We start from the raw sequence: 230,686 nt of genomic DNA on the forward strand, positions 1-230,686 counted from the left end.
TCTATACAATATGTCAAATGAACTTCTTAAATCTTCAAAAGAGAAAAAAAATCGGGCCAAATCAAGCCCCCTAATCCCACTCTTTTACGCCTGGCCCTATCAGCTAAGCGGGTGCAAATATAGGCAGGTTATTTTTTCTCCGCAAATACTTTTGAACTATTTTTTTTCAAAAAAATCACCTTCTCTTGTAAATCGCTGTTTATCAATCCTAAATTATTTCAGCTTAATGAAATTTTAAGAAAAGAAATTCCAAACCAATCCAAAACGGATCACAAAATCACGATAGGGGTAGTTCGGTGCTGAATAATAATTAGGTTTTGAAAAGATAGAATTCAGGTGTTCGGCCTTTAAATAAATTCTTGTTTGCCTCACCTTGGCATTAATGAACACATCCATCAACGGGTATGCTCCAAATTCTTCCCTATTTTGAATGTAGAACTCTCCCAACAATGGATTGTACGCATTCATATTATATGAAGTGAAATATTTAAAGGTTACCCCTGTTTGCAAAAACATCGCCTTTTTGAAGATATCTTTCGAGAAATACAAAGAATTTCTTGTAACGAGTTGCGGCAGGTTCAATACTTGTTCATCTTGGGTCACTTCTTGATATAAGATTGTATTGGACAAAGTCCATCTTCTCCATTTAAAATCTTTAAAATACTTTATCCTTAAATGATTGATTGTCTCCGTGTTCTGGAAAGGTTTTACAAACGCGGTTTCCTGAGAGGCTTCAATCTGCTCTTGTGTGGCAATGGATTGAAAATAGGTGTAATTGTCCAAAGCGCTGTACTCTGCCTGTAGATGACCCAGTTTTTTTGAATTAAACCCAAAACGTATGCTCTGGATCTCTTGTTTATCGAACGTATCCGTGTTCTGCCAGTTAAAATTCCTATAATCACTTTGATATAATAGGTAATTGAAATTAGGCATTCGAGAAGAGACGTGGATACCTCCAGAAATCATATTATTCTCATTTAGATCATAATCTACAGAGGCATTGAAAAAGCTTCCTCCCAAATCTCCTGAAATATTATAGTTAATATCTCCTTTCAACAATAAACGCCCAAAGTTTTTTGAATAACTGCCTCCTACTGCAATTTCTTCTCCCTTTAACTGATTTTGGATCGTCCCGTCATCCGTTATAAGAATACTGTTGAAAAAGTAATTGTAGTTGTAGAGGCTTGCCCATCCTTTTATATTTCCCAAGGTTTTGTTCGAGAATTCCATAGTGCCTCTATTGAGCATGGTCTTTAGTCGGGCCCTATCTTCTATTGGTGTTACAAAAGGGTCAGTGCCAAATGCATCATTTTGTGCCGATTGGGTGAAATCATAGAATTTTGTCTCATAACTAAACTCATGGCCGACAGCTAAAGATGTTGACCTAGTTCTAGTGGTATCCTTACTCCTAAAAAGCTTTAACTCATGATCCAAATAATACCTTTTACCCAAGATCTTATTGTTTGCATTGGTATACCTAACATCTATTCGGGATCGGTCGGTAAAATCGTTGGTCTCGGTATCTTCAAATTGGTCCCTGTTCAACAACCCTCCATTTTCTTCCGCTTCAATATCTTGAGCGGCAATATGTCCTCTTATATTGTAGTTTCCTTTTTCGTTGGAATAATTAAATGATGTCCTAAAATTTCCTGATTGCGATTGGTCAAATCGATATTTGCCAAGCGACCTAAATCCCTTATACGCAATAGAAACATTAAATCTTCTACTGAAATTGAAAGCCAGTAGCGCATCCAATAATTGCCCTTGTTCCAATGTGGTCTTGAACATCAGTTCTGTCATTGGTGTAGGCACATTGTAATAATTGATGTCTTCTATTTCAAAATAATTGGCATGTTTGGCAACAGCGCCGATTTGTGGATATAGTGTGTTTTCTGAGAAGGTACGACCCAAAATATTATAGGGTTGACCAATGTTCGAAAATGGCATCAACTCAAAATCGTCCTGTCTAACATAGTTGTACCTGTATTCCTTTTTAATTGTAAGTGTCGTATCAACAAAGGTGGTATCACGATAATATGAAATAATCTTGTAATCGGTTATGGGAACCGTGTCTTTTTCTGGCCTTGCCCTTTCTGGTATACGGAAGTTTGGCTTTTTAGCCCTCACACTATCTCTTGGCACCACAGTTTCTGTATTGTTTATGGAGTCTACTTCCTTTACTGGCGGCAGGGAATCTTGTTGTGCAGATAAAATTGGGCTCACCAAAAGGAGAAGGGCAAATACTAAAAATCTCATTCCATATTATTGGTCAGGCAAAGGTATATCTTTTGTTTCTAAAGAAATGTGAAAGTTTATATCCCAAAATTTGATAATATTGGATATGTTTAACATTAGTCCATTTGCACTGGACCTCAATTGCCCTTTAGGGAATGCTTGAACTTTATTTTAAATACCCCAATGAAGCAGGAACGGACGAGGCCGGAAGGGGTTGTTTGGCAGGTCCGGTTACCGCTGGTGCCATTATTTTACCCAAAGGATTCAACGACCCCGTTTTAAATGACTCCAAGCAATTATCAGAATCTAAAAGAGAGCGATTGCGCCCTGTTTTGGAACGCCAAGCGATTTCATTTTCCGTATGTCATGTTTTTGAGGAGGAAATCGACAAAATCAATATTCTGAATGCATCCATTTTGGCCATGCACCGGGCCCTAGACCAATTAAAGGACCCACCAAGCTTTATTTTGGTAGACGGCAATCGTTTTAAGCCCTATCCTTCCATTTCACACCAATGCATCATTAAAGGAGATGGAAAATACATGACCATAGCAGCAGCATCTGTTTTGGCCAAAACCCACAGAGATGCCTATATGGCGAAAATTCACGAGGAATACCCCATGTACAATTGGAAAAAGAATAAAGGATATCCCACCAAAGAGCATCGTGAGGCCATAAAAAAATACGGTTTGACCAAATACCATAGAAAAAGTTTCAGGCAATTGCCCGAACAGTTGACACTGGATATCTAAAACCCTAAATTTGTTCGAAACTTCAACAATGAAATTCAAGGCGCTTCTTGTCCTACTTTCACTTTTTTTCATCAATTGCAAAACCGAAGTACAAAACACGGATTCATTATTGGGCTACCTACCCACCAATGCCGCTTTGATCATTAAAATAAACAACCTTACCAATTTTAAAAGTGAGCTAAAGAACAGCTCATTTTTTGAAACCGCAAAGGACTTCTCCCTTTATAAGGGAATCGATAGCAAAACCAAAATTCTGGATTACATAAAAACTGAGTCCAAATGCATGCTTGGGCTTTATATGGTCGGGAAAAACAATTATGATTTTGTGATGGTACTCGATTCTTCTCCGGACTTTTTCAATGTAGAGGATGTAGACAATAAAACGGTAGAAACGCTTTCCTACCAAAATAAAACAATAACCAAGTACTCTTTGGAAGATCAAGAAGTCTATAGTATGCCCCTTGACAAGCATCTTGTCGTAAGTAGTTCGTTGATGTTGATGGAAAACATGGTGCGTGCCAAAAAAACAAATCCCGTAAACGTAAACTTGGAACGCTTATATACCACCTCCAGTCAAAGTAAATCGGCCACATTGTTCCTGAATCTGGATGAACCGTCTTCCCTACTTGATGGTCAGCTAAAGGATGCAAACAAGGACACAGGCTCATTTGCTGACTGGGTTTCACTGGATTTTTCGGCCAATTCCGATAACTTGGGATTTTCAGGGGTTGCAACCGCATCAGATTCCACTAAAAACTTCATCAACCTTTTTCAGGGCACCAATCCGCTGGCCCATAAAACGCCTCAATTCGCTCCCCTTAATGCGCAAGCCATAAGCTCTTTTACTTTTGATGATTATCCAAGGTTCGCCAATAACCAGAATAGCTATTTGGGTAGAGTCAAACCCGTGGATTCCCTTTTCAACACTATTGAGGAGGTCGGAGTCATCTATATGAACAATCAAAAAGTTGTTCTACTGAACTCTTTTGGGACAGAAAGTCTAACCGAAGTATTGAATAGTGACAAAACTGGTTCCACTGTCTATCAAGGGAGCGAGATTATTAGTTTAAAAAACAAAGATTTTTTGGTCAACGGTTTTAATCCCATAGTTAAAAACTTTGCCTCCAACTTTTGTTCTATTTTAGAGAACACCTTCATTTTTGCAGAGAACAGAGAGGTTTTACAGGGCATTATAAGCAATTACAGAAATACCACCTCATTTCGTGACTCGCCGGTGTACAAATCCGCCATGGATCAATTGGCAAATGAATCCAGCATGCTGTTTATTTCCGGGGATTCTGGAATCGACTTTTTATCTGAACAACATTTTGCGCCACAGTTTTTCAATACAGTCAAAAAAGTGGATTTTTCAGATCAGACCTTTGCTGCCCAACTGGTAGCTGATCAAAATTTTGTGCACGCCAATTTTTTGGTCTCTAAAGTGGGAAAAACCAAGGAACTTAATTCTGTAACACCATTGTTCACTTTGGAGTTGGATACAGATTTAGCCATTGATCCACAATTTGTAAAAAATCATCGCACCAACAAACAGGAAATTGTGGTACAGGACCAAAACAATGTTTTGTATCTGATCTCTACGGAGGGAAAAGTGCTTTGGAGCAAAGAATTGGGAGGAAGAATCCAGGGCGGCATCCAACAAGTTGACATCTATAAAAATGGTCGTTTACAATTGGCCTTTTGTACAAGTAACGAATTTATGGTCCTTGACCGAAACGGTGAGGACGTAACACCATTCAAAAAAACTTTTGAAGGCGGCAACCTAAACCCCCTTGCGATTTTTGATTATGAGGGCAATAAGGATTATCGATTTGTAATCACCCAAGGCAAAAAGGTGTTCATGTACAACAACAAGATGCAAACAGTTGGCGGTTTTAGATATACCGAAGCACAAAGCCCAATTCTTTTTGCACCAAAGCACTTTAGGGTCTCCAATAGGGACTATTTGGTCTTTCAATTGGAGGATAATAGTGTCAAAATACTACACAGGACAGGTCATGAACGGTTAAAAGTTGCTGAAAAAATCGATTTCTCCGATAATGACATCTTTCTGTACAAAAACAAATTTTCCGTCACCAATAAAAAAGGTGTGTTGCATCAGATAGACACAAACGGTAAATTAACCGCTACCAATTTTAACCTGAGTCCTGATCATGGCATGTACACTACCAGCAAAACTTTGGTCTTTATGGATGATAACGTTTTAAGTATCAAAGGAAAAAAAGTTGAATTGGACCTTGGCGTTTATACCAAACCCAAGATTTTTTACATCTACGATAAAATCTACGTGAGCGTAACCGATATCCAAAATCAAAAAATACATTTGTTCGATAGTCAGGCAAAACCAATTCCAAATTTCCCCGTTTTTGGAAGCTCCTTAATAGATCTAGTGGATATGGACAATGATAAAAAATTGGAGCTTGTTGCCAAGGATCAAGACAATTCGATTATTGTTTACAAAATGAATTAGTGCACGTTACTACACAACCTATACAATAGTTCGGGCAACCTACACAACCCTCCATTGAAATTGTACTGTAAATTTTTAATTTACAGGTGCTTACATCATCTAAACACTATATACAATGAAAACCTCAATCTTGGGCAAGATGCTATTTTGCTCAATCTTCGCATTTACTTTTAGTGCACAAAGCAATGCCCAATTATTGAAGAAATTAGGCAAAAGAGCAGAAAGAGCTGCAGAACGAACTATAGAACGCCGTGTGGAATCTGAAACCGCTAAGAAAACGGATCAGGCATTGGACAGCATTCTTGAGCCTGGATCAAAGGGCAAAAAGAACCCAAAAACTCCAGAAAACACAGAAAATCCAGCAAATACCGGAAATGATTCTGGTCAATCGCCAAACACTGGAAGTCCGAACGCTTCGGGTGCCAAAACCATTCAGGTATACAGCAAGTTTGACTATGTTCCTGGAGACAAACAATTATTCTTTGATGATTTCAGCTATGATTTTATAGGAGATTTTCCTTCCAGGTGGAACACCAATGCAGGAGGTGAACTGGTGACGCTGGGTGATTCACCCCAAAAATGGTTGGAATTGAAATCCGGTTTCAATATTTATTACATACCTGATGTCCCCCAACTTCCAGAAGAATATACTATTGAGTTTGATCTTGCCGCCGTTGGTCTTGACAACAAAACCTCATCAACAGCAAAGGTAGCCGTTACTTTAAGCGATGACGATAAATTTAAAGCGGGCAGCAACAACGCTTATGCCGAAATCCCATTTTGCCAGTATGCTGCAATCGGAGTTACCGTGCAGAACAATATTAATGGCAAGAGAGAGATACGAAGCACGGTAAAGGCTGATCTAAGGGATGTTGTTTTGAACAACCCGCATATCTCAATTGCTGTGAACAAACTACGCTTTAGATTATGGGTCAACGAGGTGAAATATCTTGATGTGCCAAGATTGGTTGCACCTGGTTCCGTGATCCATACCGTAAAATTCCATGCCAATGGCTTTAAAGATGGAAAGGAAAAAGTTTTTATCTCCAATCTCAAAGTTGCAGAAGGAGGAGTTGACCTAAGACGAAAACTTATTTCTGAAGGTAAAATCTCTACCAATGGTATTTTGTTCGATTCCGGTTCGGCCAATATTCAGCCACAATCCATGGGAATCATCCGTCAAATTTCCCAAGTACTGATGCAAGAAAAGGGAATGAAATTAAAAATCGTGGGACATACCGATGCGGATGGTTCCGATGAAAACAATATGAAACTTTCCCAAAATCGCGCCGAAGCAGTTAAAAATGCCCTTGTTTCGGTTTACGGAATTTCTGCGGATCGTTTAGTTTCCGAAGGAAAAGGAGAATTGGAACCTGTCGGTGACAACAATACTCCAGATGGAAAAGCCCAAAATAGAAGGGTAGAATTTATAAAGCAATAACAATGAAAAAGTTTATCTCAATCGTAATATTTGTTGTTTTTTTTACCAATTCAAATGTTTCAGCCCAAACCGATTGCAGCAAATATTACCCAGTTTCCGATGGTGCCAAATTTGAACATACCCTCTACGGCAACAGAATGAACGAAGAAGGCAAAGTGGTATACTCCGTTACAAAAGATGACGGGGATAGTGTGCTCTACACCATGGAAATGTTTGATAAAAATGGCACTCCAATTGGTGATTCTTCCTATGGAATGCAATGTGAAGAGGATGGCGTTTCCATTGATTTTAAATCCTTAATGGGAAGTGGAAGGCCAACGCAGTTCGATAATATGGAGATGGATATCAAAGGAAACAACATTTACATTCCTAACGATTTGTCCGTGGGTCAAACATTACCTGATGCGGAGATGGAAATGACCATTACCGGAGCACCAATTGCCATGAAATCTTTTATGAGAATGTATAATCGAACGGTTGAGAGTAAAGAGACCATTACCACACCCGCTGGCACTTTCGACTGTTTTGTGATCAGTTACGATACCGATATGAAAATGGGAATAAAATCCACGGGGAAAACGAAACAATGACTTGCCGAAGACATAGGGATGGTTAAAACCGAGGACTATAATAAAAAAGGGAAATTACGGAGCATGAGTCTGTTGACGGCTTACGAGCGATAGCAAAAACCAATCAAAAAACGGAAAACCGGAGCTTAGGCTTCGGTTTTTTCTTTTATCAATTCGGCCTCGAAAAGAATCGCAAAATGGTGTTGTAGTTTCTGTTTAACCTCCTCCATATCCACTGATGCTTTGCCCAATTCAACATTTAAAGATGTAACAGATTTCCCTCGAATCCCGCAGGGAATCATTAAATCAAAATAACCCAAATCGGCATTTACGTTCAGGGCAAAACCGTGCATGGTCACCCATCGGCTTGCCCGCACACCCATAGCGCATATTTTTCGGGCAAATGGGGTTCCAACATCCAGCCATACACCTGTTTCTCCTTCGGAGCGCATGCCTTTTAAGCCATATTCGGCCAAGGTCAAGACCACCATTTCTTCCAGCAAACGAAGGTATTTATGAATATCGGTAAAGAAATTATCCAAATCTAAAATGGGATAACCCACAATTTGTCCTGGGCCATGATAAGTAATATCCCCTCCCCGGTTTATCTTGTAAAAAGTGGCGCCTTTTTCCTGTAGTTTTTTTTCATCAACCAATAAATTGGCCATATCCCCACTCTTTCCTAAGGTATAGACATGTGGGTGCTCCACAAAAAGAAAATGGTTTGGGGTTTCAAGATTGGCTTCCTCTCTTCTATTTTTGATTTTTACATCAACAATATCCTTAAAAAGGGCTTCCTGGTAGTCCCAAGTTTCTTTGTAATCCTTATACCCCAAGTCCTGCAACTGCACTTTCTTGTTCATTGGGCAAAGATACAAAGACCTTTAAAGGGAAACTAGTCCTCCAACTCCACTTCAAGGTCTAAAAGTGATGGGTCTTTCATCAGGTCCAAAAACTTGACCTCATAGATCAAAGTCTTGCCATCTGCACTAAAGGTAGCTTCCTCTGCTGTAGTGGATTTTACCTTTTTGGGAAAATGATACTTAAGGGTATAGGTGGACCCTGATAAAAACATTTCGGCCCCTTGAAGGCTATCAATTTGCTGTTGAAACAATTCTTGATCTAAAATTGTAGCTTTTCTTGCAAAACTATTGTTATCAAATGAATAACTCACCTCTGATGCGGAGCTCTCCATAGGTGCAGGTCCAGCACCTTCCTTTTGGGAGCCCAAAACATTTGCCCCTTGAAAAGCATTGAAAGCGTCGTTTACCTCGCTTACATTTTTAAATTCACTGAACAGATCAAATCTCATCAACTTTTCATCGGGATTCATCACCATATGCATATTGAAAGGTTCCAATTTTTTCAATTTAGCCTGTTCTTCTGGTGAAAGTTGGGCAATACTATCCTTTTTTTCCTCTAATAAATCTTTAAAAGAAATTATGGAATCCACTGGTTTTTCGTTGCTCTTTTTCATTTCTTCTCCAGCCATTTCCATAAGTTCGGATCCATCAAAATTGATGGATAACTTCCCTGAGCCGTCTTCTTGCAGGGTAATTTCTTCGGTAAAATTGCATGAGGAGGTTAGGGCAACGAGCATTGCCCATGCTAAGATTTGGACTTTTTTCATCTTGGTGGTTTTAATTTGTATTGTTTAAAATGACAAGTGCTCCGATAACCCCAGGCACCCATCCGCAAAGCGTTAAAAGTAATACAATAACAAAAGAACCACAACCTTTCCCGATGACTGACAAGGGGGGAAATAGAATGGCCAATAAAACTCTCCAGAAACTCATTGATTTGATTTTGATTGATGTACTCTATTAGTGTATCATTTGGTAGATTTGTTACACAAAACCTTATTTTTAGGCAAAAAGAAAAGGTTTATGCGAACTGTCCTATTTCTTGTTTTAGTACTGAGTTGGTCCACCATCTTGTGTCAGTACAGTTTTTCTGGTTATGTATCAAAAGAAAATCATGGGAACTCCATATATCTTTCCTTGGTCGAAGATTACAGAAAAACGTCGCGCATTTATCTTGAGCAAATTATAAGTAAGACCGCAATAGACTCATCAGGCTTTTTCCTATTTAAAGGGGATAATCTATTAATGGATAATAGACTATATCGACTTCATTTAGATGGTTGTTCAGACAACTCAGATACCAGCCACTTTTTGGGAACATGCAATAGCAGTAAAAGTGTACTCTTTATAGCTAACAATAATGACACTTTGGAATTTCCTACCTCATTTGAAGACCAAGCGCTTTGCACAATTATCTCTACAAACCCAAAATCTTCACTTATTCTAGAAGTTGAAGCCTTAAAAGAAGAAATGATTTTTGATTTTGCGGATTATCGAAGTGAAACCAACAGAAAGTTGAACTCTGAAAAATGGTTCACCACTCTTCAAAGTTTTGGAGAAGATTCGCAAGAACCTTTGGTTGAATTATTGGTATATGACTTTCTCTCGGACAAAAGAAATGAAACCCATGCCCATTATCTGCAAGAAGTTGTTTCAAACAATTATTACGACCAACTTCTAAACCGATTAACCGAAAACTATCCAAATGCCGATTTCACAAAACAATTTGAGGCAGAAATCACAACAGATCGCCATTTGGCCAATTTTCAGAAGTCCAACAATTGGGATTGGAAGTGGGTCTTTGCAATTCTTCTCGGCCTATCCATAGGGTTAAATATATATCTAGTGGCCTCTAGAAAATACAGGACAAGGAGCAGAATCAATCATTTGCTTCAAAAACTGACCCCTCAAGAGCAAAAAATAGTACAGCAAATTCTTATGGACAAGAGTAACAAGGAAATTGCCTCTGCACTTTTTGTAAGTCACAGCACAATTAAAACCCACATCAACAATCTGTACAAAAAAATGGAGGTTTCTTCCCGTCAAGAAATCATTGCTATATTTAAAAAGTGAATTTCCACCTAGGGTCTAGCCCCTATTTCCAACCATTAAAAAAGCAACGCCATTCCAATTTTATAGAATTTTCGACTCAAAATTTTAAACTAAAAATCATGAAATCAATTTTAGCAACATTCTTAATGATCGGTTCTTCATTGTTTGCTCAGGAATTTAACCAAGTGGTCGAACTGGACAATGGGAAAAAAATTATGGTCGGAAAAATCAATTTGGAAGGACTAGGATCAGCACCTTATTCCAACTGGTTTAATGTTAATTATGACAACTACGTTGTGGACAAATCCATGGTGAAAATGTTCAAAAAGCAATTGAAAAAACATCATATCAAGCTTTTTTTGGGCACCTGGTGCGGGGATAGCAAACGGGAAGTTCCACGAATGTTAAAAATTCTACATGAAGCCAAATTCCCTATGAATCAGTTGGAAATTGTAGCACTGGACCGACGTAAAGAACACTATAAAAAAAGTCCAACAGGTGAAGAAAAAGGTCTAAACATTATTAAAGTACCAACCATGGTCTTCTTTAAAAAAGAAAAAGAGGTCAACAGAATTGTAGAAAGTCCACTGGAATCTTTGGAAGAAGATATGGCTCAAATTCTCTCCGGTGCACCCTACATACCCAATTATGCGACATTAAGTAAGGCCAAGTGAGGAATTAAAGCGCAAAAGTGTAATTTTGCGCTTTAATTTTTTATCGACTATGCAACTATCGGAACAGGAAATCGTTCGAAGGGAGAAATTATCAAAGCTTAGGGAACTGGGAATCAACCCGTATCCCGCTGCACTTTATCCAGTAAATGCAACTTCAAAAAGCATCAAAAACGATTTTGAAGAAGGAAAAAAGGTGGTGATTTCCGGTAGATTGATGTCAAGAAGAATCCAAGGAAAAGCTTCTTTCGCCGAACTTCAGGATAGCGAGGGTAGAATTCAGGTGTATTTTAACCGTGATGAAATCTGTCCTGATGATGACAAAACACAATACAACGAGGTTTATAAAAAACTCTTGGACATTGGTGACATCATTGGTGTAGAAGGCGAACTTTTTACTACACAAGTGGGTGAAAAGACGGTCATGGTAAAAAACTTTTCATTGTTGAGCAAGGCTTTGCGTCCGCTACCGCTACCGAAGGTAGATGCTGATGGAAAGGTATATGACGAATTTAATGACCCAGAACTTCGCTACCGTCAGCGCTATGTGGATTTGGTGGTGAATCCGACAGTAAAGGACACCTTCATTAAGCGAACCAAGATCACCAACAGTATCCGTGAGTTTTATAATGAAAGAGGATATTTAGAGGTGGAAACCCCTATTTTGCAACCCATTCCCGGAGGTGCGGCAGCGAGGCCATTTTTGACACATCACAACGCGCTAAACATTCCCTTGTATTTGCGAATTGCCAACGAATTGTATCTAAAACGATTGATTGTAGGTGGTTTTGATGGCGTTTACGAGTTTTCCAAAGATTTTAGAAACGAAGGAATGGACCGTACCCATAATCCAGAATTTACGGTGATGGAACTTTACGTTGCTTACAAAGACTATAATTGGATGATGGATACCACAGAGCAATTACTGGAAAAAATTGCTGTGGATGCCACCGGAGGCACAAAAGTAACCGTTGGTGAAACCGAAATTGAGTTTAAAGCCCCATATGCACGTGTACCTATTTTGGAAGCTATTAAAATCCATACAGGTTTTGATGTAGCAGGCATGGACGAAACCCAATTGCGCGAAGTGGCTCAAAAACTTGACATCGAGGTTGATGAAACCATGGGTGTGGGTAAATTGATTGATGAAATATTCGGTGAAAAATGCGAGCACCACTATGTGCAGCCCACCTTTATTACCGATTACCCCAAAGAAATGAGTCCGTTGACCAAAGAGCATCGAGATAATCCAGCGCTTACGGAGCGTTTTGAACTGATGGTGAACGGAAAAGAATTGGCCAACGCCTATTCTGAGCTTAACGACCCCATTGATCAGCGTGAACGTTTCGAGGAGCAGCTTCGTCTTTCTGAAAAAGGAGACGATGAGGCCATGTTCATTGATCAAGATTTTCTGCGCGCTCTGGAATATGGAATGCCTCCGACCTCTGGAATTGGAATTGGAATAGACCGCTTGGTAATGCTAATGACCAATAACTCCTCCATTCAAGAAGTGCTTTTCTTCCCTCAAATGCGACCTGAGAAAAAGCAGGTAGAGCTTACCGAGGAGGAGAAAATCATCATGGATATTTTAAAACCGGTAGACGAAATGCTTTTGACAGAATTGAAGAATAAAGCTGGTCTTAGCGGCAAAAAATGGGATAAAAGCACCAAAAATCTTTCCAAATTGGGCATTTTTCAGGTGGAAAAAAGGGAAGATGGGCTTTTCGCCCAACTCAAAGATTAATTTCTTCTTACCCATTTTAACCTAGTCCTTATAGTTGTATACCACATTTATATGAAAAAAATATTCTTTTTAGTCCTTTTTGCTTGTCTTTCCTCAAATGCGCAAGTCAGTTTTAGTAAAGGCGAAATCATAAAGGTAAATGGAGAAAAAATAAAATGCTTTGTCGGGCATTTTTCCAAAACTAATGTTCTCAGTTCTATTGTATACAAAATAGAACAAAAAGGAGAAACTATTAAGTTGGATGCCAGTGATGTGCAGGAGATAATACTAAGGGAAAAGAAACATTTCTTAATATTAAATGTTGATATTGATAACCGGTCAAATGAGATGTCCAAGCTACAGTTCTTAGACCGAAATGGTGATTTTAATTTTCAAAAGAAACATATCGCCCTTGAGTTGCTTGTTGACGGAACTGTTCCGTTATACAAAACCACCTTAGATAGAGTGAAAAAATTCTTCTATAAAAATCATTCTGGTAAAATCAAGCAATTGCTTTATAAAAGATACTTTCTCATGCGTTCACCAAACTATTTTGGCAATGATTTTGTAAATGAAAACAATTTTTATTATCGGCAACTTTATTCTGAAGTTCCATGCTATAACAAGCGAATGGAATTCAAGCCGCCCGCATTTGAGGAGTTAAAACTTGTTGCGTATTTTAAGAAATATAATTCTGGGAAATGCAGTAAATAGCATCCTGTTCAAAATTCTTAGAATAGAAATCTATACGATTTTTTCAAATTTCCAAGTAGAACAAAATATTATTCTATTTGATCGAGTTTCTTCCCTAGACCATTGTTCGGCATCTTTCAAAAGTCATTCGGCGAAGTTTAGCCAAACCACTTTCAAAATTTCCTATATTTATGATTCACAGCGGTTAGCGCATTCCGAACGTAAATATGAACAAGAAAGTAGTATCCGGCTTAGGGATAATTTTGGGGTTATTTTCTTTGGTATTGCTATGGAATTTGCTAAAACCCTCAAAAGAGGTGGATTTCAGTGCTGAAATCAAACCTATCTTCAACAAACATTGTATTACCTGCCACGGTGGGGTCAAAAAAAATGGAGGGTTTAGTCTTTTGTTTGAAGAAGAAGCCTTCGCAAATACAGAATCCGGCAAACCTGCCATAATCCCGGGCAATGCATCCGGAAGTGAATTCATAAAGCGATTGAAGGAAGAAGACCCGGAACTTCGCATGCCCTATGAAAAACCCAAACTTTCCGATGAAGAAATTGACTTGTTGACGAAATGGGTAAACCAAGGTGCAAAATGGGGTGAGCATTGGGCCTATACGCTACCGGAAAAAGTTGAGGTTCCCGTTCTGACGGAGGAAGCTGGGTTTTCCAGCAAGTCAAATTCTTTTTCCAAAAACGGAATAGATAATTTCATTTTAAAAAGATTACATGCCGAAGGCATGCAACCAAGCCAGCAGGCCGAAGCCAATATTATGGCCCGAAGGGTTGCTCTAGATATTACGGGAATCCCTCCTGACTCATTATTGTATCAAAATTTCAAACAAGGAAAGCTGTCATATGAAATAATGGTTGACAGCCTATTGGCACACCCTTCATTTGGTGAAAAATGGGCCAGTTGGTGGCTCGATATGGCTCGATATGCCGATACAAAGGGCTACGAAAAAGATTTGGGCCGAAGTATGTGGCAATACCGCGATTGGGTTATCAAAGCCCTGAATAATAATATGCCCTATGATCAATTCACTATAGAACAATTGGCTGGTGATTTATTGCCTAATCCTTCAATAGACCAGCTCATTGCAACCGCTTTTCATCGAAATACCATGAACAATGATGAAGGAGGAACGGATGACGAAGAATTTCGGGTTGCCGCAATCATAGACCGTGTAAACACCACTTTCGATGTTTGGCAAAGCACCACAATGGGGTGTGTGCAGTGTCACGGGCATCCTTATGATCCTTTTAAACAACAGGATTACTATAACGCAATGGCTTTCTTCAATAATACCAGGGATGAGGACACTCCAGACGAAGCCCCGGCATTGCGGTTCTATGCTCCAGAACAGCAAAAATCCGTGGATAAAATCAACAATTGGGTTGCGAAGTATGGTGATAAGCCTACAGCAAAAACCTACCAAGATTTTTTGAGATTTCGAGAACCTGTATACAAATCCCACTCATTACAAGATTTCATAAATGGCTCTTATGATGACCATGCTTCGGCTGTTCTGTGGAATAATGGCTCTTGTAGATTGGAAAACGTATGGACCCATGGAGCGGAATATTTCTATTTTAACCATTACTCTTATTATAGTGGAGTCTCATTCACAATCAGAAAAGACAATACCGAAGGAGAAATTCTGACGCAATTCACACTTAATAAAACGGAATATCCTACCACTAAAAGGATTCCCATCAAAAGCGTGAACCGTCCGATAAACATCCATATCGAAATAAATAATCCTCAAATTCCTAAAACCACCAATGCTCTGCATATCTATTGGCTTGGGTTTTTACCTGATATTCCAGGAAGTAGTGAACCCGGTTTTTCAAGAATTCAAAAAGAATTTGATAAGACGGTCAATTTTAAAGCCCCCATTCTGCCGATAACAGCAGAAAATCCGGAATACATGAAACGTACAACCCAAATCTTTGAACGGGGAAATTGGTTACTTCAGACCGATACCGTGCAACCTTTGACACCTCCTACGTTGAATACATGGGATGAATCTTGGTCCAAAGATCGCTTAGGGTTCTCCAAATGGCTCGTGGATAAAAAAAATCCACTTACAGCAAGAACTTTAGTAAATCGAGTTTGGCATCAACTATTTGGCAGAGGTCTTGTTGCTACAATTGAAGACATTGGGTCCCAATCCGATTTCCCTTCTCATCCAGAACTTTTGGATTGGCTGGCCCTAAGATTTATGAACGAACACCAATGGAGCCTGAAATCTCTTGTGAAGGAAATCGTTTTATCCGGTACATATCGTCAAAAATCGGAGCTGACGCCAGAATCCTATCAAAGGGATCCAGAAAATGAACTGTATGCAAGAGGTCCAAGACAGCGGTTAAGCGCAGAACAAATTCGGGATCAGGCCCTGGCTGTTTCTGGTCTGCTTAGTCGGAAAATGTATGGCCCAGGGGTAATGCCTCCTCAACCTGACGGAGTTTGGCAAACTGTATACAGTGGTGAAAAATGGGTTGAAAGTAAAGATGAAGACCGGTATCGAAGAGCTGTGTATACCTACTTAAAAAGAACCAGTCCGTATCCCTCATTACTAACTTTTGATGCAGGTAGTAGAGAAGTTTGTACCATTCGAAGAACGGTAACTAATACGCCACTGCAAGCATTGGTCACCTTGAATGATCCGGTTTATCTGGAAGCTTCATACCATCTAGGCAAGGCAATGCAATCTTCAGATGATATTGAAGAGCAATTGACCCAAGGTTATGAAAAAGCAACACTGTCAGAAATATCCCCTGAAAAGTTGGAAGCACTAAAGGAGTTGTACGCTGCATCACTCAACGAATTTAAAAATGATAATGAAGGTTTGATTCAATTTTTACATTTTGATGGAAACCCTACGGCTGAACTTGCAGCACTGACTGTGGTAGCCAATGCCATAATGAATTTGGATGAATTTTTAAGTAAGGCCTAACATGGACCAGATAGAACGACTTATTCGGGAAAAATTGATACGGGATGCACAGACCAAGACCCGTAGGCATTTCATCAAAGATTGTGCAACAGGTTTAGGTGGATTGGCGCTAGGTTCTATATTTTTAGGTTGTGACCCATTGGAACCAAAGACAAAAAAGCAAAAGGTCACTTTTTCCGAACGGGATTTAAATCCCTTGTCCACATTGCCCCCGCCATATACTCCGAAAGTAAAATCGGTCATTTATCTACACATGGCAGGCTCCCCTTCACAATTGGAGATGTTCGATTACAAACCTGTCCTCCATAAATTGAACAATCAAGATTGCCCAGAATCGCTTTTGCAGGGAAAAAAGTTCGCCTTTATAAAAGGTACTCCCAAATTATTGGGACCACAGGCCAAATTTTCACAAGAAGGTGAATCTGGCAATTGGATATCCAACTATTTGCCGCATTTTAAAAAAGTAATTGATGAGGTAGCCTTTCTTAAAGCTGTACATACTGACCAATTCAATCATGGACCAGCGCAACTTTTTATGCACACCGGAAGTCCCAGATTGGGCAGACCCAGCATTGGCGCCTGGGCAACCTACGGTTTGGGGTCTGAAAATCAAAATTTACCCGGTTTCGTGGTGTTGACTTCGGGAGGAAACACACCAGATGCCGGAAAAAGTGTTTGGGGAAGCGGTTTTTTACCTTCGGTATACCAAGGGGTGCAATGTAGGTCTGAAGGTGATCCAGTCCTGTACATTGAAGATCCCAAAGGACTTTCGCGGGATTTGAAAAAAAGTACTATCGACGCCATCAACAAAATCAACAAGGAAGAATACGCCAAGTATGCCGACCCGGAAATTTTGGCCCGTATCAACCAATATGAAATGGCCTATCGCATGCAAATTGCCGTTCCAGAGGTGATGAACATCCAAAACGAACCAGAAAACATTAAGGAAATGTATGGGGTGGAGCCCGGCAAGGAATCTTTTGCCAACAATTGTCTTTTGGCTCGAAAATTAGTGGAAGATGGTGTTCGCTTTGTGCAATTGTTCGATTGGGGTTGGGACAGTCACGGCACAGATCATACTACTGCGGTTGACCTCGGATTGCGAAACAAGTGTCGCGAAATTGATAGACCCATTACCGCTTTGTTGTTGGACCTTAAACAACGGGGATTGCTTGATGAAACATTAGTTGTTTGGGGTGGTGAATTTGGCCGTACCCCAATGCAGGAAAATAGAGGGAACAGGGAAATGGGCTTTAAGGGCAGAGATCATCATGGCGATGCTTTTACTATGTGGATGGCCGGTGGAGGTGTAAAAAAAGGAGCCTGTCATGGAAAAACGGACGATATTGGATTTTTGGGGATTGAAGGAAGGGTCTCCGTGCACGATGTGCATGCCACTATTTTGCATTTACTTGGGTTTGACCATGAAGAATTCACATTTGAATTTCAAGGTAGAAATTTTAGGTTGACCGATGTTGAAGGAGAAATCATAAAGGAAATACTTGCATAAAACCAACCATAACCAACACTGAACTTTACATATTGATGAAAAACATTCTTACTGTTCTTTTCGTACTTCTTTTGAGTTGTTCACATGCCCAAGAGCAAAAATTGCTATTTTTTCAAACCAACTGGGGAAATACACTTTCTTGGGATGCCTTTTGTGAGAGAGCAAAAACATCTGGATTTGATGGGATTGATGTCTGGTTGCCAGCGAACACAGAAAGTCAAGAAGCTCTTAAAAACGCCCTAAAAAAACATGGTTTATTGCTGAATTTAATGCATGGAACCAATAGAAGTATTGTTTTCGAGCAGAGTTTATCCGAGTTTGAAGAAAAACTCCAAGTACTGGTGAAATGGAATCCAGTGTTGGTCAATTGCCATACGGGAAGTGATTTTTTTACCATGGAACAGAATCAAGCTTTTATCGATATTGCGAACAAAATTTCCAAAGAAAGTGGCATTCCTGTTTATCATGAAACCCATCGCGGGCGCTTTAGCTATAACCTCCCGGACACCAAAAAATATGTTGCTGCAATTCCAGATTTAAAATTGACCTTGGACATTAGCCATTGGATGGTGGTTCATGAATCTTTGCTCGAAGGACAAGATGGGGATTTGGAACAAATCATTGACCGTTCCCGTCATATCCATGCAAGGGTCGGTCATGCCGAAGGGCCCCAAGTGAACGACCCAGAAGCACCAGAGTGGAAAAAAGCCTTGGATAGACATTTGGACATCTGGGAGAAAATCATCCGCAAACGCTGGTCCGAAGGACAACATACCGTTACCATTACTTCAGAATTTGGCCCTCCCACCTATTTACCGGCACTACCGTACACTCAAATTCCGGTTGCAGATCAATGGAAAGCCAATGTGTTCATCATGAATGCCTTGAAAAAAAGGATGAAAACCGAATAATCAGGCATGGATATCCTTAAGCAGTTTTTAGGTCGACTACACCCACTTTTGGTTCATTTGCCCATTGGTTTTATCATTTTAGGGCTTTTGCTGCAATGGTACGACCGTAAAATCCACGCATACAACAAAATCATAGCCTTAATATTCCTTTGGGCAGGTATCTGTTCAGCATTCACCTGTGTAACCGGCTATTTGCAGTTTTTAAGCGAAGGATATACTTTTGACTCTGTAAAATGGCATTTGTGGTTGGGCATTGTCACAACCTTGTTTTGCTTTTTGATGTATTTCAAGATTGCTGAAAGGTCTTTCCTGACAATGCTGAAAAGATTTTCAATCTTACCATTTTCAATTCTACTATTTGTTCTGATTTCATTCACGGGCCATTTGGGCGGAGACATCACCCATGGCAAAGGTTATTTGCTTGAACCTTTTCCCAACAGCGTAAAATCATTTTTTGGTCAGGAAATATTTGAAGAAAAAACCATAGAGCTTACCGAGGAAAACTGGGAAACTTCGTTGTTTTATGAAGACGTGGTTCATCCCATAATCAACAACAAATGTGTAAGCTGTCATAATCCTAAAAAATCAAAAGGAGAATTGATGCTTCATTCCATCGACGATATTTTAAATGGTGGAGAGAGTGGAGAAATCATTGTTCGAAACAATCCGGAAGAAAGCCCGTTGTATAGCAGACTTGTATTGCCTAAAGACCATGAAGACCATATGCCTCCGAAGGAAAAAACCCAATTGACCAAGGAAGAAATGGCAGTAATAAAAGCTTGGATTTCCAGTGGTAACCAATCCGAAACCACCATCGGGCAAATGGGATTATCAAAAGACTTGTTTCTATCATTTTTCCCAAAAAAAGAAAACAATTTCTATCCCGATACTACTGTTGTGGCCGCTGCTACAGATTCAATTGCGCGCATCAAAAAATCTGGAATCCATGTGCAGCAAATAAGCAACACTTCAAACTTTTTACGTGCTTCCTGTATTAATAAACCCACTTTTAGTGATAATGATTTTGAGATACTAAATCCAATAATGGAACAAATAGTTGTTTTAGACCTGGGAGGAACACAAGTAACCGATGCTATTTTTGAAAAACTGGTTGCCTTGCCCCATTTAACCACTTTAAAACTCGACAATACTTCCATTTCTGGAAATGGAATTGCTATTTTGGCACAATTGTACCATTTGAAATCGATAAATCTGACCCATACCAATTTCGAAGGTTCCCATATCCCATCTCTTAGTGGGTTCAAAAAGTTGGAAAAAGTTTATTTGTACAACACCACAGCAAGTCAAACGGATGAAAAGCATTCCACTGAGAACAATTCAATCTTGGATTTTGGAGATTACAGATTGCCAAAAATAGCTGCAGATTCCATCATTTATTAAAAATAATGGCTAAAACATCAAAACCGAAGCATTCTCACGGATGATACGAAGTGCTTTTGACATCTGATTTTCAACGGTTTTAATGGAGATGCCCATATCCAAAGCAATTTCACGGTATTTTCTTCGCTCCAATTTGTTCATGATAAAAATCTCCTTGCATTTTGGAGGTAATTTATCAATAAGCTCCTCCAACTTGAGCATCGTGGATTTTAAATAGGTTTCGTCTTCCGTCTGTTCAAAATAACTTTCATAAATGGTGTCCCATCGAATCTTATCCAACAGATCAGGCTGTTTTTTCTGTTTTCGAAGTTGTTGCAGAAATTGGTTATGACAAGATTTAAATAAATAGCCCTTCAAGGAACCTTTGATGGTAAGCTGTTTCCTTTTTTCCCAAAGTCGCACTATTACGTCTTGAACAATGTCCTTGGATAAGCTTCTATCCCCACTCAATTGGAAAATGTAATTGCACAACCAATCGTAATGTTGATTGAACAAATGTTCATAAGCATGAATCTCTCCTTGCTTAAGCTTCATAATAAGTTCTTGCTCATCCATAATTTGGCATAAACTGGTTAAAAGTAAAAAAATAAAATAAATAGGGGTTTTTTAAACATTCTGCATCTTTATAACACAACCCTATGTGAAAATGCAAAACAAAGAAGCGTTAATTGAGAAGTTTTTAGCTAGGACCATTTCGCCAAATGAGCGAAAAATGCTAAAGAAATGGGTGCTGAAAAACAGAGGAAATCTTGAGATTTTCAAGGAAGAGGTAAGAAAGCGTTCCAAAAATAGCCTGTATCATCATTTTGATGAAAACGAAGCCTTTAAAAGGTTTTTGGCCACTGTTGAGAAGAAAAAAGCAAAGAAACGTTTTCCAAAGAATTTCTTGAAATACGCAGCTGTTTTTGTTGGAGTGCTTTCTGTTGGATTTATGGCCTATCAAACTTTTGGCTATCCCGAAAACAAGAAAACTATCGTACAAAGTAAGGGGTCTAATACCACTCAACCAAGCAACGTGGTTATTTCACTTGCTGATGGCACAAAACAGATTATCACCGCTGATGGAACCGCAGAGCTTGTAGGTAAAGATGGAAAAGTTTTGGCCAAAAAACACGAACAAGGTTTGGACTTTAGCCAACTTGATGGTGAGCTCCACCGAAATCTTGTTTTCAATGAGATTTACGTGCCTTATGGACAAACTTTTAAACTCACGTTATCTGATGGCACAAAAGTCTGGTTGAATGCTGGAACTAGGTTGAAGTTTCCCCAAAATTTGAGCTCCTCCACCCAAAATCGTATCGTTTATTTGGATGGTGAGGCGTACTTTGATGTTACCCGGGATGAAAAAAGACCCTTTATTGTCAATGCAGAAAATCTTGACGTTCAGGTATTGGGAACCCAATTCAATGTTTCAGCTTATAAAGCTGATGGTAAAATAGCCACTACCTTAGTCGAAGGGTCCGTTAAAGTTTATGAAAATTCTAGCCCAGATACCAACATCTTATTGACACCGAGCTATCAAGCTGCCTTCAGCAAAGAGAAGGGAACCCTATCCAAAAGAAGAGTGGATACCCGTATCTATACAAGTTGGATGGACAACAAATTGATAATAGACAACCTTTCGTTCGAGGAGATATTGGACAAATTGGAACGAGCCCATAATGTTTCCATCATCAATCATGCAGAGCATTTAAAGGATGAAGTTTTCAAAGGAGATTTTGAAAAAGAAGACATCCAGACCATTTTGGGCACCATTGCCTCCAGCACACCATTTAACTATACAATAGAGAACAATGTAATTACCATTTTAAAATAAAAAGGGAAGGTGTTGCACCACCTTCCCGAATATTAGATCGCTAACATGGATTATTAACAATCAAACACTCAAAATTATGAAAAAAAGCATGGTTTTCAAGTCACCTCTATTCTTGGTGGCCAATGCAAAAATTTCGCTTAAAATGAAGATTAGTTTTTTACTTACTTTCTTTATTATTTGCCAGCTCTCTGCGAGTGATATCTATTCGCAGAAAAGGGTTCAATTTAACTTTGAAAATGTTCCCTTAAAAGAAGTACTCAACGAGATAAAAAAACAGTCGGGCTACAAATTCTTCTACAACGTGAAAGAAATTGACGATTCCAAAAAGACATCGTTATCTGCTTCTGATGAAAAGATATTTGCTGTTTTAGATAGACTTTCAGCAAATGAAAGCTTGGAATATTCCATCAATGGGAATCAGATTATCCTTAAAAAACAATCTTTGGATAATTCGAATCCTTCTGCCAAGGAACAACAGGAAATCAGAGGTTCGGTAAAAGATGGTGATGGAAATCCGCTTCCTGGAGCTAATATTTTGGTCAAGGGAACCACGAACGGTACCCAAGCGGATTTTGACGGAAATTTCACCCTTGAACTTGATGACACCAACGCAACCCTGGTGGTTTCTTATCTTGGATTTAAGACTACGGAAATCGCTTTGAATGGTAAATCTACCATTGCCATTGTGTTGCAAGAAGATGCAGCCCAACTTGAAGACGTTGTTGTTGTGGGATCCAGAAATCCCAACAGAACAGCAACAGAAACCACAGTTCCTGTCGATGTAATTGACGTTGCGGCCATTGCTAATCAAGGTCCGCAAGTAAGCGTAAACCAAATATTAAATTATGTTGCGCCCTCTTTTACCTCGCAATCGCAAACCGTTTCCGATGGAACAGATCATATTGATCCGGCCTCGCTTCGTGGTTTAGGTCCTGATCAGGTCTTGGTCTTGATCAATGGAAAAAGAAGACACAATACTGCCTTGATCAATGTAAATGGTACTGTTGGTGCCGGTAGTGTAGGAACGGATATGAACGCGATTCCTGCAGCGGCTATTCAACGTATCGAAGTGCTTCGCGATGGTGCTGCAGCCCAATATGGTTCAGATGCTATTGCCGGGGTCATCAATATTGTTTTGAAAAAAGCAACTGGAAAACTAGATCTTTCTCTTACTTCTGGCGCCAATTTCAGTGAGAACAGTAACCAGTTTGAAGGCGGTAGTGATGGAGAGAAATTTCAATTGGATGCCAATTTTGGATTGCCCATTGGCGACAGGGGTTATATCAATTTTACAGGATCCCTTTCCACAAGAGAACCAGCCCTGCGAAACAAAGATTATGCGGGAGATATTTTCAGAGGATTCCACGGAGCCGAGCGCATTTTTGCGGCCGGTGGTGGCACCGTTGCGGATATGACTTTACAAGATTATGCAAATGCCTCTCAAAGCATCACCTATTTGGATCAAACCGTAAAGGATCAAATCGCCGGATTGAATCTAAACGATGACACCGATATTGGCACTTTCCGTGACTTGCTAGGTTTTGATGCAGACGAAGATGAACTCGCCGCTCGCGGACTTACCCGAAAAGATTTTAGGTTCAAAGTGGGTACTTCAAGACTTCGTGAAGGTAAGTTCTTTGCCAATATGTCCATTCCTGTTTCCGAAACCACGGAAATTTATGGTTTTGGTGGAATCAGTTACCGTCAAGGTTTGGCCTCAGGGTTTTACAGAAGGCCAGCTCAAGGTGATGGTCGTGCAAACACTCCTGCTTTTCCAAATGGCTTTTTACCAAATATTGGAACAGACATCTTAGATCAATCCCTAGCCGTTGGTATTCGAGGAAAAATCAACGAATGGGATGTGGACTTCTCCAATACCTATGGCCGAAACACTTTTGACATTACCGTAGGTAATTCCAGTAATGGAACCCTTGGTGTGGCTACACCACGTTCTTTTGACGCAGGTGGACTAGGTTTTACCCAAAACACTACCAATTTGGATTTTAGCAGATTCCATGAAGATATTTTCGAAGGATTCAATGTTGCTTTTGGAGCTGAATACAAAGTGGAAAAATATGAAATCATTGCTGGAGAAGAGTCGTCTTATACCAGTTATGATATCAATGGTAATCCAGTGAACAGTGTTACGCCAGATGACCAGTTGGTACGCAACAATTTCACAGGCTCGCCTTTAGGTGGAGGCGCTCAGGTTTTTAGAGGGTATGATCCTGGAAATGCAACTGAAAAATTCCGAAATAACATTTCAATCTATGCCGATTTTGAAGCTGATTTTACCGAAAACTGGTTGTTGAGTTTGGCGGGCAGGTACGAGAATTATTCAGATTTTGGGAGCACATTCAATTATAAGCTAGCTACGCGATTAAAGCTGACCGAAAATTTAGCGCTAAGAGCTGCAAGCAGCTCTGGTTTCCGTGCACCATCCTTGCACCAGCAGTTTTTTAGTAGGACCAGTACTGTTTTTGTTGATAATGTCCCTTTTGAACAGGGTACTTTCACCAACGACAGTAGGGCTGCTTCGCTAATTGGGATTGATAAATTAAGGGAAGAAACTTCAAACAGCTTTAGTGCCGGGTTAACAGGAACCTTTGGTCAGTTTACCATTACGGTTGATGGTTATTTGATCAACATCGATGATCGTATTGTGTATAGTGGAAGTTTTGGCAATGGAGGAGACCCGGAACTCACCGGAATCTTTGATTCGGCCGGAGCCACAAGTGCACGCTTTTTCGTAAACGCCATCGATACCAAATCCTCTGGTTTGGATGTTGTGATTTCACATAAAACATCTTGGGGAGATGCCACTTTAAAAAATGATTTGGCAGCAACTTTCAACAAAACAGAAGTTGAAGATATTTTTGTTCCAACCCTAATTGCAAACGCGGGGTTAAGTGGTTCATTCTTTGATGGACAGGAAGAAGCCTTTTTGACCTTGGCTCAACCACGCACAAAATTGAATCTTACCAACTTGGTTTCTATTAACTCCTGGGATTTTCTATTAAGAAATGTCTATTTCGGAGAAGTTACCGATCCGGATGATTTTAACGGAGATGCAAGAGTTGAGGGTACTACCGTAAGCGATGATGCCGTTTATGGCGGAAAGTTGGTTACCGATCTTACCGTGACCAAAACTTTTTCAGACAATCTTGCACTAACTGTGGGAGCTAATAATCTGTTGGATGTCTATCCTGATGAAAACAGAGCTGGGGGTACCTCAGGTGATCAATTCGTCTACTCAAGAAGGACTTCACAATTTGGATATAGCGGACGTTATTTGTTCGCAAGGTTACGTTTAAGTCTGTAATGTTTCATACTGCTTAAATTATTTGAGTTTGGTTTATTGATGAAACCCTCCTTTAAAGGAGGGTTTTTTTTATGACCTTTAGACTCCTATCTTTAGAGCATTGAATTCTACTTCTGAAATGGAAAAATCCAAAATTCTGGGACTCCTTTTAGGTCCAATCGCATTCTTTATCTTAATTAACCTACCTGTTGAATTGGTCTCCGAAAAAGGAGATTCGGTAATCGCCGTGGCGGTCTGGATGCTTATCTGGTGGATTACCGAAGCTGTTTCCATCTCGGTAACGGCGCTATTGCCCCTATTGCTACTGCCCATACTCAAAATATTACCCATTGCCGAAGTAGGCGCCAACTATGGTAGCCCGATTGTATTCCTCTTTTTTGGTGGATTTGTAATGGCATTGGCTTTGGAAAAGGTCAATCTGCACAAACGTATAGCTCTGAACATCATTCGACTTACCGGTACAACTCCAAATAAGGTAATCTTGGGTTTTATGATTGCAACAGCTTCGTTAAGTATGTGGATCAGCAACACCGCCAGCACCGTGGTAATGCTTCCCATTGCATTGTCCGTCATCAATCTTCTTATCGACGATGAGGATGGATTTACAAAAAATGACAAAAACTTTGCCCTTAGCGTTATGCTTGGAATTGCTTTTTCCGCCAATGCTGGTGGAATAGCCACTGTTATCGGCACACCACCTAACTCCGTTTTAATAGGTCTTCTGGAGAATGAGTACAATACCGAGATTTCATTTTTGAAGTGGATGACATTAGGACTCCCTTTTTCAATAATCATGGTTGCCATTTGTTATCTAGTTTTGGTAAAATGGATGTTCCCTAATCGGGAGTTGAAGTTTAATGCATCCAAAGAGGTCATTGATACCGAACTTGAAAAACTGGGGCCAACTTCTGGGAAGGAAAAATTGGTACTGGTCATTTTTGGTGTTACCGTATTTCTCTGGATTTTCAGAACACTGATCAACGCCGTTTTCCCCACTTTGGGACTTACCGACACGATGATCAGTATTTTTGCGGCAATTGCCTTGTTTGCCATTCCATACAATCTAAAAAAGGGAGATTTTATTATCTATTGGAAAGATACCTCAAAACTTGCGTGGGGCATTTTAATTCTTTTTGGTGGTGGGCTTGCCCTGGCCAAAGGGATGTCCACAAGTGGCATCGTAGATATGGTTGCCGCTGCTATTGCCAGTAGTGAAATAAGCATTTTGTTAACAGCATCCTTGCTAATTCTTTTAATGCTCTTTATGACCGAACTAATGAGCAATGTTGCGTTGGTGGCAGTATTGGCTCCCGTAGTTGCCGGTATTGCCATTGGATTGAACATTCCCATTCTGTATTTGCTGATTCCGGTTACCATTGCCAGCAGTTGTGCTTTTATGCTGCCCATGGCCACACCGCCCAATGCCATAGTATTTGCTAGCGGTTATGTGAAAATTGCCCAAATGGCCCGTGTTGGCATCATCTTGAATCTTATCGCTGTGGGGTTGCTCATTTTGGTTTTCAAATATGTAGTTCCTCTTCTTTTTTAAAAAAATAACGGCCCCTACAATCTGGAGGGGCCGTAATCAAACTAACTAACTCAAAAAAGTATGAAACTAACTTTATTGTATATACGGGTCAAAACCGTCAGGTAGATATCCTGAAGTGTTAAATCCGAGTTCTATATGGTCACATTCGTCCATATAGTTAATTGCCTTCAAAGAAAATGAACCACTATAAGGGTCAAAATTTTCAGGTAAATATGGTGCAGTATCAAACCCCAATTCAAAATCCTGGGATTCTTCGATAAATACTACTTTACTAACATCGAATTCCGCTTTTGGAACTTCTGGCTTCATTGCACTGGCAGCTGCCACAAAAGCAACTCCTGCTAACATGCCAAGTTTAAAATTTTTGTAATTCATAACCGTCGTTTTTGATTTGTTGTACAAAGGTATAACCACATTATGTGAAGTTTATTACAATTAGTTTTTTGTTAACGTAGTGTGTGAACCGGGGTAAAAACAGAGTCGATAATTCTGGGTTTTAATTATTGAAAACCTAGTGGTTTTCGTATAAAAAATTTGTAGGATTGTTAGTATTAAAACCCATTTGTTGCCAATTACACTTGGTCGAATTTTGTGTTATTTTTTTGTTAACCCCCACAAACAACAATCCTTGATACATTAATTAACGTTAAAGCAACAAAAAGCCCTCGATCGAGGGCTTTTCTAACTAACTCAAAAATTTGTAAAATGAAAACTAAAACATCCTACTATTTTGCCCTTGCATACGGGTCAAATCCTTCAGGGAGATACCCAGAGGCATCAAATCCCAAATCTATATCTTCTTCCTCCATAAAATTGATGGAAGCCACTTCAACAGAACCTTCATACGGGTCAAATCCGTTAGGCAACACATATTCGCTGTTAAGTCCAAGGTTTAGCTCCACTTCCTCTTCAATGTAGGGGATAGCGTTCAAATCAACATACGCTTCGAAAGATGAAAATCCTTCTGGCAAATAATCCCTGGTATCAAAACCTAGATCGTCGTCGTTCTCATCTTCAATATAATTGATGGAGTGAACATCGACAATGTCGGTGTAGGGGTCAAATCCCTCAGGTAAATGCTCAGAAGCATTAAAATCCAAGTTCAATTCAGTTTCGTCTTCGAGGTATATAATGGAATTCAAATCAAAATAGGTTTCATAGGGATTAAAGCCCTCTGGAAGATAATCGGAGGTATCAAACCCCAAATCGTCCATCGATTCTTCTTCTACGAATTCAATTTCATTTAAATTCAGTTCAAAGGACCCTTCATTATACATTGCGCATAATTTTGAAGTTGCCTCTTTTCGCTCAGCATTGATCTGCAATACTGTAAAATTGTTCTCAAACGTACTGGTGGATTCCAATTTGGTTTCTACAACAGGGACCGCCGTACTTTGTTGGTCGTTTGCTACAGCCGTACTACCTAAGAGTACGCAACCGTAAATCATTAATAACTTGTTCATTTTTGATTGAATTTTTTGATTGATGATGTATGCTTATAAGACTATCCAAATTCTAAATTGTTACAACTTTTTCTTTTTTTTAAGGAAAAACAAATTTCCGCTCAGCCCAACTATAGGTGGTGTTTCAACGGAAATCACCAGTAAAATTAGATACTCCCGAAGGTTACTATATACCAGAAAAAAATTGAGAGTTAATATTTATTTAACAGTCTGTTTTTAGGTTTTTTAGGTTCTTTGGTGGCTATTCATTACATCAAACCGACATCAAATGATCAAAAACATTCTTACCCAAGTTTTTTTGGCCCTTTTTCTTTTAGGTGCCGTACAAACTTCAGAAGCACAACTTTTTAAAAAGAAAAAAAAGAAGACCGAACAAAAAGCGGATGACAAACCTAAAAAGGACGATATCAAACCTTATGAGAAAGTCATCACCAAGGATGCCAAAACCGATGAAGGGCTTTTTCAGGTTCACCAGGTAGACGACAAACATTATTATGAGATTCCCGACTCTCTTTTCAATAGGGAGATGTTGATGGTAAGTAGAATTTCCAAAACTGCGACAGGAATCGGTTTTGGGGGGGGGAAAATCAACACACAAGTACTGCGTTGGGAAAAAAAGCCTAAAAAAGTATTGCTTCGGGTTGTTTCCTATGGCAATGTAGCCGCAGATTCATTACCAGTGCATGAAGCCGTGGTCAATTCAAATTTTGAACCTGTGCTCTTTGCTTTTGACATTAAGGCATTCAACAAAAAAGATTCTTTGAATCCAGCTACAGTCATCGAAGTGGATCCTTTGTTCAGTAAGGATGTAAAACCGTTAGGAATGCCCGATGGAAGAAGAAAACAATATAAAATCAGCCGTTTAGATGGAGAACGAAGCTATATCGAATCCATTAAAAGCTATCCGCTGAATATCGAGGCAAGGCATGTAAAAACTTATGCCGCGGGTGCTCCGCCAAGTAATCAAAGCTTGGGCTCAATTTCTGTAGAAATCAACAATTCCATGATATTGTTGCCGAAAGAACCCATGAAACGTCGCTATTTTGATGAACGCGTAGGGTGGTTTGCAAGAGGTCAGGTAGATTACGGATTGGATGTCCAAGAAAGTAAAACAATTCGTTACCTAGATCGTTGGCGTTTGGAGGTAAAAGATGAGGATATTGAAAAATATGAAGCAGGAGAATTGGTCGAACCCAAAAAACCTATTGTCTATTATGTAGATCGTGCCACTCCAAAAACATGGGTACCCTATATAAAACAAGGTATCGAGGATTGGCAAGTAGCCTTCGAAGCTGCTGGATTTAAAAATGCCATCCTTGCAAAAGACCCGCCTACTGAAGAAGAAGATCCTGAGTGGTCACCCGAAGATGTACGATATTCCGTAGTGCGTTATCTGGCATCACCAATTCCAAACGCAAACGGACCACACGTTAGTGATCCACGAAGTGGTGAAATTCTGGAATCCGACATCAATTGGTACCATAATGTAATGACCTTGCTTCGCAACTGGTTCTTTGTACAAACGGCAGCCATTAATCTCGACGCAAGAACCACCGCTTTTAAAGATGAAATCATGGGCAGGTTGATTCGTTTTGTATCTGCTCACGAAGTCGGACATACTTTGGGACTTCCGCACAACATGGGAAGTAGTGTTGCCTATCCAGTGGACTCGTTACGTTCAGCAAGCTTTACCCAAAAATATGGTACAGCCCCTTCCATAATGGATTATGCCAGGTTCAATTATGTTGCTCAGCCAGAGGACAAAGGTGTTGCGCTAATGCCCAACATCGGCATCTACGACAAACATGCAATCAAATGGGGCTACAAACCTATTTTGGATACCTCAGCAGAAGATGAAAAACCAATATTGAATAGCTGGATCAGGGCACATGAAAATGACCCAATGTACAGGTTTGGACATCAACAGGTGGGAGATATCCATGACCCCAGTTCTCAGACCGAAGATTTAGGTGATGATGCTATAAAAGCTAGTTTATATGGAATAGCCAACCTAAAGCGTATCGTACCTAATTTAGCCAAGTGGACAACTGAGGATGGCAAGGACTATAATGACCTTGGCACTTTATACGGACAAGTCGTGGCGCAGTTCAGAAGATATATGGGGCATGTATCCAATAATATTGGCGGTGTTTACGAATATTATAAAACTGCCGACCAAGATGGAGCCGTGTATACGCATGTTGACAAAGACCATCAAAAAAATGCTATGACCTTTATGCAGGAAGAGCTATTTGAAACTCCAGATTGGCTTATCGATCAGGAAATTTTCAACAAAATAGAATATTCAGGATCCGTGGAAAGGATTCGTTCCATGCAAGTGCGCTATTTAGACAACATCCTTCATTTGGGAAAACTAGCCCGAATTATTGAAAATGAAACCATGAATGGCAAAGATGCCTACGGTTTATTGGAAATGATGCGGGATCTTAGAAGAGGAATTTGGTCAGAAACAAGAAGTGGTAATTCCATAGATACCTATCGAAGAAATCTTCAAAAAGCCCACATCGACCGTCTGGAATATTTAATGACTGCCGAAAATCAAGGTAAACTTTCTGATTTTGGCGGATACCGTAAATCCACTATCATAAACACTAGTCAGTCCGATATCCGTTCCGTGGCGAGAGCGGAGCTCAATAATTTAAAAAGGGACATCAGTAGCGGACTTGGACGAATTTCAGATACTATGAGCAGGTACCACCTACAAGATGCTCTGGAGCGTATCGACTTGATTTTGGATCCAAAATAATTTCTGAGGTCTAGGATTTTACGGTGAGATTTGGCCTTTTTTGGTTAAACAGTGCATTTTGTCGATTATACCATACTTTTTGTCCTGTTTACATCTAAAAAAGGCCATTTCACAACATATGGTGGGTAAGTGCCACTGCTTTCCCTATTTTAGTAATCCCAAATCTCAAAATCATGACCTACAAAATCAAGAGCTTCCTTTATTTTTTATGCTTTGCCATTGCAGCCTTTATTTATAACAACATTGAGCAAAAAGATGAAAAGTTTCAAAACCAGGCAAGCTCCCCAGCCATGGTTGAAACCGATTTCGAAGATGTCGACGATGTCAACGAAACTCAAGAAGACCGTATAGTAGGTTTGGAATAGTTTCAAAAAAATTCCCATTGTTAAATGCTTCATAATTGATGATATGGTGGTTAAACCATAGCACACAAGTATTGTCTTATTACCAAATCATTAAAATTTAAGCATATGAAACAGTTAGCAATTGTGTTGGCCTTAATGACCAGCATAAGTATTGTGGCCCAAAAGCCCACGAGAGGGCAAAAAGGGGCTAAAATGGACTTTACAGTGGAGCAGTTGGCCACTTTAAAAACCAAAAAAATGACTTTGGCTCTTGACCTCACCAAGGCACAACAAGCAAAGGTGATGGACATTAACTTGGAACAGGCAGAATATCGCAAAACCAAATATGCCGAAATCCAAACCAAAAGAGAAAGTGGGGAATGGAAAAAACCCACGTCTGATGAACGATTTGCATTCGAAAATGCTCGATTGGACCGTCAAATCACACATCAGCAAAAAATGAAGGAAGTATTGACAAAGGAACAATACCAAACCTGGAAAAAATTAAAACTGAAAAAGGGAATGAACGGCAAAAAGAAAATGCAGGAGAAGGGAAGAAGAGGATAGTGTTTTTTGTTGATTTTAGAAGCCGCGCCGGCCATGGACGCGGCTTCTTTTTTGTCCAAATTTTGGAAGCTCTCATTAAAATTGCATTCTTATCTTTATAAAAAGTACTCCGTAGGTGTATTTCGGAAAACCAACCCAACATGTTGGCCCGTATATATTTCAACCTCCCTAAGGACTGTCCTAATCCTTAAAATTCTGAAATATGAAATCAAAATGCACAATCGCGGTCTTTACCGCCCTATTATCACTTACCCTAACTTTTGCCCAACGTTTTCACTGCCCAGAATGGGAATGTAGATTTCAACCAGGAGAACAAGTATATATTTTTGGCAATGATGTTAAATTAAGAGCTGAGCCCAATACCGAATCCAAAGTTTTGGAACTTCTTAAAATAGGAGAATGGGTAAAAATCATTGAAATAACCAATTTTACCTGGCCTTACAACGGCTTCGATTCTCCTTTTTACAAAGTAAAGTATGATGACATGACTGGATATATCTTAGGTGGATTGCTCTCTTTGGAAAAGAAAACTGTGGGTGGAACAGATTATTTTTTCGCTTATTCCCGTGAGGGAGAAAAAACCTTTTTGAACGTACGGAGTATGTACTTTGGCCGTATGCTCGAAAAGAAAATTCCATTGGCAAGTCCCACTATCAATATAAAAACATATGGCAACAGGGGTATTGAAAATTTAGACGGTATTATTTTTGTTCGCAATTATTCGGATATTGACGATTTAGATCTTGGAAGCAATTACGTATTTGCCTTTGAAGGCACGCTAACTTCATATCAACTTACCCAAATTGATTATGACGATGCGTCGTATTATTCCGAAAAATTTGTTTTCCCTGATGAAGAAGGAGGTATTCCAGGAAAAATAATCTTCAAAAAAGAGGAGGGGCTTCATTTTTTGGATGAAAAAAATAAGTGGCTTTACACCAGTATGGAAACCTGGAAATTACATTGGGATTATAACACATTGGTGCCAAACTTCAGGGAGAAACCTGTAAACTAGAACTGTCTAAAAGATATCATTGGTCTCAAACTGTTGAGATTCTGAAATATTTTCAGATATGGTGCATTACCCCTTTTTGGGCAACCTCATACTTGTTCTATTTTATTGTCAGTTATTTTACCGATATTTGTAATTATCTGCTATTTTACAGATATTTTTATTTATCTGTTAATTCACAGATATTTTAAATTATCTACTATTAAGCAGATAATTGTTTAAAAAACTCAAAATGATAGCTGTACTGACAGGGGATATCAAAAATTCAACTGAACACAAAGTTCAAAAATGGATGCCTTTATTAAAACAGGCACTAAACCGATACGGAAATGAACCTGCTCAGTGGGAAATCTATCGAGGAGATAGTTTTCAGTTGGAAGTAGTGCCCGAAAAAGCCATGGAAGCGGCCATCTATATAAAGGCCTGCCTAAAGCAACTAAAAGGTATAGACGTTCGCATGGGCATTGGTATAGGAAAAAAAGACTACAGTTCAGAAAAAATAACCGAATCCAACGGTACTGCATTTGTAAATTCCGGCAAGTGTTTTGAAAGTCTAAAAAAGCAAAATTTAGGGGTAAAGTCCGCCAATACAACATTTGATGAACACATCAACCTGTTATTGGAACTAGCTCTTTTAACTATGGACGACTGGACCCCCGCCATTTCAAAGACCGTGAAAAGTGCGCTTGAAAACCCAGAAATGAATCAAAAGGAATTGGGGTCCATTTTTAACAAATCCCAAGGAAACATAAGCGAGGAGCTCAATAAGGCTGGATTTGACGAAGTGAAAAAAATGATCCAATTTTATACCACCCAACTTACACAGTTATGACCTTATTCGCACTAAAACTAATTTTGGCTCATTTTTTAGGTGATTTTGTATTTCAACCTGCCCATTGGGTCGAAGATAAGCTTGAAAAAAAGTGGAAATCCAAATACCTCTATTGGCATATGGGTGTACATTTGCTGGCCCTACTTCTTGTATTGCAGTTTCAACAATTGGGGATTATCGCAATAATTATCGTTTCGCATTATATCATTGACTTTGGAAAACTTGCCTTCACAAACGAAAAAAATTATAGATGGCTCTTTGCACTCGATCAACTGTTGCACATTGGTGTTCTTATCGCGGTAATCTATTGGACAACCCCATTTGAAATTGATTTCCCTACTCTTTTCGGAGAAGCAAACCTGCTCTTTCTAACTTTCTTGGCTTTTGTGACCTACGTTTCTGGAATTATTATGAGAATGTTGTTGGCTCCCTACTTTGCGGAAGTAATCAAAGATGACCATGCAGAAGGTGGTTCCCTAAAAAATGCAGGCAAATATATCGGCATGTTGGAACGCCTATTCGTTTTCGGCTTTATTTTATTGAATCAATGGGCAGCCATCGGATTATTGATTACGGCCAAATCCGTTTTCCGGTTTGGTGACCTCAACAAGGGTAAAAACAGAAAACTCACTGAATATGTGCTTATTGGAACCCTCCTGAGCTTTGGCCTGGCTATTTTGGCTGGAATGTTATACAATCATTTGATTGAGGTACTGCAATAAAAAAAGCAGACCTTTTGGGGTCTGCCTTATTCATCATTTAAAATTGCCATCAAACCCTAACAGGCTGATTCCAAATACCGGTTGCAGCGGTTTCTTCGACATAGACCGAAAAATCTTTGGGTTTTCTGCCCAAAACTTGCTCTATATCGTGTGTGATCACCTGATTCGCCTCATTTCCCAAAACTTCGGTAAAAAGATAGTTGATCAACCAAACATAATCTCCAGGCACACCTTGGTCCTTTAACATTTGGGTATATGCCGGCAGTCCAATGGGCGTAAAAGCTATTTCTTTTCCCGCTGCCCGCGCAATTTCTGCCATGACTTCTCGAAAGGTCAAAAATCGAGGACCTGTCAACTCAAAAATATTTCCATTATGTACATTGTTCAACAAGGCTTCAACCGCAACGTCAGCTATATCATCTGCATCTACATAGGGGACTTTTACATCGGCTTGCGGCAAGGCAACAAAGCCCGCTTGAATAGGTTCCAAAAAGAAACTCTCGCTAAAATTCTGGTTGAACCAACTAGCCCGAACAATGGTGTAATCCAATCCACTATTAATTACAACTTGTTCACACAATTCAGCCTCTCGCTCCCCTTTTCCCGAAAGCAGTACCAATTTTTGCACCCCTTTTCTTTTTGCTTCCTTGACCAAACCTTCAATGGCTTCCAAAGCTCCAGGAACTGCTAGATCGGGTTGAAAAGTAATGTATACCTTTTCCATTCCTTCCAAGGCCATGCCCCAGGTTTCGGTTTTATCCCAATCAAAAGCGGGACTTTCACTTCGGGAACCAACGCGGACGTTATGCCCTTGTTCTCTTAGTTTTTGAACGATTCTACGTCCGGTTTTTCCTGTTCCTCCCAACACTAAAATGTTGTTTTTCATAATTGTCGTTTTTAGATTTTATATTATTTACTTATTCCTGTAATGATCAGTAATGCGAATGAAATTGTTGTTGATACCATCCTGATGGTGTGAAACCGATTCCACGGGTTTTCAAACTTCTCTCGAAGCGTTTTCAATTCTTCGGCGCTACTTTGTAGAAGATCCGTTTTATCCAAAATTTGATTAAGGGGTACATTGCCCATAACGGTGACCATAATCAACCCAAAAAAGTAAATGGCAACTGCTATCGTTATCATCCAAAAATGTGCGGTAGAAATGCCTTTGTTAGCAAATATGGTAGCGATACCCATAAAAAACGAACCTATGAAAACAGTAAAAAACAATGGATTTTCAATGCTGCGATTCATTTTCTGAAATGCATTCAGATAGTTCAGGTCGTCCAATTGTCCAATACCAGGCGTTACGGTGTTTCCCCAGGTAAAGCATAGTCCGGCGACCAGGCCAAAGCATAGCGTGACCGCTAAAAGTGTGAGATTGCTCATTGTAATTTCCATAGTCCATAATTTTGCTTAGTTCTATTGTTTGTTAAACTTCATACTGACCTTGATATACCAATACAGTGTGGTCACTAGCATAAATTCCAACCCGATCAACCAAAATCCCAAGTCGGTAAAAAATGTGTGATAACTGCCTCCATTAGGGATGATCATAAAGGGTACGGTAATCAATGCATCAAGAATTGCACTTGTAAGGAATAGTGTCTGACCAAGTTGCCGACCATTCATTTTCGCTCCCTTTTTGTAGTATAGCCGAGCTCCCGTCCAAACCAAGGGAATCACCGCTGCAAATAAAACTGCATTGGCTTGTTGTTCCTTATCGTCCATTATTGGAAGATAAAAGGAGAGGGCGTATGTGCTAACCCCAAGTATCCAAATCAATACCCCGATTCCAATCGCTCTCAATGTTTTCATGACTCCTTGTTTTTAAATTACGAAGCAAAACTAGGCAGACCCTTAAGGGAGAAGTTGTTCGAAAAGGAGTATGATTTGTTCGAAAAGTATTATTGCTTGATCTCGCTGGGGCGGAAACCGAATTTTTTGGCGAAGGCGTTGGAAAAAGAGCTCAAACTATCATAGCCAACATGCCAGGCGGCTTCTTGGACGGTAGCTTCATTTTTTCGAATGAGATCATGGGCCTTGGTCATACGTTCATTCTGAAGATATTTAAACACGGGCACACCAAATAGTTTCTTGAAATCCTTTTTAAGTTTGAAGGTATTCAAACCAATCTGTAGCGAAAGTTCCGTAAGCGAAGGAGGAGTGTCCAAATTATTGGATAGAATTTCTTTAGCCTCATACAATTTCTTTCGCTCAACCTTATTGATTCTATCTTCTTTTAAGGTTGACAACTGCCAAAAAAAATGGGATAGCAAAGCGGTAATCTGACTCCTGAAGAACATCATCTTTGCTTTACCTTTATAGGTGTTTTTGAAAATGCCATCTACGATATGTTGCATTTCCGGGGTCATAAAAAATCGTGGCCCCTCGACATAGCTATCCGAAGGTTTTACCAATTGTTCCAATAATTCCGAGAACAATTCCCCCTCATTATTGGGTAACTTTTCCAAGTTTTTCGGTGATGTTGCGATAACAATACATTGCAATGGCTTTTCCGCAGAGACGGTATGCACACAATCTACATGCTCATCAGCATAAAAGGATAAGGCGAGTCCTTTGGTGTGCTCATATTCCTTTTGCTTGTTTCCATATTCCATGGACAAATGCACATTGCCTGAACCATAAAGTGCTACTGCAATCACAGGTTCATCAAAACGACAGGTATCTGTAGTGACCTTGTCTGAATTGGCCTCTTCCACCAAAATGGTAAAATCATTTATATCAAGGATATCTCGTGTCATCCGTCTTAATTACGCCCACTAAATTTACCTAATTTCAAGCAAAAAATAGGGTGTTTGTATTCATAACTGTTGTGTACAAAACAATAGTCATGAACAGAAAAAAATTCCTAAAAAACCTCGGAAGTGGAGTGATTGCTGCCCCAGTAATCCCAACCATCTTAACTAGTTGTACCAAAGATGATGATGGCAACGCGATGCCCAATCCAAATGCTTGTGCCCCAAGTCCAACAGAAGTCGCCGGACCCTTCCCTATCAAAACACCTTCGGATTGGATTAGAACCAATATTGTTGGAAATCGTTCCGGAGTGGCATTAATGATCAATATTACCGTTCAGAACACCAATGCCAATTGTGCGGCTTTGGAAGGTGTTTTTGTGGATGTTTGGATGTGTGACGCCAAAGGAAACTACTCGGAATACAATGAGCAGTTGGATGGAGATTTCACTGCCCAACATTTTTTACGTGGACGTCAAACCACAAATGCTGAAGGTAAAGTGTCCTTCGTCAGTATTTATCCAGGTTGGTATCCCGGAAGGGCGCCCCACATTCATTTAGAGGTAAAAAGAGGGAACAGTTCTATTTTGGTCACCCAAATTGCTTTTCCCGAAAACGTTTCAAAAACAGTTTATGCCACAAACGGTTATAAAGGGAATTTTGATACCACCAATGCCTCCGACGGGGAATTTTCAAACAGCTTGAACAATAATATAGCGGATTCAGTCACTGGAAACACCACCGACGGTTATACCTTGACCAAGATCATCAAAGTAAAAGGTTAGTGTTTTGGTTACCTTTTGTTTGTTTTTCGATGAAAAATGGGGCCTGAAAAGCCCCATTTTTTATTTCAGCTTCCGATCCTCTTCTTTTATGGGCACATCATTGATGCTGGCATAGCGCTTTTTCATTAACCCATTATTATCAAACTCCCAATTCTCATTACCATGGGCACGAAACCAATCCCCACCCTTCGTTTGGTATTCATATTCAAACCGGACCGCAATACGGTCATCGCTATGGGCCCAATATTCCTTTTTCAATTTATAGTTGCGCTCGTTCTGCCATTTGTTTTCCAAAAACGACTGGATTTCATCTCTTCCGTTTATAAATTCAGAACGATTTCGCCATTCACTGTCCACGGTATAGGCTTTGGAAACCTTGATTGGGTCTTGGCTGTTCCAAGCGTCCTCGGCCAATTGAATCTTTTGTATGGCCGTCTCCAAAGTAAAAGGAGGTACTGGTAATTTTACTTTGTCTTTTTGCATGATGTTTGTAATTGTTTGTGATTTGGACTGAGTCGTAAAAAGGAGAAAAACACTACCCGCAGCATCATGAAAAAACTATGCTACGGGCAGCGAACCTAATTATTGGATTTTGTTCTTTTTCAGGAAATTATCGATATAGTTGGCGATTTCATCTCCTTTTTCTTCCAAGGCAAAGTGACCTGTGTTCAACAAATGGAATTCTACATTTTTTAGATCTCTTTTATACGGATGTGCCCCAGCTGGTGGAAAAATATAGTCGTTCTTTCCCCATACAATCAAGGTAGGTACCTGATACTCTCGAAACAGTTTTTGCCACCCAGGGTATCTGTCAACATTGGTCCTGTAATCATAGAACATGGCCAATTGGATCTCATTGTTCTCCGGACGGGTCAGATGTTGTAAATCAATGTTCCAGTTATCAGGGCTTACCTTGGTGCTGTCCTGAACTCCGTGCAAATACTGCCATTTAAGACCTCCTAATTGGTGAAAACCTTCCAAGGCCTTTCCGTTTTCAACCGTGTATTCGTTCCAATACTTTTTAAGGGGAATCCAGAAATCCACCAATCCCTCATCATAGGCATTTCCATTTTGAACAATGAATGCATCTACACGTTCCGGATGTTTTTCAAAGATTCTGTACCCAACCGGCGCACCATAATCCATTAAGTAAAGGCTATAGCGATTTACTTTAAGTTGTACCAAAAGCTCATCAATAATCTCTGCAAAATTGTCAAAGGTATAGTCAAACTCTTCCATCGGAGGTTGGGAGCTACGTCCATAACCCGGGTAATCGGGCGCAATTAAATGGTAGTCTTGCGACAAATCTTCCATTAAATTGCGGAACATGTGCGAAGAAGTGGGATAACCATGCAATAAAAGTAGGGTCGGTGCATCTTTAGGGCCCGCTTCGCGGTAAAAAATATCCAATCCGGACACCTTTGCGGTGTGGTAGGTTGTTGGATAATCTTGTTTTGCTACGGATCTTTTGTGCTGTCCGTTAAGGTTCGAGGCGACCAATACCGCCAAAGTAAAAAGTGTTACAATTGTTTTTCTAGTTTTCATTGTTTTAAATTTAATTGTTGTAATCATTAAATTACCGAACGTTCGGTAATTTTAAAATTCAAATTTTTTTAGGTTTTGTATCGGTTTTCAATTTGCTGAATCGCCTGCTGAAAAGGTTCCGTACTGTCCATGGCTTTGGAAAGTACCAAACTGCCCTGTACTTCAATAAAGCTTTGCTTTGCCATTTGCATGGCCGTCTCCGCATCTTGCCCAACGGCTTTTCCCAAAATGCTGAACGACTCCAGCCATTGGTTTATTCCCTTTTCAATCTTTTCACCAAACAGCGCCATTCCGGTATCCATGGAAAGGGAACGATACAAACATACCTCCCGCCCCTCGTTGTAAACGGCATTGATGTTGTCCAAAGCTTCTTTTAAACGTTGGGTTGGTGCCAGTTTTTCATCAGAGAGCACTTTATAGACCTTATCATTGATCCACGATTCCATAAAGTCGAGGACGGCAGCGGTCATTTCTTTTTTCCCTCCGGGAAAGCGATGGTACAGACTCGCTTTTTTTAGACCCGTGGCCTCTGCCAACTCATTAAGGCTGGCTCCATCATATCCTTTGGAACGAAACACGGACATGAGCCCGTTTAAAATTTCTATATCTGATACTTTTGCCATTCTCATGGAACAAATGTAGAAAGAATTTCAATTTTACCAAACGTTCGGTAAAATTTTAACATTTATTTTCAAATTACTTCGGCCCAACAAAAGAGTCAGAACAATTTTTAACTATCTTGTAATCAACAAACTCCCCCTATTTTTTATAAAGTGCTAACTGCATATCCCCATGCAGCGATTAGCGATGTCATTTTCTAATCTCTAAAAAATAGCGCAATGGATCGTTACAAAAGTCTGTACAAATGGATGATCATTCCCATGATCTTTATGCAATTTGGAATTTTTAGAGATTATTGGGGAGATTTTACCAAAAACGGTTGGGCTGTTCATGTGCATTACTGGACAGGAACCATCTGGTATCTGTATTTGATCATACAACCGTATTATGCCACCCACGGAAAAATGGAGAAACATCGCACCAACGGCATAATAGGAATGTTCTTGGCTGGAGGTGTCTGTATTACTGCCTTGAGCATGCTGTTCAGGGACATTACCAATGCCAACGATTCCGCTCAATTTAGAGATGACTTTGGTCCTTTTGAGCCTTGGTTCTTTATTGGAGTAGCTGCGGTTGAAATTGTTATGATATTGGCCTTTGGTTATGCTGTGATCATGAGTATTTTAAAACGAAAAAGCATGGAAGATCATGCCTGGTGGTTAATCACTACGGTATTCTTAATAATGATGCCCGCTTTAGGTCGTGGAATCCAGAATGTATACGTTTTAATACACTTGGAAGAATGGCCCGTTATTAATATTATGACTCCAGTCTATTTTACACAAGCTCTTATCATAGGTATGATACTCTTGGCAGCTTGGAAGTATAAAAAACTAAAACACCCAGCTACTTATTTGGCCGTATTCGTGAATATTTACACCTGCTTTTTGGAGCCTTTAGGCCGTTCTCCGGCAGTGGAGGCTTTTTTACGGGCCGTAATTAAGGATTAAAGGATTTTACTTTTGGTTATTTCTCAGCCGTAGTTTTCCTTCTCACCTCGAAATGACTATTTTTCGGTTTCAATTTGTATGGTGAAACCTCCTAAACATATTCTGCCTACCATTGTAATTGCGCAATTCTTTTGTACATCACTTTGGTTTGCCGGTAATGGGGTACTCGTATCCTTGATTGCAGATTCCAGCATGGGGGTGGATAGTGTCGGCAACATTACCTCAGCGGTTCAGTTTGGGTTTATTCTGGGCACTTTATTATTTGCCCTCTTAACAATAACAGACCGTTTCTCACCTTCCAAAGTGTTTTTATGGAGTGCCATTTTGGGTGCTTTGAGCAATTTGGCGCTAGTTGGGGACGGTATTGGCGGGACACAAATATTAGTTTCCCGTTTTTTTACCGGTTTCTTTTTGGCAGGCATCTATCCCGTAGGAATGAAAATAGCTGCTGATTATTTTGACAAGGGCTTGGGTAAATCATTGGGATATTTAGTAGGTGCTTTGGTGCTGGGAACGGCCCTACCTCACTTTTTAAAATGGGTTTCTGCGGTGTTTCCTTGGCAATATGTAATCTATGCAACTTCGGTACTGGCGGTTTTGGGTGGAGTCCTGATGGTCTTTCTGGTCCCAGATGGCCCAAACCGAAAATCCAGTCAACATTTGGACTTTACCGCATTTTACTCCGTTTTTAAAAAGAAAAAATTCAGGGCGGCGGCCTTCGGTTACTTTGGACATATGTGGGAACTGTATACTTTTTGGGCCTTTGTTCCTGTATTATTGGCGCTCCATATGGAATGGAACGGTCTAAGTCTGTTCCCCATATCTTTTTGGTCTTTCTGGATTATCGCCATAGGCGGACTGGCCTGTGTGATTGGGGGATATATTTCACTCCGAAAAGGTGCTAAACCCACAGCAACAACGGCTTTGTTGCTTTCTGGGCTGTGCTGTTTGGTATCTCCTTTATTTTTAAGTTATGCCCCAACTCCTATTTTCATACTGTTCCTTTTGTTTTGGGGAATGGTGGTCATCATGGATTCACCCCTATTCTCCACCCTTGTGGCACAAAATGCCCCAATAGAAATCAAGGGTACGGCTTTGACCATTGTGAATTGCATTGGTTTTGCCATCACCATTGTGAGTTTGCAGGTGATTACTTTGCTTCAAGATTTTATTCCACCCCAATATCTTTTTATGGTTTTGGCCATTGGTCCTATTTTCGGGTTATTGGGATTACGAAGAAAATAAAGTGTTGGGTTGTTAATCAGAAAACCGTTTTAACTGCCTCAATGGTCTTGTCCAAATCGGTATAACTCAACGCATCGTTTAAAAAGTAGCTTTCAAAAGCGGAAGGCGGTAAATAAACCCCCTGTTCCAACATCCCATGAAAGTATTTTTTAAAAGTATCGTTATTACCTTTGGCAGAGGATGCGAAATCCACAACGGGTTCTTCACAAAAATGAACTGAAATCATACTGCCATAGCGGTTGATTTGATTCGTCACGCCCTTTTCGGTCAGTACCTCAGCAATTCCTTTATGTAAGTATTCTGTTTTTTCGGCTAAGCTGGTAAACACTTCAGGGCTGTCATTGAGTTCAGTGAGCATGGCAAGTCCAGCACTCATGGCCAAGGGGTTTCCACTTAAGGTTCCTGCCTGGTACACTGGTCCGTCTGGAGCCAAATGTGACATAATTTCTGAACGAGCTGCGAAGGCGCCAACAGGAAGTCCGCCCCCTATTACCTTTCCGAACATAACAATATCCGCATCAATGCCCAAAGCTTCTTGCGCCCCTCCTTTTCCCAAACGGAATCCGGTCATCACCTCATCAAACAGCAATAAAATACCTTCTTGCGTGCAGATATTCCGTAGACCATTGATAAATTCATTAGTTGGAATAATACAGCCCATGTTCCCAGCCACAGGTTCAAGAATCAAAGCGGCAATCTCACCTTTATTGGCCTCAACCAAAGCTTTCACACTTTCCAAATCGTTATAATTGGCCAGAAGAGTGTCTTTTGCCGTTCCTTGGGTCACCCCAGGGCTGTTGGGACTTCCAAACGTCACTGCCCCACTCCCGGCCTGAATCAAAAATGAATCGGAATGACCATGGTAGCAACCTGCAAACTTGATGATCTTATCTTTTCCGGTATATCCACGGGCTAATCGTACCGCACTCATACAAGCTTCGGTACCACTATTTACAAAACGAATCTTGTCAATGTTCGGCACCATAGAAACGGCCAGTTGAGCCAATTCCGTCTCAATTTCAGTGGGCATTCCAAAGGAAGTTCCTTTTTTGGCTTTTTCTATTACCGCATTGATTACGGGCTCATAGGCATGACCCAGTATCAGTGGACCCCACGAAGTGATGTAATCAATAAGTTGGTTACCGTCTTCATCATATAAATATGCTCCTTTGGCTTCTTTTACAAAAATGGGGTCACCGCCCACGGCTTTAAACGCTCGAACTGGGGAATTTACCCCTCCGGGAATGTATTTTTTGGCCTCTGCGAACAGGGCACTGCTTCGTTGGTAGATCATTTGGTCTTCTTGTCATTCCTGCGAAGGCAGGAATCTATAATTCTATTTTTTTTTGATTCCGCATCAAGTGCGGAATGACAAATGGAATGCAAAATTAGTAATCGTTTCTATCCCTGAGAAATCCATTTATCATTATTACAGTTTATCCTTCGACAGGCTCAGGATGACAACTTTTTATAACAGTCACATCTCGACTGTACTTCGACCCTACTCAGTACAGGCAACTCGATGTGACAGTTATTTTGATATTTCTTTCCGGATATTGAGCACTTGCCCAATGGAAATGGTATTGTTATTCAGATTATTGATTTGTTTGATTTCATCCACCGAAATGGCGTATTTACGGGAGATGGCGTATAGTGTTTCCCCTTGTTCAACTACATGGGTGAATACTTCATATTGTCTGGGTTTGCGCACAGTTTCCAATCCGCCTCTTACCACTTCTTCATCGTATTGGTCCAAATCGTATCGTTCAATCAGCGCAATCAATTTTTGTGGATACTTACGGTCGGTGGCATAACCCGCTTGACGCAAACCATAAGCCCATTTTTTATAATCGTTTCGTCTATAATTAAACAAGAACTTGTATCGCGAACGTGAAGACAGGAAAATACTATGATCCCGGAACGAATACATGGGGTGATTGTATTTTCTGAAACACTCACCTTTAGCATCATCATCGTGAAAATCGAACTCGCCATCCCACCCGGTATGGCACTTTATTCCAAAATGATTGTTGGTCTTTCGGGTAAGTTCTCCTTTACCAGAACCACTCTCCAAAATGCCCTGAGCCAAGGTGATACTGGCTGGAATGCCAAAGGCACGCATCTCATATTTGGCCATTTCCGAAAATGTTTCAATATATTCCTGGGTATTGGCTATGGGGAATTTTACGAAGCGACCTGGATTTACAGGTAATGGATATAATTCAGAATCTTTGGGTCCATCTTTGGGAAGTCCGGTGTTGGGATTCCGGTCTTTTTTCACTTCTACAACCGGTTTCGGTTGCTGGGCCACCGTCCTTTTTTTGGATTTACAGCTCGAAAACACTAAAACGAGCGCTAAAACATATCCTATTCTCCTGATCATACGTCCAACAACGGTAAGTTTCTTTTCTTTAATGTAAGGTTCATGCCTTTTATTCCTTGTAGCCCTCCTGTATGAATGGCCAAAATTTGGCTCCCTTTTTTAAAGGCATCCTTTTTTATTAGGTCAAAAATACCAAAAAGCATTTTTCCAGTGTAAATGGGATCTAAAGGAATCCCCGTTTCCTTTTTAAAGGTGTTGATCAAATCAATTAAACTAGCATCAACTTTGGCATAGCCTCCAAAATGGTAATCGGAAATCAGCTCCCAATTTTTATTTCGGGCAAATTTACGGATATCTTCTTTTGGAAAATCCCCTTTCAAGGCAGGGAATCCCCAAATGGTTTGATGGTCTTTTGCCGAATTGGCAAGACCTGCGATGGTTCCACCTGTTCCAACACAGCTACAAACGAAATCGAACTCTGTATCTGCTTCCGTCAAGATTTCTTCGCAGCCTTTTACGGCCAGTTCATTGGTTCCACCCTCGGGAAGGATATAAAACTTGCCAAAGGTATCCCTCAATCCATCCAAAAAGGTTTTATCACTTTTCTTTCTATAGTCAGTACGAGAAACAAAATGGAATTCCATTCCGTGTTCATGAGCAAGTTTTAGGGTTGGGTTTTCTTGCCAATTATCTTTGAGTTCTTCCCCACGAATAACCCCGATGGTTTTAAATCCTTTTTCTTTTCCAGCACAGGCGGTTGCGGCGATATGGTTTGAAAAAGCTCCACCAAAGGTTAGCAGTGTGGAATGGTCTTGCTTTTTGGCTTCGAGCAAGTTGTATTTAAGCTTTCGGTATTTGTTCCCAGAGATATGCGGATGGATGGTATCTTCCCTTTTGATATAGAGCGAAACTCCTTTTTCGTCAAAAATTGGCGAATCTATTTTTTGATTGGGAACAAGCAAGTTGTATAATTAACGCGTCAAATAGTCCAAAAAACCAAAAGACTTTCTACGCGCAAGATACTGCTTATCCTCCTCATTGGCATAGGCTTCACGTTCAAAACTAATGTTTTGATAGGCTCTATAGCTATCTAAATAAAGTACTGATCTCAACAACCATTCTGTAATGTACAACAGATAAAATGGGAGAATCAATAACTCGCGTTGTTGTTTTAGGTGTATGCGTTCATGGTTTATGAGCACTTCATCTTTTTTAAGATTATCCTCCTTTAAAAAGATAAATGGCCAAAGGGAAAGGCCTACATAATTTCGATAAAAGAAATGTTTAAAAACTAATATCACGCTAAACTATAATAGGTTTCCTACAAAGATAACCTCCAAGGTAGTAGAAAATTGGAATGATCCGATAATACGGTTAACAATTTCGGTGAATTACTTAACAATTGTCTTTTGGGTACTTTTCATCGGAATACTGTAATTTTATATTGGTTTCAATTTATATGAAAGAATATATTCCCTTGGAAGAGGGTGATTTTTACCTCTCAGAGGAAGGTTATAAAGTATTTACCAAGCAATATCACCTAAAAAGAGGGTATTGTTGTGAGAGTGGTTGTCGGCATTGTCCCTATGGTTATGATAAAAAAACCAACTCAAGGCGCTAACGCTATCTTCGGCATAATATTTGTGATTAATTTTTAGTGATTTCATTGAACTCAAAAAAGATTACTATGAGAAATTTAAAACTGTTTTCCTTCGCTGCCATGGCAGTTGTTTTTTTGGCCTCCTGCAGTTCTGTAAGGGTGGTTTCCGATTATGATAAAAAAGCTGATTTTCAAACTTATAAGTCCTATGCCTTTTATAAGACGGGTATAGACAAAGCTCAAATTTCTGATTTGGACAAGAAACGTATTCTTCGTGCCATAGAAAATGAAATGAGCTCCAGGGGGTTTGTAAAATCACAGCAACCAGACGTTCTGGTCAGCATATTTACCAAAGAGCGTGAACGTGTTGATGTCTATAACAACAACTTTGGTTGGGGCTTCGGAGGATTCTATAATCCTTGGGTCTGGGGCCCAGGTTGGGGCTGGGGCTGGAACAATCAGCCCAACGTAAGTACCCGAACAGAGGGTTCACTATACATTGATGTAATAGATGCCAAAAAGAAGGAATTGGTATGGCAAGGTCGTGGTGTAGGCACTTTGAACAACACCAAAAATATGGAAAAGAAAGAGGAGCGTATTCGCGAGTTTGTGTCTCATATCCTTGAAGAATATCCTCCAACAACAACTGCGGTTGCCTCGAACTAGGGAATTTTCTTGGTATAAAGATCAACATTTGGATTCCCACTTTCGTGGGAATGACAATATCATAAATAGGGCGAAGAATCCAAAGTAGCTGCGTTGAAGGTGTTCATCGAAGTTGGAAAAGTGAATTGGGTTCTTCGTTCTTTTTTTATGCACATTATAGCAACGGAAAAGTATTTTCGTTCTTCACCTCGTTTAAAACAAATGCACTTTTAACCGCTCCGATATTGGGTAAGATTGCGATTTTGGTCTTCGCAAACTCATAATAGGTATCTAGATTTTTTACAATTACTTTTAGCAGAAAGTCGAATTCCCCTCCCACAACAAAACAGGCAGTAACTTCTGTAAATTGTTTCATTTGATTCAAAAAATCATCCATCAAGTGTCCTTTTTGGGCTTCAAGGGAAACAAAACTAAATACGGTAATGCTACTCTCAACCATTTCTTTGTTGATAATGGCCGAATAATTTTTGATAAAGCCCTCATTTTCCAATCTTCTTATACGCTCATATACTGGTGTTTTGGTCAACCCAAGTTGCTCAGCTATGTTTTTGGCAACTGTTTTGGCATCTTTTTCCAAGATTTTTAAAATCTCACGATCAATGGCATCTAATTGAGCTTGCATACTTTTTCCTGTTTTGCTTCTTCCTATAATACAAAACTAATATTAATTCCTATAATGCTATTCATAAAAAGTCTTTATTCCTTTAAAATCTAATTTAACATGCTATTTATTCTGTCAGCAGTATCTTTATAGGAAGTTTTTAAATTATTTGCCATGCAAGACGCTGCATACGAAAGCAATCCCATTTTAGATAAGCTGCCCAAACATTTAAAGCAGTTTATCAAACCTCAGAACTACGAGGACTATTCCGCCATTAATCAGGCGGTGTGGCGCTATGTGATGCGGAAAAATGTGGATTACCTAAGTAAGGTGGCTCACCAATCTTATGTTGAAGGATTGGAACAAACCGGAATTTCCATAGACCATATCCCAAATATGTATGGCATGAATCGGATTTTAAAGGAAATCGGATGGGCTGCCGTGGCCGTAGATGGTTTTATTCCTCCTGCCGCATTTATGGAGTTTCAAGCATATAATGTTTTGGTGATAGCTTCGGACATACGACAACTGGAAAACATCGAGTATACTCCGGCTCCAGATATTATACATGAGGGTGCAGGGCATGCTCCCATTATTGCCAATCCTGAGTACGCTGAGTATCTTAGAAGGTTTGGGGAAATTGGCAGTAAAGCGATTTCTAGTGCCAAAGACTACGAACTTTATGAAGCGGTAAGGCATCTTTCAATTATCAAGGAGGCCGCTGGAACGCCTCAAAAAGAAATTGATGAAGCCGAAAAACAGATTGAGCACTTACAAGAAAATATGGGCGACCCCAGTGAAATGGCCTTAATTCGAAATTTGCATTGGTGGACGGTTGAATACGGTTTGATAGGGACGGTTGAAAATCCAAAAATCTACGGAGCCGGGCTGCTTTCATCTATCGGGGAAAGCAAATGGTGCATGCAGGACGAAGTAGTAAAACTGCCCTACACCATTGAAGCAGCGCATAAGGCATTTGATATAACCAAACCTCAACCCCAACTATTTGTAACTCCCGATTTTGCATTTCTAAGTCAAGTATTGGAAGATTTTGCCAACACCATGGCCCTTCGCACTGGTGGGCTCTCTGGAGTCAAAAAATTGCTCAATTCTAGGGCTTTGGGCACCATAGAACTAAGTACAGGCCTGCAAATATCCGGACAATTCAATTCGGTTATCGAACATGAGGGCAAACCGATTTATGTAAGGACTGTTGGACCAACGGCCCTTGCATACAGAGAAAAAGAATTGGTCGGCCATGGTACTGACCACCATTCAGAAGGTTTTGGCTCTCCTATTGGAAAATTAAAAGGCATCAACTTAGCCATTGAGGATATGGGCCCAAGGGATTTAAAGGCCTATAAAATCTATGAAGGCGAACAGATTGCTTTGGAGTTTGAAGGTGGCGTAAAAGTTGAAGGAACCATTATCACCGGCACTCGTAATCTACAAGGGAAAATTGTTTTGATTACGTTCCAGGATTGTAAAGTAACCCATGATGGCACCATTTTGTTTTTGCCAGAATGGGGCCTTTACCATATGGCCGTGGGTCAAGAAGTGGTTTCAGCCTTTAATGGACCTGCAGATTTGAACAGCTTTAACCTGATTACGCATGTTCCTTCGGAAACTACCATAAAACAGGAGAAAAACGCTTCGAGAGAACAATTGGAATTGTACTATCAGCAAATAAGGGATTTTAGGGAAGGTAGAAACACCACTACCTCAAGAAATAAGGTTTTCAAGGAATTGCAGGAAAACTATCCAGAAGATTGGTTATTGTCTGTTGAACTTTTTGAACTGGCAAAAAAAGGCAACGATTCAGGTTTTCAGAAGGAAATCAAGGCACATCTGGAAACGATTAAGCAAAACAATCCTAAAGTTGGGCATTTAATTGATGATGGAATCGCCCTGGTGGAGGGTACTTTGGTCAGTTAGAATCCCAATTTGATTAAATTTTCCGGACTTTCAATTATTTGGGGTACCGGAGCCATTTTAACAGGGTAAAAAGCCAATTTTTGCTGTTCCCCTTCTTTTAAAATGCCCAGCTCAACTTTTTTATCAATATTTCCATGCCAAATACTTCGGGACATGATCTTGTCTCCCGGTCTCAGTCCATTTTTATAGGCATTGCTATCTTCCATCACCGAAAGCACTTCTTTTTTATCTTCGGAAAGTTGAAAGCCCAATTCGTAAATTTCACTTTCTCGGGTGAAATCCAAATTCAAACTGGAAAAAAGCTCAACTAGAGGCATAGGCACTCCATGCTCAATATGCTGATTAAAGTAATCTTCGAATTCTGCCCCTAGATATTCCTTGACCACATTCACAAAATAATTGTGGGTTACTTTTTGTCCATTGTTTTTGGCATCATGGAGAATCTGGCTCATAACATCATCCAAATTCTTGGTGTTATTTGTCCTGGATCTAATCTGCTGATCAAGGACAAAAGCAAAAACGGCACCACGATAATAAGGCAACTTGGAATAATCTGGATTGGCCCAGAAATTATCATAATTAATCTCCGCATTCGGGGCCATGAAAACCGGTGAAGCATGTAAGTTTCGAATTGTACGGTTAATTTCTTGAATGAAATAGCTTGTGCTCATATCATTGATTCCATTTTTGGCAATATTCTTAAACGTATAATATTCCGTAAACCCTTCACTAAACCAATATTGTTCTTCTTCATTGTCGTTATGTATCGCGTGGCCTATCCAATTATGCATCAACTCATGATTGAATAAATAAACTATCTGATTCAATTGGGTCAAATCATTGTTCGAAACTGAGGTGGCGAATGAGTTGGTAAGTCCTGTGCCTTGAAAACTACTGCCATTTTCTAAGGGAAACGGCTGCATGGTCACCGTAAAATATTCTTGGCTATGGTCGTTCCAAAAGTTACGTTGATATTCTAGCGTCTCTTGGAGAAGGTCCTTCACTTCGTCAACTGAAAAAGGGATCCAATTTCCCCGGGTGGCCAAATACACCCTGTTTCCTTTGATGGTAATTTCCTCAATGGTAAAGTCCCCTCCAACAAAAATTGATTCCAAGAACTCTATCCTTGGAATAGCCTCCAATGTTTGTTTCTTTTCATTGTTTCCAAAACTATTATGAACAACGTCGTTAGCCGACAATCCTTTCCAATCCAAATGTACATTCAAGGTATCCCCAATAGTCAGAGGCATCATAAACAGGTTATGGGAAAAAAGATGAAAGTATTCGGGTTGAATTATGGGTCGATATATTTTTTGGGAGGTAATGGGGTTTGGAAAATCTTGTTGCAACACATATTCAAATTGTAATTCGCTTAAATTTTTTGGGTGTTTCAGAGTAATCCAACCGCTATCTTTATTTACCTCTATTTCACCTTTTACATCTCTAATTTCCATATGTTTTATAGCATTATGAAGGTTTTCTTGGCCCCATGCAGCATTTGGGTATTCCAAAACCGTAACCCCATCTTGAGAAGGCAAAAAAGACATCACTACTTGCAACCGAGGGATGGAATCCTCTGGAAGGGATGTAATTTGATATTGAATATCATTGGCTTGGTTCCGAGAACAAGAAACCACCCCAAGGATAAGCGCAAAAATTAAAATAGTACACCTAATCATTCTTTTTTGGTTTTTTGTAAGACTGAGAAAAAAGAACAATGTTACAAAAGTTCAATCTAAAAAAGAGGATAGCTCAGAGACCTTCTTTTGGTTGTATTCCAAAGTCCACCCCATCGAATTGGACAACACATAGATTCGGGAAAGTTCGCTTATTAGCCTATTCTCTGCATTGGATCTTAAAGAGGATGTTTCTACTTTTTCCATAAGAGATACTGATACATTTTTCTTGATTTCATTGTAATCCTCAGCATTGAATGGATTGAAATAATCAGCCGTTACATCGTAATACTCAAAATCTGGATTGATTTTGACCTCCGGTTCAGGAATTGAGGAAATTCTGATGGTTTTGTTGGCCTCGTCCAGCTCATATTCAATTTTGCTTAGATCATAAGCAATCGTCGCTTCGGCATTTACGACCACCAACGCTTTTTTATCGGCCGTCATTAAAGACCCAAACAACTCCTTAGAATCCGCATAATTATATACCTCCACAAAATGACCTTCGGTCACAATAAGCTTGGACACATTTTTTAATTCCTGCTGAATCAACAGGGAACTCTCTTTAAGCATGGTAGATTCCTCACGATAATCTGTACAGGATTTGTAAATCAATACGGAGGCAAGAGCTATGATTGCACCAACAAGGACTTTCTTCATGGGTCAGAATTTCATGAAAGGATATCTTTCTTGAAGATACGTAATTTTCTCCCCTAGCGACTTTTTAAATTTTTGATGTGCCTCAGAATCCGGATTAAATGGTTTGTGCTGTATTCCCTTTTGAATTGCTTCCACCTTATCCATAATTGGGTAAGTTTCTTGAGAAATCCAAGCAGATTTGAATTTTTCCCAGATGTAATCCACCGCCAGCTCGTTGGGATGCACCATATCTTTTCCATAAAAACGGTAATCTCGAAGTTCATCGATCATAATTTCATAGGAAGGGAAGTATGAAAGACCTCTCGACTGCGCTCGAGGTGACAGCATAGCATGAATTGCAGCAATCAAGTGGGCCTTGCTCCGTTGGTTTTCCACGAATCCATCCTTTAAATGGCGCACAGGGGAAATGGTAAAAATGATTTGGACATTTTTGTTTGTCGATTGAATCAATTCCACAATTCTTTTAAGACTGGAAAATATCATTTCAATGGACAACAGCTCTTTGGAAAACTCTTTTTGGGGCACTTTATGGCAGTTCGCAACAGTTTTTTGGGTTGAATTATGTTTATAGGTCCAAGCCGTACCCAAGGTCAAAACCACATGAGTGGCTTCCTTTAATGTTTTTGCAGTTTCTTCCAATCCATTATTCAAATTGTCAAGCAGTTCATGTTCCGAAAGAGCACTTACATCGGAATGTGCATCAAAACAATGCCAAATTCCGTTGTGTTCAAAAACTTCTTCTTTTTGATAGCGTTGATTCGTTACGGCCCTTTCAATAAAATTTTCAATGGCAAACGGGTGAAAAAGAATCCCAAATGGGTTTTGCGTTGTTTGAAATTTGAAATAGCCAAGTTTCGTTCCAATATTTCCCACAAAACAGGAGCCCAACAGCAATACTTTTGACTGATAGTCAATAGGATTATTTGCTTTTTCAATGGGAACAATGGTTTGAAGTTTCATATAGGAAAACTACTTACAATTTTCAATATTCTTGATCATATCCCTATACTGGTCCTCCAACTGTCCTTCCAATTGCTTTAAAATTGCCAATTCCTTCACTAGCGTGCGCATGGACCCAGCCCGAAGGGCATCCGTGGCCTTGCTCAATTCCGTTTTAACCAAATCCTGGGTATAATATAAGCCTTGAAGATCGTAGAGGCAGTCATATCCGAATTCATGGAAGATTCCCGTTGATTTTGCAATTTCCCATGCAATACTGCTCAAATCTGTGATTTCTAAATTTACAAAAGCATCGACCTCATATTTGTACAATCCATTGCCTACCCAAACAGAATCAACACTTGAAAAATACCGGGGATACCTTTGCCTAAAATTGTGCATTGTGAAAGGGTTCAAAATCAATTTTCCATCATCCCCGTTTAAACTATCCATTTCAGCAAAAAAAGCTGGAATCTTTTGATTGAGCACCCTATTTTTTACTAGTTCTTCCAAATTGGCTTCAATTTCCCCTTTTATTTTTACCAGGGCCACCTCTTTATCTTGCTGAACCGCTTTGGAAGTATTCCAATCGTTAAACCAAATGGCCAGATTTATGCCAACAAAAAGCAACACAATCTCACCTACAATGTATTTCCAATTGAAGTTTTTAAACTTGAAGAATCGCATATCTTAGTTTACAGCGGCAACAAACTCCTTCGCATTTTTTAATGCGTCAGGTATCCCAGCGGGGTTTTTTCCACCGGCGGTGGCGAAGAACGGCTGTCCTCCCCCGCCTCCTTGTATGTATTTGCCAAGCTCACGGACAATATTGCCGGCATTTAATCCCTTGTTGGACGCTATTTCCTTGGAAATGTAACAGGAAAGTATCGCTTTTCCATCTTTTTCTGCGCCTAATAACAGAAACAGATTCGAAACCTGTCCACCTATTTCAAAGGCCAAATCCTTTATGCCGGCGGCATCCAAATCGACCTTTTTAGCCAAGAATTGAATCCCATTGACCTCTTCCAGTTCGGCAATTAATTCGTTTTTAAGACCTTTGGCCTTGTCCTTTAATAGTTGCTCCACCTGTTTTTTTAAAGCAGTGTTTTCGTCTTGCAAAACTTCTACAGCTTTCACAGGGTCTTGGGCCTTGTTCAATAAATCTTTAATCTCAAACAACATCCGGTTATTCTTAAAGTAGAATTCCTTTACGGCATCAGATGTAATTGCTTCAATCCTTCGGATTCCAGCGGCAACGGCTCCTTCGGAGACGATTTTAAAGTGCCAAATATCCGCTGTGTTTTTCACGTGGGTGCCTCCACACAATTCAATGGATTGCCCAAAGCGAACGGTACGTACCGTGTCTCCATATTTTTCGCCAAAAAGCGCCATGGCACCTTGTTCCATAGCTTCTTTAATGGGAATATTTCGGTTTTCTTCAAAAGGAAGCTGCCCTTCAATCCGAGCATTTACGAAGTTCTCCACGTCGCGAAGTTCTTCCACCGTCAATTTTGAAAAGTGGGAAAAATCAAAACGAAGGTGTTTGGAGTGAACCGCAGAACCTTTCTGTTCTACATGGGAACCCAAGACCTCCCTTAAAGCCTGATGTAACAAATGTGTTGCAGTATGATTACTCGCAGTACGCCATCTTTGCTTTTTATCTACAACTGCTCTAAAAGTATCGGAAACATTCTTTGGAAGATTGCTTGAAAAATGAACAATTTCATTATTCTCTCTTTTGGTATCCAAAATATAGATGACATCACCATTAGGAACCTCGAGATAGCCCTTATCTCCTACTTGACCCCCACCTTCCGGATAGAAAGGGGTTAGATTGAAGACCATTTGATATTGATCTCCTTCCTTTTTACTGCTGACCTTTCGATATTTTACCAACTTCACATCAGCCTCAAGACTGTCATATCCGATAAACTCTTGCTCCGAATCTTCCAGAAGTACTGTCCAATCGTCTTTGGAAACTTCTGAAGCCGCCCTAGATCTATCCTTTTGAACTTTCAGTGCTTTTTCAAAACCTTCTACATCGAGTTCATATCCTTTTTCCTCCAAAATCAATGAAGTCAGGTCAATTGGAAAACCAAAGGTATCATACAACTCAAATGCTTTTTGGCCATCGATGGTTTTGCTTTTTGAAGATTTTATTACTGAATCCAATAGCACCAATCCCTGCTCCAAAGTGCTCAAAAAAGAACTTTCTTCTTCCTTAACCACATTCTCTATCAACTGGTACTGCTCGCGAAGCTCTGGAAATGCCTTGCCCATGGTTTCTCCCAACACTTTTACCAATCGGTAGATAAACGGCTTGTTGGTGCCCAAAAAGGTAAATCCATAGCGAATCGCACGTCTTAATATCCTTCGAATCACATATCCAGCTCCATTATTGCTCGGTAATTGTCCATCAGCAATCGAAAATGAAACTGCTCTAATATGGTCTGCAACCACCCGAATAGCGATATCGGTCTGTTCATCCTTTCCGTATTTATGGCCGGTGATAATCTCTATTTCCCGAATAAGTGGGGTAAAAACATCAGTGTCATAATTGGATTGCACGCCTTGCAACACCATACAGAGGCGTTCAAATCCCATTCCGGTATCCACATGCTTCTCAGGAAGGCTTTCCAACTCACCACTGGCCTTTCTATTGTATTGCATAAAGACCAGATTCCATATTTCCACCACTTGTGGATGATCTTGGTTCACCAACGAAGCACCTGGAACTTTAGCTTTCTCTTCTTTTGACCGGATATCAACATGTATTTCTGAACAGGGGCCGCATGGACCTTGATCACCCATTTCCCAGAAATTGTCCTTTTTGTTGCCCATTATGATTCTGTCTTCTGGAACTATAGCTTTCCAAAGTTCAAAAGCCTCTTTATCCATTTCCAGATTATCCGCATCATCACTTCCTTCAAAAACAGAAACATATAGACTGTCCTTATCTATTTTATAGACTTTGGTCAACAGCTCCCATGCCCATTGAATGGCTTCCTTTTTAAAATAATCTCCAAAACTCCAGTTGCCCAACATTTCAAACATGGTGTGATGGTAGGTATCCTTGCCCACCTCATCCAAATCATTATGTTTTCCGCTAACACGGAGGCATTTTTGGGTATCAGAAACCCGTTTTGAGCTCGGAACCGAATTTCCCAAGAAAAATTCTTTAAACTGGTTCATTCCCGCGTTGGTGAACATCAAAGTGGGGTCATCTTTCATCACCATAGGGGCAGATGGAACAATTTTATGCTCCTTCCCTTTGAAAAAATTTAAAAACTGGGTTCTGACTTCTTGGGATGTCATTGAATTTGCTAGGGTTTTATTAAATTTAACACTTTAAGAAAAACAATTTTTATATTTGTTTGTTTTCTTAAAAAAGAATGCGCAAAAATAGGATAAAATCCCTTCATGTCTAAAGTTAAGTACTATTACGATCCAGATACGCTTTCCTATCGGAAGATAGAGCCCAAAAAATCCAAAAAGTATAGGAATCTTTTCTTTTTTATAGTAGGTGCCGCATTATTTGGACTTTTAGGCCTAATTGTGCTTCTGAACACCAATTTGCTCAATACACCGAAAGAGCTTTCCCTAGATCGGGAAGTCCGTAATTATGAGCTCCAGTTTGAGATATTGACCAAAAAAATGGAGCAAATGGAACAAGTTTTGGCCAATATTGAAGATCGCGACAACAATATCTATCGATTATATTTTGAGGCAAATCCGATTCCCGAAGAACAACGTAAAGCTGGTTTTGGAGGTGTAAATCGATATAAGTCACTCGAAGGTTTCAACAATTCTGAAATTATTACCAACGCCACCCAACGATTGGATATTATTCAGAAACAAATGGTGATTCAGTCCAAATCACTGGATGAAATAGCCAAACTGGCTGAGGAAAAAGAAAAACTATTGGCTTCCATTCCTGCAATTCAGCCTGTTCGAAATGAAGATTTGACTCGGATGGCATCAGGTTACGGATGGCGTTCTGATCCTTTTACCAAGGCACGAAAAATGCATTGGGGAATGGATTTTACAGCGCCGCGTGGCGTTCCTATTTATGCGACCGGAGACGGCACCGTAAAACGAGCCGACAACCGATCGTCTGGTTATGGCAAACACATTCGAATTGATCATGGGTATGGCTATATGTCTTTGTACGCGCATTTGAGCAAATACAATGTGACCAAAGGTCAAAAGGTAAAACGAGGGGATTTGATAGGTTTTGTAGGTAATACAGGACGATCTGAGGCTCCTCATTTACATTATGAGGTGTTCAAAGATGAAGAACGCATCAACCCCATTAACTTCTATTATGGAAGTTTGACGGCGGAAGAGTTTGAAAATATGCTCAAATTCGCCAATCAAGAGAATCAATCCTTGGATTAATGCACGTAGACCTTCCTGAAAAACGATATTATGGCATTGGCGAAGTGGCCAAGGCTTTTGGAGTGAACACTTCTTTGATTCGTTTCTGGGAAAAGGAATTCGATGTACTGCAACCTAAGAAGAATGCCAAAGGCAACAGAAAGTTCACGCCCAAGGATATCCAAAACCTCCAACTCATTTATCACTTGGTCAAAGAACGTGGCTTTACGTTAGAAGGCGCCAAAACCCATTTAAAGGAGGAAAAACAAAAAGTGCTTTCCAATTTTGAGGTCATTCAGAAACTACAAAAAGTAAAGGCCGAACTTTTAAAGATCAAAGAACAACTATAATTATAACAAACACTAAAACCATATAAAATGAAAAAATGGCTAATTCCGCTAGTTATCATAGGTGCCCTGGTATTTATACTTGGGGGCTGGTACGTTAGAACCAACAACACTCTTGTTGACATGAAAGGGCAGGCCACCAAACAATGGGCCAATGTAGAAAGTTCGTACCAACGACGAAGTGACCTAATTGGAAATTTGGTAAAAACGGTACAGGGAGCAGCCGATTTTGAAAGAAACACCTTAAAAGAGGTTATTGAAGCACGAGCCAAGGCTACTTCAACCACCATTGATGCCAACAATATAACACCTCAACAGTTGGCGGAGTTCCAACAGGCACAAACGGGACTTTCTTCTGCACTTTCTAGATTATTGGTTACTGTAGAACGGTATCCTGAGCTTAAAGCCAATCAAAACTTTTTGGAATTGCAATCGCAATTGGAGGGCACTGAAAATAGAATCAATGTAGAACGAAATAGGTTCAACAATCTCGCTGGGGAGTACAATATAAAAATAGAGAAAATCCCAACGAATATTATTGCCAGTATTGCAAATTTTGACCCATTGGCACTATTCAGTTCCAATCCAGGTGCCGAAAACGCTCCAGATGTAAATTTCGATTTTAATTAAACATGTCACAAGTAGAGGAATTTTTAACTGCCAATGAGGAGCAGGAGATCGTCAATGCGATTCTAGAAGCTGAAAAGAGTACTTCGGGAGAGATTAGGGTGCATATTGAAGCATCTGCAAAAATGGACCATTTTAGCAGGGCGCAGCAGATATTTCACTTTCTAAAAATGGATAACACCAAGGATGAAAATGGCGTCTTGCTATACGTAGCGGTAGATGATAAAAAGTTTGTCATTTATGGGGATTCTGGGATTGACCGGGCCGTTCCCAAAGGTTTTTGGGACACTACCAAAGATGTCATCTCTTCCCATTTTAAGCAAGGAAACTTTAAACAAGGAATTGTAGAAGGCGTCTCAATGGCCGGTAAAGAACTAAAAGCCCATTTCCCATGGGATCATATGGACACCAACGAGCTTAGCGATGCCATATCCAAAGGTTAATTTGCTGCTCGCTTTTTTATGTGTTTCCCTTTCCTGGGGGCAGTTTGTCATTCCGGAAAAACCACAAAAGCAGACCAGTGTTTATGATTATGTGAATCTGTTGCCCACCTCCCAAAGTAAAGCTTTGGAGCAAAAACTTATTAGATATTCGGACAGTACCTCAACCCAAATTGTAATCGCTATAATTGCCTCAACCGAGGGGGAAAACATAAATTATCTAGGTGCGCAATGGGGCCAGCAATGGGGAATTGGCCAATCCAACAAGGATAATGGGGTACTTGTGCTTTTGGCCAGGGATGACCGCAGAATTACTATTAATACGGGTTATGGTGTTGAAGGTGCTTTGACTGATTTCATGTCGAAACGCATTATTGAAACCGTCATCATCCCTGAATTCAAAAAAGGGGATTATTATGGTGGTCTGGACAAAGGCTCCGATGCTATTTTCCAGGTTTTGACAGGCGAATTTAACGAGGACCGAACTTTTGGAAACGACCCTGGGTTCTCTTTAAAGTCTTTGTTGCCTTTTATCATCTTTATTGTAATCTTGATAATTCTTGCACGAGGCCGAAAAAACAACCGTAACAACAGAGGGGGCCGTGGAGGCCGAAATTCTGGAATGGATATCTGGGATATGATTATCCTCAGCAATATGGGTCGTAGCTCCCGCTCCTCTGGTGGAGGATTTGGAGGTGGTGGTTTTGGCTCTGGCGGATTTGGGGGCGGCTTCGGAGGGGGCGGCTTCGGAGGTGGTGGAGCCTCCGGTGGATGGTAACATGCGTACGATGCCAAGAATTGTTGCACAACTATTTCAAAAAAATCACGTTACAAAGGCAACCATCATGAAGAAAACCATCTACATCAAAAAAGATAATGGCTTTGCGAAGATTTATCCTTCACACTTTAATGGCATCAATTATTTTAAGTTGTAATGAAACTGATGTAGACTGCAGCACAGTACTATGTGCTGGACCGCCCAGTCTAGTTTTTGAGGTTTTGGCAAATGGCGAAAATGTTTTTGGAGAAGGAATATATACAACCCAAGACATTTCACTTTCTGGAACTTATCCAAGTCAAACCGAATGGACCACAAATGAGGTCAATCTAGGCGCTGAAAACATCCATGTATTGGCCATAAGTAGTTTTGATTGGCAAGAAATCATTTACGAATTCACCTTGAATATTGGAAATGAATATACCACGGACATCACTGTGGCAATTGAAAATTCATCTTCAGATGGGTGTTGTGGTGGTATCCCAAGAATCAAAAGTCTCAAAATTGATGAGGCTACGGTTGAAAATCCATACAACCTTATAACCTTGAATTTTTAGTATTTCTTATTCTTTTTTTGACTTGTCTGTTCTTCTATAAAAAATCTTGTTCACTATTTTCCATTCCCCATCAATCTTTAAAAGGTTCATGAAATCAACAAAGGTGAAGTCTGGATACTGTAGTTCCAGTCTGGCGTTGGCTGCATGACCGGAGATAGTGATGTCTGCAATACGGTTGACCCTATCCACCCTTGACCCTGGTTTCATTCCGCTGAAAAATTCAAGGGCGTTTACTTCTTTGTACCCCTCCTTGGTAATGTATTTCATGGTTGCCGTTTCATGAAATGCCTTTTTCAAGGTCTCGAAATCTCTGTTAGATCCACCCTCCATATAATAATTTAAAGTTTTCTCTATCAATTGATAATCCGATTCTTGGGCATTTACTGTACAAAAAATACTTGCTGTAAAAAATAAAAGGAGAAAATTGCGCATCATGGCTGTTTAAGTTTTAATTGTTGATGGTTTCAATTTATCAATTTTAAGAGCTAGATACTTTGTCTCAAATCATAAATATTTCATAAGGTTCAATCCAACAATCCCAAACCATCCGTAAATCTTTATGGGTGTTTCATAAACTCCCAAGCCCCCTCAATCCATTTTTAAGCTATCTTGTCCGTGGTTAAATTACAGTTTTAATTAATTCCCATTTGGCATGTCTCATTATCTTCGAATATTCCTTTTTTCGCTTGTTGTCTTATCCGTTTCTTGTAAAAAGAAAGCCCCAGAATCAGAAACAGACAATCTTTTTAAGTTCAAAGATTATATCAGCTATCATACCCATGGCAACCAAAGTATTTCTACCCCGATCACCATTGTTCTTGCTAAACAATTAAATCAGTTTGAGCTTACCCAAGAGCTTCCTTCGGAATATTTGAAAATATCTCCAAAAGTGGAAGGGAAACTCGCCATTGAAAATGGAAGAGAGCTTGTATTTCAACCTTCAGAATATTTAAAGCCGGATACGGAGTATGTGGTGAGTTTGGCATTGAACAAGCTTTTTGAGGACATTGATCGTGATTTTAAAGAATACACCTTCAGTTTCAAGACCATCACTCCAAATTTCAAGATTACTCTCGGCAATTTACAATCGTACAGCAAAGATTGGCAGTACCTTTCTGGGACCTTAAATGCATCTGATATTGTGGACGCTTCAAAATTAAACGAGGTGCTTTCAGTAAAACAAGGTGACAAAGAAATTCCTATAAAATGGGATGGAAACGAGGAAAATGCCCAATATTTTAGCTTTAAAATAGATAGCATTTCACGCAAGTCCGAAGATAGCGAGTTAACAATACGCTGGAGTGGAAAGGATTTTGGCATTGACAATGAAGGGGAGGAAAAATATACCATCCCGGGATTGAACAAATTTGTGGTAGTGGACGCTAAGACCGCATCATCACCCAATGCGGCACTTACTCTGAATTTTTCAGAACCGTTAAAACAAAATCAGAATCTAAATGGCCTCGTTACTATCGAAAATGCGCAAAATCTGCGCTATGAAATTGATGGAAATTTATTGAAAGTTTATCCTTCCAACCGAATTCTTGGCGAAGTACGGGTCAATGTTTTTGAGGGCATCAAAAGTGAATATGGTTTCACCTTGAAAAATCAATTTTCTGAATTGGTGTCCTTTGAGCAATTGAAACCAGCTGTGCGGCTCATTTCCAAAGGTACCATTCTCCCGAACGCAGCTTCAACACCTATTTATTTTGAAACCGTAAACCTTTCTGCTGTTGAAGTAAGGGTGATTCAGGTCTTTGAAAATAATATGTTGCAGTTTTTACAAAACAATAATCTAACACAAAAATACAATACCGATTTAAGGACGGTTGGACGAAGGGTGGCCTATAAAGTGATTCCACTTTCTGAAAAAGGAGCCGAAAATACGAGCTATTGGAAGGCACATGCGCTGGATCTTTCCCAATTGATCAAGGTGAACCCAGGGTCCCTGTATCGGGTTGAGTTTAGCTTTAAAAAAGAACACACCACATATGATTGTGATGATGCAGGTGATTCCGAAGGGATTTTAGAGGACATCGCGATATCCACTCATGATGACACCCAGGAAGAACGTTATTGGGACAATGAAATCTATAATTGGAGAAACTATGATTGGAATTGGGAAGAACGGGACAACCCATGCCATACTGCCTATTACAACGATAACCGATTGATAACTACCAATCTTCTTGGAAGTGATTTAGGATTGATCGTGAAAAAAGGGAACAATCGTTCCTATCATTTTGCTGCAACCAATTTGCTCACTACTAAGCCTGAGGCCAACACAACCATTAAATTGTATAATTACCAACAGCAACCGTTGGGCGAAATCACCACCGATGTTTCAGGGTTTGGAATTTTTGATAGTGAGAAAAGGGCGGCCTTCGCCATTGCAGAGAAAAACAACAATTTCGCTTACGCAAAGTTAGCAGATGGAAACGCACTTTCTTTAAGCAAGTTTGATGTCTCCGGTGAAACTTTGCAAAATGGGTTACAAGGTTTCATGTATACCGAGCGAGGGGTGCACCGTCCCGGCGACACTGTGCATTTGACCTTTGTTTTGAATGATCGGAGCAATCCCATTCCAGAAGACCACCCTGTTACTTTAGAAGTCAATGATGCCCGTGGAAAGCTCGTCCAAAGAAATGTGCTCAAAGAAGGCTCACTGCATATTGAAGAGGGGCTTTATGCTAAAAGAGAAAAAGATTTTTATTACTTCCCAATCCCCACAAAACCTGAAGACCCAACAGGCACTTGGAATGCCAAAATCATTGTGGGCGGTGCCGAATACAACAAGAGTTTAAAAATTGCCACCATAAAACCCAATCGACTTAAGGTTGATTTCTCTTTTGAAGATGAAATCCTAAAAGCAAACAAAAACAATATTGGCCAAGCCAAAGTGCAATGGTTGCACGGTGCCCCAGCACGTAATCTTAAGATTGACATCAATGCCAACATAAAAAATGCTTCTTCGGCGTTTCCAAAGTTTAAAGATTACACCTTCCAAGATCCCGTGCGTACGTTCAACGAGATTGAAAATCAATTTATCCAATCCAAATTGGATGATAATGGGATTCTCAATATCAACGAAAAAATCAACATAAATGGAAATGCGCCCGGAATGCTCCAGGCCACGTTTACCACGAAAGTTTTTGAAGGTGGGGGTGACTTCTCTATCGATGTATTTTCTAAAAAGTTGGCTCCATTTACTCATTTTGTCGGGCTTCGTTCCCCAAAAGCGCGTAGATATGGTTCCTTTTTAACCGATGAAAACACCGAATTCGATGTAGCAAGTGTAAATGCCGATGGGAAAGCTGTTGGAAATCGAAAATTAAAAGTGCAAATCTTTAAGATTGAATGGCGTTGGTGGTGGAACCGAGGTCGAGACAATCTCTCCCGTTATGAAAATGCAACGGTCCATAGACCCTACAAAGAAATGTCCGTTACCACGGCAAGCAATGGGAAAGGCAGTTTTAAAGTAAACATTCCTGATGACGACGGTGGACGTTTTTTGATTCGGGTTATTGATGAAGCCTCCGGCCATGCAACTGGTCGCACCGCCTATTTTTACAGAAATTGGTGGAGAAGACCAGCTTCCGGAGATTCTGAAAGTTCAAAAATCCTGGTTTTTTCAGCGGACAAAGAAAAATACTCTTTGGGAGAAGAGGCCGTGGTCACTTTTCCTTCAGACCGTGGTGGTAGAGCGTTGCTCAGCATTGAAAATGGTTCCGAAGTGCTATCACAGCAATGGATTGAAACCTCGGCAAAAGAAACCAAAGCAACTATTCCTATATCCGCAGAAATGGCACCTAATGCATATATCAACATTTCGCTATTGCAGCCTCATGGACAGGTCGCCAACGACCTTCCCATCCGTCTTTATGGAGTAGTACCCTTATTAGTGGAAAATCCGGCTACGCATCTCAATCCAGAGCTACAAATGCCAGAAGTATTGCAGCCAGAAACTTCATTTAAAGTAAGTGTATCTGAAACCAACAACAAACCCATGACCTATTCTTTGGCCGTGGTAGATGAAGGTTTATTAGACCTTACACGATTCAAAACCCCGGATATCCACGGTTCATTTTATGCGAGACAAGCATTGGGAGTTAAAACCTTTGACATTTTTGATGATGTCATGGGAGCCTATTCCATCAGTGTTGACAACATTTATGAGATTGGCGGTGGTGGTGTTGGCGAAGGGGCAAAAAACCGAAAAGCGCAGCGTTTTAAGCCCGTGGTCAGCTATTTGGGTCCATTTAATTTGAAGGCTGGGGAAAAAGCATCTCACACGATAAACATGCCCAATTATGTCGGCTCGGTTCGTACCATGCTCATTGCCGGAAATCAAAATAGTGCCTACGGCAACACTGAAAAAACCACTCCGGTCAGAAAACCATTAATGGTATTGACATCTTTGCCCAGAAAATTGTCTCCAGGTGAAAAAGTGACCATTCCCGTTACTGTATTTGCCATGGAAAAAAAGGTGAAAAATGTGAGGGTTTCCATTGAAGCCGGCAACGCTTTGGAACCTTTAGGGGCAACTTCCAAAAATATCACTTTCGATGCCGTGGGCGAGCAAATTGTGAATTTTGATTTTAAAGTAAATCCAACCAGATCTTTTCAGAACATAAAGGTATCCGCGGCGGGAGCAGGGGAAAGCGCCAGCAATGAAATTGAAATTGACGTAGAAAATCCAAATCCGGTTACCACTAAAAGCACCTTGTACACTTTAGATGCGAATCAATCCGAATCCATATCCATGGAAACTTTTGGAACCTCGGGTACCAATACAGCCACAATCGAGTTTTCAACCCTCCCTCCCATGGATTTCTCCAAACGGATGGAATATCTATTGCAGTATCCACATGGCTGTGTAGAGCAAACCACCTCCGCTGCATTCCCACAATTGTTTTTGGATGATGTACTCGATATCACTTTCGATAAGAAAAAAGAGGCAGAAAAGAACATTAAAGCAGCAATTAAAAGGCTGAACAATTTCCAAACTTCCGGTGGTGGCCTAAGCTATTGGCCAGGGTATAGCGGAGCAGATGATTGGGGCACCTCTTACGCGGGTCACTTTATGTTAGAGGCCAAACAAAAAGGATATCAATTGCCTTTAACATTTTTGAGCAATTGGTTGCGCTATCAGAAAAATACCGCTCGTCAATGGAGCAATCAACAAAGTCGCTATAATGACGATATGGCCCAGGCGTACCGTTTGTACACTTTGGCCTTGGCCCAACAACCAGAGTTAGCCGCCATGAACCGTCTCCGAGAGGCAAAAAATTTAAGCAATGAAGCCAAATGGCGATTGGCTGCGGCTTATGCACTGGTTGGCAAAAAAGAGGTGGCAAAAGAATTGGCTCGAATCGCCAATATTGACTTTGAACCGAATTCCTATAATTATAGAACCTATGGTTCTGTTTTCAGAAATCGAGCCATGGCCTTGGAAACTATGGTAATTCTTGGGGATTCCCAGCAACGTGATTTGGCCATTTCCCTGGCCAAGAATCTTTCCTCCCAAAGATGGTATAGCACGCAAGAAACATCGTATGCGCTATTGGCAATGGCCAAAATGGTGGCAAAAAACGGCGGCAAATCCCTTGACCTTACTTTTACCAATAATGGAAAAGAGGTTGTGGTAAAAACGGATAGAGCCATCGCACAGCGCAATCTTGTTATTTCAGGGGCAAGAGAAGAAATTCAGGTAAAAAACAATCAAAACAACACCATTTATGCCACTTTGGTGCAAAGTGGAAAGCTTCCCGTGGGGCAAGAATTGGCCCAAGCTAAAAATTTAAGGTTATCTGTTGATTACCTTGATGCGGTTGGAAACCATATCGATGTTTCACAATTGCGTCAAGGAACAGAGTTGCAAGCGAAATTGACGATTTTCAATAGTTCTAACGATTATATTGATAATTTGGCCCTGACCCAGATTGTCCCCAGTGGATGGGAAATTGTGGATACATCTTATGCAGGAACATCAGACTCCAATTCAAGCAAAGCTGAATACATTGATGTGCGTGACGACCGAACCCATTTCTATTTTGACTTGGCTGGCAAAAAATCCAAAACATTCATTGTAAAATTGAATGCTTCTTTCTTAGGTGAATATTATCTGCCCGGGTCACAAGTTGAAGCCATGTATGATGATAATTACCATGCTAGAAACAAAGGAAAATGGATTAAAGTAGTAAGATGATTTTATGAACACCCTCCTTACTCCTCCCCCAAGGGAGGAATTTCACTGATTAGAATTGTCCCCTTGAGGGGACTTTAGGGGTGTCTTTTTGAACCAATTCACTACGAATCAATGACTTTTAACAGAATCTATATCACAATACAACGGCATAAAATCAAAATTGGCTTATCGCTGCTTTTCTTTTTGATATGGTTGTTCTGTTTGCCCAAAACTTTGTTTGGGGAACCGACCTCAACCGTAGTCACCAGTTCCGATGGGATTTTGATTGGTGCCCGAATTGCCGATGACGGGCAATGGCGTTTTCCGCAAATGGATTCCATACCCGAGCGTTTCAAGCAAAGTGTACTGTTATTTGAAGATGAATATTTCTACCAACATCCTGGATTCAACCCAATCTCCATCTTCAACGCCATAAAACATAACCTGACCAAGGATACCCGAAGGGGAGGTAGTACCATAACCCAACAGGTAATCAGGTTGAGCAGAAAAAACAAGTCTCGAACCTATTTTGAAAAATGTATTGAGCTTTTTTTGGCCACCCGATTGGAATTCAGATATTCCAAAGATGAAATCTTAAAACTGTATGCTACGCATACTCCCTATGGTGGTAATGTAGTTGGGTTGGAAACAGCTTCCTGGCGGTATTTTGGTATTCCTGCACAAGAATTGAGCTGGGGACAATCGGCAACTTTGGCGGTATTGCCCAATGCCCCATCTTTGATTTTTCCGGGACGGAACGAACAAATCTTAATGGAAAAACGGAATCGCTTGCTCAAAAAACTTTGGGACAAAGAATACATCGACGAAACCACCTACGAGCTTGCCATTTTGGAGCCCTTGCCGAAAAAACCACGTCCTTTACCCAATAGTGCCCCCCACCTTACAGAGCGGATAAAAAAAGAACATCCTGGAAAGCGCATAAAATCTTCTATTGATAGGCATCTGCAAAATCAGGTAAATATTCTGGCGGAACGTCATTACAATCAATTAAAAAGCAATGAAATCTATAACCTTTCCATTTTGGTTTTGGATGTGGAAACAAGAAAAGTGCTTTGCTATGTTGGCAATTCTCCAACCATAAGGGCTCATGGAAATTATGTGGACATTATCACCAAAAAGAGAAGCACTGGAAGCACCTTAAAACCATTTTTATTTGCCTCGCTGTTGCATGAGGGCCAATTACTACCCAATAGTTTGGTAAAGGATATTCCAACCGTAATCAATGGGTACAACCCTCAAAACTTCAACAAAAAATATGCAGGTGCCGTACCTGCAAGCCGAGCACTTTCCCGTTCGTTGAATGTACCCGCGGTTCGACTGCTACGGCAATATGGACTTCAAAAATTCTACAACCAGCTCCACAAAATGAACCTAAGGTCGTTGAACAGACCTGCCGGTCACTATGGCCTTCCCCTTATTTTGGGAGGTGCGGAAGGTTCTTTGTGGGACATTACCAAAACGTATGCCTCAGCAGCATCGACCCTAAACTATTTTTTATCAAATTCCAGTACGTATCGCACCAATGAATTTATAGAACCCAGCTATTTACAGGAAAGTGAAATTGATTTTGGTGAAGAACAATTCGAATCACCAATTTTGAATGCGGGGTCACTATACCACACTTTTAAATCGTTGCGAGAAGTGAATCGCCCCGAAGGGGATGAAAATTGGCAGTTTTTTGATTCGTCGCAAGCCATTGCGTGGAAAACAGGGACCAGTTTTGGGTTTAAAGATGCCTGGGCAGTGGGAGTTACCCCAAAACATGCCATTGGTATCTGGGTTGGAAATGCTGATGGAGAAGGCAGACCAGGCCTCACTGGAATCACTGCCGCTGCCCCTCTACTTTTTGATGTTCTAGATGCCCTGCCACAAAGTGGGTGGTTTCAGGAACCTTATGATGATTTGATGGAATTGGAAATTTGCAAGGAAAGCGGGTTTAGGGCTTCAACATTTTGTGATGTTATTCAGAAAGAATTGCTCCCCATAAAAGGAACCAGAAGCAAACAGTGCCCATATCATCATCAACTATTTTTAGATAAAAATGAGGAGTTTAGGGTGAATTCAAATTGTTATCCTTTGGAAAACATGGCACAAAAAAACTGGTTCAGCTTACCCACTGTGGTCGAATATTATTATGCCAATTCCCATCCCAATTATAAAAGTTTACCTCCTTTTTTTGAAGGATGCCATGCTGAGGAAAAGCAATTGATGGAATTCATCTATCCAAAAAGGAATGAAGAGATTCTTTTACCACGAGATTTGGGAAAAACTTCAAAGGAAATCATATTTAAACTGGCACATCAGCAGCGAGAAAGTATGGTGCATTGGTATTTGGATGAAACCTATCTGGGTTCCACCACAAATTTTCACGAATTGATTGTTGAAACCCAACTTGGGAGCTACAGATTAACCGCGGTTGATGATGAAGGGAACAGAATCCAACAAAATTTGAATGTACAAATGGCTGCCGAAAACTGATAGTTTTAGGTATTTAAAAGTACTGTTCAAGTCAGGTGTAGTCAATTGGTTGATTAAGACTTCTCGACTGCGCTCGAAGTGACAACTTCAACCTTTCACCTAACATACCATAAACCTTACTTCTTCCGCATAAAGATGGTAATGGGCACTCCACTAAAATCAAAGTTCTCCCTTAGTTTGTTTTCCAAAAAACGCTTATATGGTTCCCTCACATATTGAGGTAGATTACAGAAAAAAGCAAATTGCGGATAATGCGAAGGTAATTGTGTGCAGAACTTGATTTTTACATATTTTCCTTTATATGCTGGCGGAGGGGTATGCTCAATAATGGGAAGCATAATGTCGTTCAGCTTACGCGTAACAATCTTTTTTGAACGGTTTTTATAGACATCAACAGCCGTTTCAATAGCTTTGAAAATACGCTGCTTGGTCAATACTGAAATAAAAAGAATGGGAACATCAACAAAAGGTTCAATGACTTTTTTGATTTTTTGGGTGTACTCCTTCACAGAATTGGTCTCTTTTTCTACCAAATCCCATTTGTTCACCAAGATGACGATGCCTTTGTTGTTTCGTTGTGCCAACCAAAAAATGTTCTGCACCTGTCCATCAAATCCGCGGGTGGCGTCCAAAAGCAAAATACAGACATCACAATGCTCAATGGCCCTAACGGAACGCATTACGGAGTAAAACTCCAAATCTTCCTTTACCTTTGCTTTTCTTCTGATTCCTGCCGTATCCACCAAGTTGAACTCAAAACCAAATCGATTGTATTTGGTATCGATACTATCACGTGTAGTGCCTGCAATATCGGTTACAATATAACGGTCCTCACCAATAAGGGCATTTATAAAGGATGATTTTCCAGCATTGGGTCTTCCCACTACGGCAAATCTAGGAAGCTCACTCTCCTCTTCCTCAACATCGGGAAGCACTTTGGCCAAAGCATCCAATAGTTCTCCGGTTCCACTACCGTTGATACTTGATAGGGTATAGTATTCTCCTAGTCCCAAGGCATAAAATTCCACGGCATCTGCTTCGCGCTGTGCATTGTCAACTTTGTTGATTGCCAAAAACACGGGTTTGTCCACCTTACGAAGTAATCGGGACACATCTTCATCCATTCCCGTAACACCAGATTCCACATCGACCATAAAAATTATAGCATCTGCTTCATCTATGGCCAGTTCTACCTGTTTATCGATTTCTTGCTCAAAGATATCATCACTTCCAACCACATATCCTCCTGTATCAATCAACGAAAATTCTTTTCCATTCCAATCGCTCTTGCCGTAATGGCGGTCACGGGTAACACCGCTCACGGCATCAACAATCGCTTCGCGACGTTGTATCAATCGATTAAAAAAAGTGGACTTCCCAACATTAGGCCTTCCCACAATGGCAACAATAGCGCCCATCTGCATCAAATTTTGGCAAAAGTACCACTATTTATGAAGAAAAAATGATACCTTTTTCAATCAATGTCAACTACTTATGAGCGACCTTCCCAATGAAATTGTTTTACGGCCTCGTTTTGAGCTATCCCTAAACACTGAATTGGAACATTTAGAGTCTATATTCGATGAAGGTGCTAAAGACCCTTTTCAGGTAAAACGGCTAGACGAGCAAATTTACATTCGATTTAAAAAATCAGAAACCAATTTTTGGACACCCCAATTACATCTGGAACTTACCTCCTTTGAAAAAGGAGTGAGCAAGATTCATGGTGTGTTTGGACCCAACCCTACCCTTTGGACATTTTTTATGTTTCTGCATTTTGGGGTTGGCACAATTTTCCTTATTCTGGTAGCTTTTGCCTATTCCAACCATTCGTTGGGCAAGGATATTAAACTATGGATTGCTGGAATGGTTTTTCTGGTGATTATCTGGTTTGCCCTTTACGCCTTTGGAAGGCTGGGAAGAGCCAAAGGAAAACCTCAAATGAATCAACTTAAAGCGTATTTAAAGGACTTGATTTCGGATTTTCAGAAAAAATGAAAAAGGTCTCGACTGCGCTCGACCTGACAAAAATTGTTATTTGTTATACCCAAAACGCCTAAGCTGACGGGAATTACTGCGCCAATTTTTATTCACCTTCACATACAGTTCAATATGCACCTGCTTATCAAAGAATTTTTCGAGGTCTTTTCGGGATTCTACACCAACCCTTTTTAGCGCACTACCTTTGTGACCGATTATGATTCCCTTTTGCGTATCTCGTTCTACCATGATCAGGGAACGAATACGGATAATATCCTCATCCTCAATAAATTCCTCGGTTTCTACTTCTACTGCATATGGGATTTCCTTTTTGTAGTGTAACAAAATTTTCTCACGGATGGTTTCATTCACAAAAAAACGCTCTGGTTTATCTGTCAACTGGTCCTTGGGATAATATGGTGGCCCTTCGGGCAACAATTCAAGAATCCTTTCAAAGACTTCTTTTACATTAAAATTTTCCAATGCCGAAATGGGATGGATTTCCGCTTCGGGAAGTAAACCTTGCCAGTGTTGTATTTGTTCTTCCAACACTTGCTGTTCCGAAGTGTCTATTTTGTTAAGGAGCAACAACACAGGTATTTTACTGCTTTGAATCTTTTTGAAGAAAGCTTCATCTTTTAGAGCCTTTTCACCAATTTCAACCATATAAAGCAGTACATCGGCATCTTCAAAAGCCGATTTTACAAAATCCATCATTGAGGATTGCAACTCGTACGCTGGTTTTATGATTCCCGGAGTATCGGAAAGAATAACTTGAAAATCATCTCCATTCACAATGCCCAGAATCCGATGTCTTGTGGTCTGCGCCTTGGACGTAATTATAGACAATTTCTCACCCACAAAAGCATTCATCAAAGTGGATTTACCCACGTTGGGGTTGCCAATAATGTTTACAAAACCTGCTTTATGCTTTTTTTTCATGCTTCTTTTTTGAAAAGTACTCTTTAGCGGCCTTATTCACTTTGGGTGCCAACAACAATATGGCAATCATATTAGGGATAACCATAAGTGCATACGACAAATCTATCAGGTTTTTCACCAGTTCCAGTGAAGCAACCGCCGCAAAGACAATGAGAATTACAAAAAAATGATTGTAAAACCTGCCAATTTTTGCGTTGGTCAAAAAGGAAAGGCATTTTACACCATAGTAAGAATAGGTGAATAATGTGGAGAGTGCAAAGGCCGTAACAATGATCATCAACAGATCATCCCCAACACCAAATAAGGTAGTTCTAAAAGCTTGAAGCGTCATTACAATTCCGCTAGTGTCATCCAAATAGGCGCCGCTCAGAATAATTACCACTGCGGTAAACGTACAAACCAAAATCGTATCAATAAACGGACCCAGCATGGCCACCAAACCTTCTCTTATAGGTTCATCATTTTTAGATTGACCGTGATACATGGGCGCACTACCCAAACCAGCTTCATTGGAAAACATGGCTCGTTTAACTCCAATAATCACAAGTCCCCAAAATCCACCTGTTACCACAGTTTTAAAATTCCAGGCCTCTGTGATAATCATTTTTAATGCCGGAATCACCTGCGATGCATTCATAGCCATCACCACTATTACGGCCACCAAATACACCATCACCATAAAAGGCACTATGGCCGTTGCCACTTTGGCAATTTTTGCAAGCCCCCCAAAAATGACAAAAGATGAAATTATCGCCAGAACAATGCCTACAATGAGCTTCCAATTGAACAATGGGTCGGCCTCTGTTCCTCCTAAGGCAATAAGACTCTCTTCGGGCTGCACAACACTCATAAAGGTTTCTGTAAATTGATTAGCGGTAAAAACTCCTAAAAATCCGAAAATACCGGATAAACAAAAGAAAATGGCCAAAGGCTTATACTTCTTACCCAGTCCTTTGGTGATATAAAACATTGGGCCTCCTTGCAGTTTGCCTTCCGAATCCTCTCCCCGGAACATAATGGACAAACTACAGGAATAAAACTTAATGCACATCCCTATCAAAGCGGTCATCCAAATCCAAAAGACAACCCCAGGCCCACCATCATGGATTGCAATGGCAACTCCAGATATGTTTCCCAATCCAACCGTAGCTGCAACTGCTGCGGACAAAGCTTGCAATGAGCTTACATCCCCTTTGGCATTCTTATCGTCATATTTGCCTCTGGTGATAGCAATTGCATGACCAAAAAAACGGTATGGCAATAGTTTGGAATAGAAAATTAAAAATACCCCTCCGCCTATTAACAAGACGAACATAGGCCAATTGGCCCATGAATTGGCATTGACCAAAAAATCGTTGATGAGTTCCATGGTTCCGAAGGTAGTTATTTCGGGCAAAATTCAGTCCTTGGGGATCAACTTTGACCTGTTTTTCAAATCAAAGCCATACTAATTTGGAAATAAACCAAAAACGGTTGTATATTTGCCGTCCACATCGCGGGATAGAGCAGTATCCTTCGACATGGCTCAGGATAAAGTACCTACTTTACCTTTGGGAAGTTAAAAAATAAAAAATCGGGTTTTAGATTCCGATTAAAACATACATCGCGGGATAGAGCAGTAGGTAGCTCGTCGGGCTCATAACCCGAAGGTCACAGGTTCGAGTCCTGTTCCCGCTACTAGCAAAGACAAGGGTTTCAAGAGATTGAGGCCCTTACTTTTTTGCAATGGGTACAGAATAGGTACAGAATTCCAGCCCTCCTCAAGTTGTGGATTAAATTTATTGTCCTTTAGTTTCATTTGATCTTTATGGACTATTTGTTTTAATCTAGGGTCGCAGTTTATAAAAACCGATACGCCGCCAATCATCATATGTCCCATAATCCGCTCCCTTTTGCAAACCGAGCATTATCCATCAAGAGCACATAAAAAGACCCTATTAGTTTGCAATAGTTTAATCGCAAGGGGCAATCAAAACAATCGTAACATCAAAAATGTCCCAAATCATACCATGACTACCTGCGCCGGATCCTGTTCCGATTTTATAGCATTCGGGAAGATAAGCGTGAAGTAAAATCGGAGCAGGGCGCATCATCTATTTTTATTCCGGACCATTAATCCCTTTTTACCGGTCGATGGCCGTTTACGGTCACCGAGGCTATTCCCTGAAAAAGTGTGCCAGATGAATATGGAACCCATTATTTAATAAATAGCTCTATGTAAATGACTAAAACAAATCTAAGGGAATAGCTAAGGGAATAGCGAGAGGGTAGCACGCTAAAGCGATGCTACATTGTCCAATTTCTGGCCAAAAGGCCTGTAGAATCAATGCCTTATATCAATTAATTCTCTTGATGTAATTTCTGTTTTTTTACTGTAAAAACTCTGGAAACCTCTAAAAACGCAGGAAAAGTTTATAGTAAAAACCTGAAAATCTTGAGTAAAACAATGCTTCCTCCTACTCAGCCCTAATTGGAAAGACTTGCTTCTATTTTCTGTTGGTCTTTTTTGAGAAATTGGGTCAATTTCTCTTGAACGTCCTATAAATAGTATAAAAAGTTGACCCATTTTTGCTTTGAAATGGAACTTTTGCCTCGCTCAGTAAATTAGTTAGTGGTAAGATTTGGGCTTGCAGCGTGAAACTTCGTTTCACTCGCTTTTTCATTTCTCTGCTCTAAGTGCTTTCCTACTGTGTAGTTTTCTTTTGCAACCTACGGGAGCAAAACAAGATGTCTTTGTGGTCACAAAGACACATCTTGAATCAACTATCAACATACGTTTAAAGTGTTTGCCCATCTAATTCGATTCCAAATCAAACAGGTATCCGGAAAACGGTTTAAGACCAGATTGAAATCGATTTTGTACTTTGTAAAATGATCCTGTCGAATTGTTGGGATCGAAACAGTTTCCAAAAACGCGATAAACATGCCTGCTTATGAAAACAGTATTATTCCTTCCCATGACCCATGAGGGCAAAGAGCAGATTGCCATCAGCTTTGACAAAGATGAAGGCCTTACGGCATATCTGAAAAAATTCCCTGGCATTGGACAATGCGGTTCCAATGGGACATTTTATATCGAACGGACTTCAGCCAACAAAAAAATGCTGTTTGACTATCTACGAAAGGCAAATTGTTTTATTGATTATAGTGAGCTCAGCCCCAAAGTTAAAAATACCAAGACAAACAAAGGAAAGATCAAACTACCAGGCCTTACGGTTGAAAATCAACAGGAATTAGAGAAATTTAGAAGATGGCTACAGGAAAAAAGACTTAGCCATAACACAATCAATACCTATATAGAAGTAACAAGGTTTTTTGTAAGATACTCAATATTGAAGGGCGCAAAAGATTATACAAAGCGGCTGATCGAATCGTTCAATTATGATTTTATCGTTAAGGAAGGAAAGTCCATCTCATACCAGAACCAGTGCATAAACGGTATTAAAAAATACCTTGCCTATAAAAACATGGACGTTGGGAAATTGAACTTGACAAGACCCAGAAAAGAGAAAAAACTACCTGTTGTGCTTAGTAAGGATGAGGTAAAAGCGATCATGGAAGTGACCCATAACCTTAAGCACAAATGCCTTTTGTGCCTTATCTACTCAGGAGGTCTAAGGGTGGGTGAGGCGATCAACCTGAAAATAAACGATATTGATAGTTACAGAATGCTTATACACATAAAGGGTGCCAAGGGAAAAAAAGACAGGTACACGTTACTTTCGACAAGTTTTTTGTGCCTGCTCAGGAAATATTATAAAGAGTTCAGGCCCAAGGTCTATCTATTCGAAGGCCAGGGAAACGACCAATATAGCAGCAGCAGTGCACAAAGTGTGCTCAGGAGGTCCGTTAGGATAGCAGGAGTCAAAAAAAAGGTGACGCTTCACACGCTACGACATAGTTTTGCCACCCATTTATTGGAAAACGGAACCGACATCCGCTATATCCAAGAACTTCTGGGCCATAATAGTCCCAAGACAACAATGATCTATACCCATGTCACAGAAAACAGCCTTAAAAATATCAACAATCCATTTGATGACCTATAAATCTCTATCTTGTACACTACTAAAAACCATTAAATCCAATGAGAACTAAGCTGAACGAAAATTCACAGAACTTAAGCATAGCCAGCCAAATTGGATGTATATGCCCAAGAAAGTTCAGCATATAAACAAGTTGGAGCACATTCAGCTAAAGCTGACTTTTGTTGCTACGTGCCATGCACTCCCGCCCCAAAAGAAATGTCCTCCAACGACCCGCTAAACCAAATTACAGCCCTTAGCCGCCCATCGAGGGAAAACCGAGCACGGGGCAAACAATCCAAACCCCGTGGTGCACCAACAGGGGCTAAAAGTAATTTGGCCCCGATATTTTTGTTCCCAATACCGCAAAATCGACAAGATACGGCCGACAGGCGGCCTTCTTGGCAGACTGTCGAATGCGAGACCCGGCAACCCAGTCAGGACAGCTTCGCACACGACAGTCGAACGATTTTACTATATTTCCACAAAAATCCCGGAACTACGTTTAGCGGGTCGTTGTGCTTCATTATGACCAAATGCGAACCGATTATAAAATATTTTGAAGAAATTAATTTACAATAAAGAAATGAAAATTAAAACCAACCGATTACTACTTGAAGGCACTTTAAAAGCAATATTGCCGGTTATTTTAATGCTTTATACAACTCTCACTTCAGGACAAATTAAAGACCAAAGTGTAGCTATCAATAAAGCAGCTGATAAGATAGAACAGAAGGTCATAGATTGGCGGCATGACATCCACCAAAATCCAGAATTGGGAAATCGCGAATTTCGAACAGCTGCACTAGTAGCCAAACATCTAGAGGCGCTTGGCATAGAAGTACAAACAAAAGTAGGAGTCACAGGTGTTGTTGGGATTCTCAAAGGAGATAAACCTGGACCTGTTGTGGCACTTAGAGCAGATATGGACGCATTACCTGTTGAAGAGAAAAACGACTTAGCATTTGCTTCAAAAGTTAAAACCACATACAACGGCAAAGAAACTTATGTAATGCATGCTTGCGGACATGATGGGCATGTTGCTATTTTAATGGGAGTGGCAGAAATACTTTCAGAAATGAAAAGTGATTTAAAAGGAACAGTTAAGTTTATTTTTCAACCAGCCGAGGAGGGTCCACCAGAAGGTGAAGAAGGTGGAGCATATTTAATGACGAAGGAGGGCGTGCTCGAAAATCCAAAGGTTGATGTCATTTTTGGGCTACATATGGACGCTTTGACCGAAGTTGGACAAATTACCTACAGACCAGCAGGGATAATGGCGGGCGTCAACGATATGAAAATTACAGTTAAAGGAACACCAGCACATGGTTCTTCACCATGGTTTGGTATTGACCCAATTGTTGTTTCTGCTCAAATTATTAATAATCTACAAACCATTGTAAGTCGTAATGTAACATTGACTGATAATGCCGCAGTTGTGACCATAGGCGCCATAAATGGAGGAAATCGTAGTAATATTATACCAGAGCAAGTCGAAATGCTAGGTACAATACGAACGTTTACAGATGAAGACGAAGCTCTTGTACTTAAGAGAATAAGAGAAATTGTAGAACATACAGCAAAAGCTGCCAGAGCTGATGTTTCATTAGAGCTTCCTTACTCATTGCGCTATCCAGTAACATTTAATGATGAAAAATTAACTGAAATGATGTTACCAACTTTGGAAAAGTCTGCAGGAAAGGAGAACGTAACTCTAATACCTGCTATTACTGGGGCAGAGGATTTTTCATACTTCGCTCAAAAAGTGCCAGGACTTTATTTTTTCGTTGGTTCAACAACCAAAGGCAGTGATTTAAAAACTGTTGGAGACCATCATACACCACAGTTCCTTATGGACGATAGTGCATTTAAAACAGGGGTTAAAGCTATGTGTAATTTGGTTTTTGATTATATGGAGCTTAACAGCAAATAAAAGGTGGCTTATTTAATGAAGTACGATGACAATGCTGTCGTGTTTTTAGCAAAAAATGATATGTAAATAAGATAACAGAAGCACAACAACGTGTATAGCTCATGCCTTCTCTAAACACAAAAATTCATTACTTTTAGTTTAATAAATTTTCGTGTTACCTAATCTTGCTGAAAAACGGCACGAGCCATACACGAACACGTTGGAGCACATTCAGCTAAAGCTGACTTTTGTTGCTACGTGCCATGCACTCCCGCCCCAAAAGAAATGTCCTCCAACGACCCGCTAAACCAAATTACAGCCCTTAGCCGCCCATCGAGGGAAAACCGAGCACGGGGCAAACAATCCAAACCCCGTGGTGCACCAACAGGGGCTAAAAGTAATTTGGCCCCGATATTTTTGTTCCCAATACCGCAAAATCGACAAGATACGGCCGACAGGCGGCCTTCTTGGCAGACTGTCGAATGCGAGACCCGGCAACCCAGTCAGGACAGCTTCGCACACGACAGTCGAACGATTTTACTATATTTCCACAAAAATCCCGGAACTACGTTTAGCGGGTCGTTGCCATTAATATTGAGTTACTGCTAAAATTGAACATTTAGCTAATCCAAAAAGCTGTTTTACTCAATTTGAATTTCTAGTAATAAAATATCTTCTTACGTTTGAGTTGAATTACCAAAATGAAAAAACGAGCTTTAATATTATTGTTTCTAACACTCTCTGGGAAAATATTTTCGCAAGGTTTTGAAATTCCAAAAATTGATTGGGAAGGAAAAACGGAAACGGAAAATAATTATGTGGAATTATTAAAGTTGGAAGATAAGAATTCTCTAATAGTTAAAATTGGTTATTCTTCTTATTGGTCAAAGGGACAGAATTCAGAATTTATCGTTTATCAAAATGATGGAAAAGTGAAAAGGTTCGTTGTTTATCAGCCTAATTCAGCTGAATTAAAAACTAAAGTTAAACGTAAAAGAATTAAGAAAAAAGAATATCAATATTATTGGAATTATTTGCAAGAATCTATAAATGACAATAAATTCCAAATAGATAAGTCCAAACTAAATATTACCAAAAAAAAAGGAAAAGAAGAAGGAACTGTTGAATCAATGTCAATAAGTGATGGAGCGAATTATCACTTTCAAATCTGTCAAGGAAAGAATTACATTGCTTATGGAAGTTATGAACCAATAAGTTACATTGAAAAGGAATATCCTGGTTCAGATGAAAGGCAAAAGTTAGTTGATTTAATGAACGGATTTGAAAAATTAACCGAAAAATACTAATGGCAACAACGTGTATAGTAAATTACTAGTACAGCTTGCACTCGGAAAATCCTACGGATTTTCCTCTGGTTCGTTTTTGTTTACTAACTTAGTCCTAACCAACGCAACTAACCATACACGAACACGTTGGAGCACATTCAGCTAAAGCTGACTTTTGTTGCTACGTGCCATGCACTCCCGCCCCAAAAGAAATGTCCTCCAACGACCCGCTAAACCAAATTACAGCCCTTAGCCGCCCATCGAGGGAAAACCGAGCACGGGGCAAACAATCCAAACCCCGTGGTGCACCAACAGGGGCTAAAAGTAATTTGGCCCCGATATTTTTGTTCGCAATACCGCAAAATCGACAAGATACGGCCGACAGGCGGCCTTCTTGGCAGACTGTCGAATGCGAGACCCGGCAACCCAGTCAGGACAGCTTCGCACACGACAGTCGAACGATTTTACTATATTTCCACAAAAATCCCGGAACTACGTTTAGCGGGTCGTTGTGCTTCATTATTGACCAACCAATAACCAATGATAAAATTCTTTAGAAAAATTCGCCAAAACTTGCTTATGGAAAACAAAACTGGGAAGTATTTTAAATATGCCATTGGTGAAATCCTTCTCGTTATGATAGGCATTCTATTGGCCTTACAGGTAAACAACTGGAATAACAGCAGAATTGAGGATAATCGTGAACAAACGATTTTAAGGAATTTACATTCCGATTTTCGTGAAAATATTACCGAATTGAATAGAATTTATGAAGGCACAGAGGAATCGTATAAATCATCTGTAAGACTTCTAGAAATTGTTAAAGATAGCATTCAATTAAAGCCCAAAGAGATAGAAGCTCTTCTTAATTCTATTATTAATGGTTTTTATTCCTTAGATCTAAATTCTGCCTCAGTAGATGAAATTATAAATACTGGTTCACTTAATATTATTAAAGATGTCGAGCTAAGGAAACATATTTCCAATTGGTCATTTATAGTAGCAGACTCGGAAGATGATATTGAAATTTTCTACGATTATATGTTCAATTTTTTTCTTCCTTCGTTAACAGACAAAACAACTTTAAGAAATATAGGCATTCCAGATTTCTTAATGAAACGACTTGACATTCCACAAGTCTCTCCTTCTAATTTCAAATTAGATCAAAACACTACATTAAGGACAGTCGAATTTGAAAATGAACTTTACAATAATGCTTTGAACGTTGTTTATATTTTGGATAATTATAAAAAAATAGAGGAATACTTAAATGACACATTAAAACTCATTGAAAAAAATATTAAATGATCAAGTTCTTTAGAAAAATTAGACAAAATTTACTTTCAGAAGGTAAAACTGGAAAGTATCTAAAATATGCTATTGGAGAGATTATTCTTGTTGTCTTTGGAATTTTAATTGCACTTCAAATTAATAATTGGAATGAACAACGTAAAATTGAAAATAAAGGCGAAGATTATATTCAAGAAATATATAAAGAATTAAAAATTGAGAAATCAAATATTGATTTAATACTAAATAGTTTATCAAATCAGTATAATGGTACAGAACATGTATTGTCTTTTTTCGAATCTGAAAACAAGCAATTAAAAGACACTGTCCAATTCACAAAGAATTTTTGGTCAACAACAAGATTATTTATTGTAGATAGAGACTTAAATACATTTGATAAATTAAAAAGTTCAGGGGAAAGCATACTACTCAAAAACGACTCTTTATCAAACTTGTTAGACAGGTTCTATAAGAATTTTGATATTCGAATTTTGAATTTCAAAGAATTTCCTATACAAGTTAGAATGGATTTAAGAAGAAAATCGTTTCCTATTGGAAGTATGAGAGACTTTAAATATGAAAATGAAAATTCTAAATTAACACATCCATATATTAAAGAATATTTGAATAATAGTGAGGTATATGAACTTTTGTTGTCTATTTTAAAGACCTGTCAATACAATACTCTTTTTTTCGAAGAACTATCGGAAGAGGCTTTACAGGTTATTAATTATATGGAAGGTAAATATTCTGATTTAAAGCCAAAATAACGAAAGCACAACAACGGCTATAGTTCATTACGGCTGAAATTCCACACCTACGCTAAAGCTTCGGTGTTCGCAGTCGGAATTTCAAGCCTTTTTGCTAAATTTATGGTTACGGCGGAATGATACTCGCGTACCATTCCGTAACGAAACCATAGCCAAAACCGTTGGAGCACATTCAGCTAAAGCTGACTTTTGTTGCTACGTGCCATGCACTCCCGCCCCAAAAGAAATGTCCTCCAACGACCCGCTAAACCAAATTACAGCCCTTAGCCGCCCATCGAGGGAAAACCGAGCACGGGGCAAACAATCCAAACCCCGTGGTGCACCAACAGGGGCTAAAAGTAATTTGGCCCCGATATTTTTGTTCCCAATACCGCAAAATCGACAAGATACGGCCGACAGGCGGCCTTCTTGGCAGACTGTCGAATGCGAGACCCGGCAACCCAGTCAGGACAGCTTCGCACACGACAGTCGAACGATTTTACTATATTTCCACAAAAATCCCGGAACTACGTTTAGCGGGTCGTTAGCAAACATTTGAACCTACTTAATGGCAATACAAGATAAAATCACACAAATGTGGGTAAAAACCACTGGAAAAAGAATAAATCCAGATGAATTTGAGTGGTTAATTGGACCTATTGGAAATACTGACATAATTAAAGACAAGTTCATTTTTGAATTAGCGGAGAAAGAGAATTTGGAAATTCAAAAAAACTTACCGAATTCTGGACTTCTCGAAAAAATGGAACAGATTGGAATCTCTGACCAAGACCAATATCGCCTGAATAAAAAAGTCGCAGATTTTTACGAAAATACTTCTGATTATGATTTTGAGGTTTGGAGTGAATGGAAAGGTATTTTCAAACCATTTGGTAAACTTCTTTATTTGATTTTCAGCAAACGACTTCAACAACTGAATTTACCGCTGAATTCAATAGACACTGCAAAAGGACTAAAAAGCGAAATAATCAAATTAAATAACAAAGAGACAAAGGAAACCAAATGGACAATTTGGTATCGAATAATTAAGAGCACAAAAGATGTAATATATTCTGGAATTTACACAACCTGTAAAAATCCGAATTACGATAAACCATTGCTCAAAGTTGTTTTTCCATTACCGAATGGAAACGCATCAGTTGTTATGAGTAAAAAAGTTGAGGAAGATGGTTCGCTTCTACTCTGTTCAGATGGGAAAAGATTTGGAGATAATGGATTTTACTTTACCCTGACAAATGGAAAGGGTAAATATTGGGCAAGATTTGTAAAATCAATGCACGAATGGATTAGAGTTTACGAAGACGAAGAAAATGTATTAAGAGCTGACCATAATCTGAATTTTTATGGAATGAGATTCTTGAATTTACATTATAAAATGAATAAAAAAACGTTTGCCAACAACGTGTAAGCGCAATAACGGCTGAATTTCCTAATCGGAAATTCAACTCGTTTTGCTAAATTAGGTGCGTCAGCGGAAAGTACTCGCGCACTTTCCCGTTACTGACGCTTACACAAAACCGTTGGAGCACATTCAGCTAAAGCTGACTTTTGTTGCTACGTGCCATGCACTCCCGCCCCAAAAGAAATGTCCTCCAACGACCCGCTAAACCAAATTACAGCCCTTAGCCGCCCATCGAGGGAAAACCGAGCACGGGGCAAACAATCCAAACCCCGTGGTGCACCAACAGGGGCTAAAAGTAATTTGGCCCCGATATTTTTGTTCGCAATACCGCAAAATCGACAAGATACGGCCGACAGGCGGCCTTCTTGGCAGACTGTCGAATGCGAGACCCGGCAACCCAGTCAGGACAGCTTCGCACACGACAGTCGAACGATTTTACTATATTTCCACAAAAATCCCGGAACTACGTTTAGCGGGTCGTTGTAAACAATTGACCAAACAAACTCAATAGATGGAAATAACCCAAAATCAGAATAAAGCAACAGGAGAAATTGTTGACCTAATTGCAAGTGCGATTGGAAAAAATAGAGAAGTACATTCTGCTACTGCAATCGCAACTTCCGCAAGATTATCTGGTGCATTTTTATTCAAATCATTCGGACTTGAAATCGATGATGCTAAACCTGGAACAGCTGTTCTTTCTCAACAGGCGAATGAACAAGGACCTGAACTGATTAATGTAATTGAAGCTGTCTTATCGAATATGGGAGTAACTGTTGATAATGATAAAATGGAATCGGCTGAAATACAAAAAACTGAACTTGACTTTTTGCAATCATTAAACTCGACTCAAGCAAAAGCAACCGAAATAATGAAAAAGCACAAGTTAACCGAAAAAGAAATGGCTGTGGCTTGTGCAATGTCGACAGCATTTATAATACAACAATGCCAAAACGATTTGGATGTAGAATCTGGATTTAATACCGCAGTTTACGGACTGATTGAGGGTTCGAAAACTGTTCCACCAGAAATGACTGAATTACAAACTGAACAAAAAAAGTGGTATCAATTCTGGTAATCGGATTTTTAAAACCAAATGAAAAAACAACTGTTTACAACAATGTATTGTAGCCTTCCCTAAAAATAGGACAGTTTGAAATTCAGAGTGGCAAATTATTAAATAACATCAAATAATGGTAATCCATGTCGCTAGCCGAAAAAGTCCTGATGTTGTACCTTTGTTGTACCCAGGAATTTTATAGGATGGCTTTTAATTCTTAAACATTCTTCGGTTTGCGTTCAATTTTTCACAACTTAGAAATTAACTACCCTATCTAAAGCTTCATCTGCCTCTCTATGAATAAAATTGGCCTGATAGTTCAAGGTGGTCTTTAAATCGCTATGACGATATAACTTTTGAAGCATCAATGGATGTATCCGGTCTCCAGCAATATTCCCAAAGCTATGCCGCGCAATATGATTTGATAGGTTCTTTTCAAGCCCACACTGTTCTGCAATTCTCTTTAGATATTTATTGAAAAGTTTTGTCGCATTCCTTGTCTTGACAAATATACTTTCGGTGTCCTTTGGGTCAACGCCATTTAAAAAGGGGAATACATAGCCATTGTTCCTTTCTTCTTTATAGACATTTAAAATAGGTTTGGCCTTTTCTGGGATTTTGAGACTCAATGGTTTATCATTTTTCCCCATTACATAGAATAAACGATCATTCTTAAAATCGGTCCACTTTAGCTTAACCACATCCGAAATACGTATCCCTGCAAAGTAAAAAGCCAACAACCATACATTTCGGGTATGCCAAATGGAAGTACCCGACTCAAGAACCAAATCCTCAATCTTTTCTATTTCGCCCACTGTCAGGCCAATTTTGTGACTCGTGCCAATTCGTATCTTCTCCTTTTCCCCAGCAAACGGATAATATTTGGAATCGACAATGCCTTCTTTAATGGCAATATTGAACACAGTTCTGATAAAAATAAGTTGATTGGTGATTGTACGTGTTCGCTGTCCCAAATAAACTGAACAAAAAGTCTTGTATCTTTCTATGAACCTTACATCTATATCTTGAAACTTCAAAGATTTGTTCTTTGAAAAATATTGGATGGAATCCATAAAGGAACTTTCTGATTTCCTACCCTTGCTTACCCTAGACCTACGGCGTTCCTTAATCTCGTTTATAATGGTGTCTTTGTCATCATTGGCTCTCAGGTTCAAAAACTCTTCCATATTGAAGAGGATGGACAACTCTGACTTTGCAACTGAAAAAGTCCCCCTTTCATATTTCAACTTGATGCGTTCGGCGGCAACATTAAAAAAAGACTTAGATCCTCGTGCACCTTTCAACCTCTGTTTTACCTGGATTGGGGTAACCGTGTCCTTTGTATCCAAATATATACCATTTGCCTCAATGAGTTTCCCCATTAAGAAATTGTTCAATTTCTTATGGTTTGGATGAGTACTTTTCACCTTTCCTCTGATTTTATCCCAATCCTTTTCCAAGACGTATTGTCCCGTGAAAAAATAGTTGGTCTTGTAATCCTTGCTTATCCTAACCGCAAGAGGCGCAGTCCCATCTTTTCTTTGTTTATTTTTTCTCCTAACTATTTTGATCAATGCCATTTTCAAGTCCCTTTACGACATAAATATAGTCATTGGCATCCAAAATGGGTACAGAATAGGTACAGAATATTTTGATTTTAAATGGTATTTAATAGATTTTATTAAAATACTAAATACTGTTAATCAATTAATTATGAATATTTTATGCTGAATTTGAAGTAGCTATGACAAAGCTCATAACCCGAAGGTCACAGGTTCGAGTCCTGTTCCCGCTACTGATAAGCGCCGATTACTAAAGTAGTCGGCGTTTTTATTCATTTAACCCCTTGGTTTGTTTCAATCCCTTCAATTTTCTATTGAAATGAATCACATATGTGAAATTAAAGCCAAAGTTCAGGTTAGGGTTTTTAAAATTGAAATTGTTCCGAGTGCCAGCGATAAACGAATCCTCAACCATACTTGGCGCATTGGTCAGCATAAATTGAAGCATGACATCACCTATTTCCCAATTTATGCCCAATCCAAACGGACCATAGGTGTCGGTCGATTCAACCGGATTGAACACGGTATAGTACTCTGACACCAAGGAAACATGGTTGCTAAGTTTATACCTCCCTCCAAATCCCAAAGCGTAATGATTGTTCGGGTCTTCCGGACTGCCTTCAAATCCTCTATGTATGAACGTAGGGGCAAGCTGCAGTGAAAATTTGGAATTGAATTTTCGGGCGATTAGCACCTGGGAAGTGTATGAAAGTCTGTTGGAAAATGTCCCGGTGGCATATGCCCCTGTCATGGCTTCACTGTTATAGCTTGCATTTTGAAAAAGCGTAACATTGAATGGGGCGCCTTCGGAGTCGTTCCGTTGCCTGATCAGCCTGTACTTAAGATAACCATCGAAAAGTCCATCCCAGGTGGACCCTCCAAAACCTGTAGAGAGTCTATCACTTATTGCATACTCCAGAGCTATCCGAACATTCAACTTGTCCACTCCAAATTTTTGCGACCGAAGTTCGGGAGTGTTCCAGAACCTATTGGCGACGAAGACCTCCAAAATACCTTTCTTTCTGGTTTCAACAGAATGTCCGTAGGTGATTCTCGTTGTTTTAAAAGTGGCAGAGGTATATTGGGGAAGCGTATCCTTCTGTTCTTCTTCCAAAATATCCAACAGTCCTTTTTGTGCTTCTGCTGTGTTGGCAAAAACAATTATGGACAGTATAGTCAAAAAAATTCTAGTCTTCATAGGGCGCACATTCAAATCTAAAATCCACGGAAATGGTCTTCGCAATGTTTCCGGCCAATAAAGGCGGTATTTTTATCTTATAATCTTGGACCACGGTCTCAAAGGTCCCTGACAGCACATATGTTTGTTCCCTTCGTTCTATTTTGGCCTTAATTTCAAGTTGTTTGGTCTCCCCATGCATAGAAAAATTCCCTTTTACAATGCGGGTCTGTTCTCCCGACAATGTAGGGTCAAAATCCACTATGTTTCCTTCAAAAATTGCCTTCGGATAAATATCAGATTCCACATAACTTTCGTTGAAATGCTCTCTCATAAGAGCTTTTTCAAAAATAAAGGCATTCATGAGCATACTGACGGCGATTCCTCCGGTCTGCAAATCCACAATACCCAGTACTTGATTGTTTTCCGCTTTTATATGCTCTACCGAGGTGTATGAAAAGAAAGATACATGGCCTTGCCTTTCTATGACCTTTGTATGCTCTTGTCCAAATGTACAAAGACAAAAAAGTACAAAAAACGGAATGAGCTTGTTCATGTTATTCATGGATCACTATACAGTTCAAAAATATGGCATCTTTCAAAAACCCTTTATAGATGCCTTTGATCATAATGGTATCGTTGGCAGATAGGTGTTTTATATAATCTTTTTGACCATCCGTCATATCACATATAATACTTGGGTGTTCTTTATCCCCTGACCCCAAAATTATGGTGATTCTATTATTTCGATTATTAATTTCTCTGATCATTCCGGTAACTGCCACTACTTTTTCGGAAGCCAGACCAATGCTTTCAGAAGTGTTCAGTTCAAGTTTTGAAATTAAATTATGGGCATTGATATACAGTTCGGGTTCTCTGTTCTGTACATTTTCAGAGTTTAAGGGCAAGGTAAACCTAATCAGGCAAAGGCCCATAATAAGTAATATGGACGTAAGTATGATTTTACCAAAAGTTCCTATTTTTTTAATACTTCGCATTGGTTCCAATAAAAATCCAGAGCCTGTAAACAAGCCCTGGATTCAAAACTACTAAAACAATTTCCTTTTTCATTTTAGCTAAGCCGCGTTGTATCCAATTCCCTCGCAACTACATAAGGGTGGCACATAATTTTCTTTTTTAATGACATCGCCCTTTGGAGGATGTCCAAGTTCCATTAGTTTGTTAAGGACCATTGATAGCTCATTGGCACGCACAAAATTGAATACGATCAACCGATCTGTTGGATAGGCGTGAATATTGGAAATATCCGCAATGCACAATAGTTCGTTCTGTATTTTTTCGGCACAGTTCATACAAAATGAATGCTGCACATGTATTTGCGCTAAACTTTTTTTCATAGCCAGAAATTTAAAATACCCTTGAGATATTGAATCCGAAAAAAATATCGCCATTGCCCCAATCTCCGGTTGTTTGCCCCAGAAAGTTGTTGATGTTCATTGGTTGTGCATTTGTAAAATGCAGTTGAAAAACATGTCCTCCGGTTTCCAAATCAAATCCTATGGAAAGTGGATTTTTGAACGGGGAAGTTCCCGCTCTGTTAAGATGGATTCCATAATCCATGTTTATACTCCACCGCTTGGTCAGTTTATGCCTTCCTCCTATCCCCAAGGCATATTGCGAATTATCTTGTTCAGTAACGCTTACCAGATTGTTATGGAAAAAGGTCGGTGCCAATTGCAACGAAAGATTTTTATTCACTTTTCTTGAAATCAAGGCCTGCGTAGCATATCCAAGCTTGTGCTTAAACTCCAATCCAGGCAAGGTTTCCTCATCTAAGAATGTATTTATCTGAGCGCTGCTATACCATACAATGGTTAAGGGAAAGCTCCCTTTTTTTTGCCTTGTCAACCTCAGTTTTAGGGAACCTTCATAGGTTTTTTGAAATGAACTTCTTGAAACGCCCACATTGATACCATCTGTGATGCCATAGATCAAGTTTAACCTAGTAACGGCCTGGTCCAAACCAAAGAAATCCTCTATTCCTGTTTTAATGGAACCAAAACGGTGTGATACAACAAAGTACAGTTCTTTCTCCGACACCATTTTGGTAGATTCAAAATTTACAACCTTTAACCCCTTAAAAGCAGCAGTCTCAAAGTTATCGGCAGTTTCCAAATCTATTTCATCCAATAGGTCCTGTCCTAAAACAATTTGGGGCAGTAAAGCCAAAAGGACCAAAAGTTTTTTTATGTTTTTCATGTTCTTTAATCGGTTATAGTTGCTTGGTCAATCTTAACTAGTTCAAGAAGATCATCATATCCGATGCATCTTCCTTTGATGGAAATACGACTTCCATCTTCGACCTTGTATTGCAGGGCACTTATGAAGTTCACCTGCACTTTGTTGTCCAGAGTCAGTGAATTTTTATCCATCTCCGTTATTTTTCCTGATATAATCATCACTTGATCTATATAACGGTTGCCCTGTTCGTTTTGGAATCCAGAAAAAAGTTCATTGGCCGATAATTCATATTGAGCGGCTTCCTCGGCAATATTTCTTTGCCCCGGATTAATGTATTTGTAGCCCACAAGTAAAATGATGAATACCAACAGCACTAGGGACAATACCGTCAAATTCTTTTTGGTCATCATTTTTTACTCAGCTTAAAATCAATTTTCACTTGTACTTCCTTTGCAATCTTATTTCGGACAATTTTTGGGATTTTAATATCAAAATCAGCTGGTGTCACTACAAAATCTCCTATCATTTGGAGCATGTCATTTATCCGTTGCATTCGAACCGTTGTGATAATTTCCTTGTCTTCGCCATGAAAGGTCAGTATGCCCTTGAGATTCACGTTGGTGACCTCAGAACCTAACTCATCAAAATCAAAATCCTGTAATTGCCCTTTGAACATTGCCTTGGGATAGGCTTCTGATTCGGCATAGTTCTCGTTAAAATGCTCTTGGATTAGGGAATTCTTGAATTGAAATCCAACAACCAGGGCCAATGCTGCAATCCTGTTGCTCTCAGAATCATAAATGGTTGTAACGGTTCTGTTGATTGCCTTGACCTCTTCAAAAACATCTTCAGAAGCTTCAAAGATGATTATCCCGTTTTTGTCGATAAATTTTTCCTGGGCCTGTAATTGCAGGGTACCTAAACCAATGAGAAGACACCCTGCAATTCCCTTTATCAAACATCTAACCATCCTCTGATCAGTTTTCTGGGGTTCCCGCATCGATCCATTGCTCGAACAAATCGATGGTCGATTGTGATAATCGACCCGCAGGAGGCATCGCCCTTGTCTCTCCAGTTTGTCTGCTAATTGCGGTGAGTATGGAACTAGCCCTACTACTTACATCACTGAACGTGGTCAGTGAAAAGGGTGCCCCATTGGCCGTTGGGGAACCATGGCAACCCAAGCAATTACTGCTAACAATGGCACTAATACGGCTCTCATAAGTAATTGCGCCATTTCCAGGGCCGTCATCGGTTAAATCGTCCTCACTTTCACTCGAACAACTGGCAATCATTGCCAATGCCATTACGGCGGAAAAGAGCATTAAACTTTTTTTCATAATGTCGGATTTGTTAAGTTGATGGCGTTGAAGCCAAATCGAATTTTGATAAATCAAAACAAGTAAAAATCCCTCCCGTGTACCTATAAAATGTGGGTGAACGGGAAATAACGGGCTTGATGCGGAATATTTTGGGTTGAAAGGAATATCCAGATTTGAAGTTTTCATCAATTCCTTCATAAGGTTTTGATTGGTAGCAAAATCATTATATATTCGGGAAAAACAGGGATAATCCTCATGCGAAAAGACAGGCTCTATTTCTTGACTTTTATCACCATAGCCGTTATCTACACGATTATCGCCAGTATTGCCCTACATTATATTAATAGATCTGAAACCATTACTTTGCTGGAAACCTGTTTGGAATTCAGCAAAAACGAAACCAAGACTTTTGCCACATTGGTAAGCCATCAAATAGGCACTGGTATTGGCAAGGAGGCGGTCATCCAAAATGTGCAGCAAAGTCTTCAAGAAACGGATTTGGATATTGGATATTTAAGTATTCTGGATTGGTCTGGGGAGATTATATGTCATCCCGATGTCAGAAGGGTCGGGGAGCAAGCAGCTGCCACAAAGTCCTTTGTTTCCTCAGTGACCGATGAGCTTACCCCTGACAGTTTTTATGCCCAGTTGAAATCTAGATTAAAGGAAATGGAGAGTAATGGGTCAGATGGTCTTGTAAACCCATCTGAAGTAATTCATATGCACTCGGTTGCTGGCACCGATTGGATCGTAGCAGCCCATATTGGACTGAGCAAGATTTCCACAAAGCTCAAGGAAATGCGGAGCCGATTCTACTCCATTTTTATAATTATGGGGCTTTTGGTCGTCCTCACCTATGTGGTTGCAGTAAGATTGCTTGGAAGCGCTTATGAGAAACGACTTGAGCTAAAAAACAAACAATTGGAAGACGAGGTGTTCAACCTTTCCAAATTGAACCGGGCTGTTGGGGATTATCAGCAACGTGTTCATGATTCGACAAAGGTGGAGTCGGAAGATACTCCCTCCAAAAGACGTATACTTACCTATTTGCGGGACGAGTTACTTTCTATCCCCATTGAAGAAATAGCCCATATTTACACGGAAAACACCATCACCTATGTCGTTTGCTATGACGGTAAACGCTCTACTTCCAACTCTAGTCTCGAAGAACTGTTTTCCCAATTGGACAGCGCACATTTTTTTAGGGCCAACAGACAATCCATAATTGCCATATCGAGCATTGATAAAATTGTTAGATATGGAAACAATCAACTAAAAATTTTGGTGACACCCAAGCCAGACACCAACATCATTATTAGCAAAAACAAGGCGGCTGAGTTTAAACAGTGGTTGAATCTTTGATTCTTGTACTTGTATCATTGCCCCAGCTCCCTTGCTTCAAAATCTAGGAGTTCATTGTTTTCAAATGCCTGGGTTACCTCAATAGGATTGCAACATACCTCACAGTCCTCAATATATGTTTGCTTTGAGACCGAATTATCCAAAAGAAATGAAATTTCCTCCCAGCAATACGGACATTGGAAAAAGTGCTCGTACATAGGTCAAAATGCTACATTCAATAGTTGACCGCTTACCTGTAGCATTTGAAGTTCAGCTAATTTTGCACTGTACTTGGCCTGGCTTTTCACCAATTCGGCATTGAGTAGATTCAATTGGGCCTGTCTAAATTCTATGGAAGTTGCTTGACCCAGTTTATATTTTTCATTCGTGCGGTTAAAATTGTCTTGGTTGGTCTGCAAGTTCTTTTCTTGCACTTCCAAAACATAAAGGGCATTGGTATAGCTGTCCCAAGCATTTCTGATGTCACGTTCAACTTCCAACTCTATTTGTTTTTTGAGCAACGCTTGGTTCTCATAACCAATTTTTACGTTTTTGATTCCGGTAATACCCCGACCACCATCAAAAATATTCCAAGATAGATTTACCGCACCGGTCAATCCGGTTGAGGTGTTTTGAATCAAAAAAGCTAAAGGACTGTTATTATTGGATTCGTTCCATCCATACGTACCGGTTAACCCAATTGTTGGCAGAAAGACACTTTTGGCGGCTTTTACGTCATAATTCAAAATGTTCATGTCTTTTTCAACCAATTGTAATCTAATGTTGTTCGATTTGGCCTCATTGTACATGTCTTCCATTTGCAGGCCCGGAACAAAATTCACCGTGGTATCCGTAGCAAATTGCGCTTCTAAGTTTTGGTTGAGGACCAGATTCAAATCTCGCATGGTATTGCGCAATTGCTGTTTGGAATTTAATAGATTGATGCTATCTGTGTTGATATCCACCTCAGCATTCAACACATCAAGTCCGGTATTTTGACCGTATTCAAATTGATATTGCGTACGTTTTAACCGGTCTTTTGAAATTTCAAGGGCTTCTTCCAAATTCTTGGTATTCTCGGTCAAACGAGCAGCTTCGTAGTATACCGTGAACAATTGCAAAATCGTATTTTCAATGGTCTGCCTTACCTCAAGCTCTGATTGTTGCGAACGTTCTTGGAAGCTTTTATAGCTGTAATGACGGTTTAATCCATCAAAAAGGGTATAATTAACATTCACCGAGGCATTATATCGTCTTGTTTCCGCCCCATCTGCTGTACGCGTATCCCCACTGGCCAATTGGCCTTCTGTATTTTGTTTGTCTATACTTCCTCCGGCATTCGCGGTAACTGTTGGAAGATACCCTGAATTTAGGATGCTGGCGTTGTTTTCATCAATTCTCTTGGTATTTTTTGCCACTTGAATCCCCAAATTATATTCCAAGGCCATGGCTATCGCTTCGTCTTTTGTAAGCAATTGATCCTGAGCTTGTACAGCCACGGAATACAGAAATAAACAAAAGGGCAGGAAATGTAAAACTCTTCTCATTCTACTTGTTGCTTCTTATATCACTTTTGGAGATTCTTCTTGAAGTTCTTTATGACTCGCGCTTCCATTAAGTTGATGCGTGCCTTCCTCCAACATATGTTGTTCTTCGTTTTGTTCTTTAATGGCACGCTCTACTTCCTCACGAGTCGTTCTTTCGCCTGTCCACGCCCTTTTTGCCAATACTTTGACATTATTTCCGAAGGAAAGGAACAAGGGCAACATCAACAAAGTGAGCACAGTTGCAAACCCAATTCCGTAGGCTATGGAAATGGCCATGGGCTTTAAAAATTGTGCTTGTCTACTTTTTTCCAAAAGCAAGGGAGCCAAACCGGCAATTGTTGTCACAGAGGTTAAAAATATGGCCCTAAAACGGGAACGTCCAGCTTGGTAAAGCGCTTCGTTGAAATCCAATCCATTTCTGAGGTTTATATTGAACTTGCCGATAAGCACAAGCCCATCGTTGACCATAATTCCGATAAGGGCAATAATCCCCAGCATGGACAATATATTGATTGGGAATCCATGGAACCAATGTCCCCAAGCAACAGCTGTAAGGCTAAATGGAACCAACAATATCAACAATAAAGGTTGACTGAAACTGCGGAAAGTAAAGGCGATGGTGACATAAATCAAGAACAAAACAGATAGGCCAACAAAAGTCAACGAATCCAAAAGTTTGTTTGCCTCTCTATTTTGACCTTCAAATGAAGGTGTTATAGATGGGTATTTGGATTGGATATCGGGCATTACTTCATCCTTTATCCAAGTCATGGCATCTGTACCACTGGTAGTATTGGGGTCCGTTAAATCGGATGAAACTTGAATTTCGCGCTGGCTGTCCAAATGGTTGATGGCCACATCACCACGTTCAATAGTATAGTTGGCAATCTCCTTCAGCGGAATACGCTCCCCGGTCGGTGCAAGAATCCGCATATCGTCCAAATCCGTAATAGAAGATCTATTTTCACGGTCATAACGCACCCATACCCGAATTTCGTCCTGCCCACGCTGAAACCGCTGTGCTTGGGCTCCAAAAAATCCTGCACGTACCTGGTTCATCACCGTTCTTAGATCAAGTCCCAACAAATACGCATTTTCTTTGAGCTCCAAACGAATCTCCTTGATTCCCGCCGGATCATTGTCCGCTACATCCTTAAGCAAGGCATTGTTCAGTAAAGCCGTTTTCAACTCAGCTTTGGCCGCCTTTAGTTCGGCGATATTATTTCCCAAAAGGGAGACGGAAACGGGATCACCTCCAAAATTCCCCCCCGATCCATAAATCAAGCTTTCTACTCCGATTACTGGGCCGACAAGTTCGCGTAAACGTCCTGTGACCAAATCGGCCCGAATCTCATCAGGGCGTTCTTCCCCGGGCAGTAAATTGATCACCAAAGTTGCCGCTGATGATCCGGGGCCCACATTTTTGAGCATATTTTCGAAAAGTACTTTGTTCGTTCCTTTTAGATATTCTTCAGTAAGCTCTTGGTTCACCATTTGGGCTTTTTCCTGAATCATGCTGATGATGGAATCGGTAACTTTTTCATTGGTGCCATTAGGCATTTGCAATTCAACTGCAATACGGTCACTTGCGATTCTTGGAAAAAAGGAAGTTCGTATAATACCTCCTCCTATGGATCCAAAAGTCAAGACCAGGGCCATAAAAAACAAGGCGAAAGTCAAAAGTTTATACTCCAGGGTAAATCGTAGCGCCGGACTATAAAGCTTGTCGCGCATCCAAGCCATTGCTTGATCACCCATTTTATTGATTACCCTAAGTTTGGCAAATGCCTGCCCAATGCTCGATTTTGGACCTTCTTTCTGCGGACGCAATGCTTTTGAATGTGCCAAATGTGCTGGCAAGATGATGAGCGCTTCAACCAATGAAACCAAAAGCGTCAACATTACAATTACCGATACTTCTCCAAAGAAATCGCCTATTCGCCCATCCAAAAACAAGAAAATCGAAAAGGCAAGAATCGTGGTAATAATGGCTGAAAGAATGGGAGGAATCACTTCCATGGTTCCATCAATGGCAGCTTGTACAGGTGTTTTCCCTTTTTCGTAATGTTGATAGATATTTTCAGCAATTACGATTCCATCATCCACCAAAATCCCGATCACAATGATCATTCCAAACAAGGAAAGCACATTAATTGTGACATTGAGCATGGGTGCAAAAATGAACATTCCCAAAAATGCAATGGGCAATCCGAAGGCCACCCAAAACGCCAATCTGGTATTTAGGAACAGGGATAGGAAGATGAGTACCAATACCATACCTACGATCGCATTTTCTGTGAGCAAGTCGGTACGCTGGGTCAGTGTTTTTGAAAGGTCACGAACCACGTCCAAATGCACATTGGTGTATTTCTGATTAAATTCATCAATGTACACTTTTACATTTTCAGCGGAACCAATTAGATCTTCGGTGTTTGTACTGGTTACGGTAACATTGACGGACAATCCGTCATTGTAATAAGAGGCATTTGGTGTTTCAGAAAACCGATCTCGTATGGTGGCCACATCTTTTAGGCGGATTGTTTTGCCACTTACATCGGCCCTAACAATAACATTGGAAAGTTCATCTCCATAATACGAACGGTTATTGGCCCGAATCAGATATTCTTCGGAATCTGTTTTAATATTTCCGCCTGTGACCAGAATATTGGCATTTGAAACTGCTTGGGCCACTTCGTTAAAGGAAATATTATAGGCCAAAAGACGATTTTCGTCCACCGCAATTTCAATCTCCTCGTCCGGATAGCCGGAAATATCAATTTGTGAGATGCCCTCTATAGCCCTAAGATCGTTTTCAATTTGACGACCAATCTGTTTTAAGGTTGCCAATGGTATGTTCTCTCCACTTACCGCAAAACTGATGGTGGGCCTAACTGGTTCTAACTTTGAAACCACTAGTGGCTCCATTCCTGTTGGAAAAGTTGGTACTCTATCCACAGCATTCTTTACTTCCAACAACATGAAATCAATATCCCTTCCCTTTTCAATTTCAACATTGATAGATCCGCTGTTTTCTCTTGAAGTAGAGGTGACCCGTTCCACCCCTTGCAGGCCTTTCAGGTTGTCTTCAATTTTGAGCACAATACCCTCCTCGACCTCCTGTGGTGAAGCACCGGGATAGGTAATATTGATCAAAACATTTCTAGATTCCACCAATGGAAAAAAGGAGGATTTTAAGGAAAAAGCTCCTACAAGCCCAAAAATGAAGAATGCAATAATGATTACGTTAACCGCAACATGGTATTTTATAAAATAGGAGATGACTTTCTTCACGATTTGGCTTTTTTGGATTTTGTACTATCAAAAACCCTGACCAACATTCCTTCATAAGCCCCGGTCATTACCTTAGTAACAATTACTTCATTGTCCGGAACACTCTTTAAGACGACCTTCTTATCCGTAAAGTACATTGGTTTAACATCAATTAGATCAAGAATGGAATCACGTACCACAAAGATCTTGTTGTCCTCTAACAACAGTGAGCGATCTATTTCTATGGCATTTTCTTCTTCTCTGGCAGCCAAATTGGCCTCTAAGTATTGCCCTTCTTTCAAGTTCTGGTCACTTACCTCAATAAAAACGGTAATTGTTTGGGAATTTTGGTCCACTCTTCCGTTTACCCGGACAACCTTTCCAACATAATGTTGGCTTTTGTCCAAATTGGTCAGTTCTACCTGCTTTCCAATCTTTAAAAAGTCCCCAAAAGTTTTGGGAATGGAAACTTCCAGCTCATATGCTCCTATATTGATATACTCTCCCAATTTTTGCCCTGACCGTATCAAAGTACCCTCGGTGACCAAAGCTTCGGTCAAAACTCCTTTAAATGGAGCCGAAATGGTATATTTTGACAGTCGTTGTTCCAAATTTTTTACATTGTAATAACTCCCGACAATTCCCCTTCCTGAAACAAAGAATTTTTCTTTTTCGGAATCCATTTCCGGCAACTGGGGCGTGGCTTTATTTAGGTCAAAATTATTGAGGTAGGTCTGCCATTTTGGATAAACATCCCCGTAGTCCAATCGCAAGTCAGGCATGATGGAGGTTAGCAGATTGTACAAATTGCTTTTTGCCGATTGTACACTGGCATAATATTCATTGGCATCGATGCGAATCAAGGTCTGGCCCGTATTGTATTCCTGTCCTGTTCTAAATAGCTTGCTGCCCGACCTAAAAACACCTTGAACCTCTGAAAACAATTCGACCCTCCTCTTTGCCTTTAGATTGCCATTGGCCGGAATTATTATGGGAACCGTTCCATTTTTAACGGTATCCACAAATACCGTTTTGATTACTTTTTGGGGTTCTGGTCTTCTATTTTTCTTGCTTCCAGCAATTTTCTTTGCAAAAAAGATCGACCCAAAAATAATGAGCCCGCCCACAACGACGGAAATAATCAACTTACGCATGTTGGATTGAATTAGCTTTGCAAAGCTATTAGCTGTTTTAGGTGCTTTAGGTTAAATATTTCATAAATGTGCGACCTAAGCCCTAAATAAAAAGCATAAAAAAAGGGGATACACGCCTGTATCCCCAAACCAAACAAACTAAAGTATAACTAACTACTCATTATCGTCATCGTCTTCAAATTTTGTATCCGCCATGCGACTACGTTGAAGCTGTATATCATTGAACCGCGGATTCAAGCTTTTCTCGTCCGTGTCAAAGACCAGAAATTGTCTTGTATCCATTTGTTTGAGCCCAGTATAGGAATCAAAGCGGTTGTTTTGTATCTGTAATATTTTAAGGCTTGCCAATTGGCTGAATTCGGCGGGGATTTCACCCCCCAATTGATTATTTGCCAACACTAATTCCCTTAGTTGCCCCAATTGTCCCATCGCTACGGGAATTGATCCTTCCAAATTGTTTTCAAAAAGCCCTAAAGCTTCCAATTTGGTGAGATTTCCGATAGAATCCGGGATAATCCCTTTAAGGTTGTTACTCGAAAGATTGAGTTCCCTTAGATTTTTCAACTCCCCAAATGTTGCTGGAATGGAACCGTTCAAGAAATTATTGAACATGGAAAACACCTCCAGTTCTTGAAGTTGTCCTACACCTAGCGGCAATGAACCTTTAATGCGGTTCATTTCCAATCGTAGCACTTTCAAGCTTTTGAGCTTTACAATGTCCTTGGGTAAAACTCCGGTAATGCTGTTGAACGCTAAATTTAAATGGGTCAAGTACCTGAGCCTTCCAATACTTTCAGGTAATATTCCTGATAAATTATTCCTAAAAAGGTTGATGGAAACAACATGTCCATCCTTCAGCGTAACACCTTTCCATGTGTCTACAGAAGCTTCCAAATCCCATGGAATGCTCCAATCTGATCCATTGGTACTATGGTATAAATCAATTAGCGCCGTTTTTTCCTTTTGTGAAACCTCAAAATTTCCCAATAGCAAGGCCGGAACTAAAAGTAACGTAGAGTAGATAATGGTCAGTTTCATAAAGGTTGAAAATTCAATTTATAAGAATTTACCTACAAATTAACACTAGAAACCAAGTTGCTACAAATTAATTAGGTGTAACAGGGAAATTTTGTTGTAAATGTGCCGAATTGTGTGGTAAAGGATTATTTATCACTACTAATCCAGCGATTCCAGCTCTTGGGATAGCTTTTCCCAATCCTCCATCAATAGCTCCAATTGGTCTTTTTTGCCTTGGTAATCATCAAAAAAGCCGGGTTTGGCAATGGTGGCATCATAATCCATGAGCATTTGGTGGTCAATTTCTGTAATATCCTTTTCCAATTCCGAAATTTTCTTTTCCACACCGCTCAATTTGTTCTTAAGCGATTTGACCTTTTTTTGAGCTTTGTAATCATTTTGCTTTGGGGTTGCATCAGCCTTTGGTTGACTTTTTTTATCTCCTTTTTCAATTTTTCGGAAATCTTCGGCCTTTCGTTGTTCCAAGTAAAAATCGATATCGCCCAAATATTCTTTGATGTTCCCGTCCTTGAATTCGTATACCCTATCGGTCAATCCTTGAAGAAAGTCCCGGTCGTGTGAAACCAAAATAAGGGTGCCCTCAAACTTTTGCAGAGCTTGTTTCAGTACATTTTTGGATTTAATGTCAAGGTGATTGGTAGGTTCATCCATGACCAACACATTAAAGGGCTGCAACAGCATTTTTGCCAAGGCCAAACGATTTCGCTCTCCTCCGGAAAGCACCTTTACATATTTGTCCACCTCATCTCCGCGAAACAAAAAGGACCCTAAAATATCGCGTACCTTGCTTCGGTTTTTTTCGTTGGCGGCATCGATCATGGTATCCAGCACCGTCTTGCTCCCATCCAAATATTCGGCCTGGTTTTGGGCAAAATATCCGATCTGGACGTTATGCCCGATCTTCAATCTTCCGGTGTGATCCAACTCGCCGACCATAATTTTGGCCAAGGTGGTCTTTCCTTGTCCATTTTGACCCACAAAAGCTGTTTTGCTACTACGTTCCAACAAAAGATCAATTCCGGTCAGTACATGATTATCCCCATAACTCTTCGAAAGCCCTTCCAGTTCAGCAATCACTTTACCTGGTGTAATGGAAACCGGAAACCGGACATTCATCACGCTATTGTCCTCTTCATCCACCGCTATACGTTCGATTTTATCCAGTTTTTTAATCAGAGATTGCGCCATCGAGGCTTTGGAAGCTTTTGCACGAAACTTCTCAATTAGTTTTTCTGTCTGCTGAATCTGCTTTTCCTGATTTTTTTGGGCATTCAATTGCTGTTCCATGATTTCCCTACGGTGCACCAAAAATTTGGAATAGGGTTTATTGTAGTCATAAATCCGTCCCAACGAAATTTCTATTGTTCTGTTGGTCACATTGTCCAAAAACATTTTATCGTGGGAAACGATCACCACCGCTCCAGAATAATTTTTCAAAAATTGCTCCAACCAAATAATGGATTCAATATCCAAATGGTTGGTCGGCTCATCCAAAAGCAGTACATCGTTGTTTTGCAAAAGGAGTTTTGCCAATTCAATACGCATTCGCCATCCACCGGAAAAGGTATCCGTAAGCATATTGAAATCGCTTCGTTTAAAACCCAATCCCAACAATACTTTTTCCGTATCACCTTGGTAGTTGTACCCGCCCAAAATCTCATACCGATGGGTCACATCAGTCAAATCTACCATCAACTGGTTGTACAGCTCACTTTCGTAGTCCGTGCGCTCAGCGAGTTGTTGGTTTATTTCATCCAACTTCTGCTCCAATGCCTTTATTTCATGAAATGCCTGGTAAGATTCCTCCAGAACGGTCCGCCCATGCTCAAAATCGATATCCTGTTTTAAGAACCCGATCTTAATATCCTTTTCCATCGCGATGGTGCCCGAATCTGGGGCCATTTCTTTGGAAAGCAATTTCAACAAGGTGGATTTTCCAGCGCCGTTTTTTCCAATAAGCCCTACGCGGTCACCTCCATTTAAACGGAAGGAGATCTCCTCAAAAAGATATTCACCTCCAAAAGCGACGGAAAGATTATGGATATTAAGCATAGTTGTAATAAAAATTCATTATGTTAAAATCAACTTTTGGTATGGCCATTGGACCGCAAAAATAACCACAAATCTTACTTTTGCTAAAAGCCTTGCAAATGTTAAAAAAAGGAAGCAAACTCTACAGTATTTTAACAGGAAGTTGCCCAAAATGCCATGAGGAAAGCATGTATGCCAATAAAAATCCGTATGCTCTTTCGCAATTGTTCAACATGCACGAACGATGTTCCAACTGCGGCACAAAATATAAGATAGAACCTTCATTCTTTTATGGTTCCATGTACGTAAGTTATGGAGTGGGAATCGCTTTTGCAGCTGCCGCTTTTGTAATAGCTTTTTTAATTCTGGATGCATCTTTGATAACAACCTTCATTGCCATTGTGGCGACCTTGGTTGTTTTTTTGCCTGTTATTATCCGCTTATCGCGAAACATCTGGATCAATTTCTTCTTCAAATACGAACCAGAGGCAAAAAGTCAGGTTAGCCAATAACAGTTTGACACGAATTGCAATGAGATTTAGGAATCAAGAGTCAAAATACAAGACTTGGAATATTTGGATTGCTGGATTGTTAGATTTTTGGAATTTGGAGCTTAAAATTTGCATACTAACAAGCATAAACTCCTTCCCTTGGCCAAGGGAAGGTGGATTGACCCAAAGTGTCAAGACGGAAGGGATTGATCTCCACACACAATTTAGCTCCTCACCCTTTTTTAGGGAGAGGTGTCCACCTTAGGTGGACGGAGGGGGAGGTGTTTCACAAACCAGCTCCTTCCCTTAACCAAGGGAAGGTGGATTGACACAAAGTGTCAAGACGGAAGGGATTGATCTCCACGCACAATTTAGCCCCTCACCCATTATCCTGAGCTCCTGCCTTCCGAAGTCTCGTACGGAGGACTGGTAGTCAAAGGGAGGGGGAGTTTTGCATCAAGACAAAATGAACAAACTAGAACACTTGAAGCCATTATAAACGTGAAAAATGCAACTATAACACTTCGACAGGCTCAGTGTGACAGTTCAGGACACGGGAAAGGAACAAGGGAGAACAAACAAAAAAAGCTCCTCACCCTTAAAAGGGGGAGGTGTCCACCTTCGGTGGACGGAGGAGGTGTTTTGTATCAAGACAAAATGAACAAAAAGTTTCTTTAGACAAACTCAGTGTGATTGCTCAGAATAATATTTTTTGGTAAATCGGTCAATGTTGATTTCGACATCAAGACTAGCTCCCTTCTCAATAAAATGGAACAACTGCTCAGACGCATACGAAGCAATAAGCACACCCCTAGATCCAAAACCGTTCAACACAAACAGGTTTTTATGCTCAGGATGCCGGCCCACCAACGGCCTTCTGTCCACCACTGTGGGTCTAATTCCTGCGACATGATCCACCACCTCAAAATCACATTTCAGAAAAGTCTTAAGTTTCTCCAACAACTCCGTTTTGGCTTCGTCGGTAGGTGTATTGGTCTTGTCTTTCCATTTGTAGGTTGCCCCGACCAGGTACATATCTTCCCTTAAGGGAATGGTAAAAACAGCCGACTTGATCACATTCGTTTCTTGATAATCCGGAGCTTTAATAATCAACAGCTCCCCTTTGGTGCCATTTAAGGGTAGGTAACCAAAAAATGGATTGTTTTTAAGCCCGTAACCCTCACAAAAAACAATTTGCTTCGCTTTTATCGATTTGTACGAAATATGGTCCGAATGCGCCTTAAAATCATCAAAATTGAAAGATTCAGCAATTAAGCGCTCATTTTGACCTAAATATTCCGCATAGGAGGTAAGCAAAGTCTTGGTATCTATCCGTCCGGTATACTTTACCTCGCCAAACCCGAAGGGTGCGTCAATATTTGGATTATGGTTTTTAAGGATATCGGTCGACAAAAAATGATCAAGACCCGGTCGGTCCGAGGCCTCGAACCAAGCATTTTGTTCCTCGATGGAAGCAAACTTGCGCAATACCGGAATCTTATGATCCAGTTTCACCCCGAGTTTCGTTTCCAGATGCTGGTAAAAGGGCATGGCCATTTCCACTTGTTCCTTGGCCTTCCAAGCTAGGGTAAACCGTTTTAAAATAACAGGATTGTACAGCCCTCCGGCCACCAGCGAAGCCTGTTGCGAATTGTCCGAAATCACTTTATAGCGCTTCCCTGCCTTTTCCAAGGTTTCACAAAACGATATCCCGGCCAATCCCAGGCCAACGATCACGTAATCTATCATGCTGCAAAAATAGGGAAGGAGGTTGGATTAAGGGTTTAGGGTTTAGGGTTTAGGGTTTAGGGTTTAGGGTTTAGGGTTTAGGGTTTAGGGTTTAGGGTTTAGGGTTTAGAATGTAAAAATTTGGAAATGAATTAATTGCCTATTACCCATTGATCATTGTTAATTGCCCACTGTTCACTTTCCTGCCAACAACCGTTCTCGACCGCTCCTTCGACAGCACTTCGACAAGCTCAGTGTGACAGCTCAGGATGACAGCTCAGGATGACAGCTCGAACTGACATTGCCCATTGATAACTATTCACTGTCAACTGTTCACTGCTTACTGACATTGCCCATTGCTAATTGTTCATTGATAATTGTCAACTGTTTACTGTTTACTAACCCACTATTTCACCAACAACACCCTTAGCCCTCAACCCTCCACCTTTTACCCTTAACCCATTGTCCGAAACTTTTCAGCCGTCGTAGCCAAGCTACTTTGGCGAAGAAGGCTATTGTAGGCAACCCTTAGCCAATTGTCCGAAACTTTAGTGTAGGACAAACCGTCAACCCAAAAAGGCCATCCATCAATTCGCGCCCATTTTCTTCCGCCTCCCCTTTTAACTTGGTTCCAATTAACGAATAACGAATCATTAAAATTTAAAATGTATGGAAAAGAAACACATATTCCATTTGTTCTTGGCCCTCGGTCTTGTTGTTTTGGTCATTTCGGCCTGTAGCAAAGACGATGGCTGCGAAACCCAGACCTATTACCTAGATGCGGACAACGACACCTTCGGTGACAGCTCCAAATCCGAGACCGCCTGTAAAAAACCCGAAGGCAATTATGTACTGGTGGGTGGCGATACCAATGATGGTGACGCCAACGTAAACCCAAATTGTACCAATGTCTTTTATAAAGACAGTGATGACGATGGTGAAGGCGACCCCAACCAGTCCATTACAGTTTGTTTGGCACCAGAAAACGAAAATTATGTTACAAATGCCCTAGACCCCAATGATGCGGATGACTCCATCACAAGTAATTGCGCCGAAGCAGCCAGAAAAAAGTTCTACGTAGATGCAGATGACGATGGTTTTGGAGTGGAAAGCGAATTTATACTGGCCTGTACCGAACCTACAGAAGGCAACTATACCGATAACGCCGTTGCCTTTGACTGCAACGATGATAACGAGAACATTAACCCCGATGCACAGGTCACTTATTATTTGGATAGTGATGAGGACACCTATGGCGACCCGAACATGACCGAAATTGTAAGCTCCTGTGATCCAGCCCCTGAAGGCAATTATGTATTGAACGGTGATGATTGCGATGACGGCAACAAGAACGCTTATCCCGGCGCGCCCGACATTACCTATTATTTAGATGCGGATGACGATGGTTATGGCAATAGCAACGAGTCTGATATACGGAGCGCATGCGACCCCGTCCCAAATTTCAACTATGCTTTGGAAGGTGGGGATTGTAACGACCAAGACGAAACCATTTACCCTGGTGCCGACGATGCCCCCAACGATGGAGTGGACAGCGATTGTGATGGCACGGAGGAGGCTATTGTTTGGAGTGGTCCGGACTTACAGTTTAATCAACCAGCAAATTCAAATTGGGTTGATAATCCTCAATATCACGATCAAATCACACAGAATGTTGCCCTTACCCGTTCAAACGGAGGTCTCTCTGGCGAGTACATAACCAACATCCAATGGTGGGCAGATAACTTTAACCAAGCACCCAATCCAGCAACAGATTTAGCTTGGGAGCATTTTGGACCATCCTTTTCCCCAGATGCAAATGTTGGAAGCACACCACCCAGTGGAGGCCCCTACGGATTGAAGTGGGCCATTTTAGAACAAGGGGGGAATACTGAAAGTTGGGATAGTTTTGATAATTACGGCACATTAGGAAATAGCAGTAATTTTTACACACTGAACAATATTATTGCAATTTGTAGATTAATGGATGGTAATTATTCTTTAGATGGCATTGTCGATGATTTTTATGTTGCTTCTTCTGATTACGGTGATGAAGACCTCACGGGTTTTGATTTCCCTGCTTTAATTGGAAAAAAATTAGGTGTATGGATTGTGGAAGAGAACATATATTTTACCATCACCTTTACAGAACTAAGTGATTATAACCAAGGAGGTTCTATGACGTACACCCGTTCCACGCCCAACAATTAACAATAAAACCCCCTATTTGCGAATGCAATGTAATGTTTCATTCATTGCAGTTTCTAAGGCCCCGGGATTTTTCCCGGGGTTCTTTTTTTGGGTAAAAACTTAAAAAAAAAGCTCCTTCCCTTGGATAAGGGAAGGTGGATTGACACAAAGTGTCAAGACGGAAGGGATTAAAAACAGGTTATTGTCCTACCCTTTCCGTCCCTACGGGACACCTTTCCCTGCCTGTCCTCCGTACGAGACTTCGGAAGGCGGTTGCGGAGGGAAAGGAACAAGTTGGAACAAAAAAAAAGCTCCTCCCCTTGGACAAGGGGAGGTGTCCAGCAAAGCGGGACGGAGGGGATTGAAAAAATATTATTAATCTTACCCTTTCCGTCCCTTCGGGACACCTTTCCCTGCCTGTCCTCCGTACGAGACTTCGGAAGGCGGTTGCGGAGGGAAAGGAACAAGTTGGAACAAACAAAAAAAGCACCGCCCCTTGTCCAAGGGGAGGTGTCCCGCAAAGCGGGACGGAGGGGATTGAAAAAATATTATTAATCTTACCCTTTCCGCTGTTGCTACGCAACGCAACCTTTCCCTTCCTTCGACAAGCTCAGGATGACGGGGAAAGGAGCTTTTATTACCATTATATAATAAAAAACGCCGCTCAATGGAGCGGCGCCTGTATTACTTTGAATTGGAAATGTAAATTGGTTTGTGGGGTCCCGACCTACGTCGGGATTAATTCAGCCTACATCCCTTTTTCGTCAATGACTTCAAAGGGCTGGGCTTCATTAATAAGCCCACATATCTTGTTCCCTATCCCGGATAACCTCTTTGATTCGTTTGGCCTCCAAGAGTTGGAACAAGGCATTGTCAAAAACGTAGTCGTCAATCTCACGGTCACCGTGAACATTGTCCTCCTTATAGATCACTCCATTAAAACGACGTGCGTTCAACAGCATATCAAAAGAGATTGGTCGGGCGGAGTTGCGCTGGTTGTACACCTTTGCTTCGTGCAGAATCTGTCTTGCAGCTGGGTACCAGACCCAAAACAATTCTACCTTATTCTCACCCGGATCTACGGACTCGTCATCGATAAAGTTTACGTCAGGTGCTACTGGTGCTATACCCAACAGCCTATATTTTAATTCTCCCTGACGCTTATCGAAATACCAGATTCCCTTTGTACGATACTCTTCAATATCGGCTGCATTTAAATCCCTTTGGTTTATAAATTCCGCAGAAATCTGCTCTCCAGCGTTCAATTGCTCATATCCAAGGTCGGTGGTATCGACTTTGCTCAATGTAGCGGTCAAATCATCAAACTTTCGCTTTTCAGTGAAGTATGAATCCGTATATACTTCGGTCAGGTTACCATTTTTGATGTTCTTCATCAAAACATGGTAAAGCGACCTTCTGTCCGCCCCAATACCTATGGTATCGGTTGGGTAGTATAATGGAAAATTAACACGCTCGTCCAAGTCAATTACTTCCCATACGGTTTTGGACCAAAGAATATCTCTATCATCCACATAACCATATTTTAGGGGAGCGTCATTGTCTTGCTCTATTTGAGCTTCCGTCTTTATACCTATTTCATCTGGCAATTTGGCGTTCAAAATGTTCGCCTGGGCCATCATTGATACGGGCAATAAGCTTAAAGCTCCAATTAAAAATGCATTTTTCCAATTCATGATTTACTAACTTCTATACTTTATTAGTTTGTAAGTTCTACAACAACAGGAGAAATCTTCTTCAGCTTATAGCTTCTGTTGTTTGTAATGTATGCCTTGATATCGAATATCTGAACGGCTTCACCACGCTTAGCTCTTTTCAAAGCAGATTTGGCTCTTCCATCCAATTTATTACCGTTTACAGTGATTGTAGGTTGACCTGGCACTTTGAACTTAAATCCGCTAACGGCAAGGTTCAAATCAAAATCGAAGTCTTCCAACATTGCACCTACAGTAGAAATCTCAAGGTTTCTTCTTGGCATTTTAACACTACCTGCTTCACCACGTACGGTACCTCCTGGTCTTGGAATATCCTTGATACGGAAGGTTGCAGGTGTGCTGATTCTTTGACCATCAGGCAATACACCGGAAGCACTGATCGTAACTTCTCTTCCTTTACCTGGGTTCATAACATATTTGCTACCCGCTCTTCTGGATAAACCAGGGGCAGAGGCAGTAACTTTGTTATCAGGAATTCCAGGAATGGAGATGGTCATTGGGTTAGAAACACCACGGTATACCACATTCATTTTATCGGCAGCGATTACAGCAGCATTGGGCTTGTTGATCGTAGAGAAGGTATTCTTTACTTCAACAGGAACCTCGTTACCATCTTGCATATAAACCAATTCACCTTTAAGTTCGTGGTCTCCGGCAGCACCGGCACTGATCAATAGTTTTACGCCACCAGCTTCAAGCTCGTAGTCTCTTCCTTCTTTCAATTCTCTACCATCCAAAGTCAAGTTTGCTTTTTCTGGCTTGGCAGTCTTGTCGGTTTTACCAACAACAATACTACCTTGGAATTTTTCACCGGAATAGAAAACTGATTTTTCCTGCTCCAACAAGGTTGAAAAGTTCTTCAACGAAACAGCCTCAGTCAAGTTACCTTCCAAAAGACCTTTAAGAACTTCTTGCTCGGTAGCTTTGATATCAGCTTGTAGTTGTGTGACCTTGGTCAAAGAAGCCACAAGAGGATATCCCTCAAAGTGGTAGTTGATCCAATCTACTTTTACTTTATCTCTAAGTCTGGTAACCTTACCATTCTCATCACCTGTTTCAAATCGGGTCTGAACAGCTCCTTTTATCTCTCCCATGTTTTCTGGAAGGGCAGTGGAGATTTTTTCCCTGTAATCGTTCAATCTTGATAAAAACTCCTGACCTTCCGGCTTTAAGTTATCACCTTGAAAGAATAGGTTGTCCAAATAATCCGACTTATCCATTACAACATAGTTGTTTGGATCTTCTTGATCGGCCAACATCCCTTTTTTCAACTCCTCCAAATATTGGTAATACTCTTGTGAAAGTTGCTTTACGGTCTGAGCCTTCTCGAACAACGGACCATACTTGATTGCATCTTCTGAAGCTTTGGTCTCCAAACCTTCAAAATAAGCCAAGTTATTGGCGTCCGCCTTTTCGTTGGAAGTCTCCAGCTTTGCATTCATTAATCCGAATGCGGCCAGTACTTCCTTACTCATATTTAATGCCAACATCGCGATGAAGATCAAGTACATAAGGTTGATCATCTTCTGACGTGGTGATTGTTTTCCTGATGCCATGTTATTTTCTAATTAGAATTATTAATTAATTTGATCTGGGTTTGGTATATTAATTAAACCCTAATTAGTTTTTGCTCATGGCAGAAAGCATACCTCCGTAAACTCCATTTAATGAAGAAAGGTTGGTAGCCAAAGATTCCATTTGCTCTTTAAGAGCACCTGCATTCTGTACAACTTCTTCGTTGATAGAAGCTTGACGGCTAGCGCTTTCCAATTGTACTTTGTACAAGCTGTTCAAAGACTCCATTTGAGCTGCAGCATGTGACAACTCTTCAGAGTACTTTTTAGTGTGCTGGATAGCATCGGTTGTAGGGGCAATACCTTTGGCAGCACCTTCAAAATTCTTGATGCTCTCACCCAAGCTTGAGAAAAGCTCAGAATCGATATTGGCCTCTTTTAAAAGATCATCCAGTTTTCTTGAAAGAAGACCTTCAGCTTCTTTGGCTTGCTTAGCGTCATTTTTGTTTCCTTTAGACTGACCATTGGCCAATTCTGGATAAACCAAAGACCAATCGTACTCGTCGTCTACTGGTTCAAATGCCGAAATAGCGAAGATCAATGCTTCAGTAATAAGTCCGACAGCAAGAAGCAATCCACCGGTCAGTGGTCCAAATTCCCAGTGAAGGATCTTAAATAGTGCACCAATAATTACTACTGATGCTCCAAGCCCGTAGGCCATGTTAAACAGCTTTTTTGTTGATTTTGACTGTGCCATAATTCTAAATTTAATTAAGTTATATAAATAAGTATTTGGTTACTGGTTTATATAATGTTCTCTTTTCTTTTGCAATGATAACAATTAGTTTGGAAGTCCTTGCCCCTTCGTTGAATCCTCTTCGCCCATATAATCCTGAACGGTTCTGAATCCAATATAACTACGCGCAGAATCTTGGTATTCGTAATCCCTGGTACTTACCTGCAAGAAGTAAGCAACATCTTTCCAAGATCCTCCACGGATCACTTTTCTTTGGTTTTGACCTGAACCGATATTCGGATTCATGGTCGATAGGTATTCGTAAGCGCCCTGGTCAAAGCTAGAGCTTGTCCATTCGGCTACATTACCTGCCATATTGTAAAGATTGTATTCATTTGGCTCATAGGACTTTGCTTCCACGGTGTAGAGAGCGGCATCTGCAGCATAATCTCCACGTTGTGGTTTAAAGTTGGCCATAAAACAACCGGTATCACTAATTACATATGGCCCACCCCATGGGTATGTTCCTCCTTCGATACCACCTCTGGCAGCATATTCCCATTCGGCTTCTGTTGGTAACCTAAATTGGTTTACAAACTGCTTGCCTCGATCTTTTTGATCGTCATTCTTAAACTTGGTTCTCCAGTTACAGAATGCCTTGGCCTGCATCCAGTTTACTCCAACAACAGGGTAATCGCTGTACGCATCGTGCCAAAAATAATCGTTGTGCATGGGTTCGTTATAGGAGTATTCAAAATCCTTGATCCAAACTGTGGTGTCGGGATAGATTTCGGCCACTTCTTGTCTTATGAAGTCTTTTCTGCGCCCTGTTTTAGCTCTGGCCGCAGCTTCTATGTCCATCCAATTGTACTTGTACTTCAATTGGGTGACATCCAATGTTCTTAATCCATTATAGCTTTCTTCCTCTGGAAGGTATAACGAATCCATAACCTCGGCATAATACTCATCTGGATATTCAGAGGTGTCCCATACTAGGTCAACATCGGTGTTTAATGCTCTTCCTTCGTATCCTGTTTCACCAAGACCGGCATAATTGTCGAGCATATATTTTTCATAAACGGAGATTTTGGTGGTATCGGTATCTTTAAACCCATACTCTCCAATGCCTTCGTCTTCAGGTCCAAATCCCAACTCATCGGCTAAAATTGCCAATTTGGTTCTTGTGATGGAATCTTTTACCCACTCCACAAATTGGCGATACTCACTATTTGTGATTTCCGTATCATCCATATAAAATGAACGAACGGTTACGGTTCTTGTGGGTGCGTTCAAAACTTTCGCCTGATCTTCTTCAGCTTTACCCATAACAAAGGAGCCCCTCGGAATCAATTCCATTCCGTAAGGTTTTTCCGGGTACCATTTTTTTCCCTTGACCCCGACCAGTTCACCTTTTGACTTTGAATTTGAACCGCAACTTGCGAGTAAAAAAACAAATGCTATAGATGAAAAGAATAGCTTTCTCATACTTTAGGTTAAATTTTCGATTTAAGATTACAAACTGTGCAACACAAATTCATTATTCATCAAAACTGATTTTTGAACAATTTATTGTGTAAAAACACTTAATGCTTAAAATTTAATTTGTTTAGTTAAAGCCCTTTCTATAAGCTTTAAACCACCTTTCTGGAATGTTCTGGTTGCAAGCATCCAAATAGTCCCCTTCGGTGCAAGGTAATAACGCCACCGAATTTGTTTTAGTATGTTCGGGCAAAATTGAGGGTACCTCTACCCACCAACGCTCGGTAACATGGCTCTTGTAGAAGATGAGCTCTTCGGTATCAGTGGGCACTGTGAACTTAGTAAAATCCTCGCTTTTGGAACTGGGGAATTCCTTGATCCTAAAACTAATGCCCTCAATAAAATACCAAATGATCTGGGCGATCATCTGAAAGGCTTGGGGGGAATTCTCTCCTTCGTAAATACCGAACAAGGAAACTTTGTCGCTAATGCCGGCATATCTTGCTATGGCACAAATCTCCCTTCCGGTAAATCCATTGGGTGAAAAATTGGGATGCAACCCCATTTCCCCCGCCCGTATGGCGCGAAGGTCCATGCTAACAATATGTGAGTTTCGAAGTACTGGTTCGGCCAGTTCAATATTGGCGGCAACCTCACCCAACCGATAGGCATCAAAAAAAAGACGCTCCATCAAATCCATTTCTTCTTGGGCATTGAAGTAACTCTGATATCCAATATTGGAAAAATTGAAAAGATTGTTAGGTTTATCTGTAATGATCTTGCTCATATACGAATGTGAAGAAATCAATTCATCATCCTCACCAAAATCGAAACGGCTATCTATCGAGACCAGATTGACCATATCCCTGATATTGTCAAAAGCCCGATAGGTAGGAAAGGTAATATCTTGTGTGGCACCTATTATAATAGGTATAATATTTTCCTCAAGAAGTCCGGCGACAATTTCCTTGACCACAAAATAGGTGTCCTCTACCGTGTCACCTTCTTCTACATCCCCGATATCCAATATGGTAGAATTCCAATTACCGGCCATGAGTCGATACAGTTGGATCCGGATGCCGTCCAAATCCAATTTATCCGGTTTCTTTTCAAAGGCGTTTCTGGATTCCAATACCCCAAATATGGCAACTGTGGCATTGGCAAAAACGGGCAAGCCTTTTTTTTCGGTATGCTTATAAATGTTTTTACCCAAGGCTTGGGGTGGCAATAATTCTGAAAATGCCAGGACTTTGTCTGTGACTGGAACCAAAAAATCGAATGCCATCTAGAGATTATTTGAAAATTGTTTTTTTAGGCTTCTTTTTACGCATTACTTCATTAAAAATTTTAAAGGTGACAGTTGGCCATCATTAAAAATTTCGCTTCGTACTGCATCAAAAATAATCTATAAAAAATTACAATCACAAAAATCCAAATCATCTCTTATTTCTTAGCTTTGGCTTTGGTTTTTTTCTTTGGAGTTTTCTTTTCTATAAGTGCTTGGGCCTCTTCCAAGGAAACTTTGGAGGCATCAACATCTTTGGACAATTCAACCTTTATTCTGCCCTTGATAATATTGTGTCTTCCCCAACGTGCTTTTTCGATGCGGATTTTTTCCTCTGGCCATTCTTGGACCAACTTCTCCGCTTCTTTAATTTTCTTTGCCTCGATCAGCTCAACAATATCATCTTTGGTCAAGTTATCAAAATCGTACTTTTTATTTACGTTGATAAACATTCCATTCCATTTAATGAAGGGGCCAAAACGACCAACGCCCTTGGTCACTTCCAAATCTTCATAATGAGCAATGGGAGCATCGGCTTTTTGTTTTTCTTTGATCAGCTCAATGGCGCGATCCATATCCACATCAAAAGCACTTTCTCCTTTGGCAAGTGAGATGAACTTTTTACCAAAACGGACATAAGGACCAAAACGACCAACATTGGCCTCAACATCTTCGCCTTCGTAAGTGCCCAGTTTTCTCGGAAGCTCAAAAAGTTCCATTGCTTCTTCAAAGGTGATGGTTGTTATGGACTGTTCTGGCAATAAACTGGCAAACAATGGTTTTTCTTCTTCATCAACCGTTCCAATTTGAACCATGGGTCCAAAACGACCCAATCGGGCAGCAACCTGTCTCCCAGATTTAGGATCCGTCCCCAATACACGTTCGCCACTTGCGCGATCAGCATTTTCCTCAACATCCATGACATTGGGGTGGAAATCTTTGTAGAATTCCTTCATCATTTTTTGCCAATCCTCATCTCCGGTCGCTATTTCATCAAAATTCTCCTCAACCTTGGCCGTAAAATTATAGTCCAAAATCGTCTTGAAATGATTCACCAAAAAATCGTTTACAATCATGCCGATGTCCGTGGGAACCAATTTTCCTTTATCGGAACCTATCATTTCGGAAAGTTTCTTTTCAGCAAGATTGCTTCCTTCAAGAATCAGCTGCGCATAGTTGCGCTCTGTTCCTTCCACTGTTCCTTTTTCAACATAACCCCTGTTTTGAATTGTGGAAATGGTCGGGGCGTAGGTAGATGGTCTTCCAATGCCCAATTCTTCCAATTTCTTTACCAAAGATGCTTCGGTATAACGATATGGGGGTCTTGAAAAACGTTCCGTGGCCGTAATAAAATTGTTGTGCAAGGATTCACTCACACTCAAAACTGGCAACATTCCTTCTTGCTCTTCAACACGATCTTCCTCGTCTATTCCTTCTAAATACACTTTCAGGAAACCATCAAATTTCACTACTTCTCCAGTAGCAACAAATTCTTCATTGTGGGTGCTTGCCTTCACCTTTACATTGGTGCGTTCCAATTGGGCATCGCTCATTTGCGAAGCCAAAGTTCTTTTCCAAATTAATTCGTACAATTTGGCTTGATCGCGTTCCAGGGACGGCGAAGCCAGTTTCATATCGGTGGGTCGGATGGCCTCATGTGCTTCTTGCGCACCTTTTGACTTTCCTGTATAATTTCGAACCTTACTATAGGCCTCACCATAATTTTTGATGATAGCGTCCTTTGCAGCATTTAATGCTTCGTTGGAAAGATTTACACTATCAGTTCTCATGTAGGTGATCAGACCAGCCTCGTACAACCGTTGTGCAACTTGCATGGTCCTGCTCACTGAAAAATACAGTTTTCGTGAAGCTTCTTGTTGTAAAGTAGATGTTGTAAAAGGAGCTGCCGGGGATTTTTTTGCCGGCTTTTTATCTAGATCGGCCACTGAAAAATCAGCTCCGATATTCTGTTTTAGAAAAGCTTCGGCCGCTTCCTTGGTTGCAAAAGTCTTGTTCAGCTTTGCTGAGAAAACGTTTCCGTTGCCATTTCTAAACTCTGCTCGAATCCTAAAAGATGCTTCTGGACTAAATGCCTCGATCTCTCTTTCGCGCTCCACAATCAAACGCACTGCGACCGATTGTACACGTCCTGCCGATAATCCCGGTTTTATTTTTTTCCAAAGCACCGGTGATAACTCGTATCCTACCAAACGGTCCAAAACCCTTCTTGCTTGTTGTGCATTCACCAAATTGTAATTGATCTCGCGAGGATTTTCAATTGCCTTTTGAATTGCGGATTTGGTAATGGAGTTGAAAACTATGCGCTTTACCTTGTTCTTATCCAATTTTAATGCTTCCGCCAAATGCCAAGAAATTGCTTCCCCCTCGCGGTCCTCATCACTGGCCAACCAAATGGTTTCTGATTTTTGAGCTAGATCTTTCAGCTTTTTAACCAACGCCTTCTTCTCCTTGTCAACGATATATTTTGGCTTAAAATCGTTTTCAACATCAACCCCAAGTTCTTTGGAAGGAAGGTCTACAATGTGTCCGAAACTGGATTCGACCTGATAGTCTTTTCCTAAAAAACGTTCAATGGTTTTTGCTTTTGCTGGTGACTCAACAATAACTAAATTCTTAGGCATGCAATGGATTTTGAGGTAACAAAAGTATGCGAATTTTTCGATTTCGAATTTTTTTCAAAATCTCGCATAAAAAAATATCCCGCTAAAAACGGGATATTTGATATAGTTATTGTGTGAAATTAATTGAGGCCTATCTGGCTCATCAGCTTAATCTCGTCATCTAAATACTCATATTGGTACAGAACATCATCACCTACCATTATCAAATGACTCTCTAACGGAATTACGTCAAAGGTTACAATATCTTTGAAGTGATTTAACGATTTCAAATCTTCAATATCGGTCTTATCATAAACCTTCAATCCAGATTCTCCATCACATATAAACAACTTCTCATCCTTGATTCCCAAGCCGTATGGTTCGTCCATTGGATACATTTTGGCCAATTCAGGATTTTGTATGTTTGAAATATCCACTATAAAAAGGCCACTTTCCGTAGCTCCGCAAAAATTACCTCCTCGTAAGGTAACATATGCATAATCTCCATCGACCACTACAGGGTCACAGGCTGTGCCGTGTTGAAATTCTGAAACAAACGTTGGTTTGTCAGGGGAAGTGATATCATAAATATACATCCCTCTCATACTTCCAAGAAACAAATGGTTACCCCTATTAAAAATGGTCTCAATATCGAACCCAGCATAAACGTCTTCCAATTCCAATGGATTATCCAAATCGGAAATATTAAAAATATTGATGTTATGACTGTCCACGGCATATAAATAATCTTCAACAATTTTAAAACGGGCCAAGGAACCTCCCTGTCCTGTTGCACCACCGTCTGCAGTATTGGCAAGGGCATCTTCAAAAAAGATGTCAATACGTCCATTCTGTTCCACTTCAGAAATCAATCTGCGTTCTGTAGTTGTTTCCCAACCTACCAAAATTTCTGTTTCATAATCATAGCCCTCATTTTCAACAATATCAGCCTCAAATGGCCAGAACACATTGTTGTGCAACACATTTTCCAATCTTTTCACTTGTTCGATTGCTGTAATATCGGAGATATCCAACACAATAAGATCCATTAAACTATCGGCGTACAAAAAATCATCTTTCACCGAAATATCAACGTTTCCTGGAATTCGAATAAACCCAATCTTTCTAGGTTGCAAAGGGTTGCTGTTGTTGATCACATGAATTCCTTTGTACTTGTCGTTCACAAAAATGTAATCTTTGTACGTATACACTTTGCCTGACTCATCAATTGGACGAGGAGCTATAATGTCAACGCTATTCACAAAATCAGCTTTGCTGATCACCAATGGTTTTGCTACCAGGTATTCGGCATAACCATCGTTGTCATCATTTTTGTCGCAAGCGACAAAGGCCAAGATGGCCAAGGATAAAATAAACAGAATTTTCTTTTTCATAATTGTTTAAGTTTTTTGGATAGATAACACCTCATAGATAGAAATGGTTAAACAAAGTTGCGTGTTCATTTGTGTAAAATTTAACTGCCAAATTGTCACTAAAGTGGATTATGCACTATCTTTGCAGACCATTTAAACGAAATGACGAGGAACGAAGAGACCCAAAAAATAATAGACGAAAGCCAACAAGGAACCACCTTGACACTGGAAAAAAGTGAGAACAACAACCGCAAGCTATATATAGAAAGTTATGGCTGCCAGATGAATTTTTCCGATAGTGAAATTGTTGCTTCTATCTTGGCCAAAGAAGGATTTAACACTACCCAACTGCTTGAAGAGGCCGATTTGGTTTTGGTAAATACCTGCTCCATTCGAGAAAAAGCTGAAACAACAGTGCGCAAACGATTGGAGAAGTTCAATGCCGTAAAAAAGACCAACCCAGGAATGAAAGTCGGTGTGCTTGGTTGTATGGCAGAACGACTCAAAAGTAAATTTTTAGAGGAAGAAAAAATTGTGGATATGGTCGTGGGACCAGATGCCTATAAAGACCTTCCAAACCTCATTCAAGAAATAGATGAAGGCAGAAATGCCGTGAATGTTATTCTGTCCAAAGATGAAACATACGGCGATGTGGCTCCCGTTCGATTGAATTCCAACGGAGTAACCGCCTTTGTTTCCATTACCCGCGGCTGCGACAATATGTGCACGTTCTGCGTGGTACCTTTTACCCGAGGTCGCGAACGAAGTCGTGATCCGCAATCCATCTTGCAAGAAGTAAATGAACTCTGGGAAAAAGGATTCAAGGAAATTACTTTGCTCGGTCAAAATGTGGACAGTTACCTTTGGTATGGAGGCGGATTAAAAAAGGATTTTGAAAAGGCCTCGGACATGCAAAAGGCCACTTCGGTGAATTTTGCAAAGTTATTGGAACTTGTAGCCCACGCACAGCCCAAAATGCGCATTCGTTTTTCTACTTCCAATCCCCAAGACATGACCTTGGATGTGATTGAGACTATGGCGAAGTATGATAATATCTGTAATTACATACATCTACCGGTACAAAGTGGGAGCAATCGAATTTTAAAGGCAATGAACCGTCTTCATACACGAGAGGAATATTTTGGGTTGATTGACAATATTCGAAGTATAATCCCAGATTGTGCGATTAGTCAAGATATGATTACCGGATTCCCTACCGAGACAGAAGAGGACCACAAAGACACCCTCAGCCTGATGGAATATGTGAAATACGACTTTGGGTTCATGTTTGCTTATTCCGAGAGACCGGGAACATTGGCTGAACGAAAAATGGATGACGATATCCCTGAGGAAACCAAAAAAAGAAGACTTAAAGAGGTTATAGCATTGCAGCAACAGCACAGTCTTTATAGAACCGAACAACATGTAGGCAAGATAGAGGAAGTTCTGATTGAGGGACCTTCAAAAAAATCTGACGCCCAGTGGATGGGAAGAAATTCCCAAAACACGGTGGTTGTATTTCCAAAGGAAAATTACAAAATCGGCGATTTTGTTAATGTAAAAATCAATGAATGCACCTCAGCGACCTTAATTGGTGAGGCCGTTGGTTTGAGTGAAAATAATTAAATCAGTGTCATACTGAGCCTGTCAAAGCATGAAGGATAGCGTAAAGTCTTCGACAAGCTCAGACCGACAAAAAAAGATACATGGAATCAGTACAATCCATAAAACAACGCTTTGAACTCATTGGCAACAATGTAAAGTTGAATCGTGCCCTGGAAAAAGCAATTCAAGTGGCACCTACGGACATTTCGGTTTTGGTTACCGGGGAAAGTGGTGTGGGCAAGGAAGCCATTCCAAAAATCATACATTCACTCTCGCACCGCAAGCATGCAAAATACATTGCGGTAAACTGCGGGGCTATTCCGGAAGGGACCATCGACAGTGAACTTTTTGGACATGAAAAAGGCGCTTTTACTGGTGCTACCCAAACCCGAAATGGTTACTTTGAGGTTGCCGATGGGGGAACCATTTTTCTGGACGAGGTCGGTGAACTTCCTTTGACCACCCAAGTTCGGTTATTACGTGTTCTGGAGAATGGTGAATTCTTAAAAGTGGGTTCGTCACAAGTTCAGAAAACCGATGTGAGAATTGTGGCGGCAACAAACATAAATATGTTTGAGGCCATTAAAAAAGAGAAATTCCGGGAAGATCTGTATTACCGATTAAGCACGGTTGAAATCAATATTCCACCTTTGCGGGAACGCCAAGAAGACATTCATTTGTTGTTCCGAAAGTTTGCCTCCGATTTTGGACAGAAATACAAGATGCCGACCATTCGACTTGACGAACAGGCTGTTCAACTACTACTAAAATACCGATGGCCCGGAAACATAAGACAACTCCGAAACATTGCTGAACAAATCTCAGTTTTAGAAGAGAATAGAATTGTTAGCGCCGCAACACTAAATGGGTATTTGCCCAATGCAGGAAACACAAATCTACCTGCGGTAGTTGAGCGTAATAAGAAGGAAAGCGACTTTAGCAACGAAAGAGAAATTCTCTATAAAGTGCTTTTTGACATGAAGGGGGATCTTCATGACCTAAAAAAACTCACTTTGGAGTTATTGAAGAACAACGATTCCGAAAAAGTACAGGAAGAGAATCAAACCTTGATTCAGAAAATCTATGGAGACAAGGAAGAAAAAGTTGTGCCACAGGAAGATAATGTTGCAGAAATTCTTCATCTTCCTGAACCTGTAGTTGAACCTACGACCACGGTCGTACAACCCCAAGAAGATAGGTATCATTTTGCAGAGGAAATTCAAGAAGAAGAAACTTTATCTTTACAGGAAAAGGAAATAGAACTAATTAAAAAGTCCTTAGAACGCAATCGCGGAAAACGAAAGGCTGCCGCAACAGAATTGGGAATTTCAGAACGTACATTGTATCGAAAAATAAAACAATACGACCTTTAAGGTTTTGATTTCTGGATTCTAAGATTTTTGGATTAATAGATAAACATCACATACAAAAGCTTTAAACTTACTTGCATTTTGAAATTGAACTTAATGAAACAACGTACTATAAAATTCTTATTGTTAAGCTTGGTTGTAGCTTTCTCCGGTTGCGGCATTTATAACTTTTCTGGAGCCGATATTGGCACAGCGGAAAGCTTTCAGGTAAACTTCTTTCAGAATTATGCGGATCAAAATCCTGGCTCAACAATTCAACCCGGGTTAGACAGGGACTTTACCTTGGCACTTCAAGATCTGATCAACAATTTGACCAGTCTGTCCCTTACGGGAAGCAACGGCGATTTATTGTACGAGGGTGAAATTGTGGAATATAAAGTTACCCCGATGACCGCAACGGCGGATCAGCGTACAGCGCAGAACCGGTTGACCATGAGTGTCAATGTTCGTTTTTTCAACAAAACAAAAGAAGAAGTGGACTTTGAACGGAGATTTTCATTCTTTTTTGATTTTGATGCCGCAGCAGCCTTAACTTCCGTTCAGGCGCAAGCACATGAAGTATTGTTTGAACGATTAACACAAGATATTTTTAACGCCTCATTGGGCAATTGGTAAGCATGAACGTATCCGATTTTATACAGATTCTTCAAAAATCAAATACCATCCTCTCGCCTAAACAAACCAGGGAGTTGGAAGATATCATTGAGGAATACCCATACTTTCAGGCGGCCCGGGCACTGCATTTGAAGGGCTTAAAAAATCTGGATAGTTACAAATACAACAATGCTCTAAAAGTTACAGCAGCCCATACATCAGATCGGGATGTACTGTTCGACTTTATCACCTCACAAGAATTTGTGCAGAACAACATTGCGGACACTATTGCCGGACGGGTCCCAAAACTCCAAGATAAAAAAGCAGTTTCAGAAGAGATCACTCCCAACCCTGCTACGGAAACCTTATTGGGTGAGTCAGTGGAGGCACTTCCTCAAAACGTACAGGATGCGGAACAAATACTGGATCCAGCTTTGTTTGAATCCAAAAAAGCCAATACGGATGTTCTTATTGAAGAAAAACAAACTCCGTCGGAAGTAGACTTGGAAATAGGCAAACCTATTCCATTCACAAAAAAAGAAAAACATTCTTTTACAGAATGGTTGCAACTCACGTCGCAAAATCCGGATGAAGAAGGAGCAATCTCAACGAACAAGGAGTTACAAAAAAAGCAAAAGTTCGACTTGGTGGACAAGTTTATTGAAAGTAGACCTAAAATTGTCCCCAATGATGAGTCCAGCACAAAAATCAACATCAAAGAGTCTGTCAAAATGGACAAAAACCAGTTGATGACCGAGACTTTGGCCAAAGTTTATTTGGAACAAAAAAAATATAAAAAAGCCATACAAGCTTTCAAAATATTGAGTTTGAAATATCCGGAAAAAAGTGGTTTCTTTGCAGATCAAATTCGAGCGGTGAAGAAGCTGCAGAAAGAAAAAGAATAAGATAGAAAATGAGCACGTTTACAATTTTTTTGATATTGATCATCATAGTGTGCCTTTTGTTGGTTTTGGTAATTATGGTCCAAAATCCAAAAGGAGGCGGATTGTCTTCTTCATTTGGAGGTAGTGGAAATCAAGTTGTGGGAGGTGTTAAAAAGACCGGTGACTTTTTGGATAAAAGTACTTGGACCCTTGCCGCCTTATTGATTGTTTTGATACTTGCTTCCAATATTTCCCTAAAAGGAAATTACAGTCAGGCAGATTCTAAACTTTTGCAAGGAGATGATATAGAGAACACCATACCGGAAACGGTTCCGGAAGAAGTTCCTGAGCAGGTTCCTACAACTAACCCAGCTGACACCATTAATTAAAAAATTAATGACAGAATAAATACATAATGCCAGCTTGAATGACAAGCTGGCATTTTTATTTTGATATCCTGTCAGTTTTCACGTAATGGCATAATTTCTGCGCAAAGTTTCGAGAATTTTTAAAACAAATACCTAAAGATTAATAATATGGCTAAAGTTAACATCAAACCATTAGCGGACAGAGTTCTGATAGAACCTGTTGAAGCTGAAACCAAAACAGCTTCTGGTATCATTATCCCCGATACCGCCAAAGAAAAACCACAAAAAGGAAAAGTAGTAGCTGTTGGCCCAGGAACCAAGGATGAATCCATTACAGTAAAGGTTGGAGACACTGTTCTTTATGGCAAATATGCTGGTACCGAACTAAAATTGGACGGTGCCGATTACTTGATCATGCGTGAGAGCGACATTTTAGCAATAGTGTAAACCCGTATGTCATTCCCACGTGGTTACTGAGCGAAGTCGAAGTGAAAGTGGGAATCCAATAAAATTGAAAAGTTTAATCATATAGATTCCTGCCTTCGCAGGAATGACAAAAACAACAAATTAGAATCATGGCAAAAGATATTAAGTTCGATATAGAAGCACGTGATGGCCTTAAAAAAGGTGTTGATGCCTTGGCCAATGCTGTAAAGGTAACGTTGGGACCTAAAGGTAGAAATGTTATCATTAGTAAATCTTTCGGAGCACCTCAAGTAACTAAAGATGGAGTTACTGTTGCAAAAGAAATCGAATTGGAAGACGCCCTAGAGAACATGGGTGCCCAAATGGTAAAAGAAGTAGCCTCCAAAACCAATGATCTTGCTGGTGATGGTACAACAACTGCAACTGTTCTTGCCCAGGCCATAGTAAAAGAAGGACTTAAAAATGTTGCTGCCGGTGCAAATCCAATGGATCTTAAAAGAGGTATCGACAAAGCCGTGGAAGCTATCGTCGAGAACCTGTCCAAACAGTCCAAAAAGGTTGGGGATTCTTCAGAAAAAATCAAACAAGTAGCAGCTATTTCCGCAAATAATGACGGAACCATTGGTGACTTGATTGCTCAAGCTTTTGAAAAAGTAGGCAAAGAAGGTGTCATCACAGTTGAAGAGGCCAAAGGAACAGACACTTATGTAGATGTTGTTGAAGGAATGCAGTTCGATAGAGGTTACCTATCTCCTTACTTCGTTACCGATTCAGAAAAAATGATTGCTGACTTGGACAATCCCTACATCTTGTTATTCGACAAGAAAATCTCTTCAATGAAAGATTTACTTCCTGTTTTGGAGCCTGTGGCACAATCTGGAAAACCACTATTGATCATCGCAGAGGATGTTGACGGTGAAGCTCTTGCTACTTTGGTAGTGAACAAGTTGAGAGGTTCCTTGAAAATTGCTGCTGTGAAAGCTCCAGGTTTTGGCGACCGTAGAAAGGCCATGTTGGAAGACATTGCGATTTTGACCAACGGTACTGTAATTTCTGAAGAAAGAGGATTCTCTTTGGAAACTGCAACTATCGATATGTTGGGTACAACCGAAAGAGTTACTATCGACAAGGACAACACAACTATAGTGAATGGTGCCGGGGTTGCTAAAAACATCAAGGCCCGTGTTAACCAAATCAAATCACAGATAGAAACTACAACGTCAGACTACGACAAAGAAAAACTGCAAGAGCGTTTGGCCAAGTTGGCTGGTGGAGTTGCAGTTCTTTATGTCGGTGCTGCTTCTGAGGTTGAAATGAAAGAGAAGAAAGACCGTGTGGATGATGCACTTCATGCGACACGAGCAGCTGTAGAAGAAGGCATCGTAGCAGGTGGTGGAGTTGCTTTGGTAAGAGCTAAATCTGTACTTTCCAAAGTTGACACCATCAATGAAGATGAGGCTACGGGACTACAAATAGTAGCTAGGGCCATTGAATCTCCTCTAAGAACTATTGTTGAGAATGCCGGTGGCGAAGGATCTGTGGTTGTTGCAAAAGTTATGGATGGAAAAGGCGATTTTGGTTTTGATGCTAAATCTGACAAATATGTAGAAATGATGAAAGTAGGTATCATTGACCCAACAAAAGTGACTCGGGTTGCTTTGGAAAATGCCGCTTCCGTAGCAGGAATGATTTTGACAACAGAATGTGCATTGACCGATATTAAAGAAGATGCTCCAGCGATGCCTCCAATGGGGGGTGGTGGAATGCCCGGAATGATGTAATTCCTAAAACATATTATTAAAAAAAGGCCCGTGAAGTTTCACGGGCTTTTTTTTGTCCTGTTTCCATCTTTCTTGTTCTCCCCAAATCCGTTGTTTGTACTTTCTCAAATGTCCTCTGTCTAATACTTTCCCATGAGCCATTTTTAATGATTAATTTTTTAAGGAATAAAAAATTCCTTTTAAGATGAAATACATAAAATTCTTCATTCCCCTTCTCAGCATCTTTTTGCTTATCTCGTGTACGGAACGCACCAAAGAAGAAGAGGAACATCCTTTTACTGTTATGGCCTATTATGTTCCTGAAGAAGATTATCATCCCGAGAAATTACCCTTGGAACAATTGACCCATATTATTTTTTCGTTTACCAAAGTAATTGATGGTGAAATGAAATTTCAAGACCCTCAAACCGGAGAAAAGCTTGAACAACTTGTAGCCCAAAGAAAAAACCATCCGCATCTAAAAGTTATGATTGCCTGTGGAGGGTGGGGAGCTGATGGTTTTTCCGATATGTCACATACGGCAGAAAATCGAAAGAAATTTGTTCAAAGCGTGGTCAATTTCAACAAAAAATATGAATTGGATGGAATAGACATGGACTGGGAATACCCGGCGATTCCAGCTGCAGGAACAGGTGCTCGCCCTGAAGACAAGCAAAATTTTACCTTTTTGATGAAAGAACTTCGCGAAGCATTGGACACCTTGGATAGAGCGCAGACTTTGACTTTTGCCTCAGCAGGCTGGAGTCCATACTATAAAAACATCGAGATTGAGGAGGTCATGAAGTATGCCAACTATATGAATGTGATGACCTACGATCAAATTGGGTCTGCCGCACCATTTACCGGACATCACACCGCACTAGGTCTAATTCAGGAAAAAGATGTTCAAAGTACTCCGGCATGGACATATGTAGAGGAAAGAAGAAAAATATCAAAAGAAGATCAAGGAGCCTATGAACCCCAATCTGCAGAAAAGATTGTAGCCTATTGCTTGGAAATTGGAGTGAAAAGAGAACAGATCGTAATAGGTGCCGCCTTTTATGGAAGGGCTTGGAAAGGAGTGCCTCCGCAAAACAACGGACTATACCAAATGAACTCTGGGGCACATATCGGATGGAGCACATATAAACAAATTCGTGAAGAATTTGAGTCTAGCGAGGATTACAAAAGGTATTGGGACCCTATTGCCAAAGCCCCATATATCTATAATGCAAAAGACAGCATTTTTATAAGTTATGATGATTCGGTCTCAGTCCGTCTTAAAACAGAGTTCGCCATGCAAAAGAAATTGGGCGGCATCATGTTCTGGCAATTGGGGAATGATACCAAAGAAAAAAACAGCCTCTTAAAATCAATTTACGACGCTTCCATTAAAAATTAGCCAAAGTGACCACCACCATGAAAAAGCAGATCGCCTTCATATTGTTCCTTTTCGGGTTTTGTATACTATCCTGTTCAGATAACGGATTGACCCTGGCCAAAGATGGACAATCCAACTACCAAATTGTCATTCCAAATGATGCATCCGAACTCAACAACAAATCAGCACAAATTCTTCAGCAAAACCTTCAACTGATCAGCGACACCAAATTGAATATTGTAGTTCAGGACAAGGAAAACAGAAAAAAAGGGAAAATTTATATTGGTATTGGAGAAAAGGAAGCCCTCCAGCAACATGAAATACGAATCAAAACCAAAAACAACAATCTGTTCATTTGGGGAGGTTCGGATTTAGCCACTCAAAATGCCGTGTTTGAATTTCTTGAAAAATATCTGGATTGCAAATGGTATGCTCCGGGAGTAGCATCCATCCCGTCCATGGAAACGGTTTCCATCGGCTCTATTGATTATAGTTACACCCCTGAAATTACCACCAGAACCGTCCATTCCCGGCTCTATTATGAAAACCACGAGTTCGCAGATCAGCAAAAGGTCACCTACGAGGCATTTCCATATTATGTTCCGGGCGCCAGGGTACATACGTTCCATAGATTTATGCCTGAAGAGGTGTTTTATGAATCACATCCAGAATATTATGCCCTTCGGGATGGGAAAAGATTGCCCACGCAGCTATGCCTTACCAACGCGACAGTTCTTGAAATTGTCAAAGATTCAGTATCGGCACATTTTAAACGAAATCCCAACACTTCGGTTATTTCGGTAAGTCAGGATGATAACCAACAACATTGCCAATGTAATAATTGTAGTAAAATTGATTCCGAGGAAGGTAGTCCAGCTGGCACTATGATTCATTTTGTAAACAATGTGGCCGAGGCTTTTCCAGAAAAGACAATATCAACCTTGGCCTATCAGTACACCCGGAAACCCCCAAAAGTACACCCCAAAGCCAATGTTCTGATAACTCTTTGTTCCATAGAATGCGACCGCAGTGCTCCAATAGCAGAAAAATGCACTGATTTTGCCGATGACCTTATTGGATGGGGGAAACTCACAGATAATATCCGAATTTGGGATTATACCACCCAATTCACCAACTTTTTGGCGCCTTTTCCAAACATTTGCACATTGCAACCCAACATTCAACTTTTTAAGGACAATAATGCCAAATGGGTTTTTGAACAACATAGCAACAATCCCAGTGAGCTTTTTGAACTTCGTTCTTATATAACGGCCAAACTACTTTGGAATCCCAATTTGGATTTTGATGACCTGCTTACTGAATTTACTGATGGTTACTATCACGAAGCGGGGCCATTTATAAAAAAGTACGTCGACTTGATCCATTCAAAAATCAAAGAAGACCAGGACTTCTTTCTGTTTTTATACGGCGATCCGTCCGAAGCCTTTTCATCCTATTTGAATCCCGATTTATTGGCAGAATACTCAACATTGTTCAATGATGCCGAACAAGCTGTCGCGGATAAACCAGCAATTGTTGACCGTGTAAAAATGGCGCGTTTGGGAATTGACTATGCCGTTTTGGAAGCTTGCCGAAAAAATCTCACTGATGATTATAGCTTGATGACCATCAACCAAAATTCCAAAGAAACCATAAATCCTATGGTGGCTTCTCTTCTTGACAGTTTTATCAATACCACACGAAAAAACAACATCACTTTGATGAATGAAATGGGCTTTACCGTGAATGAATATGCTTCAAACTTTATGTCAGCTCTAAAGATTGCCCAAAAACCAAATAAAGCCAAAGGAAAGAAAGTGGTCAGTTTGACCAAGCCCAAAAAATATGCCAATGAAGACCCTATGGTTTTGACCGATAGTGCCCTCGGTGGAAGTAGTTTTTATGCAAACTGGCTAGGATACGAGGGAAACGATATGGAGGTTGTAGTTGACCTGGGTAAAACACAAAATATCCGCAGCATTTCCATGGCATTCTTACAGGTGACCAACCATGTTGTTTTTTTTCCTTCTTCGGTCACTTATTACGGTTCAACAGATAATATCAATTTTACCCCATTGGGAAATCTAAAGAATCCTGCGCCCCTGAGCAAAAAGAGCAAAGTAAACGACATCCATTATTTTGACCTTCAATTTGAAGCAATGAACGCCCGATATATCAAAGTAATAGCCAAAAATACGGAGACTCCCTATTGGCACCATGCCGCTGGATTGCCTTCTTGGGTATTTGCCGATGAAATCATAATCAACTAAAAATAAAATACGAAGAATGAAAATTAGCTTACCATTTGTTGTGGCCCTTTTGACCTGCACCATGTTCATAAGTACAGGCATAATGGCACAGGCCATTTATGAAGATGAACGCTATGTTCCGGAAACCGACCCTTTGGTTTTGGAGAAACTGGAAAAATGGCAAGATCTTAAATTCGGACTATTGATGCACTGGGGACCCTACAGCCAATGGGGAATTGTAGAATCTTGGTCCATTTGCCCAGAAGAATATGGCTGGTGCGAACGTAAAAAGGGTTCAAATCCAGACAACTATTTTGCCTACAAGGAAGAGTATGAAAATCTTAGAAAAACCTTCAATCCCGTAAAGTTTGATCCAGATAAATGGGCCAAAGCGGCGAAAGGTGCGGGCATGAAATATGTAGTTTTTACTACCAAGCACCACGATGGTTTTTCCATGTTCGATACAAAGTATACCGATTATAAGATTACAGATGCCCAAACCCCTTTTTCAACCCATCCAAAATCAAATATTACCAAGGAAATCTTTGATTCTTTCCGAAATCAGAATTTATGGGCGGGGGCTTACTTCTCAAAACCCGATTGGCACATGCCGGCATATTGGGATCCCTATTATCCTCCACGTGACCGTAATGTAAATTATGAACCGGAGTCAAATCCGGAAAAGTGGCAGGAGTATGTGGATTTCACACACAATCAAATTTTGGAACTGCTCACGGACTATGGCAAAGTGGACATCCTTTGGTTGGATGGCGGCTGGGTGGCCAAAAAACCCAATTCGGCCATAAGCAGTTGGTACGACAGGCAGCTTAAAAATAATGAGACCGGATATTTGAAATATAGAAACATCAACCAAGACATTAAAATGGACGAACTGGTGCAGAAAGCCCGAGTAAAGCAACCAGGATTAATCGTTGTGGATCGAGCTGTACATGGTAAAAATCAAAATTACCTGACTCCAGAGAACCGAGTTCCGGAAAAGCCGTTGCCTTACCCTTGGGAATCTTGTATTATTGCGGGAGGTGGCTGGTCCTATGCCTTTAATGCAAAGTATATGTCGGGGAGGGAGGCCATACATACCCTGGTTGACATTGTGACCAAAGGAGGCAATTTACTTCTGAACATAGCACCAAGCCCCGAAGGTGAATGGGATGCAGGTGCTTATCAATTACTGGATGAAATCGGAACTTGGATGGATGTGAATAATGAGGCGATTTATGGCACCAGGGCTATGGCTCCCTACAAATTTGACAACATCTGCGTCACTTCGAAACCTGATGGAACAATTTATCTCATTTATCTGGTAAAGGAAGGACAGCGCACACTTCCTTCGGAAATTACATTTGCAGATTACAAAGGGTCGAAAAACGTCAAAGCGAAATTGCTTGAAACCAACAATCGTTTAAAATGCAATGTATCCAAAGAGGAATTGACCATAAAAATACCCGAAAATATTAAAGAAACGCTGTTAAAAACCAATGCCTTTACCATCCAATTGAAATAGGGTTCTCCCTATTTCAATTGTTTTTCTGTGTCAATTGCCAAAAATTTCGGTTTGATAAAATGCGGGAACGGAAAACCAATAGGCCATAAAGGAGGCAGGTGCTTTTAATCTTTCCCCCAAACGTGGGCCGGAAATGGCATTCCCAAATAAATCCCATTGGTTGCCTTCATTGTCTTCCAACAAAGTATCTGAATTACCATCAAAAATATAGGTGAACTGCAATGAATTGTGCTCTCCTTCCGGCTCAAAAGCCACCATGAAATCCCTGTTTCCAACAATCAAATAATTTCTTCCCTTGAAAGCATCCATCACAACATTCTCAGCGGCAAAATCCCCAAATCGATATACTTTGGCATCACTCTCGTTGATTATGGCCAACACACGTTCCTTTAATGGCAACCTAGTATCCTTGCTCACCGGAAACAAAAAGAAATCATTATCTGTGCTGTAATTACCATAGGGCGAGGTTCCATAGGTGCGCTGAAAGCCAGTACTTAAGTTCACTACCTGAGAGTTCGGGTACATTTGTTTCCAAGTTTTCCAATCCGTTTCGACCAACATGGACAAGCTCACTTTGGTGCCCAGTAACTCCCCATTTACAGATTCGTTCAAAATTTGGGACCAATTACTGTTGGTTTCCCTATCAAAAGGAATCAAGTTGGTATTGTACAGCAATCCAGAAACTCCAAAAGTGGTTTCTTTTCCATCAATCACCCTTCCCCAGCCAATTCCAGTACCTGTTAACGGACAATAAGTAATAGCAACAGACGCCTCTCCTATATTGTCATTGATTATTTCATGCCAATCCAAAATTATATGCGGATACCCCCGAACATCGTCCCCATTTTTAAAGCCAATGATCAAATCATTGTCCTCCAAAAAATTCACGTTTGAGGCTTGTGTAAAAGTGAGGTTCTGTAAAGAGGGGATCCCGTCCCTTCCGGGACCTCCATCCAACACCTGGACCACTGGAATGCTCCAAAAATTATTTTCTACCGGATTAACCGTTCCATCTCCATTTGTAGTTTCTTCCACACTTGACGAACTGCAGGATACCATCATCCCAACCATCGTCAGCATTAAAATCCAATTTTTCATTTTTTTTAATTTAAAACTCCAATTTTCTTTTTCTGTAATTTCCATAATAACCCAATAGTAAGCCTATTGGTTGGTGTGAGCTGCGTGCCATCCACATAGCTATACAATGGCAATTCGAACCGCGATACCAAAACAAAGTTTTGGGCAATATTGGCCGATAACTCAGGTCGTATAAATATCCATTCCCCTCCGGTGTTGGGAAGGTTGGAAGAATCGATGCGGTCAACTTCCGCTTTTCTATATTTGATTATGAGGCCCGGATTGAAAATGGTATTGAACAGGCCAAATTGATCTGTGTATCCCAAATTGGCTTGCATCTCATTTCCAAATTCATATATCGAAGAATTGTTTAAATAATCGTTATTTTCTCCGGTGGCACGGTAGGTCAAACTGGCGGACAAGGTTGCAGATGGTCTAAAATTCAATCCTTTTGAAAGTGAAATCAATCCAATAAAGTCCCAAGCTCCACTACCAGGTTGAAGATCTGCTGTTAACTGAATTCCCTGGGAAGTGGTAAAATCAGACCTCCCTAAGGGTGCTTTTGTACCTGCGCCCAAACTGATGGTTGAACGCTGCCCCAATAAATCGGGAAAAGCGTATTTGACCAAAAACACGGCATCACCAATACCGGTTGTCTCAGTATCATTTTCATTTCCGAATTGGGAAATGGTTCGAAGTTGATTCACCCAGGTGAAAAGGGATTCCACAGAAAGTCTGTCAGAAAAAGAATACCCCACGCTGACCAATACAGAATTGGTCACCCTTAATCGGGAATCATCATCAAGTTCACTTGAGCCTGCATTTAAAGTGTTTAGGTTGTTATAATCATAGCTCAACCCAATCAACAAAGTTCCTTTACCCTCATTGGGCAAGCCCAAATTATTGGACAAAGGAACCCCACCTGAACAGCAGGTTTGAGAAAAACCCAACTGCCCCAGAAATAATGTGGTTAGGACCAAAAACCTCGCAAAGTTTTTCATAGCCGCCCTAGTTCAGTAGCACTGACAATGAATACCTTACAGAAAATTGAATTTCTAAATGTTAAATTTTAAAAATACTCCCCAATGCATGTCGTCGTCATCAGTATGGTTCTTATGATACTCCCAATATTGTTGTTTGCTATGCTCGTAATTTTTGAAATTAACAACGACCTAAAAACTCTATTTGAAATATCTTTGCAAAAAACAATCTTATGCTGGCTTCCCTCAAACCGAAAGTTGCTTCTATTTTATCCGATAATGCCGAAAGTGTTGTAAATCGTTTACAGGCGGTTTGCACCTTACTTAGAGATTCGGTCGACTACTACGATTGGGTTGGATTTTATTTTAAAAACGGGGACAAGGAAGAACTCAAGCTGGGTCCATACGCCGGGGAACCCACCGACCACACCATTATTCCCTTCGGGAAAGGTATTTGTGGACAGGTTGCAGTAAGCAATGAAAACTTCGTAGTCCCCGATGTGGCTGCTCAGGACAACTATATCGCCTGCAGTATTACGGTTAAATCTGAAATCGTAGTTCCTCTTTTTAAAAATGGTGATAACATTGGGCAAATTGATATTGATTCCAACACATCCGACCCCTTTACTCAAGAAGATGAGCGGTTCTTGGAATTTGTTAATCAAAAAGTATCACAAATTCTTTAAAACTAGTGGCATTTTGTTGATAACCCAGCTCCTTTTTTAGATTCAAAAAAATTACTTTTGTGTGCTTAATAATTTGATTTTAAGACACAAAATGAGCACCACCAAAAAAGCCTCCGCTGCACTTATATCTGTATTTCACAAAGACGGTTTGGAACCCATCGTCAAAAAACTGGACGAACTGGGCGTAACCCTATACTCAACAGGTGGAACTGAGAAATTTATCCAAGATTTAGGAATCAATGTAATCCCGGTTGAAGATGTTACTAGTTACCCCTCCATTTTAGGTGGACGTGTAAAAACCCTTCACCCAAAGGTTTTTGGCGGAATTCTGAATCGACAGGACAATGACAGTGATGTTGCCCAAATGGAAGAGTTCGAAATTCCACAATTGGATATTGTTATCGTCGACTTATATCCTTTTGAAAAAACAGTGGCCAGTGGTGCTTCTGAACAAGATATTATTGAAAAAATAGATATTGGTGGAATTTCTTTGATCAGGGCAGCGGCCAAAAACTTCAAAGATGTGCTCTGTGTATCATCAATGGAGGATTATGGCGATTTCTTGAATGTCATTTCCGAAGGAAACGGTTCAACCACGATTGAAGATCGCAAACGCTTCGCCTCCAAAGCTTTTAATGTTTCCTCCCACTACGACTCTGCCATTTTTAATTATTTCAACGCAAGTGGTGAAGAAACGGCGCTGAAAATCAGTGAGCAAAACGGAAAGGTGCTTCGCTATGGTGAAAATCCACACCAAAAAGGATATTTCTATGGTGATTTTGAAGCGATGTTCTCCAAATTACATGGCAAAGAGCTTTCCTATAACAATCTTTTGGATGTTGATGCCGCTGTAAATCTTATGGGCGAATTCAAAAATGACGCACCAACCTTTGCCATCCTCAAACACAATAACGCATGTGGATTGGCAACAAGAAGCACTATTAAACAGGCTTATGTAGATGCCTTGGCCGGCGATCCGGTTTCAGCTTTTGGAGGTATTTTAATCTCCAATGTTGAAATTGACGCTCCAACTGCAGAAGAAATACACAAATTGTTCTGTGAAGTGGTCATTGCCCCCTCTTATTCCGATGAAGCATTGGAAATTCTAAAAGGCAAGAAAAACCGAATCATTCTAATCCAAAATGAAGTGGCACTTCCAGATACTTTGGTAAGAACATGCCTAAACGGTGTTTTAGTTCAGGATAAAGACTTTAAAACCGACTCTGCAGATGAATTAACTTCGGTTACCGACAAAAAACCATCTTCTGAGGAAATTGAGGATTTAATTTTTGCCTCTAAATTGTGCAAACATACCAAGAGCAACACCATTGTTTTGGCCAAGAACAAACAACTATGTGCCAGTGGAACAGGTCAGACCTCAAGAGTGGACGCCTTGAACCAAGCTATCCACAAGGCAAACTCCTTCAATTTTGAGTTGGAAGGCGCTGTAATGGCCAGTGATGCCTTCTTTCCTTTCCCTGATTGTGTTGAGATTGCGGACAAAGCAGGAATCAAAAGTGTAATCCAGCCAGGAGGCTCTATTAAGGACCAATTGAGCATCGATTATTGCAACGAAAATGGTTTGGCCATGGTAATGACAGGTACACGGCATTTTAAACATTAATTTTAGTACATTAGCCGATAAAATTTACCGTTAATCCGAAAAACAGACGCTTTTTATGGGATTTTTTGATTTCATGACCGAGGAAATCGCCATTGACCTTGGTACTGCAAACACCCTGATCATTCATTTAGACAAAGTCGTAGTTGATAGCCCATCCATTGTTGCCCGGGATAGAATCACTGGCAAAATAATAGCAGTGGGAAGGGAAGCCAATATGATGCAAGGAAAGACCCATGAGAACATCAAGACCATTAGACCATTGAAAGATGGAGTAATTGCCGATTTTGATGCTTCGGAAAAGATGATCAATATGTTCATCAAAAACATTCCTGCATTAAAGAAAAAATGGTTCCCTCCTGCTTTACGAATGGTCATTTGTATTCCTTCTGGGATTACTGAAGTGGAAATGCGCGCGGTTCGGGAGTCAGCGGAAAGGGTTAATGGCAAGGAAGTTTATTTGATTCATGAACCAATGGCAGCTGCAATCGGTATTGGACTTGATATTATGCAGCCCAAAGGAAACATGATTGTGGATATAGGCGGTGGAACCACTGAGATTGCAGTTATCGCCTTAGGCGGAATTGTATGCGACAAGTCGGTTAAGATTGCGGGGGATGTATTTACCAATGACATCATCTATTACATGCGTACCCAGCACAACCTTTATGTTGGGGAAAGCACCGCGGAAGCGATAAAAATAGAGATTGGTTCTGCCACAGAGGATTTAAAATCCCCACCAGATGACAAATCAATTCAAGGAAGAGACCTTTTGACAGGAAAACCAAAACAGGTGCAGGTTTCTTATCGCGAAATTGCCAAGGCTCTTGATAAAAGTATTTTGAGGGTCGAGGATGCCGTTATGGAAACCTTGTCCCAGACTCCACCAGAGCTTGCAGCTGACATTTACAATACAGGTATTTATCTTGCCGGTGGCGGATCTATGTTAAGAGGACTGGATAGAAGACTCTCCCAAAAAACAGATTTACCTGTGTACATTGCAGAAGATCCTTTGAGAGCAGTTGTGCGTGGTACAGGTATCGCTCTTAAAAATTTGGAGCGATATAAAAGTATATTGATAAAGTAATTCGGTTACCGAAACCGTTTTGGGGCCATTTGAAAGTTTTCGGACTTTCCTAATGATACGATTGCATGCAGCGGATCATCAATTTTATATTACGGAACAGAAATGCATTTCTCTATGTTTTTCTTATGGTCATTTCACTGAGTTTGACAATTCGGTCACACTCTTACCATCAATCAAAATTTTTTAATTCCTCCAAATGGTTAACTGGCAATGTTTATACTGTTGGTGCCAATATCTCCTCTTACTTTGGATTGCGTGAAGAAAACAAAAGACTGGTTAAAGAAAATGAGCGTCTTCGACTACTGCTCTTTAATCTGAAAGATGAAAATTTACCGCCATCGGACTCTTCCACTGTAATCAATGATTATGAAGTTTTTAGTGCCAGCCTGGTTAAAAACAGTTTTTCCTCACCAAGAAATTACCTAACCATAAATAAAGGAAGGAATCACGGAGTAACTCAGGATATGGGTGTAATCACCCCTGAAGGCATCCTTGGAATTGTAGAAAATGTTTCCTCTAATTTTGCCACTGTTCAGAGTGTTTTGAATACAAAATCCAGCATTAATGCCAAAATCAAAAACTCCGAGTTTTTTGGTTCCTTGGTATGGGATGCCAACGATTATTTGGTCGCACAATTAAAAGACATACCCCGATTGGTCCCGCTTGTTGTAGGAGATACAATTGTTACCGGTGGCATGTCCAGTATTTTTCCCGAAAACATACCTATTGGAGTAATAAAGAAATATGATCTAAACACCTCGCAAAGCGAGTATAATATTGATGTGGCCTTGTTCAATGATATGGCCAATGTTAAAAATGTGTATTTAATCAGCAATACGAATAAGAACGAAATAAAGGAACTAGAGGCACTTACTGAAGATGAATAATACCATTTTTATAAACACACTTCGTTTTGCTTTACTTGTACTTACACAAGTGCTTATTTTCAACACCCTAAATTTCATGGGGTTCATCAATCCTCTGGTATACGTGATTTTTTTCTATTGGTACCCCTTAAAAAGTAATCGGGCAGTTTTTATGCTAACCTCCTTTTTCCTTGGATTTATAATCGACCTTTTTTCCGACACTCTAGCGCTCCATTCCATAGCAGCACTGACAGTTGCTTATGCAAGACCTCTAATTATGAGATTTTGCTTTGGAGTGAACTATGAATTTCAAAATTTCAGCTTTAAGAATACCACCAAAGTACAGCGCATCACCTTTATGGCACTTTTGATATTGGTTCATCAGATAGTTTTCTTTTCACTGGAAATTTTAAGTATCTCCCATATCCTGTTAATTTTGAAAAAGGTTTTTGCCACGGGTGTAGTAACTTTGGTGCTATGTTCACTTTTTAGTTCACTTTTTAGTCCAAAGACCGAATAAAAAAGCTGTTGTTCCGTTGAAATAAATGTGACCTCAATGCTTCAAATATAATTGTCCATGAAAAAACTGCTGTTATCCTCCATTGTTGTCATCATCGGATTCACTTTCATAGGGAGGCTTTCCTATTTGCAGCTTTTTCGTTTTTCCCCTGATCAAGTTTTGGAAGATCCAGCCATCAAAAAAATATACGACTATCCAGAACGCGGATACATCTATGACAGAAATGGTGAGCTTATGGTGGGCAACCAACCAGCATATGATGTCATGGTCATTCCTCGTGAAGCGAAACCTTTGGACACCATTGAATTCTGTAATCTTTTAAAGATTGACAAGGAGCATTTTATCAATAAAATGAGAAAAGCTCGGGTTTATTCTCCAAGATTACCGTCTGTTTTGGTGCCACAATTGTCTAAAGAGGACTATGCCAGGCTTCAAGAAAAAATGAGGCACTTTGAGGGGTTTTACATTCAAAAGAGATCGCTGAGATATTATACGACCAACAGCGCTGCCAATGTATTGGGCTATATTAGTGAAGTGAACGAATGGGAACTGAAAAACAATCCCCATTACGTTGCAGGGGAATTAAAGGGTCAAACCGGAATTGAAAAACAGTATGAAGATATTCTGCGGGGTCGAAAGGGTGTAAAACATATTCAAAAAGACCGTTTCAACAGGGATATTGGCCCTTATAAAGAAGGAAAACTGGATACTCTTCCCCAACAAGGAAAGGAAATCCATACCACCTTGGATAAAACTTTGCAAGAATATGGCGAACGTTTAATGCATGGCAAAAGAGGTGGAATTGTTGCCATTGAACCCAAATCAGGAGAGATATTGGCAATGATTTCTGGTCCAACCTATGATCCTGCGCTCTTGGTTGGCAGGGAACGCTCCAAAAATTATACTAAGCTTCATTACGATACTATTGCCCAACCTTTGTTCGATCGTTCAATATCTGCCGAACCTTCCCCAGGATCTCCATTCAAAACCCTTAATGCTTTGGTTGCCCTTCAAGAAAGTGTTATTGACCAAAAAACAAAGTTCAGGTGTTACAATGGTTTTTATGTGGGCAGCCAAAAGAAAGGGTGCCATTGTGGTGGCGGGGTAAGGGATATGAATTCAGGTATTTATCAATCCTGTAATGCCTATTTCGCCGGAACTTTTCGGAAAATATTTGAAAAATATAATACCACTGACGAAGGCATTGACGTATGGGAAAAGCATATGAAAAGTTTTGGTTTGGGGGGGTATTTGGGTACCGATATACCAACGGGAAGACCAGGACGTATTCCGGGTAAGGCGTTTTATGACAAATGGTATGGAGACGGCAGTTGGGCCTCCTCGACAATCATTTCCAATTCTATTGGTCAAGGTGAGGTTGCCGCCACGCCTTTGCAATTGGCCAATATGGCCGCAGCCATTGCCAATCGCGGTTATTTTTATACGCCACATGTCCTTAAATCGGTAGGAAATATGGGTGCTGTCGATCCAAAATATACGGAACCCAGATATACCACTATAGATCGCGAACATTTTGAACCTGTCATCCAAGGCATGGCCAACGTTTACAAATACGGAACTGCAAGATGGGTACAGATTCCTGAAATTGAAATTGCCGGAAAAACCGGTACCGTTGAAAATTTTGTTCGTGTGAATGGTGAACGTATGCAACTAACGGACCATTCCGTTTTCGTAGCTTTTGCTCCCATCAATAATCCTAAAATAGCATTAGCGGTATATATCGAAAATGGATATTATGGCTCTCGTTATGCAGGACATATTGCATCACTATTGATAGAAAAGTATATAAAGGGGGAAATTACCAGAAAAGATTTGGAGAAGCGCATGCTTGAAAAAACCCTGGAACACGAATATGCAAAGCCGTATAGTGGTGAACCTTTCAAGATAAATGAATATGTCTGGTAAGGGCCTTTTTGGGAGGATAGATTGGCTCACCGTTTTCATCTATATCCTTTTGGTTTTTATAGGGTGGGTAAATATTTACTCCACGACCATGACCAATGTCGATGCCTCTATATTGGATTTTTCCACGCTCTACGGCAAACAACTTTTTTTCATTGGTTTGGCATTGGCAGGAATTGTATTCGTTCTTTTTATAGAAACCAATTTTTTCGAGCGTTTTGCATCCATATTTTACATCATGGCCATGCTCTTGTTGCTTGGACTGTTTGTTTTTGGAAAGACCATTGCGGGCGCAACTTCTTGGTATGATTTAGGCTTTTTTAACCTTCAACCATCTGAACTGGCCAAAGTTGCAACGGCACTTGCTCTTGCGAAATACTTGAGTGATATCCAAACAGATATCAAAAACCGAAAACATCAGCTCTATGCCTTAGTCATCATACTGCTTCCTGCATTGCTAATATTGCCACAACCCGATCCAGGAAGTTCATTAATTTATTTTTCCCTGTTCTTTGTCCTTTTTAGGGAGGGTTTTCCACTATTTTATCTCGGAATACTCGTTTTTGCAGTAGTCCTTTTTGCCACCACATTGATGTTCGGAACGGTATGGGTGGGGATTGGACTGGGAATTTTAACCGTTCTGATATTTGCTTTTAAGAGAGCAGATACCAAAATTGCTATTTTACCATTTAGTTTGGTTCTCATAGTCTCCATCTTGTTTTCTCTATCCGTAAGGTTTGTTTTCGATAATGTTTTTGAACAACGACATCGCGACCGCTTTGCCCTTTGGTTGAGCCTTGAAAAAGATGAGGGCAAACTTGAAGAAATTAGAAAAACCATAGGCTATAATACCTATCAATCGGAAAAGGCCATCGAATCTGGGGGTTTTTTTGGCAAAGGTTTTTTAGAAGGCACGCGAACCAAAGGAGATTTTGTTCCCGAACAACATACGGATTACATCTTTAGTTCAGTCGGGGAAGAGTGGGGCTTTGCAGGAACAGCAACCGTTATCCTGCTATTCTCTTTTCTTTTTCTTAGGTTGATCTTTATTGCGGAACGACAAAAGAGCGATTTTAGTCGAATGTACGGCTACGGTGTCATCTCCATCTTGTTCATACACTACTTTGTAAATATTGGAATGGTGATTGGATTGTTACCCACCATAGGGATTCCACTGCCCTTTTTCAGTTACGGAGGTTCTGGACTTATCTTTTTTACCATGCTCCTTTTTATATTTCTGAAATTGGACTCAAACAGACTAAAAGACGGTATCTAGAATTTCCAGCCTGAGGCATCTATTTTTCCTTCCACACTTTCTTGCCAAATCTTTGGCTGATTTTCGAAAAAATCGATGGCTGTGTGTTCTTCCAATTCGTCTACGGTAACCAAAAAAGTTTGTAGAGGAGTCGAACTTTCCTTGTTTGGAATCAAAAAGCATAATACTTTAATTGAATCGCCATTTTTTCTTGCCACAACTTTATAAAAAGCCTCCGGAACATCCACATCCTCAGCACCAATTTCTTCCAATCCATTTTTAAGCAACCCTCCAGTTATTATAGTCAAATCGCCATATTTTTTACACCAATAGCGCACTTTTTGCTCTAACCGGTTCCATACGCCTGCATTAAAATCACGGTCTTGCGGACTTATATTACTAGTGTAAAAAGTCTCATTATATGCCTGTTCTGAAAAGCGCCTATCGCCAGCAGGACATAAATGACCCCTATCATAACCAGAACCTTTGTAATTACGCCAATCAGCAGATTTAGTCTTCACTTTTGGGTCTTCTATAAAGTAGGGGCGTTTTCTGTCATCGTAGGTCAAATGACTTTTTTTCAGTTGATAGGCCACCCATTCTGCTTGCTCATGTGGTTCACTATAGGATAACATAAAATGTTGATGACTGATCACCTCACCAGTTGTAGAACTGGGCAAGAAATCCACGTTCAATACTGTAGAAGTTTCTCCCGATTCCGGATTGGAATAAGTGTCCGGCGTATAAAAGTTTTCAAATACCCAAAAACCGACCACGCAGACAATCAAAAGAAGGGTATAAACGGTTTTATTTTTCATTTTCATCTTTGGCAACAAATCTAACCATCCTTTTAAAATAAAAAAGCCGACTTAAATAAGTCGGCTATACTTTATATTATCCAATAGTTTATCCTTTTACACTAGCCAATTTTCTTTCACTGTTTTTTATGTTGTTCAGTTGCAGATCACGAAGCACGTTTATAGCCTCTTCCACGTAAAGGTCTTTCGCTAGGTCTTTATGCCAACGGTCTCTTTTTTCTCGAAGCACAGGATCTTGGGTAAACAGTTCCGTTTCATATTGTAAGGATTCAAAAGTCAATTTTGAATCATATTCTCTAAGGCTTTTAAATTGATCGGAGCGTTTTTTGGCCTGCTCTTCTCTTATTTTATAATCATCGTAATTCAACGAAATAACAGTTTCATCTTGCTGTTCCTTTAACCATTGTGCATTTTCTTCAATAAGCTTAATGTATTTATTATCTGCCATCCTAGCTTTGCTATTGGTAACCGTGGTCTCAAAATCGATGTAACCATCCCAAATTTTATAATCAGCAGGTGTAATTTTATCCCAACCCAAAGGGTTTTCTTGTCCTCTCTCACCGAAATCCAAATAGCTATATCTATCCGGAACCACAATGTCGCTCTTTACACCTTCCAGCTGCGTGGAGCCACCATTGATTCTATAAAATTTTTGGGTGGTAAGCTTGATAGCACCTAAATCCCCATGTTCATTGCTACGGACAATATTGTCCAAAGGAATCACATTTTGAACGGTACCCTTTCCAAAAGTCTGTTTACTTCCTATAACCACCGCACGCTTATAGTCTTGCATTGCTGCAGCTAAAATTTCGGAAGCAGAGGCTGACAATTCGTTTACCAAAATGACCAATGGTCCATCCCATTGGATTCTTTCATCTTTATCTTCATGAACTTCTTTCCGTTGCCCTGAAGAACGTACCTGTACAATGGGTCCATCCTTGATGAACAAACCTGCCATTTCTACAACTGTTTTTAAGGATCCACCTCCATTGTCACGAAGGTCAAGTACTATTCCTTCAACGCCGGCTTTCTTTAGACGTTCAACTTCTTTGGCAACATCGGTAGCGGCATTCCGTTCTGTATAATCTTCAAAATCAACATAAAACTTAGGAAGATTGATCAAACCGTATTTATGCTCTTCCCTTTCCACCGTTGCCGATTTAGCATATGCTTCTTCCAATAGAACCACATCGCGTTTAATGGACACCACCTCAACGGTACCGTCTACTTTTCGCACGGTAAGATCCACTATGGTTCCTTTAGGTCCTTTTATCAATTTTATGGCATCATCCAAGCGCATACCAACAATATCAATTGGTTCTTCTCCTTCTTGGCCTACTTTTAAAATCTCATCACCTACTTCAAGGCTTTGATCTCTCCATACAGGTCCCCCGGAAATAATCTCCATGATTCTAGCTCCTTCCGGTTTTTTCTGTAATCGGGCTCCAATCCCCTCAAACTTTCCTGACATTCCAATATCAAATCTTTCTTTGTCATCTGGGGCGAAGTAAAAGGTATGTGGATCAAACTCATCCACAATGGTGTTGATATACTGTACAAACCAATCCTTGCGTTCAAGATCATCGATAAAATCGAAATACTCCTCCAACGTTTCCAATTGGTTTTCCCTTGCTTCCTTTTCGGTCAGGTTTCTATCAATTTTATTGGAAATCTCATTAAAGGTAACGGCCTCAACAAGGACATCATTTTCAGAATTTCCGCTTGCCTCGATCAACCTGTTTTCTACCTTATTGTCAAAAACACCAAGGGTAATGTACTTCAATTGTTTTCTCCAACGTTCCTTCAATTGCTTTTTATTGGAAGCAAACTCTTGGTTTTTGTAATCTATATTGATGTCTTCCTCGAGTGTATAATCAAAAGGTTGAGCTAGCACTTCTTTATAGATCTCCTGTGCCTCGCCCATTCGCTTCATTAATCTTTGATAAACAATATTGAAAAATGTGATATCGGTGTTCTTGATCTCGTCATCGATCATAAACCGATACTTTTCAAACTCCCGTACATCACTTGCCAAGAAATATCTTTTGGTAGGATCCAAGATATCGATGAAATCATCAAAAACATTGGATGAAAAATTGTCATTCAAATCCTTGGGTTCGTAATGGCCGCGCTCAAGGACATAAGTGATCAAATCCAAAAGTAATTTGTCCTTATCATCGTTTTCAAAAGATTTATTTGTAAAACTGCAGGAGGCTACTGCAACAAGAATTACCAAAAGTGCCAAGATGAAATTCTTCTTCATAATATGGTGTTTGTTGGGAGCTAAATTATGCGCCTTCAAAGGCTATTTCTTCATTAAATCCATCCCCGTTTCTATTCATACGAATTCCCTAATATACTGAAAAAACCGTGCCATTCCTGTGCGTCACATTTAATTTTTTGTTAAACGGCAAGGGTATCATATCCTTATGAAAAACGTATTTTTACGTCATTAATTATTCAAAATGAAAAAACCGCTCATCTTGGTCACCAATGATGATGGAATTACCGCTCCCGGCCTCAGGGTTCTTATCCAGGTAATGAAGGAAATTGGAGAGGTGGTAGTTGTTGCTCCGGACAGCCCACAATCAGGCATGGGACATGCCATTACCATTGACAGCACTTTGTACTCTAAAAAGGTAATTATTGATCATGAAGAAGGTGCTCCAAGTGAATATAGCTGTAGCGGAACACCCGCAGATTGCGTAAAACTGGCTTTACAGGAAATTTTGGACAGAAAGCCAGATATCTGTGTAAGTGGGATCAATCATGGATCAAATGCATCCATCAATGTAATCTATTCTGGGACTATGAGCGCTGCCATTGAAGCGGGTATTGAAGGTATCCCCGCCATTGGATTTTCGCTTTGTGATTATTCTTGGGACGCAAATTTCAGCCATGCCAAAGCGTCCGTTAAAAAAATCGTTCAAGAAGCTTTGACCCAGGGAATTCCCAAAGGCACCGTCCTCAACGTCAATATTCCGAGAACCGAGAAAGAGCCTAAAGGCATAAAGGTATGCAGGCAGGCAAGAGCCAATTGGAGAGAAAAATTTGATAAACGTACAAGCCCAACCGGAAAGGATTATTATTGGTTAACAGGCGAATTTGAACTTTTGGACAAAGGTGAGGATACCGATGAATGGGCCTTGGCACAAGGTTTTGTTTCTGTAGTGCCCACACAGTTTGATCTTACTGCCCATCATGTCATTTCACGCATTAATAATTGGAATTTAAATGAATAATAAAAAAGAGATTTTAATCGGTTTTGTAGTTGGAATCATTGCAAATACCTTTGGTACTTTGGTATATATTTTACTTTTTTCCGATTTATCCATTTCCGAAACCTTTAATGCCGCGGTTTCCCAGGGTCATGTTGGCAGTTTGTTGGCTTTAGGAGCTATCTTGAACCTGGTAGCCTTCTTTGGCTTTCTTAAGATAAAAAGGGATTATCGGGCACGTGGGGTTATGATTGCGACGCTATTGACGGCTTTGGTAATTTTATATTATAAAATCTTTGCCTAAACCCTCATCATTGCACAAAAGTTTTGGACTTGAATTTGAACTTTAAATGAAATATTACATAATCGCTGGCGAAGCATCAGGAGACCTACACGGCTCCAACTTGATAAAGGCCCTGAAACAACAAGATTCAGATGCTCAAATCAGGTGCTGGGGAGGTGATTTAATGCAAAAAGCCGGTGGTGATTTGGCCAAACATTATAAAGAAATGGCCTTTATGGGTTTCTTGGAGGTCCTAAAAAATATTCCCGCTATTTTCAGGAACATTTCATTCTGTAAAGAGGACATCCAGAAATTCAATCCCGATTTGATCATTTTTATTGATTTTTCAGGATTCAACCTTCGAATTGCCAAATGGGCCAAACAACATAGTTTCAAGACCAATTACTATATCTCGCCCCAAATTTGGGCCTCACGGGAAGGCAGGATTGAAAAAATAAAACGGGATATTGACGATATGTATGTCATTCTTCCTTTTGAAAAGGATTTCTACGAACAAAAGCACAATTTCCCAGTTCATTTTGTAGGGCACCCGCTAATCGATGCCATTGAAAATACCGAAATTGTTGATGAGGCCACTTTTAGAAAAGAGCACCATCTTCAGCCTCAAAAACCGATCATTGCGCTATTACCTGGAAGCCGGAAGCAAGAGGTGCAAAAAATGTTGACCGTTATGCTATCGGTTAGCTCCGATTTTCCAGAATATCAATTTGTGATTGCAGGAGCGCCCAGTTTGCCTGATGATTTTTACGAAACCTTCTTAAAAGAAGACAAGGTGGGCTACGTTTCCAACCAAACCTACTCTTTACTCAAACACTCCCATGCAGCCTTGGTCACTAGTGGAACAGCTACCTTGGAAACGGCGCTTTTTGAAATCCCTCAAGTGGTCTGTTACAAAGGAAATTGGATTTCATATCAAATTGCCAAACGGATCATTACGTTGGATTATATTTCTTTGGTCAATTTAATTATGGACAAGGAAGTCGTTAAAGAACTGATTCAAAATGAATTAACAACCAAAAATTTAAGAGAAGAGCTCTCCAAAATAACAGCGGGTCAAAAAAGGGAGCAAATATTATCCGACTATAAATCCTTAAAAGAAAAATTGGGTGGAAAAGGTGCCAGTCAATTAGCCGCCCAATTAATCATCGAAAATGCTTAATTTATACGCCAAGAGTAAAAAAATTATTCTTGGATGTTGAAAAAGACCCTCTGTTTTCTTACCCTATTTTTGCTTGTGAGCTGTGGTTCAAAAAAAAGAACCTATAGCAAGAATAAGCCCCTAGTCGTCTCCGTCGAGGGTTCTGCCGAGGAAGTTTCTCCACCAAAAAAAACCAGAAAGGAAGAAAAAAAAGATGCAAAGGCCAAGGCGGTTATTTCCACGGCTTTGACTTTTAGCGGTACACGTTACAAATTTGGAGGGACAACAAGGAAAGGAATGGATTGCTCTGGGCTTGTTTTTGTCTCCTTAAAGGAAAACGACATTCTTTTCCCCAGGGTTTCCCATCAAATGGCGGAAGAAGGAAAACGAATAAAACTGACCCAAGTTGTTAAAGGTGATCTCCTTTTTTTTAAAACCAACAAACGTGGAAAACGCATTAATCATGTGGGTTTGGTGGTCGATGTAAAAGGAACCGATATAAAATTTATACACTCTACAACCTCTAGGGGTGTAATTGTCTCTTCCCTTCGGGAAGGATATTGGAACCATGCCTTTGTAAAGGCAATGCGGATTTTATAGCATAATGCGATTTTTTGATTTTGTTTCCATAAGGTTGACCTTGTGTCTTGTGGCGGGCATTATTTTGGGATTCTATCTTGAAATTGGTCCGCACATACCCCTTTTTTCGATACTGGGGCTGCTTCCGGTTTCATATTGGGCCAACAAAAAACAACAACGAAAAGATTTTCCCTATTTTGAACTAACCGTTTTGTTACAAACTATAATGCTTGGGGTATTTGTAATTCAAGTGTCTCAATCAAGATATTTGGAACATCATTATGCCCAATCCGATTTAAAAGATTTCAAATTATGGGAAATCAAAATCAAGGAGGTACTTAAACCCAATCCCTTTAATCAGCGGTATGTAGTCGACGTCCTTTCTGTGGAAAAAAAACAATCCACAGGAAAACTTGTACTGAGTGTTTCCACCGATTCTATTTCAAAAAAGTTAAAGGTTGATGATGAAGTCTTTGTGTTCGCAAAGGTAAAAGCAATCAATCCTCCATTGAATCCACATCAATTTGATTATAAAGATTTTTTGAGAAAACAGGGTGTTTACCATCAGATACAAGTACAAACCGATCAACTATTGCCAAAAGAAAACCCTTCCATTTCACTTTTGGGGATTGCTTCAAATTTTAGGGAGCATATCATTGCAAATTTAAAATCCCAAAATTTTGGAAAAGAGGAGTTAGGTGTGATTCAGGCATTGTTATTAGGGCAGCGCGACGATATTTCTGAGAGTATTTACAACAATTATAAAGATGCCGGAGCTATTCATATTTTGGCCGTTTCCGGCCTTCATGTTGGAATCTTATTACTGCTGTTCCAATTTCTTCTCACTCCTTTGGAACGATTGCCCAAAGGCAAAACACTAAAACTTTTAAGTGTGGTGGTCCTACTTTGGACATACGCCTTTATTGCTGGATTGTCCCCTTCCATTGTAAGAGCGGTGACTATGTTCACTTTTATCGCTTACGCCATGCATTTGAACCGACCCACCAACGCGTTCAATATTGTGGCATTGTCCATGTTTTTTATTCTATTGGCGAAACCGCTTTTTCTTTTTCAAGTTGGTTTTCAAATGAGTTATGCTGCTGTACTTGCCATTGTTTGGATCTATCCAAAACTCCAGCAGTTTTGGTTTCCCGATAACTTTTTGATTCGAAAAACATGGCAATTGCTGTCGGTTAGCATGGCTGCCCAATTAGGGGTACTGCCCATTAGTTTGTATTACTTTCATCAATTTCCAGCTCTTTTCTTTATTTCCAATCTTTTGATCATCCCTTTTTTGGGAATCATTCTGGGAATGGGCATTTTGGTAATTCTTTTGTCCTTGGTGGATTTTCTGCCCTATTTTCTGGTGGAGATCTATAACGCCATTATCAAAACAATGAACTCCGTTATTTCTTGGGTTGCCAATCGGGAAGGTTTTGTGATTCGGGATATTTCTTTTGATTCGGTTCAGTTATTTGTTGGATACGTAGCCATTATTTCCATGGTGTTATTGCTGTCCCAACCGAAACGGAAAAACACTTTGGTATTTTTGACTTCCGTAATTGTTTTGCAAACCTGGGCCATCTGGAAACAGATTCAAATCCAGCAACAAGAAAGCTTGACTCTGGCGCATCAAAACCGGAACACTTTATTGCTACATCAGTTTGGGAATAATTTGAAACTTTATTGTACGGATAGCATTAAGCCCAATCGCATTGCAAAGGATTTTGCCATTGCCGAACGTATTCAGTCCATTTCACAAAATCCATTGGCATACAGTTATACGATTGATAAAGAAACACTATACATTATGGATAGTCTAGTCATCTATCCCCCATTAAAACAAATCGACTTTCTATTGCTGACCCAATCTCCCAAAATCAATCTAGAACGATTAATTGATTCTATTCACCCTAAATTGATATTGGCCGATGGCAGTAACTACAAATCCTATATCGCCCGATGGAAACAAACCTGTTTTAAAAAAGTAATCCCCTTCCACAGTACTCGTGAAAAGGGATTTTATGTTTTTAATCTCGATTAAGTCTGGTCGAGCGCAGTCGAGATCTAATGAACGTTACCCATCAATTTTTTCATGAGGGGTCCAAAAATCAACACTATTACACCAGCCACCAGAGAGTATTTGGCAATTAAGCTAAAACCATCCAAGTAAACATCTAAGGTTTCCAATCCACCTACATTGCTATCATCACTTTCGATGGCTAGTTGCTTCGAAATAAAGCCCACTATTTGGAACGCATAGGCCGATGACAAAAACCAAACCCCCATCATAAAGGCCACAATACGTTTGGGCGATAAATCGGTTATTTTGGATAGGCCCACTGGCGACATGAACAATTCCCCAACAGATATCAAGAAATACAACCACAATAAGTATGAAAAGGGTACCATTCCATTTTCATCTGCACTACCGCCACTAAGTGACACTACATAAAAGGCCAGACCTGCCAACACCAATCCCATTCCAAATTTATAGGGTGTTCTTGGATTCAGCTTGTTCCTCGCCAACTTCGTCCACATTATGGAAATTGGGATTGAAAGAATAACAATAAAAATGGAATTCAACGCATTGGTCTGACTTGCATTAATCAAAGAAAGGTTTACATTCCGTGCAGCAAAAAGTGTAATTACACTACCATGAAGTTCATGGAATCCCCAGAAAATGGTCATAAAAAAGGTAATCAAAACTGCCATGAACAGCTTTTTACGCTCATCCGGATTAGATTTTATCATAATGGTTCCCATGTACACCACAACAGCTATCCCAATGAGGTAAAAAAGTAAGTTTACAATATTGGTGTCAGCGAAAGCAGTTCCTTCTTCTCCTAACGATTTATAGGAATACAGCAAAAAGGCAATCAATGGTGCGGATAAAAATGCAAGAATTGGAATCAAATGTTTTTGAGGAATACCCATTACTTTTCTCTCATACACTTCTACACTTGGAGGTTGTCCACCTTCTCCAAAGACATTCTTTTTAATTCCGCTCCAAAAGAAAAGCAATCCTGTTAACATCCCGATTCCGGCCAAACCAAAACCATAATGCCAGCCATAAGTTGCCCCGAGCCATCCACAAAGCAAAGGAGCTATTGCACCACCAATATTGATGCCCATATAAAAAATTGTAAATCCAGAATCCTTTCGGGTATCTCCATCTTTATAAAGGGTTCCAACAAAGGTTGAAATATTGGGTTTAAAGAAACCATTTCCAACAATAATAAAAGCCAATGCCAAAAAGAAGGCGGTATTATGCTCAATAGCCAATACAAAATGACCCAAGGCCATTAAAGCCCCTCCTAAAAAGATGGAAGCACGCATTCCCAAAATGGAATCAGAGATTTTACCTCCAATTACGGTTGATGCGTACACCAACGAACCATAAGAAGCGTATACTGCCGCAGCCGCGTAGTCCCTTGTTGCCAATGCTTCGAAAATAACATTGACCATATAAAGGGTAAGCAGGGCCCGCATTCCATAAAAACTGAAACGCTCCCACAATTCGGCAAAGAACAAATAGAAAAGACCTTGTGGGTGCCCAAAAAGCTCTTTCTCACTGGCCGGTTTTACATTATCTGACATATATTAATGAGTTTGGTTACAAATTTTTCTTGACAAAATCCGTCATTTTGGTGAATAGATGGAGTCTTGTATTTCCACCGTAGATTCCGTGGTTTCTGTCGGGGTAAATAGCCCATTCAAATGATTTATTGGCCTGTACGAGTGCCTCAATCATCCGCATGGAGTTTTGCACATGAACATTGTCGTCCCCTGAACCATGAACCAACAAATATTTTCCCTTCAGCATTTCAGGATAATTAAAGGGCGATTCGTTATCATATCCATCAGGGTTTTCCTGTGGGGTCCGCATAAAGCGCTCCGTGTAAATGGTGTCATAAAAACGCCATGAGGTTACCGGCGCCACCGCAATCGCCATTTCAAAGGTATCGTTGCCCTTTAAAAGACAGTTGGTGCTCATATGTCCTCCATAACTCCATCCCCAAATACCCGTTCTGTTTTCATCCACATAAGGTAATTGGCTCAGTTTTTTGGCCGCCGCTATCTGATCTTCGGTTTCGTATTTTACCAGATTTAAATAGGTCACTTTTTTAAAATCGCGTCCTTTGTAGCCCGTTCCCCTGCCATCTACACATGCAATTATGTATCCTTCCGAAGCTAGCATTTGATGCCAATAATCATTGCTTCCGAACCATCGGTTTGCCACTTGTTGTGATCCTGGCCCACTATATTGAAACATTAGGAGCGGGTATTTTTTATTTTCATCAAAATCGGCAGGCTTTACCATGTACATATTCAAATCGTTGCCATTGATTGAAATTGTTGAAAATTCCTTTGGACTCAATTCATAGGTTTCCAGCTGGCCATCCAAAACCGAATTATCCTTGATGTTTTTGAGCTTCTGCCCATCTGATGCCCTGTGCAAGGTAAATTCATACGGAGTAATTGCACTGGAAAATGTATTGATGAAATAGGTATAATCGGTGCTGAAAGCCGCTCCGTTTGTACCCTCCTTAAGTGTCAATCGTTTCTTTTTCTTGCCATTGGCCCCAATACTGAATACATCGCGATTAATGGATCCATTCTCCGTGGACTGGTAAAAAATCTTTCTTGATTTTGCATCGTATCCATAATAATCCGTCACTTCCCAATCACCATCGGTAATTTGATTTTTTAACTTCCCATCATTTCCGTAGAGGTAAATGTGGTTGAATCCATCCATCTCACTTACCCAAATAAAACTATCATCAGTCAAAAAAGTCAAGTAATCGGTCACATCCACATAGGCGGCGTCTTTTTCTTCCATTAACAGGGAAACCGAATTGCCCACCGCATTCACCACATGTAGTTTCAAATGATTTTGATGTCGATTTAACGTCTGTACACTCAAACTGTTTGGGTTGTTCATCCATTTGATTCTCGGAATATAGTAGGCATCACCCAAATTCACATTGGAACTGCTGCTTGATGCCACATCGTACATATGCAAAGAAACTTCTGCATTTACTTCGCCTGCTTTGGGATATTTGAATTCGTATTGGAACGGATACAGGTTTTGCCCATAAACATCCATGGAAAAATGGGGCACATTGGTTTCATCAAATCGAAGAAAAGCAATTTTGGTTCCATTGCTGTTCCAATCGAATGCACGGACAAAAGCGAATTCTTCCTCATAAACCCAATCGGTTACACCATTTATAATGGTTCCTTTACTTCCATCTGTTGTGATTTGCTTGGTATCTCCAGAACCCATGTCAAAAATGTGAATATTGTTCTCCTTTACATAGGCGACTTTGGAACCGTCCGGAGACAACAAAGGTTCCTGAATTTTATCATCAGAAACCTTGGTCACTTTTTTGTTTGATACATCATAGACATAATAAACACCCAGTCGTGAATGTCTAAAAATGGGTTCGATTTCAGTGGCCAATAATATTTTGGACTCGTCTTTGCTAAACGCGTACGAAGTAAAAAAAGGTACATCCTCCGAGGAAGCTACAATGGTTTCCACCTTTTCCAAGGTTTCGTAATTGTATTTGTCCAGGCTACTGGTCCGTGGCGAACTATCAAAGTTGAGTACCGTATATTGTTTTCCATTTTTCATGGAGCGGAGCGCATCCATATATTCTGTTCTAAAAGTACCCCCCCAAATATCTTCAAGGGTTATCTTTTTCTTCTGTGCAACTGATAAGGTTAAAAATCCGAAAGTGAATAAGAACAGTAGGGCCTGTTTTTGCATGGAAATTAAAAATTGATTAAAAACCGTCAAGTTTACTAATATTTATTCAAAAAATAAACTTTGATATTGCATTTGTGACAAGAACCACGCCAAAATCAGGTAGGTTGAAAAGCCAAAATTCTATTATGTGTATATTTGAATCCTTTAACCAAGCGACATGAACACTCCTGTTGAAGGATTTTCTAAACTTACCAAAGCGGAAAAAATTGATTGGATTGCGGCCAATTTTACCAAGAATCCCGAGCGGACAAAACAGTTATTGCAACAATATTGGAATACGGATAAGAAAGTCCAAAAAATTCATGACGAGTTCATCGAAAATACGGTTTCCAATTACTATTTGCCCTTTTCCATAGCTCCTAATTTCTTGATCAATGGTCAATTTTATGCCATTCCCATGGCCATTGAGGAAAGTTCTGTGGTTGCTGCCGCAAGTAAAGCGGCAAAATTCTGGTTGACGCGCGGTGGTTTTAAAACCACCGTTATCGGTACTGAAAAGGTTGGACAGGTTCATTTTATTTTTAAAGGGGAAGCAACAAAACTCCGTTCGTTTTTCAATGAAATCAAGCCAGAATTCTACACAAGCACGGCAGCCATCACCAAAAGCATGGAAAAAAGGGGTGGTGGCATCAAAGATATCATCCTAAAGGACCTCACGGACAAAATTGAAGGATATTACCAATTGCACTGCACTTTTGAGACCAAGGATGCCATGGGGGCCAATTTTATCAATTCGTGCTTGGAGCAATTTGCTTCTACCTTAAAGGAAAAGGCAGTTGAGCATGCAGCATTTACTTCGGAAGAAAAGGATATTGAAGTGGTTATGAGCATCCTTTCCAATTATGTTCCCAATTGTTTGGTCAAGGCAGAAGTGAGTTGTCCTGTCCAAGCCTTGAATGAGGATGGTATTTTACCTGCCGAATTTGCCCAAAAAGTTGTTCGAGCTGTGGAAATCGCCAAAGCAGAGCCTTACCGGGCAGTCACACACAACAAGGGCATTATGAACGGTATTGATGCCGTTATCTTGGCCACCGGGAACGATTTCAGGGCTATTGAGGCTGGGGTTCATGCCTATGCCTCCAAAGATGGCAAGTATTCCAGTTTAACCCATGCCTCTGTCCAAGATGGTGTTTTTAAATTTTGGATTGAAATTCCATTGGCGCTAGGAACAGTTGGAGGCCTTACCTCGCTTCACCCATTAGTTAAATTGGCACTGGAAATCCTACAAAACCCTTCTGCGGAAGAATTGATGCAAATTGTTGCTGTTGCGGGACTGGCACAAAATTTTGCGGCAGTACGGTCGTTGGTCACCACAGGAATACAAAAAGGGCATATGAAAATGCACTTACTGAACCTCCTTAATCAAATGGGCGCCACCGAAGGTGAAAAACAACAGTTGGTACAGTATTTTAAAACTCACACCGTAACGAACGCTTCGGTTAAAGCGGCTTTGGAAAAGATGCAATCCGAATAATGCAAAAAAAGTTCTACAGCAATGGTAAATTGTTGCTCTCCGGGGAGTATGCCATTTTGGATGGGGCTGTCGGACTTGCTATCCCCACCAAATATGGGCAATCTTTGGAGGTAACCGAAACTTCTTCTGGCTTATTGGAATGGAAAAGTCTGGATAAAAATGGGGGCATTTGGTTTGAGGGCACTTACACTTTGGAAGGGCTAAATCAACAGTCCGCTTCGGATAGTTCCATATCAATAACCTTAATCCATTTACTAAAGCAAGCCAAAGACCAAAATCCGGTATTTCTATCTCAAGTGTCCGGATTTAAAGTAGAAACGAAACTCAGTTTTCCACGAGATTGGGGACTAGGAACTTCTTCAACCTTAATAAACAATATTGCCCACTGGGCGGAGGTGGATGCACACCAATTGTTACAAAATGCCTTTGGTGGAAGTGGTTATGATATTGCCTGCGCCCAACACAATTCTCCCATTCTTTATCAATTGATTGATAGTCATCCGAAGGTGAAGGAGGTGTCTTTTAATCCTGAATTTAAGGATGAACTTCATTTTGTGTACCTCAACCGAAAACAAAACAGCAAAGAGGCGATTTCCGCGTACCGAGGTCAAAACTTTGATAAAACCCAATTGATTGCCCGTATCTCATCCATTACCAAACAAATGGCAGACGCGTCAACTTTAAATGTGTTCGAATCGCTGATGGCAGAACATGAGGAAATTTTATCGAAAGTGTTGGAGCTACCGCCAGTGAAAACCTTGCTTTTTTCAGATTACCCAAAAGCTGTAAAAAGTCTTGGCGGCTGGGGAGGTGATTTTGTCATGGCCACTGGAAATAAAAAAAATATGGATTATTTCAAATCCAAAGGGTATGAGACCATTATTCCCTACACCGAAATGGTTCTTGACCATTAACAACTTCATTTAAATGCTTATCTTTTTTATCCCATAAAAGGATAAAAATGAACAAAGCATTGGTTTTCTCAAGCTTCCTTTTACCACTCCTGTTGTTAAGTCAAACGGATGGTTGGAAAGAAACCTGCCTTACCCATAATGCAGCAGATGACCGATACGCCTCCTATTCACCGGATGGGAATTGGATTGTATTTGAATCGAACAGAGATGGAAATTGGGAAATATATTTAATGGACAATCAAGGGGGAAATGTGCAGCGATTAACAAACAACCCTTCAGATGACAGACGACCCACTTGGCATCCGAACGGAAGAAAATTGCTGTTCGAGTCAGACCGAAATGGGGCCAATCGGCTATACACCCTCAAAATAGCGACAAGAAAAGAGCAAAACCTAAAAAAAATTGAAACTTCTGGAGAGCCCATATTTGCGGCTTTTTCTCCAAATGGAAATAACATCGCCGTAAGCTTTCAAGAGGCTGAGCAACAAGGTAGTATTGCGTTATTGGACAAGAGGGGTAAGATGCTGAAAAAAATCATACACAACGATTACCGTAACTTCTATCCCAAATGGTCGAAGGATGGAAAGGAAATCTTATTTTTTTCAAGAAAGGATACTGAAAATCAAGATGATGAAATTTATCGCTTAAACATAAGAACGGGAATAGAAAAAAGATTGACTAAATGGCCAAAGCATAATTTTTGTCCTTCATGGTCCGGGGATGGTAAGCAAATAGTTTATGTGACATCCATGGAAAACTCCCGACCAGAAATTTATATTATGGATAAAGATGGCTCCAATAAAACTAGGATAACCCATAATGAAGATGGGGAAACGCTTCCCAATTGGCATCCTTCCCAAAATAAGATTTTGATAACCGCCTACAGAAACGGGAATTATGAAATATGTGTTTTAAGCAGATAGAGCGTAATCCAAAATAGGAATACGTCGGTTTACAAAACAAAAAAGCCACTCTTAAGAGTGGCTTTTTGTAATTTTTCTCTGCTTCTTAATAAAAAGTAGCTCTGTTATCTTCGATTTCGGCTCCTTCTTTTAGTGCATTGTAAACGGCATTGTTCACTTGACTGGCTGCATTTGTTTTCAAGGTATTGGCATACGTACTGAAATTGTCAACATTTGGAGCATCTTCTTTTTTGGTAACCTTCACCATAAATACACCTGTTTCACCTTCAATAAGGGTTGAAGTTGCATCTTGTGCCAAAGTAAATGCTGTGCCTACAACCAAAGGCTCGCGACCTGCACCAGGAATGGTAGGCGACTTCAAGGTCAAAGCAGATGCATTGGAAAGGGCCACATTATTGTCAGATGCCAAGGCATCCAAAGTTTTTCCTTGATTTGCAGCGATAATCTGTTCTGCTTTGCGCTCTTTTCTTATTCTTGGCAATGCACTTGCCGAAGCATCTTCTGTGGACATCACTCCTTCTTTATATTTTTTGGTAAGCTGTACCACGGCATAACCGTTGTTGATGTTGAATCTTTTGATGTCACCAACTTTAGTGTCATCATTAAACGCCCATTGCACAACTCCTCGTTGCTCGGATAAACCTGGAAGGTTTTCATCCATTTCCTTGATTTTGTTTACGGGCCTCACTGTATAGCTACTCTCTCTCGCAATGTCCCCAAAAGCTTCTGGCTCTGCATCGATGGATGCCATCTCAAATTTTGTGGCATCGGTAAACAAAGTGTTGATAGTCTCTTCTGAAGGCTCAACTTCCCTTGAAATGGTAGCAACTTGAACAAGGTCTTGCTTGTCATCAATTTTAATGATATGAAACCCGAAAGGGGTCTCAACCATCCCAATTTCGTTTAAATCGTGTGAAAACAAGTAATTTCTATATGCTTCGGCCAAACCAAGATTCGATTCTTGGAAGTAACCTATATCCCCTGAACGTTGTACCGCAGTTGGGTCATCTGAATTTTCTCTGGCAAGCGTCGCAAAATTGGCATCGGCTTTTTTGGCTTCAACCAACATTTTTTTAGCTTCTTCCTCAGCTTCTTCCTTGCTTCTTGTAATATCAGCAGCGGCTCTTTCCGCGCCGGCATATGCAAAAAGTATATGGCTTGATTTTACGGAACCTTCGGGTTTAACGTCCATTACTTTGGAAATCTTGAAGAAACTGCCATCTCGATAAGGACCGTAAATCTCACCTACACCCAAAGTCATCAAGGTATCAGCCACAACAGCTGGCAACTCGTTTTTAGCCCTGTAGATGGTATCGAACTTGCTATCAGAATTTCTGTCCAAGAAAGCCAACATGTCTTCGGTATTCCTAAACTGCTTTTCAACATAAGTAGTATCCGCTGCCTTGTCAATCTTGTCTTCAATTAAATTGGTAATATCTTCCCTAACTTTATTTTCGTCATCTCCTGAGGCTTTTTCCTCAAAGAACACAAATCGTATATCTCTTGCCTTTTCCTGTTTAAAATCGTCTTTGTGATTGTTTATATAGGTTTGGATATCATCTTTGGAAACTTGGATGGTACTATCGGCAATTGATGTATAGGGCACTCGAACGTACTGAATATCCACCTTTTCATTTGCCATGGTATAATCGAATTCTCCTTCGGACAAAGTTGCTCCCACACCACCTTTGATAAGGTTAAAATACATGCGCTCTTTTGCCAATTGGATAATTCTTACCTCATCTTGCAACCAAGCATCGTATCGCAAAGGATCATTGGCTTTCCAATCTGCAATGGCACTTCTAAAGACTTCTTCATTAAAGAATCCGTTTTCATCTTGAAAATCTGGAATCTGAGCATATCCGGAAGTTTTAACGTACTCAATAATTTGGTCACTCTCCACATCAATCCCCAAATCCTCAAATTGTTGATTTAAAATGGCCTTTCTCAATTCTTGATCATATACCGTGTTCACCAATTGGGTGGAAGAAATGCTAGGTCCAAATCTTCTTGAGGCAGTTTCAACTTCCTTTCTAAAATCATCAATGGAAATACTTTCTCCATTTACTTCAGCTACCGCGGAACCAGGTTTTGCACCTCCAGCAAAATCGTTACTGGTAAAGACTCCTGATATTACAAATGCGAACAGTGCCATACCAATGATTAAAATCAATACGGTCGTTCGTTTTCTAATATTCTCTAATATTGCCATTTTACTGCTTGTTTTCTATATTTTCAGTGGGCGAAAATACCATTTTCTTTTCAAATAGGAAAGTGCCACAACGTCTGGAAACTGTTAATCTTCAGGATGAACGTGCACACTTACAAGGTCGATTTTGGTATTGGACACCTCGAGAATACGGAAGGTGAAATTTTCGGTCTTAATTTCTGAATCCAATTCAGGGATTTCTTCCGTTTCACTCATGATCAATCCGCCCAAAGTTTCATATTCTTCGCTTTCTGGAAGTTCCAACTTGTAGTTCTCGTTGATGTAATCCACCTCCAAACGCGCTGAAAATTTGTACACGTTCTCACTCAGTTGTTCTTCGTGAAGATCGGTAGAATCATGCTCGTCTTCTATTTCACCGAAAAGTTCCTCCACAATATCTTCAACGGTCATTATTCCAGAAGTTCCTCCATATTCGTCCAGGACCACAGCCATACTCTTCCGTTTTTTGGTCAATACATTTAATATATCCTGGATCAGCATGGTTTCGGGAACAAATTCAACCGGAAGTAGGATGCTTTTTATGGTTTTTGGTTTTTTAAACAGTTCGTAAGAGTGAATGTATCCAATAATCTCGTCAATATTTTCTTTATAAACCAATATTTTGGAGTATCCGGTCTCTGAAAATAATTTGGCAAGGTTCTTTGGGGTTTCATCAATTTCCACTGCCATTATTTCGGTACGTGGCACCATGACCTCTCTAGCCTTTACGGTTGAAAATTCCAATGCGTTTTGGAATATTTGGATTTCAGAATCAATCTCATCTTCTTCTTCCACTGTCTCCATTTGTTCAGTAATGTAATCCCCTAGCTCCAACTTTGTAAATGCCAATTGTACCTGATCGCCCTCTGTTTTAAAAAAAACGCGAAGTATAAAATCGGAAACCTTGATCACAAACCATGATATGGCAGAAAATAAAATATAAAAGAAATAAGCTGGCAGAGCAAAAACCTTTAGCAGAGTGTTCGAATAAATCTGAAACAACACTTTGGGCAGAAACTCAGCCGTGATCAATATGATTACCGTGGATATGATGGTCTGGGAAAGTAAACTGAAGTCCGTTAAAAGTACGTTTATAAAATTGGATGTGGTAGGCAATAGTTTTTGGAACCATTCCATTAATAAATCTCCCATAAAAAATCCATAAATCACCAAAGCGATGTTATTACCAATAAGCATGGTGGCAATAAACTTCGAAGGTTTTTGGGTAAGCCAGGTCAGTACCTTGGCAAAAAAACCTTCTTGCTTTTTCTCAATTTCAATGTGAATTCGGTTGGCAGAGACAAAGGCAATTTCCATTCCCGAAAAGAAAGCCGAGAATACTAGTGAAAGTATAATAATGATCACCGAAGAACTCAACAGTTCGTTTATTGGTTATCTTTTTTTCGCTGTTCGAATCGCTTCCTATATTTTCTTCTAAAAAGGAACATGGCTATGGAAACCACGGCAAAGAAAATGAATATATAGGTTTCCTTGGGGTCGACACTCCAAAGTTCAGCAATTTTATAGATTGAAATGACCGCGACAGCCAAATACAAATATTCCGTATATCTTAAAATTTTAATCATCCCGTTCTTCGTTTACGTTTTCTTTTATGGTCAACAAACCATAGGTTTTATGAGCCCTAAAATAACTGAACTCTCTATTAAGATCCAATCCCTCCCCATCCATTATCGAACCATCTTCTAGATTGGTGTATGTAAAGACCTCTTCAGTGAAAATCCAATTGTTTTTTCTATCGAAAAATAATTGTGGTGTTTCAAGTTTTTTGCCGTCATGGGTTTCAATAACCACATTGCCTTGCAAATCTATCAAATTCGTCTGTGAGTAGACAATTCCATAATCGGCTATAATTACACTTTTTTGGTTTTTCTCATCAAAAAAATCCACCACTAATCCTTCTGGGAATGTACGGTATTTGAAACTCTGATTGTCATAATCTTCAGTAATGGGGCTGGTAAGAATGGCAATGACCTTGGAACTATCGGCATCTTCGGTGCTCAACTCCTTTGGAGTCTCAGTATAGGTAAGTGTAAAATTCTGCGCCACCCCTTGTGGAAAAATAGGTTTAACAGCCTCTTCTCCTACTCGCTGGTAGTTGTCCTTACAGGACATAAAAAGGAATGCCACGGTGAGAACCGTGGCAAAACTCCTTAAAATATTTTTGAATGTTTGTTTCACACTACAAATTCGGTACTTTTACGCTACCGCCTACCCAGCAGCTGAAAGTAACACGTTTTCCGGCCATACCAGAGCTGAATATCATCTCTTTCGTGGGAGCTTTTGCGGAGTAACTGGCTGCCGACTTGCTTGCACGCCCACTTAAGGATGGGTCTACACGGCCAGCTTTTCTTGCCATCTCAGCAGCTTTCCAATAGATTGCTCTTTTTTCAAATGTAGTGGTGCCACATGCATTGGCACTACCGGCATAAAGATTTGCAATCAACAAATACGCTTTCCCATTAGCTGGGTTAGCATCTATGGCCTTAAGAGCATAGCTTCGTGCTTGTGATTTGCTGCTTCTTCTAACCGTGGTGGCAATTTTATATAGGATATTGGATTTTCTATGGGAATCTGTTTCCAATTCCACCGCTTTGTTAAAGTCAGCAATAGCGCCTTTGTTGTCTCCAGATTTTTGTTTTAACACCCCACCATACATATATGCATCTGCGGATGGATCCAAGGCCAACTGAGCCTCAAACAATTTTCTGAACATTGGGTCATCGGTACATTCTTTTGAGAACATTCTTCCCACGGCCCGTTTCACCCAATTTACATCGTTCTTTTTGGCATCGAAGCTCTTTTCATATAATGGGATAAGGTTGCCGCAATCTGCAAGTGCTCCCAATTTTGAATCGATACTACCGGCAATTTTACCGTACGACTTTGAATTAACGGTAGCTGCTTTAAGCTGTCGTTTTTCTTTTGAAGTAATTGTTCCTAAAGAATCTTTTGGAAGCAATCTGGTAACCACACTGGTCAATTTCTTGTTTTCTTCTTCTACTTTTTCGGTTACATCATCATAGGTATCGAAAACTTCCTGTAAATCTTTTTTACCTCCGTCATGTAAATCAACCAAGCTTGAGAAGTATAGATAAAGTGCCTTTGGATTTTTGAAGTTATTCTTATCTTCTTTAAAACCCTTTCCAAGCATTTCGTAGATCTCACTGTCGGAAATCATTTTATTATCGTACTTCAACAACACCGCATCTATAATCCTTGGTGCTGGCGGGAATTTTTTTGGAAAGTATTTTCCACTGTTGTCGTACATGGTCAACAACTCTTGGATATATGCATCTTTGTCCGCTCCGGAAGAGTTTTCAATTTTGTGCTTTAAGATGCGCTCTCCATAGGTAAAGTTTGCCTTGTTGATATCTGGGCAGCTTTCGTAGACCATTTTCCAAGGCTCATAGGCAGCATCGTAATTTTTAACTTTTGCGTGTTCTGCGTAAATGGAAAGATTGGTCATGCACTCAGGATTTTGAGCTTGGGCCATACTTAATCCCATCGACATAAGAATCGCTATCATCGTTAAGTAGTGTTTCGTCTTCATCTTACTAATTTTAAAGCGGTTAATGTACAAATTTTCATTAAAAAATCATCTTAATGCAACATATATTGGTGGTTATTTATGGATAATTCAAAAAAAGAGACTTGTTCTTAATTTATTTTTCTCTTGACGAACCATCTATCATTTAAAGATAATCCAATGTTGATCTTAAAATAACTTTCTTCTATTAGGTTGGCATCTGTTGTTCCACGTCTTCCCAGCTCGAAACCTACGTTGACATTGGAAAAATTATTGCTCAACGGTAGACCAAATCCAAAAGTTATGCCAAAATCGTTTATCTCCTTGTTGTTGACTTGTAATCCGCTTACATTATACCGAAGTCCGGCTCTATATGTGATTCTTTTAAAATAGCTGGAAAGTGAACGATAATCTGGAATATAATATCCTCCAAATGCCATTGTACTTGCATCGTTATAGGTTACATTGTCCAATCCCAAAAAGTCATTTTTGAATTCACTGAACTTCTGAAAACTATATTCTCCTCCTAAAAACCATTTTTTATTTTCTCCAAAACCAAGCCCAACGGTAGTTCTTGTTGGAATCTTCAGTTCGGTATTTCTCAAATTATTGGCATCAAGGTTAACATCGACCACTTCCACTTCATTACCTCCAACCAACGAAAATGAACCTAATCGAGCTGAATTTTCTGAGGTAAGATTGACTTGTGTATTTACCAACACCGAGGTGTAAAGGGTGTATTTGTCTTTTATGGTTGGGGTATAGTTGAGGGCGTAGTTGAAATCGTATCCATTTATTCGCGATTCTCTATTATCCAGTGTCCCTAACTGAACATCTTCCACACTTTGAAGTCTTTCGTATTTGAGTGTGCCAAAATTAAAATTCACCGTAGCACCAAGACTCAAGTTCTTCATGGGTTCAATTCCCAATGAGATAAAAGCCCTGTTCAAACCACCTTCCCCAGAAAAAGCGTTGGTAACTGTTTGACCATCGGTATTTGTAGTTTCATCCCTAAGATTGTACCCCACGGAGGAAAAAGGCATGAGACCAAAACCCAAACCTGCATTTTTGGCTATGGGAAATCCAATCGCCAAGTAGTCCAAATTGGTTACTGATGCATTTTGTTGTTCCGTAAAATCCTTCAATCTGAACTCCGTTCTGGAAATGCCACCTGTATATGCCGTTAACCTAAGTTTAGAATAGGCAGCCGGATTGGTGAGGTTCAAATGAATGCTGTCTCCATACATGCTTATCCCCCCCATCATTTGGTTTTCTACCGACCCACTGTTCCTAATGTCTCCTATTCCAAAATAAGAATATGGTGATATGGTACCGTTTTGCGCAAAAATGCCATGTGCAGCCACGCAAAAAAAAGCGATCAAAAATTTCTTTACCATCTAGCGTTTGTTGTATTCCAGCAAGTAATTAAGCCCCTCCAAGAGAAATTTAGAATTCGCAAATATGGTATTTTTTAGTCGTTTAGCAAAAAAATGGGAGTCTCCGCCTGTTAAAATAACTGTTAAATCTTTAAAGCGGGTTTTATACTGACTTATAATGCCATCCAATTCTTGTGAAACTCCGTTAATAACACCACTGTGCATGCTGGTTTGGGTTGAATTCCCAATAAAATCCAAAATTTCCTCTGGCTGGAGCAAAGGAAGTTTTGCGGTTTGGTTATGCATGGCCTTATACCGCATTTGAACTCCCGGAGAAATAGCCCCACCTACGTATTCACCGGAATCATTGATCATATCGTAGGTAATGCAGGTACCTGCATCAACCACCAAGGTGTTCTGTCTTGGATTTTTATAAAATGCCGCAGTTGCCAAAGCCACACGGTCCATACCTAAGGTATGGGGAGTGGCATAACTGTTTTTAAAAGGTATTTTGGATTCACTTGATAGGACGTGGACCTTACAGAATAATGATACTATATCCCGTTCCTTGTGCTCAAGAGGTCCTACGGACGAAATCAGGGCGTGGCCAATTTTAGGGTATCGTTCAAATAATTCCTTTACCATGCTTAAGAACATGCTGGGTCCAGAACTTTCATCCAATAGCAGGCTTCCGTTTTCAAAAACGGCATACTTTGTCAAGGTGTTGCCTATGTCTATTACCAAGTTCATAATGCAAAGATGAAGAATTGAAAAAAAACCCTTGCCTTTTTTCAAGTTTTTGTTTGTATATCCTAATTTTGAAATTATATTTGCACCCGCTTAATAAGCATGGTACCTTAGCTCAGTTGGTAGAGCAACGGACTGAAAATCCGTGTGTCCCTGGTTCGATTCCTGGAGGTACCACAAGAAAAAACCGCATTCATCCTAGATAAGATGTTGCGGTTTTCTTGTTTTAGAGTACTGCTAAATTTACTCTACCTCTACGATCATTTCGATTTCCACGGCGATGTTGGTCGGAAGCGATCCCATACCCACAGCTGCACGGGCATGCTTGCCTTTTTCTCCAAAAACTTGAACCATCAAATCTGAGTATCCGTTGACAACCTTGGGGTGATCTGTAAAATCGGAAGCTGCGTTTACCATTCCAAGTACTTTTACAATTCGTTTTACCTTACTTAGGTCGCCCAATTCGGCTTTTAACACCGACAATTGGTTGATTCCCGTAACCCTGGCGGCATAGTAGCCTTCTTCAATGGATAAATCCTCTCCGATTTTCCCCGTAATGTATTCTCCGTTGGATTGCAAAGGTCCTTTTCCTGCTAGAAAAATCAAATTTCCTGTTCGCACCGCATTCACATAATTGGCCACAGGTGCAGAAGGTGTTCTCAACTCAATCCCCAATTCAGCCAATTTGGCTTCTGGATTGTAATCGGGGTCCTTGGCTTCAATAGCCACTTCTGTTTTTTGCACGGTTTCTTCTTTTTCTTGGGATGTTCCGCAAGAAACCATCAACAATAAAAGTAGGATTCCTGAAAAATAATTTTTCATGGTCAAATGTTTATTGGATTTGCATAAAACTATGCATTTTCCAGCACTTCCTTTACTCTTTGCGCAACGATTCTTTCCTGACCCGGAACCATCATCCATGTCGTTATACCTATGGTATCTTTATTTCCAACAGTGGCGATGGACGGATGACCATCTTTCAATTTTTTCCGCGCTTCCTCTGCTGTGATCTTGACTACACTCTCATTCCATTTGATCCGCAATGATGGAACATGGTTGGCATGTGGCGGAACATGGATCTCAGTTTCCACTCCATTTACCGATGAGGCGCTATCGCTAATCAGCTTAATCTGACTTTCCCACAGTTTCCATTCAGCATCATGGTCCTTTTGCAAATATGTTTCCACTGCCGCCAACATTCCCAGCACTTCTTCTTTATTCACCTTCATCCCTCTACCTATAGTAGTTCCTCTTGGTGGTGTATGCAATCGAGCTGCTTCAATATATTTGCGCTTGCCCAACAAAAGTCCAGCACTTTGTGGCCCTCGAATTCCTTTTCCTCCTGAAAAAGCGACCAGGTCAAATCCCATTTTTGTGAATTTAAAAAGGTTTTCAACCGGAGGTACGTCCGCTGCACAATCAATAAAAGTTGGTATTCCGTGTTTTTTGCCCAAAGCAACAAACTCTTCTCTTTTAATCTCTCCTTCTTCGGTATTGGCATTTAAAAACCACAACATTGCGGTATTCTTGTTGATGGCTTTTTCCAATTCTTTGGCAGTTTTCACCCAGACCAACTTGGCCCCAACATTGGTCAGTGCCTTGGAATATCCAATATTGTGCGATTCTTGGAGAATCACCTCATTTTTCAATCCGGTGGTATCGGGTAACTGAGCCACAATTTTTTCATCCATTCCAGCAAGTACACCTGCCATTCCAATGGACATGGCTCCAAAGGCTCCTGAAGTTACTGTTGCATATTCGCATTCTAACAATTCGGCGATTCGTTCTCCAACCCTATCTTGAAGTTCATCCAAGTCGACATATTCGGTAGCACCAAAAGTAATTGCGGACAGCACATTATCCGACATTAGGGAACCTGTCATTGAGGTGTAGGTTCCAGCGGCATTGATGAAGGTCCTAATCCCCAATTCTTTAAAAAAATTGCGTGATGCGGGCGTCTCCACGGCACCACGCATCATTTGAGGTGTAAGCAACCCTGTTCCTACCAATCCACCCACTACCGGGAGACTTGAAAGGGTTTTTAAAAGTTTTCTTCTTGTGAGTTTATCTTGTCGTTTTTTCATTTTTTCATTTTTTTAATCTAGTGCTGCTATACAATCTATCTCAACTAATGAATCGCCGGGTACTCCACCGTAAACGGCAACAGTTGTTCTAACTGGTGGGTTCTCTCCAAAACGTCCCCGATATACAGAATTCATTCCATGATAATCCTCAAGATCATGTAGATACACATTTACTTTGAGCACCTTATCCATGGAAGAGCCATTTTTCACCAATTCTTTTTCAATTTCCTTTAGTACATGATCTGTATGCGATTTAATATCTCCTTCAAAGTGAGCTCCTTTTCCTGCAACATAAAGGGTATTGCCATGTTTTACAGCTCCAGAGAACAATGGGATTTTTTTATCCTGTACAATTTCGCCCACTACTTCTTTTTTAGGTTTCGATTCTTTCCCCATTGCCTTTACCGAACCTACGCCCAATATAGCTGCGAGCCCCATTCCCAATTTTTTAAATGCCGATCTTCTATCTGTTCTTTCCATTTGTATAATGCTTTAATTATTAATTTGTTTTTATGTTTTGAATTGGGTTGTTACCACATTCTTTTTTCCAATAGTTCTTTTACTTGTTCCTTTGGAACAGGAAGTTCATCAATATGGCTTCGCAGCCATTTTGAAAAATCCTTCTCAATCTCATCTGACCATTTGTTATCGATTTGTCCAGGGGTATATTTCCCTTCTTTCAATCTTGATATTCCGAATAAATCCCTCAGCCTGACAACCTCGGATGTCACCACCACTTTTTCGGCCAAATGTGACGGAATAAACATGATGCCTTCCTTTTTTGCCAAAACTATATCTCCTGGAAGCACCGTAGCAGCACCTATGCGGATAGGTGCATTAATGCTGAGCAACATCACTTCAGTCAGAAAAGATGGGTCCCACCCGCGCACAAAGGCATTGAATCCTTCAATCTCGGAAAGTCCTTCCATGTCCCTGCTTGATGCATTAAAAACGACTCCATTTTTTGACTTGGCATAGATAGAATTACCAAGGTTATCCCCAATCAATGTTCCATTTACAATTTTTCCAAAGGCATCGGCCACATACACATCGCCTTCAACCAGCATGTCAATAGGCCAAGAATTGGTGTTGCCAATTCTTCCATCGGCTTGTCCTTTTTTCTTTATCTGATCGGACACATCGGGGCGATTAGGCATGTACTGCACTGTAAGTGCGCGACCTACCACAGGTACATCATCATGTAAAGGTTGCCAACCACTTTCAAACTGATTATGATAACCTTCGTTTCGTAACACCCCCCATGCTTCTTCAATTGTTACTCTTTTCATTCGTTCTAGCACATCATCGGCAACTTTTGGCCTACCATCTTCAAATCGCTCCCCGTTCCATTGCGGGGTAAGGAACTTCATCTGGTCCTTGGTCAAAGTCTGTGCGGTTATGGTGCCAAAGGCAACCCAAACAAATGCGATAACCAATGTAAGTCTATAGTTTGCTCTCATCTTTAAAAATTTGGTCATGTTCATTTCCTGTTTATGTTTCTTTAGGTATATTTTTTTTCTCATTGGGGTCTTTGTCCCGCCACCAAGTAGCCAATGAAGAGCCTGAAATGTTCATCCAAGGTCCAAAAACAGCGGGTGCTAGTCCAATGGTCGCTACTTTGCCCATTTCCAATGCTATGCCTGAAGCCAAACCGCCATTTTGCATTCCAACTTCAAGAGCGATAGTTCTGCAATCTTGTTCTTTCATTTTTAATGCCCTGCACGACCAATACCCTAAGAAATACCCAGCGATATTGTGAATAATAGCCGCCAAAATCAAGAAAAGTCCTATGGTGAGCAGACTATCTCTTCCTGCTGCGGTAATGATTGCAATGATCAATGCAATACCAGCCATAGATACAACAGGCATTGCCCTGTCCAACCATTTGGCTTTTCCGTGGAAAAAATAATTGAAAAGTAATCCTGCAATTATTGGCAAAATCACAATTTTGACTATGCTCATCATCATTCCCAAGAAATCTATGGGGACAAACTGCCCGGCAAAGGTTTCCATCAATAAAGGGGTCATTAAAGGGGCCAGCACTGTTGAAACTGCCGTTAAGGTCACCGATAACGCCAAATTTGCCTTGGCCAGATAGGCCATAACATTTGAGGCCAATCCGCTAGGAGATGACCCGATCAAGACTACTCCTGCAGCAATCTCCGCTGGAAATCCAAATAGACTTGCAATGGCAAAGCCCAGTACTGGCATAATAGTAAATTGACAGATCAATCCAACCAGAACACCCTTGGGCATTTTTACAACTCCCGCAAAATCCTTTATACTCATTGCGGTACCCATCCCGAACATGATCAACTGTAAAAGGGGAACTATCAAAGATTTTAGCTGAAAATCACCTATCTGGGTGAAAAAAGATGGATAGAACATAGAAACACTAACTGCTGCAAACACCAATACGGTGAAGGAGAAGCCCTTGAACTTTTTATGTCCCCTAATTCCCAAAGCCAGTAAAAGGAAAAAGAATACAATGGCTGGTCCAGTTTGTGCTCCATAGCCCATAACAAGCATGATCATGGTTGCTACAAGGCAAATTAGAGAAGCAATCAGTAATAATTTAAAAGGTTTTTGCATTGGTTGGTTTTTGTTTTAATTATTAATCATCCCATGGTGTACTCGCCATTCCATTCAGGTCCCATACTACATCGCCTTCTCTAAGTGTAAGTTCGCATTCCAGTTTTTGGGTCCCCTTCATTTTTTTTCTTTGGGTATCTATAAATCCAAAATCACCCTTCCTCAGATTTAAAATTGCAACATCGGCAACTGCTCCTTCGGAGAGATGGCCCAAATCCTCCCTTTTTATAATTTGTGCCGGTTGCCAGGTAGATGCAGCGATAACCTCTTTTAAAGGCATCTCCATATTTAAGAATTTAGACATTACATTTATTTGGCTCTTCATTCCCCCATTCATACTCCCTGTATGCAAATCTGTGCTTATGGAATTGGGTTTAAGTCCTTGTTTCATTGCGGGAACAGCTTGCTCAAATAAAAAGCTGCCTCCTCCATGCCCCACATCGAAGATTATGCCTCGCTTTTGTGCGGCAAAGACATAATCTCTTACTTTTCCATTTTCATCAACAATGGGCGTCCGTCCTTTTACATGGGCATAAGTATGGGTGAAAATATCTCCGGGTCTAAGCTTTTCCATAAACAATGTTTCTATGGAAAGTTCAGGGTCGCTTCCCCCAAAATCAATCATGACCGGGATATTCGCCAACCTACCTGCTTCAACGACCTTTTCGGTGGGTTTCCAATCAAATCCATGATAATGCGCCAACTTTACCCCAACAATAACTCCAGGATATTGTTTTGCAACCATGGCGGTCAATTTGGGGTCCATATCAGCCATGTTTTGTTCAATGGCCCCTCCTTTCATTCCTGACCCAATAATATTTAGGAAGGACAACACTCTTGTTTTAGAACGATCAATGGTCTGTTTTTTAAATTGCTTGAAATTTTTCCAACCTGCCCCTCCAACATCAACAATTGTGGTTACCCCACTGCGAAAGGAAAATCCATCGGGAGGTAATGCAGTATCACTATTACTGAGGTAGGCATCGGGTTCGGTACCATGGAAGTTATGGCTATGGATGTCCAACAAACCCGGGGCAACATAAAATCCCTTGGCATTTATGACCTTTTTGGCATTTTGTTGTGGAATTCGAGCAGCTACTTTGGCAATCTTTCCATCTTTGATGGCCACATCCATCACCTGATCAATTCCATTTTTGGCATCGATAACATGTCCATCATTTATGAGTATGTCAAACTCTTGGGCGGTGGCACTACCGGTTATAATAATGGCCAATATGGCGATAATGATGTTTTTGTTGTGTGTTCTCATTTTCAAGTGTTTTTCGGCTAACCATTCAATCGGATATTGCCCTCTTATTCATGGTATAGTTGGTTGTCAATTTAAATTATTCTGCCCCAGAACTGTCTCGAATTGCTTTTATCTCTTCTGGTTGAATCGCGCTTGCTTCATTATCAAAATTCGAGCGGATGTACGTCAATACCTCAGCAATTTCTTCATCTGAAAGAAAACTGTGCTGGGGCATAACCCCATTATAGGTTTCTCCATGTACTTGTATGCTGCCTTCCATTCCTTCAAGTATAATCCTAATTAGCCTTTCTTTATCACCGCTAACCCAATCGGTATTGGCAATTGGCGGAAATCTCCCAGTAGCTCCGCCTCCATCTTTTTGGTGACAGGCACTACAATAGGTATAATAGGTTTTGGCTCCGCCCGATATCTCATCCTGCATCAAATTATCTTTTACTCTATCTGGGGTACGGATGTGTGAAAGCTCTTTTCTTTTTTCCATTACGGCCAATTCCTCTTCTCCGAAGGAATCTCTATCTCCGTCATAGGTTATCTTCCATATTTTGCCTTTTACAGAATCGGAAATGTACATGCTCCCATCAGGCCCAAAAGCAATTCCCATGGGACGATAGATTGCATCATTTACACTTTCTAGAGGATCAACTCCTGCAAAACCATCTACAAAAACCTCCCAATCCCCGGATGGTTTACCGTCTCTGAATGGAACAAAGCCAACAAAATATCCGGATTGGGGATAAGGTGCCCTGTTGGTCGATCCATGAAATGCAATAAACGCCCCATTTTTGTAATGTTCAGGAAAGGCATCACCTTCATAAAACACAAGATCATTAGGAGCCCAGTGCCCCGGAAAGCCAACAATAGGGTCATCATATTGATCGCATCTCCCAACAATTTCACCATCTCCTCCATATTCGGGTGCCAACACTTTCTTCTCTTTAATTTGATCGTAATAACAATACGGCCATCCAAAATCCGAGCCTTCGGTCACTCTGATAAATTCTTCCGAAGGAAGCAATGCGCTTTGCCACGGATCATATTTATCGGGGAACAATCGTAAAAGATCATCCCTTCCGTGCATTACCACATAAAGGTTTTTGTCTACCGGGTTCCAATCCATGGCAACAACACTTCTTATTCCTGAAGCGTATTTGTAACCATCCTTTTGGGTCTGCCCCAGTTTATTTGCATCGAATCTCCATATTCCTCCATGGTGTTCTAGTTGAGGGCAAGGATCTATACCTGGTGCTCCTGGGGTTCTTTTTGGACTTTGACAGGCGTTGGAGGGAGCTCCAAACGGGATATACATATATCCTTTATCATCAAATGCCAAAGGTTTTCCTATATGCTCGTGCTTGCCATGGGGATGATCATCAGTAAATACAATTTCCATTTCCCCTTCGGGAACTAAAGTACCTGGTTTTAATTTGTATCGATAAACAACCAATTCTGAACTGAAATAAAGGTAGCCGTTATAGATTCTCATTGCCGTGGCATAACTCCACTTTTGACTTGTTCTATAGGACCCAAAACTTTGCAAATGGTCGGCACTCCCATCTCCATCGGAATCCTGAAGAACCGTAATGGATCCCTTTTCGCTGGAGTTTCTGAGTTTGGCATAAAGAAATCCGTCTTCGGAGACTGCCATATGCCTAACTTTTCCTTCGGTACTGTCAACCACCACTACAGCCTCAAATCCATTTGGTAAAAAAAGTCCCCCATTCACAGGGCCGTTATCGGGTGTGCATTGTATGCAAAAAGCAATCATAAAAAGGCAATACAATACAGTTTTTGCACGCACGCCAAAATTTTTAAATGCTATAACTTTGTTCATTGGGTATGCTGGTTGGTCTGCCATGGTTCTGTCAAAATAAGCGTGTGAATTTTCCAGCCCCTGAGCCCGCCAGAAAATCTTCCTTTTATAGTGGTGTCAATCAATATGTTGAACTGTACTACTTATATGACTTCAAAATTTGGCAAATGACATCAAAAATTGCTCAGCTCATGCCACCTCTGTCATACATCGCAATACCTCAATCAACAGCGATAGGACGACCCGATTAAAACTAGACTTTTAACTTCCTCAAAGCAAAAGATTTAGACCAAGAACATATTACGAGCATCTGTTCAACTGTATTTTACCCATTACCGTAATTGGTCCTGGTAGGGAAGTACACTAAAATTTTATTTTGTTCTGTCCACACGAAGTGATGTTATTCAAACAGTAGTTCACCAAAAAACTCAGGTCTGTGAAAATCCGGTTTTTCCGTTTCTATTGGGTTCCAACTCAAATAATGGGGTTTGGAGGTAGCGTCTGCACATTTGTAAAAATTTCCCCGAGATCTCAGCCCTTTTAATTGAATTCCTGGATCATGCGTCAAAATTTCTGCAGGAATGATTACCGTCATTTCCCAGGTATGTCCGCCAGTTCTTTCGATAAACGACTGTGCCCCTAATGAAGATCTAATCTTCAACATGTTCTTAATAGTATCAGCAGCAATAAATTGTCGGGGTCTCCTTTGTGGTCCATGCGCCAAAAGGGTGGTGCCTATACAATTGATTTCAAAATTGTAATAATTCCCGTTGCCCATTGGGTCAAAAAAAAACTCCACACAGCTATCCTTGAACACATAACTATTGGGTTCGGTTTTCTCGGCCAGAATATTTTCTTCTGTCACTTCGTATTTCAACCAAATCTGGTTGTTGTTATGGGCAATTTTAAAACCAACTTTAGGCTGATAGGGAAATTCGTTCCAGTTTATAACATCAACATAATGGGTTTGCACCTGTTGGTCCAACAATCTGGAAACGTTTTTAAAATCAACTTCTCCATCATACTCAATTTCCTTTACGTTCAATGTTTTGTGCACAGCAGGGGTTTTGGTGTTGCAAGCGGCAATTATTAGGGTCAGCAAAAAATAACAATATGCTTTTTGGCGCATGCGTGAAGTTTGACTTTATGTTCTAAATGTACAAAATGTACTTTTTTTCGTTTTTCGAATTATTTCTGTTAAGCTATTGTGGGATTCATAATTATTTCATAAATATGAAAATCGAATACCAGTATAGGTAGAAAATATGAAACTAAGGCTTATATTTAGCCGATCTAGATTAATTTTAAATAAAAATGTCCGAGGATTTATTAGAAAAGGCAAAAGAATTTGAAAGCAGGACTTTAAGTCACATGTCTACGAGTGATAGGGTAGCCGCTTCACGTGAAGCCAAAAGCTTGATACTTTCCATAAACGAAATTTATAAAGAGACCAAAGACTCCAATCTAATGGATGTCATGAAAAGTCTTACCGAGAAAAAGCGTAAAATTGAAAAGCGCTTAAAAGGTACTCCATTGGTGTAACCTTGGTTTTTTGCTTCCCATTTATTTTAAATTGAAACCCGTTGTCCAATAAGGCAAGGGGTGCTCTTGTTTAAACACATTCCACCTTCAGGAAAATTCAGTCGATTGCAATCTACAGCACAATTGATACCATTTACATTCTTTTCCATGCCATAAGTAAAATTGTAAATTTTTGAGCGCTTCATTTCAATAATTTTAGGGTACAATTAAAACCTCAACCAAAAACAAACACTTTTGAAATGAACACTATAGATCAAAAAATGGGCTATCTATTTTGGTATTTTGTAATAGCTTGCTCAGTGGCTTCATTCCTAAATAGCCTCTACCACTATTTTTATTAGACCTAAATCCCAAGTTGAAGGGATTGAACCCCAAACATAAATATTGTCTCAAAAAAAGGCTGCACGTAAATGCAGCCTTTTTTGGTAACTCGGATTATCCTTTTATTTCCAAAATCTGACGTACCATTTGGTTTGTGAATCCCCACTCATTGTCATACCAGGTCATCACTTTTAACAAATCTCCATCCACCACTCGGGTCATTGCCAGATCAACTGTAGAGGCATAAGGGCTTTGAATAATATCAGACGAGACAATAGGCTCATCCGTTGTGTCCAAAACATTTTTGTACCTCGCTGTTTCAGCTTCTTCAGTTAATATTTGGTTTACCTCCTCTGCAGTCACTGGCCTTTCGGTTACAAAGGTCATATCGGAAATAGATCCCACAGGTACGGGAACCCGTATCGCAACTCCATCAAACTTGCCCGCATAGGCCGGCAAAGCTTTTGTAGTGGCAATGGCTGCTCCGGTGGTAGTGGGAATCAAATTTTGGGCTCCTGCCCTCCCCATTCTGAAATTCTTCTTTGAAGGGGCATCCACAATTCCCTGCGAAGCAGTATATGCGTGAACGGTGGTCATAATCGCTTTTTTTATCCCTATTCTACGCCCTAACACTTCCACGACAGGACTAATATTGTTGGTGGTACAACTCGCACAAGAAAAAACACTTACAGCTCCATCTTCACTGTTAACTCCATGTACAACCGTTGGTGTATCGGCACTTTTTGTGGGCGCAGAGATAACCACGGTTTTTGCCCCTGCTTTTAAATGCCTTTCCGCATCTTCTCCACTGGTAAAAACACCCGTGCTTTCAATTACCAAGTCTACCTTATGCTCTTTCCAAGGTAATTCCTCGGGTGTTCTTATAGACGAGTAGTTGATTTTTTTTCCGTCCACCACCAATGTATTAGGTTCATGTGAAACTGCTTTATCGTATACTCCATAAACCGTGTCGTACTTTAGTAAGTAAGCTGTATTTTCAATAGAAACGATATCGTTGACCGCCACAACTTCCAAACCTGGTGTTTCGTTGATGACCTTTAAAGCGGCCCGCCCGATGCGACCCATCCCATTTATTCCTATTCTCATTTTAATGTTCTTATAGTTATTAATTGTTTGAGCCCTATTAGTCTGAAAATCATGGGTGAAATTACATTATGCTTCATTTTACCATCCCAACAGCATTGTTCTTCTCACGGCATCAAAAAGACAAAACATTATCTTTGATAAATTGCTAAATGTTTTTGGTAAGTATTCCTGTGGAATGCAGACCAAGACCGATAAATTGCAAGCCCCATAAACACAATTTCTTGGATAAAAAAGAACACCTACTTTTAATTTTCACCCGTAATCCAGAGCTTGGAAAATGCAAAACAAGGCTCGCTGCCAAAATTGGTGATGTCCCTGCCTTGGAAATCTATGAATTCCTACTTTCCCATACAGTTGGGATAACAAAAGACCTAGAAGCCAAAAAATACGTCTATTACTCAGAAAGTGTTTGGACCGATGATGTTTGGAATAATCAAACCTACAAAAAAGTGGTACAACAAGGTGCCGATCTAGGGTTACGCATGCAACACGCTTTTGAAAATGGATTTAATTCAGGTTTTCAAAAAATCATTATTATTGGAAGTGATATGTACGATCTTTCACAAAGTGATTTGGAAGAAGCTTTTGAACGGCTGGAAACGCATGATTTTGTTGTGGGGCCTGCCGAAGACGGTGGTTTTTATCTTTTGGGGATGAAATCGCTCAAAGTAAAATTGTTCCAAAACAAATCTTGGGGAACCGAGACTGTGCTGTCCGATACTTTGGAGGATCTAAAATCTGAAAAAGTTTTTTTGCTGCCTGTCAAAAATGATATAGATCATTATGAAGATATAAAAGACATTGAAGCTTTTCAAGCTTATTTAAAACATATAAAGGAATGACCAAAAAACAACTTGACGAGTCTGTTGAATATTTAAAAAAGAAAGGGTTCGACGCTCCTGAAATTGGCATTGTGCTCGGTACGGGCCTGGGACAATTGGTGGATGAAATAGAACAACCCATTGAAGCACACTATAACCATATTCCCTATTTTCCATTGGCCACCGTTGAGTTTCATACGGGTAAGCTCATTTTTGGCACCATTGCAGGTAAAAAAGCCGTGGTAATGCAGGGAAGATTTCACTTATACGAAGGATACGATTTTCTCGATATTACCTATCCCATTCGGGTAATGCACCTACTTGGAATCAAAAAATTGTTTGTTTCCAACGCTGCTGGTGCCATAAATCTCGATTTTAAAAAGGGTGATATTATGTTAATTGAAGATCATATCAATCTTCAAGGCGGTTCTCCATTGGCATTCAGGAATGTGGCCGAGTTCGGTGACCGATTTGTAGATATGGCCGAACCTTATGATGTGGAAATGTGTGAAAAAATTAAGACAATTGCCATAAAAGAAGGTATTTCGCTTCAAAAAGGGGTTTATGCCTCGGTCGTGGGGCCACAATTGGAAACAAAGGCCGAATATCGCATGTTGAAAATTTTGGGAGCAGATGCCGTGGGAATGAGTACCGTTCCCGAAGTAATTGTTGCCAATCATTTGCGACTACCTATCGTAGCGGTCTCTGTTTTAACCGATGAATGCGATCCAGACAATTTACAACCCGTTAATATTCAGGAGATTATTGAAATAGCGGGTAAAACAGAACCAAAAATGATCCAATTGTTCAAAGAATTAATAAAAGCTATATGAGTTATTTAGATGCAACCCAAGACCTATATAAAGAAGCTGCACTAACACCCGATGTTGGACTTTGTTGTACCACCAATCCTATTTGGCAGTTCCCCGGACTCTCCATTCCCAAAATCATGCAGGACATGAACTATGGCTGTGGAAGTACAGTTTCTGCACAGGATTTGGTCAACAATCCCAAAGTACTTTATGTAGGCGTAGGAGGTGGAATGGAACTGTTGCAGTTTGCCTATTTTTCACGTCAAAAAGGAGGAATCACCGGAGTGGATTCCGTGGACGAAATGCTGGAAGCATCTCGAAAAAATTTCAAGGTAGCCGAAGAGGAAAACGAATGGTTCAAAAGTGAGTTTGTGGATTTGGTAAAGGGTGATGCCTTGAATCTTCCAGTTGAGGATGAAAGCATCGATGTTGCTGCGCAAAACTGCCTTTTCAATATTTTTAAAATGGAAGATTTGAAAAAGGCCGTTGCAGAAATGTATCGTGTGCTTAAACCTCATGGCCGTTTAGTAATGAGTGATCCCACCTGCGAACAACACATGAACGATGACCTCAGAAATGATGATAGGCTAAGGGCGTTGTGCCTAAGTGGTAGCATCCCAATTAAAGATTACGTAAAAGTACTTACCGATGCAGGCTTTGGAACAATAGAAATCAGAGCACGTAAATCGTACAGAGTACTTTCTCCAAACCACTATCCTACAGATGAACTCATCCATATTGAATCCATCGAAATAGCGGCTATTAAAGACCCTATGCCGGCTGATGGCCCGTGTATGTTTACTGGAAAAACCGCTATTTATTATGGCGACCAAGAGTACTTTGATGATGGTTTGGGACATGTATTGCTTCAAAATCAACCATTGGCTGTATGTGATAAAACAGCGGCTGCCTTGGGAGCGGCTTCAGATGAAATACATATCAGCGAAAGCACATGGCACTATAATGGAGGGGGTTGCTGTTAGGAAAATCCAGGGCACATTGAAAGGTTTGGACGGTTTTTAAGACTGTTCTATCAACAATTCTTGAATCCTAAACAAGACCTATGAACTTAATACTTCATGTATTGCTTGGAATGTTCTTGTTTTCATGCAATGGCAAAGGCAAAGAACAGTCCCAAACTGCCCAGAATCATGCTGACATAGTCGGAATGACCGTTGAAAAGGAAACTCCCTCGGCAATCCAATTACCCAACCATACCTTATGGGGCAATTTGCTGAAAAAGTATGTTGATGATGAGGGTAATGTGGACTATTCTGGTTTAAAAAAAGGGGTGGGCCAACTGGACAATTACTTGAATCATCTAGCGCAAAATCCACCGTCAGGGAACTGGACAAAACATGAAAAGCTTGCATATTACATCAACCTGTATAATGCGGCAACGGTAAAGTTGATCGTAGATCATTATCCAATACAAAGTATCAAGGATATTCCAAACCGATGGAAGAAGAAATGGATAAAGGTCGGAGATGAAACAACTTCATTGAATGATATTGAACATGAAGTGTTGCGCAAAATGGGCGAACCCCGTATTCATTTTGCCATCAATTGTGCCTCCTATTCATGTCCTAAACTGCTTAATGTGCCTTTTACACCACTAAGTATGGAGCGCTTACTTTCGAAAACCGCTGTGGATTTTGTAAATGACAAAACCCGAAATCGATTTGGCAACGGTAGCGCTCAACTTTCCAGAATTTTCAAATGGTATAAGGGTGATTTTACTGAAAAGGGGAAATTGTTGGACTACGTCAATCAATACTTGGAAAATCCTGTTCGCGAAGACGCAAAGGTTGAATATTTGGATTATGACTGGAGTTTGAATGAAACAAAGTAATCATCCATCCATAAGTGTAATAATCCCCGTGCTTAATGAGGAAGGGTTTATTGGAAAGGTACTTGAACACCTTAAAGAAACCAGCAATCCTTTCAACATAAAGGAAATAATTTGTGTGGATGGAGGCAGTCACGATGCCACTATGGAAGCAGTCAACGCCCATGGCGCCACTTTTCTTCTATCCAAAAAAGGAAGGGCCAGACAAATGAACTTAGGGGCAAAACACGCACAAGGAGAAATACTTTACTTTTTGCACGCTGACACCTTCACACCTAAAAATTTTGATGAAATTATCATAAATGCGATTCGTCAAGGGCATGAATCGGGTTGTTTTCGGATGAAATTTGATACCAAAAATCCAATTTTGCGATTTTTTGCCTGGCTATCGCGAATAAATCATACACTTTGCCGAGGAGGGGACCAATCACTTTTTATTAAACGGGAGTTATTTGAACAAAATGAAGGTTTTAATGAAGATTATCTCATTTATGAGGACACGGAGTTCATAACCCGATTATATCGACAAACGAAGTTCAAGGTGCTTTCGGAAGCCGTGATAACCTCTGCAAGAAAATACCGGGAAAAGGGATGGGTGAGAATTCAATTTCATTTTGGAATGATTCACTTGAAGAATTATTTGGGAGCTGGACCGGATGAATTGTACCGCTACTACGCTAAAAATATTCTCAATTACTGACCTGGTCTTGTTTCAAAATCCAACAGTATCCCTTCCGAAATCCATTTGGCCAAGGCTTGCCGATTATCTGGATCTAAAATTCTGCGTTGGTCTTTTTTGTTGCGAATATTTCCTATTTCAATATAAGCGATGGCTGGTAAAGTGTTTTTAACCAAATACAAATTGCTCCTGTCCTTAAAGGTCCCCGTGTATTTTCTGTTGGGCTGGAACTTTTTATATTTCTTTTGAAAAGTCTTGTGGATGTTTTCGGCCAACCGCTTTCCATTTTTGCTTTTATGGTGATGATAAAAGAAAACATCAATATTGGTGCCCTTACTTCTGCTATCCACATGTGTTACGATCAATCTTTGATACTTGCCCTTGTGTTTAAGGTATAAGTGGTTGACGGCTTCCACTCGTTGACTAAGGCGTTCTACTTGCCTTAAGGGTATTGTCTTATTGGGAAAAACAACCTCATCGGTATCCAGGTTTAGAATTCGCTCATCCCGTATTCCATCATTTTCATCTTGAACAATTATATGTACCTCCGCACCGTGCGATAATAGTTCACGAGCCAAGCGGAGGGTTACATCGTACGCATATTCGTCCTCAGAAATCTTTTTGCCGCCATGATTTTCCACTGCGCCCGGGTCCGGGCCGCCATGACCTGAAATCAAATAATATACTGCCTTATCCAGCCTGTTGCTAATAGATGGAACGGTAGTGTAATCTTTTCCAAAAATGGGATAATTTTGACTAAATACTTCTGGGATTTCATTTTGTTCAATAGCTTGCGGAATCTGATAGGATTTTCCAACATAAAGCTGAAAATCGTCGCCTAGATTTGCATTATTCAGTTGAACAAAATTCTCGTAAAATTTTCCTGGGTCAAGCCCATGTCTTCTAAGCAAAGAATAAATTCCGTCTCCTTCTTCCGCTTTTACTTGCTGAATGGAATCCTGAGCCATGGTATTAACATTATGGCCAATACAAAAAAGTGCCAGAAGAAATTTAGCGCTGTTTGCTGATAAAAATGATATGTTAATCTTCGATGGTAAGCTCCGCATAATCCCTTAAAATACCACTTGTGATCCAATTGGTAAAGGAATTTTTGTCGGTGGGTATCGAAATGCCTTCCTTTTTGGAGTTTTTGGAATAGGTCGCAATGGTCAATAAACTTATCGCTGGAAGGGTATTGGTTGCCAAAAAAAGACTGTTTTGGTCCTCAAAAATTCGATCAGCTTCTTCGTAGGATTTGCTGGAAACACTGTTCGCCTTAAAGGCTTTTTGGATATTCTCTGCAAAACGTTGACTATTCTCACTTTTTTGATGATGATAAACGGCAACATCCATTTTGCCGTTCTCAATTAGTCCATTGGCCCGAATAACCAATAATCGCTGGTATTTTCCAGCATTTTGCAAATATCGTTTGTTGATTGCCTCGATGTATTGCTCCATTTTTTCTTTAGGGGTCATGTTTTCCATATCTTCTTTTTCACTCCCAAAAATGTACACTTTTGCTCCATGCACCATGAGCGAAGCGGCTAAATTATTGGTAATGTCCGCGATGAATTTATTTTGACCCATAGGATTTTCAAGAATTAAATAATAGATGGCATTTCCCAGCGTCCGGCTCTTTAACGACATGTTTGCAAGTTCTGTATCGAAAATGGGCGTTTCTTCCTCATCCTTCAATTGAACCTTAACCCCTGTCTTCTTAAATGAATCGTCCACTACAGGTATTTTGTACGTACGCCCCGCATGCAGCTGACTTCCATCTTTTATATTCTCCATATTGGCCTTTAAAAATGTCTCATAGTGGGTTACAGGGTCAAGGCCTTGTTTGCGCAAAATGGAATAGATACCATCTCCTGGTTCCGCAACAACATCATAAAAATCGGTTTGTCCAAATAAAGGGAAAGACATGCATGCCCACAACAAAAGTGCCGGTAGTAATTTCATAATTAAGTTTTGATGCTGGGGTGCTATGCAAATATGGTGAAAATCGATGAAATGCAAAAATCATCGATGAAATGCGTAAAAATTAAAAATATTGACCAATTCCAAAGACAACACCCTTGGACGCATCTTGAGTGATGCCATGGCCATAATCTATCCTAAAAATAGCGTTGAAGATTTTTTTATGTATAAATCGAATTCCGATTCCGGGATAAATCCTAAGATTCTGGCTATCACCAAAATCACTAAAATCCCCTCCTGGGTTACGCCATGTCCCTCCATCAACAAAAACATTGCTCTGTAATACAAACCAGTCCTTGTCGATTAGTGTATGCCTGTATTCCGAATTAAAAACAATGGCTCCGGTTCCTCTATCGATGGTATTTCCAACCCCACGAATATTTAGGTTATTGTCTACCGCAAAGGGTGCAAAAGGAGTATCCATATTGCTGGCCAGTCCCAGGCGTAATCTATTGGCCCAATTACCTTTTTGACCTACTCTGGTGAAGTAACTAAAATCATTGAATCCAATGATAAAATCGGGAAGCATTTGGCTAGTGCTATGTACGTATTGAAAATTTAGACTGCTTTTGAATCCAGACAAATACTGATAGTAGTATTCTATGCCATCGTAGTTGTATATAAGCTTGTACAGATATTTGTTCACGTTCAATTGCTGGGGAACATTGGGGTCGGTTGTGCCAGAAAGATAAGTGTAGTCCTCCGTGAAAAAGTTCATTCCAAACTCAAATCGGTTTTTGAAGTTCAGTTCATACAATCCCAGTATTTCGAAAGATTCATTGTTATAGCGATAATCAGCTGTTCCGTTTGGCAAAAAAACGGGTTCCTGTGTTGTTAAATCTTGATAGTTAAAAGCTACCCCCCATTTATTACTGAACAGGTAGGGGGCCCTCAAATGCGCTCCGAACGAATCAAAAATATCCTTTTGGTAAAATCCGCCCAAGGTGATGTTGTTTCCCAGAACATTGAATTCCTGCAAGCCAATTCTAAAGGCAAATTCATCATTGTTTGAAGTATAAACACTGGCAAATGGAATAAGTGTGAAGTTTTCTTCAATTCCATAAAACACATTATAGCTTCCTTCCTCATTGGCAGGAAATACTTGAAAATACGCATGGGAAACGGATGGCAGTCGCTTCAACCTGTATATATCCTCTGTGATCAAGGTTGAATCCAGATTCATTCCAGCTTTGAGTCTGACAATCTTTTTTATAAAGGCAGTTTTTGTTCTTTTATTTCCTTGAACCTTTATGTCTGCAACAATATTCTGACCAAGCACCGAACTGGAATACAACGCTAACAGAAAAACAATCTTTTTCCAATTCATGTGTCCTTGGACGTATTAAAATCCGGATTCTTGCAAACTTGAATAGTATTTTTGTATCACGGATTCCGCAGGTTTGTTTTGAGGAGTGAATCTATTGTCCGCACTTCCTCCTGAAACCTCATGGTGAATGAACCATTTCCAAACGAATCCGCCCGCAAACCATTTTTCATTCCAAAGTTCATCAAAAACGACTTGGGTTGCCTTCGCCTGTCCATCAAGATTTACATCCATATCATTTCGATCAACCAACCAAGGCTTTTTAGCGGTATAGTCCATACTTCGGTAACCAAATTCGGTAAAAAGGATAGGTTTATCATGTTTTTCGGACAGACTTTTCAATTTGGTTTTCCACGGTTGCCAGCCCAACTTCAGATCTTTTAAAGTGGGATGTTGTTTTTCCGAGAGCGGGAAATAACCATCCACCCCAATAAAATCCAATTCATCCCAAAACGGGGATCTTGTGTATTCATCCCAGTTTGCAGCGTAGGTCAATTTACCGGAGTAAATCTTCTTTATTTCATCAATCAGGTTCATCCAAAATTGTGGTCGATTCTTAACAAATTCTTCCAACTCCGTTCCTATACAATATATGTCTGACCTAGTTTCTTCGGCCAGTTTGGCATAGGTGAGCGCAAATTCACGGTACGAATCTTCGAGTATCTTCCAATCGGCTTCCGAATTCATCGTCATATCTCCCGTAAACTCACCTCTCCAAATCCAAATTTGGGGTTTGAGCATAATCTTAATCCCATTTTTTTGTAGCTGTTGGATGTATTGCTTGGCGCCTTCCCTAGTTTCACCATGCCACTGTCGTTCAGTATTAAAAATTATGTTCGGAGAATTCAAATTTCTAGCAAAACCAAAAGGCATCACCGCTGCATAGTTTGCATTTACGTTTAGAACAGGATCTACGTGCTTTTGCTCAACTTTGTCCGTAGACGCCACAAAGCTCACTCCATTGATTTTTTCTACCTGCTGGCTATTGCATGAAAATTGGAGTAAGCACAAAAAAAAGAGCCCTAATCTTTTCATAGATAAAAAATTAAGACTCCTAAAATACTGTTTTATCTGATTTAAGCTATAGCACTGCCCGTAATCCTATGTTAAATGTTTGTCCAAGACCAGTGTTTTCACCACGAACGAAATTTGTATAAAGTATCTCAAGATTTAATTCATCTGTAAGCTGATATTTTGCACCACCACCAAGTGCGGTAAAGTTCTGTGTGAAATTATTTCCCAAATCCAAACGCTGGTTATGTTGGGCCAGGGCCAAAACAGTGAATTTCGAGCTTGGAAAGTAACTCAAGAATACTCCAGGAACCAGGTTTAAACTATTATTTGCAAAACTTTCTTCCTTATCTCCAAAATTTAGCTCCGTATTTAGCTCGGTAAACAACTGCCATTTTTTCCCAGGAAAGGTATAATCATAAAAGAAACGATTTTGCCAAGTAAATCCCTTTTGATCCAAGAATACTCCTGTATCCTCGTCATTTTCATTACTAACCAAGGGGATAGATAATGAACTTAAGATTGAAAAATTACCCACATTCCCAAAGGGAACAAATTTAATAGAAGGTGCAATTGAAGTAAGCCCGGAAGTATTTCTTCTTTCAAAACTTCCATCAGTCTGTAGAAAATCTCGACCGTTTGCTCGATACTCCGCAATTACTCCTACATTGACCCTTTTGGTATCCGACACTCCAGTAAACAACTCCAAAGTAGAAGTAAAGAAATTTTGTCGGATTCCCTTATCGGACTCAAACGTACTGTCGTCTTGGGTATATAGATTGTTGAATAATTTAATATCCCACTGTCCCTTTCCAATAAGTTTGGAGGGGGTCAAATTTTGAATATTACTCCCAGTTTGGTCATCTTGGGCAAACGTTACCAAAGAAGACATTAAAAATGCTGCCGCAATAATGTGGCTTTTCAATTGTTTCATGCTAGTTGTATTACTTTTTATTATTTGATTTCATTTAGGGCCCAATCATATGGGTAGTATCCCACCTTGGACTTGCCGTCCAATTTTTCCTTTCGGTATAAATTCACAAAGTCTAAAAGACTTTTTCCGTCTTGCGTGAAATCACCTTTATACCATTCAAAAATTTGGGAGAGGTTTACTTTTTTTCCTTTGATTCTAACAAAGTTTGAGTCGTTCAAAGCCAACTCCGTCTGTTGTTGAATTTGCGCATCCAAAGTATTTGGCAAATAAGCTTTTGCTATTATTGGTGGACACCCAATACCTGCACATACCAGTACAAAATGGAATCTTGCTTCCGTTGGAAAGTTGGCACGGAGCAGTTTGTTTTCAATATCGTTGAGTGTTATTTCCATCCCTCCGATATTGTGCTTTGTTTTATCAAAAAAACCGGACACATCCAATGGTGATTTAAGGGGATAATGCTCTACTATCCCTTTTATTACGGAAATGTTATATCCGTTAATCCAAAACGCCTGGTAGTTGGCTGCATCACTTTTTGAAATGTTTATGGTTTTGGCCTGTTCGACCAATTCGTTCAATTCAGATGGATTTGCTTTGATCTTATTGTAGGCCACTCTTCCATTCTTCACATAGGTCTGGAAGAAGGTGTCAGCTTTGGCAAAAAATCCGGTAGTATCCTGAGCCCAGCTTTGGCCCACGAAAACTACCAATGTAAATAGGGTCAGTGTTTTTTTTATATTCATTCTAAAAAATTTAGCCGATTAAAACTGAGGCATCTGTCGACCATATTTTGCAGTCCATACATCAATTCAGACTTTTTATGATTAATTTAAGATTTTATAAATCAACAGGTTACACGTACGAATAATAACCAATTACCTTACAATAATCCATTAAATTTAAATTCTTTCTAAATTAAAGGGTGGTGTTAAGTTCATATATTTAAGCACGACACATTAGCCAACAACCAATTGAATCCTATGGAGAATATTGTAATTATCGGAAATGGAATCGCTGGAATTTCTGCGGCACGCCATATTCGGAAACTATCAGACAAAAGAATTATAGTAATCTCGGCGGAGACGGATTACTTCTTTTCACGAACAGCCCTAATGTATGTTTACATGGGGCATATGCAGTTTGAACACATTCAACCCTACGAAAATTGGTTCTGGGAAAAAAATCGAATCGAATTGGTTCGTGGCTATGTGACTCAAGTTGATGCCGAAGCAAAACAACTCCAGATTGATGGCTCTAGGGCAATCCAATACGACAAGCTGATCATCGCCACCGGATCCAAGCCCAATAAATTTGGGTGGCCGGGACAAGACCTTCATGGCGTCCAGGGACTATACTCCAAACAAGATTTGGACTTACTTGAAGTAAACGCCCCAAATAAAGAGGTATGTAAAAGGGCTGTAATTGTTGGTGGTGGATTAATTGGCATCGAATTGGCAGAAATGTTACGAAGCCGCGATATACCGGTTACTTTTTTAGTACGCGAAGAAAGTTTTTGGAACGGTGTTTTGCCCAATGGCGAATCCGCCATGATCAATGAACATATTTTGGATCATCATATAGATCTCCGATTAGGAACCAATCTTAAAGAGATTGTTGCCGATGAAAACGGCAGGGTCAAATCTGTCATCATAACGGAAACAGGCGAAGAACTCCCCTGTGATATGGTAGGATTGACCGCCGGAGTTACGCCTAACGTCGATTTTCTTAAAGATTCTGGAATCGAGCTTGGTCGAGGTGTTAAGGTTGATAGATTCCTTGAAACAAATGTTAAAGACATATATGCCATCGGGGATTGTGCCGAACAACATGAAGCCATTGGAAACAGGCGACCCATTGAGGCTGTATGGTATACAGGCCGTATGATGGGCGAAACTGTGGCTCAGACCATTTGTGGAAACAAAATTGAATACAAGCCCGGGCACTGGTTCAATTCAGCAAAGTTCTTGGATATAGAATACCAAACATATGGGTGGGTGTTTTCCGAAAAAATAAGAAAAGAGCATGAATTGCATTTCCATTGGCGACATCCCGAAGAAAAATTATGTATTACAGCAGCTTTTCATAAGGATACTAACCAGTTTTTAGGGCTGAATACCTTCGGTATTCGCATGCGTCATGAAGTATTTGACCGATGGCTTACCGAAGAAAGAGATATTGACCATGTAATGGAGTATTTGGCAGATGCCAATTTTGACCCTGAGTTCTACAAAAAATATGAATCCCAAATTGTATCCAAATACAATTCGGATTTTGGCAAATCCATAAAGATCAAAAAGCGAAGCCTAAAACGAATTTTCCAAACTGCTTAACAGAACTAAAATGAGCACTTACGATAAAAGTATGGCCCTTACCGGGCAACCTCCCAAAATATTGAGTAGAAACCAAAAACTAGCCACCCTTTTGGGAATGTTCGGGTTGGCAATTGTATTATTGGCAGCTTTCAACATAAGTTTTCCGAACAAGGGATTATGGCTGACCGTTTCATTGCTGTCCATTACCCTTGGAACCATCTGGTTTTCTTGGGACGCCTATTCGCAAAAACTTCCAGGAATCAAGAACGATGGGGTCTGGTTCAAATCTATTTCCAGCAAAGGGTTTTGGGGTTGGATATCGGGAATCGCCTTGACTGGTTTTTATATTATTCTCTACTTCTATCCAGAATATCTTGGTTTGGTCAAAGGAGGTGAAAATAAAGGTGTAATTGCCCTCTTCGACCCATTGAGTAAAATGTTGAGTGGCAATCCGGCTAGCCAGTGGTTTGTATATGGAACGCTCTATACCGTAGCCATATTCGCCTTCGGCATCAAATTCATGTGGAAATATCGGCATAACCGATACGAACGCATACGTACCATAAGCGTAATGTTTTTTCAAACAGCATTTGCATTCATCATTCCCGAATTGATGGCTCGTTTAAACGGCGATAAAATTTTAAACGGGGGAAGCCTACCATATTATGACCTAAAAAATGTATGGCCCTTGAATTACTACAATTTTGAAGGATATCGAATCAAAGCGTTTTTAACATCCGGGGATATTGGCTTGGCATTATTGATATTTGGAATCCTGTCCGTTTTTGTGATTACACCTATCCTAACCTATAAATATGGAAAAAGATGGTATTGCTCTTGGGTCTGTGGCTGTGGTGGATTGGCTGAAACTGCTGGAGATTCTTTCAGGCAATTAAGTGACAAAACGGTGAAAGCCTGGAATGTGGAGCGTTGGGTGGTGCACAGTGTTGTTGTATTTGTCACTTTGATGACCACAGCAGTTATTTACTCCTATTTAGGTACTGATACCAGCAAATATTGGTTGACCAAAAGTACTTTTTTAATCGGAGTAACCGTATTACTGACCTTAGTTTTTGGCTGGGTAATGTTGTTTAAACGAGAGCAATTGCAAAAAGATGCACAATATGGAGCAATAGGCTACTTCGTAATTATCATGGCACTTATCGGGATGCATTTCTTCAGTGGTGATGGCAATGTCTTTTTGTTCAAATCGGAAACATTGCGCAAATCGTATTCATTTTTAATAGGAAGTATCTTTTCAGGTGTTATTGGAACAGGCTTCTATCCCATTTTCGGTAACAGGGTATGGTGTCGTTTTGGATGCCCCATGGCTGCCATAATGGGCTTTCAGCAACGCCTTTTCTCAAGATTCAGAATTACAACAAATGGAGGTCAGTGCATTTCATGTGGTAACTGTTCCACCTATTGCGAAATGGGAATCGACGTGCGTGCCTATGCCCAAAAAGGTGAAAACATTGTACGTTCAAGCTGTGTAGGATGTGGTATTTGTTCTGCGGTTTGTCCAAGAGGTGTTTTAAAATTGGAAAACGGCCCTTTGCAAAACAGAATTGACAGCAATCAGGTATTGTTGGGCAATGATGTAGATTTGATGCAATTGGTGAATAAAAAATAAGATGCTTCGTTTTGTACTGATAAGTCTGATTTTTACCAGCGCTTTCATCATTTCAAAAAAGGAATACACAAGGGAGTATCATTCCAACGGTATCCTGAAATCAGAAGGTTGGATAAAAGATGAATCCAAAGAAGATTTCTGGAAATTTTATCATTCCAACGGAAAAATAAAAGAAAAAGGACATTATAAACATGACCTAAGGGTTGGATATTGGTATTTTTATGGCCAAAATGGAAGACCAGAAATGGAAGGGCATTATAAAGAAGGAAAAATGGGCATGTGGTGGTTGTTCTACAACGAAAATGGAAAAATAAACCACAAATGTCAGCTGCAAAAAGGTGTGAAAAATGGGTATTGTTTAAAATATAAAGATGAAAAACTGACCTCCGCGGAAAAATATAGCCATGGTAAAAAAGTTAAAGAGTGGTACGACTTCAGCAGTTTTAAACAAGAAAATAAATTGTCCGATCTAAAATAAATGGCAGAAATCAAGGTTATCATTCCCGCGGTTAATGAAGGAGATTCCATAGGGAAAGTTGTATCAGGGCTACCAAAATCTGTTTCAGAGGTTATCGTTGTCAATAATGGTTCAACGGACGATACCGTGGAAAATGCGGAAAAAGCTGGGGCAACCGTACTCACCGAAAATCAACGTGGATACGGCTTTGCTTGCCTAAAAGGAATGGATTACATCGCCGAACAATCCAAACAGCCCGACATTATCGTATTTATTGACGGAGATTACTCCGACTATCCAGAAGAACTGGATAAAGTGGTGGCTCCGATATTGGAAAAGGACATCGATTTTGTGGTCGGCGCACGGAAAAAATCACTCCGTGAACCAGGTTCCATGACCCCGCAACAGGTTTTTGGTAACCAATTGGCCACTTTTTTAATGCGCTTGTTGTTTCGGGCAAAGTTTACCGATTTAGGACCCTTCCGGGCCATAAAATATAACAAGCTCATTGCATTGGAGATGCAGGACAAAACCTATGGTTGGACCGTGGAAATGCAGTTAAAAGTCCTTCGAAAAAAAATGTCATATACCGAAGTACCAGTGCGTTATAAACGTAGAATAGGCGTATCAAAAGTGTCTGGTACGGTAAAAGGTACTATATTTGCAGGCATAAAAATCCTAGGTTGGATATTTAAATACAGTTTAAAATAATATGGGACTAACTATCGCTATTTTAATTATCGCTATTTATAGTACGGCCTTAATTTTGATTTTCTTTTATAGCCTTGCGCAATTGAACCTTTTGGTGAATTATTTGGGTAATAAGAGACAAAACGAAGAAGCTCCAAAATTCAACCTTTTAGATCCCAAGGAAATTCCGTTCGTTACCATTCAACTTCCTGTTTACAATGAAGAGTATGTTATGGAACGCCTGTTGGAAAACATATCCAAAATAGAATACCCAAAAAGTAAGTTGGAAATACAGGTTTTGGATGATTCCACCGATGATACTGTCATTGACACTGGGGAAAAAATAAAGCAACTAAAGGAAACCGGTCTAGATATAACCCATATCAGAAGAGAAAACCGACAAGGTTACAAAGCTGGAGCATTAAAAGAAGGTTTGGAAATTGCCAAAGGTGATTTTATTGCCATTTTTGATGCTGATTTTCTTCCGGAAAGCGATTGGTTAAAAAAGACCGTTCCTTATTTTAAAGATGAAGAAATAGGTGTTGTTCAAACAAGATGGGGACACATTAACAGAGATTATTCAACCCTTACCAAAATACAGGCCTTTGCTTTGGATGCGCACTTTACGCTGGAGCAGGTGGGAAGAAATTCAAAAGGCCATTTTATCAACTTTAATGGTACCGCTGGAATCTGGAGAAAAGACTGTATCCTAGATGCAGGTAATTGGGAAGGCGACACCCTTACCGAAGATTTGGATTTGAGCTACCGTGCTCAATTAAAAAATTGGAAGTTTAAATATTTGGAAGATGTAGAGACACCTGCAGAGCTTCCGGTGGTGATCAGCGCAGCCCGTTCACAACAGTTTAGATGGAACAAAGGTGGAGCCGAAAACTTCAAAAAATCGGTTTGGAGTGTTGTATCAGCTAAAAATATTCCTTTCAAAACTAAATTCCACGGTGTAATGCACCTATTGAACAGCTCTATGTTCCTATGCGTTTTTATAGTGGCGCTTTTGAGCATCCCCATGCTCTATATCAAAAATACCTATGGCCATTTAGGATGGGTTTTTGAGGTGACTAGTTTCTTTATCATCAGCACGATCATCCTATTTATCTGCTATTGGTTTACTTATAAAAGTATTCAGGGCAGTAGTTTTGACAATTTTGTGGATTACATTAAACTGTTCTTTACCTTTTTCTCAGTGGCGTTAGGATTTTCACTCCACAACTCCATTGCTGTTTTGGAAGGTCATTTGGGCAAGCGCAGTGAATTTGTAAGAACACCAAAATTCAACATCAATAATCTTACGGATAGCTGGAAGGGCAACAAGTATTTGGCCAAAAAGCTTTCCCCAAATATGGTAATAGAATTTGCATTGATGATTTATTTCCTATTTGGAATGTACCTTGCCGTACCTTTTAATGATTTCGGACTTTTTCCTTTTCATTTAATGTTGTTTTTGGGCTTCGGATTTGTGTTTTTTAAATCCTTGACGGCCAAGGCTTAAATTCATTTCATTTTATAGTTTTTTGTTCGTTTCCTTTTAGGGGTTAATGCTATTTTTAAACCACTATATTTATGATTCGGTTTTAAAAATCCAGTCCACAAAGCTCCATGAATCAAAAAAAAGCCCCTTGGCACTTCCTTTTATTACTCATTTTGGCCGGGGAATCTGTATTTATCCTTCCTTTTGTGCTCTCCAGGGTCTTTAGGCCTACCGTTCTTGAAGTATTCGGTTTAGACAATGTACAATTAGGCCTTTGTTTCTCAGTATATGGCATAGTGGCCTTGATATCCTATCTCTTTGGAGGTCCTTTGGCCGACAAGTTCCCTCCAAGAAAATTAATTGCAGTAGCGCTATGGATGACTGCCTTGGGTGGTTTGGTTTATGCAACTTTTCCCAGCTACAACACATTAAAGATATTGTATGGATATTGGGGGTTTACCACCATTTTCTTGTTCTGGGCACCCATGATCAAAGCAACCCGGGTTTGGGGTGGAAATACTTCACAGGGAAAGGCATTTGGCTTTTTGGATGGCGGTCGAGGGTTAGTTGGTGCTCTATTTGGAGCTATGGGAGTGCTTATATTTTCCTTTTTCATCACTTCGGAAATATCCAGGGCCAACGATTTGGAAATCAAAGCGGCCTTTGAGCAGGTGATTCTGGTTTCTTCGGGTATCGTTGCCTTTGTAGGATTATTGGTTTGGTTTTTTATGAAAATGGATCGTCAACGGGAAAAAGAAATTGTCCTAGATAAAATCACCGTTTCACAAATAAAAGAAGTATCCCGTCTACCTTCGGTATGGTTGCTCATGATTATTATTCTTTGTGCGTACGTTGGCTATAAAATCACGGATGTTTTTTCATTATACGCACAAGATGTGATGTTATATGATCAAGTTGAATCGGCACAAGTAGGCACTTTTTTATTATTTGTCCGTCCAGTGATTGGGGTGTTGATTGGGGTTTTGGCCGATCGTACACAAACCACTTTCTGGCTGTTTGTTAGTTTTGTGGTTTCATTTTTCGGAGCCTTATTGTTTGCTACGGGCATAATTTCAAATTCGACAACACTGCTCTTTTTTATTTCCATTTTAATAGTAGCAGCTGGAGTTTATGCAGCACGCTCCCTTTACTTTGCAGTGATGAAAGAAGGCAAAATCCCATTGATCCTTACAGGAACAGCGGTTGGGCTTATTTCGCTCATAGGTTATACTCCAGATATTTTTGCCGGACCGGCCATGGGTTATCTTCTGGATAACTCACCGGGGATAGAAGGGCATCAACATGTGTTTTGGATGTTGGCCGTGTTTTCGTTCATTGGTGGCGTTGCCGCTTGGGGTTATTTTCAATTATATAAAAAGAAGAAGAATTCGGAATCTTAGTAGCATGGAAGAAAAACCAAGACTTTCACGACTTACGGCGATTCTCACACAATTACAATCCTCAAGGATTGTTACAGCAAAAACGCTTGCCGAAAAGCACAACGTTAGTGTCAGGACTATATACCGTGACATTCGAACTCTTGAAAAATCAGGCGTACCCATTGTCACAGAGGAAGGAAAGGGATATTCCATGATGGAAGGGTACCACTTACCCCCTGTCATGTTCACAGAAGATGAGGCCAACGCATTAATAACTGCCGAACAGCTGATATCAAAAAACAAGGACACTTCTTTTGTGCAACATTATTCCGAAGCCATCCTAAAAATCAAGGCCCTGCTCAAAGGTTCCCAAAAAGACAAGGCGAGCTTACTTACGGAGCGCATCTATTTTTTTGACAACTATTCCAATCATAAAACCAGTAATTATTTGATGCGTATTCAATCCGCCATCACCAATTTTGAGGTATTGGAAATTGACTACCTGTCCCTAGATCAAAATTTTACCAAAAGAAGCATCGAGCCATTTGCCCTCTACAGCACCCAAGAGAAATGGTTGCTGATCGCCTATTGTAGACTTAGAAAAGCATTTAGGGTGTTCCGAATAGATCTGATTCAAAAAATTACCAACACCTATGAGCACTTTGAGTCACATAATATGACCTTGGAAGAGTACTATAAGTCTTATGATAAATACAATCAAGATTCCTCACATTTAGACAATAAATAATTGGAACCCGTTTTATGGCTGCATTTATCGGTCTTGTCCCTGCATTTGTCCCGTTGTTTAGCAGTAAATGACAGGTAGCTTTTGTTGAGGCAGTTATTATCTTTCACTTAACCAATCTTCAATAGCGTCGAGGAATCCCTCGCATCTCTTGTAAGGCAAATTGTTGTCCTGGAATTCATAGAAACCTCCGGTATTGCATTCGAATATATTATGGTTACAATCGGGGAATGATTTTGTTGTCAGGTTCGTATTATCTGCCAATGTCCTCTCATATAGTAATTTGGTTTTTTTCCAGTCTACGTTCATGTCATTTTCTCCAAATAAGGCCAAAACAGGAACCTTTATTTTAGATAAGATCGAATCAAAGTCCTCAATGTAAACCGGCAGACCAGTGTCTTTGTCCAGCTTTTCTTTCATGAGAGGTTCTTGAAAACTGATGTATGCTTCCTCATCCATGGCACCCATATTCTCACGAACAAATCGAGACCAAAATGGGTTCTTTTGGAGATCCTTAGTGGCGTTCATATAGGTTTCGAAACTTGCTCCTGAGTGAGCGAGCCTTACTCCCTCTAACCATTGACCAACAATCAGGTCAATGGAGTCTTTAGGTAGTCCATCGATTCGTAGGTTTTGCTCAAGCAGATAACTGAAGTTTTCCTTATCATCCACACCGCTCACTGAAATCCAAAACCGAATACCTTTATATTGGTTTATTACGATTGGATTAATCCAAGTAGCCCTGCTACCCCCATATAAACCAATATTATCAGAGCCTACTATTTGCTTTTCTTTCAAAGTATTAATGGCAGCTATAACCTCAGATGCACTGTTTTGGATTGACTGGTTCAAGTTAAAAGTGCCGCCGCTTTTACCGCACCCCATTTTATCCCACAAATAAGTAGCATAACCTCTTTTTACAATTGTTTCTCTTATATCTGAATACCATTCCTGCGCTACAGCATTCGTTTTTCCTGATCCATGAATAATCAGTACAATTCCCTTGGGCTTTTGATCCTTCGGAAGATTTAATACTCCGTTTAACTTTACGCCTTCAAACTCAAATTCCAAAATTTGTCTGTTGCATTGGGCCATTGACTTAGTGCCCATGAGAAACAGGAATAGTATTGCAACAGATCTGCTCATTTTCTACTTTTTATTTTTCCAATTACACCAACATTGCAAAATATGATTCGTTTTTAATGAATATTGTGCGATACCGAATCAAGTTCAGCACAGGCAAATGAAATTCTGGAAATTGGGCGAAAGATTCAAGTGTAAATTGATAGATATGGGTTATGGGTTTACCAAATGCCAAATACCCCTGACACACCCCTGTCATAAACCCTAAATATTTTTGTGCAAATCTTAAAACTTATTTATCATGACAAGCACAAGAAAAAAAGAACTATCCATCGTAGGTTTATCCATCAGAACTTCCAATGACCCGGGAAAAGCGGATAAAGAAATTCCACAACTTTGGGAAAAATTCATGGCGGATAACACGGTGGCGCGGATTCCGAACAAGGTAGACGAGACCATTTATGCCATTTATACTGATTACGAGGGCGACCATACCAGACCCTACACCATGGTCATCGGCTGCAATGTATTTAACCTTGATAACATTCCGGATGATTTGACCGTAAAAATGGTTCCACCTGCAAACTATACCAAATTTACAGCCAAGGGTGATCTAACCAAAGATGCAGTAATCAATACATGGATGGATATCTGGAACACCGATTTAAAAAGAACCTACACCACCGATATGGAGATCTATGGCGAAAAAGCCATGAACCCTACCGATGGGGAAGCTGAAATTTTAGTGGCCACGGAATAAGCATTTCTGCTATCCCGCTATGTATCCAGAAGTTAAATTGTCCATTATGGCACAATGTCAACCTGAACTTGTTTCAGGTTCCCATAACAAAAGCTGAGATTCCGAAATAAATTCGGAATGACGCTAAAACTCATTTGACATACGCTTACATTCATAGCGGGATGTAACACCCATTCAAAATATATTTTATATTTTTTGCTGACCTTAGAAATGCTGATCAGCAATGCCTCATCAAATCATAAAATTTTGGAAGCTCCACAAAATCCCTGCCCTACTTGTCTTGGGAAGCATCTTGTTTTACACAAGCTATGCTTATGACCTAGATCGGACAGATTTCCCAAAGCTATTGGGTCTTTTTATCGCTCTCTTTTTCCTTCATTTTAAATTGATTCAGTTCCAAAAATGGAACTTTAAGTTTCTATTGATTTCAGGTGTTCTATTTCGATTGGTTTTTCTGTGGGCCGAACCCAATCTCTCACAAGATTTTTACCGCTTTATTTGGGATGGGGAGCTGATAAAAAATGGTATTAATCCCTATTTGAATGTTCCCAACGAATTGATTGCCCAATCCAATTTACCCGTCGCCAATGCCCATCAACTCTTCAATGGCATGGGAAGTTTGAGCGCAAAACACTTTAGCAATTATCCTCCACTCAATCAAATCATATTCACCATTGCCACTTTTTTGGGAGGGGGAAGCGTCCTAGGCTCGATTATCGTAATGCGTTTGACCATTATATGTGCAGATATTGGAATCCTCTATTTCGGTAGAAAATTGCTTCAAAAATTGAACAAGTCAAACCATATGGCGTTTTGGTACTTCCTAAACCCGTTGGTCATTATCGAATTAACAGGGAATCTCCATTTTGAAGGGGTGATGCTCTTCTTCTTTGTTTGGTCCCTGTATTTGATTGCGGATAAAAAATGGCTGATGGCAGCTCCAGTGTACGCGATGTCAATTATGGTCAAGCTGGTGCCCATATTATTTTTACCCTTACTTTTAAAATACCTCGGATTCAAAAAAAGTGCATTCTTCTATATTGCTATGGGCATATGCTGTGTTATTTTGCTGCTCCCTTTTTACTCCTCTTCATTTATTGACAATTATTCCGAAACTGTTGGGCTTTGGTTTTCCAATTTTGAGTTTAATGCCGGCACCTATAATCTTGTGAAGCACATTGGAGTAAACTTCTTTGATGCCAAACCCTGGATTTTGGTCAAAGTCTATGGCAAATGGATGGCACTTGCTGTAGTTGTCATTACACTTTTGGTTGCATTCTTTCGAAAAAATCAAAATCTCAGTACTTTGATTACCTCAATGCTTATAGTACTGACCATATACTACTTATTATCCAGTACAGTCCATCCTTGGTATGTTATTTTTCTTTTGGTTCTGGCCATTTTTACGGAATATCGCTACGCAATAGCGTGGTCATTACTGGTCATCCTGAGTTATTGGGCCTATTCCAATCCCGAATATGAGGAAAATCTTTGGTTGTTAGCCATTGAGTATATCGTGGTTCTTGCCATTATGATTTATGAAATACTAACTAAACAGGGGAAAAAGTTACATTTCTTCAAAAAATAGTCGCCAATCTATGCCGATTGGAATTAATTTGTACTTTTAATCCCATAATGAAAGGACAAGATTACATATTAACCTCGTTGAGCATCCCTGCTCCAGTACGTCCATTCGCTCGTCGCCGTCGCCCGTAAGGGTGCATATCAGACTATGGAAATAGGTGAGTCCATTTCCGCAAAAAATCACAAAATCAATTTCATTTTTTAGTCAATAATTAAGTAGCAATGGAAATTTTAGTTGCTAACGAGTCACATTTTAAATACGCAAAGATCATCAGCGACACCATAACCGAATCTGCAAAGGTTCGGGGAACTGGTATAGCGCAGCGAACTCCTGAATATATCATGAAACGGTTGCAGAATGGTAATGCGGTAATAGCATTGGACGGTGACACTTTTGCAGGATTCTGTTATATCGAGGTTTGGGGAAACAAAAACTTTGTGGCCAACTCTGGCCTGATTGTACATCCCGATTATCGAAATCAGGGACTAGCCAAAAAAATAAAGAAATCCATTTTTGAGCTGTCCAGAGAAAAATTCCCAGAAGCCAAAATATTTGGAATCACAACAGGGCTGCCCGTAATGAAAATGAACTACGAGCTGGGTTACAAACCAGTTACTTTTTCCGAGTTGACCGATGATCCCGAATTTTGGAAAGGATGTCAAACGTGTAAAAACTTTGATATCCTTACTCGAACAGAAAGAAATATGTGTCTCTGCACCGGAATGCTGTACGACCCCAATAGTCAAAAACCAGAATCTAAAAAATTAAACGGAAAAGCTTTTAAGCGATTAAAAAGCATAAAGGAAACACTATTCCTAAAAAAGAAACAAAAATAAATTGTCCCCGAGTGCTGAGCGGAGTCGAAGCATGAGGGGACAGCGAAGCAGGGATGTTGAACGGGATTCCCGCCTTCGCAGGAATGATAAAATAGAATAAAATGAAAAAACTAGTACTGGCCTATAGTGGTGGATTGGATACTTCGTATTGCGCAAAGCACCTTTCAAAAGAAGAAGGTTTCGAAGTACATGCCGTGAGTGTGAACACCGGTGGATTTACTCCATCCGAAATAAAGGAAATCGAGCAAAAAGCACTTGAGCTTGGTGCTACCTCATATACCTCTTTGGACGCCGTTTCTACTTTTTATGAAAAAGTGGTCAAATACCTCATCTACGGAAACGTACTCAGAAATAATACCTATCCCCTTTCGGTAAGTGCAGAGCGAATCATACAAGCCGTAGAAATCGTCAATCACGCTAAAAAAATAGGAGCCAAATACATCGCCCATGGAAGCACAGGAGCCGGTAACGACCAAGTGCGGTTCGATATGATCTTTCAAACTATTGCGCCCGAAATAGAGATTATCACTCCAATCAGGGACAATAAATTGTCCAGAGAAGCTGAAATTGAATATCTCAAACAAAATGGGGTGGATTACCCTTGGGCAAAAGCAAAATATTCTATCAATAGAGGTCTCTGGGGTACATCGGTAGGTGGCGATGAGACCTTGACCTCGCATTTACCCCTTCCTGAAACCGCCTATCCAAGTCAATTGGAAAAGCAAAGTTCCAAACAACTCAAATTGAGTTTCAACAAAGGAGAACTTGTTGCCGTAGACGGGGAGACCGGAAGTCCTGTTGATAATATTGAAAAACTTGAAAATATTGCATCCAAATACGCCATTGGTAGAGACATTCATGTGGGAGATACCATCATCGGAATAAAAGGAAGAGTTGGTTTTGAGGCAGCCGCTCCGCTGATTATTATTAAAGCACACCATCTTTTGGAAAAACACACTTTGAGCAAATGGCAACAATATCAAAAAGAGCAAATGGCCAATTTTTATGGAATGCTCTTGCATGAAGGAAACTATTTGGATGAAGTAATGCGGAACATTGAAGCCTTTTTGGCTGATACCCAAAAGAATGTTTCCGGGGATGTTTTTGTAACCCTTCATCCTTATCGATTCGATTTGGATGGGGTCTCCTCTGCGCATGATTTAATGAACGCTTCCTTTGGAAGTTATGGGGAAATGAACAAAGGTTGGACTGCTGATGACGCTAAAGGATTTATCAAAATCCTATCCAACCCTGGGAAAATAGCGAACCATGTAAACCAAAATTTGTAAGCAATGTCAGGTCGAGCTGTTATCCTGAGCGCAGTCGAAGGAGCTAGCGAGACCTAAAAATGAATGAAAGACCTCTCGACTACGCTCGAGGTGACAAAAAGAAAATTATGATAAAAGCAGGAATTATTGGAGGGTCTGGTTACACAGGAGGCGAATTGATTCGATTGCTCCTCAACCACCCTGAAGCGGAAATCGATTTTGTGTTCAGTACCACCAGAGCTGGGAAACCCATTACTTCTGCTCATCCGGATTTGTTGGGCGTAACCAACTTGGAATTTACCGGCGAGGTAAATCCTAGTGTAGATGTGGTGTTCTTATGCTTGGGTCATGGCAATTCGTCAAAATTTTTGAAAGAAAATGATTTTGATGCCAAAACCAAGATTGTAGATCTAAGCAATGAATTTAGGTTAAAAGCTGATGCTACTTTTCAAGGAAAAACTTTTGTTTATGGTCTTCCCGAGTTGCAAAAAGAAAGTATTGAAAAGGCAAATGATATTGCAAATCCAGGGTGTTTTGCCACCACCATTCAATTAGGGTTGCTTCCTTTGGCAAAAGCAGGTTTGCTGCAAAATCAGGTGCACGTCAATGCCGTGACGGGTAGCACTGGTGCCGGAGTTGGACTTTCTTCCACCTCTCACTTCAGCTGGCGGAACAATAATGTTTCATGGTACAAACCTTTTACCCATCAACATTTGAGTGAGATTGGCGAAAGTCTGGATTCCTACGGAACCAAGACTGGAAAACTGTTCTTTCTGCCCAACAGAGGGAATTTTACAAGAGGAATTTTAGCAACCAGTTATACCCATTTCGATGGCAGTTTAGAGGATGCCCAGCAATTGTATCAGGATTTTTACAAAGATGATGTCTTTACCCATGTTTCGACAGAACCTATCCACTTAAAACAAGTGGTGAACACCAACCAATGCCACGTGCATTTGCATAAGCATGAGGACACTTTATTGGTGACCTCGGCCATCGATAATTTATTAAAAGGAGCTTCCGGACAGGCTGTCCAGAATATGAATCTAATGTTTGGATTGGAAGAAACGACAGGATTACAACTAAAAGCAGGAGTGTTTTAAAAATGTCAGGTCGAGCGCAGTCGAGACCTAAAAATAAATCAAACACCTCTCGACTGCGCTCGAGGCGACCAAAAAGAAAACCATGAAAATAGCAATCATAGGAGCAGGAAATTTGGGATTGTCCATTGCAAAAGGTGTTTTGCACAGCAATGGAGCCACAACCATGTATCTAACCAAAAGAAACGTTTCAGAAATAAAGGATTTTGAAAAATACGGAAATGTCACCGTAACTACAGATAACAAAGAGGCCATTCAAAATTCGGATACTTTGATTTTTGCCGTTCAACCTGGACACTTTAGCTCCATTTTGGAAGAGGTGAAAGACCTTTTGACCGAAAACCATGTAATCATCAGTACCATAACGGGTTTTAGCATCTCAAAAATTGAAGAAATCATTGGTTCAGACAAATATATTGTCCGAAGTATGCCCAATACCGCTATTTCGGTGGGTAATTCCATGACCTGTATTTGTAGCAACAAATTAGGGCAAAAACGAATTGACTTGGCCAAGGCCATTTTCAATAGAATGGGACATACCCTAGAAATCCCCGAAGAGCAGATGCAAGCGGCAACCGTGATTTGTGCTAGTGGTATTGCTTTCTGGATGCGTTTGATACGTGCCACAACCCAGGGTGCCATTCAATTAGGGTTCGATGCCAAAGAGGCACAGGAGTTGGCCATGCATACCTGCAACGGAGCTGCTAGCCTTTTAATTGAATCCGGAAACCACCCCGAAGAAGAGATTGATCGTGTAACTACGCCCAAAGGATGTACCATTGAAGGGTTGAACGAGATGGAACACCAGGGTTTGAGCTCCTCCCTAATTCGAGGTATAGTGACATCATTTGAAAAAATAAGTAAAATCAGAAAAGGATGATTTGAACGTCATATCGAACGAATTTGAGACATCTCAAATTAGATTTCTCTGAGTCAAAGGCAGATTCGAAATGACTTAAAAAGATAAACAAATAAAGACCTCTCGACTGCGCTCGAGGTGACAAAATAGAAAAAATGAAACTATTTGACGTATATCCACTTTACGATGTAACCCCGGTTTCCGCAAAGGGTATTGAGGTAACTGATGATAAAGGCTCAACATATCTTGATTTTTATGGAGGTCATGCCGTAATTTCAATCGGGCATTCCCATCCGCATTACGTGAATCGACTTAAAGACCAATTGGATAAGATTGGGTTTTATAGCAATTCCATTCAAAATCCATTGCAACATGAGTTAGCAAAAAAACTAGGAAAATTGTCACAATGTGAGGATTATAATCTTTTCATGTGCAATTCTGGGGCGGAAGCCAACGAAAATGCCCTGAAATTGGCGTCTTTCCATACTGGCAAATCCAAGGTCATCGCCTTTAAAAATGGGTTTCATGGAAGGACTTCTGCTGCCGTGGCCACGACGGACAATCCATCTATCAATGCTCCAATCAATCTTCAGCAAAAAGTAAGTTTTTTAGAGTTGAACAATTTTGAAGCTTTTGAAAAGGCCATCCAATCTGACGATCATTGCGCTGTTATTTTAGAAACCATTCAAGGTATTGGAGGTTTGGATGAACCTACAACCGAGTTTATTCAATTTGTAGCAGAAAAATGCAAGGAAAAAGGAATTGTTCTTATCGCGGATGAGATTCAGTGTGGATTTGGTAGAAGTGGAAAATTCTTTGCCTTTCAGCATCACAATATACAACCAGATATCATTTCCATGGCCAAAGGTATGGGCAATGGTTTTCCTGTTGGCGGTATTTTGATTCATGAATCCTTTAAGGCATCCTACGGACTTTTGGGCACCACCTTTGGTGGAAATCATTTGGCATGCGCCGCAACCTTGGCCGTTCTGGAGGTTCTGGAAAAGGAAAATTTAATTCCAAATGCGGATGAACTGGGAAGCTATTTCAAAGAAAAAGCTTCAGAAATTACCCAAGTAAAACGAGTTAAAGGAAGAGGATTGATGCTAGGTTTAGAATTTGATTTTGAAGTAGCTGAATTACGCAAAAAACTGATTTTTAATCAAAAATTGTTCACTGGAGGGGCAAAAGACAAGCATGTGCTTCGAATTTTACCTGCTCTGAACATCACAAAAGAACATATCGACCTATTTTTTGAAGCATTAAAAGCAGAATTACAATGAGTTTGGTATTATCCATAGAAAAACGAAATGCTGTTTTGACAACCATGTCGCAATTGGTGAAGTTGGAACAATCCAAAATTTTAGAGGCCAATCAAAAAGATTTGGATAACTATTCTGGGGAAGATTTGGCCATGGGAGATCGTTTAAAAGTTGATGCCCCCAAAATAGATGGAATGGTCTTGTCACTTGATCAACTTGCCTCACAACAAGACCCTTTAGGTGTGGAGCGCTTTCAATTCACCCATGAAAATGGGATCCATATCAGCAATAAAACAGCACCTTTTGGCACTATTCTGATTATTTACGAATCCAGACCTGACGTGACCATTGAAGCTGCCGGAATTGCATTCAAATCTGGAAACAAAATATTACTTAAGGGTGGGAAAGAATCACTTAACAGCAATTTGGTCTTAGTAGAACTGTGGCACAAAGCGCTGGAAGAACATGACTGCTCAACGGATTGGGTCAGATATTTAGAATTTGACAGAGCTCAAACACAACGCTTTTTGGAAAACCCTTCCGAAAAAATTGATTTGATTGTTCCCAGGGGAGGTGAAAAACTGATTGCGTTTGTGAAACAACATGCTACCTGCCCTGTAATTGTGAGTGGTCGTGGGAACAACTTTTTATTTGTGGATTCGGAGGCTGACCTAGAAATCGCATTGGATGTCATCCTGAATGCTAAAACCACCAAAATATCAGCCTGCAATGCTTTGGACAAGGTACTCGTTGCTGCTGATTTGCCAAGAAAGCAAGAGTTTTTGACCCAATTGGCCCAACAACTTCAAAAAAGTGATGTGCAGATCTTAACGGACAAATCTCTTTCAAGTTTATCGGAAACGAGTGAAATCCAAGATGATTCAGTATGGTACGAAGAGTTTTTGGATTACAAGATTGTGCTCGGGCAAGTCACAGATTTGGATGAAGCCATCAACAAAATAAACACCTATAGTGGCGGACATTCAGCTGCTATTATTACGGCCAATAACAAAACTGCCACCACATTTATGCAATCCGTGGATTCAGCTGCTGTTTATCACAACGCTTCAACCCGATTCACGGATGGAGGTCAGTTTGGGTTGGGCGGAGAACTTGCCATTAGCACGGACAAACTACACCAAAGAGGACCTATCGGTCTTCAACATTTGGTGAGCAACAAGTGGTACGTAATCGGTAATGGCCAAATCCGATAAAATGAAAAAGAAACGGATATTACTTAAAATAGGCTCAAACACCTTGACCAAGGAGACCAACCAGATTTCCAGAGGAAAGGTGGAGGACATTGGTAGACAGATTGCACAGCTCTCTTCGGAATATGAGTTTATCATTGTCAGTTCGGGAGCCATCGCAGCAGCCAAACAGTTTGTGAAATTGGAACATACCGGCCCAGAAATAAATGTAAAACAAGCATTGGCTGCCATTGGTCAACCTCATTTGATGCGAATTTTCCAGGAAAATTTCAGGGAATTGGGCTTGCTCACTTCGCAATGTCTGCTGTCGTATTCCGATTTTGAAAATGCAGATTCAAAAGTCAACATCAAAAACACTATCAATGTTTTGGTTGCGAATAATTTTATCCCCATCATCAACGAAAATGATACCGTGGCAACCGATGAGATCAAATTTGGTGATAACGATAAGTTGGCTGCGTTAACTGCTTCGCTTTTGGAGGCCGACCTGTTACTAATTGCAACCAACACCAATGGAATCTATACAAAAGAATCCCTTGAGAATAATCAACCTAAAACCATTGAGACCGTCAGCGATCTTCAAAATCTTGAAAAAGAAATAGGGAATGGTAAATCAACCCATGGAACCGGAGGGATGCAATCCAAAATTGAGGCAGCCACAATTGCACAACAAGCTGGAATCGAAACTTGGATCGTGAATGGTTTGAATGAAAATTTTATTCAGGATGCATTAGGGGATTCGATAAACTATACAAAAATCACATCATGAGAAACTATCTCTCCATAAACAACATAGACAATCTTTCCGAATGGGTCAAAGAGGCCAGAGCACTCAAAAGAGAGCCCAAAAAGCATCTTTCGCTAGGTACGGGAAAAACTATTTGTCTCTTATTCTTCAACAATTCATTAAGAACTCGGTTGAGTACCCAAAAAGCGGCTGTTAACTTGGGTATGGAAGTAATGGTCATGAATTTTGGAAGTGAAGGATGGGCATTGGAATATGGAGATGGCACCATCATGGATCAGGGAACATCGGAACATATAAAAGAAGCTGCGCAAGTAGTTTCCCAGTTTTGCGATGTGGTAGCCATAAGAGCCTTTGCCAAATTGGAGGACAAAACAAAAGATGAGGCGGAGGAAGTTTTAAACGGCTTCGCCAAATATGCCTCAATCCCCATTGTGAACATGGAAAGTTCAACCGCACACCCTTTACAGGCTCTGGCAGATGCCATAACTTTGGAAGAAAACAACTCACAAAACAAACCGAAGGTGGTTTTATCATGGGCACCGCATCCCAAAGTTTTGCCACATGCCGTGGCCAATTCGTTTGTTAAGATGATGCAATTGCAAGACGCTGATTTTGTAATTACACATCCCGAAGGTTACGAGTTAAATCCTGAAATCACCAAGGGATGCACAATTGAACATGACCAGGAAAAGGCCTTGGAAAATGCCGATTTTGTCTATGTAAAAAACTGGAGCAGTTATACTGACTATGGGAAGGTACTGAATCAAGATTCCAATTGGATGATGACTGCAGAAAAGCTAAGAAATGCTAAGTTTATGCATTGTCTTCCCGTAAGACGAAATGTAGTGGTAGAGGATGCCGTTTTGGACGGAAACCAATCATTAGTGATTGAACAAGCCAATAACAGGACTTTTTCCGCACAAATTGTGCTAAAAAAAATACTGGAAAACCTATAATCCAAGAAAAATGAAGCTAAAAGACCAAGTCTGTATCGTTACCGGGGCCACAAGTGGTATGGGAAAGGGTATCGCACAAATGTTGCATGCCGAAGGGGCAAAACTTGTTCTTTCCGGACGTAACTTGGAAAGAGGCAATGCCTTGGCAAAAGCACTCAAAGGTGCTGTTTTTGTTGCCGGAGATGTTTCCAAACCCGAATACAATGAAAAATTGGTCAAAACAGCCATTGATGAGTTTGGGAAACTTGATGTATTGTCCTTGAATGCCGGAATCTTAGGGCTGGGAAATGTAGTTGACCTTTCAGTTTCCGACTGGCACGATACTTTAAATGTTAACCTAAGTTCCATTTTCTATTTGTCAAAATATGCCATTCCACATCTTCAAAAAGCTGAAAAAGGGAATATTTTGATCAATGCATCCATCGCGGCTTTTAAAAGTTTTCCCAATCATCCCGCGTATTGCGCCTCAAAAGGGGCAAGCATAGCTTTGATGAAACAAATGGCGGTTGAATATGCCCCAAAAATCAGGGTAAACGCAATTTGTCCGGGTCCTGTAGATACGCCTTTGATATGGGATTCCGCAAAAGCATTTCCAAATCCTGAGGAGGCGGTGCAAAATGCCGCAAAAGCAACTTTATTACAACGATTGGGCACGCCAGAGGATATTGCAAAGCTGGCTCTTTTTCTGATTTCAGATGATTCGTCATGGATTACCGGAACGGCCATGACCATTGATGGCGGAATATTAAATGCGTAAAATGAAAGAAAAGCTTTCCATAGTAAAAATAGGCGGTAATGTCATCGAAGACCCCAAGGGTCTGTCCCACTTGCTTGGGTTATTCTCCAAAATAGACGGGCACAAAATATTGGTACATGGTGGTGGAAAAAAAGCCACCGAAATAGGAAATAAACTGGGCATTGAATCCAAAATGATCAACGGACGAAGAATTACCGATTCCGAAAGTTTGGATGTGACCATTATGGTCTACGGTGGATTGGTCAGCAAGAAAATTACGGCCCAGTTGCAAGCCTTAAACTGCAATGCCCTGGGCATGAGCGGGGCAGATGCCAATGCCATTAAGGCACATAAAAGACCGGTAAAAGAGGTGGATTTTGGATGGGTCGGTGATGTAGACGCAGTAAATTCCGATGGGATTTCTAAGTTGCTACAGGCAGGTTTTACTCCCATTTTTTGTGCACTGACTCATGATGGAAAAGGACAATTGTTCAATACCAATGCCGATACGATTGCCTCAGAACTAGCCATTGGACTATCATCAGAATTTGAAACTACGCTTTACTATTGTTTCGAAAAAAAAGGGGTATTGAGAGATGTTGAAGATGAGAATTCCGTAATCCAACATATCAATTCAGAAACCTATAAATCCCTTTTGGTTGAAGGAGTTATTGCGGACGGAATGCTTCCTAAAATGCACAATTGTTTCCATGCCCTTCAGCACAATGTAAAAAAAGTTTGTATAGGAGATAGCAGCATGTTACAGCGGACAGATTCAAATTTTACGACCTTAACGCTATGAAACCAAATCAAGGAGAGCTTACTCAAAAGGCGCTGGATTTATTGCAACAATTGATTGCAATTCCTTCTTTTTCTGGCGAAGAGGACAAAACAGGGGATGCCATACAAAACTGGTTGATTGATTTTGGTGTGGAAACGCAACGGCAATTCAATAACATTTATGCTTTCAACAAATATTTTGATGAAAGTAAGCCTACGCTACTCCTTAATTCACATCATGATACGGTAAAACCGAACGCAGCCTACACCAAAGATCCCTTCAACCCACATATTGAGGATGGAAAATTATTTGGTCTCGGAAGCAACGATGCTGGCGGATGTTTAGTCTCACTTTTGGCCACCTTTGTCCATTTTTATGAAGCGAAAAACTTGAGCCATAATATAATTATGGCGGCAACGGCAGAAGAAGAAAACGCTGGTGAAAAAAGCTTGCGAGGTCTTTTACCCATACTGCCCAAAATTGATGTGGCCGTTGTAGGCGAACCCACGTTGATGGATTTGGCGATCGCAGAAAAAGGACTGATTGTGTTTGATGCTGTTATTGAAGGCACACCTTCTCATGCGGCGCATCCAAATGATGACAATTCTATTTACAATACCATAGAGGTATTACAATGGTTTAAAAATTGCACCTTCGAAAAAGAATCGGAGGCTTTGGGCAAAGTAAAATTGACGGTAACCCAAATCAATGCTGGGAATCAACACAATGTTGTTCCTGCCAAAGTGGATTTGGTGGTGGATGTACGCGTAAACGATTGCTATTCCAACCAAGAAATTGCCGCTATCTTGGAAAAAGAAGCCCCCTGTAAAATGACACCGCGTTCCCTTCGTCTGAACTCGTCTGCCATTGACCCAAACCATGATTTGGTGAAAAGTGGCATTGCTCTTGGCAGAAAAACATACGGCTCACCCACTTTGTCAGATCAGGCGGCCTTGAGTTGTCAATCCGTGAAACTGGGGCCTGGCGATAGTACACGTTCGCATTCTGCCAATGAATTTATTTATGTGAATGAAATTGAAGAAGGAATTGATTTGTATATCAAGATTCTTTCCGGATTTTTACTCTAAAACAGTTTAATCATGTCCGATAATTCCAATTTAAAGGCAATTTTATCAAATCTACAGCTAGAGCTGAATGAAGGGGACTTTGTATTTGCCAGTGTAGATGATTCCTTTCAATTTGACCTTAATATGGTTCATGGTATTTTCAAGGAAAAAGAAGGGACATCCTTGATAATGAAAAAAGAAATAGCGGACAGCATTGACCTAAAATATGATTATGTGGCTGCCTGCATAACTTTGAACACGGATTCACCGATACCTCTTGAAACTGTGGGACTCACCGCAACAATTTCGAACGTACTGGCCAACGAGGGAATAAGTTTTAACGTGGTTGCAGCATACTATCATGATCATATTTTTATAGAAAGACAGGGAGTACAACATGCAATGGAAGTTCTACAACAATTGACAAACTATTACAACTCTAAAAAATGAAACTCTGGGACAAAGGTTTTAGTACCGATAAAAAAATAGACCATTTTACCGTTGGCAATGATCGAGAACTGGATTTGCTATTGGCAAAATACGATGTTATAGCCTCAAAAGCCCATGCGAAAATGTTGGGCAAGGTTGGATTGATCACCGAAGATGAAACCAAAAACTTGATACAGGAATTGAACAAGATTGCCCGATGCATCGAAGATGGGGTATTTACCATTGAGGATGACTTTGAGGATATGCACTCCAAGATTGAATTTTTGCTGACCCAGAAATTGGGAGATACTGGTAAAAAAATACATACGGCGAGGTCCAGAAACGATCAAGTGTTGGTGGCCATGCAACTTTATCTGAAAGATGAACTAACGGAGATTAAGAATGAAGTGAAATCCCTTTTTGACCTTTTACTTGATTTGGCCAAAAAGCAACAAGTAGTTTTGTTGCCCGGTTATACCCATTTACAAATTGCCATGCCTTCCTCATTTGGGTTATGGTTTTCAGCCTATGCCGAAAGTTTAATCGATGACCTGTACTTTATACAGGCCGCATATAAAATTGCCGACCAAAATCCGTTGGGTAGCGCAGCAGGTTACGGCAGTTCATTTCCCATTGATAGAAATTTTACCACCTCTGAAATGGGCTTCGAAACTCTAAAATACAATGTGGTGGCGGCACAAATGGGTAGGGGAAAGGTTGAAAAAGCCACCGCATTAGGAATTTCGAGCATTGCCTCCACCCTGTCGAAATTGGCCATGGACATCTGTTTGTATATGAGTCAAAACTTTGATTTTATCTCATTCCCGGATGAGCTTACCACTGGTAGTAGCATTATGCCGCACAAGAAAAATCCAGATGTATTTGAGTTGATTCGGGGCAAATGCAATAAAATTCAATCCATTCCCAACCAATTGACCCTAATAACCAATAATTTGCCCAGTGGATACCACAGGGACCTACAATTGGTAAAAGAGGTCATTGTTCCTGCTATTCAGGATGTCAAAGCCTGCCTGGAAATGATGGTTTTTAGTTTGAAGGAAATCAAAGTCAACACCCAAATCCTCGGTGACCCCAAGTATGACTATTTGTTCAGTGTGGATACACTTAACGAATTGGTAAAAAGTGGAATGCCATTCAGGGATGCATACAAAACCATGGGCAAGGATATTGAAGCGGGTACATTTACCCCTAAAAAAGACATTAATCATACCCATGAGGGCAGTTTGGGAAATTTATGCTTGGAGGAGATTCGGGGTAAAATGGAGAAAGCCTTACAGTAATCATAAACTCTTTTCTAAAATGACATGCTGAGCCTGTCTACGGAAAAGGTAAATCCATCCCTTCCGTCTTGATGCCAAGCATCAATCCACCTTCCCTTGCCAAGGGAAGGAACTCTTTTCATGTTCATAAATTCATAATCTAAATACATCAATTCGAATTGGACTTTTTGGTTGAAATTCCCGAACTTCACTTATCGGTTGCTAAGGAATCATTAAAACGATTCTTAGCTTAGACTTTATGCACAAGCTAACAAAAATCACGTGAGAAAGAATAAATGAAAGAATTGATAAAAAAATACGCAACTTTATTAATAATAGTACTAATCATTTCACGCATATTAACTGCAATAATTCTACTCGCCATTCCGGATTTATTGATATCTGAATTACCAGATGGTGGAACTTCGACTTTGGGTAGTGGTTATTTAAGTGGTGGAATTGAATATTTGATAAACATAGGGGTTATTATTCTGCTGTCAAAGGATATGAAGAAAGAACAAATAAAGTCTAATCTGATTTTAATTATGACCTTTTTTTCATCTTTTATCGGAGTTTTACTTTTCTTACTATCTGTTGCCCATAACAAATACAATCAACTTGAAATCGGAACTGATGAATAAACTTTTAACTATATTAAACAAATACATTATCCTCTTAATTCTGTGGTCAATTGTTGGAATGGTTTGGGTTTACATTCAACCAATTATTATGCGGAATGTAATGGCAAGTTCGCCTGACCTTGAATCATCATTCTCAAACATAAACTCTTTACCAACATATATTGACTATATAATTAGAGTAATCATTGTTGTATTAATAGCAATCGACTTTAAAAAACACAAATTGAATTATATTTTACTGACTTGCATTGCATCATTGTTTTATCCACTTTTGGGAATTGTAATTCTATCATTTCTTTTAATAGAAAAATGGAACGAAAAAGCCAGTGCATAACAAAGTATATAAAAAATTGCTACTTTGTGCTTAACCAATGTGAGTTGCTTGGTTTGCTAGCTTCCGATTTTCCTTCGGAAAATCCTCGCTCACAAACACGCAACATTTCATATACGTAACCTATAAGTGCAACTATTTTCTACCTCTAATTTCGTTCCTTTCCTTAAAGCACTTATAGAAATCTATATCATCATAAACAGAAAAAATCGCCTCCTTACCATAAACCTTCCTTTTATTAGTAGTTTTCAGTAATGGAAGACACGGATTACTTTTCATATCTCTACGAGATTGCGCGTCACTTGAACAAGGAATTTTCCTTGAATTCCGCACTCCGTAAATCTTTGGAGAAAATGGTTGAAATCCTTGATCTGGAAACGGGCTGGATATGGCTTACCGAACCCGATAACAAATCGGTTTATTTGGCGGCTTCCCACAATCTACCACCAGCTTTGCACAATTATCCGGAGCGATTGTCAGGGCCCTGTTATTGCATAAAACAATATTTATCCGATGATATTGACCAAGCCATGAACATTAGTGAAATTGCTTGTACACGGTTGAAGAATATAGACTTGGGTACCGAGGGTCTTATGTTTCATGCGACTATTCCCATCATTGTAAATGATCAAAAGGTTGGCCTTATCAATTTACTCAGTAAAGAAACCCGGAAACTCACCGAAAAGGAACTAACTATTCTCAATACAATAAGCGAATTGGTAGGAACCGCTATCCAACGTACCAGATTACAACAGTCCTACGGAAATGAAACCATTGAATCAAACACTTCCATTCGCAATATCCTACAACGGGTTTTTACCCCTAAAATTGAAGCTGTTCTTTCTTGTCTGGAACATACTCCCAATGATACTTCTAAGCTAACGGATGCCCTTATTACTAATGTAAAGGATCTTCAGGCGCAGCTCGCACTATTACTCAAAGAAACGGCAACCCACCAGACAAGTATGGTTCAAAACGAGCCCAATTATCCATCAACGCCACTAACAAAAAGAGAGTTGGAGGTACTGACACTTATTAAAAAAGGGCTCACCAATGAACAAATTGGCAAGCAGTTGTACATTACAGAACGAACTGTAAAATTCCATGTGACGGCAATCCTTTCCAAACTGCATGCGGAAAATAGAACAGAAGCCGTGGATATCGGATTAAAACGAGGACTTTTTAGTATTTAATCCAAACGTCAATTACACCTGTACTTAAGTACAGTGTCATTTCTGTACCTAGGTTCGTTTTATAGCTCCCATTCCTTTTTGACCTTTGTCATTCATTAAAACAGCAGCTTATGAAAGCACGAAATATTTATTTAGAGCACGCCAATATAACCGTGAACAACTTACAAGAGGCAATAGATTTTTTTCAAACCGCTTTCCCTCATTTTAAAATAAGGGGAGGAGGCAACGACACCCGCGAATGGGTACATTTTGGAGACGATTACACCTATATTGCCATCAATCAAGCGCAGTATAGCGACCTAAAAGTTGACAAAAACTATGACAAAATTGGAATCAACCATATTGGTTTTGTTGTGGAAGATGTTGAAGAAATTGCCAACAATTTGCTAAACGCCGGATACAAACGTGACTATCCCAAGGAAGTGGAGCAATTTAGAATCCGGGATTACTTTGCCGATGCCGATGGCAACCAATTTGAGTTTGTACAATACTTGAGTGAACTTCCCGAAGAGCGCAACAGTTATAAAAAACAAGTTACAGTATAATCAAAAAGCGAACTACTTGATCATCTTCAAATTCACCACCTCCTGCTCGGTCAAATGGCGCCAATGGCCACGTGGGAGGTCTTTTTTGCTGAGTCCTGCAAAAATTACCCGATCCAGTTTGATGACATTGTATCCCATATGTTCAAAAATACGTCGAACAATACGGTTGCGTCCGCTGTGGATCTCTATGCCGATCTCTTTTTTGGGAGCGCCTTGAATATAGCTTACATCGTCCACCTCAACCGTTCCGTCTTCCAATTTCAATCCTTCCTGAATCTTTCGTAAATCGGGCAAAGTCAGGTTCTTGTCAAGATGCACATGGTATATTTTGCGAACACCATATGTTGGGTGCGTTAATTTTTTGGTCAAATCCCCATCGTTGGTGAAAACCAACAGTCCCGTGGTATTACGGTCCAAACGCCCAACAGGAAGCAATCTTGAATTAGAAGCATTGGAAACCAATTCCATAACAGTGCGCCTTCCCTTTTCATCGTTGGTGGTGGTAATAAAATTCTTGGGTTTGTTTAAAAGAATGTATTCTTTTTTCTCCGGGTTGAGTTTTCTACCATCAAAACGGACATCATCGGTCAGTTTTACTTTGTATCCCATCTCCGTGATCACTTTTCCATTTACTGAAACACTTCCTGCGGCAATATAGGTGTCCGCTTCCCTTCGGGAACAGATACCAGCATTGGCCACATAACGGTTCAATCGGATTTCATCGGGGTTTGATTTTTTTATTGGTTTTTGGGGCTTCTTTCGAAATCCTTCTTTTTTGGAGAATTGTTTCTTTGGATTTCTTTTTTGAGTATTTCCAGAAGGCCTTTTGCCCCTGTTATAGTCTGATTTCGCCATCAGTCATAATTTTTTTGCAAAAGTAGTGCTTTTTATTTCCCCATACATCTTAATTACAATCAATTGGAATTGGATTTTTAATGTAAAATTCCCGAACTTCATTATCATTTGGATGGAAACAATAACACCATTTAAATCCAAATAGTGGTTATGCAGTTTTTAACCCCGAATTCGCAATATGGGAATTTCTTCTAGTTTATTTAAAATTTGCGCAACTCATTGGCTCATGCTTATTGCCCTTACTGTCAATGCCCAAAATAAGGGCTATATCACAGGTAAACTTATGGATAGTGAACTCAAGGAGCCCATTGTATATGCAACCATTCAAATCAAGGGTTTGGCTATCGGGACAATCTCCAATACAGATGGAGGTTTTAAAATTCCTGAAAAACATTTCGCCACCAAGGACACCTTGATCATCTCGTGCATAGGTTATGAGCGAATTGAAATACCAACAACAACATTATCCAAGACAGAGGTCAATATATTAGGATTGTCTTCCAAAGTTATTGAACTACCGGAAGCTATAATTATAGCCAAAAGAAGGAAACAACTATCTGCCCGGCAGATAGTCAGCAAAGCCCTTAAAGCCATTCCTGAAAACTATCCTCAAAGTCCCTTTTCCACCATTGGATACTATAGGGATTATCAACTGGATGAGAGTGAATATTTGAACCTTAATGAGGCTATATTGGAAGTTTTTGATTCAGGTTTTGACAAGGTCGATTATGAAACAAGTAAAGTTAGAATCTATGAATATTCTGAAAATACCAGTTTTAGAAAGAATTTTTTCGCTAAGCAACAATACAATTACAAAACTGGTCAAAAAATCATTGATAAGGTCTTTTTGTCAAATTATGGGGGTAATGAATTTACAATACTACGTATTCATGATGCCATCAGAAACTATCAAATAGATGCTTATGACTTTGTAAATGTCCTTCGGTCAGATTTAATGAGAAATCACGAATTTTCAAAAGAAGAGGACACTTTTTTAGACACCGAACCCTTATACACCGTGTCATTTAGGAAAACAGTCCCCAATTTTAAGGCATATGGTCTCCTTTACATTTCCAAAGGAGATTTTGCTATTCACAAAATGGAATATGCGCTTTATGATGGCTCAAAACGGAATTTTGGTCAAAAAACTAACAAGCACAATAATTATAACTATTTGATTTTTGAAGTAACCACTGAATACAAAAGATTTGAAGGCAAAATGTTTCCCAATTATATCTCTTTGCACAACGCCTTTGAGTTGAAAACTCCGCCAAAATTTAAACTTGATTCGTTAAACATAGATTTGGACAATCAACGTTTTATTTTAGAGTTCAATTCTCCTCCTGATAAAAGTGACGCCCAAGTCCTGAACAAATACAGACTTAAATTTAGAAATAAGAGGATTCAATTAAAAAAAGCCGCGGTCTCCAACTCCTCCGTACTATTATACCCAAAAGTAACTGATATAGAAGCCAATACCTTGTTTAGTGAATTACACAACGTTTCTAAAGCCCAACCCAACCATCAAAACTTAGTGGACTTAGAGATTTCAAAGATGAAAAACATCAATGGAGTGGAATTGGATCAGTGGACTAAAAAAGATTACAATCAGTTTCGCGAGTATTTTGTGCAGAAAATCCGTTTGGATGTTGGTCCATTTAAAGGTGGGCTGAACATGAAAAAGAACAAGCCCTTGTTTAATAATATTTTAAGCCCAAAACCAACGTATCTTGATAATTATTGGATGAATACCCCTTTGCAAAAAACCACAGACTAATCCATACGGATAAGTATCAAATCAAAATCCTGAATTCCTAGTCAAATTCAACCGTAGACTGTCGCTCCCTATTCACCATCAATTTGGTCACGTCTGGTCGGGAATAATGACCTGCCGGGTCAAAATTTTGGCGTTCCTCGTATATTCGGTTGAAGTCCAAGGTTTCATAGATCAAGCCTTCTTTGTCAACTACCGGTTCCACAATCCATTCTCCATCTGGACCAGCTATGGCAGAACCTCCATTGGCCAAAACTTTAGGTGCATTTTTCAGGATTTCGTCTAGATGGGGTGTGTCTTTCGGAAAATCGGAGGTGCGCATCAACGAAGAAACCGAAATCACAAAACTTCGTGATTCACGGGCAATGAAACGGGTAATGTCTTTGGTGTTGTGCAAACCGCCCGGCCAGACCGCTACATGCAAATTTTCACCCTGTCCATATAGAGCAGTTCGTGGTAGTGGCATCCAATTTTCCCAGCAATTGAGGCCTCCTACCGTGAATTGTTTAAGCGAATGTACTTGAAGTCCATTCCCATCGCCGGGAGCCCAAGTTAAGCGTTCATCATAGGTCGGTTGCAACTTACGGTGCACGGATTTTATTTCTCCATTGGCATCGATATAGACCAAAGAACAATACAAACTATGCCCGCCACGGTCTTTGGCACGTTCCATCATGCCCAAATAAATAGCAATTTTATAGGTTTTTGCCAATTCGCAAATGGAATTAAGCTCCCCAGCTTCAATTTGAATTGAGTTTCTGGCATAATGGGCATGAAGTTCCTTGTTTACCTTCAAATTCCACGCAGCACCGTTAGTATAGGCAAGCCAAAAAGGATATCCTGGTAAAAACGCTTCTCCAAAAACCACAAGTTCAGCACCATTGGACGCTGCTTCTTTGATGGTAGATTCAATTTTTTTAAGGGTTTCAATTTTATCCAACCAAACGGGCGCAATTTGCGCCATGGCCACCTTTAAAAGATTTTCCATTATAGAATTCTGTTTAAAACCAAATCCACATCTATCAATAGAATGCTGAAAACACCAGCCACGATGACGAATTTGAGGATATTATGCAACCAAACATAGTGTTTTTTGTCTTTGGCCTTTCCCAACAAAACAATAAAAACACCTAGAAGAATTATACAGCTATAAAAGTAGACATGCATATATCCTATATCGAAAAAATTGATGAGTAAAAAGACCGGTACCAGTGTGAGTAAAACTAAAAATCCAATAAGTACCTTTGAAACCCTGGGGCCATATAAAATAGGGATAGTCTTATAGTTCTGTGCCATATCTCCGGCCATATTCTCCAAGTCTTTGATCATTTCCCTAGCCAAAATCAATAGGGTTAAGAACATCCCATGCACAAATATGACCTTCTCAAAATTCTGATAGTACACAAAAACAACAAAAAAGGGAGCGATGGCCAAAGAAGCAGAGACCAAATTTCCAATAAATGGTATTCTCTTGAGCTTATGTGAGTACAGCCAAATTCCAAAAATATAGGCCGAAAAGAAGAAAACTGCCCGAAACGAGATATAACTGGCCGCAAAAACCGCCAGTAGATTGAGAATGAAATAAGTAGTAAGTTTAAATCGTTGACTCACAAGTCTATCAAGCATACTCTTTGTAGGCTTATTGATCAAATCTTTTTCGGCATCGTAAAAATTATTGATGATATAACCACTTGCAATCACCAGCGCTGAGGCCGTAACAATTAGAAACAGGTTCAGATCCAAAACAACCTTCCGCAAGGGTAAATTGGGTGCCAAAATGTATATGGAAGCCAAGTACTGGGCTATGGTTATTACTAAAATGTTATATCCGCGAACCACAGAGAAAAGACTCAACAGCTTAAACAGCAGGAGTCTATTTTTTCTACTAAGCATACGATGGTTTTAGAAGTGATAAACCACTTCCAATTTGTGTCCGTCCAATGCTTTCTTGGCACGTTCAAAGTCTTGGGTAAAGCCCAAAAAATAACCGCCGCCACCTGATCCGCAGAGTTTTAGGTAGTAGTCGTTGGTTTCAATGCCTTGACGCCAAAGTTTATGAAACTTGGAAGGAATCATCGGTTTAAAATGATCCAAGGCTACATGTGAAAGCTGTTTTAAGTTTCCGAAAAGGGATTTAATGTTCCCGTTCAAGAAATCCTCAACGCAGGCATCGGTGTGCTTTACAAACTGATTTTTAATCATATTGCGGAAGCCTTCCTGCTTCATTTTTTCCATGAAAATCTGAACCATCGGGGCCGTTTCCCCGGTCATTCCACTATCCAATAAGAAAACAGCACCTTTTCCCTCCTTGTTTTGGGAAGGAATACTGGTAGACTCAATATTGTCTTTGGAATTGATAAGGATAGGCAAGCTCAAATAACTGTTCAAAGGATCCAATCCTGAAGATTTACCATGGAAAAAGGATTCCATTTTTCCAAAAATCTCCTTGAGTTTCAACAACTTCGCACGGGTCAGATTCTCTAAAACCGTGATTTTATCCATGGCATATTTATCGTAAATAGCAGCAACGAGAGCACCACTACTTCCTATTCCATAGCCCTGTGGAATTGAACTATCAAAATACATTCCCTTGGCAACATCTTTTTCCAAGGTTTCCAAATCAAAGGAAACCAAACCTTGTTCTTCTTTTTCAAGATTTCGAAGATATGTTGTAAAATCCTTGAGACTTTTATTGGATTCACTTGCCTGCTGAGAAAGATTTTCATCCGTTTTGAGTGCGCCCTTAAAGAAGTTATAGGGAATGGAAAGTCCTTTGGAATCTTTGATGATTCCATACTCCCCAAAGAGTAAAATTTTAGAATAAAATAAAGGTCCTTTCATGTACGTCTTCTAAAATACAAATTATTTACCCTGCATGCATCTTCTAACGTCAAATAGGGTCAATCATTGGGTGTTCTGCACTAATTTTCGCGCTCCATTACCAATTCGATCGCAAATATAGTGTCCTTTCTCGCAATGCGCAACCAATTCATTCTGAATAAATTGAATGGCTTCTTCTTTCACTGATTCTGGATAGAGCACATGAACATTGGCTCCTGCATCCAATGTAAAACAAATGGGCACATTGGTTCTTTTTCGAAAACCCCAGATTTTATTAATGATTTGCAAGGTATCGGGTTTCATTAGAATGAAATAGGGATTGCTGGTCATCATCATTGCATGCAATGTTAATGCTTCACTTTCGACAACCTCAATGAAACCTTCTAAATCTCCTTCGGAAAAAATAACTTTGAGCTTATCCAAATTTTGATGCGCTTGCTTAAATCTATTTTCAGCATACGGGTGGTTGTGCATCAAATTATGCCCTACTGTACTGCTCACCTGTTTTTCTCCTTTATGCACCAACAAAATGGTGTCATGGAAATTCTTAAAAACTGAATCCACATTATGGGGGTATTTGATTCCAAATAAATCTGAACTCGCAGGAACATTTTGATGCACTCCCCATTGAATTAGATCGCCTTCAATACTTCTGCAGGCACTCCCAGAACCCAATCGTGCCAAAAAAGATGCTTTTTTATTAAAAAAAACTTGTTCCATTGTGGCATCCAGCTGCCTTTCAATATCCATCAAACAGAGTGACAAAGCCGCCATCCCGCTTGCAGACGAAGCAATTCCGCTGCTATGCGGAAAGGAATTGGAGGTTTCTATTTTAAAATGATAGGATCCAATAAAAGGAACATACTCTGAAATACGCTCAAAAAAAGTCTGGATTTTTGGTTTGAAATCTGGTTTGGTTTTTCCATCCAAAAATAAATCAAAAGAAAACTTTGCATCATTCTCTTTCTTCGTAAAGGCAACCGTCGTTGTTGTGGCGCATGCATCCAATGTAAAGCTAATGGAGGGGTTTGCCGGAATCTGATTTTCCTTTTTCCCCCAGTATTTGACCAAGGCAATATTACTAGGAGCTTTCCATGTGACTTTTCCTTCTGCTGGCAAGTCTGAATATTGGTTTGGCAGAAAGTCTTTCTGGATCATAGGTAAAACCTTTCGGCAAATATAAATGAAGCCATTGTGATCACATAAAAGGGAAACAAATAAATTCTTATTTTAGTTGGAGTTGCACCAGCCATGAAAAAAAAGAAAATTATCAATATTGGAATTGCCATTACCATCTGCCTTTTGATCGGTTTTCTTTCCAGCTTTGCGACCCAAAGCTCGGTCAATGATTGGTACACTACCCTTAGCAAACCAAGTTTTAACCCACCAAATTCAATTTTCGCTCCCGTTTGGACCATTTTATATGTTTTGATGGGCATTTCTGCAGGAATTGTATGGTCTAAAGGATTCCATCACCTTTGGGTAAAAACAGCACTCTACCATTTTGGGTTTCAATTACTTTTAAATGCATTGTGGAGCATTGTCTTTTTTGGATTAAAAAGTCCATTTTGGGCACTTATGGTCATTTTGGCTTTGCTTACCTTGATTATTTTGACCATGAAATGGTTTAAGGTTGTAAGCAAACTAGCAGCATATTTGTTAATTCCATATTTGCTCTGGGTTAGTTTTGCAATGGTTTTGAACTACAACATTTGGCTGTTGAACTAAAAATCCTCAACTACCTTTTGCCATTTCCACCATTTTTTCCATGGTTCTTAGGTTCCGTGCGGTGGCTTTCACTTTCAATTTCCGTTCTACAAAATTGTTGCTGAGTTTAGCCTTTCCATATCCTGCTTTGCAACGCAGGTATACACAGTTATCAGTAATGGCGAAATCTTCATTTTCGAATTTAATTTGATTAAATTCATTAACCAATTCAGGTTTTGGTTTGGTTTTGAGTAAAACATAGTACAGACTCTTCTTTTCCGGCTCGTCCGAGAATGGATTTGCCGCTAAAATCCTCGCCATTTCATGGAGGGTCAAGACAAGTACTGGAACATCAAATCCGAAAGCTGAAAAAATCGTTTTATTGATGGTCTCCCCAAGTTTTTCCTGATTGGTTTTGTCAGCTTCAAAAACAAGGTTTCCACTCTGGATATACGTTTGCACATTATCGAGCCCATTTGACTCTAAAGCCTGTTTCAAATCGGCCATTTTAATTTTCTTTTGTCCGCTGACATTGATTCCCCTAAGAAATGCTATGAAAGATTTCATACTTTGTTAATTCTACCACGATTAGGTTACACAATTTATTTTATTATTTTCAAGCACGCTAAAATAACCACAATGAGTCAATATGTCCTAGCCTTAGATCAAGGCACCACCAGTTCCCGAGCAGTGGTTTTTGATAAAAAGGGAACCATCGTTTCTGTTGCGCAAAAAGAATTTACACAGATTTTTCCGAAACCAGGATGGGTAGAACATGACCCAAACGAAATTTGGGATACCCAAGCAGAAATGGTCGCTGAAGCATTGAAAAGACAAAATCTGACGCGTGAAGAGATTGCTGCTATAGGGATAACAAATCAACGTGAAACGGTGGTAGTTTGGGATAAAAATACAGGTGAACCCATTTACAATGCCATTGTTTGGCAAGATAAACGTACGGCCGATTATTGTGACGAATTGAAAGACCAGGGCAACTCCCAGATGATTCGTGAAAAGACCGGTTTGGTCATAGATGCATATTTTTCCGGAACCAAGGTAAAATGGATTCTTGATAATGTCCCAGGTGCAAGGAACAAGGCAGAAGCGGGAGATCTCATTATGGGAACCATCGATACTTGGCTTATTTGGAAAATGACAGGTGGTGCCCTTCATGTTACCGATGTTACAAATGCCTGTCGTACTTTGTTATTCAATATTAATTCTATGTCATGGGATAATGACCTTTTGGGGCTATTTGATATTCCGGTTAATATGCTTCCAGAGGTCAAGCAATCCAGTGAACTTTATGGAAATACAAGTTCAGATTTTGTAGTCTCCAAAATTCCAATTTCCGGAATCGCTGGGGATCAGCAGGCTGCTTTGTTCGGTCAAATGTGTACTAGGCAGGGAATGGTCAAAAATACCTATGGAACAGGGTGTTTTATGTTGATGAACATTGGGGAAACACCTATTGTTTCCGAGAACAATTTGCTTACAACGGTAGCATGGAAAATAAATGGAAAGACCACATATGCCCTTGAGGGGAGCATATTTATAGCAGGGGCCGTGGTGCAATGGCTTAGGGATGGCTTAAAAATAATCCAATCTTCTGCCGATGTTGAGCAACTGGCTTCATCCGTTGAAAATTCCGAAGGGGTCTATTTTGTGCCCGCTTTTGCAGGTCTGGGAGCTCCGCATTGGAATCAACATGCGCAAGGAACAATTTTCGGCTTGACTCGCGGTAGCACAGATGCACATATTGCACGGGCGGCTCTGGAATCCATAGCTTATCAAACCATGGATGTTTTAAAGGCCATGGAGGCAGATTCTGGCATTTCAGTAAAAGAACTCAGAGTAGATGGGGGAGCAACCGTAAACAATATGCTCATGCAATTCCAAGCTGATGTTTTAAACACAACCACTGTTCGACCTAAAATTGTTGAGACCACAGTTATGGGTGCCGCGTATTTAGCTGGCTTGGCGGTCGGTTTTTGGAAAAGCCCAGAAGAAATCCAAGATATTTGGCAAACCGATATCCGTTTTAACCCCTCACAGGAAAGAGATGCCATTGAAACAGGAATTAAAGGTTGGTACAAAGCTATCGATGCTTTGGAACATTGGACCAAGAATAACTAAACCAAATTAATTATGACTCCATTTATTGCCGAGATTGTCGGTACTTTTTTATTGATTTTGTTGGGCTGTGGCGTGAATGCCAATGTCTCATTAAAAAACACCTATGGCAGCAGTTCTGGCTGGATAGTAATAACCACTGGTTGGGCTTTTGCCGTTTATACGGGAGTGGTCGTAGCGGGCCCATATAGTGGTGCACATATGAATCCCGCCGTAACCATTGGTCTTGCAGTAGCTGGTGAATTTTCAATATTTGACGTGCCCAGTTATATATTAGCTCAATTCATTGGAGCTATGCTTGGAGCGTTTTTTGTTTGGCTAATACATAAACCACATTTTGATGTTACCGAAGATGGAAATACCAAAAGAGGGGTTTTTTGTAATACACCAGCACTCAAAAATCTGTTTTCCAATATTCTGACAGAGATTGTCGGTACGTTTGTATTGGTTTTTGCTGTATTATATTTCACGGATGCCGTTTCAACAAAAGATAACACCATTATTGGTTTGGGGTCGTTAGGTGCTTTGCCCGTTGCTATTATTGTATGGAGCATTGGTTTATCGTTGGGAGGAACAACAGGTTATGCCATTAATCCAGCGCGAGATCTAGGGCCGCGCATTGTCCATGCCCTGCTACCCATAAAAAACAAGGGGACAAATGGATGGGGATATTCCTGGATTCCGGTTGTTGGCCCAATTTTAGGAGCGACGCTTGCCGCAGTGCTGGCAATGGTGTTGTCTTAAGCTAATAAATCGTTTACAATTGCTTGGGCCGCTATATAGCCGCCGGTCCATGCATTTTGAAAATTGAATCCACCGGTAATGGCATCGACATTGATTATTTCGCCTGCAAAATATAGGCCCGGAAATTTTTTGCTTTCAAAAGTTTTAAAATTGATTTCCTTTAGATCAATGCCTCCTGCCGTAACAAATTCTTCTTTAAAGGTGCTTTTCCCATCTACTTTAAACGAGCATTGGGTCAGTTGCCTTGCCAAGTTTTGCAGTTGTTCTTTGGTCACATCTGCCCACTTCAAATCTCTTTTTATACCAGACGCCAATACCAGATTGGTCCATAGCCTTCTGGGAATCTCAACTGCATTGGTCCTTAAAACAGTTTTTTTTGCTTCAACCCCCTTGATCTTCCTTAAATAGTTTTCCATTGATCCGGCGGTATAATCAGGGGTCCAATTAATGTTCACCTTAAATCTATAATTATACCTGTTCAAAATTGTTGCGCCCCAAGCAGAAAGTTTCAGGATCGCGGGTCCACTTAAGCCCCAGTGGGTTATTAAAACAGGTCCTTCGGACTCTAATACAGGGTGTTCATTTTTTGCGCTTTTCAGCTTTATCTTAATATCTGGCGAGAAAACTTTCTTTGATGGAATTTCAACTTCTGATCGAACACTTACGCCCTGTATACCCTTGATTCTTTCATCATCGATATTAAAAGTGAATAACGAGGGTACCGGAGGAACAATATTATGTCCCATTTCTTTCAAAACTCTCCATATTTTGGTATTGCTTCCTGTCGCTAGCAATAATTTATGGGAAAAATAATGTTTGTTCGCTGTTGTGACCTGCCAACCATTCCCTTTATCATATTTCTTTATTTCTTTTACCGAACTGTTCCTGAGCACTTTTATGCCCAAGCGTTCGGTTTCTGCCAAAAAGCAATCGATTATCGATTGTGATGAATCGCTCTGTGGAAAAATACGGCCATCGGCTTCAATTTTTAAGGGAACTCCCCTTTCTTCAAAAAAAGTCATCACATCCCCCGGTGCATAGGTGTGGAAAGGGCCCAGAAGCTCTTTTTGCCCCCTTGGGTAATTGGTGACCAGCTCACCTGCCAAAAACTCTCCATGGGTAACATTGCATCGTCCTCCACCGGAAACCTTAACTTTGGAAAGCACGGTTTTCCCTCTTTCAAAAATGACTATTTTGAGTTTTGGCGCCATTTCAGAGATCTGTATGGCAGCATAAAATCCCGCAGCTCCTCCTCCAACTATTATAACATCAAACATTAATTCACGCGCTCAGGGTAGTTGGTAATTATACCATCCACTTTTAGATCTTTCATTCTTTGGATATCCTCGGCATTGTTTACGGTCCATGTGTATATTTTAAGGCCTTGGTCATGGATTTTGGACACGTTATCTTGATTCAAGGTTTTAAAATTGGGATTTATGGCCACAGCCTTCAATTCCTTTGCCACAACAATAGCGTCAACCGGATTTTCTTCTGTCAACACAGCAATCTTGATGCTATCGTTAAATTTTCTCATTTTCCTCAGTTCATCCCAATTAAAGCTAGAAATGATGAAATTTTCGGCCTCCCATCCTCTTTCCCTGCTGTAATAGTCGGTAATAAAGTTTACCCTATCAGCAGTATTGGCACCTTTGAGTTCAATATTCAAAGCTACCTGGTTATTTATTAGTTTGAGTACATCTTGCAATAGCGGGATCTTGTGGTTTCCCTCTAAAGTGAGTTGTCTCATGTCAAAAACATTATAATCCTCAATGCGTCCACCTCCATTGGTCAAACGTTCTACCCGCTCATCATGGAACACCGCTATTTCCCCGCTTTCAATTTTAAACACATCAATCTCAATCATGTCCACCCCAAGATCGAGTGCTTTTTGTATTGAGGCTAAGGTGTTTTCTGTTTCATGCCCCATCGCACCTCGATGTCCGATTACCAATGTAGCGTCTGTCATATTGCAACTTGTGATTAAAAAAGTGGCCAGTAGAGCCCCCAGCAGATGTATTTTCACTTTCATTTTTTTGATTTGTATTAGTTCTTAAAAATACAATTTGAAAATGAATTTTTTTGTCGACTCAAATTATGACAACATTACTTTTTTGTCATAATTATATGGATATGATATTTTATCTTATTTAAAATTATCAATTTGTTAAATTTTATTTAATACTTTTGCCAAATTAATAACCAATAAAATAACTAACATGTTTTCAAAATCTAATTTGCTTGCCACCGTGGTTGCCACCATTGTGATGTTTGTACTCGGATACCTTTTATGGGGAATGGCCGCAGAAAGTTTAATGGGCGGTCATGTTATTACCGATGTTATGAAAGATCCGCCAGATTTTCTTTTCATAGTTTTAGGAAATCTTGTTTCAGCCTTTGCCTTGAGCAATCTTTACGGTAAATGGGCCCGTGGACATCACAGTGCTAAAGAAGGGGCAGAGTTCGGAGCTTGGATCGCTCTTTTTGCCGGTTTGGGAACCGCCTTGATTTGGTATGCCACCGCCAACCTATTTGATTTGACCGGTCATTTGCTTGATTTTGTTCTGGCGCTGATATTTTTCGTGATTACTGGTGTTGTCATCGCAGTGGTGCATCAAAAAACTGCTACTAAAGAGGGGTAAAGTAAACTAACCGACCCTAAACCATAGGTGGGCTGCCAAGCGGTCCACCTTTTTATTTGGCAACACTTAAAATATACGACTTCAAAGGGCGGAGTGCCACATCGATGCTTCCTGTACCATTTTTTATAGTCAGTGTTAGGTTTACTTTTCCATAAAGCTCTTCTTCCAGGACATATTTTCTATCCTTGAGTTTCCATGTTTCAATTATCTCCTTCGGAACTTTTAAATTGAAATTATAAGTGTTCGTGTCGTCAAAATTTGATACTACGATCAGCTTCTCATTTTTAGACCAGCGAACATAGGACAGTACTTTGTGATCGTAATTTTCGGTGTTGTCCTTATTGAAAAAATGAATCTCTTGGTATTCCCCCATGAGCGCATCACTTGTAATCGTGAAATTCAAAAGGCGTTTGTAAAAATCCCTAAGGTTTTGTTCATCTTCGGATAGTTGTCCCCCATCAAATTGTTTGTTGTTCATCCAACGCTGATAGTGAGGCACGCCAATATAATCAAAGATAGATGTTCGAGTAGGTTTCCCAAACCCGGCATCTTCGGCTCCCGGCTCTCCAACTTCCTGTCCAAAATAAATCATGGTTGGCGAGGTGCTAATTGTGGCCGAAACTACCATGGCGGGTTTGCCCAATTCGGCTTTTCCGGCAAAATCCGGACTTGCTATCCGCTGTTCATCATGATTTTCCAAAAAATGCAGCATATGGTGTTCAATGTCGGCCATTCCCTTTTGCACCACAGGTATATGGTCGGTCCATCCGTAGCCTTTCATAATATGTTTAATACTATCGTATAATTCCACTTTATCATACAGGTAGTCCATTTTTCCTTTGTGGATATAATCGCGATAAAGCTTGGGGTTATATACCTCAGCCAATAAAAAAGCATTGGGGTTTTTCATTTTAATATTGGAATTGAGGTAGCTCCAAAATTCAACGGGAACCATTTCCGCCATATCAAACCGAAATCCATCTACACCAAAATCCGACCAATACAGGGCAATATCTTTAAACTTGATCCAAGAATCCGGCACGGTCTTTTCTTCCCAAAAAGAAAAATGGGTTTTGTAGTTCTCCTTATCAAACCCTTCGGGCAATTGGTCAAAGTCGTAGGAACCATCAGGCCGCACTCCGTAATTTACTTTTACGGTTTCATACCAATCGTTAAAATGCGGCTGCGCCAATCTTGATCCATTTCCAGTCCATTTTGCTGGAACTTCCTCAAACTTTCCATCCGAAGCGTTATTGGTTTCACCTCCCAATGGTTTATATCCGTTTTGCCATTGTGGCACTTTGAATTGACTCCCTGGAATGTAATAGAAATTATTGTTCTTATCATATTCCACAGTGGTATTGTCTTCGGAACCAAAATCGGAAATCCCTTCGGGATTGGTCAATCCCACATAATTTCGGGCTACATGATTGGGCACAATATCAATAAGGACTTTCATCCCAGCTTGGTGTGTTCGGTTGACCAACTTCTTGAATTCTTCTAGTCTTTTGGTAGGGTCAATTGCCAAATCAGGATTCACATTGTAGTAATCTTTGACCGCATAGGGAGACCCCGCCCTACCTTTTACCACATCTGGGTCATCATTGGAAATTCCGTAGGCTGTATAGTCATTGATCAACGCATGATGTGGAACTCCGGTATACCAAATATGGGTAACTCCCAAATCCTTGATCTCTTGCAAAGCTTTTTCGGTAAAATCGGCAAATTTGCCCACCCCATTTTCCTCAATGGTGCCCCAAGGCTTGTTGGTTGTGTTCGTATTTCCGAAAAGTCTAGTAAAAACCTGATAAACAACGGCTTTTTTTTTCATTATGGGTTGAACTGATTTTTTATCGGTTTTCTGTTCGCATGAAAATGCCGCTCCAAGTACTATAAGGCTAATACCATAGAGGATTTTTTTCATGCTTTAACGGTTTTCCCCGGAATTAATGTAGCTGTTTTATTGTTCACTTGAATGGTAAGTTCCTTGTCACCTGAAATTTCAAAACTCACTTCTTGATCCGCAACGGTTATGGTAACGATCTGGTTTCTAAAGTTAACTTTGAAAGAATACGATTCCCATTGTTTTGGAATTTGCGGGGTAAAACAAAGTTGGTCGTTTTTAATCCGCATTCCACCAAATCCTTCCACAATACTCATCCAAGTTCCTGCCATTGAAGTGATGTGTAACCCCTCTTCCACTTCTTTGTTATAGTCATCCAAATCTAAGCGTGATGTCCTTAAATAAAAAGTATAGGCTTGGTCCATTCTACCTAATTTGGCCGCCTGAATGCTATGTACACATGGTGAAAGTGAGGATTCGTGCACGGTGAATGGTTCATAAAAGTCAAAATGCTTTTCCAGTTCAGCTTTTGAAAAGTCATCCTCAAAAAAATAGAATCCCTGGAGAACATCGGCCTGTTTTATATATGGGGAACGCAAAATCCTGTCCCAGCTCCATTTTTGATTTATAGGACGCTCGGACTTATCAAGGTCATCGACTTTGATCAACACTTTGTCCAAAAAGCCATCTTGTTGCAAGAAAACCCCATGTTTTTCCGAATATGGGAAATACATATTCCCAGCAGTCTCCGTCCAATTATCAATCTCGTCTTCTTTAAAGTTTACCTTCGATACAATCCGTTGATAATCGTCTGGATAGTTTTCTTTGACAACTTTCAATTGTCCAGCAGTATACTCCATGCACCATTTGGCCATATAGTTGGTATACCAGTTATTGTTGACATTATTTTCATACTCGTTAGGCCCTGTCACCCCCAACATGACATATTTGTTCTTGTCTTCAGAAAAATTCACTCTTTGGTACCAGAAACGAGCGATCCCTATCAAGACTTCCAGTCCCATTTTGGGAATATAACCATAGTCCCCGGTGAATCTATAATAATTATATATGGCAAAGGCAATGGCTCCGTTACGGTGGATTTCCTCAAAAGTGATTTCCCATTCATTATGACATTCTTCGCCATTCATGGTAACCATTGGATATAAAGCCCCGCCGTTTGAAAAACCAAGTTTTTCAGCATTTTCAATAGCCTTTTCCAGATGATTGTAGCGGTATTCCAATAAATTCCAAGCCACTTCTTGGTTTTTTGTGGCCATATAAAAAGGCAAACAATAGGCCTCTGTATCCCAGTAGGTACTGCCACCATATTTTTCTCCGGTAAATCCTTTTGGACCAATATTAAGTCGGGAATCTTTTCCTAAATAGGTTTGATTTAGTTGAAAAATGTTGAATCGAATTCCTTGTTGGGCCTTTACATCACCATTAATAGTGATATCGCTCATCTTCCATATGTTGGCCCATGCGTCCTTTTGTTTTTGAAGCAAGTTTTCAAAACCAACGGCTCCGGCCTGATCCAGAACTTTTTCTGCCGCACTTACCAGTTCAGATGCTTTATGGTTTCTGGAAACGGTATACCCACCAAACTTGACCAGTGAAACTTTTGAATCTTTAGAAATCTGTGTTTCAAACTCAAGCGAAGCGTAGGTTTCTGTTTTCCGTCCCAATTTGGATTTAACCATTTTGTCCAAATAGGTTACTTCCGCCTGCATATAGGTGCAAGTGGCGAAATTGGTCTTCATGGTATGTGCTTCAATAAAAGCTCTATTTCCTTTTTGCTGAATTCCGGTGGTATTCCAGAATTTATCATCCCAGTTGGTGTCCTCATTTGTAATTCCACTATCCAAATAGGGAACCAAACGCACGTTGACATCCGCATTCAATGGTTCTATTTCCATTTTAATGGCACCAACCTCATCGATATCCAAGCTTAAAAATCTGGTAATATGGACTGAAATTTCTTTTCCATTGGGCAATGTGGCCACAAAACTCCTTTGGTACCATCCTTCTTTCATGTTCAGTTCACGTCTAAAATCTGAGACAGAGGTACAGGTATTTAAATCCAGAGGTTCGTTGTCCACAAATACGTCAATACCAATCCAGTTGGGAGCGTTCAATACCTTGGCAAAGTATTCGGGATAGCCATTTTTCCACCAGCCGACCCTGGTTTTATCGGGGTAATATACTCCTGCGATATAGCTGCCTTGAAAAGTTTCTCCGGAATAGTGTTCTTCAAAATTTGCCCGTTGCCCCATGGCACCATTGCCAATACTGAATAAACTTTCTGAGGATTTGACCGTTTCATGGTCAAAATTATCTTCGATAATGGACCAAGGGTCCACTTTAATATAATCTTGGTTCATTAGTTAGTTATAGTGAGTGTTCGTAAACAAATGCACAGGCCTTTTTTACAAGACCCTTCATCTAATTGATCGTAGAATTTCGAATTACCAATGTGGGCTCCAAAATCTTGGTTTGGAAAGATTCTTCTTCTTTTTCACTTTCAACCTTATCTATAAGCATTTGAGCAGCAATCTCTCCCATTTTTTCTCCATGTTGTGCAACCACCGTTAAGCTAGGATTGGCATATTTGGACAACTTGCCGTCGGTAAATCCAATAAATGATATGTCATTAGGAATATCGAGGCCTTTTTCCTGTACCAAACGCATGCTATAAACAGTAAAAATCTCATTTACACAAAGTACCGCATCCACTTCATGGGTATCAAAAAATTCTTGTATTCGTTCTTCGTCCATTTCCATGGTTGACAATTTGAGTATTCTAGACTCATTTATTTCTACCCCGCTCTCCAGAAGTGCCTTTCGATATCCTTCAGTTCTCGCCTTACTTACACTTAGATAATCATCGGTTGTTATTAAGGCTATTTTTCTTCTTCCTTGATCAATCAATTTTTTCGTTGCCATATAGGCTCCCAACTGATCGTCTATAACCACCTTGTCGCAATCAATTTCATTGGTGATGCGATCAAAGAGTACTACTGGAATTCCTTGTTCGGTGACCTCCTTTAAATGGTTATAATCCCCTTTTTGTTGGGTTTCTGAGGAAAGGGACATGATAAATCCATCTATACTGCCATTGGCCAACATTTCCATATTGATCACCTCCTTGTCAAAAGACTCCTCGGACAGACATACAATTACGTTATATCCCTTGGCATTCGCATATTTCTCAATACCTCGGATGACCGTGGTAAAAAAGTGGTGCACAATGGCCGGAATCACCACCCCAATATTCTTTGTTCTCTTGTTTTTAAGGCTAATGGCTATATTATTCGGCTTGTAGTTGTACAACTTGGCAAAAGCTTGAACTTTTTCCTTTGTGTCCCTACTTATTTCCTCGCTATTTTTAAGTGCTTTGGAAACCGTGGAAATCGAAACTTCCAATTCTCTCGCAATATCTTTTAAGGTGATTTTTGCTTTCAACAATTTTCTTGGTTTTGACTGTACAATTTAGCGCTAAATTTTGGATTTATTTATTTCGCTTTGCAACAATACATTTTTGACTCATTCTTTTAGCAAAAGATTAAAAAAATGAAACGAAATCCTTTCCAATAGTTAAATCCACACAAAAAATAAAAATAGTATATTAGCCCAAAAATTACATTTTTCCTTTTTTTTCTGTCCCAAGGTTGTGATTTGCTCAAAATATTTCCTTAAATTTTGTCAAACTTTCACAACACCTAAAGTTATTAACACGAAACCGTTTTCGTTCGATGCTAATATACAGTTGGATTTCTAATAATACTTTTTTTGCATATGTTTAACACTTGAATTAAAATTAACTAAACTTAAAATTAATTATTTATGAAGATTACGCTACTTAAAAGCCTGATGTTGCTTGGGGCATTTTTATGCTTCAATGCGGCCAAGGCACAGACGGTATCAGGTACTGTTTCTGATGCTAACGGTCCATTGCCGGGAGCTAGCATCTTGGTAAAGGGTACTACAAATGGTACCCAATCGGATTTTGATGGTAATTACACGCTGAACGACGTTAACAATGGTTCAGTATTGGTCTTTAGTTATATTGGTTTCAGTACGCAAGAAATCAATTATAACGGACAGGCAACCATCAATGTAACGCTACAAGAAGATGCGCAGGCCTTGGATGAAGTTGTTATCATTGGTTATGGTTCAACAACGGTCAAGGATGCTACTGGCTCTGTTACCGCGGTTACTGCGGCTGACTTTAACGGAGGTGTTATTGCTTCTCCAGAACAGTTGATACAAGGTAAAACAGCCGGTGTGAACATTTCTCAAACCAGTGGTGAGCCAGGTGCCGGAATCTCCGTAAATATTCGAGGTTCCAACTCCGTACGAGCAAATAACAACCCGTTATTTGTTGTTGATGGTATTCCATTATCAGGAGCACCCACTTCGCCTTCAGGGGATTCAGGTAACGGAGCTACTACGGTAAGAAACCCGTTAAACTTCTTGAACCCAGCGGATATTGAAAGTATAAGTATCCTTAAAGATGCATCGGCAACAGCAATCTACGGTTCGCGTGGTGCCAACGGTGTTGTTATTATTACAACCAAAAGTGGTAAAGGAAGTCAAGGAAGCACTATTGAGTTCTCTTCCAACTTGAGTATTTCAACTCCAGCCAACGATTATGACCTATTGGATCGTGATGAGTTTTTGGCAGGTGTTACCCAATTTGGAGGTAATGCAGCTGCTGTAGATTTTGGAGGGGTTACAGATTGGCAGAAAGTAGTTACGCGTACCGTAGCTTCCCACAATCAGAACCTTTCATATTCCAACAACTACGGACAAGGTAACTTAAGAGCCACTTTCGGATACACTAATACACTTGGTGTTGTTGAAAACACAGATTTGGAAAGAATTACTGGTAGAATCAATGCCGTGCATAGATTTCTAGATGATGACTTAACATTGAATGTTCAAGTATCGATTTCTAGAGTAAATGATGGTACAGCTCCATTGAGTGGTGGTTCTGGATTCCGTGGTGACCTTTTGGGTGCATCATATTCGGCAAACCCAACTTGGCCAAACGACCCCACTTTTACAGATGGGGGTACACAGTTGTTACCAGCCAACTTTTTGGAAAACTCTTTGTTAGAAACCAAAACAAACAGATTGTTGGTCAATGGTTCTGCTGAATACAAGTTTACCGATGAACTAACCGGTAAAATCAATGTTGGTTATGACAAATCGACAGGACAAAACTTTTCAGCCGTTTCCGGAAATATTTTAAACCTAGCTGGGATAGAAGGTCAAGGTTTTGGAGTATTTAATACTTTGGTAAACGAAAACAGACTTTTAGAAGCTACACTTAATTATAAGAAAGAGTTTGAAAACTCCAACTTGGATGTGTTACTTGGTTTTTCTTATCAAGATTTTGGAACTTCAGGTATAAACTCAGCAGGTAGAGGCTTTGACACCACTAACCTTCAAATCATGAGTAACGACCTTACCACAACGGTTAAGGAAGCTGGCGCCTCAATTGATGGTTCATTCCAACAATTCTATTACGGGACCAATACTAACGACCTTATTGTTAATAGACTTTTCCCAACAGTTACACCTGGTGATGCTGTACCATTTGCGTTTACAAGAAGAGTTCAGGCATTGGTAGCAGACACTTTCGATAATACCGATGAATTGCAATCGTTCTTTGCAAGGGTAAATTATACTTATGCAGGGAAATACCTTTTTACAGGTACAATTAGAGCGGATGGTTCTTCAAGGTTCGGTCCGGAAAATCAATATGGATATTTCCCTTCAGGAGCATTTGCTTGGCAGATTGGTGAGGAAGATTTTATTGGTGATGCAGTTTCAACACTTAAACTTCGTTTGAGTGCAGGTATCACTGGTAACCAAGATGGTTTAGGCTTTGGTGCTTTTGTAGCAAGACAGCGATTCGGAGGTCTAGGCCTTAACAACGACCTAACGGTTAACCAAAATGGTTTGGCCATTGTTGCCACAGACGTTCCTGATTTGAAATGGGAACCGACCCTAAACTTTAACGTAGGTCTTGATTTCGGTTTCAACAACGATCGTTTCAGTGGTAGTTTGGATGTATATCGAAGTGAAACAACCGATGTATTGCTTCAGACACCTCCAGCTGCACCAGCTGTTGACCCGTTCCAATTTGGTAATCAAGATGCAGCGATTATCAACAGAGGTATAGAATTGGCATTGTCTTATGACTTTATCCAATCGGAAAATGTGAATTTCTCTTCTTCTTTCAACATCGCATATAACGAAAATGAGATTCAGGATTTTGCAAGTGCTGTAAACACAGGTGAAATAAATGGTCAAGGTCTTTCTGGTGCATTCGCACAACGATTTGAAGCTGGCCAATCCCTATTCGCCTATTATATGGCAATTTTTGAAGGATTTGACGGAGATGGATTCCCAGTCTATAGGGATTTGGACGGAAATGGTGTAGGCGATCCAATTGCCGATAGAACTTTCGTAGGTGAAGATGCATTGCCTGATGTGACTACCGGTCTATCATTGAACCTTAATGTGAACAACTGGGACTTCTCGACCTATTTCGCAGGTCAATTTGGTTTCTCTGTGTATAACAACACTAGAAACGGTTTCTTCACAGCTGGTTCCATTAACAATGCTAGAAACGTTACTCCCGATGTACTGACAAGCGGTGAATCCGGTGGTGCTTCTGCAGATCCATCCACAAGATTCTTGGAAAAAGGTGATTTTGTTAGATTGCAGAACGCAACCATAGGTTATAATGTTCCTCTAAGTGGTGAAGGGACTTTTAAAACCCTTAGGTTCTCCCTTACAGGACAAAATTTGTTCCTGATTACAGACTACAGCGGTTTAGATCCAGAAATTACCGTGAACACAGGTGATTTGGGTTCAGGTATTCCTTCTAGAGGTATTGATTGGTCAGGATTTCCAAATCCTAGAACTGTTACAGTAGGAATTAACGCTTCATTCTAAACAAAAAAATTGAAAATCATGAAAAGAAGAATTTTAAAACTATATATACTTTCGGCCATAACATTGGCAGGGGTATATTCTTGTACCAATCTGGAGATTGAAGAATCTGATTCAATTATCAGTGACGGTTTCCAGGGTCTTGCCGATCCCAGCTCAGCAGTAGAGGGCTTGTACAATACAGTTGCCGGTCAATATGGTGATCAGGCCAATAGGTTTGCACTAAACGAGGTGACTACAGATGCTGCTTTAGTACCAACAAGAGGTACTGACTGGGGTGATAATGGACGTTGGAGAAATCTCCATACCCATGATTGGACCACTGAGGCCGGTGACATCATTGGCCCATTTAACCAATTCAATGCCAATCAGCTGGTAGCTTCACAAATTTTGGACTCAAGAAGTAATCCAAGTGGCCAGAATATTGGTGATGCAAGCTTTTTAAGAGCATACTCCATGTGGAACATCTTGGATTGGTTCGGACAGATACCATTCAGAGACACTTCACTTCCTTCTTCAACTTTGCCAGAGGTTATTACTGGCCAAGCTGCCGTAGATTTTATTTTGGCCGATTTGGACCAGGCAATTGCCAACCTTCCTGATGTTACTGCCGGTAATGTAGAGAACAATACAGGTAGTAAAGCTGCGGCCAGATTCCTAAAAGCCAAGGTTCTTTTGAACAAGCATATCTACCTAGGTGGTTCTCCAGAATCATCAGATATGAGCGAAGTGATTGCACTAGTCGATGCAATCGCAGCCCAGGGTTATGGGTTGCAAGCTGGATACTTTGACATCTTCCGTGATAGTGCGGACGATGAAACTATCTTTGCTTTGGCCTCCGGGGTTGGTAACAGAATCTTTAACGGTCTGCACTACAATTCCACTTCTTTAGGTGGAGGTGGTTGGAATGGTTTCAGTACACTGGCCGAATACTATGACTTGTTTGAAGGAGATCCAAACAATAACAGATTGGACGCTAGTGGAGCTGCACTTGATGGGCAAGAAGAACGTAGAGGTGGTGTGCCTCCAGGAGGAACCAATTTTACAGGAGCTGACCAAACCACCGATGATGGCGGATTTGAAGCAGGTTCCAATGTTGGAAACGGATTTTTAGTTGGACAGCAGTACGCCCTTGATGGAACAGCGCTTGAAGATAGAGCCGGTGGCCCATTGGCATTTGGCCGCGATTTTGTAGATAACAATGGAAATAATAGCCTTATCAACAATAGCGAAA

At 40.1% G+C, this 230,686-nt stretch carries 201 protein-coding genes, 2 tRNA genes and 1 pseudogene (1 of these 204 cut by a window edge); 111 read left to right on the plus strand and 93 right to left on the minus strand.

Annotated features, from left to right (window positions below; all coding sequences use genetic code 11):
• Nucleotides 1–234: 234 nt before the first annotated feature.
• Nucleotides 235–2,256, minus strand: a complete 2,022-nt coding sequence (locus ACULLG_RS00005) for a putative porin (protein ID WP_452124710.1) — start codon at nt 2,254–2,256, stop codon at nt 235–237.
• Nucleotides 2,257–2,390: 134 nt separating this feature from the next.
• Here ACULLG_RS00005 and ACULLG_RS00010 point away from each other — a divergent pair, with 134 nt between their 5' ends.
• The 4 genes and pseudogenes from ACULLG_RS00010 (at nt 2,391) to ACULLG_RS00025 (ending at nt 7,599) form a co-directional block, all read left to right on the plus strand.
• A complete protein-coding gene (locus ACULLG_RS00010) occupies nt 2,391–2,987 on the plus strand; it encodes a ribonuclease HII (protein ID WP_452124711.1) in 597 nt (198 codons plus the stop codon).
• A 28-nt stretch (nt 2,988–3,015) separates the two neighbouring features.
• Nucleotides 3,016–5,475 (plus strand): ribonuclease HII, encoded by a 2,460-nt coding sequence (locus ACULLG_RS00015; RefSeq protein WP_452124712.1) that lies wholly within the window; start codon nt 3,016–3,018, stop codon nt 5,473–5,475.
• A 115-nt stretch (nt 5,476–5,590) separates the two neighbouring features.
• Nucleotides 5,591–6,916, plus strand: coding sequence for an OmpA family protein (locus ACULLG_RS00020; RefSeq protein WP_452124714.1), 1,326 nt, complete (start codon nt 5,591–5,593; stop codon nt 6,914–6,916).
• Between the two features lie 2 nt (nt 6,917–6,918).
• A pseudogene (locus tag ACULLG_RS00025) lies at nt 6,919–7,599 on the plus strand (TapB family protein).
• 32 nt (nt 7,600–7,631) lie between these two features.
• On the opposite strand, the gene lipB reads toward ACULLG_RS00025, so the two are convergent.
• The 3 genes from lipB to ACULLG_RS00040 are packed head-to-tail and all read right to left on the minus strand — an operon-like array spanning nt 7,632 to nt 9,281.
• Entirely contained in the window at nt 7,632–8,348 is a 717-nt protein-coding gene (gene lipB, locus ACULLG_RS00030) for a lipoyl(octanoyl) transferase LipB (RefSeq protein WP_452124716.1), read from the minus strand.
• A 32-nt stretch (nt 8,349–8,380) separates the two neighbouring features.
• A complete protein-coding gene (locus ACULLG_RS00035) occupies nt 8,381–9,115 on the minus strand; it encodes a hypothetical protein (protein ID WP_452124717.1) in 735 nt (244 codons plus the stop codon).
• Between the two features lie 10 nt (nt 9,116–9,125).
• Nucleotides 9,126–9,281: a YqaE/Pmp3 family membrane protein gene (locus ACULLG_RS00040; protein WP_106143045.1), complete on the minus strand. Its 156-nt coding sequence runs from the start codon at nt 9,279–9,281 to the stop codon at nt 9,126–9,128.
• Nucleotides 9,282–9,371: 90 nt separating this feature from the next.
• Between ACULLG_RS00040 and ACULLG_RS00045 the strand changes: the two genes are divergently transcribed.
• From ACULLG_RS00045 to ACULLG_RS00080, 8 genes are all read left to right on the plus strand, one after another.
• Entirely contained in the window at nt 9,372–10,421 is a 1,050-nt protein-coding gene (locus tag ACULLG_RS00045; protein ID WP_452124718.1) for a response regulator transcription factor, read from the plus strand.
• A gap of 98 nt (nt 10,422–10,519) precedes the next feature.
• The gene (locus tag ACULLG_RS00050; protein WP_452124719.1) at nt 10,520–11,074 is read left to right on the plus strand and encodes a TlpA family protein disulfide reductase; all 555 of its coding nucleotides are present in this window, start codon (nt 10,520–10,522) and stop codon (nt 11,072–11,074) included.
• A gap of 49 nt (nt 11,075–11,123) precedes the next feature.
• Nucleotides 11,124–12,815 carry a lysine--tRNA ligase gene (gene lysS / locus ACULLG_RS00055; protein WP_452124720.1) on the plus strand — a complete coding sequence of 564 codons (1,692 nt, stop codon included), beginning with the start codon at nt 11,124–11,126 and terminating at the stop codon, nt 12,813–12,815.
• A gap of 51 nt (nt 12,816–12,866) precedes the next feature.
• Entirely contained in the window at nt 12,867–13,508 is a 642-nt protein-coding gene (locus ACULLG_RS00060; RefSeq protein ID WP_452124721.1) for a hypothetical protein, read from the plus strand.
• Between the two features lie 206 nt (nt 13,509–13,714).
• A complete protein-coding gene (locus tag ACULLG_RS00065) occupies nt 13,715–16,450 on the plus strand; it encodes a DUF1553 domain-containing protein (RefSeq protein WP_452124722.1) in 2,736 nt (911 codons plus the stop codon).
• Between the two features lies 1 nt (nt 16,451).
• Entirely contained in the window at nt 16,452–17,960 is a 1,509-nt protein-coding gene (locus tag ACULLG_RS00070) for a DUF1501 domain-containing protein (RefSeq protein WP_452124723.1), read from the plus strand.
• 35 nt (nt 17,961–17,995) lie between these two features.
• The gene (locus tag ACULLG_RS00075) at nt 17,996–18,871 is read left to right on the plus strand and encodes a sugar phosphate isomerase/epimerase family protein (protein WP_452124724.1); all 876 of its coding nucleotides are present in this window, start codon (nt 17,996–17,998) and stop codon (nt 18,869–18,871) included.
• A gap of 6 nt (nt 18,872–18,877) precedes the next feature.
• Entirely contained in the window at nt 18,878–20,272 is a 1,395-nt protein-coding gene (locus tag ACULLG_RS00080) for a c-type cytochrome domain-containing protein (RefSeq protein WP_452124725.1), read from the plus strand.
• Nucleotides 20,273–20,281: 9 nt separating this feature from the next.
• Here ACULLG_RS00080 and ACULLG_RS00085 read toward each other — a convergent pair whose 3' ends face one another.
• Nucleotides 20,282–20,827 (minus strand): RNA polymerase sigma factor, encoded by a 546-nt coding sequence (locus tag ACULLG_RS00085; protein WP_452124726.1) that lies wholly within the window; start codon nt 20,825–20,827, stop codon nt 20,282–20,284.
• A gap of 91 nt (nt 20,828–20,918) precedes the next feature.
• Between ACULLG_RS00085 and ACULLG_RS00090 the strand changes: the two genes are divergently transcribed.
• The 3 genes from ACULLG_RS00090 (at nt 20,919) to ACULLG_RS00100 (ending at nt 26,959) form a co-directional block, all read left to right on the plus strand.
• Nucleotides 20,919–22,088, plus strand: coding sequence for a FecR family protein (locus ACULLG_RS00090; RefSeq protein ID WP_452124727.1), 1,170 nt, complete (start codon nt 20,919–20,921; stop codon nt 22,086–22,088).
• 76 nt (nt 22,089–22,164) lie between these two features.
• Entirely contained in the window at nt 22,165–25,410 is a 3,246-nt protein-coding gene (locus ACULLG_RS00095) for a TonB-dependent receptor domain-containing protein (protein ID WP_452124728.1), read from the plus strand.
• Between the two features lie 118 nt (nt 25,411–25,528).
• Nucleotides 25,529–26,959, plus strand: coding sequence for an SLC13 family permease (locus ACULLG_RS00100; protein ID WP_452124729.1), 1,431 nt, complete (start codon nt 25,529–25,531; stop codon nt 26,957–26,959).
• 72 nt (nt 26,960–27,031) lie between these two features.
• Here the strand turns inward: ACULLG_RS00100 and ACULLG_RS00105 are convergent, their stop codons facing one another.
• Complete coding sequence (locus ACULLG_RS00105) at nt 27,032–27,334, minus strand: hypothetical protein (protein WP_452124730.1); 303 nt, start codon at nt 27,332–27,334, stop codon at nt 27,032–27,034.
• 350 nt (nt 27,335–27,684) lie between these two features.
• Nucleotides 27,685–28,422, minus strand: a complete 738-nt coding sequence (locus ACULLG_RS00110; protein WP_452124731.1) for a hypothetical protein — start codon at nt 28,420–28,422, stop codon at nt 27,685–27,687.
• A gap of 268 nt (nt 28,423–28,690) precedes the next feature.
• Here ACULLG_RS00110 and ACULLG_RS00115 point away from each other — a divergent pair, with 268 nt between their 5' ends.
• From ACULLG_RS00115 to ACULLG_RS00140, 6 genes are all read left to right on the plus strand, one after another.
• Nucleotides 28,691–31,189: a zinc-dependent metalloprotease gene (locus tag ACULLG_RS00115; protein WP_452124732.1), complete on the plus strand. Its 2,499-nt coding sequence runs from the start codon at nt 28,691–28,693 to the stop codon at nt 31,187–31,189.
• A gap of 173 nt (nt 31,190–31,362) precedes the next feature.
• Nucleotides 31,363–31,554 carry a hypothetical protein gene (locus ACULLG_RS00120; protein WP_452124733.1) on the plus strand — a complete coding sequence of 64 codons (192 nt, stop codon included), beginning with the start codon at nt 31,363–31,365 and terminating at the stop codon, nt 31,552–31,554.
• Nucleotides 31,555–31,659: 105 nt separating this feature from the next.
• Nucleotides 31,660–32,100 carry a hypothetical protein gene (locus ACULLG_RS00125; RefSeq protein ID WP_452124734.1) on the plus strand — a complete coding sequence of 147 codons (441 nt, stop codon included), beginning with the start codon at nt 31,660–31,662 and terminating at the stop codon, nt 32,098–32,100.
• A 202-nt stretch (nt 32,101–32,302) separates the two neighbouring features.
• The gene (locus ACULLG_RS00130; RefSeq protein WP_452124735.1) at nt 32,303–33,115 is read left to right on the plus strand and encodes an SH3 domain-containing protein; all 813 of its coding nucleotides are present in this window, start codon (nt 32,303–32,305) and stop codon (nt 33,113–33,115) included.
• Between the two features lie 229 nt (nt 33,116–33,344).
• Entirely contained in the window at nt 33,345–33,944 is a 600-nt protein-coding gene (locus ACULLG_RS00135) for a transcriptional regulator (protein ID WP_452124736.1), read from the plus strand.
• Nucleotides 33,941–34,666 (plus strand): DUF3307 domain-containing protein, encoded by a 726-nt coding sequence (locus ACULLG_RS00140; protein ID WP_452124737.1) that lies wholly within the window; start codon nt 33,941–33,943, stop codon nt 34,664–34,666. The genes ACULLG_RS00135 and ACULLG_RS00140 overlap by 4 nt, the downstream gene beginning before the upstream one ends.
• 49 nt (nt 34,667–34,715) lie before the next feature.
• Here the strand turns inward: ACULLG_RS00140 and ACULLG_RS00145 are convergent, their stop codons facing one another.
• The 4 genes from ACULLG_RS00145 to ACULLG_RS00160 form a co-directional block, all read right to left on the minus strand.
• Nucleotides 34,716–35,552: an NAD(P)H-binding protein gene (locus ACULLG_RS00145; RefSeq protein WP_452124738.1), complete on the minus strand. Its 837-nt coding sequence runs from the start codon at nt 35,550–35,552 to the stop codon at nt 34,716–34,718.
• A gap of 23 nt (nt 35,553–35,575) precedes the next feature.
• Nucleotides 35,576–36,067 (minus strand): anthrone oxygenase family protein, encoded by a 492-nt coding sequence (locus ACULLG_RS00150; RefSeq protein ID WP_452124739.1) that lies wholly within the window; start codon nt 36,065–36,067, stop codon nt 35,576–35,578.
• Nucleotides 36,068–36,088: 21 nt separating this feature from the next.
• A complete protein-coding gene (locus ACULLG_RS00155) occupies nt 36,089–36,484 on the minus strand; it encodes a DUF5367 family protein (RefSeq protein WP_452124740.1) in 396 nt (131 codons plus the stop codon).
• Nucleotides 36,485–36,573: 89 nt separating this feature from the next.
• Nucleotides 36,574–37,431, minus strand: coding sequence for a helix-turn-helix transcriptional regulator (locus ACULLG_RS00160; protein WP_452124741.1), 858 nt, complete (start codon nt 37,429–37,431; stop codon nt 36,574–36,576).
• Nucleotides 37,432–37,520: 89 nt separating this feature from the next.
• Here ACULLG_RS00160 and ACULLG_RS00165 point away from each other — a divergent pair, with 89 nt between their 5' ends.
• Entirely contained in the window at nt 37,521–38,210 is a 690-nt protein-coding gene (locus tag ACULLG_RS00165; protein ID WP_452124742.1) for a dioxygenase family protein, read from the plus strand.
• A 60-nt stretch (nt 38,211–38,270) separates the two neighbouring features.
• Here the strand turns inward: ACULLG_RS00165 and ACULLG_RS00170 are convergent, their stop codons facing one another.
• The 3 genes from ACULLG_RS00170 to ACULLG_RS00180 form a co-directional block, all read right to left on the minus strand.
• Nucleotides 38,271–38,693 (minus strand): DUF1348 family protein, encoded by a 423-nt coding sequence (locus tag ACULLG_RS00170; RefSeq protein WP_452124743.1) that lies wholly within the window; start codon nt 38,691–38,693, stop codon nt 38,271–38,273.
• Nucleotides 38,694–38,792: 99 nt separating this feature from the next.
• Nucleotides 38,793–39,755 carry an alpha/beta fold hydrolase gene (locus tag ACULLG_RS00175; RefSeq protein WP_452124744.1) on the minus strand — a complete coding sequence of 321 codons (963 nt, stop codon included), beginning with the start codon at nt 39,753–39,755 and terminating at the stop codon, nt 38,793–38,795.
• A 68-nt stretch (nt 39,756–39,823) separates the two neighbouring features.
• On the minus strand, nt 39,824–40,378 hold the full coding sequence (locus ACULLG_RS00180; RefSeq protein ID WP_452124745.1) for a TetR/AcrR family transcriptional regulator: 555 nt from the start codon (nt 40,376–40,378) through the stop codon (nt 39,824–39,826).
• A gap of 216 nt (nt 40,379–40,594) precedes the next feature.
• On the opposite strand from ACULLG_RS00180, the gene ACULLG_RS00185 reads away from it, so the two are divergent.
• Nucleotides 40,595–41,326, plus strand: a complete 732-nt coding sequence (locus tag ACULLG_RS00185; protein ID WP_452124746.1) for a hypothetical protein — start codon at nt 40,595–40,597, stop codon at nt 41,324–41,326.
• A gap of 81 nt (nt 41,327–41,407) precedes the next feature.
• The gene (locus tag ACULLG_RS00190; RefSeq protein WP_452126512.1) at nt 41,408–42,571 is read left to right on the plus strand and encodes an MFS transporter; all 1,164 of its coding nucleotides are present in this window, start codon (nt 41,408–41,410) and stop codon (nt 42,569–42,571) included.
• Nucleotides 42,572–42,587: 16 nt separating this feature from the next.
• On the opposite strand, the gene hemL is transcribed toward ACULLG_RS00190, so the two are convergent.
• From hemL to ACULLG_RS00210, 4 genes are all read right to left on the minus strand, one after another.
• On the minus strand, nt 42,588–43,865 hold the full coding sequence (hemL, locus tag ACULLG_RS00195) for a glutamate-1-semialdehyde 2,1-aminomutase (RefSeq protein WP_452124747.1): 1,278 nt from the start codon (nt 43,863–43,865) through the stop codon (nt 42,588–42,590).
• A gap of 237 nt (nt 43,866–44,102) precedes the next feature.
• A complete protein-coding gene (locus ACULLG_RS00200; RefSeq protein WP_452124748.1) occupies nt 44,103–44,954 on the minus strand; it encodes a glucosaminidase domain-containing protein in 852 nt (283 codons plus the stop codon).
• On the minus strand, nt 44,951–45,856 hold the full coding sequence (locus tag ACULLG_RS00205) for a 1-aminocyclopropane-1-carboxylate deaminase/D-cysteine desulfhydrase (protein WP_452124749.1): 906 nt from the start codon (nt 45,854–45,856) through the stop codon (nt 44,951–44,953). The genes ACULLG_RS00200 and ACULLG_RS00205 overlap by 4 nt, the downstream gene beginning before the upstream one ends.
• Before the next feature lie 9 nt (nt 45,857–45,865).
• Nucleotides 45,866–46,195, minus strand: a complete 330-nt coding sequence (locus tag ACULLG_RS00210) for a hypothetical protein (RefSeq protein ID WP_452124750.1) — start codon at nt 46,193–46,195, stop codon at nt 45,866–45,868.
• Nucleotides 46,196–46,353: 158 nt separating this feature from the next.
• Between ACULLG_RS00210 and ACULLG_RS00215 the strand changes: the two genes are divergently transcribed.
• Nucleotides 46,354–46,515: a DUF5522 domain-containing protein gene (locus ACULLG_RS00215; protein ID WP_420604102.1), complete on the plus strand. Its 162-nt coding sequence runs from the start codon at nt 46,354–46,356 to the stop codon at nt 46,513–46,515.
• Between the two features lie 66 nt (nt 46,516–46,581).
• The gene (locus ACULLG_RS00220) at nt 46,582–47,160 is read left to right on the plus strand and encodes a DUF4136 domain-containing protein (RefSeq protein ID WP_452124751.1); all 579 of its coding nucleotides are present in this window, start codon (nt 46,582–46,584) and stop codon (nt 47,158–47,160) included.
• 154 nt (nt 47,161–47,314) lie between these two features.
• Here ACULLG_RS00220 and ACULLG_RS00225 read toward each other — a convergent pair whose 3' ends face one another.
• Nucleotides 47,315–47,782 (minus strand): Lrp/AsnC family transcriptional regulator, encoded by a 468-nt coding sequence (locus tag ACULLG_RS00225; RefSeq protein ID WP_452124752.1) that lies wholly within the window; start codon nt 47,780–47,782, stop codon nt 47,315–47,317.
• A 153-nt stretch (nt 47,783–47,935) separates the two neighbouring features.
• On the opposite strand from ACULLG_RS00225, the gene ACULLG_RS00230 reads away from it, so the two are divergent.
• On the plus strand, nt 47,936–49,696 hold the full coding sequence (locus tag ACULLG_RS00230; RefSeq protein WP_452124753.1) for an aromatic amino acid hydroxylase: 1,761 nt from the start codon (nt 47,936–47,938) through the stop codon (nt 49,694–49,696).
• On the opposite strand, the gene ACULLG_RS00235 is transcribed toward ACULLG_RS00230, so the two are convergent.
• Genes ACULLG_RS00235 through alaS form a run of 5 tightly spaced genes read right to left on the minus strand, consistent with a single transcriptional unit; the run spans nt 49,693 to nt 56,286 of the window.
• Entirely contained in the window at nt 49,693–51,375 is a 1,683-nt protein-coding gene (locus ACULLG_RS00235) for a M1 family aminopeptidase (protein ID WP_452124754.1), read from the minus strand. The two genes, ACULLG_RS00230 and ACULLG_RS00235, sit on opposite strands and share 4 nt — an antisense overlap.
• A 51-nt stretch (nt 51,376–51,426) precedes the next feature.
• On the minus strand, nt 51,427–52,032 hold the full coding sequence (locus ACULLG_RS00240; RefSeq protein ID WP_452124755.1) for a DUF4230 domain-containing protein: 606 nt from the start codon (nt 52,030–52,032) through the stop codon (nt 51,427–51,429).
• 3 nt (nt 52,033–52,035) lie between these two features.
• On the minus strand, nt 52,036–52,992 hold the full coding sequence (locus ACULLG_RS00245; RefSeq protein WP_452124756.1) for a GSCFA domain-containing protein: 957 nt from the start codon (nt 52,990–52,992) through the stop codon (nt 52,036–52,038).
• A 9-nt stretch (nt 52,993–53,001) separates the two neighbouring features.
• On the minus strand, nt 53,002–53,658 hold the full coding sequence (locus ACULLG_RS00250; RefSeq protein ID WP_452124757.1) for a hypothetical protein: 657 nt from the start codon (nt 53,656–53,658) through the stop codon (nt 53,002–53,004).
• 3 nt (nt 53,659–53,661) lie between these two features.
• A complete protein-coding gene (alaS, locus tag ACULLG_RS00255) occupies nt 53,662–56,286 on the minus strand; it encodes an alanine--tRNA ligase (protein ID WP_452124758.1) in 2,625 nt (874 codons plus the stop codon).
• A gap of 105 nt (nt 56,287–56,391) precedes the next feature.
• Between alaS and ACULLG_RS00260 the strand changes: the two genes are divergently transcribed.
• The 6 genes from ACULLG_RS00260 (at nt 56,392) to ACULLG_RS00285 (ending at nt 60,097) form a co-directional block, all read left to right on the plus strand.
• A complete protein-coding gene (locus ACULLG_RS00260; RefSeq protein ID WP_299487729.1) occupies nt 56,392–57,369 on the plus strand; it encodes a M23 family metallopeptidase in 978 nt (325 codons plus the stop codon).
• On the plus strand, nt 57,369–57,698 hold the full coding sequence (locus ACULLG_RS00265; RefSeq protein ID WP_452124759.1) for a MerR family transcriptional regulator: 330 nt from the start codon (nt 57,369–57,371) through the stop codon (nt 57,696–57,698). The genes ACULLG_RS00260 and ACULLG_RS00265 overlap by 1 nt, the downstream gene beginning before the upstream one ends.
• A gap of 27 nt (nt 57,699–57,725) precedes the next feature.
• Complete coding sequence (locus tag ACULLG_RS00270; protein ID WP_452124760.1) at nt 57,726–58,325, plus strand: LemA family protein; 600 nt, start codon at nt 57,726–57,728, stop codon at nt 58,323–58,325.
• Between the two features lie 2 nt (nt 58,326–58,327).
• Nucleotides 58,328–58,765 (plus strand): TPM domain-containing protein, encoded by a 438-nt coding sequence (locus tag ACULLG_RS00275; RefSeq protein ID WP_452124761.1) that lies wholly within the window; start codon nt 58,328–58,330, stop codon nt 58,763–58,765.
• A complete protein-coding gene (locus ACULLG_RS00280; protein ID WP_452124762.1) occupies nt 58,746–59,540 on the plus strand; it encodes a TPM domain-containing protein in 795 nt (264 codons plus the stop codon). The genes ACULLG_RS00275 and ACULLG_RS00280 overlap by 20 nt, the downstream gene beginning before the upstream one ends.
• A 131-nt stretch (nt 59,541–59,671) precedes the next feature.
• Nucleotides 59,672–60,097: a hypothetical protein gene (locus tag ACULLG_RS00285; protein WP_452124763.1), complete on the plus strand. Its 426-nt coding sequence runs from the start codon at nt 59,672–59,674 to the stop codon at nt 60,095–60,097.
• A gap of 6 nt (nt 60,098–60,103) precedes the next feature.
• On the opposite strand, the gene ACULLG_RS00290 is transcribed toward ACULLG_RS00285, so the two are convergent.
• Nucleotides 60,104–60,532 (minus strand): nuclear transport factor 2 family protein, encoded by a 429-nt coding sequence (locus tag ACULLG_RS00290; protein WP_452124764.1) that lies wholly within the window; start codon nt 60,530–60,532, stop codon nt 60,104–60,106.
• Nucleotides 60,533–60,749: 217 nt separating this feature from the next.
• On the opposite strand from ACULLG_RS00290, the gene ACULLG_RS00295 reads away from it, so the two are divergent.
• Together ACULLG_RS00295 and pbpC are read left to right on the plus strand one after the other, a co-directional pair.
• Nucleotides 60,750–66,305 carry an alpha-2-macroglobulin family protein gene (locus tag ACULLG_RS00295; protein WP_452124765.1) on the plus strand — a complete coding sequence of 1,852 codons (5,556 nt, stop codon included), beginning with the start codon at nt 60,750–60,752 and terminating at the stop codon, nt 66,303–66,305.
• Nucleotides 66,306–66,416: 111 nt separating this feature from the next.
• On the plus strand, nt 66,417–68,783 hold the full coding sequence (gene pbpC / locus ACULLG_RS00300) for a penicillin-binding protein 1C (RefSeq protein ID WP_452124766.1): 2,367 nt from the start codon (nt 66,417–66,419) through the stop codon (nt 68,781–68,783).
• A 116-nt stretch (nt 68,784–68,899) separates the two neighbouring features.
• Here pbpC and der read toward each other — a convergent pair whose 3' ends face one another.
• The gene (der, locus tag ACULLG_RS00305) at nt 68,900–70,201 is read right to left on the minus strand and encodes a ribosome biogenesis GTPase Der (protein WP_452124767.1); all 1,302 of its coding nucleotides are present in this window, start codon (nt 70,199–70,201) and stop codon (nt 68,900–68,902) included.
• Between the two features lie 76 nt (nt 70,202–70,277).
• Between der and ACULLG_RS00310 the strand changes: the two genes are divergently transcribed.
• Entirely contained in the window at nt 70,278–70,781 is a 504-nt protein-coding gene (locus ACULLG_RS00310) for a GTP-binding protein (RefSeq protein ID WP_452124768.1), read from the plus strand.
• Between the two features lie 36 nt (nt 70,782–70,817).
• Here the strand turns inward: ACULLG_RS00310 and era are convergent, their stop codons facing one another.
• Both era and ACULLG_RS00320 read right to left on the minus strand, forming a co-directional pair.
• Complete coding sequence (gene era, locus ACULLG_RS00315) at nt 70,818–71,705, minus strand: GTPase Era (protein ID WP_452124769.1); 888 nt, start codon at nt 71,703–71,705, stop codon at nt 70,818–70,820.
• The gene (locus tag ACULLG_RS00320; RefSeq protein WP_452126513.1) at nt 71,689–73,074 is read right to left on the minus strand and encodes an alanine/glycine:cation symporter family protein; all 1,386 of its coding nucleotides are present in this window, start codon (nt 73,072–73,074) and stop codon (nt 71,689–71,691) included. Before ACULLG_RS00320 ends, era begins: the two co-directional genes overlap by 17 nt.
• 235 nt (nt 73,075–73,309) lie before the next feature.
• Between ACULLG_RS00320 and ACULLG_RS00325 the strand changes: the two genes are divergently transcribed.
• The 8 genes from ACULLG_RS00325 (at nt 73,310) to ACULLG_RS00360 (ending at nt 83,468) form a co-directional block, all read left to right on the plus strand.
• Nucleotides 73,310–73,382, plus strand: a tRNA-Met gene (locus ACULLG_RS00325).
• A 1,256-nt stretch (nt 73,383–74,638) separates the two neighbouring features.
• Complete coding sequence (locus tag ACULLG_RS00330; protein WP_452124770.1) at nt 74,639–75,754, plus strand: tyrosine-type recombinase/integrase; 1,116 nt, start codon at nt 74,639–74,641, stop codon at nt 75,752–75,754.
• A gap of 535 nt (nt 75,755–76,289) precedes the next feature.
• The gene (locus ACULLG_RS00335; protein WP_452124771.1) at nt 76,290–77,663 is read left to right on the plus strand and encodes an amidohydrolase; all 1,374 of its coding nucleotides are present in this window, start codon (nt 76,290–76,292) and stop codon (nt 77,661–77,663) included.
• 680 nt (nt 77,664–78,343) lie between these two features.
• Nucleotides 78,344–78,949: a hypothetical protein gene (locus tag ACULLG_RS00340; RefSeq protein ID WP_452124772.1), complete on the plus strand. Its 606-nt coding sequence runs from the start codon at nt 78,344–78,346 to the stop codon at nt 78,947–78,949.
• Between the two features lie 558 nt (nt 78,950–79,507).
• The gene (locus ACULLG_RS00345; RefSeq protein WP_452124773.1) at nt 79,508–80,236 is read left to right on the plus strand and encodes a DUF6090 family protein; all 729 of its coding nucleotides are present in this window, start codon (nt 79,508–79,510) and stop codon (nt 80,234–80,236) included.
• A complete protein-coding gene (locus ACULLG_RS00350) occupies nt 80,233–80,988 on the plus strand; it encodes a DUF6090 family protein (RefSeq protein ID WP_452124774.1) in 756 nt (251 codons plus the stop codon). The genes ACULLG_RS00345 and ACULLG_RS00350 overlap by 4 nt, the downstream gene beginning before the upstream one ends.
• Before the next feature lie 547 nt (nt 80,989–81,535).
• A complete protein-coding gene (locus tag ACULLG_RS00355) occupies nt 81,536–82,396 on the plus strand; it encodes a hypothetical protein (protein ID WP_452124775.1) in 861 nt (286 codons plus the stop codon).
• A gap of 505 nt (nt 82,397–82,901) precedes the next feature.
• The gene (locus ACULLG_RS00360; RefSeq protein ID WP_452124776.1) at nt 82,902–83,468 is read left to right on the plus strand and encodes a hypothetical protein; all 567 of its coding nucleotides are present in this window, start codon (nt 82,902–82,904) and stop codon (nt 83,466–83,468) included.
• Nucleotides 83,469–83,704: 236 nt separating this feature from the next.
• On the opposite strand, the gene ACULLG_RS00365 is transcribed toward ACULLG_RS00360, so the two are convergent.
• The 9 genes from ACULLG_RS00365 to ACULLG_RS00405 all read right to left on the minus strand — a co-directional run bounded on the left by ACULLG_RS00365 (nt 83,705) and on the right by ACULLG_RS00405 (nt 89,731).
• Complete coding sequence (locus ACULLG_RS00365) at nt 83,705–85,030, minus strand: phage integrase SAM-like domain-containing protein (RefSeq protein ID WP_452124777.1); 1,326 nt, start codon at nt 85,028–85,030, stop codon at nt 83,705–83,707.
• A gap of 250 nt (nt 85,031–85,280) precedes the next feature.
• Nucleotides 85,281–86,210: a DUF5777 family beta-barrel protein gene (locus tag ACULLG_RS00370; RefSeq protein WP_452124778.1), complete on the minus strand. Its 930-nt coding sequence runs from the start codon at nt 86,208–86,210 to the stop codon at nt 85,281–85,283.
• Entirely contained in the window at nt 86,200–86,745 is a 546-nt protein-coding gene (locus ACULLG_RS00375; protein ID WP_452124779.1) for a YceI family protein, read from the minus strand. Before ACULLG_RS00375 ends, ACULLG_RS00370 begins: the two co-directional genes overlap by 11 nt.
• Before the next feature lies 1 nt (nt 86,746).
• Nucleotides 86,747–87,187 (minus strand): OB-fold protein, encoded by a 441-nt coding sequence (locus ACULLG_RS00380; protein WP_452124780.1) that lies wholly within the window; start codon nt 87,185–87,187, stop codon nt 86,747–86,749.
• A 78-nt stretch (nt 87,188–87,265) separates the two neighbouring features.
• Nucleotides 87,266–87,547, minus strand: a complete 282-nt coding sequence (locus ACULLG_RS00385; protein ID WP_452124781.1) for a hypothetical protein — start codon at nt 87,545–87,547, stop codon at nt 87,266–87,268.
• A 10-nt stretch (nt 87,548–87,557) separates the two neighbouring features.
• Nucleotides 87,558–88,409 carry a DUF5777 family beta-barrel protein gene (locus tag ACULLG_RS00390; protein WP_452124782.1) on the minus strand — a complete coding sequence of 284 codons (852 nt, stop codon included), beginning with the start codon at nt 88,407–88,409 and terminating at the stop codon, nt 87,558–87,560.
• A gap of 5 nt (nt 88,410–88,414) precedes the next feature.
• A complete protein-coding gene (locus ACULLG_RS00395; protein ID WP_452124783.1) occupies nt 88,415–88,801 on the minus strand; it encodes a hypothetical protein in 387 nt (128 codons plus the stop codon).
• Nucleotides 88,798–89,361, minus strand: a complete 564-nt coding sequence (locus tag ACULLG_RS00400; RefSeq protein ID WP_452124784.1) for a YceI family protein — start codon at nt 89,359–89,361, stop codon at nt 88,798–88,800. Before ACULLG_RS00400 ends, ACULLG_RS00395 begins: the two co-directional genes overlap by 4 nt.
• A 7-nt stretch (nt 89,362–89,368) precedes the next feature.
• The gene (locus ACULLG_RS00405) at nt 89,369–89,731 is read right to left on the minus strand and encodes a hypothetical protein (RefSeq protein ID WP_452124785.1); all 363 of its coding nucleotides are present in this window, start codon (nt 89,729–89,731) and stop codon (nt 89,369–89,371) included.
• Between the two features lie 237 nt (nt 89,732–89,968).
• On the opposite strand from ACULLG_RS00405, the gene ACULLG_RS00410 reads away from it, so the two are divergent.
• Nucleotides 89,969–91,075, plus strand: coding sequence for a LytR/AlgR family response regulator transcription factor (locus ACULLG_RS00410; RefSeq protein WP_452124786.1), 1,107 nt, complete (start codon nt 89,969–89,971; stop codon nt 91,073–91,075).
• Nucleotides 91,076–91,089: 14 nt separating this feature from the next.
• Here ACULLG_RS00410 and ACULLG_RS00415 read toward each other — a convergent pair whose 3' ends face one another.
• From ACULLG_RS00415 to ACULLG_RS00440, 6 genes are all read right to left on the minus strand, one after another.
• Nucleotides 91,090–91,272 (minus strand): CPXCG motif-containing cysteine-rich protein, encoded by a 183-nt coding sequence (locus tag ACULLG_RS00415; protein WP_452124787.1) that lies wholly within the window; start codon nt 91,270–91,272, stop codon nt 91,090–91,092.
• A gap of 3 nt (nt 91,273–91,275) precedes the next feature.
• Entirely contained in the window at nt 91,276–92,601 is a 1,326-nt protein-coding gene (locus ACULLG_RS00420; protein ID WP_452124788.1) for a TolC family protein, read from the minus strand.
• Between the two features lie 15 nt (nt 92,602–92,616).
• On the minus strand, nt 92,617–95,892 hold the full coding sequence (locus ACULLG_RS00425; RefSeq protein WP_452124789.1) for an efflux RND transporter permease subunit: 3,276 nt from the start codon (nt 95,890–95,892) through the stop codon (nt 92,617–92,619).
• Nucleotides 95,889–97,025: an efflux RND transporter periplasmic adaptor subunit gene (locus ACULLG_RS00430; protein WP_452124790.1), complete on the minus strand. Its 1,137-nt coding sequence runs from the start codon at nt 97,023–97,025 to the stop codon at nt 95,889–95,891. The genes ACULLG_RS00425 and ACULLG_RS00430 overlap by 4 nt, the downstream gene beginning before the upstream one ends.
• 153 nt (nt 97,026–97,178) lie before the next feature.
• Nucleotides 97,179–98,063 (minus strand): leucine-rich repeat domain-containing protein, encoded by an 885-nt coding sequence (locus ACULLG_RS00435; protein WP_452124791.1) that lies wholly within the window; start codon nt 98,061–98,063, stop codon nt 97,179–97,181.
• Between the two features lie 138 nt (nt 98,064–98,201).
• Complete coding sequence (locus tag ACULLG_RS00440; protein ID WP_452124792.1) at nt 98,202–100,115, minus strand: ABC-F family ATP-binding cassette domain-containing protein; 1,914 nt, start codon at nt 100,113–100,115, stop codon at nt 98,202–98,204.
• A 98-nt stretch (nt 100,116–100,213) separates the two neighbouring features.
• Here ACULLG_RS00440 and ACULLG_RS00445 point away from each other — a divergent pair, with 98 nt between their 5' ends.
• Complete coding sequence (locus ACULLG_RS00445) at nt 100,214–100,606, plus strand: DUF983 domain-containing protein (RefSeq protein WP_452124793.1); 393 nt, start codon at nt 100,214–100,216, stop codon at nt 100,604–100,606.
• Nucleotides 100,607–101,269: 663 nt separating this feature from the next.
• Here ACULLG_RS00445 and ACULLG_RS00450 read toward each other — a convergent pair.
• Complete coding sequence (locus ACULLG_RS00450) at nt 101,270–102,334, minus strand: NAD(P)/FAD-dependent oxidoreductase (RefSeq protein WP_452124794.1); 1,065 nt, start codon at nt 102,332–102,334, stop codon at nt 101,270–101,272.
• A 648-nt stretch (nt 102,335–102,982) separates the two neighbouring features.
• On the opposite strand from ACULLG_RS00450, the gene ACULLG_RS00455 reads away from it, so the two are divergent.
• The gene (locus ACULLG_RS00455; protein WP_452124795.1) at nt 102,983–104,521 is read left to right on the plus strand and encodes a putative metal-binding motif-containing protein; all 1,539 of its coding nucleotides are present in this window, start codon (nt 102,983–102,985) and stop codon (nt 104,519–104,521) included.
• A gap of 770 nt (nt 104,522–105,291) precedes the next feature.
• Here the strand turns inward: ACULLG_RS00455 and porN are convergent.
• From porN to ACULLG_RS00490, 7 genes are all read right to left on the minus strand, one after another.
• Nucleotides 105,292–106,194 carry a type IX secretion system ring protein PorN/GldN gene (gene porN / locus ACULLG_RS00460; protein WP_452124796.1) on the minus strand — a complete coding sequence of 301 codons (903 nt, stop codon included), beginning with the start codon at nt 106,192–106,194 and terminating at the stop codon, nt 105,292–105,294.
• A 23-nt stretch (nt 106,195–106,217) separates the two neighbouring features.
• On the minus strand, nt 106,218–107,789 hold the full coding sequence (gene porM, locus ACULLG_RS00465; RefSeq protein ID WP_452124797.1) for a type IX secretion system motor protein PorM/GldM: 1,572 nt from the start codon (nt 107,787–107,789) through the stop codon (nt 106,218–106,220).
• A gap of 64 nt (nt 107,790–107,853) precedes the next feature.
• Entirely contained in the window at nt 107,854–108,504 is a 651-nt protein-coding gene (gene porL, locus ACULLG_RS00470; RefSeq protein ID WP_452124798.1) for a type IX secretion system motor protein PorL/GldL, read from the minus strand.
• Between the two features lie 84 nt (nt 108,505–108,588).
• Nucleotides 108,589–109,968 carry a type IX secretion system lipoprotein PorK/GldK gene (gene porK, locus ACULLG_RS00475; protein WP_452124799.1) on the minus strand — a complete coding sequence of 460 codons (1,380 nt, stop codon included), beginning with the start codon at nt 109,966–109,968 and terminating at the stop codon, nt 108,589–108,591.
• A 121-nt stretch (nt 109,969–110,089) separates the two neighbouring features.
• Nucleotides 110,090–111,247 carry a formimidoylglutamase gene (locus tag ACULLG_RS00480; RefSeq protein WP_452124800.1) on the minus strand — a complete coding sequence of 386 codons (1,158 nt, stop codon included), beginning with the start codon at nt 111,245–111,247 and terminating at the stop codon, nt 110,090–110,092.
• Nucleotides 111,248–111,405: 158 nt separating this feature from the next.
• Nucleotides 111,406–113,889: a type I DNA topoisomerase gene (gene topA / locus ACULLG_RS00485; protein ID WP_452124801.1), complete on the minus strand. Its 2,484-nt coding sequence runs from the start codon at nt 113,887–113,889 to the stop codon at nt 111,406–111,408.
• A gap of 119 nt (nt 113,890–114,008) precedes the next feature.
• Nucleotides 114,009–115,262, minus strand: coding sequence for an LVIVD repeat-containing protein (locus tag ACULLG_RS00490; RefSeq protein WP_452124802.1), 1,254 nt, complete (start codon nt 115,260–115,262; stop codon nt 114,009–114,011).
• Nucleotides 115,263–115,403: 141 nt separating this feature from the next.
• Here ACULLG_RS00490 and miaB point away from each other — a divergent pair, with 141 nt between their 5' ends.
• From miaB to ACULLG_RS00540, 10 genes are all read left to right on the plus strand, one after another.
• Complete coding sequence (miaB, locus tag ACULLG_RS00495; RefSeq protein ID WP_452124803.1) at nt 115,404–116,867, plus strand: tRNA (N6-isopentenyl adenosine(37)-C2)-methylthiotransferase MiaB; 1,464 nt, start codon at nt 115,404–115,406, stop codon at nt 116,865–116,867.
• 80 nt (nt 116,868–116,947) lie between these two features.
• Entirely contained in the window at nt 116,948–118,219 is a 1,272-nt protein-coding gene (locus tag ACULLG_RS00500; RefSeq protein WP_452124804.1) for a sigma-54 interaction domain-containing protein, read from the plus strand.
• Between the two features lie 93 nt (nt 118,220–118,312).
• On the plus strand, nt 118,313–118,831 hold the full coding sequence (locus tag ACULLG_RS00505; protein ID WP_452124805.1) for an LptE family protein: 519 nt from the start codon (nt 118,313–118,315) through the stop codon (nt 118,829–118,831).
• A 2-nt stretch (nt 118,832–118,833) separates the two neighbouring features.
• Nucleotides 118,834–119,715 (plus strand): hypothetical protein, encoded by an 882-nt coding sequence (locus tag ACULLG_RS00510; protein ID WP_452124806.1) that lies wholly within the window; start codon nt 118,834–118,836, stop codon nt 119,713–119,715.
• Between the two features lie 8 nt (nt 119,716–119,723).
• Nucleotides 119,724–120,083, plus strand: coding sequence for a preprotein translocase subunit SecG (secG, locus tag ACULLG_RS00515; RefSeq protein ID WP_452124807.1), 360 nt, complete (start codon nt 119,724–119,726; stop codon nt 120,081–120,083).
• 147 nt (nt 120,084–120,230) lie between these two features.
• Nucleotides 120,231–120,509, plus strand: a complete 279-nt coding sequence (locus ACULLG_RS00520; protein ID WP_452124808.1) for a co-chaperone GroES — start codon at nt 120,231–120,233, stop codon at nt 120,507–120,509.
• A 128-nt stretch (nt 120,510–120,637) separates the two neighbouring features.
• Complete coding sequence (gene groL, locus ACULLG_RS00525) at nt 120,638–122,269, plus strand: chaperonin GroEL (protein ID WP_452124809.1); 1,632 nt, start codon at nt 120,638–120,640, stop codon at nt 122,267–122,269.
• 184 nt (nt 122,270–122,453) lie between these two features.
• Entirely contained in the window at nt 122,454–123,650 is a 1,197-nt protein-coding gene (locus tag ACULLG_RS00530) for a glycoside hydrolase family 18 protein (RefSeq protein WP_452124810.1), read from the plus strand.
• A 17-nt stretch (nt 123,651–123,667) separates the two neighbouring features.
• Complete coding sequence (locus ACULLG_RS00535) at nt 123,668–125,899, plus strand: DUF4838 domain-containing protein (protein ID WP_452124811.1); 2,232 nt, start codon at nt 123,668–123,670, stop codon at nt 125,897–125,899.
• A gap of 16 nt (nt 125,900–125,915) precedes the next feature.
• Nucleotides 125,916–127,400: an alpha-L-fucosidase gene (locus tag ACULLG_RS00540; RefSeq protein WP_452124812.1), complete on the plus strand. Its 1,485-nt coding sequence runs from the start codon at nt 125,916–125,918 to the stop codon at nt 127,398–127,400.
• Nucleotides 127,401–127,430: 30 nt separating this feature from the next.
• Here the strand turns inward: ACULLG_RS00540 and ACULLG_RS00545 are convergent, their stop codons facing one another.
• Both ACULLG_RS00545 and ACULLG_RS00550 read right to left on the minus strand, forming a co-directional pair.
• Nucleotides 127,431–128,498 carry a DUF3179 domain-containing protein gene (locus ACULLG_RS00545; RefSeq protein ID WP_452124813.1) on the minus strand — a complete coding sequence of 356 codons (1,068 nt, stop codon included), beginning with the start codon at nt 128,496–128,498 and terminating at the stop codon, nt 127,431–127,433.
• Nucleotides 128,499–128,503: 5 nt separating this feature from the next.
• Nucleotides 128,504–129,478 (minus strand): transporter, encoded by a 975-nt coding sequence (locus ACULLG_RS00550; RefSeq protein WP_452124814.1) that lies wholly within the window; start codon nt 129,476–129,478, stop codon nt 128,504–128,506.
• Nucleotides 129,479–129,690: 212 nt separating this feature from the next.
• On the opposite strand from ACULLG_RS00550, the gene ACULLG_RS00555 reads away from it, so the two are divergent.
• The 7 genes from ACULLG_RS00555 to rodA all read left to right on the plus strand — a co-directional run bounded on the left by ACULLG_RS00555 (nt 129,691) and on the right by rodA (nt 137,436).
• Nucleotides 129,691–130,143, plus strand: coding sequence for a GAF domain-containing protein (locus ACULLG_RS00555; protein ID WP_452124815.1), 453 nt, complete (start codon nt 129,691–129,693; stop codon nt 130,141–130,143).
• Between the two features lie 91 nt (nt 130,144–130,234).
• Nucleotides 130,235–131,767 carry a bifunctional phosphoribosylaminoimidazolecarboxamide formyltransferase/IMP cyclohydrolase gene (gene purH / locus ACULLG_RS00560; protein WP_452124816.1) on the plus strand — a complete coding sequence of 511 codons (1,533 nt, stop codon included), beginning with the start codon at nt 130,235–130,237 and terminating at the stop codon, nt 131,765–131,767.
• A gap of 55 nt (nt 131,768–131,822) precedes the next feature.
• Nucleotides 131,823–132,851 carry a rod shape-determining protein gene (locus tag ACULLG_RS00565; protein WP_420320434.1) on the plus strand — a complete coding sequence of 343 codons (1,029 nt, stop codon included), beginning with the start codon at nt 131,823–131,825 and terminating at the stop codon, nt 132,849–132,851.
• 65 nt (nt 132,852–132,916) lie between these two features.
• Nucleotides 132,917–133,738, plus strand: a complete 822-nt coding sequence (gene mreC / locus ACULLG_RS00570) for a rod shape-determining protein MreC (protein ID WP_452124817.1) — start codon at nt 132,917–132,919, stop codon at nt 133,736–133,738.
• 256 nt (nt 133,739–133,994) lie between these two features.
• The gene (locus tag ACULLG_RS00575; RefSeq protein WP_452124818.1) at nt 133,995–134,237 is read left to right on the plus strand and encodes a hypothetical protein; all 243 of its coding nucleotides are present in this window, start codon (nt 133,995–133,997) and stop codon (nt 134,235–134,237) included.
• A 57-nt stretch (nt 134,238–134,294) separates the two neighbouring features.
• Nucleotides 134,295–136,163 (plus strand): peptidoglycan D,D-transpeptidase FtsI family protein, encoded by a 1,869-nt coding sequence (locus tag ACULLG_RS00580; RefSeq protein WP_452124819.1) that lies wholly within the window; start codon nt 134,295–134,297, stop codon nt 136,161–136,163.
• A complete protein-coding gene (gene rodA, locus ACULLG_RS00585; RefSeq protein ID WP_452124820.1) occupies nt 136,153–137,436 on the plus strand; it encodes a rod shape-determining protein RodA in 1,284 nt (427 codons plus the stop codon). The genes ACULLG_RS00580 and rodA overlap by 11 nt, the downstream gene beginning before the upstream one ends.
• Here rodA and ACULLG_RS00590 read toward each other — a convergent pair.
• Complete coding sequence (locus tag ACULLG_RS00590) at nt 137,433–138,233, minus strand: DNA/RNA non-specific endonuclease (RefSeq protein ID WP_452124821.1); 801 nt, start codon at nt 138,231–138,233, stop codon at nt 137,433–137,435. The two genes, rodA and ACULLG_RS00590, sit on opposite strands and share 4 nt — an antisense overlap.
• Nucleotides 138,234–138,321: 88 nt before the next feature.
• The gene (locus tag ACULLG_RS00595; protein ID WP_452124822.1) at nt 138,322–140,496 is read right to left on the minus strand and encodes a carboxy terminal-processing peptidase; all 2,175 of its coding nucleotides are present in this window, start codon (nt 140,494–140,496) and stop codon (nt 138,322–138,324) included.
• Nucleotides 140,497–140,698: 202 nt separating this feature from the next.
• Here ACULLG_RS00595 and surE point away from each other — a divergent pair, with 202 nt between their 5' ends.
• Genes surE through ACULLG_RS00620 form a run of 5 tightly spaced genes read left to right on the plus strand, consistent with a single transcriptional unit; the run spans nt 140,699 to nt 145,516 of the window.
• Nucleotides 140,699–141,475 (plus strand): 5'/3'-nucleotidase SurE, encoded by a 777-nt coding sequence (surE, locus tag ACULLG_RS00600; RefSeq protein ID WP_452124823.1) that lies wholly within the window; start codon nt 140,699–140,701, stop codon nt 141,473–141,475.
• Nucleotides 141,468–141,755 (plus strand): hypothetical protein, encoded by a 288-nt coding sequence (locus ACULLG_RS00605; RefSeq protein WP_452124824.1) that lies wholly within the window; start codon nt 141,468–141,470, stop codon nt 141,753–141,755. Before surE ends, ACULLG_RS00605 begins: the two co-directional genes overlap by 8 nt.
• Nucleotides 141,756–141,801: 46 nt before the next feature.
• Nucleotides 141,802–142,914 carry a lipid-A-disaccharide synthase gene (gene lpxB / locus ACULLG_RS00610; protein WP_452124825.1) on the plus strand — a complete coding sequence of 371 codons (1,113 nt, stop codon included), beginning with the start codon at nt 141,802–141,804 and terminating at the stop codon, nt 142,912–142,914.
• Between the two features lie 33 nt (nt 142,915–142,947).
• Entirely contained in the window at nt 142,948–143,493 is a 546-nt protein-coding gene (locus ACULLG_RS00615) for a C40 family peptidase (RefSeq protein WP_452124826.1), read from the plus strand.
• Between the two features lie 4 nt (nt 143,494–143,497).
• The gene (locus ACULLG_RS00620; RefSeq protein WP_452124827.1) at nt 143,498–145,516 is read left to right on the plus strand and encodes a ComEC/Rec2 family competence protein; all 2,019 of its coding nucleotides are present in this window, start codon (nt 143,498–143,500) and stop codon (nt 145,514–145,516) included.
• Between the two features lie 23 nt (nt 145,517–145,539).
• Here the strand turns inward: ACULLG_RS00620 and ACULLG_RS00625 are convergent, their stop codons facing one another.
• A complete protein-coding gene (locus ACULLG_RS00625; RefSeq protein ID WP_452124828.1) occupies nt 145,540–147,072 on the minus strand; it encodes a peptide MFS transporter in 1,533 nt (510 codons plus the stop codon).
• A gap of 16 nt (nt 147,073–147,088) precedes the next feature.
• Entirely contained in the window at nt 147,089–149,248 is a 2,160-nt protein-coding gene (locus ACULLG_RS00630) for a S9 family peptidase (protein ID WP_452124829.1), read from the minus strand.
• Between the two features lie 157 nt (nt 149,249–149,405).
• Between ACULLG_RS00630 and ACULLG_RS00635 the strand changes: the two genes are divergently transcribed.
• The 3 genes from ACULLG_RS00635 to ACULLG_RS00645 are packed head-to-tail and all read left to right on the plus strand — an operon-like array spanning nt 149,406 to nt 152,559.
• Entirely contained in the window at nt 149,406–150,722 is a 1,317-nt protein-coding gene (locus ACULLG_RS00635) for a hydroxymethylglutaryl-CoA reductase, degradative (protein ID WP_452124830.1), read from the plus strand.
• A complete protein-coding gene (locus ACULLG_RS00640) occupies nt 150,722–151,636 on the plus strand; it encodes a GYDIA family GHMP kinase (protein ID WP_452124831.1) in 915 nt (304 codons plus the stop codon). The genes ACULLG_RS00635 and ACULLG_RS00640 overlap by 1 nt, the downstream gene beginning before the upstream one ends.
• 47 nt (nt 151,637–151,683) lie before the next feature.
• Nucleotides 151,684–152,559, plus strand: coding sequence for a hypothetical protein (locus ACULLG_RS00645; protein WP_452124832.1), 876 nt, complete (start codon nt 151,684–151,686; stop codon nt 152,557–152,559).
• A gap of 85 nt (nt 152,560–152,644) precedes the next feature.
• Here the strand turns inward: ACULLG_RS00645 and ACULLG_RS00650 are convergent, their stop codons facing one another.
• From ACULLG_RS00650 to ACULLG_RS00680, 7 genes are all read right to left on the minus strand, one after another.
• Nucleotides 152,645–154,771, minus strand: coding sequence for a peptidylprolyl isomerase (locus ACULLG_RS00650; protein ID WP_452124833.1), 2,127 nt, complete (start codon nt 154,769–154,771; stop codon nt 152,645–152,647).
• Between the two features lie 84 nt (nt 154,772–154,855).
• Entirely contained in the window at nt 154,856–156,145 is a 1,290-nt protein-coding gene (locus ACULLG_RS00655; protein WP_452124834.1) for a hemolysin family protein, read from the minus strand.
• 8 nt (nt 156,146–156,153) lie between these two features.
• A complete protein-coding gene (locus ACULLG_RS00660; RefSeq protein ID WP_452124835.1) occupies nt 156,154–156,354 on the minus strand; it encodes a hypothetical protein in 201 nt (66 codons plus the stop codon).
• Nucleotides 156,347–156,967, minus strand: a complete 621-nt coding sequence (gene lptC, locus ACULLG_RS00665; RefSeq protein ID WP_452124836.1) for an LPS export ABC transporter periplasmic protein LptC — start codon at nt 156,965–156,967, stop codon at nt 156,347–156,349. The genes ACULLG_RS00660 and lptC overlap by 8 nt, the downstream gene beginning before the upstream one ends.
• Before the next feature lies 1 nt (nt 156,968).
• A complete protein-coding gene (locus ACULLG_RS00670; RefSeq protein WP_452124837.1) occupies nt 156,969–158,339 on the minus strand; it encodes a hypothetical protein in 1,371 nt (456 codons plus the stop codon).
• Between the two features lie 107 nt (nt 158,340–158,446).
• On the minus strand, nt 158,447–159,712 hold the full coding sequence (locus ACULLG_RS00675; protein WP_452124838.1) for a hypothetical protein: 1,266 nt from the start codon (nt 159,710–159,712) through the stop codon (nt 158,447–158,449).
• Nucleotides 159,713–160,441: a type III pantothenate kinase gene (locus ACULLG_RS00680; RefSeq protein ID WP_452124839.1), complete on the minus strand. Its 729-nt coding sequence runs from the start codon at nt 160,439–160,441 to the stop codon at nt 159,713–159,715.
• Between the two features lie 101 nt (nt 160,442–160,542).
• Here ACULLG_RS00680 and ACULLG_RS00685 point away from each other — a divergent pair.
• Nucleotides 160,543–160,615 (plus strand) — tRNA-Phe (locus tag ACULLG_RS00685).
• Between the two features lie 66 nt (nt 160,616–160,681).
• Here ACULLG_RS00685 and ACULLG_RS00690 read toward each other — a convergent pair.
• The 8 genes from ACULLG_RS00690 to ACULLG_RS00725 all read right to left on the minus strand — a co-directional run bounded on the left by ACULLG_RS00690 (nt 160,682) and on the right by ACULLG_RS00725 (nt 169,323).
• Nucleotides 160,682–161,260: a RidA family protein gene (locus tag ACULLG_RS00690; protein WP_452124840.1), complete on the minus strand. Its 579-nt coding sequence runs from the start codon at nt 161,258–161,260 to the stop codon at nt 160,682–160,684.
• A gap of 29 nt (nt 161,261–161,289) precedes the next feature.
• On the minus strand, nt 161,290–162,522 hold the full coding sequence (locus ACULLG_RS00695) for an aminotransferase class V-fold PLP-dependent enzyme (protein WP_452124841.1): 1,233 nt from the start codon (nt 162,520–162,522) through the stop codon (nt 161,290–161,292).
• A 12-nt stretch (nt 162,523–162,534) separates the two neighbouring features.
• Nucleotides 162,535–163,002, minus strand: a complete 468-nt coding sequence (locus ACULLG_RS00700; protein ID WP_452124842.1) for a RidA family protein — start codon at nt 163,000–163,002, stop codon at nt 162,535–162,537.
• Between the two features lie 50 nt (nt 163,003–163,052).
• A complete protein-coding gene (locus ACULLG_RS00705; protein ID WP_452124843.1) occupies nt 163,053–163,982 on the minus strand; it encodes an RraA family protein in 930 nt (309 codons plus the stop codon).
• A 31-nt stretch (nt 163,983–164,013) separates the two neighbouring features.
• Nucleotides 164,014–165,114: a bile acid:sodium symporter family protein gene (locus tag ACULLG_RS00710; RefSeq protein ID WP_452124844.1), complete on the minus strand. Its 1,101-nt coding sequence runs from the start codon at nt 165,112–165,114 to the stop codon at nt 164,014–164,016.
• Nucleotides 165,115–165,136: 22 nt separating this feature from the next.
• Nucleotides 165,137–166,384 carry an amidohydrolase/deacetylase family metallohydrolase gene (locus ACULLG_RS00715; protein ID WP_452124845.1) on the minus strand — a complete coding sequence of 416 codons (1,248 nt, stop codon included), beginning with the start codon at nt 166,382–166,384 and terminating at the stop codon, nt 165,137–165,139.
• A gap of 76 nt (nt 166,385–166,460) precedes the next feature.
• Nucleotides 166,461–168,215, minus strand: coding sequence for a PQQ-dependent sugar dehydrogenase (locus ACULLG_RS00720; RefSeq protein ID WP_452124846.1), 1,755 nt, complete (start codon nt 168,213–168,215; stop codon nt 166,461–166,463).
• Nucleotides 168,216–168,594: 379 nt separating this feature from the next.
• On the minus strand, nt 168,595–169,323 hold the full coding sequence (locus ACULLG_RS00725) for a carbohydrate-binding family 9-like protein (protein ID WP_452124847.1): 729 nt from the start codon (nt 169,321–169,323) through the stop codon (nt 168,595–168,597).
• Between the two features lie 185 nt (nt 169,324–169,508).
• Between ACULLG_RS00725 and ACULLG_RS00730 the strand changes: the two genes are divergently transcribed.
• Nucleotides 169,509–169,736, plus strand: a complete 228-nt coding sequence (locus tag ACULLG_RS00730; RefSeq protein WP_452124848.1) for a hypothetical protein — start codon at nt 169,509–169,511, stop codon at nt 169,734–169,736.
• A gap of 26 nt (nt 169,737–169,762) precedes the next feature.
• Here the strand turns inward: ACULLG_RS00730 and ACULLG_RS00735 are convergent, their stop codons facing one another.
• Nucleotides 169,763–169,921 carry a hypothetical protein gene (locus ACULLG_RS00735; protein ID WP_452124849.1) on the minus strand — a complete coding sequence of 53 codons (159 nt, stop codon included), beginning with the start codon at nt 169,919–169,921 and terminating at the stop codon, nt 169,763–169,765.
• A 250-nt stretch (nt 169,922–170,171) separates the two neighbouring features.
• Nucleotides 170,172–171,164 (minus strand): type I glyceraldehyde-3-phosphate dehydrogenase, encoded by a 993-nt coding sequence (gap, locus tag ACULLG_RS00740; RefSeq protein ID WP_452124850.1) that lies wholly within the window; start codon nt 171,162–171,164, stop codon nt 170,172–170,174.
• A gap of 221 nt (nt 171,165–171,385) precedes the next feature.
• Between gap and ACULLG_RS00745 the strand changes: the two genes are divergently transcribed.
• The 5 genes from ACULLG_RS00745 (at nt 171,386) to ACULLG_RS00765 (ending at nt 175,346) form a co-directional block, all read left to right on the plus strand.
• Nucleotides 171,386–172,006, plus strand: a complete 621-nt coding sequence (locus ACULLG_RS00745; RefSeq protein WP_452124851.1) for a TIGR04282 family arsenosugar biosynthesis glycosyltransferase — start codon at nt 171,386–171,388, stop codon at nt 172,004–172,006.
• Complete coding sequence (locus tag ACULLG_RS00750; RefSeq protein ID WP_452124852.1) at nt 172,003–172,818, plus strand: purine-nucleoside phosphorylase; 816 nt, start codon at nt 172,003–172,005, stop codon at nt 172,816–172,818. Before ACULLG_RS00745 ends, ACULLG_RS00750 begins: the two co-directional genes overlap by 4 nt.
• A complete protein-coding gene (gene arsM, locus ACULLG_RS00755; protein WP_452124853.1) occupies nt 172,815–173,780 on the plus strand; it encodes an arsenosugar biosynthesis arsenite methyltransferase ArsM in 966 nt (321 codons plus the stop codon). Before ACULLG_RS00750 ends, arsM begins: the two co-directional genes overlap by 4 nt.
• Nucleotides 173,781–173,860: 80 nt before the next feature.
• A complete protein-coding gene (locus ACULLG_RS00760; protein ID WP_452124854.1) occupies nt 173,861–174,649 on the plus strand; it encodes a DUF547 domain-containing protein in 789 nt (262 codons plus the stop codon).
• Nucleotides 174,636–175,346 (plus strand): TIGR04283 family arsenosugar biosynthesis glycosyltransferase, encoded by a 711-nt coding sequence (locus ACULLG_RS00765; protein ID WP_452124855.1) that lies wholly within the window; start codon nt 174,636–174,638, stop codon nt 175,344–175,346. Before ACULLG_RS00760 ends, ACULLG_RS00765 begins: the two co-directional genes overlap by 14 nt.
• Here the strand turns inward: ACULLG_RS00765 and ACULLG_RS00770 are convergent.
• The 6 genes from ACULLG_RS00770 to ACULLG_RS00795 form a co-directional block, all read right to left on the minus strand.
• Nucleotides 175,340–176,293 (minus strand): N-acetylmuramoyl-L-alanine amidase family protein, encoded by a 954-nt coding sequence (locus tag ACULLG_RS00770; RefSeq protein ID WP_452124856.1) that lies wholly within the window; start codon nt 176,291–176,293, stop codon nt 175,340–175,342. The two genes, ACULLG_RS00765 and ACULLG_RS00770, sit on opposite strands and share 7 nt — an antisense overlap.
• A 73-nt stretch (nt 176,294–176,366) precedes the next feature.
• Nucleotides 176,367–177,287, minus strand: a complete 921-nt coding sequence (locus tag ACULLG_RS00775; RefSeq protein ID WP_452124857.1) for a hypothetical protein — start codon at nt 177,285–177,287, stop codon at nt 176,367–176,369.
• Between the two features lie 82 nt (nt 177,288–177,369).
• Nucleotides 177,370–178,632 (minus strand): POTRA domain-containing protein, encoded by a 1,263-nt coding sequence (locus ACULLG_RS00780; RefSeq protein WP_452124858.1) that lies wholly within the window; start codon nt 178,630–178,632, stop codon nt 177,370–177,372.
• 15 nt (nt 178,633–178,647) lie between these two features.
• A complete protein-coding gene (locus ACULLG_RS00785) occupies nt 178,648–179,664 on the minus strand; it encodes a glycoside hydrolase family 113 (RefSeq protein WP_452124859.1) in 1,017 nt (338 codons plus the stop codon).
• A gap of 46 nt (nt 179,665–179,710) precedes the next feature.
• Complete coding sequence (locus ACULLG_RS00790; RefSeq protein ID WP_452124860.1) at nt 179,711–180,574, minus strand: hypothetical protein; 864 nt, start codon at nt 180,572–180,574, stop codon at nt 179,711–179,713.
• Between the two features lie 20 nt (nt 180,575–180,594).
• Nucleotides 180,595–181,317, minus strand: coding sequence for a DUF547 domain-containing protein (locus ACULLG_RS00795; protein WP_452124861.1), 723 nt, complete (start codon nt 181,315–181,317; stop codon nt 180,595–180,597).
• A gap of 237 nt (nt 181,318–181,554) precedes the next feature.
• On the opposite strand from ACULLG_RS00795, the gene ACULLG_RS00800 reads away from it, so the two are divergent.
• The 7 genes from ACULLG_RS00800 to ACULLG_RS00830 all read left to right on the plus strand — a co-directional run bounded on the left by ACULLG_RS00800 (nt 181,555) and on the right by ACULLG_RS00830 (nt 189,279).
• Nucleotides 181,555–182,904 carry an NAD(P)/FAD-dependent oxidoreductase gene (locus tag ACULLG_RS00800; RefSeq protein WP_452124862.1) on the plus strand — a complete coding sequence of 450 codons (1,350 nt, stop codon included), beginning with the start codon at nt 181,555–181,557 and terminating at the stop codon, nt 182,902–182,904.
• Between the two features lie 10 nt (nt 182,905–182,914).
• On the plus strand, nt 182,915–184,519 hold the full coding sequence (locus ACULLG_RS00805) for a 4Fe-4S binding protein (RefSeq protein ID WP_452124863.1): 1,605 nt from the start codon (nt 182,915–182,917) through the stop codon (nt 184,517–184,519).
• Nucleotide 184,520: 1 nt separating this feature from the next.
• Nucleotides 184,521–184,997, plus strand: coding sequence for a toxin-antitoxin system YwqK family antitoxin (locus tag ACULLG_RS00810; protein WP_452124864.1), 477 nt, complete (start codon nt 184,521–184,523; stop codon nt 184,995–184,997).
• Nucleotides 184,998–185,687, plus strand: coding sequence for a glycosyltransferase family 2 protein (locus tag ACULLG_RS00815; protein WP_452124865.1), 690 nt, complete (start codon nt 184,998–185,000; stop codon nt 185,685–185,687).
• Nucleotide 185,688: 1 nt separating this feature from the next.
• Nucleotides 185,689–187,173 (plus strand): cellulose synthase family protein, encoded by a 1,485-nt coding sequence (locus ACULLG_RS00820; RefSeq protein ID WP_452124866.1) that lies wholly within the window; start codon nt 185,689–185,691, stop codon nt 187,171–187,173.
• A gap of 107 nt (nt 187,174–187,280) precedes the next feature.
• On the plus strand, nt 187,281–188,552 hold the full coding sequence (locus ACULLG_RS00825; protein ID WP_452124867.1) for an MFS transporter: 1,272 nt from the start codon (nt 187,281–187,283) through the stop codon (nt 188,550–188,552).
• Between the two features lie 4 nt (nt 188,553–188,556).
• On the plus strand, nt 188,557–189,279 hold the full coding sequence (locus tag ACULLG_RS00830) for a helix-turn-helix transcriptional regulator (RefSeq protein ID WP_452124868.1): 723 nt from the start codon (nt 188,557–188,559) through the stop codon (nt 189,277–189,279).
• A gap of 96 nt (nt 189,280–189,375) precedes the next feature.
• On the opposite strand, the gene ACULLG_RS00835 is transcribed toward ACULLG_RS00830, so the two are convergent.
• Nucleotides 189,376–190,422 (minus strand): alpha/beta hydrolase family protein, encoded by a 1,047-nt coding sequence (locus tag ACULLG_RS00835; RefSeq protein ID WP_452124869.1) that lies wholly within the window; start codon nt 190,420–190,422, stop codon nt 189,376–189,378.
• Between the two features lie 238 nt (nt 190,423–190,660).
• Here ACULLG_RS00835 and ACULLG_RS00840 point away from each other — a divergent pair, with 238 nt between their 5' ends.
• The 15 genes from ACULLG_RS00840 (at nt 190,661) to argH (ending at nt 205,258) form a co-directional block, all read left to right on the plus strand.
• Complete coding sequence (locus ACULLG_RS00840) at nt 190,661–191,119, plus strand: GyrI-like domain-containing protein (RefSeq protein WP_452124870.1); 459 nt, start codon at nt 190,661–190,663, stop codon at nt 191,117–191,119.
• A gap of 223 nt (nt 191,120–191,342) precedes the next feature.
• Complete coding sequence (locus ACULLG_RS00845) at nt 191,343–192,707, plus strand: glycosyltransferase 87 family protein (protein WP_452124871.1); 1,365 nt, start codon at nt 191,343–191,345, stop codon at nt 192,705–192,707.
• Nucleotides 192,708–192,925: 218 nt separating this feature from the next.
• Entirely contained in the window at nt 192,926–193,540 is a 615-nt protein-coding gene (locus ACULLG_RS00850) for a GNAT family N-acetyltransferase (RefSeq protein WP_452124872.1), read from the plus strand.
• 101 nt (nt 193,541–193,641) lie between these two features.
• Nucleotides 193,642–194,829 carry an argininosuccinate synthase gene (locus tag ACULLG_RS00855; protein WP_452124873.1) on the plus strand — a complete coding sequence of 396 codons (1,188 nt, stop codon included), beginning with the start codon at nt 193,642–193,644 and terminating at the stop codon, nt 194,827–194,829.
• Nucleotides 194,830–194,936: 107 nt separating this feature from the next.
• A complete protein-coding gene (gene argC, locus ACULLG_RS00860) occupies nt 194,937–195,911 on the plus strand; it encodes an N-acetyl-gamma-glutamyl-phosphate reductase (RefSeq protein WP_452126514.1) in 975 nt (324 codons plus the stop codon).
• Nucleotides 195,912–195,993: 82 nt separating this feature from the next.
• The gene (gene proC / locus ACULLG_RS00865) at nt 195,994–196,788 is read left to right on the plus strand and encodes a pyrroline-5-carboxylate reductase (protein WP_452124874.1); all 795 of its coding nucleotides are present in this window, start codon (nt 195,994–195,996) and stop codon (nt 196,786–196,788) included.
• Between the two features lie 134 nt (nt 196,789–196,922).
• Nucleotides 196,923–198,050, plus strand: a complete 1,128-nt coding sequence (locus ACULLG_RS00870; RefSeq protein WP_452124875.1) for an aspartate aminotransferase family protein — start codon at nt 196,923–196,925, stop codon at nt 198,048–198,050.
• On the plus strand, nt 198,047–199,243 hold the full coding sequence (locus tag ACULLG_RS00875; protein WP_452124876.1) for a glutamate-5-semialdehyde dehydrogenase: 1,197 nt from the start codon (nt 198,047–198,049) through the stop codon (nt 199,241–199,243). The genes ACULLG_RS00870 and ACULLG_RS00875 overlap by 4 nt, the downstream gene beginning before the upstream one ends.
• 1 nt (nt 199,244) lies before the next feature.
• A complete protein-coding gene (gene proB, locus ACULLG_RS00880) occupies nt 199,245–200,009 on the plus strand; it encodes a glutamate 5-kinase (RefSeq protein WP_452124877.1) in 765 nt (254 codons plus the stop codon).
• Nucleotides 200,006–200,944, plus strand: coding sequence for an acetylornithine carbamoyltransferase (locus ACULLG_RS00885; protein WP_452124878.1), 939 nt, complete (start codon nt 200,006–200,008; stop codon nt 200,942–200,944). Before proB ends, ACULLG_RS00885 begins: the two co-directional genes overlap by 4 nt.
• A gap of 10 nt (nt 200,945–200,954) precedes the next feature.
• The gene (locus tag ACULLG_RS00890; RefSeq protein ID WP_452124879.1) at nt 200,955–201,701 is read left to right on the plus strand and encodes an SDR family NAD(P)-dependent oxidoreductase; all 747 of its coding nucleotides are present in this window, start codon (nt 200,955–200,957) and stop codon (nt 201,699–201,701) included.
• Nucleotide 201,702: 1 nt separating this feature from the next.
• Entirely contained in the window at nt 201,703–202,482 is a 780-nt protein-coding gene (argB, locus tag ACULLG_RS00895) for an acetylglutamate kinase (RefSeq protein WP_452124880.1), read from the plus strand.
• Nucleotides 202,479–203,549 carry a M20 family metallo-hydrolase gene (locus ACULLG_RS00900; protein ID WP_452124881.1) on the plus strand — a complete coding sequence of 357 codons (1,071 nt, stop codon included), beginning with the start codon at nt 202,479–202,481 and terminating at the stop codon, nt 203,547–203,549. The genes argB and ACULLG_RS00900 overlap by 4 nt, the downstream gene beginning before the upstream one ends.
• A 12-nt stretch (nt 203,550–203,561) precedes the next feature.
• Nucleotides 203,562–203,978, plus strand: coding sequence for an ACT domain-containing protein (locus tag ACULLG_RS00905; RefSeq protein WP_452124882.1), 417 nt, complete (start codon nt 203,562–203,564; stop codon nt 203,976–203,978).
• Nucleotides 203,975–205,258 carry an argininosuccinate lyase gene (argH, locus tag ACULLG_RS00910; RefSeq protein WP_452124883.1) on the plus strand — a complete coding sequence of 428 codons (1,284 nt, stop codon included), beginning with the start codon at nt 203,975–203,977 and terminating at the stop codon, nt 205,256–205,258. Before ACULLG_RS00905 ends, argH begins: the two co-directional genes overlap by 4 nt.
• A 14-nt stretch (nt 205,259–205,272) precedes the next feature.
• Here argH and ACULLG_RS00915 read toward each other — a convergent pair whose 3' ends face one another.
• Nucleotides 205,273–205,407, minus strand: a complete 135-nt coding sequence (locus tag ACULLG_RS00915) for a hypothetical protein (protein WP_452124884.1) — start codon at nt 205,405–205,407, stop codon at nt 205,273–205,275.
• A gap of 126 nt (nt 205,408–205,533) precedes the next feature.
• On the opposite strand from ACULLG_RS00915, the gene ACULLG_RS00920 reads away from it, so the two are divergent.
• From ACULLG_RS00920 to ACULLG_RS00930, 3 genes are all read left to right on the plus strand, one after another.
• A complete protein-coding gene (locus tag ACULLG_RS00920) occupies nt 205,534–205,878 on the plus strand; it encodes a hypothetical protein (protein ID WP_452124885.1) in 345 nt (114 codons plus the stop codon).
• A gap of 585 nt (nt 205,879–206,463) precedes the next feature.
• The gene (locus tag ACULLG_RS00925) at nt 206,464–207,402 is read left to right on the plus strand and encodes a LuxR C-terminal-related transcriptional regulator (RefSeq protein ID WP_452124886.1); all 939 of its coding nucleotides are present in this window, start codon (nt 206,464–206,466) and stop codon (nt 207,400–207,402) included.
• A gap of 110 nt (nt 207,403–207,512) precedes the next feature.
• Nucleotides 207,513–207,947 carry a VOC family protein gene (locus ACULLG_RS00930; RefSeq protein WP_452124887.1) on the plus strand — a complete coding sequence of 145 codons (435 nt, stop codon included), beginning with the start codon at nt 207,513–207,515 and terminating at the stop codon, nt 207,945–207,947.
• A 12-nt stretch (nt 207,948–207,959) separates the two neighbouring features.
• On the opposite strand, the gene ACULLG_RS00935 is transcribed toward ACULLG_RS00930, so the two are convergent.
• Nucleotides 207,960–208,802, minus strand: a complete 843-nt coding sequence (locus tag ACULLG_RS00935) for a pseudouridine synthase (protein ID WP_452124888.1) — start codon at nt 208,800–208,802, stop codon at nt 207,960–207,962.
• Nucleotides 208,803–209,028: 226 nt separating this feature from the next.
• Here ACULLG_RS00935 and ACULLG_RS00940 point away from each other — a divergent pair, with 226 nt between their 5' ends.
• The gene (locus tag ACULLG_RS00940) at nt 209,029–210,579 is read left to right on the plus strand and encodes a carboxypeptidase-like regulatory domain-containing protein (RefSeq protein ID WP_452124889.1); all 1,551 of its coding nucleotides are present in this window, start codon (nt 209,029–209,031) and stop codon (nt 210,577–210,579) included.
• Nucleotides 210,580–210,616: 37 nt separating this feature from the next.
• Here ACULLG_RS00940 and ACULLG_RS00945 read toward each other — a convergent pair whose 3' ends face one another.
• The 4 genes from ACULLG_RS00945 to ACULLG_RS00960 all read right to left on the minus strand — a co-directional run bounded on the left by ACULLG_RS00945 (nt 210,617) and on the right by ACULLG_RS00960 (nt 214,575).
• Nucleotides 210,617–211,564, minus strand: a complete 948-nt coding sequence (locus tag ACULLG_RS00945; protein ID WP_452124890.1) for a carbon-nitrogen hydrolase family protein — start codon at nt 211,562–211,564, stop codon at nt 210,617–210,619.
• The gene (locus ACULLG_RS00950; protein WP_452124891.1) at nt 211,564–212,469 is read right to left on the minus strand and encodes a geranylgeranylglycerol-phosphate geranylgeranyltransferase; all 906 of its coding nucleotides are present in this window, start codon (nt 212,467–212,469) and stop codon (nt 211,564–211,566) included. Before ACULLG_RS00950 ends, ACULLG_RS00945 begins: the two co-directional genes overlap by 1 nt.
• A 9-nt stretch (nt 212,470–212,478) precedes the next feature.
• The gene (locus tag ACULLG_RS00955) at nt 212,479–213,417 is read right to left on the minus strand and encodes a mevalonate kinase family protein (RefSeq protein ID WP_452124892.1); all 939 of its coding nucleotides are present in this window, start codon (nt 213,415–213,417) and stop codon (nt 212,479–212,481) included.
• Between the two features lie 63 nt (nt 213,418–213,480).
• A complete protein-coding gene (locus tag ACULLG_RS00960) occupies nt 213,481–214,575 on the minus strand; it encodes a diphosphomevalonate/mevalonate 3,5-bisphosphate decarboxylase family protein (protein ID WP_452124893.1) in 1,095 nt (364 codons plus the stop codon).
• A 93-nt stretch (nt 214,576–214,668) separates the two neighbouring features.
• Between ACULLG_RS00960 and ACULLG_RS00965 the strand changes: the two genes are divergently transcribed.
• Entirely contained in the window at nt 214,669–215,145 is a 477-nt protein-coding gene (locus ACULLG_RS00965; protein WP_452124894.1) for a TspO/MBR family protein, read from the plus strand.
• A gap of 6 nt (nt 215,146–215,151) precedes the next feature.
• Here the strand turns inward: ACULLG_RS00965 and ACULLG_RS00970 are convergent, their stop codons facing one another.
• Nucleotides 215,152–215,691: a DUF1697 domain-containing protein gene (locus ACULLG_RS00970; RefSeq protein WP_452124895.1), complete on the minus strand. Its 540-nt coding sequence runs from the start codon at nt 215,689–215,691 to the stop codon at nt 215,152–215,154.
• A 72-nt stretch (nt 215,692–215,763) separates the two neighbouring features.
• On the opposite strand from ACULLG_RS00970, the gene glpK reads away from it, so the two are divergent.
• Together glpK and ACULLG_RS00980 are read left to right on the plus strand one after the other, a co-directional pair.
• The gene (glpK, locus tag ACULLG_RS00975; protein WP_452124896.1) at nt 215,764–217,260 is read left to right on the plus strand and encodes a glycerol kinase GlpK; all 1,497 of its coding nucleotides are present in this window, start codon (nt 215,764–215,766) and stop codon (nt 217,258–217,260) included.
• A 12-nt stretch (nt 217,261–217,272) separates the two neighbouring features.
• Nucleotides 217,273–218,001 carry an MIP/aquaporin family protein gene (locus ACULLG_RS00980; protein WP_452124897.1) on the plus strand — a complete coding sequence of 243 codons (729 nt, stop codon included), beginning with the start codon at nt 217,273–217,275 and terminating at the stop codon, nt 217,999–218,001.
• Here ACULLG_RS00980 and ACULLG_RS00985 read toward each other — a convergent pair.
• Together ACULLG_RS00985 and ACULLG_RS00990 are read right to left on the minus strand one after the other, a co-directional pair.
• On the minus strand, nt 217,998–219,278 hold the full coding sequence (locus tag ACULLG_RS00985) for an NAD(P)/FAD-dependent oxidoreductase (RefSeq protein WP_452124898.1): 1,281 nt from the start codon (nt 219,276–219,278) through the stop codon (nt 217,998–218,000). The two genes, ACULLG_RS00980 and ACULLG_RS00985, sit on opposite strands and share 4 nt — an antisense overlap.
• Complete coding sequence (locus ACULLG_RS00990; RefSeq protein ID WP_452124899.1) at nt 219,278–220,033, minus strand: glycerophosphodiester phosphodiesterase; 756 nt, start codon at nt 220,031–220,033, stop codon at nt 219,278–219,280. The genes ACULLG_RS00985 and ACULLG_RS00990 overlap by 1 nt, the downstream gene beginning before the upstream one ends.
• Before the next feature lie 187 nt (nt 220,034–220,220).
• On the opposite strand from ACULLG_RS00990, the gene ACULLG_RS00995 reads away from it, so the two are divergent.
• On the plus strand, nt 220,221–220,643 hold the full coding sequence (locus ACULLG_RS00995; protein ID WP_452124900.1) for a hypothetical protein: 423 nt from the start codon (nt 220,221–220,223) through the stop codon (nt 220,641–220,643).
• A gap of 52 nt (nt 220,644–220,695) precedes the next feature.
• Here ACULLG_RS00995 and ACULLG_RS01000 read toward each other — a convergent pair whose 3' ends face one another.
• From ACULLG_RS01000 to ACULLG_RS01010, 3 genes are all read right to left on the minus strand, one after another.
• Complete coding sequence (locus tag ACULLG_RS01000) at nt 220,696–222,567, minus strand: alpha-amylase family glycosyl hydrolase (RefSeq protein WP_452124901.1); 1,872 nt, start codon at nt 222,565–222,567, stop codon at nt 220,696–220,698.
• A complete protein-coding gene (locus ACULLG_RS01005) occupies nt 222,564–224,867 on the minus strand; it encodes a glycoside hydrolase family 65 protein (protein ID WP_452124902.1) in 2,304 nt (767 codons plus the stop codon). Before ACULLG_RS01005 ends, ACULLG_RS01000 begins: the two co-directional genes overlap by 4 nt.
• Nucleotides 224,868–224,928: 61 nt before the next feature.
• Complete coding sequence (locus ACULLG_RS01010; RefSeq protein ID WP_452126515.1) at nt 224,929–225,948, minus strand: LacI family DNA-binding transcriptional regulator; 1,020 nt, start codon at nt 225,946–225,948, stop codon at nt 224,929–224,931.
• Between the two features lie 381 nt (nt 225,949–226,329).
• On the opposite strand from ACULLG_RS01010, the gene ACULLG_RS01015 reads away from it, so the two are divergent.
• Nucleotides 226,330–229,455: a SusC/RagA family TonB-linked outer membrane protein gene (locus tag ACULLG_RS01015; protein WP_452124903.1), complete on the plus strand. Its 3,126-nt coding sequence runs from the start codon at nt 226,330–226,332 to the stop codon at nt 229,453–229,455.
• Between the two features lie 18 nt (nt 229,456–229,473).
• Nucleotides 229,474–230,686 carry the 5' portion of a RagB/SusD family nutrient uptake outer membrane protein gene (locus ACULLG_RS01020; RefSeq protein ID WP_452124904.1) on the plus strand. The gene runs 392 nt beyond the window's last position, so only the first 1,213 of its 1,605 coding nucleotides appear in the window; its start codon is at nt 229,474–229,476; its stop codon lies off the right edge, out of view.

This window comes from Flagellimonas sp. 2504JD1-5 (assembly GCF_053618295.1).

Coding starts and splice junctions, on each gene's coding strand:
- ACULLG_RS00430 (WP_452124790.1), bottom strand. CDS start 97,025: ATGCGTAAGTTGATTATTTCCGTCGTTGTGGGCGGGCTCATTATTTTT.
- gap (WP_452124850.1), bottom strand. CDS start 171,164: ATGAGAATAGGAATAAATGGGATGGGTCGCATCGGGCGGGCCGCTTTA.
- ACULLG_RS00765 (WP_452124855.1), top strand. CDS start 174,636: ATGAAACAAAGTAATCATCCATCCATAAGTGTAATAATCCCCGTGCTT.
- argC (WP_452126514.1), top strand. CDS start 194,937: ATGATAAAAGCAGGAATTATTGGAGGGTCTGGTTACACAGGAGGCGAA.
- ACULLG_RS00965 (WP_452124894.1), top strand. CDS start 214,669: ATGAAAAAAAAGAAAATTATCAATATTGGAATTGCCATTACCATCTGC.
- rodA (WP_452124820.1), top strand. CDS start 136,153: ATGTCTGGTAAGGGCCTTTTTGGGAGGATAGATTGGCTCACCGTTTTC.
- ACULLG_RS00320 (WP_452126513.1), bottom strand. CDS start 73,074: ATGGAACTCATCAACGATTTTTTGGTCAATGCCAATTCATGGGCCAAT.
- ACULLG_RS00235 (WP_452124754.1), bottom strand. CDS start 51,375: ATGATTAGGTGTACTATTTTAATTTTTGCGCTTATCCTTGGGGTGGTT.
- ACULLG_RS00070 (WP_452124723.1), top strand. CDS start 16,452: ATGGACCAGATAGAACGACTTATTCGGGAAAAATTGATACGGGATGCA.
- ACULLG_RS00065 (WP_452124722.1), top strand. CDS start 13,715: ATGAACAAGAAAGTAGTATCCGGCTTAGGGATAATTTTGGGGTTATTT.
- ACULLG_RS00505 (WP_452124805.1), top strand. CDS start 118,313: ATGAAACAACGTACTATAAAATTCTTATTGTTAAGCTTGGTTGTAGCT.
- porK (WP_452124799.1), bottom strand. CDS start 109,968: ATGAGAAAGCTATTCTTTTCATCTATAGCATTTGTTTTTTTACTCGCA.
- ACULLG_RS00040 (WP_106143045.1), bottom strand. CDS start 9,281: ATGAGTTTCTGGAGAGTTTTATTGGCCATTCTATTTCCCCCCTTGTCA.
- ACULLG_RS00120 (WP_452124733.1), top strand. CDS start 31,363: ATGACCTACAAAATCAAGAGCTTCCTTTATTTTTTATGCTTTGCCATT.
- ACULLG_RS00365 (WP_452124777.1), bottom strand. CDS start 85,030: ATGGCATTGATCAAAATAGTTAGGAGAAAAAATAAACAAAGAAAAGAT.
- ACULLG_RS00575 (WP_452124818.1), top strand. CDS start 133,995: ATGAGATTTTGCTTTGGAGTGAACTATGAATTTCAAAATTTCAGCTTT.
- lysS (WP_452124720.1), top strand. CDS start 11,124: ATGCAACTATCGGAACAGGAAATCGTTCGAAGGGAGAAATTATCAAAG.
- ACULLG_RS00345 (WP_452124773.1), top strand. CDS start 79,508: ATGGAAAACAAAACTGGGAAGTATTTTAAATATGCCATTGGTGAAATC.
- ACULLG_RS00420 (WP_452124788.1), bottom strand. CDS start 92,601: ATGAGAAGAGTTTTACATTTCCTGCCCTTTTGTTTATTTCTGTATTCC.
- ACULLG_RS00115 (WP_452124732.1), top strand. CDS start 28,691: ATGATCAAAAACATTCTTACCCAAGTTTTTTTGGCCCTTTTTCTTTTA.
- ACULLG_RS00785 (WP_452124859.1), bottom strand. CDS start 179,664: ATGAAAAGATTAGGGCTCTTTTTTTTGTGCTTACTCCAATTTTCATGC.
- ACULLG_RS00145 (WP_452124738.1), bottom strand. CDS start 35,552: ATGAAAAACAACATTTTAGTGTTGGGAGGAACAGGAAAAACCGGACGT.
- ACULLG_RS00630 (WP_452124829.1), bottom strand. CDS start 149,248: ATGCAAAAACAGGCCCTACTGTTCTTATTCACTTTCGGATTTTTAACC.
- pbpC (WP_452124766.1), top strand. CDS start 66,417: ATGACTTTTAACAGAATCTATATCACAATACAACGGCATAAAATCAAA.
- ACULLG_RS00250 (WP_452124757.1), bottom strand. CDS start 53,658: ATGCGATTCTTCAAGTTTAAAAACTTCAATTGGAAATACATTGTAGGT.
- ACULLG_RS00380 (WP_452124780.1), bottom strand. CDS start 87,187: ATGCGAAGTATTAAAAAAATAGGAACTTTTGGTAAAATCATACTTACG.
- ACULLG_RS00770 (WP_452124856.1), bottom strand. CDS start 176,293: ATGGCTCAGGATTCCATTCAGCAAGTAAAAGCGGAAGAAGGAGACGGA.
- ACULLG_RS00260 (WP_299487729.1), top strand. CDS start 56,392: ATGTCTAAAGTTAAGTACTATTACGATCCAGATACGCTTTCCTATCGG.
- ACULLG_RS00050 (WP_452124719.1), top strand. CDS start 10,520: ATGAAATCAATTTTAGCAACATTCTTAATGATCGGTTCTTCATTGTTT.
- ACULLG_RS00875 (WP_452124876.1), top strand. CDS start 198,047: ATGAGTTTGGTATTATCCATAGAAAAACGAAATGCTGTTTTGACAACC.
- ACULLG_RS00580 (WP_452124819.1), top strand. CDS start 134,295: ATGAAAAAACTGCTGTTATCCTCCATTGTTGTCATCATCGGATTCACT.
- ACULLG_RS00395 (WP_452124783.1), bottom strand. CDS start 88,801: ATGATGACCAAAAAGAATTTGACGGTATTGTCCCTAGTGCTGTTGGTA.
- ACULLG_RS00700 (WP_452124842.1), bottom strand. CDS start 163,002: ATGGAAAGAACAGATAGAAGATCGGCATTTAAAAAATTGGGAATGGGG.
- ACULLG_RS00850 (WP_452124872.1), top strand. CDS start 192,926: ATGGAAATTTTAGTTGCTAACGAGTCACATTTTAAATACGCAAAGATC.
- ACULLG_RS00390 (WP_452124782.1), bottom strand. CDS start 88,409: ATGAAAAACATAAAAAAACTTTTGGTCCTTTTGGCTTTACTGCCCCAA.
- ACULLG_RS00795 (WP_452124861.1), bottom strand. CDS start 181,317: ATGAATATAAAAAAAACACTGACCCTATTTACATTGGTAGTTTTCGTG.
- ACULLG_RS00605 (WP_452124824.1), top strand. CDS start 141,468: ATGAATAATAAAAAAGAGATTTTAATCGGTTTTGTAGTTGGAATCATT.
- ACULLG_RS00650 (WP_452124833.1), bottom strand. CDS start 154,771: ATGGCAATATTAGAGAATATTAGAAAACGAACGACCGTATTGATTTTA.
- ACULLG_RS00075 (WP_452124724.1), top strand. CDS start 17,996: ATGAAAAACATTCTTACTGTTCTTTTCGTACTTCTTTTGAGTTGTTCA.
- ACULLG_RS00750 (WP_452124852.1), top strand. CDS start 172,003: ATGACCAAAAAACAACTTGACGAGTCTGTTGAATATTTAAAAAAGAAA.
- alaS (WP_452124758.1), bottom strand. CDS start 56,286: ATGACATCCCAAGAAGTCAGAACCCAGTTTTTAAATTTTTTCAAAGGG.
- ACULLG_RS00690 (WP_452124840.1), bottom strand. CDS start 161,260: ATGAAAAATTATTTTTCAGGAATCCTACTTTTATTGTTGATGGTTTCT.
- der (WP_452124767.1), bottom strand. CDS start 70,201: ATGGGCGCTATTGTTGCCATTGTGGGAAGGCCTAATGTTGGGAAGTCC.
- ACULLG_RS00725 (WP_452124847.1), bottom strand. CDS start 169,323: ATGCGCCAAAAAGCATATTGTTATTTTTTGCTGACCCTAATAATTGCC.
- ACULLG_RS00550 (WP_452124814.1), bottom strand. CDS start 129,478: ATGAAAAACTTTGCGAGGTTTTTGGTCCTAACCACATTATTTCTGGGG.
- ACULLG_RS00060 (WP_452124721.1), top strand. CDS start 12,867: ATGAAAAAAATATTCTTTTTAGTCCTTTTTGCTTGTCTTTCCTCAAAT.
- ACULLG_RS00900 (WP_452124881.1), top strand. CDS start 202,479: ATGAAACCAAATCAAGGAGAGCTTACTCAAAAGGCGCTGGATTTATTG.
- ACULLG_RS00135 (WP_452124736.1), top strand. CDS start 33,345: ATGATAGCTGTACTGACAGGGGATATCAAAAATTCAACTGAACACAAA.
- ACULLG_RS00440 (WP_452124792.1), bottom strand. CDS start 100,115: ATGCTTAATATCCATAATCTTTCCGTCGCTTTTGGAGGTGAATATCTT.
- hemL (WP_452124747.1), bottom strand. CDS start 43,865: ATGATCTACCAACGAAGCAGTGCCCTGTTCGCAGAGGCCAAAAAATAC.
- argB (WP_452124880.1), top strand. CDS start 201,703: ATGAAAGAAAAGCTTTCCATAGTAAAAATAGGCGGTAATGTCATCGAA.
- ACULLG_RS00175 (WP_452124744.1), bottom strand. CDS start 39,755: ATGAAAACTAGAAAAACAATTGTAACACTTTTTACTTTGGCGGTATTG.
- ACULLG_RS00830 (WP_452124868.1), top strand. CDS start 188,557: ATGGAAGAAAAACCAAGACTTTCACGACTTACGGCGATTCTCACACAA.
- ACULLG_RS00435 (WP_452124791.1), bottom strand. CDS start 98,063: ATGAAACTGACCATTATCTACTCTACGTTACTTTTAGTTCCGGCCTTG.
- ACULLG_RS00970 (WP_452124895.1), bottom strand. CDS start 215,691: ATGAAATCTTTCATAGCATTTCTTAGGGGAATCAATGTCAGCGGACAA.
- ACULLG_RS00310 (WP_452124768.1), top strand. CDS start 70,278: ATGAGCGACCTTCCCAATGAAATTGTTTTACGGCCTCGTTTTGAGCTA.
- ACULLG_RS00960 (WP_452124893.1), bottom strand. CDS start 214,575: ATGATCCAGAAAGACTTTCTGCCAAACCAATATTCAGACTTGCCAGCA.
- ACULLG_RS00165 (WP_452124742.1), top strand. CDS start 37,521: ATGAACAGAAAAAAATTCCTAAAAAACCTCGGAAGTGGAGTGATTGCT.
- ACULLG_RS01015 (WP_452124903.1), top strand. CDS start 226,330: ATGAAGATTACGCTACTTAAAAGCCTGATGTTGCTTGGGGCATTTTTA.
- ACULLG_RS00780 (WP_452124858.1), bottom strand. CDS start 178,632: ATGAATTGGAAAAAGATTGTTTTTCTGTTAGCGTTGTATTCCAGTTCG.
- ACULLG_RS00980 (WP_452124897.1), top strand. CDS start 217,273: ATGACTCCATTTATTGCCGAGATTGTCGGTACTTTTTTATTGATTTTG.
- ACULLG_RS00385 (WP_452124781.1), bottom strand. CDS start 87,547: ATGAAAAAAAGTTTAGCGCAAATACATGTGCAGCATTCATTTTGTATG.
- secG (WP_452124807.1), top strand. CDS start 119,724: ATGAGCACGTTTACAATTTTTTTGATATTGATCATCATAGTGTGCCTT.
- ACULLG_RS00110 (WP_452124731.1), bottom strand. CDS start 28,422: ATGAACAAGTTATTAATGATTTACGGTTGCGTACTCTTAGGTAGTACG.
- mreC (WP_452124817.1), top strand. CDS start 132,917: ATGCAGCGGATCATCAATTTTATATTACGGAACAGAAATGCATTTCTC.
- ACULLG_RS00730 (WP_452124848.1), top strand. CDS start 169,509: ATGTCCGAGGATTTATTAGAAAAGGCAAAAGAATTTGAAAGCAGGACT.
- ACULLG_RS00720 (WP_452124846.1), bottom strand. CDS start 168,215: ATGAACAAAGTTATAGCATTTAAAAATTTTGGCGTGCGTGCAAAAACT.
- ACULLG_RS00535 (WP_452124811.1), top strand. CDS start 123,668: ATGAAAAAGCAGATCGCCTTCATATTGTTCCTTTTCGGGTTTTGTATA.
- ACULLG_RS00015 (WP_452124712.1), top strand. CDS start 3,016: ATGAAATTCAAGGCGCTTCTTGTCCTACTTTCACTTTTTTTCATCAAT.
- ACULLG_RS00295 (WP_452124765.1), top strand. CDS start 60,750: ATGTCTCATTATCTTCGAATATTCCTTTTTTCGCTTGTTGTCTTATCC.
- ACULLG_RS00855 (WP_452124873.1), top strand. CDS start 193,642: ATGAAAAAACTAGTACTGGCCTATAGTGGTGGATTGGATACTTCGTAT.
- ACULLG_RS00680 (WP_452124839.1), bottom strand. CDS start 160,441: ATGAACTTGGTAATAGACATAGGCAACACCTTGACAAAGTATGCCGTT.
- ACULLG_RS00810 (WP_452124864.1), top strand. CDS start 184,521: ATGCTTCGTTTTGTACTGATAAGTCTGATTTTTACCAGCGCTTTCATC.
- ACULLG_RS00020 (WP_452124714.1), top strand. CDS start 5,591: ATGAAAACCTCAATCTTGGGCAAGATGCTATTTTGCTCAATCTTCGCA.
- ACULLG_RS00400 (WP_452124784.1), bottom strand. CDS start 89,361: ATGGTTAGATGTTTGATAAAGGGAATTGCAGGGTGTCTTCTCATTGGT.
- ACULLG_RS00530 (WP_452124810.1), top strand. CDS start 122,454: ATGAAATACATAAAATTCTTCATTCCCCTTCTCAGCATCTTTTTGCTT.
- ACULLG_RS00035 (WP_452124717.1), bottom strand. CDS start 9,115: ATGAAAAAAGTCCAAATCTTAGCATGGGCAATGCTCGTTGCCCTAACC.
- ACULLG_RS00985 (WP_452124898.1), bottom strand. CDS start 219,278: ATGTTTGATGTTATAATAGTTGGAGGAGGAGCTGCGGGATTTTATGCT.
- ACULLG_RS00635 (WP_452124830.1), top strand. CDS start 149,406: ATGAACACTCCTGTTGAAGGATTTTCTAAACTTACCAAAGCGGAAAAA.
- ACULLG_RS00885 (WP_452124878.1), top strand. CDS start 200,006: ATGAGAAACTATCTCTCCATAAACAACATAGACAATCTTTCCGAATGG.
- ACULLG_RS00285 (WP_452124763.1), top strand. CDS start 59,672: ATGGCATCAATTATTTTAAGTTGTAATGAAACTGATGTAGACTGCAGC.
- ACULLG_RS00945 (WP_452124890.1), bottom strand. CDS start 211,564: ATGGAAAATCTTTTAAAGGTGGCCATGGCGCAAATTGCGCCCGTTTGG.
- ACULLG_RS00410 (WP_452124786.1), top strand. CDS start 89,969: ATGCGAAAAGACAGGCTCTATTTCTTGACTTTTATCACCATAGCCGTT.
- ACULLG_RS00005 (WP_452124710.1), bottom strand. CDS start 2,256: ATGAGATTTTTAGTATTTGCCCTTCTCCTTTTGGTGAGCCCAATTTTA.
- ACULLG_RS00930 (WP_452124887.1), top strand. CDS start 207,513: ATGAAAGCACGAAATATTTATTTAGAGCACGCCAATATAACCGTGAAC.
- ACULLG_RS00330 (WP_452124770.1), top strand. CDS start 74,639: ATGAAAACAGTATTATTCCTTCCCATGACCCATGAGGGCAAAGAGCAG.
- porM (WP_452124797.1), bottom strand. CDS start 107,789: ATGGCATCAGGAAAACAATCACCACGTCAGAAGATGATCAACCTTATG.
- ACULLG_RS00845 (WP_452124871.1), top strand. CDS start 191,343: ATGCCTCATCAAATCATAAAATTTTGGAAGCTCCACAAAATCCCTGCC.
- ACULLG_RS00220 (WP_452124751.1), top strand. CDS start 46,582: ATGAGAAATTTAAAACTGTTTTCCTTCGCTGCCATGGCAGTTGTTTTT.
- ACULLG_RS00270 (WP_452124760.1), top strand. CDS start 57,726: ATGAAAAAATGGCTAATTCCGCTAGTTATCATAGGTGCCCTGGTATTT.
- ACULLG_RS00010 (WP_452124711.1), top strand. CDS start 2,391: ATGCTTGAACTTTATTTTAAATACCCCAATGAAGCAGGAACGGACGAG.
- ACULLG_RS00640 (WP_452124831.1), top strand. CDS start 150,722: ATGCAAAAAAAGTTCTACAGCAATGGTAAATTGTTGCTCTCCGGGGAG.
- ACULLG_RS00705 (WP_452124843.1), bottom strand. CDS start 163,982: ATGAGAGCAAACTATAGACTTACATTGGTTATCGCATTTGTTTGGGTT.
- ACULLG_RS00760 (WP_452124854.1), top strand. CDS start 173,861: ATGAACTTAATACTTCATGTATTGCTTGGAATGTTCTTGTTTTCATGC.
- ACULLG_RS00825 (WP_452124867.1), top strand. CDS start 187,281: ATGAATCAAAAAAAAGCCCCTTGGCACTTCCTTTTATTACTCATTTTG.
- ACULLG_RS00670 (WP_452124837.1), bottom strand. CDS start 158,339: ATGAAGACGAAACACTACTTAACGATGATAGCGATTCTTATGTCGATG.
- ACULLG_RS01005 (WP_452124902.1), bottom strand. CDS start 224,867: ATGAACCAAGATTATATTAAAGTGGACCCTTGGTCCATTATCGAAGAT.
- ACULLG_RS00820 (WP_452124866.1), top strand. CDS start 185,689: ATGGGACTAACTATCGCTATTTTAATTATCGCTATTTATAGTACGGCC.
- ACULLG_RS00710 (WP_452124844.1), bottom strand. CDS start 165,114: ATGCAAAAACCTTTTAAATTATTACTGATTGCTTCTCTAATTTGCCTT.
- argH (WP_452124883.1), top strand. CDS start 203,975: ATGAAACTCTGGGACAAAGGTTTTAGTACCGATAAAAAAATAGACCAT.
- porL (WP_452124798.1), bottom strand. CDS start 108,504: ATGGCACAGTCAAAATCAACAAAAAAGCTGTTTAACATGGCCTACGGG.
- ACULLG_RS00140 (WP_452124737.1), top strand. CDS start 33,941: ATGACCTTATTCGCACTAAAACTAATTTTGGCTCATTTTTTAGGTGAT.
- ACULLG_RS00675 (WP_452124838.1), bottom strand. CDS start 159,712: ATGGTAAAGAAATTTTTGATCGCTTTTTTTTGCGTGGCTGCACATGGC.
- ACULLG_RS00045 (WP_452124718.1), top strand. CDS start 9,372: ATGCGAACTGTCCTATTTCTTGTTTTAGTACTGAGTTGGTCCACCATC.
- ACULLG_RS00340 (WP_452124772.1), top strand. CDS start 78,344: ATGAAAAAACGAGCTTTAATATTATTGTTTCTAACACTCTCTGGGAAA.
- ACULLG_RS00645 (WP_452124832.1), top strand. CDS start 151,684: ATGAACAAAGCATTGGTTTTCTCAAGCTTCCTTTTACCACTCCTGTTG.
- ACULLG_RS00840 (WP_452124870.1), top strand. CDS start 190,661: ATGACAAGCACAAGAAAAAAAGAACTATCCATCGTAGGTTTATCCATC.
- ACULLG_RS01000 (WP_452124901.1), bottom strand. CDS start 222,567: ATGAAAAAAATCCTCTATGGTATTAGCCTTATAGTACTTGGAGCGGCA.
- ACULLG_RS00105 (WP_452124730.1), bottom strand. CDS start 27,334: ATGAATTACAAAAATTTTAAACTTGGCATGTTAGCAGGAGTTGCTTTT.
- lipB (WP_452124716.1), bottom strand. CDS start 8,348: ATGAACAAGAAAGTGCAGTTGCAGGACTTGGGGTATAAGGATTACAAA.
- lpxB (WP_452124825.1), top strand. CDS start 141,802: ATGAAATATTACATAATCGCTGGCGAAGCATCAGGAGACCTACACGGC.
- ACULLG_RS00225 (WP_452124752.1), bottom strand. CDS start 47,782: ATGCAAGCTCAATTAGATGCCATTGATCGTGAGATTTTAAAAATCTTG.
- ACULLG_RS00500 (WP_452124804.1), top strand. CDS start 116,948: ATGGAATCAGTACAATCCATAAAACAACGCTTTGAACTCATTGGCAAC.
- ACULLG_RS00955 (WP_452124892.1), bottom strand. CDS start 213,417: ATGAAAGGACCTTTATTTTATTCTAAAATTTTACTCTTTGGGGAGTAT.
- ACULLG_RS00935 (WP_452124888.1), bottom strand. CDS start 208,802: ATGGCGAAATCAGACTATAACAGGGGCAAAAGGCCTTCTGGAAATACT.
- ACULLG_RS00370 (WP_452124778.1), bottom strand. CDS start 86,210: ATGAAGACTAGAATTTTTTTGACTATACTGTCCATAATTGTTTTTGCC.
- ACULLG_RS00480 (WP_452124800.1), bottom strand. CDS start 111,247: ATGGCATTCGATTTTTTGGTTCCAGTCACAGACAAAGTCCTGGCATTT.
- ACULLG_RS00245 (WP_452124756.1), bottom strand. CDS start 52,992: ATGAAACTTCAAACCATTGTTCCCATTGAAAAAGCAAATAATCCTATT.
- ACULLG_RS00805 (WP_452124863.1), top strand. CDS start 182,915: ATGAGCACTTACGATAAAAGTATGGCCCTTACCGGGCAACCTCCCAAA.
- proC (WP_452124874.1), top strand. CDS start 195,994: ATGAAAATAGCAATCATAGGAGCAGGAAATTTGGGATTGTCCATTGCA.
- ACULLG_RS00625 (WP_452124828.1), bottom strand. CDS start 147,072: ATGTCAGATAATGTAAAACCGGCCAGTGAGAAAGAGCTTTTTGGGCAC.
- ACULLG_RS00180 (WP_452124745.1), bottom strand. CDS start 40,378: ATGGCAAAAGTATCAGATATAGAAATTTTAAACGGGCTCATGTCCGTG.
- ACULLG_RS00715 (WP_452124845.1), bottom strand. CDS start 166,384: ATGAGAACACACAACAAAAACATCATTATCGCCATATTGGCCATTATT.
- ACULLG_RS00095 (WP_452124728.1), top strand. CDS start 22,165: ATGAAAAAAAGCATGGTTTTCAAGTCACCTCTATTCTTGGTGGCCAAT.
- ACULLG_RS00080 (WP_452124725.1), top strand. CDS start 18,878: ATGGATATCCTTAAGCAGTTTTTAGGTCGACTACACCCACTTTTGGTT.
- ACULLG_RS00695 (WP_452124841.1), bottom strand. CDS start 162,522: ATGAAAAAACGACAAGATAAACTCACAAGAAGAAAACTTTTAAAAACC.
- ACULLG_RS00590 (WP_452124821.1), bottom strand. CDS start 138,233: ATGAAAAATAAAACCGTTTATACCCTTCTTTTGATTGTCTGCGTGGTC.
- ACULLG_RS00150 (WP_452124739.1), bottom strand. CDS start 36,067: ATGGAAATTACAATGAGCAATCTCACACTTTTAGCGGTCACGCTATGC.
- ACULLG_RS00215 (WP_420604102.1), top strand. CDS start 46,354: ATGAAAGAATATATTCCCTTGGAAGAGGGTGATTTTTACCTCTCAGAG.
- ACULLG_RS00790 (WP_452124860.1), bottom strand. CDS start 180,574: ATGAAACAATTGAAAAGCCACATTATTGCGGCAGCATTTTTAATGTCT.
- porN (WP_452124796.1), bottom strand. CDS start 106,194: ATGAATTGGAAAAATGCATTTTTAATTGGAGCTTTAAGCTTATTGCCC.
- ACULLG_RS00565 (WP_420320434.1), top strand. CDS start 131,823: ATGGGATTTTTTGATTTCATGACCGAGGAAATCGCCATTGACCTTGGT.
- glpK (WP_452124896.1), top strand. CDS start 215,764: ATGAGTCAATATGTCCTAGCCTTAGATCAAGGCACCACCAGTTCCCGA.
- ACULLG_RS00905 (WP_452124882.1), top strand. CDS start 203,562: ATGTCCGATAATTCCAATTTAAAGGCAATTTTATCAAATCTACAGCTA.
- ACULLG_RS00920 (WP_452124885.1), top strand. CDS start 205,534: ATGAAAGAATTGATAAAAAAATACGCAACTTTATTAATAATAGTACTA.
- ACULLG_RS00950 (WP_452124891.1), bottom strand. CDS start 212,469: ATGCTTAGTAGAAAAAATAGACTCCTGCTGTTTAAGCTGTTGAGTCTT.
- ACULLG_RS00185 (WP_452124746.1), top strand. CDS start 40,595: ATGGATCGTTACAAAAGTCTGTACAAATGGATGATCATTCCCATGATC.
- ACULLG_RS00350 (WP_452124774.1), top strand. CDS start 80,233: ATGATCAAGTTCTTTAGAAAAATTAGACAAAATTTACTTTCAGAAGGT.
- ACULLG_RS00450 (WP_452124794.1), bottom strand. CDS start 102,334: ATGATAGATTACGTGATCGTTGGCCTGGGATTGGCCGGGATATCGTTT.
- ACULLG_RS00230 (WP_452124753.1), top strand. CDS start 47,936: ATGCAAGACGCTGCATACGAAAGCAATCCCATTTTAGATAAGCTGCCC.
- ACULLG_RS00925 (WP_452124886.1), top strand. CDS start 206,464: ATGGAAGACACGGATTACTTTTCATATCTCTACGAGATTGCGCGTCAC.
- ACULLG_RS00595 (WP_452124822.1), bottom strand. CDS start 140,496: ATGAAGAAGAATTTCATCTTGGCACTTTTGGTAATTCTTGTTGCAGTA.
- ACULLG_RS00775 (WP_452124857.1), bottom strand. CDS start 177,287: ATGAAATTACTACCGGCACTTTTGTTGTGGGCATGCATGTCTTTCCCT.
- ACULLG_RS00540 (WP_452124812.1), top strand. CDS start 125,916: ATGAAAATTAGCTTACCATTTGTTGTGGCCCTTTTGACCTGCACCATG.
- ACULLG_RS00490 (WP_452124802.1), bottom strand. CDS start 115,262: ATGAAAAAGAAAATTCTGTTTATTTTATCCTTGGCCATCTTGGCCTTT.
- ACULLG_RS00415 (WP_452124787.1), bottom strand. CDS start 91,272: ATGTACGAGCACTTTTTCCAATGTCCGTATTGCTGGGAGGAAATTTCA.
- surE (WP_452124823.1), top strand. CDS start 140,699: ATGAAAAAACCGCTCATCTTGGTCACCAATGATGATGGAATTACCGCT.
- ACULLG_RS00360 (WP_452124776.1), top strand. CDS start 82,902: ATGGAAATAACCCAAAATCAGAATAAAGCAACAGGAGAAATTGTTGAC.
- ACULLG_RS00160 (WP_452124741.1), bottom strand. CDS start 37,431: ATGACACGAGATATCCTTGATATAAATGATTTTACCATTTTGGTGGAA.
- ACULLG_RS00520 (WP_452124808.1), top strand. CDS start 120,231: ATGGCTAAAGTTAACATCAAACCATTAGCGGACAGAGTTCTGATAGAA.
- ACULLG_RS00125 (WP_452124734.1), top strand. CDS start 31,660: ATGAAACAGTTAGCAATTGTGTTGGCCTTAATGACCAGCATAAGTATT.
- ACULLG_RS00660 (WP_452124835.1), bottom strand. CDS start 156,354: ATGATTAAAATTTTAAGATATACGGAATATTTGTATTTGGCTGTCGCG.
- ACULLG_RS00555 (WP_452124815.1), top strand. CDS start 129,691: ATGCTGGCTTCCCTCAAACCGAAAGTTGCTTCTATTTTATCCGATAAT.
- ACULLG_RS00085 (WP_452124726.1), bottom strand. CDS start 20,827: ATGGATGAGCAAGAACTTATTATGAAGCTTAAGCAAGGAGAGATTCAT.
- ACULLG_RS00545 (WP_452124813.1), bottom strand. CDS start 128,498: ATGAAAAATTGGATTTTAATGCTGACGATGGTTGGGATGATGGTATCC.
- purH (WP_452124816.1), top strand. CDS start 130,235: ATGAGCACCACCAAAAAAGCCTCCGCTGCACTTATATCTGTATTTCAC.
- topA (WP_452124801.1), bottom strand. CDS start 113,889: ATGCCTAAGAATTTAGTTATTGTTGAGTCACCAGCAAAAGCAAAAACC.
- ACULLG_RS00455 (WP_452124795.1), top strand. CDS start 102,983: ATGGAAAAGAAACACATATTCCATTTGTTCTTGGCCCTCGGTCTTGTT.
- ACULLG_RS00265 (WP_452124759.1), top strand. CDS start 57,369: ATGCACGTAGACCTTCCTGAAAAACGATATTATGGCATTGGCGAAGTG.
- miaB (WP_452124803.1), top strand. CDS start 115,404: ATGACGAGGAACGAAGAGACCCAAAAAATAATAGACGAAAGCCAACAA.
- ACULLG_RS00405 (WP_452124785.1), bottom strand. CDS start 89,731: ATGAAAAAAAGTTTAATGCTCTTTTCCGCCGTAATGGCATTGGCAATG.
- ACULLG_RS00870 (WP_452124875.1), top strand. CDS start 196,923: ATGAAACTATTTGACGTATATCCACTTTACGATGTAACCCCGGTTTCC.
- era (WP_452124769.1), bottom strand. CDS start 71,705: ATGAAAAAAAAGCATAAAGCAGGTTTTGTAAACATTATTGGCAACCCC.
- ACULLG_RS00815 (WP_452124865.1), top strand. CDS start 184,998: ATGGCAGAAATCAAGGTTATCATTCCCGCGGTTAATGAAGGAGATTCC.
- ACULLG_RS00735 (WP_452124849.1), bottom strand. CDS start 169,921: ATGAAGCGCTCAAAAATTTACAATTTTACTTATGGCATGGAAAAGAAT.
- ACULLG_RS00890 (WP_452124879.1), top strand. CDS start 200,955: ATGAAGCTAAAAGACCAAGTCTGTATCGTTACCGGGGCCACAAGTGGT.
- ACULLG_RS00915 (WP_452124884.1), bottom strand. CDS start 205,407: ATGTATTTAGATTATGAATTTATGAACATGAAAAGAGTTCCTTCCCTT.
- ACULLG_RS00800 (WP_452124862.1), top strand. CDS start 181,555: ATGGAGAATATTGTAATTATCGGAAATGGAATCGCTGGAATTTCTGCG.
- ACULLG_RS00620 (WP_452124827.1), top strand. CDS start 143,498: ATGCGATTTTTTGATTTTGTTTCCATAAGGTTGACCTTGTGTCTTGTG.
- ACULLG_RS00835 (WP_452124869.1), bottom strand. CDS start 190,422: ATGAGCAGATCTGTTGCAATACTATTCCTGTTTCTCATGGGCACTAAG.
- groL (WP_452124809.1), top strand. CDS start 120,638: ATGGCAAAAGATATTAAGTTCGATATAGAAGCACGTGATGGCCTTAAA.
- ACULLG_RS00170 (WP_452124743.1), bottom strand. CDS start 38,693: ATGCAAAAAGACAAAGTAAAATTACCAGTACCTCCTTTTACTTTGGAG.
- ACULLG_RS00995 (WP_452124900.1), top strand. CDS start 220,221: ATGTTTTCAAAATCTAATTTGCTTGCCACCGTGGTTGCCACCATTGTG.
- ACULLG_RS00290 (WP_452124764.1), bottom strand. CDS start 60,532: ATGATGCGCAATTTTCTCCTTTTATTTTTTACAGCAAGTATTTTTTGT.
- ACULLG_RS00100 (WP_452124729.1), top strand. CDS start 25,529: ATGGAAAAATCCAAAATTCTGGGACTCCTTTTAGGTCCAATCGCATTC.
- ACULLG_RS00130 (WP_452124735.1), top strand. CDS start 32,303: ATGAAATCAAAATGCACAATCGCGGTCTTTACCGCCCTATTATCACTT.
- ACULLG_RS00510 (WP_452124806.1), top strand. CDS start 118,834: ATGAACGTATCCGATTTTATACAGATTCTTCAAAAATCAAATACCATC.
- ACULLG_RS00240 (WP_452124755.1), bottom strand. CDS start 52,032: ATGAAGAAAGTCCTTGTTGGTGCAATCATAGCTCTTGCCTCCGTATTG.
- proB (WP_452124877.1), top strand. CDS start 199,245: ATGAAAAAGAAACGGATATTACTTAAAATAGGCTCAAACACCTTGACC.
- ACULLG_RS00275 (WP_452124761.1), top strand. CDS start 58,328: ATGTCACAAGTAGAGGAATTTTTAACTGCCAATGAGGAGCAGGAGATC.
- ACULLG_RS00090 (WP_452124727.1), top strand. CDS start 20,919: ATGCAAAACAAAGAAGCGTTAATTGAGAAGTTTTTAGCTAGGACCATT.
- ACULLG_RS00375 (WP_452124779.1), bottom strand. CDS start 86,745: ATGAACAAGCTCATTCCGTTTTTTGTACTTTTTTGTCTTTGTACATTT.
- ACULLG_RS00355 (WP_452124775.1), top strand. CDS start 81,536: ATGGCAATACAAGATAAAATCACACAAATGTGGGTAAAAACCACTGGA.
- ACULLG_RS00200 (WP_452124748.1), bottom strand. CDS start 44,954: ATGATCAGGAGAATAGGATATGTTTTAGCGCTCGTTTTAGTGTTTTCG.
- ACULLG_RS00990 (WP_452124899.1), bottom strand. CDS start 220,033: ATGAAAGTGAAAATACATCTGCTGGGGGCTCTACTGGCCACTTTTTTA.
- ACULLG_RS00940 (WP_452124889.1), top strand. CDS start 209,029: ATGCTTATTGCCCTTACTGTCAATGCCCAAAATAAGGGCTATATCACA.
- ACULLG_RS00280 (WP_452124762.1), top strand. CDS start 58,746: ATGCCATATCCAAAGGTTAATTTGCTGCTCGCTTTTTTATGTGTTTCC.
- arsM (WP_452124853.1), top strand. CDS start 172,815: ATGAGTTATTTAGATGCAACCCAAGACCTATATAAAGAAGCTGCACTA.
- ACULLG_RS00615 (WP_452124826.1), top strand. CDS start 142,948: ATGTTGAAAAAGACCCTCTGTTTTCTTACCCTATTTTTGCTTGTGAGC.
- ACULLG_RS00445 (WP_452124793.1), top strand. CDS start 100,214: ATGTTAAAAAAAGGAAGCAAACTCTACAGTATTTTAACAGGAAGTTGC.
- ACULLG_RS00155 (WP_452124740.1), bottom strand. CDS start 36,484: ATGAAAACATTGAGAGCGATTGGAATCGGGGTATTGATTTGGATACTT.